Below are 227,786 nucleotides of genomic sequence, written 5' to 3'. Positions count from 1 at the left end.
CTGACTGATCGCCATGGCATCGGCGGCCTTGGCGAAACTGCCCTGGCGGGCGATTTCGAGAAAGCACAGCAGGTGGCGGAATTTGATCCGGGTGTCGAGGTTCATCCGGGGAGTTTATCGGGGCTCGGCCCGGACTGCGACCGCTTCGCGCTCGATCGCGTGGCAAGGCCCGCTCCTACAGGTCCGGTGCATGCAGGCCTATTGTGGGAGCAACTGTCTTAAGCAGCTTGCAAGTATTGGGGCAGCCAGGCTGTGTTTGAGCTGATCCATTTGATGATGAGGCGCTGCCGGCGCCTTCCGCCCTTACGGCGGGTCACTTTTGCTTGGCGGCAAAAGTAACCAAAAACGCCCTGTCCCTTCATCGGCCCTGCGCTGCGCTCCGGGTTCCGTCCTTCCACCCTTGCTCCCGTGGGGGCGCGCCGAAGGGCCGTCCCTGGCCCTGCGGCGCTCGCCGGCCATCCATGGCCGTCGCCCCACTACGCAAGGGTTCCACTCGGCCTTCTGCAAGGGACGATCGGTGGCGCCTGCAATTACGTACATCTAGAAGCAGAGCGCTTTTTTGCTTTCGCTTCTCGTGCATCGCCGGTCCATTCGCCGACAAGACGCAAAGGTGAAGTGTGAGCAGCATCGCCAATGGATCAGCTCGCGCCTCTAAAGGCCTACGCTACCTGTGGGAGCGGCGGTGCGGCGACCCGACTTGACCCGCGATGAGGCCATCAACAGCGGCCCAATTCCACCTGCTCGCCACTGATGCGCACCGGCCACACCTGCAACGCCTGCTGCGGATCCTCCAGGCAGCGCCCATCGCGCAAACAAAAATGCTGCTTGTACAACGGCGCCGCCACCACCAGCTCGCCCTTGAGCTCGCCCACCAATCCACGACCAATCACATTGGCCCCGGACTTGGGGTCATGGTTGTCGACGGCGAACACCGGCGTGGCCTGCCCGGGCAGGTAGAACAGCGCCACCTGGCGCCCTTCGAACCACACCACCACCCCCGACTGGGCGACCAGGTCGGCACGGCTGCAAACCCTCTGCCAGGGTTGCGCTTGAACACTTACTGCTGCATTGGACGGGCTCATCAAAGCACCTCCTCGGTGGTCGGGATCAAGTGAAGTTCGCCGGCGCCGATGGGCCGGCGCTGGCCGCGTTCGCGGACAAAGTGCACACCCGGGTCGGGGCGCTGGTCGTTGACGAAGGTGCGAAAGCGCTTGAGCTTTTCAGGGTCTTTCAGGGCGTTGGCCCACTCGCATTCGTAGCGCTCGACCACCAGCTGCATTTGCGCTTCGAGCTCTGCGCCAAGGCCCAGGCTGTCGTCGAGGATCACCTGCTTGAGGTAGTCCAGCCCGCCCTCCAGGCTCTCGCGCCACACCGAGGTGCGCTGCAGCTTGTCAGCGGTGCGAATGTAGAACATCAGCACGCGGTCGATGGTGCGGATCAGGCTAGCGTCGTCCAGGTCGGTGGCGAACAGTTCGGCATGGCGCGGGCGCATGCCGCCGTTGCCGCAGATGTACAGGTTCCAGCCCTTCTCGGTGGCGATCACGCCGATGTCCTTGCTCTGCGCCTCGGCGCATTCGCGGGTGCAGCCGGACACCGCGAACTTGAGCTTGTGCGGCGAACGCAGGCCCTTGTAGCGGTCTTCCAGGGTCAGGGCCATCTGCACGCTGTCCTGCACGCCATAACGGCACCAGGTGCTGCCGACGCAGGATTTCACCGTACGCGTCGACTTGCCGTAGGCATGGCCGGTCTCGAAGCCTGCGCCAATCAGCTCGGCCCAGATCTCGGGCAATTCGTGCAGTTGGGCGCCGAACAGGTCGATGCGCTGGCCGCCGGTGATCTTGGTGTAGAGGTCGTACTTTTTCGCCACTTCGCCGATGACGATCAGCTTCTCGGGGGTGATCTCGCCGCCGGGAATCCGCGGCACCACCGAGTAGGTGCCGTTCTTCTGCATATTGGCCATGAAGGTGTCGTTGGTGTCCTGCAGCGGCACCAGCGACGGCTCCATGATCGGCTGGTTCCAGCACGAGGCGAGGATCGAGCCGACCGTGGGTTTGCAGATATCGCAGCCGACGTGCCCGCGTCCATGCTTGGCGAGCATCTCGTCGAAACTGACAATGCCTTCGACCCGCACCAGCGCGTAGAGCTCCTGGCGGGTGTAGGCGAAGTGTTCGCACAGGCTCTTGTCGACGCTGACGCCGCGGGCGATCAATTCATGCTCGAAGACCTGCTTGAGCAGCGCCGCACAACCACCACAACCGGTGCAGGCCTTGGTCTGCTGCTTGAGCTGGCCAAGCTCGCCGCAGCCACTGTCGATGGCGGCGCAGATCGCGCCCTTGCTGACGTTATGGCAGGAGCAGATAGTCGCGCTGGCGGGCAAGGCATCAGCGCCCAGTGCCGGCGCGCCGGCCGACTGCGGCAGGATCAGCGCGGCCGGATCGGCGGGCAGGGCAATGCTGTTCTGCACGAATTGCAGCAGGGTGTCGTAATAGCTGTTGTCGCCAACCAGCACCGCGCCGGTCACCCGTTTGCCACTGCCATCGACCACCAGCCGGCGGTAGGCCGACGCCGCTTCGTCGATAAAGCGATAGCTGCGCGCACCCGGGGTCACGCCGTGGGCATCACCAATGGAGCCGACATCGACACCGAGCAGCTTGAGCTTGGTCGACATGTCGGCCCCGGTAAAACTGCCCGCGTCTTCACCGGCCAGCGTCGCCGCCACTGTACGCGCCATGCTGTAGCCCGGCGCCACCAGGCCGAACACGCTGCCGTTCCACGACGCGCATTCGCCGATGGCGAAGATCCGCGGGTCGCTGCTGCGGCACGCGCTGTCGATCACCACACCGCCGCGTTGGGCGATTTCCAGGCCACTGCTGCGGCCCAGGGCATCCTGCGGGCGGATACCGGCGGAGAACACGACAAGGTCGGTTTCAAGGAACTCGCCGCCCTCGAAGTTCATCCGGTAGCGATAGTCTTCACCGGCAACAATGGCCTGGGTCGCCCGCGACAGGTGCACGCCAACCCCCAGAGCTTCGATCTGCGCCCGCAAGGCCGCGCCGCCCTCGCCATCCAGTTGCACCGGCATAAGGCGCGGGGCGAACTCCACCACGTGGGCTTCCAGGCCCAGCGACTTCAAGGCATTGGCCGCTTCCAGGCCGAGCAGGCCGCCACCGACCACCACCCCACGGCGAGCGCTGGCGGCCGCGGTGCGGATCGCATCGAGATCATCAAGGGTGCGATAGACCAGCCGCGCCGCCCCTTGCGAGCCTTCAATGGGCGGCACGAACGGATAGGAGCCGGTGGCCAGCACCAGTTGATCGTAAGGGTAGCGCCCGGCGCAGGTGACCACCTCGCAGCGTTCGCGGTCGATCTCCAGCACCGGCTCGCCCAGGTGCAAGTCAATGCCGTGCCGGGTGTACAAGCCTGCCTCGCCCAGGGCCAGGGTTTCGGCATCGCTGCCACTGAAGTATTCCGACAGGTGCACGCGGTCGTAGGCGCGCTGGCGCTCTTCACCGAACACCCGCACCTGGAAACGGCCCAGGGCACCGCGTTCGATCAGTTGCTCGACGCAGTGATGACCGACCATGCCGTTGCCGACGATGATCAGCTGTTGCCGCGCTTCGATGCTGGTAAACCCATTCATACCCGTTCCTCACTCAAGGCCAATCACGCTGGCTTTGCTGCTGGGGGCCAACCCCGAAAAACAAAAAAAGGCGCCTGGAGCCGAAGCTCCAGGCGCCTTTGCCTGGTCGTTTTTTGTAGTCCCGGTTGCGAATCGCCATTGACCCGCGAGGACGTTGTAAATCTGTAAAAGCAGGGAGCGTGCCAACTGCCAAAGCCTTTGAAACCGGGGCTTGCGCGCGATCCACTGGCGCCGTTATCGACCCAGGCTGGTGCAGCGCTCCCCCTTATGGGGCACTTCAGTACACGTCACGCAGGTAACGCTTGGCGCGATTCAGTTCGCCGACATAAGCCTCGGCCCGTTCCACACTCATGCCACCGTGCTGCTGCACCAGTTGCTTGAGCGCCGTATCAACATCGCGGGCCATGCGCCCGGCATCGCCACAGATATAGAAGTGCGCGCCCTCCTCCAGCCAGCGCCACAGCTCGGCACCCTGCTCAAGCATGCGCTGCTGCACGTAGATCTTCTGCGCCTGGTCGCGGGAGAAGGCGGTGTCCAGGCGGGTCAGGTGACCGTCGCGCTGCCAGGCCAGCAACTCGTCGCGGTAGTAGAAATCGGTGGCCGCCTGCTGCTCGCCGAACAGCAGCCAGTTACGACCGTGGGCCCCTTCGGCCTGACGTTCCTGCAGGAACGCGCGAAACGGCGCCACACCGGTGCCGGGGCCGACCATGATCACCGGCGCCGTGCTGTCGCCGGGCAGGCGAAAGTGTGTGGTCGGCTGCGCGAATATCTCGACCCGGCCAGGCTCGCTGCGGTCGGCCAGGTAGGTCGAGCACACGCCCTTGCGCTGGCCGTAACGGACAGTGGAAACCGTCAGGTGCACTTGATCCGGATGCAGCTTCTGGCTTGAGCTGATCGAGTACAGCCGCGGCTGCATGGGTTTGAGCAGGTCGAGCCAAGCCTGCAGGCTCAGTTGGGGCTTGCACGCATGCACCAGGTCGATCAGTTGTTTGCCCCACAGCCAGTCCTTGAGCGCAGCCTTGTTGTGCGGCTCAAGCAATGCGCGCAGTTGCGCATCACCCGGGGCGAAAGCCTCGAGCAACTGCGGGGTAATGCGGGCGATCTCCAGGTGCTCAAGCAATGCCTCGGCCAAGGGCATGTCGGCCTGGCCCTTGAGGCTGACGCAGTGCCCGCCATCGAAGCGGGTTGCGGTCAGTAGCTCATCGACCAGCGCCGGACAGTTGCGCGGCCATACACCCAAGGCGTCGCCGGCGTGATAGGTGAACCCGCTGTCGCCCAGATCGAACACCAGTTGCCGGGTTTCCTTGACCGCGCCAGGGCCGTTAAGCAGGCGGTTGCCGACCAGGGTGGCTGGCAACGGCCGGGTCTTGCTGAAACCGCTGGCCGTTGGCGTTGGCGCTTCGAGCAGCAGTTCGCCGTGGCCCAGTTTGCCCAGCAGTGCCTGCAGCCATTGCCCCGTCGATTCATGCAAATCGCCCTCGCAATCGACCCGTTCCAGCAAGCGCTTGGCGCCCAGTTCGGCCAGGCGCTGATCGAGCTTACGACCAAAGCCGCAGAACTGCTCGTAGCTGGAATCCCCCAGGGCCAGTACCGCATAAGGCACGCCGACGCAGCGTTGGGCATGCTCGCCATGCAGGCCGCGCCAGAACGCCGCGCCGCTGTCCGGCGCATCGCCGTCGCCGAAGGTACTGGCGATCAGCAGCAGGCTGGCGGGGCGGTCCAGTTGCTCCAGGGCCAGGTCTTGCATGCAACTCAACTGCACCGGCAAGCCGACCTGGCGCAGGCGTGCGGCGCACTGCTCGGCCAGGGCCTGACTGTTGCCGGTCTGCGAAGCCCAGAGCAGCAGGTGCTGGTCCTGCACTGCCATGGTTTGACGATCGATCTGGGTGGCGTTGATGCGCTCGCCGGCAACCCGGCTCAGGGCCACCGCGCAGTACTTGAAGGCCGGTTGCAGCGACAGCGGATCGACCGCGTCGCTGGTGACGGCATTGATCGCCAGGTTCTCGCCATAAACGTCGTTCCAGTGAAACGGCGCAAAGCAGTTGCCCGGCAGCACCCGAGCGGTAATCCGTGCCGGCAGCAGCGCCTGCCCGCGTCGGGAGCGGATCTGCACCTGATCCTTGTCAGCGATGCCCAGGCGCTCGGCATCGTCCGGGTGAATCTCTACGAACGGCCCGGGGTCGAGCTTGTTCAGCGCCGCCACCTTGCCGGTCTTGGTCAGGGTGTGCCACTGGTGCTGGACCCGACCAGTGTTGAGCACCAGCGGAAATTCGGCGTCCGGCAGCTCGGCGGCGGGCAGCCAGGGCCGGGCGAAAAAGCGTGCCTTGCCGCTGCGAGTGGGGAAGGCAATGGCCGGTACTTCGCCTTGGCCGTCGTGGCGCAGGGCCTGGCTGACGCCGTCGTTGCGATAGCGCAACGGGCTGCGGTCATTGTTGCGCCCAGGCTCACACGGCCACTGCCGCGGCGCCTCACGCAAACCGGCGTAGCTGACGCCGCGCACATCGTAACCGGTGGCCGGGTTCCAGGCCTGGCGCAGCTCGTCGAACACCGCTTCGGCATTGGCGTAACTGAAGGCCTCGGCGTAACCCATGGCGCAAGCGATTCGGGCGATGATCTGCCAGTCGGGCAGGCTCTCGCCCGGCGCCTCGACGGCCTGGTTCATCAGGGTCAGGTTGCGCTCGGAATTGACCATCACCCCCTCGCCCTCGGCCCACAGCGCGGCGGGCAGGAGGATATCGGCGTAACGGTTGGTCTCGGTGTCGAGAAAGGCGTCCTGGGTGATCACCAGCTCAGCCGCCTGCAACCCTTCGATCACCTGCTGGCGATTGGCGACGCTGGCCACCGGGTTGCTGCAGATGATCCAGCAGGCCTTGACCTGCCCGGCGGCGAGGTTTTCGAACAGCGCCACCGTGCCGTCACCGGCTTCGCTGCGCAGGCTGCCAGCGGGAATCTGCCACAGTTGCTCGACAAAGGCGCGATCGCGATCGACCAATGCCGAACGCTGCCCCGGCAAGCCCGGGCCCATATAGCCCATTTCTCGCCCGCCCATGGCGTTGGGCTGGCCGGTCAGCGAGAACGGCCCGCTGCCCGGCCGACAGATAGCACCAGTGGCCAGGTGCAGGTTGCACAGGGCGTTGCTGTGCCAGGTGCCATGGATGCTCTGGTTCAGGCCCATGGTCCAGCAACTCATCCACTCCGGGGCCTGGCCGATCCACTTGGCGGCCTGGCGGATATCGGCCTCGCTCAGCCCGGTGAGGGCGGCAACTCGCTCAGGTGTGTAGTCCTGCAAAAAGGCCGGCATGTCCTCCCAGCCTTCGGTGTAGCGCTGGATGAACTCGGCGTCGCACTGGCCGTTTTCCAGCAGCAGGTAGAGCAGGCCGTTGAGCAGCGCCAGGTCGCTGCCCGGTTTGATCTGCAGGAACAAATCGGCCTTGTCGGCGGTGGCGCTGCGCCGCGGGTCAACGACGATCAACCGGGCCCCGGCCTTGAGCCGGTCGAGCAGGCGCAAAAACAGGATCGGGTGACAATCGGCCATGTTCGCGCCGATCACCAGGAACACCTCGGCGCGGTCGAAATCCTGGTAGCTGCCCGGCGGCCCGTCGGCGCCCAGCGACAGCTTGTAGCCGCTGCTGGCGCTGGCCATGCACAGGCGCGAGTTGGACTCGACATGGCGGCTGCGGACAAAGCCCTTGGCCAGTTTGTTGATCAGGTACTGGGCCTCCAGCGACATCTGCCCGGAGACATAAAAGCCCAGGGCGTCCGGGCCATACTTATCAATGATCGCCCACAGGCGCCGGGCCGCCTGTTCAATAGCGGTGTCGATGGCGCGCTGCACCGGGTCGCGCTGGCGCTGCTCGCGCACATAGGCATGCGTCATGCGCCCGGACGCACTCAACGGTTGATGGGCGGTGAGGCCCTTGGTGCACAGGCGGCCAAAGTTGCTGGGGTGCTGTTTGTCGCCACTGATCTTGGTCACCCGCCCGTCTTCGACGTTCATGACGATGCCACAACCGACGCCACAATACGGGCACACGCTGCGCACGCTGGTGCTGCTCATCGGCCTACCTCCTGATTGCGCAAACAAAAAGGCGCCCTGCTGCCCCGGCCTGAATGAACCAGCGGGGGCAACACGGCGCCTTTGTCGTGAACGGGGCAATCTGCGTTGATTGCCGGATGCTCAGGCTGTAGCAAGGGTCGCGCCACAATTGGCAGCGCCTTGTGCGGCGCGGTTCAGGCGTTCAGGGCGCCTGCCCGGCCGCACCGCATTGGGCCGGCCTGCACCATCGGATGGCACAGCCAGCGGGCCAGGCCTTATCATGGGCAGACATTCCGAGAGATGAAAAACCTCCTCCCATGAACCAAGTGGTTTTGAAAAACGCCGAACAACTGGCCCTGATGCGCAATGCCGGGCAATTGCTCAGCCAGGTGTTCGCCCACCTCGACAGCTTCATTGCTCCCGGGGTCAGCACCCTGCAGATCAACGACCGGGCCGAGGCCTTTATCGTCGATGTGCTCAAGGCGCGCCCGGCGAGCAAGGGCCAGTACGGTTTTGCCTATTCGCTCAATACCTCGGTCGACCATGTGGTGTGCCACGGCGTGCCGCATGCCGATGAGGTGCTCAAGGCCGGCTCGATCGTCAACGTCGACATTACCCTGGAACAAGGCGGCTACATTGCCGACTCGTCGAAGATGTACTGCCTGGGGCAGATCGATGCAGCCGCCCAGCGACTGGTCGACACCACCTATGCCGCGCTCTGGCAAGGCATTCGCCAGGTGCGTCCGGGCGCGACCCTGGGCGATATCGGCCACGCCATCCAGCGCCATGCCGAGGCAGCGGGCTACAACGTGGTGCGCGAATACTGCGGCCACGGCATCGGCCGGCAGATGCACGAGGCGCCCGAGGTTCTGCATTACGGGCACAAGGGCAGCGGCCTGCAGCTCAAGCCGGGGATGGTGTTTACCATCGAACCGATGATCAACCAGGGCGGGCGCGGGGTGCGCACGCTCAAGGACGGCTGGACGGTGATCACCCGCGACCGCAGCCTGTCCGCGCAATGGGAGCACACCATCGCCGTCACCGCTGAAGGTTTCGAAGTGCTGACCCTGCGCGAAGAAGAGCGCGCCATGCTGGTCCACGCTTAAGTCAGTTTGCCGCGCACCACGCGGCTCTCTACAATCCGCGCCATTACGGCCGGCACCCGCACATTTTCCTACCGGCCCCGGAGCTTTTTCATGGAAGAAATCGAGCAGCACTGGCTGTACGCCCTTTCCGCCCCCATGGCCGCCCTCAACGGCGCCAGCTACACCGCCGCGACCTACTTCGAGACTTACGACGAAGACGAGACCGACCTCAAGAAGTGGTGGGGCATCCACAATCGCCAGGAGCTGCTGAACATGCTCAGCATGGCCGACACCGGCCATGCCCTGGAGCTCAAGGACGCCTATTGGCAAGCCGCCCGCTGCCTGCCCAGCGAATGGCCGCAGGTGCTCGAAGCGCTGACCCCGCGCCAGCGCATCCAGTACGAATTCGCCCGGCGCACCCTCGGCGACTGCGGCCAGGGTGGCGTGCGCGCCTGGGACCTGGGACGCATGGGCTACCTGCTGCGTGCCGGGTTGCGCAAAGGCTACCTGAGCATTCATGAAAGCCACTATCTGCAAGGCCGCCTGGCCGTGCGCGCCCGCCACTACTACAACGGCTGGGACCGCTACCTGGCCGGCTACCTGTTCGGCAAGGCGCTGTGGAACTGCTCCAGCGCCAGCGACGAAGAACTGGCGCAATGCCTGGAGCGCCAGGGCAGCGAACACTGGAACCGCTGCATCATGATGAACCTGAGCCACGACGCCCTGGGCTTTTTCGCCAGCATCCCCTGGGACCTGCCGCTGAACCTGCCGGAACGCCCTGACACCCTGCAAGGAGGCTGGTCATGAGTTGCTGGATTCACCTGGGCATCGAGCCGACCAACGATCCCGATGTCATCCGCGGCGCCTACCGCGCACTGCTGCCGCAGCACCACCCGGAAACCGACCCGCAGGGTTTCCAGGCCTTGCGCGAGGCTTACGAGCACGCCCTGCGCCTGGCCCGCGACGAGCCGGATGAGGCCGCTGAGGATGCACAGCACGACGATTCGGCGCCGGTGCGCAATGCCCTGATCGAACAGACCATGAGCGACTTTTCCAAGTTGCTCGGCGACCCTGCCCGCCGCTTCGATCCCCCGGCCTGGCAGGCCTTCATCGATGGTTTCAGCGGCCTGACCCTGGGTGACCAGGAGCAGGTCAGCTGGCACTTGCTGTACCGGCTGATGGAAACCGGGCCGTTGTCGCACGCCTGCGTGCAACTGATGGCCCGGCACCTGGGCTGGGAAAACGAAGTGCTGCGCCTGGAAGATCCGCGCCAGGCTGACGAATTCCTCGAGCGCATCAGCGAACCGGACCCGTTCGACACCAGCTTGATGAAGCATTGGTCGATGCCAGTGCAAGTCGAAACCCTGTGGTATGCCCGGAACCTGGATTTCCTCTACCACACCCGGCCGCTGTTCGAGTTCGAAAGCTTCGTCAGCCTGCACACCTGCCAGCCGTTCCCGGATGACCCGGCCTATATCCAGCGCCTGCTGGTCAAGCTGTGCCAGGCCGGCATCGGCAGCAGCAGCTTCTTTGCCCTGATCGCCGAACAGCAACGCCAGGCGCCGGACGATATCGACCTGCTGTACCTGCTCGCCTGCCAGGCCAGCGACACCGGCCAGGAAGAACTCGCCCGCCAGTGCTGGACCCGCCTGTGGCGCGAGCACCAGCATCCGGAAGCCGCACGCTGGCTGCTCAACCTGTGCGCCAAGCATCAACCGCAGCGCTTGGCGCTGTTGATCCAGGCCCTCGACCGCCTGGAGCCGGTGTATGAATGGCCGCAAGACCTCAACGATCCGGCACAGATCTGGGGCAGCCCGTCGCAGCGCCCGGAAACCCTGACGCGCTGGTTCGACGCCGCCCGTGACGAGCAGGAAGGTATCGCCGGCGAGTTCATCAAGTGGCGCCTGGACGGCAAGGACGAACTGCCGCTGCTGGCCTGGCTGCTCGACGACCAACTGGATCGCCAGCTGCAGCGCCTGTACCGCCACGCGTGGGCCCTGCACCGCGGTGACAGTGGCCTGCTGCGACAGATCATGGCCGAGCCGCTGGGCGACGATCCGCTCGACCAGCTGATTATCGAAGGCTTCAAGTACCAGGCCGAACAGCAGTTGCGCTGGCTCGAGCAGTCACCGCTGGCCCTGGCCCTGACCGCCTTTATCAACAGCCCGGCGGCGCAACCGCAACTGCCCGAGGTGCTGCAGGAAGGCCCATGCCAGACAGTCGCCCGCGACTGGCTGCGGCGCATGCGCAGCTACCCGGCCGCCACCCTGCCGAAGCTGACCGCGCTGATCAAGCCGGCCAACCTGATGCCGACGCCTTTTGCCCTGCAGCTGCTGTCCGACCTCGCCGAAGCCGGCATCGAACTGCCACGCCCGCCTGCCGACGACGGCCTGTGGACCTGGCACCGGCAGAACCTGTTCATGCTTGCCCTGGTCGAACAGCCCGAGCGTTGGCTGGCGATGGTGCCGGCGCAGTTGCTGGCCAGCCTGCCCTACCCGGCGGAGCATCCGTTCGCCCGCCTGCAGCAACTGTTGCTGCGCCTGCAAAGCCAGCAAGGCAATGTCGATGGCCTGCTCGGCTGGCTGGATGACAACGATCCGCTGCAGTGCTTTATCGGCCAGCGCCTGTCGACCGTGCAACAAGCCCTGGACAGCGCCAAGCTGCCCAGCAACCTGAAACTCTACGCCTGCCTTGAGAACGACCCGCGCGCCTTTGATGAAGACGTGCTGGGCATGATGGTGCTATGCGCCGTCCTCTATCACGACCCGACCCTGAACGCCGAACAGCATGGCAGCCTGCTGCGACGCATCTCTACCTTGACCTGCCCGGATGACTGGTTCGAGCCGTTTCGCAACGGCCTGATCAAGGGCGAGCCGGTGCGCCCGCCACGCAAGGTGCTGGAAGAAGACGAACTGATCAACAGCACGCTGTTCTACAGCATGCTCGACAGCCTCAAGGACCTGGCCCGCTACGGCCGCGCCGGGGTACCGCGGGCCAAAGTGCTCAAAGAGCTGCAGCGCGGCAAGGATTACCCGGGCATGGACGCCGGCATTCGCGCAGCGATCACCGCCTTGCTGTCGTGGTCCGAACGCCTGCTGCTGGAAAACTCCGGCAGCCAGCCGGTACCGGCCTCGCACCTGTGGAAACTGGGCAGCCGCCTGGGCCGCAAGGGTTATGGTGTGCAGGTGGCCGTGAGTGTCCTTCTCGGGCCGATCCTGACCTTGATGGCCGGCAGCGCGATCGAGCAGATATTCTTCGGCCTGCTGTTCGTCGGTGTGCTTGGCAGCGCCACGCTGCGCCGCCTGCACGACATTGGCCGGGGCATCCCGATGATGATCATCTTCGTGATGCTGATCCCGTTCCTGCAGTTCTTGCCGCTGGTGCTGTTGCTGCTGCCGGGCGAACCGCTGCCCAACCGCTACGGCGTGCCGCCCGGCAATCAGCCGCAGGACACCTTGGAGGGTGGCCTGCAGGCCGCCCTGCGGCGGCTCAACGGTCAGTAACGCATGTCGTCCAGCGCCTCGATCAGGCGCTGGCGGGCCCCGGCGATCTCGCTTGACTCCTGGCCGGCCAGGATCGCGCTGAACTCTTTGAGCCAGTCGCCGATCGCATCGCGCTCAGGCCCCAGGCTCTGCGCCCAGGCCCGCTCCAGGCGGGCCAGCAAGGTGCGGTTGGGCAAGGCGTCGCGCGGGTGGATCTTCAGCCCGGCCAGGCGCTCATGGCTGGCCTGGCGCGCCTCGTCGTCAAGCCCGGTGGGGCTGCGATCGATCACGTGGCAGAATTGCTCGCGCGTCTGCGGCAAGGTCACATCGACTTCCAGCAGGCCGTTGATGTCATAACTGAAGCGCACGTCCAGGCGCTGGATCTTGCCGTTGGGGGTCAGCGGGATCGTGAAGGCGTCGACAAAGATGTTGTCTTCGACCCACGGCCGTTCACCTTGGTAGACACGGATGCTGATGGCTTTTTGCTCAACATGGGTGCTGTAGAACGGCTTGATCCGTGAGGTCGGGATCACCGTATTGCGGTCGATGATCGGCGCAAAGATCTCGGTCTGGTAGTCGCCATCCATTGCCGCAATTCCCAGGGTGTAGGGGCAGACATCGGTGAGGATCAGCTCTTCGATCGCCGAATCGCGCGCCTTGCATGCCGCCTGGGTGGCAGCACCGAGGGCAACGATGGTGTCCGGGTCGAGGTGGCGGTAAGGCAGGCGGCCAAACAGGGTCGAGACCATCTGCTGGACCACCGGCATGCGCGTGGCGCCGCCGACCAGCACCAGGCTGTCGAGGTCACTGGCACGCAGCCGCGCATCGCGCAGGGCCTGCTCGATCGGCGCGCGAATCCGCGCCAGCAACGGCGCCCAGATCTTCTGCGCGCGGGCTTCATCCAGCAGCCACTGGCGGCTGACGCCATCACCGTTCCAGCTCAGGTGCTGCTCGCCTTCGCCCAGCTTGCACTTGAGCTGCTCGATGGCGTCGGCAAGGCTGGCCAGGGCCTGGGGCGCGAGCATCGTCGGCTTGAGCTGCCAGTCTTGCAGGCAGGCCTGAAGCAAAGCGCCGGTAAAGTCTTCGCCACCGAGGAAGTTGTCGCCGGTCGAGGCATGCACCTCGATCAACGGCAGCGCGTATTCCAGCACCGTGACGTCGAAGGTGCCGCCACCGAGGTCGAAAATCAGCGTGCGTTCGAACTTCTGCTCGTGCAGGCCGTAGGCCATGGCCGCGGCGGTCGGTTCGTTGATCAGGCGCTGGACTTTCAGCCCGGCAAGCTCGGCGGCAAAGCTGGTGCGCTTGCGCTGCTCGTCGCTGAAATAGGCCGGTACGGAAATCACCGCTTCGCTGATCGGGCAGCCGAGGAAGGCTTCGGCATCAGCCTTGAGCGCACCGAGCACCAGCGCCGAGAGCTCTTCCGGGCTGAAGGCCTGCTCACCGAGGCTGATCTTTTTTTCGCTGCCCATGAAACGCTTGAAGGCAGCAGCCGTGCGTTGCGGGTGGGTGGTCAGGCGTGAACGTGCGGCCTTGCCAACCAGGATGCTGCCGTCTTCGTCGAGGCTGACCACTGAAGGCGTGAGCACGTCGCCCAGGGCGTTGGGGATCAGTTGTGCCCGGCCGTCCTGCCAGACCGCCACCAGGCTGTTGGTGGTACCCAGGTCGATACCCAGCATTGGCGCCGGGGAGGTGCTTGCATCCTGCATGTGTGATCTCTTGCTCAGAAGTGGGGCTGGCACGGAGAAAAACAGTAGCGTCCCAGCGTACTGGTGGATTCTGGACGAATTCCAGAAACAAAAAAAGCGACCCTAAGGTCGCTTTCTTTGTGGCTTCAGGGTGTTCAGTGGGCCCTGAAGCTAAATATGGCGCAGCGGACGGGACTCGAACCCGCGACCCCCGGCGTGACAGGCCGGTATTCTAACCGACTGAACTACCGCTGCGCGATACACTGAGAAGTGGTGGGTGATGACGGGATCGAACCGCCGACCCTCTGCTTGTAAGGCAGATGCTCTCCCAGCTGAGCTAATCACCCTTCGTCTCGGTGTGGCGCGCATTCTACGGAGCACCGAACACTCTGGCAAGCACTTTTTTAAAAAAATTTTTCAGGCGTTCCAAAGACTTAGCGGTGCTTGGCCTGAAGCGCCCGCTCGGAGTTTAATGCCCTCCTTATGTGTTGAGGAGAGATTCACCCCATGTGGTTCAAAAACCTGCTGACCTACCGCCTGACCCAGGACATCCCGTTCGACCCCGAGGCACTGGAAACCGCTCTGGCCAGCAAGCCGGCTCGCCCCTGCGCCAGCCAGGAGTTGACCACGTACGGCTTCGTCGCCCCGTTCGGCAAAGGTGAAGACGCGCCTCTGGTGCATGTCAGCGGTGACTTCCTGCTGATCGCCGCGCGTAAAGAAGAACGCATTTTGCCCGGCAGCGTCGTGCGCGATGCGGTTAAAGAGAAGATCGACGAGATCGAAGCCGAGCAGATGCGCAAGGTCTATAAGAAGGAGCGTGACCAGATCAAGGACGAGATCATCCAGGCCTTCCTGCCGCGTGCCTTTATCCGCCGCTCGATGATTTTCGCCGCCATCGCCCCCAAGCAAGGCCTGATCCTGGTCAACTCGGCCAGCGCCAAGCGTGCCGAAGACCTGCTGTCGACCCTGCGTGAAGTCATCGGCTCGCTGCCGGTGCGCCCGGTGACCGTCAAGATCGCCCCGAGCGCGACCATGACCGACTGGGTCAAAACCCAGCAAGCGGCGCCGGACTTCTATGTACTGGACGAGTGCGAGCTGCGCGACACCCATGAAGACGGCGGTATCGTCCGCTGCAAGCGCCAGGATTTGACCAGCGACGAGATCCAGCTGCACCTGGGTACCGGCAAGGTGGTCACGCAACTGTCGCTGGCCTGGCAGGACAAACTGTCGTTCGTGCTCGACGACAAGATGGTCATCAAGCGCCTGCGCTTTGAAGAACTGCTGCAGGACCAGGCCGAAGAAGACGGCGGCGACGAGGCCCTGGGCCAGCTCGATGCCAGCTTCACCCTGATGATGCTGACCTTTGGCGAGTTCCTGCCGGCGCTGTTCGAGGCATTGGGCGGGGAAGAGATCCCACAGGGGATCTGACTTTAAGCTTCAAGCTTCAAGCTTCAAGCTGCAAGAAAGAGCAACAGCCACCCGCGCTGCCTTTGCTTGCAGCTTGTCGCTTGCAGCTGATAGCTTATGCCCCCTGTGAGGACGGCCTCACGACGCACCGCGTGACCATTCCGGGGACGGCCCCATCAATTGATGGAGACTCTGCATGTCCTGGATCATCCTGTTTTTCGCCGGCCTGTTCGAAGTCGGCTGGGCCGTCGGCCTGAAATACACCGACGGCTTTTCCCGCCCGCTACCCACCGTACTCACCGTCGGCGCCATGGTCATCAGCCTCGGCCTGCTGGGCCTGGCCATGAAGGAATTGCCGCTGGGCACCGCCTATGCCATCTGGACCGGGGTCGGCGCCGTCGGCACGGTGATCGCCGGGATCATCCTGTTCGGCGAATCCATGGCCCTGGTGCGCCTGGTCAGCGTGGCGCTGATCATCTGTGGCCTGGTCGGGCTCAAGGTCAGCGCCAGCTGACCCCGCCCTGCCCTGTCAGCGTGAGTCGCCGCGCAAGGCGCTGACCCGCTCACGCAACAACGCCGGCTCTGCCGCTTCCACCGGGACGGCAGAACCGGCCACCAGGGTCACCCGCGACCACAAGCGGCGAAAGAAGCCCTTGGCCGGATCGCGGCTGAAGAAACTCCCCCACAAGCCCTGCAATGCCATCGGGATCACCGGCACCGGCGTCTGCTCGATGATCCGCCGCAGGCCGCCCTTGAACTCGTCGATTTCACCGTCACTGGTCAGCTTGCCTTCAGGGAAGATACACACCAGCTCGCCATCGGCCAGGTACGCGGCAATCTGCTTGAAGGCCCGCTCGTAGGTCTCGGCATCTTCATTGCGCCCGGCAATCGGGATCGCCCCGGCGGTGCGGAAAATGAAGTTGAGCACCGGCAAGCGGTAGATCTTGTAGTACATGACGAAGCGGATCGGCCGGCGCACCGCGCCACCGATCAGCAACGCATCGACGAACGACACATGGTTGCACACCAGCAGCGCTGCACCCTGGTCCGGAATCTGCTGCAGGTCGCGGTGCTCGACGCGGTACATGGAATGGCTGAGCAGCCAGATCATGAAGCGCATGGTGAATTCAGGCACGATGCGGAAGATGTAGAAGTTCACCGCAATATTGAGCAGAGACACAACCAGGAACAACTGCGGGATGCTCAGCTTGAGGACACTCAGCAGCACCACGCTGAAGACCGCCGAGACCACCATGAACAGCGCGTTGAGGATGTTGTTGGCAGCAATTACCCGCGAGCGTTGATCCTCGGGGGTGCGCGACTGGATCAGCGCATACAGCGGCACGATATAGAAGCCGCCGAACACGCCCAGGCCGAGAATCGACCCCAGCACCCACCAGGCCTGGCCAATACCCAGCACCGCCAGCCAGTCATACGGCGCGGCCGCCGGCTGGATCTCGCCGGAGTGCCACCACCAGAGCAGGCCGAACAGGCTCAGGCCAAAGGAGCCGAACGGCACCAGGCCGATTTCCACCTTGTGCCCGCTCATGCGCTCGCACAGCAGCGAGCCGACGGCGATGCCCACCGAGAACAGGGTCAGGATCAGGGTCACCACGGTCTCGTCGCCATGCAGCCATTGCTGGGCGTAACCGGGAATTTGCGTCAGGTACACCGCACCGACGAACCAGAACCACGAGTTGCCGACGATCGAGCGCGACACCGCTGGCGTCTGCTTGAGGCCCATGCGCAAGGTGGCGATCGTCTGGCTGGCGATGTTCCAGTTGATTTTCAGCGCCGGCGTGGACGCAGCGGCGCGCGGGATGGCGCGGCTGGACAGGTAGCCGAGCACCGCCACCAGCAGCACTGCCGACGACGCCCAGACACCGTAATGGGCGCTGGACATCAGCACCCCGGCACAAATGGTGCCGGCCAGGATGGCCAGGAAGGTGCCCATTTCCACCAGGCCATTGCCGCCGACCAGCTCTTCTTCGCGCAAGGCCTGGGGCATGATCGAGTACTTCACCGGGCCGAACAGCGCCGAGTGGGTGCCCATGCCGAACAACGCCAGGAGCATCAGCCCCGGAATCTGGTTCAAGATGCCGATGGCGCCGACCGCCATGATGGCGATCTCGGCCAGCTTGATCACGCGGATCAAAGCGTCCTTGGCGTACTTCTCGCCAAACTGCCCGGCCAGCGCCGAGAACAGGAAGAACGGCAGGATGAACATCAAGGCACAGGCATTGACCCAGATGGCAGTGTCCTGGCCATGGGAGCTGGCGATTTTGTAGAGAAACAGCAGGATGACCGACTGCTTGAACAGGTTGTCATTGAACGCACCCAGCGACTGGGTGACGAAGAACGGCAAGAAGCGCCGTTTGCCAAGCAGGCTGAATTGTGAAGATTGACTCATCGTCCGTGTACCTGAGTGGGGCTTTGTTATTGGATACGCGCAGGCCGCACAAAGCCACAAACACTCAGGTAAATGCAATCTACTTGTTCAGCCCGGCAATGCACGGCGATACAAACAGCTCACCGCGCCAGGCGCCACGCAGGGTCAGGGCCGTGACCAGCAACCACATTGCCGCCAGCGCCAGCACCAGCAGCATGCCCATGTGCAGGAAGAAACCGAGGCCCAGCCAGGCCGCCAGCTTCAGGGTGGCCAGGGTGTACACCCCGAGCGGGAAGGTAAAGCCCCACCAGCCGAGGTTGAACGGCATGCCATGGCGGATGTAGCGCAGGGTGATCAGCACGGCGGTCAGCAACCACCAGAGCCCGGCGCCCCACAGCACGATACCGGCGATCAGGCCCAGGCCACGGGCGATTTCACCCAGGCTGCCGAGGCCGTTGGCAGCGAAAATCGCCGGGGCATCGGCGCCCAGCAGCAGCATGCCCAGCGCACCGGTACCGATCGGCCCCAAGGCCAGCCAGCTCGATGCGGCCATGTTGGCATGCGGCAATTTGTGCAGGGCCATGCGCAGCATGAGGATGGTGAGGATGCTGAACGCCACCGGCAACGACACCGCCCACAGCACGTAGCTGGTGATCAGCACCTGGAACTGCGCATGGGCATCCACCAGGTGCGGCGCCAGCAGGCCGCCGCTGGCAGCGGCGACTTCCGCGGCCACCACCGGCAGCAACCACACCGCGGTCATCTGGTCGATGCTGTGTTCCTGGCGGGTGAACATCAGGTAGGGAATGGCCACCCCGCACAGCAGCGCCAGGCCGACGTCGAACCACCACAGCGCTTCGACCCACGGCAGGATCCCTTCGCCCCAGCGATTGATGCCGAACACCAGGCAGCCGTTGAGGATGGTCGCCAGGCCCATGGGGATGGTGCCGAAGAACATCGATACGGTGGAATGGGCGAAAATCCGCCGCGCTTCATCGAAGAACATGACCCAACGCGCGGTGTACAGCAGGGTAAACAGCACGAACAGGCCGATGGTCAACAACCACAGCGATTCGGCCAGGCCACGCAGGCCGGGTACATCGACCTGTGCCAGGGCCAGGGCGAGCACGCCGGTGCCCATGGTCGCGGCGAACCAGTTGGGGGTGAACTGACGGATCACTTCACGCGGGTGCGCCAGCTGGCTCAGCGGGCGTAACGGCGAGGTGCGGGTTTGGCTGCAAGACATGATGGATTCTCCTGCCCTCCGGTGAGGTTGTATCCATCTTAGGCCGGGAAAATATATCTATATAACGGGTATTTTCTCTATCTGTTATCGGTTTTACAGATATACAGATTTCACTGCCCGCGGCGTATGCTCGGCAGCGATAACAACAAGGACGTGGTCACTCAATGCTCACCGCTATCAAAGGTTACTCGGCGCAGGTACGCCTGCTGCTGGCAACTACCTTCATCCTCACCCTCGCCCGTGCAATCACCCTGCCCTACCTGGTGGTCTACCTGGCGCAGAACTTCGCCCTGGATATCAGCGGCATCGGCCTGATGATCGGCGGCGCGCTGATTGTCGCCTCGTTGCTGAGCCTGTATGGCGGCTACCTGATCGACACCCTGCGCAGCTACACGGTGATCATCGCCGCGACCCTGACCTTTACTTTGGCCTTTGTCGGTGCGGTGGTCAGCCGCGAACTGAGCCTGTTCTTCACCTGCCTGGTGCTGATCAACCTGGCCCTGGCGGTGGTGGACATCGCCGCCAAAGCCGGCTTCTGTGCACTGCTGCCGCTGGAAGAACGCAGCGAGGTGTTCTCAATCAAGTACACCCTGAGCAACGTCGCCTACGCGGTCGGGCCCTTTGTCGGCGTGGCGCTGGTGCTGCTGGACGATCACTTGCCGTTCCTGCTCTCGGCGCTGCTGGGCCTGGCCATGTGCCTGAGCTACCAGCGCTGGGGCGAGCGCGCGGCGCGGGCGCGGGTCGAAGGCGGCGAACAGGCCGGTTTCTTTAGCGTTGGCGGACAACTGGTCAAAGATCGCCGGCTGATCTGCTTCACCCTCGGTGGCGCCTTGAGCGCGGTGGTGTTCGGCCAGTTCACCGCCTACCTGTCGCAGTACCTGGTGGTAACCAGCAGCGCCAGCGAGGCGGCGCGCTACATCAGCTACCTGGTGGCCACCAACGCGGTCACGGTAATTGCCCTGCAGTACGTGATTGGCCGGCGCATCAGCAGCCGCCAGTTGATGCCCTGGCTGATGGCCGGCATGGCGCTGTTTCTGGTTGGCCTGCTGGGTTTCTCGCTGGCGCAAACGCTGCTGGCCTGGTGCCTGGCGATGCTGGTGTTCACCCTTGGCGAGATCATCGTCATCCCCGCCGAGTACATGTTCATCGACAGCATCGCCCCGGAACATCTGCGCGGCGTGTATTACGGCGCGCAAAACCTGTCCAACCTCGGCGCGGCGCTGGGCCCGGTGATCTGCGGCTTTGCCCTCGCGCACCTGGTGCCGGTGGCGACCTTTTACCTGCTGATTCTTTCGGTGTTGCTGGCGGCGCTGTTCTATTACCTGGGGGCCCGGCGAGCGCCGAATTAAAGCATCGCGGGGTCTACGATGAACCAGTGGGAGCGGCGGTGCGGCGACCCGACTTGCCCCGCGATGAGGCCAATACCGTCAGCCGCGGGACAAAGCCCGCAGCGGCAAACTCAGAACCGCCGCAACGGCGCACAAAATGATCACCGCCAAGGCATACACCTCGCCGGTCGGCACCAGGCCGAAGCTGCGCACCATCCACCCGGCCAGCATGGCCGGCACGCAGAACGCCAGGTAGCTCAGCACATAGAACGTCGCCATCAGCCCGGCGCGTTCGTGGGCCTCGGCCAGCGGCATGATGCTACGCAACGCTCCAAGGAAGCTGGCGCCAAAGCCGATGCCGGTGACTACAGTGGCGAGGAAAAACAGCCCCAGCTCACCGCGATGCAACGCCAGCAGGATCAACAGCATCCCGACCGGCAACACCCCTGTGCCCAGGCGCAGGATCTGCCCGGCCGGACGCAGCCGCAGGTGGTAGATCGCCACGGCGCCGGTCACCGTCAACGCCGCCACCAGGCCGCCGCCCACCAAATTCGAGGTTGCCCCGGTGGCCTCGCGCGCCAGTGATGGCGCCAGCGACAGGAAGAACCCACCCAGCGCCCAACCGGCGACGTTCACCGGCAGCATACGCAGCACTGCAGCCCGCGCCTGGGGCGGTACATGCAGGGCCGGACGCAAGGAGGCCAGGGCGCCGGGCTGGCGGCTGACGCTCTCGGGCAGATGCCACACCAGCAACGCCAGCGTGACGAACAAGCCGAGCAACAGCCAGTAGGCCAAACGCAGCGGCCACGGCGCAAATTCCACCAGCAGGCTGGTACCCAGGGCGCCGCTGGCCATGCCGAGCAAGGGCGTCAGGCTGTTGACCAACGGCCCCTGCTCGCGATCGATATCCAGCAACGCAGCGCCCAGCACGCTGGTAGCCATGCCGGTGGCGAAGCCTTGCAGAATGCGCGCAGCAATCAACCAGCCGACACTGTCGGCCTGCAGGAACAACAGCATGGAGACGCTTTCCAGCACCAATGCAGTGAAGATCAGTGGCCGCCGCCCCAGGTAGTCCGACAGCGAACCGACTGTCAGCAGCGCCGCCAGCAAGCTGACGGCATACACCGCAAAAATCATCGTCAGGGTTACCGCCGAGAACTGCCAGGCTTGCTGGTACAAGTGATACAAAGGCGTCGGGGTGCTCGAGGCGGCGAGAAAGCCGAGCAAGGCAAGTGCCAGGAACATCAGACGAAAACGCCGTGAGGCCGGGGCTTTGAACAACATGAACATGATCAGCACTCCGCTAAAGCAATTATTTAGCTTTTGCGCAGTCTGCTCGCCTTCATTCCTTAACGCAAACCCTTTGTGTTAAGGTCGACCGATGGCGATTAAAGAAGGTATCCGCACGGGTGGGCGCAGCGCCCGTGTGCAGGCATCGGTACATGCGGCGGTACGCGAACTGCTCAAGGAGCAGGACCGCGCGAGCCTGACCGTGCCGCAAATTGCCGCTCGCGCCGGCGTCACCCCGTCAACTATCTATAGGCGCTGGGGCGAATTGGCCGCCCTGCTCGCCGATGTCGCCGTCGAACGCGTGCTGCCTGACGTGGCGCCGCTGGACACCGGCGAGCTGCGTACCGACCTGCGCGCCTGGACCGAACAGTACCTCGACGAAATCACCTCCGAACCAGGCCGCAACCTGATGCGCGACGTGCTCAGCAGCGCCTGCCCGGGTTACTGCACCAACATCCTGCGCGGGCAACTGCAGGTCATCCTCGACCGCGCCCAGGCGCGCGGCGAGGCCCTGCCAGACATCGAACGCCTGCTGGATCTGCTGGTCGCACCGACCGTCTACCGCACCTTGTTCGCCGAAGCCCCGCCGACCCTGGAACAGCTCTACAGCCTGCTTGACCTGGCCTTGCCCGGCTAAGGCCCTGCGACGCTCTGCCACTGCGACCATCGTCGGCGCTGACGAAGCCTTTGCGGCGTGCCAGACTGATTGATCGAGGTTCGCTGTCAGGCTGAATCACCCTTTTGTTTCGGAGTTGTCATGTCGCTGTCCAGTGGGCTGATCGCCGTGGTCGCCCTGGCCTATATGGCCATCATGTTCGCCATCGCCTTTTACGGCGACCGCCGCAGCACACCGCTGCCGCCGCGCCTGCGTGCCTGGGTGTACAGCCTGTCGCTGGCGGTGTACTGCACCAGCTGGACCTTCTTCGGCGCCGTCGGCCAGGCCGCCGAACAACTCTGGGCGTTCCTGCCGATCTACCTGGGCCCTGTGCTACTGCTGCTGTTCGCGCCCTGGGTGCTGCAGAAGATGGTGCTGATCAGCAAACAGGAAAACATCACCTCGATCGCCGACTTCATCGCCGCCCGCTACGGTAAATCCCAGAGCCTGGCGGTGGTGGTGGCGCTGATCTGCCTGATCGGCGTGCTGCCGTACATAGCCTTGCAGCTCAAGGGCATCGTGCTTGGCGTCAACCTGCTGATCGGCGCAGGCGCCGATGCTACTGGCAGCCGTGTGCAGGACACCGCGCTGGTGGTGTCGCTGGTGCTGGCACTGTTTTCGATTGTCTTCGGTACCCGTAGCCTGGACGTCACCGAACACCACCGCGGCATGGTCCTGGCGATTGCCTTCGAATCGCTGGTCAAGCTGCTGGCGTTCCTCGCCGTCGGCGCCTTCGTCACCTTCGGCCTGTTCAACGGTTTCGAAGACCTGTTCAGCAAGGCGCAACTGGCGCCACGCCTGGAAGGCTTCTGGAACGAAACCATCAACTGGCCGTCGATGATCGTGCAGACCGGCGTGGCGATGATGGCGATCATCTGCCTGCCGCGCCAGTTCCACGTCACCGTGGTGGAGAACATCGAACCCCAGGACCTGCGCCTGGCGCGCTGGGTGTTCCCGATGTACCTGATCCTCGCCGCGCTGTTCGTGGTACCAATCGCTCTGGCCGGGCAGATGCTGCTGCCCGACTCGGTGCTGCCCGACTCCTTCGTGATCAGCCTGCCGCTGGCCGAGGCGCATCCGGCGCTGGCCCTGCTGGCCTTTATCGGCGGCGCGTCGGCGGCCACCGGCATGGTCATCGTCGAGGCCGTGGCGCTGTCGACCATGGTTTCCAACGACATGCTGCTGCCCTGGCTGCTGCGGCGCAACAACGCCGAGCGACCGTTCGAAGCCTTCCGCCACTGGATGCTCTCGGTACGCCGGGTGACCATCGTCGTCATCCTTTTGCTGGCCTATGTCAGCTACCGCCTGCTCGGCTCTACCGCAAGCCTTGCGACCATCGGCCAGGTGGCGTTTGCCGCCGTGACCCAGCTGACCCCGGCCATGCTTGGCGCCCTGTACTGGAAGCAGGCCAACCGCCGCGGGGTGTTCGCGGGCCTGGCCGCCGGGGTGTTCCTGTGGTTCTACACCCTGGTGCTGCCGATTGCCGCCCATAGCCTGGGCTGGTCGCTGGAGCTGTTCCCGGGCCTGGCCTGGCTGCATGGCAACCCGCTGAACCTGCCGATCACGCCGCTGACCCAAGGCGTGGTGCTGTCGCTGGCGGGTAACTTCACCCTGTTCGCCTGGGTGTCGATCCTCTCGCGCACACGGGTGTCCGAGCACTGGCAGGCCGGGCGTTTCATCGGCCAGCAGACCAGCGCCCGCCCCAGCAGCCGGTCGCTGCTGGCGGTGCAGATCGACGACCTGCTGCACCTGGCTGCGCGCTTTGTGGGTGAAGAGCGCGCGCGGCAGAGTTTCATCCGTTTTGCCTATCGCCAGGGCAAGGGTTTCAACCCCAACCAGAATGCCGACGGCGAATGGATCGAACACACCGAGCGCCTGCTCGCCGGCGTGCTCGGCACCTCCTCGACCCGCGCAGTGGTCAAGGCCGCGATCGAAGGCCGCGACATGCAGCTTGAGGACGTGGTGCGCATCGCTGACGAAGCCTCGGAAGTGCTGCAGTTCAACCGCGCCCTGCTGCAAGGGGCAATCGAGAACATCAGCCAGGGCATCAGCGTGGTCGACCAGTCGCTGCGCCTGGTGGCCTGGAACCGCCGCTACCTGGAGCTGTTCAACTACCCCGACGGGCTGATCAGCGTCGGCCGGCCGATTGCCGACATTATCCGCTACAACGCCGAGCGCGGCCTGTGCGGCCCGGGCGAGGCCCAGGTGCACGTGGCCAGGCGCCTGCACTGGATGCGCCAGGGCCGTGCGCATACCTCCGAGCGCTTGTTCCCCAACGGCCGGGTGATCGAGCTGATCGGCAACCCGATGCCCGGCGGCGGCTTTGTCATGAGCTTTACCGACATCACCCCGTTCCGCGAAGCCGAACAGGCGCTCAAGGGCGCCAACGAAAGCCTTGAGCAACGGGTCGCCGAACGCACCCACGAGCTGTCGCAACTGAACCAGGCACTGAGCGAAGCCAAGAGCCACGCCGAGGCCGCCAACCAGTCCAAGACCCGCTTCCTCGCAGCGGTCAGCCACGACCTGATGCAGCCGCTGAACGCCGCGCGGCTGTTCTCGGCGGCGCTGTCGCATCAGGGCGATGGCCTGTCGGCCGATGCCCAGCAACTGGTCCAGCACATGGACAGCTCGCTGCGTTCGGCCGAAGAGCTGATCAGCGACCTGCTGGACATCTCGCGCCTGGAAAACGGCAAGATCACCCCGGACGTCAAACCCTTCGCCCTCAACGAACTGTTCGACACCCTCGGCGCTGAATTCAAGGTTCTGGCCCAGCAGCAAGGCCTGGATTTCCGCCTGCGCGGCAGCCGCCTGCGGGTGCAGAGCGACATGAAACTGCTGCGCCGGATTCTGCAGAACTTCCTCACCAACGCCTTCCGCTATGGCAAAAGCCCGATTCTGCTCGGCGTGCGCCGCCAGCAGGGGCGCTTGTGGCTGGAGGTCTGGGACCGTGGCAGCGGCATCGCCGACGACAAGCTGCAGGTGATCTTCGAGGAATTCAAACGCCTGGACAGCCACCAGACCCGCGCGGAAAAAGGCCTGGGCCTGGGCCTGGCGATCGCCGATGGCCTGTGCAAGGTGCTTGGCCATCCGCTTGAGGTGCAGTCGTGGCCGGGCAAGGGCAGCGTGTTCCGCGTCAGCGTGCCGCTGGCCACGGCGCCGGCGGCCCCGGTGGCCAGCCCTGCCGAACAGGCCGGGCAGCCATTGGCAGGCCTGCAGGTGCTGTGCGTCGACAACGAAGACAGCATCCTCATCGGCATGAACAGCCTGCTCAGCCGCTGGGGCTGCCAGGTATCCATCGCGCGCAATCGCGCCGAGTGTGAAGCCTTGCTGGCAAGCGGCCTGCGCCCGCACCTGGCGCTGGTGGACTACCACCTTGACGACGGCGAGGTCGGCACCGAGCTGATGGCCTGGTTACGCACACGCCTGGGCGAGCCGGTCCCCGGCGTGGTGATCAGCGCTGACGGGCGCAGCGAGATGGTCGCCCAGGTGCATGCCGCAGGGCTCGACTACCTGGCCAAGCCGGTCAAGCCGGCGGCCTTGCGCGCCCTGCTCAATCGGCATCTGAGCCTGGTCCAGTAAGGGCGCTGGCAGCCAGCGGGTCGCCTTCGCTCATGGCGCGCTCGAGCAGGTCGGCCGGCAGGCTCTTGCTGGCCCGGGCACCGAGCAGCTTGAGCTGTTCGCTGCGGCTGATCAGGTTGCCGCGCCCTTCGCAGAGCTTGTTGCGCGCCGCGCTATAGGCTTTGTCGACCTGCTGCAGGCGGCTGCCAAGCTCGTCCAGGTCCTGGATGAACAGCACGAACTTGTCGTACAGCCAACCGGCACGCTCGGCGATCTCCCGGGCGTTCTGGCTCTGGCGCTCCTGCTTCCAGAGGCTGTCGATAACCCGCAAGGTGGCCAGCAAGGTGGTCGGGCTGACGATCACGATCTGGCGGTCGAAGGCTTCCTGGAACAGGTTCGGCTCTGCCTGCAAGGCGGCCGAAAACGCCGCCTCGATAGGCACGAAGAGCAGGACGAAATCCAGGCTGTGCAGGCCTTCGAGGCGGTTGTAGTCCTTGCCGGACAAGCCTTTGACATGGTTGCGCAGCGATAGCACGTGTTGCTTGAGCGCGGCCTGGGCAATCTCGCTGTCGTCGGCGCCAACGTACTGCTGGTAGGCGGTGAGGCTGACCTTGGAGTCGACCACCACCTGTTTGTCGCCCGGCAGCATGATCAGCACGTCGGGCTGAAAGCGCTCACCGTCGGCGCTCTTGAGGCTGACCTGGGTCTGGTACTCGCGGCCCTTCTCAAGCCCGGCGTGCTCCAGCACCCGCTCCAGAATCAGCTCGCCCCAGTTGCCCTGGGTCTTCTGGCCCTTGAGCGCCTGGGTCAGGTTGGTGGCCTCATCGCTCAGGCGCAGGTTGAGCTGCTGCAGGCGTTCAAGCTCCTTGGCCAGCGAGAAGCGCTCGCGGGCCTCTTGCTGATAGCTGTCTTCGACGCGCTTTTCAAAGGCCTGGATGCGCTCCTTGAGCGGGTCGAGCAACTGCCCCAGGTGCTGCTGGCTGGTCTGGGCGAAGCGCTGTTCGCGCTCATCGAAAATCTTCGTGGCCATTTCGGCGAACTGCGCCCGCAGCTCGTCACGCGAGCCCTGCAGGTCGTCGAGGCGTTGCTGATGGCTTTCCTGCTGTTCGCGCAGCTCGGCGCTCAGGGCTGCGCTCTGGGCGTCCAGGCGACGCAATTCGGCTTCGCGGCTGGCGCGTTCGAGCTGCCAGGCATGGGCGGCATCGCGCGCTTCGTCGCGATCGATCTGCAGCAATTCAAGCTCACGGGCCTGAGCGGCCAGCGTCGCCTGCTTGGCGGCATTGGCCTGGCTCAGGTCGCTGATTTCGTCGCGGCTGGCATCGAGCTGGGCGAGCAAGCCTTCCTGAGCCAGCTGCACACTGCTCAGGCGCTCCTCAAGCAAGGCCGCGTCGGCCTGCCGCGCACTCAGGCGCCGTTGCACCTGCAGCACCAGCGCCAGCGACGGCACGGCCGCCACCACAATACCCAGCACAATGCTGGTCAGATCCACTGCCATAGCCACCCCGATCTCCCTCGGCCAACGATCAACGGCTCAGCTTATCAGCCTTGGGCGCACGCGCCGCATTCAGGCTTCAGGCAATTGCCTGAGCAGGCGCAAGGCCTCCTGCGAACCCTGGGCAGCGGCCTGTTCGAGCCAGTAGCGGCCCTGGGCGGGTTCGTTCAGTTGCCCCAAGGCGCACAGCCGGCCGTACTCGAGCTGGGCCCGGCGATCACCGGCGCGCGCTGCCTGGCGCAGCAGTTCGTGGCCGATCCGGCGGTCGCGGGCATTGCCACAATCACGGCAGAGCATCTGCCCCAGGCGGCTCTGGGCCACCACCACGCCCTGGCGCGCTGGCTGCTTGAGCAAGCGCCCGGCAAAGTGCTTGACGTTGGGGTTGTCACCCAGGCGCGGGCTGTCGAGCAACCACAAGGCCACTTTCAAGGAGAAGCGCTTGGGCTCGGGCAGAGGCGACTGGGCAGTGGGGGCAACGAGGTTTTTGGAGCGAAACTTCATAAAAAACAGCGGAGGCAACTCGAGAGGCGCGCCACTCTACTCCATTTTTCTGACAATGGCCCGGTGCTTTTCTGCACTTTTTTCAAAATATTTCAGTGTTTTTTTCTTGACGTCAGGACGGGTATTTTGTCCCTGACGGAAGACTGTCGAAGGATTGTCGGACACCGGCCAAAAAGCTGGCACGCCCGTCCTAGAGCAAGCGCTCGGGACAATCCACAGAAGCTGTGGATAACTCGGTGGACAACCCCCTAAACCTCCCCGCAAACCCCTATGGAATGGGGCTTTCAGTCAAACTGTCGATTTTTTCACCAGCTAAAATAAGTGTTTTTTTTCATTGACTTAAGGCAACGGCCAAGTCATTGGCGGCCACTTGCCGCCTTGTTGCAGCGCTGTAACAAGGGCTGCCCCAAGTGTGCACAACCGCCCTTTAGCGAGGCATTTCCCTGCACGAAATTGGCACGTTCCCTGCCTTGTTGCACTGCAAAGCCGGCGAATTAGCCCTTCACAGACAGCCTGGAACGCGACATACTGATCGGCTCGCCAGACGAAAAGCCAAAAAGCTTGCCAGCAACGAAAAACTGCGGTAGTCTTGCCGCCGTTAGTACCAAGCTGAAAGTCAATTCTGGCCAAAGCAGTCCTTACAGTGCCCTGCCCCCTCACATCGGACAGGCCTGTTGAAACCAGGACCGGCCCACTCGATGGTTCCCCAGGTAAATCACTTCTTACTCTGACCGAACCAACCTGCAGATTGATCAGGATCTTCACCCAGCGGCATTGAACCCGACCCTGGCTGTTGCCTGTCCTCTGACGTACCTACCAGTCAGCCCCAGCGCCACATGATAAATGCGCCCAAAACTGGCTGCCCTGTTCCAGTCAGGTTCTTCGCACCGGCTTAAATGCTCGCGTTACTGGAACGTTTTATATGTGCACGGATCGAAACCGTGTCTATTGCAGGAACATCTAATAACTATGAATCACTCTACTCATACTCAGGCTGCCATTCGCACCCTTTCCCAGGCATTTGCCCCTCTGAACTGCTTGATCCTGGCGTCGCGCAAAGGCGGCTTCAGCTTCACCCTGGTCAACGAGCACGGCATTGCCCGGCACAGCGAGCGCCTGTACCCGGAGCAATACTCCGAAGCCGAGCCGCTGCAGGCCGTTATCGAGCGCACCCGTCAGGCCCTGGTGGCCTGATCCGCACGACGCTGCAAACGCTCAAGCCCCGCCCTCTGGCGGGGCTTTTTTATGCCTGGCGCCCAGCAATCACTAATTGCCGCACGGCATATGATTTATAACTAAAAGCCGCAAATGTTTTAAAAACAGGCCTTTACAGCGCGAATATGACACTACACTTCAACTCAAGCGGCAAAGGCCGCTTCCGGCGGGCCTGACCGACTCTCCAGCTGCCAAGCTCCAGCGTCCGCCGGCCAATTTCAAGTTCGAGGGCATCATGGGTATCGCCGCGAGCGAGTTGAGCCAGTTTGTCATTCGTCCGACCCTGATCTACCTGGGTCGCCACTGCGCCAGCGCCGAAGCCCTGCTGCTCGGCGTCGCCGCCAGCCAGTCAGCACTCGGCTCAGCATTGCACGACCGCCGCGGCCACGGCCTGTACCGCATTGGCGAACTGCGCCACCAAAGCCTCTGGGACCAGTTCCTGGCCCGCGACCCGGATCTCGCCAGCCTGGTCCGTGGCCTTGCCAGCCAGCATGCCTTCCTCAGCGGCCCGCACCTGGAACTGACCGTAAACCTGCGCTATGCCACCGCCATCGCCTGGATGCTGATCGAAGAACAAGCCCCCGAACTGCCCGCCGCCGACGATCTGCTCGGGCTTGCACGTATCTGGCGACAAACCTTCCAGCCTCAGGGGCGCCTGCGCGATTTCACCTGCGCCTGGCAAACCTGCATCGCCCCTGTGACTCTTCAGGCCTGCTGAGAGTCACTGCTTTCCATAATCGGAAAATTCCCGCCATTTTGGTCGGATTGTCCTACAAAACCGCTCTATCTCCTGCGATACAGCCTATAGCGCTGCGGGCGAACTGATGGTAATTTTCGCCCCGGAGATCCCAAGGAGTTCTAATAATGAAAAAAGTAATGCTCAAAACCTCTCTCAGCCTCGCCGTCACTCTCGCCTCGACTCAACTGTTCGCCAGCGGCTTTGCCCTCAACGAACAAAGCGTCAGTGGCATGGGCACAGGTTTCGCGGGTCGTTCTTCTTCTGCCGATGATGCCAGCACCGTATTCGGCAACCCTGCCGGTATGTCGCGCCTGAAACGCGAGCAGATCACCGTTGGCGGCGCAGCCGTCATCGCCAAGTCCGATATTTCCGGCGGCGGGCGCCCAGGTGGCACCACCGACGGCGACATGGTGCCGTTCGTCGGCGTGCCCATGGGCTACTACGTCAAGCCTCTGGATGATCACTGGACCGTCGGTTTCGGTGTCTACGCGCCGTTCGGCCTGGTCACCGATTACGAGAGCACTGCCGCCAGCCGTTACTGGGGCAAGAAAAGCCACGTTGAAGTGGTCACCTTCCAGCCAACCATCAGCTACGCCTTCAACGACAAGGTGTCGATCGGTTTCGGCCCGACCATCAACAAGATCAAGGGTGAGCTCAGCGCCAACACCCTCAACCCGCGCACCCCGGGTTTCAACGATGGCGAAGTGAAAATCAAGGGTGACGACACTGCTGTCGGCTACAACATCGGCGTGCTGGTCCAGGCCACCGACAAGACCCGCCTGGGCCTGACCTACCACTCGATGGTCGACTACAAGCTCGAAGGCAACACCAAGATCAACAACGCCCTGATCGGCCCGTTCAGCGGCAGCAAGTTCGACGCTGAACTGAAGATCAAGACCCCTGAATCGGTCGACTTCTCGGTTACCCACGAGCTGGATGACCAGTGGACTATCTATGCTGGTAGCACCTGGACCCGCTGGAGCCGCCTGGAAGCCATCACCGTCACCAACAAGGTTCCTGCCCCGCTGGCCGGCCAGTTCGGCACCATCAGCGAAGAGCAGAACTGGCACGACACCTGGGCCCACGCCATCGGCGCGTCCTACAAGCTGAACAAGGAGTGGGTACTGCGTACCGGCTTCACCGTCGACCAGTCGCCGACCAACAACCACGACCGTTCGCCACGCATCCCGACTGGCGATCGCAAGATCTTCAGCCTGGGCGCCGGCTACAGCCCAACCGACGACATGACCATCGACGTGGCGTACTCCTACCTGTGGGAAGAAGACACCAAGGTCAACCTGGCCAGCCCGACCAAGGGTTCGTACAACGCCAAGTACGAAAACAGCGCTCACGGTATTGGCGCGTCGCTGACCTATCGCTTCTGATAACAGCGCCGCAACGAAAAACCGCCGTCATCGGCGGTTTTTTTATGCCTGAGCAATCGGCCAGGCGTGCCCGACTTCCAGCTGGAGGTACTCCATGAACGCCCGCACCTTGGGGCTCAAGGCGAAACGGTCGGCCACGCACAGGTAGACATCCATCGGTTCGGTCTGGGCGTAGGCCCGTGCCGGCTGCGAATACTCGAACAACGCCACCAGCTGGCCGCGCTCGAGCAAAGGGCGGGCGACGAACTCGGCCAGGCGAGCGATACCGCCATCGCGCACCGCCATCTGCGTCAGTACGTCGATGTCATCGCTGATCAGCACCTTGTCGAACTCGGCATCAAAACGCAGCCCCTCGCGGATAAAGCCCCAGCGCAAAAAGCGCCCGTCCACCGGGTAGCGGAACACCAGGCAGCGGTGTTCCTTGAGCTGCTCGGGCGATTGCGGCCAACCGGCCGCCGCCAGATAGCCCGGGGAAGCGCAACAAATGAACGGCACCCGGGCAATGTGCCGGGCCAGCAGGCCGTCTTCGAGTTGTGGCTGGATGCGGATACTGACATCAACGCCTTCCTGGGCGTGGTTGACCCGCCGATCATTCGTAACCAATTCAATTGAAAGCTGCGGGTAGCGTGCACTGAAGGCCGGAATCAGCGGCGCCAGTACATGGCGGCCAAAGGCCGACGACGAAGCGATGCACAAGCGCCCCTTGGGCTCGCAGTCCGGGGCGGTGACCGCCTGCTGGGCCTGCTCGAGGTCGCGCTCGATGTGCTTGACCTTGTCGTAATACAGGCTGCCACTGGGCGTCAGCACCATACTGCGCGTGGTACGCGCCAGCAGGCGCACCTGCAGGTGGGCTTCCAGGCGGGCGATATTCTGGCTCACTGCGGCGGCACTCAAGCCCAGGCTGCGAGCGCCACCGGCGATGCTGCCGGCCTCGACCACCTTGATGAAACTCTTGATCGAACCGAGCAGGTTCATGACAGCATCCAGGCATTCGTAAGATCTTCTTTATAAAGACCTAAGTCCAGCTCGTCTACCGCAGTCCAACGCCCCCTTGCTAGGCTGCCCCCTCACCCACCAGAAGGAGTCAGCATGACCTTCCAGACCAGCGCCCGCGGCCGGCGCAAACTCGGCGTTCGCGCCACCCCCTACGTGTTTGCCTTCTACATGTCGGCAATCATGGCCCTGTTGATGTGCTTCGTGATTACCGCCGCCAACGCAGGCATCAACGAGCAGTACCTGGGCAACGTGCTCAAAGCCTATCAACTGGCCATGCCAGTAGCCTTTGCCTGTGTGCTGGTGGTGCGCCCGATCGTGCTCAAGCTGGTGGCCTGGACCGTGCACCCGAGCCACTGACGCCGCTCAGGGCCGGGAAGCAATGGCCTTTTCAATCGCCGCCTTGAACGCCGGGTCGTCCGGCTTGGTCAGGCTGGTGAAATTGGCCACAACCTTGCCCTGGCGATCAACCACGTACTTGTAGAAATTCCACTTCGGCGCACTGCTCTGCGCGGCCAGTTCCTTGAACAGCGGCGTGGCATCGTCGCCACGCACGGGCCGGGCCTGGGTCATGGTGAAGGTCACGCCATAGTTGGCGTAGCAGACCTTGGCGGTTTTCTCGGCATCGGCGTCTTCCTGCTTGAAGTCGTTGGACGGCACCCCGAGCATTTCCAGGCCCTGTTCGTGGTACTCCTTGTAGACGCTTTCAAGCCCTTCGAACTGCGGGGCAAAGCCGCAATAGCTGGCGGTATTGACCACCACCAAAGGCTTGCCGGCAAAGCGCTGGCACAGGTCGATCTGCTCCTTGCCGCGCAGCTCCGGCAACGAGCCCTTGAGCAGCGCCGGGCAATCGGCGGCCAGGGCATTGGCCGCAGCGGCCAAGGTCAACAACGGAACCAACATCCAGCGTGCGCGCATCGTCTCTCTCCCTCGAACGTTCCCGAAGTATTCAGAGTACTCCTAGCACACGCCCATGCCCAACTGCATCAACGCCAGGCCGCCCTCATGCCAGCCCCACCAGGCCAGTGCCAGCAGCAATAGCGCGGCGAGGCCGAGCACGCTGCCAATGGCGACCCGTTTCATGCTGCCTGCGCCTGCAAGCGCGCTACCGGGCGTTCGCGTACTGGCCAGTTCAGCGCTGCGGCGAGCAGGCTGAGGAGGATGGAAATTTGCCAGACCAAATCGTAGTTGCCGGTGCGGTCATACACCACCCCGCCCAGCCAGCCGCCCAGAAATGCCCCCAACTGGTGGAACAGGAAGACGATACCGCCGAGCATCGACAAATTGCGCACACCAAACAGGGTGGCCACGGTGCCGTTGGTCAAGGGTACGGTCGACAGCCACAGCAGGCCCATGGCAATGCCGAACAGGTAGGCGCTGAACTGGCTGATTGGCGCCCACAGGAACAACACGATGACTACCGCGCGCAGCAGGTACAGCGCGGTCAGCAGCCGCGGCTTGGACATGCGCCCACCCAGCCAGCCGGCGGTGTAGGTGCCGACGATATTGAACAGCCCGACCAGCGCCAGCACTGTGGTGCCGATGGTCGCCGGCAGGTGCTGGTCGACCAGGTAGGCCGGCAGGTGCACGCCGATGAACACCACCTGGAAACCACAGACGAAAAAGCCCAGGGCCAGCAGCCAGAAACCGGAGTGCGAGCAGGCTTCGCGCAGGGCCTGGCCGAGGGTCTGGTCATTGCCCTGACTGGGCAGCGGACGATCACGCAGCAGCCCTACCAGCGGCACGATAAAGGCCACCAGCAAACCCAGCACCAGCAAGGCCGCCGACCAGCCCAGCCAGCCGATCAGGCCGAGCGTACCCGGCAGCATGGCGAACTGGCCGAAGGAGCCGGCGGCGCTGGCAATGCCCATGGCCATGCTGCGTTTTTCTGGCGGCACGGCACGGCCAACCACGCCGAGGATCACCGAAAACGAGGTGCCCGACAGGCCGATACCGATCAACAAACCGGCACTGAGCGACAGGGTCAGGGCCGAGTCGGACATGCCCATCAGCACAAGGCCGGCGGCATAAAGAATACCGCCGACCATCACCACCTTGGCAGCACCGAGGCGATCGGCCAGGGCTCCGGCAAACGGCTGGGCCAGGCCCCAGATCAGGTTCTGCAAGGCAATGGCAAAGGCAAACACGCCGCGCCCCCAGCCAAAGTCGGCGCTCATCGGCGCCAGGAACAGGCCAAAGCCGTGCCGCACGCCCAGCGACAAGGCCAGGATCAGCGCCGCGCCAAGCAGAATCCACCCACTGGTTCGCCATACTGATGTCATTTTTGTTGTCTCCAGTGCCGCAAGGTTATGCGGGTATATACCCGCTTATACTCGTAAAAAGCTCAGGCCAACAGCTCCAGCAGGCGCACCAGTTCGTCACGCTGACCTTCGCCGAGGGTCTCGATCAAGCCGCTTTGCGCTTGCTCCCAGGCCGGCTCCGCCGCTTGCAGGCGTGCCCGGCCCTGCTCGGTCAGCAACACGATACGGTTGCGCAAGTCCTGCCCTTCGGCCAGGGCCACCAGGCCCTCGGCTTCCAGTACCCGCAGGTTGCGCCCCAAGGTGCTGCGGTCCAGGCCCATGGCCTCGGCCAGCGTGGAAATACTCGGTTGATCCAGGCGGCGTAAATGACGCAACAGGGAAAACTGCGCGACATTGATCCCGAAGCCTTCGAGGGCCTCGTCGTAGTGTCGGCTCACCCCACGGGCGGCGCGACGCAGGTGGGTGCAGATGCATTCGCTGGTCAACATAATGCGTGTATATACCCGCACTTTGGCAACTGCAAGCTTTTATTCGCCGCTCACAGCACCAAAGCGAGCAATACCGCCAGCTCCAGCAGCTCGAGCAGGGCCCCGGCGGTATCACCGGTGGTGCCACCCAGACGGCGCACCATCACGTGGCGCAGCCAGGCGAAGACGATGGCGGCAACCAGCAGCCCCCCTATACCCTTGAACCCTGCCAGCAGCACACAGGCCAACGCACTGACGAGCATCACCAGCTGGCCCGCCCGACGCGGCAAATGATCGGCAAGCGCCTGGCCGAGCCCGCCGCTGCGCACATAGGGCGTGCACAGGAACAAGCCCAGTAACCCCGCGCGGCCGATCAGCGGTGCGAGCACCAGCAGCAGCCCGTCACCGCGCTCGATCAACGCCAGCAAGGCGCAGAACTTGAGCAGCAGCACCAGCACCAGGGTGACCACGGCAATCGGCCCGCTGCGCGGGTCTTTCATGATCAGCAAGGTACGTTCGCGGTCGCCGAAACCGCCGAGCCAGGCATCGGCGCTGTCGGCCAGGCCGTCCAGGTGCAAGGCGCCGCTGAGCAGCACCCAGGCGCTGAGCAGCAAGGCGGCGTGCAACAGCACCGGGCTACCGGCCAGCAGCGCGTTCAACCCCCAGAGCACCACCCCGAACAACAGCCCTACCAGCGGGTAAAACAGCAATGAGCGGCCCATTTGTTCCGGCGCCGGCATGCCCGGCAGGCGCACCGGCAAGCTGCTGAGAAACTGCAGGGCGATCCAGAACCCCAGCATCTCAGCACACCTCGCGCAGGCTGCCGTCGGCCAGCAGTTCCAGGCGGCACAAGGCACCATGGGCCACTTCGACCTGCAGCAGCTGTTCACGCGGCAGGCCACGGGCGCGGGCCAGCAACAGGCGCATGACGCCACCGTGGGTGACCAGCAGCAACTGCTGGCCGGCATGGGCCTGGTGCAAGATGCTGATGGCCTGCAACACCCGTACGGAGAAATCCGCCACCGGCTCGCCACCTGGCGGTGTGTAGGCATAAGGGTCAGCCCAGAACCGGCCGAGCTCGGCTTCATGGGTGAGCATCAGCGCTGCCGCGCTGCGCCCTTCCCACTCACCGAAATGCAGCTCTTGCAGCCCCGGCGCCAGCTGCAGCGGCAGGTTCAACTGCGCGCCCAGCTCCTGGGCAAAGCGTGCGCAGCGCTGCAATGGCGAGCTGACCAATGCATCCCAAGGGCCGGCATCACTCACCGCCGCGCGCATCTGCGCCCAGCCATTGTCAGTCAGGGCATCGTCGAGGCTACCGCGCAGGCCGCCGCCCAGTTCGGTTTCTCCGTGGCGCAGCAGGTCGATGATCATGCCGGGCGGTCCGCTACCGCAGCTTCGGCGAAGGTCGCCATCTGCCCGTGCAGGTCACAGGCCAGGCGCAACAGCGGCACCGCCAGTGCCGCACCACTGCCCTCGCCCAGGCGCAGGCCCAGCTCCAGCAGCGGCTCGGCGTCGAGTTCGGCGAGCACCCGGCGATGACCGGGCTCGGCGCCGCGATGACCGAACAGCAGCCAGTCGCGGCAACCCGGATTGATACGCGTCGCCACCAGCGCGGCAACGGTGCAGATAAACCCATCCACCAGCACCGCAACACCAGCCTGGGCGCAACCCAGGTAGGCGCCGACCAGCGCGGCGATCTCGAAACCACCAAAACACAACAGCCGCTGCAGCGGGTCGTCGCCAAGATTGGCATGCTGCAGCAAGGCGCGCTCGATGACCTCGGCCTTGTGCCGCACACCGGCGGCGTCCAGGCCGGTACCCGGACCACTGAGCTCGCTGGCCGGACAACCGAGCACGGCGCAGGCCAGGGCGCTGGCGGCGGTGGTGTTACCGATGCCCATCTCGCCGCCGATAAACAACCGGGCGCCGCTGGCGGCCGCGCGCAGGGCACTCTCGCGCCCGCCTTGCAGAGCCTGCAGGCCTTGTTCGTAGGTCATCGCCGGTACCCGAGCGAAGTTGGCCGTGCCCGGGCCGACGCGCAGGTGGCGCACGTCCGGCAGGTCCAGGGCCAGGTCGATGGTACCCAGGTCGATCACTTCCAGTTGAGCATTCAGCTGCCGCGCCAGCACGCTGATCGCAGCGCCGCCGCTGACGAAATTGAGCAGCATCTGCCCGGTCACCGCCTGCGGGTAAGCCGAGATACCTTCGGCGACCACACCGTGATCGCCGGCAAAAATCGCGATCCACACCTGCTCGACGCTCGGCTTGAGCTGGCCTTGCAAGCCGGCCAGTTGCACTGCCAGCTGCTCCAGGCGACCCAGCGAGCCTGCCGGCTTGGTCAGTTGCTGTTGCCGCGCCAGGGCCTGTTCGCGAACAATCGGGTCGACAGCTCGACAGGCTTCACGCCACCAGGTTTGACTCATAGTGCAGGTCCTTTCAGGGTAAGCGGCAAGCCGGCGACAGTCAGCACCACGCGCTGGCAGCGCTCGGCAATGGCCTGGTGCAGCGCGCCTGCTTCATCGACATAACGGCGGGTCAGCTCGCCCATGGGCACTACGCCCAGGCCGGTTTCGTTGCTGACCAGTATGATTTCGCCCGGCAACGCTGCCAGGCACTCGAGCAGCGCCGTGCGTTCGGCCGCCAGGCGCTCAGGGTTGTCGAGCATCAGCAGGTTGGTCAGCCACAGGGTCAGGCAATCGACCAGCAGGCAGCGCTCGGCACTGGCAGTGGCACGCAGCACCCGCGCCAACTCCAGCGGCTCTTCGATCAATCCCCACTCGGCCGGACGCCGCTCGCGGTGCAACTGCACCCGTGCATTCATCTCGCCGTCGAGCGGTTCGCTGGTGGCGACGTAGGTGACCGCCAGGCCGCTCTGCACCGCCAGTTGTTCGGCCAGGCGGCTCTTGCCCGAACGGGCGCCGCCAAGGATCAGGTTGAGCATTTCAGTTCTGTCCGCAGAGTTGGCGCAGGCGCGCGGTGTCCAGGTGCTGCTCGACCAGGTCGGCCAGGCGCTCGATGTCGCGTTCGCGCAGGGCGTGGTAGTCGATCTGCTCGACCTCCTGCAGCCCGGCCCAGCGCAACAGCGCGGCGCAGCAATGCGGCGCCTCGAACAGGCCATGCAGGTAGGTGGCGAGGATCTGCCCGTCGGCGCTGATGGCGCCATCGGCGCGGCCGCCGTCGAGCAACACTGCCGGGCGCTCCAGCGCCGGCCCCTGGGTTACCCCGGCATGAATCTCGTAGCCGCTGATGGCCGCCTGCTCCAGCTGCAGGGTGCCGGCGACATTGCGCAGCTGCTTTTCGGCTTCGAGCACGGTGACAAAATCCAGCAGACCGAGGCCATCGCTGGCTCCTGCTGGGCCTTCCAGGCCCAAGGGGTCTTCCACCCGCTGGCCGAGCATCTGCAGCCCGCCGCAAATGCCCAGGACCTTGCCGCCGTAACGCAGGTGGCGACTGATCGCCTGGTCCCAACCACGCTCACGCAATTGCGCCAGGTCGCCGCGCACGCTCTTGGAGCCAGGCAAAATGATCAGGTCAGCGGGCGGAATCGGCTGACCGGGGCCGATAAACTGCAGATCGACCTGCGGGTGCAGGCGCAGCGGGTCGAAATCGGTGTGGTTGCTGATGCGCGGCAGCACCGGCACGATCACCTTGAGCTGGCGCCCGGCCTTGAGGCCCTGGCGCTGGTCGATACCGTCTTCGGCTTCCAGGTGCAGGTCCAGCACATAGGGCAGCACACCCAGCACTGGCTTGCCGGTACGTTCTTCAAGCCAGTCCAGGCCCGGCTGGAGCAAGGCGATATCGCCACGAAAACGGTTGATGACAAAGCCCTTGACCCGTGCCTGCTCACTCGGCGAGAGCAGCTCCAAAGTGCCGACCAGGTGTGCAAACACCCCGCCCCGATTGATGTCGGCAATCAGGATCACCGGGCAGTCGACTGCCTCGGCAAAGCCCATGTTGGCAATGTCGCCGGCGCGCAGGTTGATTTCAGCCGGCGAGCCGGCGCCTTCGACCATCACCACCGGATAGGCCGCGCTCAGGCGCTGGTGCGAAGCCAGCACGGCCTGCATGGCGATGGCCTTGTAGTCGTGATAGGCCACGGCGTTCATGCTGGTGACCGCGCGGCCATGGACGATCACCTGGGCGCCGGTGTCGCTGTTGGGCTTGAGCAGCACCGGGTTCATGTCGGTGTGGGGCGCCAGGCCCGCGGCCTGCGCCTGCACCGCCTGGGCGCGGCCGATCTCGCCGCCCTCGGCGGTCACGGCACTGTTGAGCGCCATGTTCTGCGGCTTGAACGGCACCACGGCAATGCCCTGGCGCAACAGCCAGCGGCACAGCGCGGTCACCAGGGTGCTTTTGCCGGCATCGGAGGTGGTGCCCTGCACCATCAGGGTGGTCATGCTTGTTCCTTGCGGTAATCGCTGAAAGCCTGGGCCAGGCGCTGAAAGTCCGGTTCACTGGCCGGCAGGCCGAAACGCAGGCTCGGCGGCTGGCTGAACAGGCGCAGGAGGATGCCGCGCCGGGCCATGAATTCATGCAGGCGCGGCGCCTGCTCGGTGACCAGGTACTGGAACAGGTCGCAGCTGCCGCTGGGGGCGAAACCTGCCGCACTGAGCACCTCGGCCAGGCGCTGGCTGGCAGCGGCGCAGCGGATGATCTGCTGCTGATGGGCGGCGCCGTCGAGCAGGCAGGCCTGGCCGAGGATCCGCGTCGGGCCGCTGATGGTCCAGGGCCCGAGCTGTTCGGCGAGCAGTTGCAACAACTGGCGCTCGGCCAGAACAAAGCCCAGGCGTACGCCGGCCAAGCCGAAGAACTTGCCGAACGAGCGCAGCACGATCAACCCGCTGCGCTCGGCATGGGCGCCAATGCTGTGTTGCGGGGTGTTGTCCATGAACGCTTCATCAACCAGCAGCCAGCCGCCACGGCGGGCCAGGCGACCATGCCATTCCAGCAGTTGCTCGGCAGCAATCAGCTGCCCGGTGGGGTTGTTGGGGTTGACCACCACCAGCACGTCGAGGCTGTCGAGGTAATAATCGACCTGGTCCAGCGGCAACTCGCGCACCCGGTGCCCAGCGCGGCGCCAGCCTTCGGCGTGTTCGGCGTAGCACGGCGACAGCACCCCGACCGTGCCGGGGCGACGCAGGCGTGGCAAAGCCTGGATCGCCGCCTGGGAGCCGGCCACTGGCAACAGTTGCTCGACCTGATAGTAATCACGGGCCGCCTGCTCGAGGCCGTCTTCGGTTTCGGGCAAGCGCGCCCAGGCCCGCAGCGGAATCTCAGGGATGGAATAAGACCACGGGGCGATGCCGCTGGACAGGTCCAGCCAGTCTTCGCGGGCGATGCCGTATTGCTGCACTGCGCGTTGCAGGCGACCACCGTGTTCAAGCATAGAATTCAGCCCCCAGGCACAACAGCAGCAACCACAACCACACGCCCTGGCAAACCAGGCGCCAACCGCGTTCGATGGCGTCGGCATCGGCCTGCGGGCCTTCGCCCAGTTGCGGGCGCTCGTGCAGCTCGCCGTGATACACCGCCGGCCCGCCCAGCTCGACGCCCAGGGCTCCGGCCCCGGCCGCCATCACCGGCCCGGCATTGGGGCTGTCCCACAACGGCGCCTGGCGCCGCCAGCAGCTCAGGGCCAGGCGGGTCTTGCCCAGCAGCGCGTAAGTCAGCGCCACCAAGCGTGCCGGAATATAGTTGAGCACATCGTCGATCTTCGCCGCAGCCCAGCCAAAACGCTCGAAGCGTTCATTACGATAGCCCCACATGGCGTCGAGGGTGTTGCTCAGGCGATAGAGCACCACCCCCGGTACGCCGGCAACGACAAACCAGAACAGCGCGGCGAACACCGCATCGCTGCCGTTCTCCAGCACCGACTCGGTGGCGGCGCGGGCCACGGCGGTTTCGTCCAGCTCGCGGGTTTCGCGGCTGACCAGATAACCGACGCGCTGGCGGGCTTTTTCCAGGTCGCCCTGGCGCAGGGCTTCGGCCACCGGCGTTACGTGCTCGCCAAGGCTGCGCAGGCCGAGGGCGCAGTACAGCGCCAAAACTTCAATCAGCCAGCCAATGTACGGCAGCCAGGACAACAGCATGGCGATGAAGGTCAGCGGCACCACCGCCAGGAACCAGGCGCTGACGCCGTGGCTGCGCCAGCCACGGCCGCCGGCATTCAAGCGCTGTTCCAGGCGCCCGGCCAGGCGCCCGAAGGCTACCAGCGGATGCCGGCGCTTGGGCTCACCCAGCAGCGCATCCAGCGCCACCCCGGCCACTGTCAGCAACGCCACGCTCATCAAGACTCCCCCCACTGGTTTTCAAACAGCATGTCGTGCAGCGGCCGCGCTGTGGTCCAGCCTTCAAGCACCAGCATCGGCGCCGGGTAAAATTCGTGAACCGGGCCCAGGCAGAGGATTGCCAACGGCTTGGCACCGGCCGGCATGCCGAGCAGCTCGGCCAGGGCCCGGGGCTCGAACAGCGACACCCAGCCCATGCCCAGACCTTCGGCGCGGGCCGCCAGCCACAGGTTCTGGATCGCACAGGACAACGACGCCAGGTCCATCTCCGGCAAGGTCCGGCGGCCGAAAATGTGCGCTTCGCGCCCATCCATCAGCGCCGCCACCAGCAGCTCGGCGCAGTCGTTGATGCCTTCGACCTTGAGTTTCATGAAGTCATCGGAGCGCTCGCCGAGCGCCTGCGCTGTACGCAGGCGCTCCTCTTCCACCAGGGCCTGGATCCGCTGGCGCAGTTCGCGCTGGGTGATACGGATGAAACGCCAGGGCTGCATCAGCCCGACGCTGGGCGCCTGGTGCGCGGCCTCAAGCAGGCGCGCGAGCAACTCGGGGGCGACTTCGCCGCCACTGAAGTGACGCATGTCGCGACGCTCGCCGATGGCGCGGTAGACCGCCGCACGTTCGGCCTCGGTAAAAGCATGTTCAGTCATGGACACAGCAGCGCCGCCGACGCCTGGGGGTTGGAAGCAAAATAGAAATGCACGTAGGAGGCGGTCAAGCGCCCCTGGCGGTACACCGCCTCGGCACCACGACCACCGTTGGGGCTCTGGCCGCGGGCAACCGGCTCAAGCTCGGTATGGGTCAGCGAATGATGATAGGTGTGCCCGCGCAAGGTGCCTTCAGGCAGTTCTACGGCCTGCAGGGCCAAGGCGGCCAGGCGCTTTTGCATCACTGCCTCGCCTGCCAGCAGGCCGAGCAGTTCGGCACGCTCGCCGGCAACATCGGTGAGCGCATCGAGCAGGTAGAGCATGCCGCCGCATTCGGCGAGCAACGGCTTGCCGGCGTGGTGATGGGCGCGGATAGCCTCGAGCATCGGTGTGTTGGCCGCCAGCGCCTGGTGATGCAATTCGGGGTAACCGCCGGGCAGGTACAGGCTGTCAGCGGCTGGCAAGCTTGTGTCATGCAGCGGCGAGAAAAACGCCAGCTGCGCGCCCATGGCCCGCAGCAGGTCGAGGTTGGCGCCATAGGTAAAGGCAAAGGCTTCGTCGCGGGCAACCGCAATGCGCACGCCTTGCAGCAACGGCTCGATGGCAAACTCGGTCGGCGCGGCAAAGCGCACCGCTGGCGGCAACGCCGCATCGCAACTGGCGCCCAGGGCCGCTGCGGCAGCATCCAGCCGCGCATCAAGGTCGTTCAGTTCACTGGCTTGCACCAGCCCCAGGTGACGGCTCGGCAATTCGATGCCGGTTTCTCGCGACAGCCCACCGTACCAGCGCAGCCCCTCGGTCAGGCTGCCTTCAAGCAACTGGGCATGGCGCAGGGTACCGACACGGTTGGCCAACACCCCGGCAAACGGCAGGTCCGGCTGATAGCGCGCCAGGCCCAGGGCCAGGGCGCCGAAGGTCTGGGCCATGGCGGTGCCATCGATCACCGCCAGCACCGGCACGCCAAAATGCCGGGCCAGGTCGGCGCTCGATGGCGTGCCGTCGAACAGGCCCATGACCCCTTCGATGAGGATCAGGTCGGCCTCGCCCGCCGCCTCCCACAATAGCCGGCGGCTTTCCTGCTCGCCGACCATCCACAGGTCGAGCTGATACACCGGCGCACCACTGGCGCGCTCGAGGATCATCGGGTCAAGAAAGTCCGGGCCGCACTTGAATACGCGAACCTTGCGCCCCTGGTTGCGATGCAGGCGCGCCAGTGCGGCGGTCACCGTGGTCTTGCCCTGGCCGGAGGCCGGGGCGGCGATCAATACCGCCGGGCAATGCCGCGCATCACTCATAGTTCGACGCCCTTCTGGGCGCGGATGCCGGCCTGGAAGGCGTGCTTGATCATGCCCATTTCGGTGACGGTGTCGGCCAGTTCGATCATTTCGTCTTTGGCCGCGCGACCGGTAACGATCACGTGCTGCATCGGCGGGCGCGCCTGCAGGTCGCTGAGCACCTGGTCGAGGTCGAGGTAGCCGTGCTTGAGGGCGATGTTCAGTTCATCAAGCACCACGAAGGCGATCGACGGGTCCTGGAGCATCTGCCGCGACACTGCCCAGGCAGCTTCGGCGGCAGCGATGTCGCGCTGGCGGTCCTGGGTTTCCCAGGTAAAGCCCTCGCCCATCACGTGGTAGCGCACCTGCTCGGGAAAGCGCCGGAAGAACAGCTCTTCGCCAGTGCTGTTGCGGCCCTTGATGAACTGCACCACGCCGCACTGCATGCCGTGGCCCATGGCCCGGGCGAGCATGCCGAAGGCCGAACTGCTCTTGCCCTTGCCGTTGCCGGTAAGTACCAGCAGCAAGCCGCATTCGTTGGGCGAGTTGGCGATGCGCTCGTCGATCACGGCCTTTTTGCGCTGCATGCGCGCCAGGTGGCGTTCGTCGCGCTCGGTGGATTCAGTCATGAGGTTCTCCGCAAACCACTGTCGGCCGATCTCACCGAACGCAGCAGCCGACGGCTGCTCAGCGTATCGAAGGAACGGGTGTGACAGATGAATGGATATGGCAGACGGAAAACGCGCAGGGCTGCGGCACAGGCCGGAGGAACCGCGCATCACCCTCCGTGATGCCGTTGGCTGTTACAGGCCGGTCTCCGGGCTTGTGAGCGGGGCCATCGACACCCGGGGCTGCGCGCCTTCCCGGGCATGAATGCCCAGTGGCCCTGCACAGCCTTGACTCACCTACCGTTGCGGGGGCAGCGCCGGATTCGCGCGTTTTACGCGCCCACCGGCTTCCCTGTTTCACCCTGCCAGGCCATCGCCTGCAGAGCACCTGAAACAAGTCGCGAAGGTTAGAGGGTTGCACCCGGAGCGTCAATGAAAGGCGCTGCACTGGCCTGGATCAATGGCGCCTTTGTCATCTTGTGCAACACTGACTTCAGTGATATCAAATAGCCATACCTCGGCTGTACTCGATCACAACTATAAGGGAGAGCAGCATGCAAGGCCTGATCATCAATAATGCGCGCCTGGAGTTCCTGCGCCCGGCCCTGGAACGCTGGGTCGATTGCATCGACCGCTTCAACCAGACCCTCGGTGACGGTGAGGCGCCCTATTGGCACGGCGCCCAGGCCAACCTCGGGCTGCTCTCGGCCGCCGCCTGGCAGGCCGAGCTGGTGACCCTGCAGCAGCACCAGAGCAAGAAGCAGCGCGATGACGGCGATCGCGAAGGCCGCTGCGACCTGTACATCGCCAACCGCGAAGAGGCCGCCTACCTGCAGGCCAGCCAGCGCTGGCCACGCATCGCCAAGCTCGACCTGAATAACGCCCTGGGCGAAACCGTCCAGGCTGCTCGGCAAATTGCCGCGCCCAGCCAGCTTAAAGTCGCTGCGCTGTTCGCCAGCCCCTGGAAAGCCGGCCAGCACGCCAGCCCCGAAGAGCTGCAGGACCTGGTCGACGACCTGCAAAAGCATAACGCCTGCGCCATCGCCTGGTACTTTCCCTACGCCTACCGCAAGCTGCACAACGAAGCCGGCCAGTATCACCCCGGCATCGCCCTGTTGCTCAAGCAGGCCTGACCCGGGGAACCTCCCACCCCTGGCGTGCCTCTACTGGCAATAGCGGCCATCATTGCGAGGGAAACGACATGGGTATCAAGCCGATTGCACTGCTGCTGGCAGTGACTGCGGGGTTAAGCGGCTGCGGCGAGAACGCCCGCCTTGAGGTCAGCGACGGGGTCGGCCCGTCGCCGCAATTGCCCGAACCGAACAAGACCCTGATCCCCACCGTCAACATCGCCCCCGCCATTGGCTGGCCCCAGGGCATGACGCCCAAGGCCGCGCCCGGCACCCAGGTGGCGGCCTTCGCCGCAGGCCTGGACCACCCGCGCTGGCTCTATGCCCTGCCCAACGGCGACATCCTGGTGGCTGAAACCAATGCTCCGCCCAAGCCCGATGACGGCAAGGGCATTCGCGGCTGGGTGATGGGCAAGGTCATGGACCGCGCCGGCGCCGGCGTGCCCAGCGCCAACCGCATCAGCCTGCTGCGCGACAGCGACCACGACGGCGTGGCGGAAACCCGCACGACGTTTATCGAGAACCTCAATTCACCGTTCGGCATGGCCCTGGTCGGCAATGATTTCTACGTTGCCGACACCGATCGCCTGCTGCGCTTTCACTATGAACCCGGCGCGACTTCGATCAAGGGCCCAGGTACAGCCGTGGCCGAACTACCGGGCGGCACGCTGAACCATCACTGGACCAAGAACGTGATCGCCAGCCGAGACGGCAAGAAGCTTTACGTTACCGTCGGCTCCAACAGCAATGTCGGCGAGAACGGCATGGACCAGGAAAAAGGCCGCGCGGCGATCTGGGAAGTCGACCCGGCCAGCGGCCAGACGCGGATCTTCGCCTCGGGCCTGCGCAACCCCAACGGCCTGGCCTGGGAGCCGCACACCGGACAGCTGTGGACCGCGGTCAACGAGCGTGACGAGATCGGCAGCGACCTGGTGCCCGACTACATTACCTCGGTCAAGGATGGCGGCTTCTATGGCTGGCCCTACAGCTATTACGGCCAGCACATTGATCAGCGGGTCAACCCGTCTGATCCGAACCTGGTGGCCAGCGCCATTGCCCCGGACTATGCGGTGGGGCCGCACACGGCGTCGCTGGGCCTGACCTTCGCCGAAGCAGGGGTGCTGCCGGCACCGTTCGAGCAAGGCGCGTTCATTGGCCAGCATGGCTCGTGGAACCGCAAGCCGCACAGTGGCTACAAGGTGATCTTCGTACCCTTCAGCACTGCCGGCAAACCTGCGGGCAAGCCGATCGACGTGCTCAGCGGGTTTCTCAATGATGAAGGCAAGGCCATGGGCCGGCCGGTCGGGGTGATCAATGATCAGCGCGGCGGCTTGCTGGTAGCCGATGATGTCGGGAACACGATCTGGCGGGTGAGCAAGGCCCGGTAAGCCGGGGGAGCTCAGCGTTTGCGGCAGAGGGTCAAGCCATCGCCAATCGGCAGCATCGACAGGTCCACCCGTGGGTCGTCCTTGAGCGTGCGGTTCAAGGCCTGAATGGCGCGGGTGTCTTCGCTGTGCGGGTTTTGCTCAAGCACCCGCCCGCTCCACAAGGTGTTGTCGAACAGTACCAGCCCGCCCACTCGCAGCAGTCGCAGGGCCTCTTCCAGATAGTGCGGGTAGTTGGCCTTGTCGGCATCGATGAAGATCAGGTCGTAGCGCGCTGATGGCAGTGTCGCCAGGGTCTGCAACGCCGGCGCCAGGCGCAGCTCGATGCGCTCGGCGACCCCTGCCTCCTGCCAGTAGCGCCAGGCCACGGCGTTGTAGCTGCCTTCAAGGTCGCAACAGAGCAACTGCCCGTGCGCCATGGCCTGAGCCATGCACAAAGCGCTGTAGCCGGTGAAAGTACCCACCTCGATCACCCGCTCGGCACCGATCAGGCGCACCAGCAGCGCCAGCAACTGGCCTTGCTCCGGTGCCACCTGCCAGCGTGCTTCGGCCAGGGCCTGGGTTTCTTCACGCAAACGGGCGAGCAACGGCGTCTCGCGCAGCGACACGCTTTGCAGGTAGTGGTAGAGGGGGTCGTCGAGGTAGAGCGTCTGGGCGGTCATCGTCTACCTCGCACAGGTCAGGGGTTGCGCGCCAGGTGCGCTGGCTGCAGCACCCGCTTGGCGTTCAGGTAGGTCTTTTGCCAATAGCTGTTGGACAGGTAGTCCAGGCGCACCGTTCCGCCGGTGGCCGGGGCATGGACGAAGCGCCCTTCGCCGACATAGATACCGGCATGGCTGACCTGCGAGCCACCATTGGTGGCAAAGAACACCAGGTCGCCGGACTGCAGGTCGTTGCGCTCGATGCTCGGTGCGCGGATGCCGATCATCTCCCGGGTCGAACGCGGCAACGAGATGCCCGCAGCATCACGATAGACGTAGCCAATCAGGCCGCTGCAGTCGAAACCCGAATCCGGGGTGTTGCCGCCCCAACGGTACGGCGTGCCGACCAGGCCCAGGGCGCGGAACAGCACGTCTTCGGCAACCGGGGAGAAATACACTTGCGGGGCCATGACTGCCGGCTCGACCACTTTACGCGGGGCCGGGGCATGACTTGAGCAGGCACCGAGCAGTGCTGCGAGGGAAAGTAGAGCGAAGCGCGCCATCATCGCCATGGTCAGAACATCCTGTCTGAAGCCGCTTCGGCCAAGAGCCGAAAAGAGTTGAGAATTTAGATTAGACGCTTTCTGTAAACACGCACGGCGACGAGCTTTTCAGCTACGTCGCCGTGGTCAAACCTGTCGAAGGATCAGTTGCGCGAGAGCGTGGTCGCGGCCGGAGCCATGGCCAGTGCACGCTTGGCTTCGATGAAGGTCTTGCTCCAGTAGCGATCACCGAGCTTGTCGATGCGCACGCCACCGCTGCGGCGGCTGCTGGAGTGGATGAACTGATCGTCGCCGAGGTAGATACCGGCGTGGCTGACGCGGCCGCGACCATTGGTGCTGAAGAACAGCAGGTCGCCTGGCTTGAGGTTGTTGCGAGCAACCAGCGGGGCCTTGACGTTGATCATTTCGCGGGTAGAGCGCGGCAGGTTGAGGCCGGCTTCTTCGCGGAACAGGTAGCCGATGAAGCCGCTGCAATCAAAGCCGGTGTTCTCGGAGGTACCACCGAAACGGTAGCGGGTACCGATCAGCGACATGCCGCGCTCGAGAATGTTGTCGGCCAGGGCTGGCAGCTGGTAAGGCTTGCTGCTGGAGAAATCTTGCAGCTCTTCTTCGGTGGCCAGCTCTTCCTCGAACGTCGCCTGGACGGAGGACTTGGTCGAAACCTGAGCGGAAACCGGTTGCTGCTGAACCTGCTGCTGCGATACGGGACCGGTGGTCGCGCAGCCAAAAAGCAGGGTCACGAGTGCGAGGGGCACGAGGGGTGCGAAGCGATTTAGCATGGGCACGACCGTGTCTGGAATTTAAAGAAGTCGAGACTATGCCTTCTATCGCATCGATTTGCAAATTCAATCGAAAAAAATGTGACTTTTATGTGCCGAGGCTCTAGCCCCTGCCTTACCAGCCCAAAGTTTCTTTCAAGAACGGGATGGTGAGCTTGCGTTGAGCCTGCAAAGAGGCCTGGTCGAGGCGCTCGAGCAGGTCGAACAGTGCGCTCATGCTACGGGTGCCACGGGTGAGGATGAAGTGCCCGACCTCGTCGGTCAGGTGCAGGCCGCGGCGCGAAGCACGCAATTGCAGGGCGCGCAGCTTGTCTTCGTCCGATAGCGCACGCATCTGGAAGATCAGCGCCAGGGTCAGGCGCGACTTGAGGTCGGCGAGCTTGATCGGCAGTTCGCGGGGCGAGCTGGAGGCAGCCAGCAACAGGCGCCGACCACTGTCGCGCAGGCGATTGAAGAGGTGGAACATGGCCTCTTCCCACTCCGGCTTGCCGGCAATGACATGCAGGTCGTCGAGGCAGACCAGTTCATACTGTTCGAGGTTGTCGAGCAATTCGACGCCGCGATCGAGCAATTGCGCCAGGGGCAGGTACACCGCCGGTTCACCCAGTTGCTCGAAGCGCAGGCAGGCGGCCTGCAGCAGGTGGGTGCGGCCCACGCCCTGTTTGCCCCACAGGTAGATCAGGCTTTCGGTCCAGCCGGCGTCGGCTTCGCAGAGTCGCTCGACGTAGCCCAAAGCGGCGGCGTTGGCACCCGGATAGTAGTTGATGAAGGTGGCGTCATCACGCAGACGCACACCCAGGGGCAACTGGATCGGTTTCATGCTGGCTGGGCAGTTCCGGGGAACCGCAAGGGGCCTTTTGTGAAAAGTCTGCAAAGTTTATACCCGTGGAGCCCCTCGCACAATCGGCGCAGACCACAAGTAAAATCAAAGGCTTGCATTAGCGGGTAAAGGCCAATGCAAGCCAGGTGCTATCAAGCTAGAGATCCGGGTCGATTTCGCCCGCGTAGATATCCGACTCTTTATACAGGTCATGCACATGGCGCAGCAGCACCATGATCACCGCCGCCACCGGCAAGGCCAGCAACACCCCGGTAAAACCGAACATCTCGCCACCGGCCAGGATCGCGAAGATCACCGCCACCGGGTGCAGGCCAATGCGATCGCCCACCAGCAGCGGTGTCAGCACCATGCCTTCGAGCGCCTGGCCGACCATGAATACGGCTGCGATGCCGAGCAAAGGATAAGGGTCGCCGCCGAACTGGAACAGCCCGGCAATCATCGCCGCGCCGATACCAATAATGAAGCCCATGTACGGCACGATCGCCGCCAGGCCCGCCAGCAGGCCGATCAACAGGCCCAGCTCCAGGCCCACCAGCATCAGCCCCGAGGCATAGATGATACCCAGGGCCAGCATCACCAGCAGCTGGCCACGGACGAAGGCGCCCAGCACTTCGTGACACTCACCGGCCAGGGCCACCACCCGTTCCTCGCGCTGGCGCGGCAGCAGGCTGCGGATCTTGGCCATCATCAGGTCCCAGTCGCGCAGCAGGTAGAAGCTCACCACCGGGATCAGCACCAGGTTGGCCAGCCAGCCGATCAGGGCCAGGCCCGAAGCCGTGGCCTGGGACAGGATGACCCCGACGATGTCGGTGGTCTGGCCCATGTGCTCGCTGATGGCGGCCTTGATCTTGTCGAACTTCCAGAAGCCGTCGGCCAGGCCAAGGCGCGTCTGCACCCAGGGCAGGGCCTGGTGCTGCAGCCAGTCGAGCATCTGCGGCGCCAGCTCATACAGGCGCACCAGCTGTTTGGCCAGCATCGGCACCAATACCAGCAGCAGCAAGGTCAGCAGCAGGGTGAACAGGGCAAACACCACCACCACACCCCAGGTGCGCGACAGGCCGGCGCGCTCCAGACGGTCGACCAGCGGATCGGCCAGGTAGGCCAGCAAAATACCGACCAGAAACGGCGAAAGAATCGGGTGCAGCCAATACAGCAAGGCCGCGCACAGCAGCGCCCCACCTACCCATACCCAGCGACGTGTATCAGTCATGAACGGCTCCCGGCCAGGTCAGGGTTTACCAACGAAAACGCAGCCCGTTGAAAGGTTGCGGGGCGGCGGCCTGGGTTGCCCCGGGGTTGGCCGGATCGACGGCTGCAGGTGCCGCGGGCGCATCGGCCGGCAGCTCCTGCAACTTGGCCAGGCCCAGTTGCGCGCGCAACTGATCGCTGTTGCCGGTGACCTGATAGGTCAGGGTATCGCCCTGCACCACCTTGAGCCGCGCGCCGTAAGGCTCGAGCACCCGGCCCAGTTCGGCATAACGTTCCAGGGTCATGCCCTGGACCTGCACCTGCATTTCGCTGCTGGCCCCTGGACGGGCGACGAAGCGCGGCGCCAGGCGGTTGCTGACGGCGAGCATCACGGCATCGGCCAGGGCCGCCTGATCAGCGCCCTCGGCAGTGCCCTGCTCGCGCTGCTCGCCCAGCCACAGGCGCCACTTACCCTGCCATTTGCCATCGGCTTCGCTGGCGTGCACCGCCAGCAAGGCATCGGCGCCGTAGCGCTCGGAAGCCTCGCGCAGCGGCGCCGGGTCGGTGCCTTCAAGATTCTTGCCGGTTGCCACCAGTTGCTCCTGCAGATCGGCCAGCGGCAAGCGCAGCGGCAGGCCGCGGTGCTGGGCGGCGCGACGCAGCGGTTCGGCGCTGCCCTGGCCGTCACCAACCAAGTTCGAACCTTCGACGCTGTCGTTCAACCACCAGCCGAGGATCGCTGGCCGGTTATTGCCCCACAGGGCCAGGCCCGCCTGACGCAAGGCGCGCTCGGTGCTGCCCGGGTCGAAGTCGACCAGCACGGTTTCCGGCGGGCCGGCCTCGAAGCCGAACTGGCTGATGATTTGTTGCGGGTCTTTGCGCAGCGCAGCCAGGCCCGGGCTTTGCACAGCCTTGGCGTCGCCGGTCAGGCGCAACACCAGGGTTTCGAGGGCTTTTTCGGTGGCCTGGGTACGGGCTTCGGCGCCCTGGCCGGTGACCGGTTCGCGGACCTGATAAAGGCCGGAGAGGGTTTCGGCCTGAGCCGAGAGGCCGAACAGGGCCAGACAGCCGGCGGCCAGGTAATTACGCAAACGCATGGAGGATTCCTGTCCAGGTAATAAAGAAGCGTGGGCGACAAAAACGGACGCAGCTCAGACCGCAGCACCCGGTAAAACATTCAACCGCTGGCGGCAAATTGCGCCCATCGCCTTTGCTATACCTTATACAGCCTGCGCCGTGGCAACCAGTCGCGCACTGTTAAAGCGTATTTTTCGCAACATTTAAGGCCCTGCCCGTCGGCCTGAGGATGGCCGCTACCGGGCAACCCTGATAAAATCGCGCGCCTTCGCAGACCGGCGACGGTCAGGCAGCCGGATTCCCTCCGCCTTGCCTGGCAGGTCACGGTCGATTCCCCTGAATCCCTCCCCCCTAAAGGCCTGGATCATGAGCAAGCAACCCTCCCTGAGCTACAAGGACGCCGGTGTAGACATCGACGCCGGTGAAGCATTGGTCGAACGCATCAAAGGCGTTGCCAAGCGCACGGCGCGCCCGGAAGTCATGGGCGGCCTGGGCGGTTTTGGCGCCCTCTGCGAGATCCCGGCCGGCTACAAGCAGCCGGTTCTGGTCTCCGGCACCGACGGCGTCGGCACCAAGCTGCGCCTGGCACTGAACCTGAACAAGCACGACAGCATCGGCCAGGACCTGGTCGCCATGTGCGTCAACGACCTGGTGGTCTGCGGTGCCGAGCCGCTGTTCTTCCTCGACTACTACGCCACCGGCAAACTCAATGTCGACGTTGCCGCTACCGTGGTCACCGGTATCGGCGCTGGCTGCGAACTGGCTGGTTGCTCCCTGGTCGGCGGTGAAACCGCTGAAATGCCAGGCATGTACGAAGGCGAAGACTACGACCTGGCCGGCTTCTGCGTTGGCGTGGTAGAAAAAGCCGAAATCATCGACGGCTCCAAGGTTGCCACTGGCGACGCGCTGATCGCCCTGCCATCGTCCGGCCCGCACTCCAACGGCTACTCGCTGATCCGCAAGATCATCGAAGTTTCCGGTGCCGACATCGAAACCGTCCAGCTCGACGGCAAGCCGCTGACCGAACTGCTGATGGCCCCGACGCGCATCTACGTAAAGCCGCTGCTCAAGCTGATCAAGGACACCGGCGCGGTCAAGGCCATGGCCCACATCACCGGTGGCGGCCTGCTCGACAACATCCCGCGCGTCCTGCCAAAAGGCGCCCAGGCTGTGGTTGACGTGGCCAGCTGGAATCGCCCGGTGGTGTTCGACTGGCTGCAACAGCAAGGCAACGTCGACGAGCACGAAATGCACCGCGTATTGAACTGCGGCGTCGGCATGGTCATCTGCGTCGCCCAGGACCAGGTCGACATCGCCCTGAAGGTCCTGCGTGAAGCCGGCGAGCAGCCATGGGTCATCGGCCAGATCGGCATCGCCGCCGAAGGCGCTGCCCAGGTTGAGCTGAAGAACGTCAAGGCACACTGATGCCGAGCAAGACCTGTGATGTCGTGGTGCTGTTGTCCGGCACCGGCAGCAACCTGCAAGCATTGATCGACAGCACCCGCACCGGCGACAGCCCGGTGCGGATCTGCGCGGTCATCTCCAACCGCGCCGACGCCTATGGCCTGCAGCGCGCCAAAGACGCCGGTATCGCCACCGCCGTGCTCGACCACAAGGCCTTCGACGGCCGCGAGGCATTCGACGCGGCACTGGTCGAACTGATCGATGGCTACCGCCCGCAACTGGTGGTGCTGGCCGGTTTCATGCGCATCCTCAGTGCCGGCTTTGTCCGTCACTACCAGGGCCGCCTGCTGAACATTCACCCTTCCCTACTGCCCAAGTACAAGGGCCTGCACACTCATCAACGAGCGCTGGAAGCCGGCGATGCCGAGCATGGCTGCAGCGTGCACTTCGTCACCGAGGAACTCGATGGCGGACCGCTGGTCGTACAGGCAGTGATACCGGTAGAGTTGGATGACACGCCAGAACGTCTGGCACAGCGGGTTCACAGCCAGGAACACCTGATCTATCCGCTGGCGGTGCGCTGGTTTGCCGAGGGCCGTTTGCGCCTGGGCGAGCACGGTGCTCTACTGGATGGCCAGCCTCTGGCGGCCAGCGGCCACTTGATTCGACCCTAGGAGAAATTATGCGTCGTGCCCTGCTCTTCGCTCTCGCCGTGCTCGCGCTGCCGTTGCAGGCAGCCGATCTGAAGCCATTCTCGGCCAGCTACACCGCCGACTGGAAGCAACTGCCCATGAGTGGCACTGCCGAGCGCAGCCTGGAAAAGAACGCCAACGGTACCTGGAACCTCAATTTCAAGGCGTCGATGATGATTGCCAGCCTGATTGAGCAAAGTACCCTGAAGCTGGACAAGGACACCCTGCTGCCCCAGACCTACCACTTCGAGCGTGGCGGCCTGGGCAAGGCCAAGAAGGTCGATCTGGATTTCGACTGGAGCAGCAAGAAGATCACCGGCACCGACCGCGGCGACGCGATCAACCTGCCGCTCAACCGCGGCGTACTGGACAAGTCCACCTATCAACTGGCCCTGCAGCATGACGTGGCAGCCGGCAAGAAGAGCGTGAGCTACCAGGTGGTCGATGGCGACGAGATCGACACCTACGACTTCCGCGTCCTGGGCAGCGAGAAAGTCACCACCAAGACCGGCCAGGTCGATGCCATCAAGGTCGAGCGCGTGCGCGACCCGAGCCAGAGCAAGCGCATCACCGAGCTGTGGTTCGCCAAGGACTGGGATTACCTGCTGGTGCAACTTCGCCAGGTCGAGACCGACGGCAAGGAGTACGTGATCGTCCTGCAGGACGGCACGGTCGACGGCAAGACAGTCAAGGGCAACTGATTGCCTGACTGCTGGTAACACCCCAAACCCCGCCAAGTGCGGGGTTTTTTTTACACCCTTGGTAGGAGCGGGCTTACCCCGCGATCGCAGGCTACCCGTCACATCGCATCGCGGGGCAAGCCAGGCCCCACAGGGACATGAAAGATGTTTCATGCGCCGTTTATTTACTTAGCCTGCTAACAAATTCTATAAAAGAGACCTGCGACACGGTGCCGCAGTTAACTGAAAGTGGAGTTTGCAGATGACTGTCAAAGTAACTGAGCGCGACGAAAGCAAAATGTCTCACGAAGGCCTGGCTGCAGGCGTGCGCATCTGGGATGTGCATCAGCAGGGTGAGCTGGTCGGCATGTTCCACAACGAGCATGAGGCCCACAGCTACCGCATCGAGCTGGAATACCTCGAGAACAGACGGCAACAGCAGTAACCCCCTCCAGAAAAAACAAACCCCGCCGAAGCGGGGTTTGTCGTCTTTACCACATCAGATCGTCAGGGATCACGTAGGCCGCGTACGGATCGTCGGCATCCGGCTCTTCAACCTGGGTGTTGAGCAGGACAATACGCTGCGGGTCGCGCTCCTGGATCTTCAGCGCCGCTTCACGAGGGATCACTTCGTAACCACCGCCATGGGCCACGATGGCCAGCGAACCGCTGCTCAGCTTGCTGCGCATCAGGGCGTTGACCGACAGACGCTTGACCTTCTTGTCGTCGACGAAGTTGTAGTAGTCCTCGGTGGTCAGCTTGGGCAGGCGCGAGACTTCGATCAATTGCTTGACCTGGGCGGCGCGGGCCTTCTGCTCGGCCTTCTCCTGCTGCTGGCGGTTGAGCTCCTGGTCGCGCTTGGCTTTTTCCGCCATGGCTTCCTTGGCCAGCCGCTGCTGGGTATCGTCGACCTCGACCTGGCCTTTGTGCTCCAGGCGCTTTTGTTTCTTCTGATCTTTACTGACCTGCTTGACCTGTTTCTGGTTGACCAGACCGGCCTTGAGCAATTGGTCGCGAAGGGAAAGGCTCATCGTTCACTCACTTATGCAACAGCTCAGCCGCAGCTGGGCAGGTTCTTTTCCTGACGTTTGGCTTCGCCCCAGAGCGCATCCATGTCTTCGAGGGTGCAATCTTCAATCGGACGGCCTATGTCGCGCAATGCCTGTTCGATAAAACGGAAACGTCGCTCAAACTTTTTGTTCGCCCCGCGCAGGGCGTTTTCCGGGTCGACCTTCAGGTGCCGGGCCAGGTTGACCGCCGCGAACAGCAAATCGCCAAGCTCGTCGGCCAGGGCCACGCTGTCGTCGTCGGCCATGGCCTGCAGCACTTCGTCGAGTTCTTCGCGAACCTTGTCGAGCACCGGCAAGGCGTGTGGCCAGTCGAAACCGACCTGGGCGGCACGCTTTTGCAGTTTGGCCGCCCGCGACAAGGCCGGCAACGCGGCCGGCACGTCGTCGAGCAACGACAACTGCTCGGGCTCGCCCTTCTCGGCGCGCTCCTGGGCCTTGATCTGTTCCCAGCGCTGCTTGACCTGGGCTTCGTCGAGCTTGGGTGTGTCGAGGGCAGCGTAGAGTTCACCGCTTGGGAATACGTGCGGATGGCGGCGGATCAGCTTGCGGGTGATGCTGTCGACCACGCCATCGAACTCGAAACGGCCTTCTTCGCGTGCCAGCTGACTGTAGTAGACCACCTGGAACAGCAGGTCACCGAGTTCGCCCTGCAAGTGCTCGAAGTCGCTGCGCTCGATGGCGTCGGCCACTTCGTAGGCTTCTTCGAGGGTGTAGGGGACGATGGTCGCGTAGGTCTGCTTGAGGTCCCACGGGCAACCATGCTGCGGGTCGCGCAGGCGGGCCATGAGGTGGAGCAGGTCGTCTAGGGTATACATCTTGGGTTCCTTATCGCGGGTCAAGCCCGCTCCCACAGAGGATGCCTGCAGGAGCGGGCCTGGCCCGCGATAGCAGTCTTACGGCGTACGGTTACGCCGCGTCTCGATGATGTTCGGCAGTTGCGAAATCCGCCCCAGCAGGCGCCCGAGGGCATCCAGGCCAGGAATCTCGATGGTCAGCGACATCAGTGCGGTGTTGTCTTCCTTGTTCGAGCGGGTGTTGACCGCCAGCACGTTGATCCGCTCGTTGAGCAGGACCTGGGAAACGTCACGCAGCAAGCCCGGACGGTCGTAGGCACGGATGATGATATCCACCGGGTAGGTCTGTACCGGCACCGGCCCCCAGCTGACCTGGATGATCCGCTCCGGCTCGCGCCCGGCCAGTTGCAGCACCGAGGCGCAGTCCTGACGGTGGATGGTCACGCCACGGCCCTGGGTGATGTAGCCAACAATCGCATCGCCCGGCAGCGGCTGGCAGCAACCGGCCATTTGCGTGAGCAGGTTGCCGACGCCCTGGATCTGGATGTCGCCACGCTTGCCCGGCTTGTAGCCGGTGGCCTTGCGCGGCACCAGCTCGACATGATCGCTGCGCTCGGGCTCGACCAGTTGCTGCGCGGCGTTGACCAGGTGCGCCAGGCGCAGGTCCCCGGCGCCCAGCGAAGCGAACATGTCCTCGGCGGTACGCAGGTTGGCTTTTTCCGCCAGGCGTTCGAAGTCGACCTGCGGCAGGCCCAGGCGGTTGAGTTCGCGCTCGAGCAGGGTCTTGCCGGCGGCGACGTTCTGGTCGCGGGCCTGCAGCTTGAACCAGTGGACGATCTTCGCCCGCGCCCGCGAGGTGGTGACGTAGCCCAGGTTCGAGTTCAGCCAGTCGCGGCTGGGGTTGCCGTGCTTGCTGGTGATGATCTCGACCTGCTCGCCGGTCTGCAGGCTGTAGTTGAGCGGCACGATGCGGCCGTTGATCTTCGCCCCGCGGCAGTTGTGGCCGATCTCGGTGTGCACCCGGTAGGCAAAGTCCAGCGGCGTGGCGCCCTTGGGCAGGTCGATGGCGTGGCCATCGGGGGTGAATACGTAAACCCGGTCCGGTTCGATATCAACGCGCAGCTGTTCGGCCAGGCCACCGATGTCGCCCAGCTCCTCATGCCATTCCAGCACCTGGCGCAACCAGGAGATTTTCTCCTCGTAGTGGTTGGAGCTGGGTTTGACATCGGTGCCCTTGTAGCGCCAGTGCGCGCAGACGCCGAGCTCGGCCTCTTCGTGCATGGCATGGGTGCGGATCTGCACCTCGAGGACCTTGCCCTCAGGGCCGATCACCGCGGTGTGCAACGAGCGGTAGCCGTTTTCCTTGGGGTTGGCGATGTAGTCGTCGAACTCTTTGGGAATGTGCCGCCAGAGGGTGTGGACGATACCCAGCGCGGTGTAGCAGTCGCGCATTTCCGGGACCAGCACGCGCACTGCGCGCACGTCGTAGATCTGGCTGAATTCCAGGCCCTTGCGCTGCATTTTGCGCCAGATCGAATAGATGTGCTTGGCCCGGCCGCTGATGTCGGCGTTGACGCCGGTGGCCAGCAGTTCGTTCTGCAGCTGGTTCATCACGTCGCTGATGAAGCGCTCGCGGTCCAGCCGGCGCTCGTGCAAAAGCTTGGCGATCTGCTTGTACTGATCGGGTTCGAGGTAGCGGAAGGACAGGTCTTCCAGCTCCCACTTGATATGACCGATGCCCAGTCGGTGGGCCAGCGGTGCGTAGATATCGAAGACTTCGCGGGCGACGCGATTGCGTTTCTCGTCGTCGGCGCCTTTGACCGCGCGAATCGCGCAGGTCCGCTCGGCCAGCTTGATCAACGCCACGCGCACGTCGTCGACCATTGCCACGAGCATCTTGCGCAGGTTCTCGACCTGCGCCTGCGAGCCCAGCACCAGCGACTGGCGCGGGCTGAGACTGGCACTGATGGCAGCCATGCGCAGCACGCCGTCGATCAGTTTGGAGACCACCGGGCCAAAACGCTGGCCGACTTCAGCCAGGGTCACCTTGCCTTCGCGCACAGCGCGGTAGATGACCGCGGCGACCAGCGAGTCCTGGTCGAGCTTGAGGTCGGCCAGGATTTCAGCGATTTCCAGGCCGGCCTGGAAACTCGACGTACCATCGGCCCAGGAATGCTTGGCCGGGTTGCCCTTTTTTTCGATGTCCTGGGCGAACTCGCAAGCGGCCTTGAGGGCCTCCCGGTCCAGCGCCAGGTCGACGCTCACCACATGATCCAGCCATGCTTCGAGATTGATACTGCCGTCGGTGTTGACCGGCTGGTGCACTCTCACCTGTACCATCTTTGTTTACCTTTCCCTACAGCGCATTCGCGATGCGCTTGAAATCACTGGTGCTGCCCCTGCCGGACCCAAGGTGCAGCGCCGAACGCGTCAGCCTGGCTAACCCGCTTCGAATAACGCCATGGCTTCGACATGCGCCGTCTGAGGAAACATGTCGAGAATCCCGGCACTTTTTAACCGGTAACCCTGCCTGACCAGTTCAACGGTGTCGCGGGCCAGGGTCGCCGGATTGCACGATACATAAACAAGACGTTTCGCGCCGAGGTCTGCGATTTTTCGCACAACCTCAAATGCACCATCACGCGGTGGGTCCAAGAGTACCGCAGAAAAGCCTCCTGCGGCCCAGCCCGACGCCGCCAAAGGCTGCGATAAATCGGCCTGAAAAAACTGCGTGTTATGCAAATTGTTGCTACGGGCATTGGCGGCGGCCCGCTCGACCATCGCCTGCACCCCCTCCACCGCCACCACTTCCTTGGCCTGCCGGGCCAGCGGCAAGGCAAAGTTGCCCAGGCCACAGAACAGGTCGAGCACGCGCTCATCGGCCTGCGGCGCCAACCAGGCCAGGGCCTGCTCGATCATCGCGGTGTTGACCTGGGCGTTGACCTGGACGAAATCGCCCGGCCGGTACGCAAGCTCCAGGTTCCACGGTTCAAGGCGGAAACCGAGGCTCTGACCGGCGTCCAGCGGCAAAGGTTCACCCTCGCCTTGCAGCCACAGCTGCGCACCGGCCTCGGCGCAGAACGCCTGCAGGCGCGCCAGGTCGCCCTCACCCAATGGCCCGGTGTGGCGCAACAGCAGCGCCAGCGCGGTACCGCTGAACAGTTCGACGTGACCCACCACTTGCGGCTTGCTCAGGCTGCGTAACAGCGTAGGCAGGTGACGCATGATTGATTGCAAGGGTTGTACCAGCACCGGGCAGTCGTCGATGGGGACGATGTCCTGGCTGGCTTCGGCGCGAAAACCGACTTCAAGCTGTTTTGCCTTGTTGTCCCAACGCACCGCAACCCGCGCCCGGCGCCGGTAGCCGAATTCCGGACCGCTCAGCGGCGCGGCCCAATGCTCGGGCTGCACGCCGGCAACCCGCTGCAACTGCTCGGCCAGCAGGCGTTGCTTGAGCGCCAGTTGCTCGGCATGGGGCAGGTGCTGCAGGTTGCAGCCGCCACAGCGGTCGAAGTGCTTGCACGGGGCCTCGCGGCGCGCCGGGCTGGCACTGAACACCCGCTCAAGGCGCGCCTCGACCACCTTGCCGTGGGTGTTGAGCACCCGCGCTTCGACCTCTTCCTCGGCCAGCGCGCCACTGACGAACCAGGTACGACCGTCGAGAAAGGCGATGCCCCGGCCGTCACCGGCCAGGCGCTCGATGCTCAGGCGCTGCTTTTTACCGGTGGGGATCTGTGGCGCGCGGGTGCCACCGGCCGGCTGAAAGCGCAGGCCGCTGTTACGTTTGTTCTTGGACATCAGTTCACTGAATCGAAAATGCCGGTCGACAGGTAACGGTCGCCACGGTCGCAAATGATCGCCACCATCACGGCGTTTTCCAGCTCGCGGGACAGGCGCAGCATGGCTGCCACTGCACCACCGGAGGACACACCACAGAAAATGCCCTCTTCCCGGGCCAGGCGGCGGGTGGTTTCTTCGGCTTCGCTCTGGGCCATGTCGACCACACGGTCAACGCGCTCGGACTGGTAGATCTTCGGCAGGTATTCCTGCGGCCAGCGACGGATGCCGGGGATGGCCGAGCCTTCCATCGGCTGCAGGCCGACGATCTGCACCGCCGGGTTCTGCTCCTTGAGGTAGCGCGAGCAGCCCATGATGGTGCCGGTGGTGCCCATGGAGCTGACGAAGTGGGTAATGCTGCCCTGGGTCTGGCGCCAGATTTCCGGGCCGGTGCTCACGTAGTGGGCTTCAGGGTTGTCGCCATTGCCGAACTGGTCGAGCACCAGGCCACGGCCTTCAGCCTGCAGGCGGTCGGCCAGGTCGCGGGCGCCTTCCATGCCATCTTCCTTGCTGACCAGGATCAGCTCGGCGCCATAGGCGGTCATCGCCGCCTTGCGTTCGGCGCTGGAATTGTCGGGCATGATCAGGATCATCTTGTAACCCTTGATCGCCGCCGCCATGGCCAGAGCGATGCCGGTGTTGCCCGAGGTCGCTTCGATCAGGGTATCGCCCGGCTTGATCTGCCCACGCAGCTCGGCGCGGGTGATCATCGACAGCGCCGGCCGGTCCTTGACCGAGCCTGCCGGGTTGTTGCCTTCAAGCTTGAGCAGGAGGGTATTGCTGGTTTCGCCGGCAATGCGCTGCAGGCGGACCAGAGGCGTGTTGCCGACGCAATCGGCGATGGTTGGGTACTGCAAGGTCATGGCGTATTCGCAATCCAGACTGCGGGGGCGCCTATCATACCGGCAAACGGGATTTGCCCATATCACGCAATGTGTTGGGGTTATAGCTGCGAGCTATAAGCTGGGATTGCGGAGCCTGTTGCAGCCCTATCGGGGGTCAAGTCGGGTCGCCGCACCGCCGCTCCCAAAGGAGATCACACTGCTGGCAGCTGCATGTTCAGGCGCAAGCCCTGCCCGGTGTTCTGCGCCCACAAGCGCCCGCCCTGGCGGACCACGGCATTGCGGGCAATGCTCAGGCCCAGCCCGAAGCCGCCATCGCCGGGGCGCGATCCGTCCAGGCGGGTAAAGGGTGCGAAAATGCGCTCCAGCTCGCTTTCGGCGACGCCACCACCCTGGTCTTCCAGCCAGATCAGCCAGGTATCGCCCTGGCGCCGCCCGTCCAGGCGGATCACCCCCGTGGCCGAGGAATGCCGAATGGCATTGCGCAGGATGTTCTCCAGGGCCTGGGCCAGGCTGTTGAGGTTGCCTTGCACCCAGCACGAGGCATCCAGCCCGCAGCGCAGTTGCGCGGCCGGCCAGGCGCTTTCGTAGCAGGCGTCTTCAGCGAGCATTTCCCACAGGGCCTGGACCTGAATCGGCTCTTTGCTCAAGGGCGCCCGCTCAGTGTCGAGCCAGGCCAGTTGCAAGGCATCTTCGACCAGATGCTGCATGCAGTCGATTTCGCGCCCCAGGCGTACGCGTAGCTGATTGGCATCCGCCTCGCTGTCGCAGGCCACGCGCAAGCGGCTCAAGGGCGTGCGCAGCTCGTGGGAAAGGTCGCGCAACAGCTGCTGTTGCAAGGCCACCGTGCCCTGCAGACGTTCGGCCATGTCATCGAAGGCACGGCCCAGTTCGCCCAACTCGTCCTGGCGGCTGGTGGTGCTGCTGGCGACCCGGGCCGATAGCTGGTCGGCACGCCAGGCATTGGCCTGCTCGCGCAACTGGATCAGCGGCACAACCAGCATGCGGTAGAGGCCGACGCATAGCAGCAAGGTAAACAGCCCGGGGATGATGCCGTTGGTCACCACCCGCCACAGCACCCGGTACTGCCCCGGCGCCAGGCGCTGCGGCAGCTCCATGACCAAGGTGCCCAAATGTGGCTGTTGCGGGAACGGCAGGCGCATCCACGGCATGCCGATCGCGCGCGGGCTTACTGGCCAGTCGATGCCGCGCAGAAAGGTCAGGCGCCGGCTTTCAGCCTCGTTGAGCGGCGTGCTGCTCAACGACTGCAGGTTCGGGCCGATCACCCCGACCCAGCCGCTTTCCTTTTCACCCACCGCCGCCAGCCAGGCGTCGATACCGGCCTGCCCGCCTTGCAGCCAGGCCTGCTCGGCTTCGCTGGCATAGCCTTGCAGGATGCTTTTGGCCTGTTCGGAAAGGAAGGCGTTCTGGGTGTCCATGTGCCGGCCCCAGGTCCAGCTCAGGCCGATCATCAGCAGGCAGAAGCCCACCAGCAGGATCGCCAGTTTCCAGAACACGGAATGACGATTGGGCACCTCAGTGCACCTCAACGCTACTGAGCACGTAGCCCTTGCCCCACACCGTGCGCACCTCGCGCTCCAGGTAGCCGATGGCCTTGAGCTTGCGGCGGATCTGGCTGACGTGCATGTCCAGGCTGCGATCGTGGCGAGCATAGCCGCGCTGCAACACCTGCTGATAAAGGAAGGCCTTGCTCAGCACCTCTTCATCGCTGCGCTGCAGGGTGTCGAGCAGGCGGTACTCGCTGAGGGTCAACCCCGCCCACTGCTGGCCATAACAGACATCGCTGGCCTCTTCGTCGAAGCGCAGTTCACCGGCCAGCATCGCAGCCGGTTGCTGGTGGCGCCGCTCCAGCGCTACCCGGCGCAGGATCGCTTCGATGCGAACCTGCAGCTCGACCATACTGAAGGGCTTGGGCAGGTAGTCATCGGCGCCACGCTTGAAACCGCTGATGCGGTCGGCCTCGGCGCCCAGCGCCGACATCAGGATCACCGGCGTCGAGCTGCTTTTGCGCAACTGCGCCAGTACATCCAGGCCGTTGAGGCCGGGCAGCAGGATATCCATCAGCACCACATCAAAGCGGCTGCTCTGCGCGACCTGCAGGCCCTCCTTGCCATTCTGGCACCAGGTGACCTTGAAGCCGCCGCGTTGCAGCTCTTCGCGCAGGTAGGCACCCAGGACCGGATCGTCCTCGATGGCAAGGATGTTGGAGGTACTAATAGATACAGGAGTCATTGGCCGATGCTAGCAATTCTCAATCACGCGATTATTCGGCATTCCCCCTGCACAGGCAACCGCAGCTCGACCAAAGCCCCGGTTATCCTTGGCAATCGACAAAAGCAGATACAAATGAGTGCATTACGCGAGTAGGCGCGGTACTTTTCCGACTTGGTCCGTCAGCAGGAGCTGGCGGAGGCTTACAGCGCTTACCGGGCACAGGAGAGTGGCGTGCTGAATAGATTGGGGATCAGAAGCCGCGTGCTGTTGCTCGCCTTGTTGCCAGCCGGCCTGATGGCGCTGGTGCTGGGCGGCTACTTCACCTGGTTGCAGCAGAGCGAGCTGCAGACCCAACTGCTGCAACGCGGCAAGATGATTGCCGAGCAACTGGCCCCGCTGGTGGCGCCGGCCCTGGCACGGCACGACCCGGCGCAGCTGGAGCGCATTGCCGCCCAGGCCCTGGAGCAGTCCGATGTGCGTGCCGTGGCTTTTCTCGGCCCCGACCGCAACGCCCTGGCCCACGCCGGCCCGAGCATGCTCAACCAGGCACCCACCGGTGGCGGCACGCAGTTGCTGCAGCGCACCGGCAATGACGCCACCCGTTACTTGCTGCCGGTGTTCGGCCGCCACCGCGACCTGGCCGGCGAGCTGATTCCCGGCGAAGCCGATCGCCTGCTCGGCTGGGTGGAAATCGAGCTGTCCCACGACGGCACCCTGCTGCGCGGCTACCGCAGCCTGTTTACCAGCCTGCTGCTGATTTTCCTCGGCCTGGCCGCCACCGCCCTGCTGGCCCTGCGCATGAGCCGCACGATCAACGGCCCGATCGGCCAGATCAAATACGCAGTCACCCAGTTGAAAGACGGCAACCTCGAAGAACGCTTGCCCGCAATGGGCAGTTACGAGCTTGATGAACTGGCTGCGGGGATCAACCGTATGGCCGAAACCCTGCACAACGCCCACGAAGAGCTGCAGCACAGCATCGACCAGGCCACCGAAGATGTGCGCCAGAACCTGGAAACCATCGAGATCCAGAACATCGAGCTGGACATGGCGCGTAAGGAGGCCCTGGAGGCCAGCCGGATCAAGTCCGAGTTCCTCGCCAACATGAGCCATGAAATCCGTACGCCGCTGAACGGCATTCTTGGTTTCACTCATTTACTGCAAAAAAGCGAACTGACCCCGCGCCAGCTCGACTACCTGGGCACCATCGAAAAGTCCGCCGGCAGCCTCTTGGGCATCATCAACGAGATCCTCGATTTCTCCAAGATCGAGGCCGGCAAGCTGGTGCTCGACAGCATTCCGTTCAACCTGCGCGACCTGATCCAGGACACCCTGACCATCCTCGCCCCGGCGGCCCACGCCAAACAGCTGGAGCTGGTCAGCCTGGTGTACCGCGATACACCGCTGTCGCTGGTTGGCGACCCGCTGCGGCTCAAGCAGATCCTTACCAACCTGGTCAGCAACGCCATCAAGTTTACCCGCGAGGGCACCATCGTCGCCCGGGCCATGCTCGAGGACGAGCGCGAAGACAGCGTGCAGTTGCGCATCAGCGTTCAGGACACCGGCATCGGCTTGTCCAGCCAGGATGTGCGGGCACTGTTCCAGGCCTTCAGCCAGGCCGACAACTCGCTGTCGCGCCAACCCGGTGGCACAGGCCTGGGCCTGGTGATTTCCAAGCGCCTGATCGAACAGATGGGCGGTGAGATCGGCGTCGACAGTACGCCCGGCGAAGGCTCGCAGTTCTGGATCAGCCTGAGCCTGCCCAAGGCCCGCGACGACGCCGAAGACCTGCCAACGCAACCGCTGGTGGGCCGCCGCGTAGCAATTGTCGACAGCCACGAACTGGCGCGCCAGGCCCTGGAGCATCAACTGGAAGACTGTGGCCTGAGCGTCAGCCTGTACACCACGGTCGAACAACTGCTGCACGCGGTCGAAGCCGCCAGCCTGGCCGGGCAACCTTTCGAGCTGGCGGTGCTTGGGGTCAACCTCGACAGCCTCTCGCCGGAGCGCCTCGGTCAGTACATCCAGCAACTGGAAAACCTCGCCTGCCAGGCCCTGGTGCTGTGCCCGACCACCGAACAGGCGCTGTACCACCCTTACCTGCCCAATGCTCACGGCCAGTTGCAGGCCAAGCCTGCCTGCACGCGCAAATTGCGCCGGGCCCTGGTCGAGATGGTCCAGCCGCGGCGCCCGGGCAGCGAGAGCAAGCCGGTGTCCGACCAGCCGTTGCCGAAGGTGCTGTGCGTCGACGACAACCCGGCCAACCTGCTGCTGGTGCAAACCCTGCTCGAAGACCTGGGTGCCGAAGTGCTGGCGGTCGACAGCGGCTATGCGGCGGTTCAGGCGGTGCAGGACGAGCGCTTCGACCTGGTGCTGATGGACGTGCAGATGCCCGGCATGGACGGGCGCGAATGCACCGAGCAGATCCGCCAGTGGGAAACCAGCCAGAGCGGCCCGGCGCTGCCAATCGTGGCGCTGACCGCCCACGCCATGGCCAACGAAAAACGCGCCCTGCTGCACAGCGGCATGGACGACTACCTGACCAAACCGATCAGCGAGCGCCAACTGGCCCAGGTGGTGCTCAAATGGACCGGCATGGCCCTCGGTGCGCCGCGCCCGGAACGCCCGCTGGAGCGCACGCCGGACAGCAGCGAACTGAAGGTGCTCGACCCCGAGGAGGGCCTGCGCCTGGCTGCCGGCAAGCCGGACCTGGCCGCCGACATGCTGGCGATGCTGCTGGCGTCGCTGGAGTCCGACCGCGAAGCGATTCGTGTCGCCCGCGAGGCAGCCGACCGCAATGGCATGATCGAGCGCGTGCACCGGCTCAATGGCGCCTCGCGCTACTGCGGGGTGCCGCAACTGCGCGCCGCCTGCCAACGCAGTGAAACCTTGCTCAAGCAGGATGACCCACAGGCGCCGCAAGCGCTGGACGAACTGGACCGGGCCATCACCCGGCTGACTGCCCAGGCGCGCATGAGCGCCTGAACCCTGGCTGACCTGGGGCAAGGCCCAACCCTTGCCCCTTGGTTAAACTTTCCGGCAAAGCCTTCAGGAACATCCCATGCGCGTATTGTTTTTCAGCAGCCAGACCTACGACCAGGACAGCTTCACCAGCGCTGCACCGGCGCCGGAGATTGAGCTGCACTTTCAACCGGCGCGCCTTACCGAAGACACCGCGCCGCTGGCGGCCGGCCACGAAGTGGTCTGCGCCTTCATCAATGACGACCTTGGCGCTGCGGTACTGGAGCGCCTGGCGGCCGCTGGCACGCGCCTGATCGCCCTGCGCTCGGCCGGCTACAACCACGTCGACCTGGCCGCCGCCAAACGCCTGGGCCTGGCCGTGGTACGGGTGCCGGCCTACTCGCCACATGCCGTGGCCGAGCATGCGGTGGCGCTGATCCTGGCCCTCAACCGGCGCCTGCACCGGGCCTACAACCGCACCCGCGAAGGCGACTTCACCTTGCACGGCCTGACCGGCTTCGACCTGCACGGCAAGACCGTCGGCGTGGTCGGTACCGGGCAGATCGGCGCGGCCTTTGCGCGGATCATGGCCGGTTTCGGTTGCCAGTTGCTGGCCTACGACCCCTACCCCAACCCCGACCTGCTGGCGCTCGGGGCACGCTACCTGAGCCTGCCGCAGCTGCTGCGCCAGGCCCAGGTCATCAGCCTGCACTGCCCGCTGACCGACGACACCCGCCACTTGATCAACGCCAAGAGCCTGGCCGACCTGCAACCCGGGGCCATGCTGATCAATACCGGCCGCGGCGCCCTGGTCGACACGCCGGCGCTGATCGAGGCGCTGAAAAGCGGCCAGCTCGGCTACCTGGGCCTGGATGTCTATGAAGAGGAAGCCCAGCTGTTCTTCGAAGACCGCTCCGACCTGCCCTTGCAGGACGACGTGCTGGCGCGGCTGCTGACCTTCCCCAATGTGATCGTCACCGCCCACCAGGCCTTCCTCACCCGTGAAGCGCTGGCGGCCATCGCCGCCACCACCCTGGACAACATAAGCCGCTGGGCGGCAGGCAATCCGCAGAACTTGGTCGAGGGTTGATGCTAGGATACGCGGCAGATTTGGAGGACCCATGGTCGAACACGATTTCCGCTACACCCTGTTTAACCCGCAACACACCCTGATCGAGTGCCGCGCCCTGGTGCCAGGTCGCTATCAAGTGACCGGCAACGGCGGCTCGATCCAGAAGAACGACGTTCTGCTGGTGACCCTCAAGGGCAGCAAGGACTTGTCCATGCGCCTGACCGTGGAGTCGGTGCGCCACTTGATCAACCCGACCGGCCAATGGGTCGCGGTAGCCAGCGGCCCGGTGTTCGGCGAACTGGCGATCCACACCTGGGAGGTCAACTGCGACAGCTGCCAGGCCGCCCTGAGCTTCGAATTCGCGGTCGACGCCAAACTGGGTAAAAAAGCCCAGCAACCGGCCGCCAGCGCACGCATCGCCGAGCTTGGCTGGATCAGCCGCGGCGACAAACACCTGTGCCCGAAATGCAAGGAGACGGCCCAGTGAAAACGCTGTTGCTCTCAGCCCTGATCGGCACTGCCCTGCTGGGTTGCGCCGCCGAGCCGATGAAGCTGGAACAGGAACGCAGCTACCTGCTGGAATGGATTGGCGAGCGTCCGCTGATGGACTACAGCCACCTGACCCTGACCCTCGCCGCCGACGGCCGCGCCTATGGCAACGGCGGCTGCAACCACTGGTTCGCGCCGTACCAGCTGGACGGCGACAAGCTGAGCTTCGGCAAGGTCGGCAGTACCCGCAAGCTGTGTGCACCGGCGCTGATGGAGCAGGAAAGACGCTTCCTGCAGGCGCTGGAAACCGTGCAGCGCTGGGATATCTCGCCGATCGAGCAAGTGCGCTTCTGGCCCGCCGAGGGCAAGCCGCTGCGTTTCTGGCCTGAGGAGGGGTGACTTAAGCGGCAAGCCACAAGCTTCAAGCCGCAAGTAAGAGCAGACTGTACGCGCTCTGGCTCTATCTTGCAGCTTGCAGCTTGAGCCGTCAGGCGCCTTTCAGCGCCTTGATCTTCTGGTTCAGGCCCTCCAGCGTCTGCTCGCCCAGCAACTGCTCACGCACCTTGCCCTTGTCATCGATGATGTAGGTCACCGGCAAGGCTTCGCTGCGCGGCAATTGGTAACGCTCGGCCGGGTCACTGGCCAGTACGGTGAAGCCGATACCCAGGGCTTCGCTGGCCTTTTTCAGGTCTTCACCCTGCAGGCCGTCGAAGTTCACCCCCACTACCTGCACGCCCTGCCCCTGCCATTGTTTGGCCGCGGCGTTGAGTTCGGGAATTTCGATACGGCACGGGCCGCACCATTCCGCCCAGTAGTTGAGCACCAGCCAGTGCCCTTCAATCTGCTCGGCTTTCACTGCCTGGCCGTGCTGGTCCAGGCCGTAATCTGCACCGCAACCGCCGAGCAACAGGCTCGCGGTGATGGCCAGTGCTGCTGCCAAACGCCTTGTCATGGGTCAATCCTTCTCGAAGATTCAAGCAAAATGCGAAGTCGCTGCGGTTAGAATAGCCGCCACACCCTGCTGGATGCGACCCGAACATGACTGACCTGACCCTCTATCACAATCCGCGCTGCTCCAAATCCCGTGGCGCCCTGGAGCTGCTCGAAGCCCGCGGCCTGGCCCCGACCGTGGTGCGCTACCTGGAAACCCCGCCGACGGCCGGCGAGCTCAAGGCCCTGCTCGGCAAGCTTGGCATCAGTGCCCGCCAGCTGCTGCGCAGCGGTGAAGACGAATACAAGACGCTCAACCTGGCCGATGCCAGCCTCAGCGAGGCGCAGTTGATCGAGGCCATGGTCCAGCACCCGAAGCTGATCGAGCGGCCGATCCTGATTGCCGGCGATAAAGCCGCGATCGGCCGGCCACCAGAGAAGGTGCTGGAGATCCTTCCGTGAGCGCGCCATATATCCTGATCCTGTTCTACAGCCGCCACGGCTCGACCAGCGAGATGGCCCGGCAGATTGCCCGCGGCGTCGAGATGGCCGGCCTTGAGGCACGTATCCGCACGGTACCGGCGATTTCCACCGAGTGCGAAGCCGTCGCCCCGGACATCCCCGACACCGGCGCCCTGTATGCCAGCCTCGACGACCTGCGCCACTGCTCGGGCCTGGCCCTGGGCAGCCCGACGCGCTTTGGCAACATGGCCGCACCGCTCAAGTACTTCATCGACGGCACCAGCAGCCTGTGGCTGAGCGGCGGCCTGGTCGGCAAGCCAGCGGCGGCGTTCACCTCCACCGCCAGCCTGCACGGCGGCCAGGAATCGACCCTGCTGTCGATGCTATTGCCGCTGATGCACCACGGCATGCTGATCATGGGCCTGCCCTACAGCGAGTCGGCATTGCTGGAAACCCGGGGCGGCGGTACGCCTTATGGCGCCAGCCACCATGCTGGCGCCGACGGCAAGCGCGACCTGGATGCCGACGAAATCGCCCTGTGCCGCGCCCTGGGCCAGCGTCTGGCGTCTACCGCCAAACTACTGGAGAACGGCCGTGGCTAAAAAGCCCAAGGTATTGCCGTCGCTCGAATGGCTGGCGCCGCGCCTGCGCCTGACCCGGGCGCTGAGCCTGGCGAGCTTTTTCGGCCTGGTCGCCCTGCTGACCCTGAACAACCTGCTGTTCGCCGACCTTCATGGTGCGCGGGTCGGGGTGATCCTGGCGATCGAGCTGGTGCCGCTGGCCCTGCTGCTGCCAGGCATGCTGCTGGGCAACGCCCGCGCCCATGCCTGGACCTGCTTTGTGGTCAATCTGTACTTCATCAAGGGCGTGCTCGCCGCCTTCGACCCGGCGCGGGCGCTGTTCGGCTGGCTGGAAGTGGCGATCAGCCTGGCGCTGTTCGTCAGTGCCTTGCTGTATGTGCGCTGGCGCTTTCAGTATGAGCGGCGGTTGGCCGGAGAAGGTTCGCACTAGGCGGTGAGTTCATCGCGGGGCAAGTCGGGTCGCCGCACCGCCGCTCCCACAGGGTTTTGCGGGAGTTGGCTTGCCAGCGATGGCGGCACCAGCGATTTCAGTGATTGACGGTGTGCGCCAGCATCACCGACAGCTGGCACAGCGGCCGCCCGCTCTGCGCATGCCACTGGTTGAAGGCTTCCTGCACCAGGGCCAGGTCGCGCTGGCTGGTCGGCGGCTTGTCGATGATGTCCTGGGCGATCAGCGCCGCGGCCATGTCATTGGTGGGGATGAAGGTGTCCTTGCCGCACATGCGCAAGAAACGCGGCGCCGACAGCCCGCCCAGCTGGTTGCCATGCTTGGCCAGGTACTTCCACAGGCCGACGATGTCGGTCACCGGCCAGTCGGCAATGAACGCGCCAAAGCTGCCGTGCTGCTTCTCGATGTCGAGGATCATCTGCGCATTGCGCGGCACGCTCTTGAGCTTGCCCAGGTGGCGGATGATGCGCGTGTCCTGCATCAGCCGCTCCAGGTGCTCGGCACCCATCAGCACGACCTTTTGCGGGTCGAAGCCGAAAAACACCTGCTCGAAGGCCGGCCACTTGGCGTCCACCAGGCTGTGCTTCAAGCCGGCGCGAAACACCCGCAGGGCCAGGGTCGACAGGTAGCGGTCGGCGCCGATCTCACGCAACTGCGCGGGGCTTTTCGCCTGGGGCAGGTGCGCTTCGAGGGCGGCGGCCGAGCCGAAGCGGTTCAGGCAATACTCATGCAGCCATTGGTAATCGCGCATGGCCGTCAGATGTTCAGCACGTCGACAAAGCGCGGGGTGGCGGTTTCGTCGATCTTCAGGCTGGTGAAGTCGAACAGGTTACGGTCAGCCAGCTGCGACGGCACCACGTTCTGCAGGCCACGGAAGATGTTCTCGGTACGCCCCGGGGTCTTGCGCTCCCACTCCACCAGCATGTCCTTGACCACCTGGCGCTGCAGGTTTTCCTGGGAGCCGCAGAGGTTGCACGGGATGATCGGGAATTCCTTCATGTCCGAGTAGGCCTGGATGTCCTTCTCGCTGCAGTAGGCCAGCGGGCGGATTACCACGTTGCGCCCGTCGTCGGCACGCAGCTTGGGCGGCATGGCCTTGAGGGTGCCGTTGAAGAACATGTTGAGGAAGAAGGTCTCGACGATGTCGTCGCGGTGATGCCCCAGGGCCATCTTGGTCGCGCCGATTTCGTCGGCGAAGGTGTACAGGGTGCCACGGCGCAGGCGCGAGCACAGCGAGCAGGTGGTCTTGCCCTCCGGGATCAGTTCCTTGACCACCGAGTAGGTGTCTTTCTCGACGATGTGGTACTCGACACCGAGCGCCTCGAGGTAGGCCGGCAGCACGTGCTCGGGAAAGCCCGGCTGCTTCTGGTCCATGTTCACCGCGACGATGTCGAACTTGATCGGCGCCACTTTCTGCAGGTGCAGCAGAACATCGAGCATGGTGTAGCTGTCTTTGCCGCCGGACAGGCAGACCATGACCTTGTCACCGTCTTCGATCATGTTGAAGTCGGTGATGGCTTCGCCGGCGAGACGACGCAGGCGTTTTTGCAGTTTGTTCTGGTTGACCGAAAGGGTGCCCATAGCGCTTGGAATCCGCGAGGTGTGACAAAAGCCGAGCATTTTACCCTTAAACCGCCAGTGGGCGTAGGCCAATCCGATAAAGACTGCATCGTGATTAAGCACGGCCCTGACAGCGCGATTTGCTCTAAAAAGCCGGCTTTATGCGGCGAACGCCTTCCTATACTGCGACATAAGGCCACACAAAGGTGACCTCCAACCTCTGGCCCAGACTTGGGGCCGCAAGCGCTCCGCTGGGGGGCGATGGCAACAACGAAAGGAGTGACCGGCATGATCCATCACGTTGTTGGGCTATTTACCCATCCCGATCAGGAATGGAAAGAAATACGCGGTGAAGAAGAAAGCATAAGCCACATGTACCTGACCCACACGCTGATCCTCGCCGCGATCCCGGCGGTTTCGGCGTTTATCGGCACCACCCAGGTCGGCTGGGTCATCGGTGATCGCGCGCCGGTCATGCTGACCCAGGAAAGCGCGCTGTGGATGACCATCATGTCCTACCTGGCCATGCTCGGCGGCGTGGCGGTGATGGGCGCGTTCATCCACTGGATGGCCCGCACCTACGATGCCAACCCAAGCCTGGCGCGCTGCATCGCCTTTGCCACCTACACCGCGACGCCCCTGTTCGTCGGCGGCCTGGCGGCGCTGTACCCGCACCTGTGGCTGGGCATGATCGTCGGCACCGCAGCGGTGTGCTACACGGTGTACCTGCTGTATGTCGGCCTGCCGACCTTCATGAACATTCCTTCCGATGAGGGCTTTCTGTTCTCGAGTTCGGTACTGGCGGTAGGGCTGGTGGTGCTGGTCGCCATCATGGCCTTCACCGTGATTGTCTGGGGACTGGGCGTGGGGCCCGTCTACACCAACTGACCTGCATTATTAGAAACAGCAACATAGGTGCACTCACCATCAGGCCGCCGCAAGGCGGCCTGATACTGTGCGCTGACAGGTGGCTCGGCAGCGCCGCCGCGGTTGCGGCATAATTGTCGGCCAGGAGTGTTCCCCGATATGCCCGAACTGCTCAAATCCCGCGTCGAAACCTGTTACCAGCAAGCCGAAACCTTTTTCAAACGGCCCTTCCCGCGCCCCGAAGTCAGCTTCAAGCTGCGCGGCCAGAAGGCCGGCGTCGCGCACCTGCACGAGAACCTGCTGCGCTTCAACCTGCAGCTGTACCGCGAAAACAGCGAAGACTTCCTCAAGCAGACCGTACCCCACGAGGTCGCCCACCTGGTGGCCCACCAACTGTTTGGCGAGCGTATCCAGCCCCATGGCGAGGAATGGCAGCTGATCATGCGCGGCGTGTACGAGCTGCCGCCACACCGCTGCCACAACTACGCGGTCAAGCGCCGCACGGTCACCCGCTACATCTACCGCTGCCCGTGCGCCGGCAGCGACTTCCCGTTCTCGGCGCAACGCCACAGCCTGGTGCGCCAGGGGCGGCGCTACCTGTGCCGGCGCTGTCGCCATACCCTGGTGTATAGCGGCGAGACCCGGGTGGAGTAAAAGCATCGCGGGGCAAGCCCGCTCCCACCCCATCTGCAGGAGCGGGCTTGCCCCACGATGAAGCCCCCCCAGACACAAAAAAGCCCATCCAAAGATGGGCTTTTTGCATTACAGCGCCTGCCGGTTAGCGAGCAGGGCCTTCAGCCACACCGAGGTCATCCATCGGGCGGGTGTCGGTCAGCGGCGAGCCGCCGGACGCCAGCTCGGCGTGCAGCTTGTCTTCGTCCAGTTCCTTGACCCACTTGGCCACGACCACGGTGGCCACAGCGTTGCCGATCAGGTTGGTCAGGGCGCGGGCTTCGGACATGAAGCGGTCGATGCCAAGGATCAGCGCCAGGCCGGCAACCGGCAGGTGGCCAACGGCCGACAGGGTTGCGGCGAGGACGATGAAGCCACTACCGGTAACGCCGGCAGCACCTTTGGAAGCCACCAGCAGCACCAGCAGCAGGGTGATCTGGTGGGTGATGTCCATGGTGGTGTCGGTGGCCTGGGCGATAAACACCGCGGCCATGGTCAGGTAGATCGAGGTGCCGTCGAGGTTGAACGAGTAGCCGGTCGGGATCACCAGGCCAACCACGGATTTCTTCGCGCCCAGACGCTCCATCTTGGTCAGCATGCGTGGCAGCGCCGACTCCGAGGAGGAGGTACCGAGGACGATCATCAGCTCTTCACGGATGTAGCGGATCAGCTTGAGGATGCTGAAACCGTGGGCGCGGGCGATACCGCCGAGCACCACCAGGATGAACAGCACGCAGGTGACGTAGAAGCAGATCATCAGCTGGCCCAGTTGCACCAGCGAACCGACGCCGTACTGGCCGATGGTGAAGGCCATGGCACCGAATGCACCGACCGGCGCCAGCTTCATGATCATGTTGATGATGTTGAACATGACATGGGCGAAGCGGTCGATCAGGTCCAGCAACGGCTTGCCATAGGCACCCAGGCGATGCAGGGCGAAGCCGAAGATCACCGAGAACATCAGCACTTGCAGGATGTCGCCGTTGGCGAAGGCGCCGACCACGGTGTTGGGGATGATGTTGAGCAGGAAGCCGACGGTGGTCTGCTGCGCGCCGGCGGCGGCGTAAGCGGCCACGCTGCTGGCGTTGAGGGTGCTGACATCGATGTGCATGCCGGCGCCCGGCTTGACCACGTTGACCACCACCAGGCCGATGATCAGGGCGATGGTCGAGACGATTTCGAAGTAGAGCAGCGCGTAGCCACCGGTCTTGCCGACCGACTTCATGTTCTGCATGCCGGCGATGCCGCTGACCACGGTACAGAAGATGATCGGAGCAATGACCATTTTGATCAGTTTGACGAACCCGTCACCCAGTGGCTTCAGGGCCACGCCGGTTTCAGGGTAGTAATGGCCCAGCAGGATACCGATGGTGATCGCTACTAACACCTGGATATACAGCGATTTGTACAGTGGCTGACGCGTCGTCATGGCTAATTCCTCAAGGGTACCGGCTCATCCTTCCCAGGATGCGGGGTACCTAAAGCGCGAACCCTCCTGCACTGGAGGGATTTGTTGTGTCGAGCTGCCTGGCAGAACTCTGATGAGTCCATAGCAAGCCCGATGCCAAAATGCGCTTTAACGGTGCAAGCCCCGGTTTTACGGGGCTGCGATGCACAAAGAGGTTGCAGGTCGAGGGGCTGGGGTTGGCGGATTTCCGCACGCCATGCAAAGGTTTGTGACAATGATGGCGGTAATCCGCCTAGGTATTTCGCTCCAGCTCAAAACGGATGCGAAAGGCCGCACCGCCCAGCGGCGAGTCATCGAGGGTCAGGGTGGCGTCGTAGCTTTCGATGATGTCCTTGACCACCGCCAGGCCAATGCCCTGCCCCGGGTTCTGCCGGTCGAGGCGCTCGCCACGCTGGAGGATGCGTTCGCGCTGGTCGGGCGGCACGCCCGGGCCGTCGTCCTCGATGCACAGCACCACCTGTGCCTCATTGGCCTGCAGGCTGATGCGAACCTGGCCCAGGCACAGGCGGTAGGCGTTCTCCAGCAGGTTGCCGAGCAGCTCGAGCAAGGCGCCCTGCTCCATAGGCACCATGGCGTTGGCCGGCACGTCCACGCTGATGTGCACATGTTTGTCGCGGTAGACCTTGGCCAGGGTGCTGCACAGGCTGTCGAGCAATGGTCGCAACTGCACCTGGTGGCGCACCAGGCCGCTCTTGCGCAGGCTGGCGCGCTGCAACTGGTAGTCGATCTGCTGGCTCATGCGCTCGATCTGGCTTTGCAGCACCCGCGCCTGCTCACGGTCTTCGCGGCGCTGGGCCATGCTCTCACTGACGCCCTGGAGCACGGTCAACGGGGTTTTCAGGCTGTGGGCCAGGTCCCCGAGCGAATCCCGATAGCGCCGGCGCTGCTCGCGTTCGCTGCGCAGCAGGCGGTTGAGCGAATCGGTCAGGCGCAGCAACTCCCGCGGGTGCTCACCGCTCAGGCCTTCGCGGGCACCGGATTCGACATCATCAAGCTCGCGGCTCATCTGCCGCAGCGAACGCAGGCCCCAGGTCAGGCCGGCCCAGAGCAGCACCAGCAACGCCAGCAACGCCGCGCCAAAGCCCAGGTAGAGTTTTTCGCGCAGGCCGTCGAGGGTGTGCTGGTATTCACGCACCGGTTGCAGGGCGACGATGCTGAAGGCGGCGGTCTTGCCGCCAAGCAGCTTGACCTCGACGTCGTAGACGAAGAACTCCTCGCCGTTGTCCTGGCGAATCCGCGCAAACTCGTTGCCGCGCCCGTCGTAGCGCGGGGTGTAGTTGATGTTCTCATCCGCCGTGGCCCGTGAGCGCCACACCAGGTTGCCCTGGCGGTCGTAGATGTAGCCGAGCAGGCGGCTGTCGGGCAGGTTGAATTTCTCGTCGGGTAACAGCACCGGCATCTGCAGGTTGCCTTTCTCGATGCGCGCGGCGGAAATCAAGGTAGTGACGTCCGAGGCCAGGCGCTGCTCGATCGATTCCTGCAAGGCCAGGCTGAAGGCCTTCTGCAAGGCCGGCAGCAAGCCGAGCATGAACAGCAGCGCCAGCACCGCAGCCGCCAGCATCAAGCGCAGACGTAACGAACGGATCATCGGCAACGCTCGGTGAACAGATAACCCAGGCCGCGCACGGTATCGATCGGCTTGAAGCCGTTGCTGCCCTCAAGCTTGCGCCGCAGGCGGCCGACCAGCACCTCTATGACATTCGGGTCGCGCTCGTCATCGTCCGGGTACAGCTGCTCCATCAGGCGGTCCTTGGCCACCACCTGCTGGTGATGACGCATCAGGTACTCGAGGATGCGGTATTCATAGGCAGTCAGCGCCAGGGGTTGTTCGTCGAGGGTGGCCTGCTTGCGATTGAGGTCGAGCACCAGGGGACCGGCGGCAATGGTCGACTGGGTAAAGCCGCTGGAGCGGCGCAGCAAGGCGTTGAGACGGGCTTCGAGTTCTTCGAACTGAAAGGGTTTGACCACATAGTCGTCGGCGCCGGCGGCCAGGCCTTCGACCTTGTCCTGCCAGTTGCCACGGGCGGTGAGGATCAGGATCGGGAAACTCTTGCCCTGGGAACGCAATTGGCGGATCAGGTCGAGCCCGCTCATGCCCGGCAGGCCCAGGTCGATCACCGCCAGGTCATGGTTGAACTGCTCGGCCTGGTACAGGGCCTCCTCGGCATCGGCCACCGCTTCGACCACATGCCCGCTTTCCGTCAAGCGGCTGTACAAGTGATGACGCAAGAGTGCCTCATCCTCGACCACCAGCAGTTTCATACGCTCCTCCAGACCCGTGCCGGCCTTCATTGGCCAGTCAATTTTGTAGACGAATGCAGAATAACAGCGAACCGGCCGTGCGCATGCAGGCCGGTTCGGACATCGCCAGGCGACTTAGAACGCGTAGTTGGCCGACAGGTAGGTCTGGGCGCTGCTGTTCAGGCGCAGGCTGCCGACTTTCGGACCGTCATGCTCGGACAGCTCGGTGCTGGCGTTGCTGCGCAGGTAACGGTAGCCCAGTTCAACCGAAGCATTGTCGCTGACTTGCTGCAGTACGCCGGCCTGCAGGCCGATGGCGTAACCGGTGTCGGTGTCGCGGCTGTAGCCGGAGGATTCCATGCTCATCTTGGTCAGGCCGGCGCTGGCGCCACCGAACAGCTTGGTGGTGTTGCCCAGCGGGTAGAACATGTCGTAGCTGCCCAGGAGGTTTTCCTGGCGTACTTTCAGGCCGCTGTGGTCGTTGGAGACGTTGTCATAAGTCAGGTAGTAGCGGCCCTGGTCGTTCATCTGGCCGACGCGGATGCCGTAGGTGCTGTCCTTGCTGATGATACCGTCGGTGTTCAGGTGATCAGTGTTGCGGGTCAACAGGCCGGACTTTTTCATCTTGTCGCTGGTCTGACCATAAGTGACGCCGGCGAAGGTGGTGTCAGCGGCCTGGGCGGCGGCGCTGGCGCCAAGGAAAGCAACGGTGAGCAGCAGGGTGTTGAGCTTTTTCATCGTGTGGTACTCCAGGTGATGCACTGTGTTGGTGTGGAAGCTAGAGTAAGCAAGCCCTCCTGAACCGCCGCTGAACCCTGGCTGAACCTCGGCTGAACAGCTGCACTGAGAGCAAAACCGACTGCAATCAAGGAGTACGACCATGCGTTGTCTGCTCGCTCTGGCCCTGATCGGTGCCGCCAGCCTGGCCCAGGCGGCGGTGCAAACCCGTGAGATTCCCTACCAGGATGCCGATGGCAAGCGCCTGGTCGGCTATTACGCCTACGACGACGCCGCCGAGGGCAAACGCCCGGGCGTGGTGGTGGTGCATGAATGGTGGGGGCTCAACGACTATGCCAAGCGCCGCGCCCGCGACCTTGCCGGGCTTGGCTACAGCGCCCTGGCCATCGACATGTATGGCGACGGCAAGCACACCGAGCACCCGGCCGATGCCCAGGCGTTCATGGCTGCCGCGCTGAAAGACCCGAGCGCGGCAGCCGAGCGCTTCGATGCCGGGGTTGAACTGCTCAAGCTTCAGCCACAGACCGATAAAGAGCAGATCGCCGCCATCGGTTACTGTTTCGGCGGCAAGGTGGTGCTCGACGCCGCGCGCCGTGGTGAAGCGCTGGCCGGGGTGGCCAGCTTCCATGGTGCGCTGGTCACCAACACGCCGGCGACAGCGGGCAGCGTCAAGGCCAAAGTGCTGGTAGAGCATGGCGCCAGCGACAGCATGGTGACCGCGGAGCAGGTGGAGAAATTCAAGGAAGAAATGGACGCAGCCGGGGCGACCTATGAGTTCGTCAGCATTCCCGGGGCCAAGCACGGCTTTACCAACCCCGATGCCGACCGCCTCAGCCATGGCGAGCATGGCGGGCCGGATATTGGCTACAACAAGGCGGCGGATGAAAGCTCGTGGGCGGACTTGCAGGCGTTCTTCAAGAAGATCTTCACTAAAGGTTGACCCCCGGCAGGAGCGGGCTTGCCCCGCGCTAGCGGTGTGACAGACACGCCGCTAGCGCGAGGCAAGCCCGCGCCTATACCGTGACACGTTGGCAGCAGCCACGGCACAATACCGGCCATGAACCGACTGCCCACCTGCTGCGCCCCGCTCCTGCACCACTGGCCCCTGCCGCGTCCGGTCCCCGGCGCGATCCTGGTCAGTTGCCCGTTCGACCCCGCCCTGCTTGCCAGCGACGACTTCGCTCGCGCCGGTATCGAGCAAACCGCCAGCCTGCAACGCTCGGTGGCCAAGCGCCAGGCCGAGTACCTGGCCGGCCGGGTGTGTGCCCGCGCCGCCTTGATGCAGCTCGATGGCCGCGACTATGTCCCCGGCACCGATGAAGACCGCGCGCCGATCTGGCCGGCCGGCATCTGCGGCTCGATCACCCACGGCAAAGGCTGGGCCGCCGCCGTGGTGGCGCGCAGCAGCGATTGCCAGGGCCTGGGCCTGGACCAGGAATGCCTGCTCAGCGACGAGCGCGCCGAACGCCTGGCCCGGGAGATTCTTACCGACGCCGAACTGCAGCGTATGGACCCCGGCCAGGTGGGCCTGACCGTGACCCTGACCTTCTCGCTGAAAGAAAGCCTGTTCAAGGCGCTCTACCCGATCGTCAAGCAGCGCTTCTATTTCGAGCATGCCGAAGTGCTGGAGTGGTCCGCAGACGGCCATGCGCGCCTGCGCCTGCTGACCGACCTGTCGGCGCACTGGCACCACGGCCGGGAGCTTGAGGGGCAGTTCTGCCTGCAGGATGACCAGCTGTTGAGCCTGATCAGCGTCTGAGTTTCAGGGCAGCAACGGGCAATGCTCGCAATGCCCGACCCAGTTGACCTTGTAACTCAGGCAGCAGGTGCGGCGCCGACGCCGTCCTCGAGCATCCTGGCTGACGGCGGCATACAAAGGGCTGCCGGGCGTTGACAGCAGCACCTGCAAGCCTGAGCTGTCGCCACTGCCTTGCAGCAGTTGATCCAGGCAATCACCGGCATTGCCCCACAACACCGCCGTTGCCAGCGCGCCCCGCTCGGCCAGGCGCGCAACCAGCGGTTGCAGATGCTCAGCCAGCAAGTCCTGGCAGGGGGCGCCGTCGGCGATCAGCGCAAGCGGCAAGCCGCGCTCATCCAGCAGCAGCGATGTCTGGCTGAAAGCCGCCAGGCTTGCACCCTCGCGCAACGTCCGCCAGAGCAGCGCGAAATAGTACTTGGACCACTGCGAGACCAGCACCGGCCGCTGCGCTGGCATCAGTTCGGGGCCATACAATGCCAGCAGCAAGGCATCGAAGCGGGTTTCGTCGAGCAACGCCCGCAGGGTGATCGGCGAACTCATGCGCCGTCCTGGTTGCGCGGCCAGTTGAGGCTGAAGCAGGCGCCGCCCAGGCGCTCGCTGCGCCCCACAGACGCCCGCCCGCCATGCCAGTAAATGATCCGCCGCACGATAGACAAGCCCAGGCCATGCCCGCCAGAGGCACGCGTGCGGCTGTCGTCGAGGCGGGTAAAGGGGGTGAAGATGCGCTCCCAGACGCTTTCCGGCACGCCGGGGCCATCGTCCTCGACATCGATCCGGCACCGTTGCAGGCCCAGCTGATAGCTGAGGCTGACCTGTGATTCGGCGTGGCGCATGGCATTGCTGACCAGGTTCTGCAGCGCCCGGTGCAGGTAGCGCGGCTCGGCCTCGACCCACGGCCCCTGCCCGTCCGGGCCCTTTTCGCCGCCCTGGCAGGGACCGCGCAGCACCCGCACCTCGCGGCGCAGCGGCGCCAGCTCGGCGATCACCTGGTCGAGCAAGGCATCCAGGTCGACGCGCTGGAAATGCAGGGCCGGCGCGCCCTGCTCCAGGCGCGCGTAGGTGAGCATCTCATCGACCAGCTTGTCGAGGTCCTGGATATCGCCGTCCATGCCGGTCAGGTACTTGTCCCGGGCCTGGTCACTACTGGCGCTGGCGATCATCTCCAGGCCAAAGCGCAAGCGCGCAACCGGCGTGCGCAGCTCGTGAGACACCGCCCGCACCAGCTCGCGCTGGATGGTCAGCGAGCGCTGCAGGTGTTCGGCCATGCCATTGAACGCTGCGGCCAGGCGCCCGACCGAGTCGGCGTCGTCGGCCGCCACGCGGGTTTCCAGGCTGCCCTGGGCGATCAGCGTTGCCGCGGCCTCAAGCCCCGACAGGCGCCGCTCCAGCTGGCGCACCAACAGGTAGACGATCAGGCCGATCAGGCACAGGCCCAGCACCGCAATCAGTACCAGCAACTGCGGCGGATAGGGGTTCATCTGGTACAGCGGGCCGATTTCCAGTACCCAGGGCGTGCCGACCAGGCCGGCGAACACGCGGATCGAGTCACCGTCCTTGCCCAGGGCCATCACCGTGTCGCCTTCATCGATGCGCCGGCGCTGGTCTTCGTCCATGTCGGTCTGATTGACCCGCTGCAGGCGCAGGTCGAAGCCAAAACCCTTGCTCTGCTTGAGGGCGGCCAGGCGCTGGGGCTGCTCGGCCACCGGGTAGCGCACCAGTTCATCGGCGAGCAGATAAATAGTGGCGCGGGCCAGTTGCTCGCTGATCTGCTGCACTTCACCGACCAGCAGCAAATCCTGATCACCGACCTGGCGCAGCACCTTGGCCGCGTGCGGGCCGGTCTTCTCGACCAGTACCTGCCCACGCTGCAAGCCGCTGCGCTGGCTACCGTCCAGCGCAGTACTGCTCAGCGCCTGCAACTCCAGGGGAATCCCCAGCAGGCGCTCCCAGATCAACAGCGCGCGCTTGCGCTCGACAGCATCCAGCGGCGCCAGGTTGTCAGCCATCAGGGTAAAGGTGCCGTGGGCCAGGCGTTCGCGGTACTGGCCGGCGCGCACCTCGTTGAGCAGGTGCAGGCTGAGCACGCCAAGCACCGCCACCAGCACCAGGGCGGCGAGCATGCCGCCATAGATGCGCAAAAAGATCGAGTTCATGGCACCTGGCCCATGGCTTGGGCCGCTTCACGAACGAACAGGTAGCCTTTGCTGCGGATGGTCTTGATCATCCGTGGGTGCTCCGGGTCGTCGCCTATTTTCGGGCGGATGCGCGAAATACGCACATCAATGGAGCGGTCCTGGCCGTCATAGCCGACGCCGCGCAGGGAGGTGAAGATCTCCTCGCGCGACAAGGTGCGCCCGGCGTTGCTTACCAGCAGCCATAAAAGGTCGAACTCGGCGCTGGTCAGTTCGATGCCGCTGTCGTACAGCCAGGCCTCGCGCAAGGTGTTATCGACCCGCAACGGGCCGAACTGCAAAGCTTGCGGTACTTGCGGCTCGGCCGCAGCCTCGCTGCGCCGCAGCAGGGCGTTGATACGCGCCAGCAGCAAGCGCGGGCGCACCGGTTTGCACACGTAGTCGTCGGCGCCCAGGTCCAGGCCCTGGACCTGGTCGAGGTCGTCGCTGCGCGCGGTGAGCATCAGGATCGGCCCGGGGTACTGCTTGCGCACCTTGCGGCAGATACTCAGGCCGTCCTCGCCAGGCAGCATCAGGTCGAGGATCACCAGGTCGGGCTGCTCGGCGATGATTCGCGCCGCCGCCCGGGCGCCATCGCCCTCCACGTCCACGACAAAGCCATTGGCCTGCAGGTATTCACGGGTCAGGTCAGCCAGCCGCTGGTCATCCTCGACGATCAATACCCGACTGCTCTGCTCCACGGCTCACCTCAACAGCTTGTTGTTATAAAGAGTGCCCAGATCACCAAAAGGCAACATTGGCCCCGGATACTACGTCGGGTACCGGCGCCTGCCAACCGCCGTTACCCGCAGTAAAAAACCAGTGGGCAAGGCGCTCGGACAAGCCGATTTTTTGTGATAGGGTTCGCGCCCGCAAAATCCGCCTGCGACCCTTTGCCCCGCGAAAAAATCGGTGACGGGCGGTCATTGCGCGCTAAGACGCGGCCTACAAGGGGTTGAGTGAAATCACTCACAAAATACGCACAAGTTATCCACAGACCGCGACCTTGCATTACCCCCAAGACCGCATTATCTTGTATCCCAAGCGAAACAAAACACTACATCTTGGGGTTTCCTGAAATTCCCAAGCACAAGTCAAGCAGAGAACTCAAGCCCTCAACGGCTAGATTTTTTGCTGGAACTTTAGAAGAGATCAGCAGCCAAACCGCTCCTGCGCAGGCTTCCGTTGCAAACCCTTGGAGGGTGTTGTTTCGGGTACGGGTGTTGCAAGCCATCGGCACACCCGACAGCAACAGTTTTGAGTCGTAGATTCAAGACCTTTGACTTCGGCCAGGGAGCGGCAAGCATTTGCCCTAATTCCTGAACTGTCCCGAAGTGAGTATGCCCGACCTGTGCGGCATGCCGGAACGCTCGTTCCTGCGCGCCCTCAAGGTCGGTTGTTGGGCTTTCGGACGGAACGGTTGGCGCTCACAAAGCGCCTAAACATACTTAGAGAACGTGGAGACACCCATGCAAACCGACACAACTCGCGAGAACCCGCAGGCTTTGGCGCCGCAGGCCGCTGATTCGAACCAGGATCTGGCTGCCACCGCTCCGGGCCAACTGCGCGTGATCAAGCGTAACGGCACTGTCGTCGCCTACACCGATGACAAGATCACCGTGGCCATCACCAAAGCGTTCCTCGCAGTTGAAGGCGGCACCGCCGCCGCCTCGTCGCGCATCCACGACACCGTTGCCCGCCTGACCGAACAAGTCACCGCGACCTTCAAGCGTCGCATGCCTTCGGGCGGCACCATCCACATCGAAGAAATCCAGGACCAGGTCGAACTGGCCCTGATGCGTGCCGGCGAACAGAAAGTCGCCCGTGACTACGTGATCTACCGCGACCAGCGTGCCAAGGAGCGTGCCACCCGTGGCCACGCCGAAGACGCCGGCGTGCAGCCGCACCCAAGCATCCGCATCACCCGCGCCGACGGCAGCCTGGCGCCACTGGACATGAACCGCCTGAACACCATCATCAGCGAAGCCTGCGAAGGCCTGGCCGAAGTCGATGGCGACCTGATCCAGCGCGAAACCCTGAAGAACCTCTACGACGGCGTGGCCCTCACCGACGTCAACACCGCCCTGGTGATGACCGCCCGTACCCTGGTCGAGCGCGAGCCGAACTACTCGTTCGTGACCGCCCGCCTGCTGATGGACACCCTGCGCGCCGAAGGCCTGGGCTTCCTCGAAGTCGCCGAGAGCGCCACCCACCACGAAATGGCCGAGCTGTACGCCAAGGCCCTGCCTGCCTACATCGCCAAGGGTGTCGAGTTCGAACTGCTCAACCCTGCCCTGGCCGACTTCGACCTGGAAAAACTGGGCAAGGCGATCAACCACGAGCGCGACCAGCAATTCACCTACCTGGGCCTGCAGACCCTGTACGACCGCTACTTCATCCACAAGGATGGCGTACGCTTCGAGCTGCCTCAGGTGTTCTTCATGCGCGTGGCCATGGGCCTGGCACTGGAAGAGAAAGACAAAGAAGCCCGTGCCATCGAGTTCTACAACCTGTTGTCGTCCTTCGACTACATGGCCTCGACCCCGACCCTGTTCAACGCCGGTACCCTGCGTCCACAGCTGTCGAGCTGCTACCTGACCACCGTGCCGGACGACCTGTCGGGCATCTACCACGCGATCCACGACAACGCCATGCTGTCGAAATTCGCCGGTGGCCTGGGCAACGACTGGACCCCTGTGCGTGCACTGGGCTCCTACATCAAGGGCACCAACGGTAAATCCCAGGGCGTCGTGCCGTTCCTGAAAGTGGTCAACGACACCGCCGTCGCCGTTAACCAGGGTGGCAAGCGCAAGGGCGCTGTCTGTGCCTACCTGGAAACCTGGCACCTGGACATCGAAGAATTCATCGAGCTGCGCAAGAACACCGGTGATGACCGTCGTCGTACCCACGACATGAACACCGCCAACTGGATCCCTGACCTGTTCATGAAGCGCGTCTTCGATGACGGCAAGTGGACCCTGTTCTCGCCATCGGAAGTGCCAGACCTGCACGACCTGACCGGCAAGGCCTTCGAAGAGCGCTACGAGTACTACGAAGCCCTGACCGAGTACAACAAGATCAAGGTGTTCAAGACCATCCAGGCCAAAGACCTGTGGCGCAAGATGCTCTCGATGCTGTTCGAGACCGGCCACCCATGGCTGACCTTCAAGGACCCGTGCAACCTGCGTTCGCCGCAGCAGCACGTGGGCGTGGTGCACAGCTCGAACCTGTGCACCGAGATCACCCTGAACACCAACAAGGACGAGATCGCGGTCTGCAACCTGGGCTCGATCAACCTGCCGAACCACATTGTCGATGGCAAGCTGGACACCACCAAGCTGCAGCGCACCGTCAACACCGCCGTGCGCATGCTCGACAACGTGATCGACATCAACTACTACTCGGTGCCGCAAGCGCGTAACTCGAACTTCAAGCACCGTCCGGTCGGCCTGGGCATCATGGGCTTCCAGGACGCGCTGTACCTGCAGCACATCCCTTACGGCTCCGACGCTGCCGTCGAGTTCGCCGACAAGTCGATGGAAGCGGTCAGCTACTTTGCCATCCAGGCGTCCTGCGACCTGGCCGACGAGCGTGGCGCCTACGAGACCTTCCAGGGCTCGCTGTGGTCCAAAGGCATCCTGCCGCTGGATTCGCAACAGATCCTGATCGAAGCCCGTGGCCAGAAGTACATCGACGTCGACCTGAACGAAACCCTGGACTGGGCGCCGGTGCGTGCCCGCGTACAAAAAGGTATTCGTAACTCGAACATCATGGCCATCGCGCCGACCGCGACCATCGCTAACATCACCGGCGTATCGCAGTCCATCGAGCCGACCTACCAGAACCTGTACGTGAAATCGAACCTCTCGGGCGAATTCACCGTGATCAACCCGTACCTGGTTCGCGACCTCAAGGCCCGCGGCCTGTGGGACTCGGTCATGATCAACGACCTGAAGTACTACGACGGTTCGGTGCAGCAGATCGAGCGCATTCCGCAAGAGCTCAAAGACCTCTACGCGACCGCCTTCGAAGTGGAAACCAAGTGGATCGTCGATGCCGCCTCCCGTCGCCAGAAGTGGATCGACCAGGCCCAGTCGCTGAACCTGTACATCGCCGGCGCTTCGGGCAAGAAGCTCGACGTGACCTACCGCATGGCCTGGTACCGTGGCCTGAAAACCACCTACTACCTCCGTGCCCTGGCCGCGACCAGCACCGAGAAGTCGACCATCAACACCGGCAAGCTCAACGCCGTCTCCAGCGGTGGCGACAGCGCCCCGGTACAGGCAGCGCCAGCCGGCCCTGCTCCGGTACCAAAGGCCTGCGCGATCGACGAGCCGGATTGCGAAGCCTGCCAATAAGCGCCTGAAGGCCCGCTCCCTGTAGGAGCGGGCTTGACCCGCGAAAGGGCCGGCCCTGCCGCCCCCTTTCCAAAGCGCCGAACAACAAGGTCGGGGCCACCCCGACCTCCCCCGAGGGCCTCAGCCCGGGGAAGCATTCCAAGTTTTTGCGTGCACCGCAGTACCCAACCGCAAGCACCGCAACCAAGATCCACCGGCCATACTGATATGGCCCTCAAGCAGGAGACCCACCATGCTGAGCTGGGACGAATTCGATAAAGACGAAGGCGAAGAAGCCGCCAAAGGCACTACCGCCACTCAAGCTGCTGCCGCAGGCATCGACAAGCTCGATAACGCTGGCGGTGTTGCTGCCCTGGAAGCGCGCGCCGTGACTGCCGACGACTCCGAAGCGGTCAAACGCGCCAAGGCGGCCCTGGACAAACTCGACATCGCCGAAGGCCTGGCTGAGCTGGAAGGTTCTGCTGCCCGCGTCGCGGTTGACGAAAAGCGCATGATCAACTGCCGCGCCGACCTCAACCAGCTGGTACCGTTCAAATACGACTGGGCCTGGCAGAAGTACCTGGACGGCTGCGCCAACCACTGGATGCCGCAAGAGGTCAACATGACCGCGGACATCGCCCTGTGGAAAAACCCGGAAGGCCTGACCGACGACGAGCGTCGCATCGTCATGCGCAACCTGGGCTTCTTCTCCACCGCCGACTCCCTGGTTGCCAACAACCTGGCCCTGGCCGTGTACCGCCTGATCACCAACCCCGAGTGCCGCCAGTACATCCTGCGCCAGGCCTTCGAAGAGGCGATCCATACCCACGCCTACCAGTACTGCATCGAGTCGCTGGGCATGGATGAAGGCGAGATCTTCAACATGTACCACGAGATCCCGTCGGTCGCTAAAAAAGCCGCCTGGGGCCTGAGCTACACCCGCGCGATCTCCGACCCTGAGTTCAACACCGGCACCGTCGAGACCGACAAAGAGCTGCTGCGCAACCTGATCGCCTACTACTGCGTCCTGGAAGGCATCTTCTTCTACTGCGGCTTCACCCAGATCCTGTCCATGGGTCGTCGCAACAAGATGACTGGCGTTGCCGAACAGTTCCAGTACATCCTGCGTGACGAGTCCATGCACCTGAACTTCGGTATCGACGTGATCAACCAGATCAAGATCGAAAACCCGCACCTGTGGGATGCCGAAATGAAGGAAGAAGCCTCGCAGATGATTCTGCAGGGCACCCAGCTGGAAATCGAATACGCCCGCGACACCATGCCGCGCGGCGTGCTGGGCATGAACGCAGCGATGATGGAGGACTACCTCAAGTTCATCGCCAACCGTCGCCTGTCGCAGATCGGCCTGAAGGAAGAGTACCCAGGTACCACCAACCCGTTCCCATGGATGAGCGAGATCATGGACTTGAAGAAAGAGAAGAACTTCTTCGAGACTCGGGTTATCGAGTATCAGACTGGTGGGGCGTTGAGCTGGGATTGATTTCCACGTTCATGTTCGACAACAAAAGGCTGCCGCTAGGCGGCCTTTTTTATTTGTCCTGCTCAAGCCTCAGCGAAACGCCCAAGTACAGTCTCGACAAAGCACCGAAGCTTGGCCGTGCGCTGACGGCTTGCCGTATAGAGCAAATGCATCTGCCGGCTCGGCGGCTGGTAGTCAGTCAGCACCCGCACCAGCTCGCCACTTTGCAGCGCCGGGCGCAGAAAGTCTTCCGGCCCCAGCACAATGCCGAAGCCATCCAGCGCCGCTGCCATCAGCGCCCTGCTCTCGTTGACCTGCAAACGGCTGGCGACCTGCACCTTGTGCAGCATATCGCCCTGGACGAATTGCCATTCACGGTCGGCTGGGCGCGACCAGTAGGCGTAGCCCAGGCATTCGTGCTGTTCGAGATCGGCTGGCGTTCGTGGGATACCGTGGGCGGTCAGGTAGCGCGGTGAAGCGCAGGTCACCAGGCGGTAAGGTGCCAGGGGCCTGGCGGTGAGGCTGGAAGTGCCCAGGGGGCCGATGCGAAATGCCACTTCGAAGCCCTCCTCGACCAGGTCGACGAAACGGTCGGTCAGGTGCAGGTCAATTTCGACCTGCGGGTATTGGCGTAGAAAGTCGGTAACCATTGGCATCAGGCTGTAGGAGCCAAAGGTAACTGGCGCACTGACCTTCAGTTTGCCCCGCGGCGTGTCATTCATGACCTGCGCCAGGGAGTCGGCCGCCTGCGCCTCACTGAGGATATGCTTGCAGCGCTCGTAGTAGGCGCTGCCAAGCTCGGTCAGGCTTTGCCGTCGAGTTGTACGGTTGAGCAGGCGCGCGCCCAGGCGATGCTCCAGAGCGGCTACATGCTTGGCCACCATCTGCGGCGACATGCCCAAACGCTGCGCCGCACTGGCGTAGGACCCCTCTTCAGCGGCCATTACAAAGGCGCCCATGCTGGTCAGGCGATCCATCATTCAACACTCCTGGTAACGACACTCGATACAGCTTGGTAATTTATCTACTACTGGTTGCCAATCATCATAAACGCTCCTATCACGCAACGGAGCAAGGACATGCGCATTGGCATAATCGGGGCAGGTTTTATCGGGCGGGCAGTGGCGCAGCTGGCGCTGGCCGCCGGGCATAAGGTGATGCTCAGCAACTCACGGGGGCCGCAGACCATGAGCAGCGTGCGCAGCGGCATTCTCGGCTGCGAAGTGGGCAGTGCAGAAGAAGCTGCACGGTTTGCTGACGTGGTACTGCTGGCAATTCCCTTCGCGCACTACCACAGCGTGCCCGCGCAGTGGCTACAGGGCAAAATCGTCATGGACGCCAACAACTACTACCCGGACCGCGATGGTCTGTTTCCTGCGCTGGACCGTTTCGAAACCACTACCAGTCGCCTGCTTGCCGAGCATCTGCCGGGTTCGCGGGTAGTGAAGGTATTCAATGCAATTCTTGCCCAGGATTTGGAGAAAGACGCCCGTGGTAGCGGCGCAGCAGATCGGCGCGCCCTGCCTGTTGCCAGCGATGATGATGAAGCGAAATCGGTGGTTAGCAGGCTGCTCGACGACCTGGGTTACGACGCGGTCGATGCCGGGGGCCTGGATGAAAGCTGGCGGTTCGAACGGGCCAAACCGGCTTATTGCATACCTTTTGATGCCGAGGGCTTGAAGCGCGCCCTGGCGCAAGCCGAGCGGGAGGTTGAAGTGCCTGAAGGTGCCTGGCGACGTTGAACAACAGCACTCCAGTTGATCTGATCCGCATTTTGCCGCGCCATCTGAATCTGTTTCGGTAACAGCGCCAGAGCGAAAATAGTCCTGCGCCCCGCTCTACCGGGCGCATTTCGCGACTGCAGCCTGGCGCTGCACCGCAAAACCTTCATCTGGAGCGCTCCATGGGTAAGCTTGCAATCTTCGTCGTGGGTTTTCTGGCGCTGGCCATTGCGATTGGCGCACTCGGTACCATTTCTCCCCTGTAAACAACGCCGTTCTTCAACCTTCTGACTCAAGCCTCCAGCATCGCGTTGACGATGGCGCCGCATCCGCCGCCAACCTGTGCGAAAATAGGGGGCTTTTGTTCATATGTTTGGAGATGTACAGCTTGGTAATGCACTACTCAACCAGCGGCGACGCAGTCGCTTGCGGTCGCGCCGGTAATAACCTCACCAGCACCTCCACCCCTGACCAGGTTTCCTGCAAATCGTGTCAGCGGTCCCTGGTCAAGACGGAGTCGCCTGCGTCGGCCAAGAAATCCACCCCGTCCCTGGCAGAGCTGCGTAAACAACGCATGGCCAAGGCCAGCCCTGCCCCGAGCACGTTCTGCTTCAAGGCCAACTGGCGTGCACGCCTGAGCGCCCTGCCTGGCAGCAGCCGCCTGCCGCGCGGCGTAGCACCTCAGCGCTTCGTCTAAGCGCCCCTGCGAAGACACGTGGGGCCGACACGCGGCCCCACGTGACCTTCCCCTCATCGCGGCTGACGATACCCGGCCAGCCAGTGCTCCAGCTCGTCATCCATTCCGCAGCCGATCAGCACCCACAGCAGTACCCGGCATTTGCGCGGACACAAGAAACCCGCCATCAGTGTGCCTTTGCGTTGCAGGTCCATTTCGCCGCCGTCGAAGCCATAGGTGTGATTTGCCGTAGGCCCCGAACCGGTTCGCGAGGCAATAATCACCGGCATCCGGGTGGTGATGTAACCCAAGCACTTGGCCCAGGCTGCCGACACATGCCCGGCGCCGAACCCGGCGATCACCAGCCCTTCATACCCAAGCCCGGCGACTTGCTCGAGCAGCAGGGTATCGGCGGCAAAATAAGCCTCCAGCAGCACCACACGCTGATCCAGGCGCCAGGGTTCGGGTAACGGCTGACGCGGCCGGGCGGGTTTCAGGTAACAGACACGCCCCTCTATCAGGAGGCCTTCGCAGCCGAAGTGCGGTGAGCTGAAAGCCGCCATGGCCAGGCTCTCGGTTTTACGCACATGGGCCGCGGCATGGATCTGATCATTGACCACTACCAACGCACCACGACCGCGGCTCTGCGCATCCAGCGCCACCCGCACCGCTGCCAGCAGATTGGCAGGGCCGTCAGCGCCGGGCTCGCTGGCGGCACGCATGGCACCGGTGAGGATCAGGGGCGCATCGAAGGGCCAGAGCAGTTCGAGAAAGTACGCTACCTCCTCCAGGGTGTCAGTGCCCTGGCTCAGCACGACGGCGTGGGCGCCCTCTTCCACCTGGGATTTGGCCCAGTACAGGACATCGATCAGTTGAATGAACGACAACGAGGCACTGGGTAACAGCTGCAGGGTTTTCGCCGAGATGTGCGCAAGATCTGCAAGCCCGGGCGCGTCGGCGAGCATCTGCAAGCTGTCCAGGCCCGGCGTGACACCTTCGCCTGCCGCTGACTGGAGCATGCTCAGGGTACCGCCCAGGGTTCCTATGGCGAGCTTGGGCAGGGTCATACGCCAGCTCCTGTAACCAGATGGCAGGCGCGAGAGAGACTGATCGGGGCAGCATTTGCAGACATGGGCGTTGGCCTTCTTATCGTTATGGAGGGACGCCAGTTAAGCGGACACTCGGTTAGATAAGACAGTCAGGCGGGTCTGAAGCTGGGGCGGGAATGGTCTTGGGTTGGGGAAAGGGCAATCATGCTAGCGGGTGTTTCCAGCTAATCAGGCGTTGCCTGCATCGCCGGCAAGGCCGGCGCCCACAGGGATCGCAACTAGCAGTTGAATCGCCAGAAAGACAAAACCCCTACCTGCATGCGCAGATAGGGGTTTCGGAATTTAATCTTGACGATGACCTACTCTCACATGGGGAAACCCCACACTACCATCGGCGATGCATCGTTTCACTGCTGAGTTCGGGATGGGATCAGGTGGTTCCAATGCTCTATGGTCGTCAAGAAATTCTGTTGCCAGAAGGTCTTGTTAGACACTCCAGCGAATCGGGTATGTGATGTTTGTGAGTTACAAATCTTCGGCTGTGCAGTCTTCACAACACCGCAATCTGGCTTTCGCTCAAATTGCTTGGGTGTTATATGGTCAAGCCTCACGGGCAATTAGTATTGGTTAGCTCAACGCCTCACAGCGCTTACACACCCAACCTATCAACGTCGTAGTCTTCGACGGCCCTTCAGGGAGCTCAAGGCTCCAGTGAGATCTCATCTTGAGGCAAGTTTCCCGCTTAGATGCTTTCAGCGGTTATCTCTTCCGAACATAGCTACCCGGCAATGCCACTGGCGTGACAACCGGAACACCAGAGGTTCGTCCACTCCGGTCCTCTCGTACTAGGAGCAGCCCCTCTCAAATCTCAAACGTCCACGGCAGATAGGGACCGAACTGTCTCACGACGTTCTAAACCCAGCTCGCGTACCACTTTAAATGGCGAACAGCCATACCCTTGGGACCGGCTTCAGCCCCAGGATGTGATGAGCCGACATCGAGGTGCCAAACACCGCCGTCGATATGAACTCTTGGGCGGTATCAGCCTGTTATCCCCGGAGTACCTTTTATCCGTTGAGCGATGGCCCTTCCATACAGAACCACCGGATCACTAAGACCTACTTTCGTACCTGCTCGACGTGTCTGTCTCGCAGTCAAGCGCGCTTTTGCCTTTATACTCTACGACCGATTTCCGACCGGTCTGAGCGCACCTTCGTACTCCTCCGTTACTCTTTAGGAGGAGACCGCCCCAGTCAAACTACCCACCATACACTGTCCTCGATCCGGATAACGGACCTGAGTTAGAACCTCAAAGTTGCCAGGGTGGTATTTCAAGGATGGCTCCACGCGAACTGGCGTCCACGCTTCAAAGCCTCCCACCTATCCTACACAAGCAAATTCAAAGTCCAGTGCAAAGCTATAGTAAAGGTTCACGGGGTCTTTCCGTCTAGCCGCGGATACACTGCATCTTCACAGCGATTTCAATTTCACTGAGTCTCGGGTGGAGACAGCGCCGCCATCGTTACGCCATTCGTGCAGGTCGGAACTTACCCGACAAGGAATTTCGCTACCTTAGGACCGTTATAGTTACGGCCGCCGTTTACCGGGGCTTCGATCAAGAGCTTCGCGTTAGCTAACCCCATCAATTAACCTTCCGGCACCGGGCAGGCGTCACACCCTATACGTCCACTTTCGTGTTTGCAGAGTGCTGTGTTTTTAATAAACAGTCGCAGCGGCCTGGTATCTTCGACCGGCATGGGCTTACGGAGCAAGTCCTTCACCCTCACCGGCGCACCTTCTCCCGAAGTTACGGTGCCATTTTGCCTAGTTCCTTCACCCGAGTTCTCTCAAGCGCCTTGGTATTCTCTACCCAACCACCTGTGTCGGTTTGGGGTACGGTTCCTGGTTATCTGAAGCTTAGAAGCTTTTCTTGGAAGCATGGCATCAACCACTTCGTCGCCTAATGGCAACTCGTCATCAGCTCTCGGCCTTAAGATCCCGGATTTACCTAAGATCTCAGCCTACCACCTTAAACTTGGACAACCAACGCCAAGCTGGCCTAGCCTTCTCCGTCCCTCCATCGCAATAACCAGAAGTACAGGAATATTAACCTGTTTTCCATCGACTACGCTTTTCAGCCTCGCCTTAGGGACCGACTAACCCTGCGTCGATTAACGTTGCGCAGGAAACCTTGGTCTTTCGGCGTGGGAGTTTTTCACTCCCATTGTCGTTACTCATGTCAGCATTCGCACTTCTGATACCTCCAGCAAGCTTCTCAACTCACCTTCACAGGCTTACAGAACGCTCCTCTACCGCATCACCTAAGTGATACCCGTAGCTTCGGTGTATGGTTTGAGCCCCGTTACATCTTCCGCGCAGGCCGACTCGACTAGTGAGCTATTACGCTTTCTTTAAAGGGTGGCTGCTTCTAAGCCAACCTCCTAGCTGTCTAAGCCTTCCCACATCGTTTCCCACTTAACCATAACTTTGGGACCTTAGCTGACGGTCTGGGTTGTTTCCCTTTTCACGACGGACGTTAGCACCCGCCGTGTGTCTCCCATGCTCGGCACTTGTAGGTATTCGGAGTTTGCATCGGTTTGGTAAGTCGGGATGACCCCCTAGCCGAAACAGTGCTCTACCCCCTACAGTGATACATGAGGCGCTACCTAAATAGCTTTCGAGGAGAACCAGCTATCTCCGAGCTTGATTAGCCTTTCACTCCGATCCACAGGTCATCCGCTAACTTTTCAACGGTAGTCGGTTCGGTCCTCCAGTCAGTGTTACCTAACCTTCAACCTGCCCATGGATAGATCGCCCGGTTTCGGGTCTATACCCAGCGACTAAACGCCCTATTAAGACTCGCTTTCGCTACGCCTCCCCTATTCGGTTAAGCTCGCCACTGAATATAAGTCGCTGACCCATTATACAAAAGGTACGCAGTCACCTAACAAAGTAGGCTCCCACTGCTTGTACGCATACGGTTTCAGGATCTATTTCACTCCCCTCTCCGGGGTTCTTTTCGCCTTTCCCTCACGGTACTGGTTCACTATCGGTCAGTCAGTAGTATTTAGCCTTGGAGGATGGTCCCCCCATATTCAGACAAAGTTTCTCGTGCTCCGTCCTACTCGATTTCATGACTAAGAGATTTTCGCGTACAGGGCTATCACCCACTATGGCCGCACTTTCCAGAGCGTTCCGCTAATCTCAAAGCCACTTAAGGGCTAGTCCCCGTTCGCTCGCCACTACTAAGGGAATCTCGGTTGATTTCTTTTCCTCAGGGTACTTAGATGTTTCAGTTCCCCTGGTTCGCCTCTTGCACCTATGTATTCAGTACAAGATACTCAGCTTATGCTGAGTGGGTTCCCCCATTCAGAGATCTCCGGATCAAAGTCTGTTTGCCGACTCCCCGAAGCTTATCGCAGGCTACCACGTCTTTCATCGCCTCTGACTGCCAAGGCATCCACCGTATGCGCTTCTTCACTTGACCATATAACCCCAAGCAATCTGGTTATACTGTGAAGACAACATTCGCCGAAAACTTGTAATTACTCACAAATTTTACCTTAGCCTGAACACACACCAGTGAAAGTGCTGTCCAGTCTATCTTTCTATCACATACCCAAATTTTTAAAGAACGATTCTGAAAAAGTTCAGAAATCAATATTCGAGGCGAATATTCATTTCTAAGCTTTGACACGGTAGCAAGGGGTGGTGGAGCCAAGCGGGATCGAACCGCTGACCTCCTGCGTGCAAGGCAGGCGCTCTCCCAGCTGAGCTATGGCCCCAACAAGAAACTGGTGGGTCTGGGCAGATTCGAACTGCCGACCTCACCCTTATCAGGGGTGCGCTCTAACCAACTGAGCTACAGACCCAGTTAAGAGCTGTTACCGATATCGTCTTCTTCAATGAATCAAGCAATTCGTGTGGGAGCTCATAAGACAGCTGATGTCTGTCGATTAAGGAGGTGATCCAGCCGCAGGTTCCCCTACGGCTACCTTGTTACGACTTCACCCCAGTCATGAATCACACCGTGGTAACCGTCCTCCCGAAGGTTAGACTAGCTACTTCTGGTGCAACCCACTCCCATGGTGTGACGGGCGGTGTGTACAAGGCCCGGGAACGTATTCACCGCGACATTCTGATTCGCGATTACTAGCGATTCCGACTTCACGCAGTCGAGTTGCAGACTGCGATCCGGACTACGATCGGTTTTGTGAGATTAGCTCCACCTCGCGGCTTGGCAACCCTCTGTACCGACCATTGTAGCACGTGTGTAGCCCAGGCCGTAAGGGCCATGATGACTTGACGTCATCCCCACCTTCCTCCGGTTTGTCACCGGCAGTCTCCTTAGAGTGCCCACCATAACGTGCTGGTAACTAAGGACAAGGGTTGCGCTCGTTACGGGACTTAACCCAACATCTCACGACACGAGCTGACGACAGCCATGCAGCACCTGTGTCAGAGTTCCCGAAGGCACCAATCCATCTCTGGAAAGTTCTCTGCATGTCAAGGCCTGGTAAGGTTCTTCGCGTTGCTTCGAATTAAACCACATGCTCCACCGCTTGTGCGGGCCCCCGTCAATTCATTTGAGTTTTAACCTTGCGGCCGTACTCCCCAGGCGGTCAACTTAATGCGTTAGCTGCGCCACTAAAATCTCAAGGATTCCAACGGCTAGTTGACATCGTTTACGGCGTGGACTACCAGGGTATCTAATCCTGTTTGCTCCCCACGCTTTCGCACCTCAGTGTCAGTATGAGCCCAGGTGGTCGCCTTCGCCACTGGTGTTCCTTCCTATATCTACGCATTTCACCGCTACACAGGAAATTCCACCACCCTCTGCCCTACTCTAGCTTGCCAGTTTTGGATGCAGTTCCCAGGTTGAGCCCGGGGATTTCACATCCAACTTAACAAACCACCTACGCGCGCTTTACGCCCAGTAATTCCGATTAACGCTTGCACCCTCTGTATTACCGCGGCTGCTGGCACAGAGTTAGCCGGTGCTTATTCTGTCGGTAACGTCAAAATACTCACGTATTAGGTAAGTACCCTTCCTCCCAACTTAAAGTGCTTTACAATCCGAAGACCTTCTTCACACACGCGGCATGGCTGGATCAGGCTTTCGCCCATTGTCCAATATTCCCCACTGCTGCCTCCCGTAGGAGTCTGGACCGTGTCTCAGTTCCAGTGTGACTGATCATCCTCTCAGACCAGTTACGGATCGTCGCCTTGGTGAGCCATTACCTCACCAACTAGCTAATCCGACCTAGGCTCATCTGATAGCGCAAGGCCCGAAGGTCCCCTGCTTTCTCCCGTAGGACGTATGCGGTATTAGCGTTCCTTTCGAAACGTTGTCCCCCACTACCAGGCAGATTCCTAGGTATTACTCACCCGTCCGCCGCTGAATCGAAGAGCAAGCTCTTCTCATCCGCTCGACTTGCATGTGTTAGGCCTGCCGCCAGCGTTCAATCTGAGCCATGATCAAACTCTTCAGTTCAATACTGCTTGGGTTTTGAGAAAACCCTAAACCTGGCTCAGCAATCTCAAATGACTTACTTTCAAATCTTTCGATTTTCGTGTAGCCACTTGTGATGCTGATAATCTTTTTGACTATCAGTCTGAACTCACAAGCACCCACACGAATTGCTTGATTCAGTTGTTAAAGAGCGGTTGGTTAAGAGCTTTTCGTCTCAACCGAGGCGCGCATTCTACGCTTTCCTCAGAGCCTGTCAAGCGTTTATTTTGAAGTTTTTCAGTTGCTTTCGATTAAAAAGCCTTTCAACTTCAACCACTTGACTCGCTGCGATCTCTCGTCAGCGGGAGGCGAATTCTACAGCGTTTCAAACCGCTGTCAACTGCCTTTTTCACCGCTGCCGATCTTTCGATCGAAGCACCTCCGGATGACCCTGTAACCGCTAACTCTTTGAAACTCAAGGAGTTTTCAGTTCCGACTGCGCCGGAAGTGGGGCGAATTATAGACACATCCGCGGGGGCGTCAAGGACTTATTTCAACTTTGTTTCAGCGGGGGCGTTTTGGCTATAAGCCACAAGCTTCAAGCTGCAAGTAAAAGCGGCAGCACCGCGCTCAACTTGAAGCTTGAAGCTTGCAGCTACCATCCTTTAAAGCAACTATTCAAAGCCGCGTTGATCTGTAGATAAGGCACCCTACAAGATGAGCCACCGCCATGAGTGAAGCGCAAAGCGGCAAGACCCCGGGCCTGTCTGCAGACGAAGAGCAGGAAGTCAGCCACAACCAGCCGCCCCGCGCGGCGGTGCTACACGAGATCATTCGTTATCAGGGTGACCAGGAACTGGAGCGCACCATTGCCGCACTGTTCTGGTCGGCGCTGGCTGCCGGCCTGACCATGGGCCTGTCGCTGATGGCCATGGGGCTGTTCTATTCGCGCCTGCCGCAAGGCGACAGCAGCCAAGTGATTGCCAGCCTCGGCTACTCGGCCGGGTTTCTCGCGGTGATCCTCGCCCGCCAGCAACTGTTTACCGAAAACACCCTGACGGCGGTATTGCCGGTAATGACCGAACCGACCGTGCGCAACTTCGGCCGCTTGCTGCGTTTATGGTCGGTGGTGCTGGTCGGTAACCTGGCCGGCACCATCCTGGTGTCTTACGTGATGCTCAACCTGCCGATCTTCGACAGCAAGACCGACGTCGCCTTTCTCGACGTTGGCCGCAAGGTGATGGAGAACGACCTGAACCAGATGTTCGCCAAGGGCATCATCTCGGGCTGGATGATCGCCACCATGGTGTGGATGATCCCGTCGATGGAGACTGCCAAGGTATGGATCATCCTGATGATCACCTACCTGATGGCCCTGGGTGATTTCACCCATATTGTTGTAGGTTCGGTGGAAGTTTCCTACCTGGTCTGGGCCGGAGAGGTAAGCTGGGCGGCCTTCTGGCTGGACTTCGCAGCACCGACGCTGATCGGCAACATCATAGGCGGCAGCTTTATATTCGCCCTGATCAGCCACGCCCAAGTGCGCAGCGATAGCGGCAAGCCACCCTCCGCCCTGCCCCGCCGTGAGCAGCACAAACAACCGTCGGCAGACAAGGAGCCCTAGGGCTCGCGCGCCGCCAGCGCCCGCTCACCGCCCTTGCGTAATTCCCGTTGTGGCTTGGGCTGCCACCAGGCCGGCCCGCTGTGTGGCTGCTCGATACTGACCCGCTCGCCGATCTGCGGCGTGCTCAAAGGTACCTGCGCCGCGTTGGCCAGGGCCAGGATACGGTCGAAGGGTTCATGCCAGCTGTGGGTGGAGAGGTCGAAGGTGCTGTTATGAATCGGCAACAGCCAGCGCCCGCGCAGGTCGAGGTGCGCCTGCAGGCTTTGCTCGGGCTGCATGTGTACATCAGGCCAATTGACGTTGTAGGCGCCGGTTTCGATCAGGGTCAGGTCGAAGGGACCGTACTGCCTGCCGATCTCCTTGAAGCCGGCGAAATAGCCGGTATCGCCACTGAAGAACACTTTCAGCTGGTCATCGATCATCACCCAGGAGGCCCACAGGGTGCTGTTGCTGTCGAACAGGCCGCGGCCAGAAAAATGCTGCGCCGGGGTGGCGACAAATCGCACACCTTCGACGCTGGTTTCCTGCCACCAATCCAGCTGCCTGACCTTGGCCGCCGGTACGCCCCAGCCGATCAGAATATCGCCCACCCCCAAAGGCGCAATAAAGTGCTCGGCGCTAACGGCCAGTTGGCGTATGGCCTGCTCGTCGAGGTGGTCAAAGTGGTCATGGGAGAGGATCACCGCGGTCAACGGCGGCAGCTCCTCGAGTTTCAGCGGTGGCGGGTGAAAGCGCAGGGGCCCGGCCCATTGCACCGGCGAGGCGCGCTCGGCGAACACCGGGTCGGTAATGAAGAAGCGCTCGCGCAGTTTCAGCAATACCGTGGAATGCCCCAGGCGCCAGACGCTGTGGTCCGGGGCCTCGAGCAACTGCTGGCGGCTCAGTGGCTGCACGGCGATGCTGACACTGGGGCGGGTATCGGCGGGCTTTTTCAGGAACAGGTACTTGAGGCCGATACGCAGTTTTTTCATCACCCCGTCCTGGGGCAACTGCGCCTGGTTGCGATAACGCCCATCCTGGCGTTGCGCCGGTTCACCGGCCTGGGGAGTCAGCGGGGCCATGAGCAGAAACACTCCAAGGATGAAGGTAAGTTTCATGGTACCCCACAGTGATTGCATCAACCGTGAAATGGCTTGTAAGGCCATTTTTCAACAGCCTGCGATTGTTCAACAATATTGACAGCATTTATGCGATAAACGGCGCCCCGGAACAGACCAGCATCCATGATGGAAAAGAAAAACGGCAAGGGACTTTCATTTGTACAGCGGATCTACCTGCCGCGCATCATCGGCCTGGGGATCGGCATGCTCAGCGTTATGGCCGGGATTTCCAGCCTGCCGGTGCCCGCCTGGGTATGGGGCCTGCTGCTGTTCAACGGCCTGGTGTGGCCGCACCTGGCTTATCAGATTGCCTTGCGCGCCAAGGTTCCGTATCACGCCGAGTACCGCAACCTGCAACTGGACTCGCTGATGGGCGGGTTCTGGACCGCCACCCTGCAGTTCAATCCCCTGCCCAGCGTGACCATCCTGGCGATGATGGCCATGAACAACTTCGCTGCCGGTGGCCAGCGCCTGTTCATCAAGGGCCTGCTGATCCAGGGCCTGGGCATGCTGGTGTCGATGGCCCTGTTCGGCCCCGGGCTGCAATTGCATGCCAGCACCCTGCAGGTCTATGCCTGCCTGCCGATGCTGACCCTGTATCCCATGGCCGTTGGCTGGGTCTGCTACCGCCTGGCGATGAAGCTGTCTGAGCACAAGCGCCGGCTAAGCGCCCTGAGCCGTACCGACAGCCTCACCGGCCTGCTCAATCACGGCTCGTGGAAGGACCTGCTGCAGCTCAAGTTCCAGATCTGCCAGCAGCAAGGCCGCGAGGCGGTGATCGCGATCATCGATATTGACCATTTCAAGGCCATCAACGACACCTACGGCCATGTGGTCGGCGATTGCGTCCTGCACCAGTTGAGCAACGAGCTCAAACGCACCCTGCGCGAAGATGACCTGGCCGGACGCTACGGCGGTGACGAGTTCTGCGTGATTCTGCCGGATACCCGCATGGAACACGCCAGTCAGGCCATGGAACGCCTGCGCGAGCGGGTTGGCAGCTACCGCAACCCGCAACTGCCGGAGCTGCGCATCAGCCTCAGTATCGGCCTGGCCAGTTGCAGCGCGGCCCTGCCCGACCCTGAAGCCTGGCTCAACGAGGCCGACAAAGCCCTGTACTGCGCGAAGAAAGCCGGGCGTAACCAGGTCAATTTCGCCCATTCGGACCTCAGCGCGCTGAAGCTGGCCTATCCTGACTGAACGTTCGTCCTTGCGGTACGGCCGCAGGGATGCTGCTTCATTAAGGAACAGCTCGCGTATGGACAGGATTGCCGATGTTCCGCCAGCCAGCCAGCGCCCCAGCCTGCAGACGCGCAAGCTTATTGCCGCGATTGCCGCGTTGTTCGCCCTGGCCTGCCTGATCGCCCTGGGGGCATTGTTCAACATCGCCACCACGCTCAATGCCAACGAGCGGGAAAAAAGCAGTTTCTACGCCCATAAAGCCCTGGACCAGCGCCTGGAGTCGTCGCGCCAGTTTCTCTCCAGCTATGCGGTATGGAACGCCGCTTACGAGCACCTCAATGCCAGCCCCGACCTGCATTGGGCCTATGACGAGAAGAACGTCGGCGATTCGCTGTACACCGCCAGCGGCTACGAAGGGGTGTTCGTCGTCGATGACCAAACCACCAAATACGCCCTGTTCAAAGGCCAGTTGAGCAAGGCGCCAGCGAGCACCTATATAGAGAACCCGCTGGGCCCGATTATCGCCAAGGCGCGCAAAGTTGCAGCCGAGCGCCAGCAGATCACCGAGCATGTGTTGTTCAACGGCTGGCCCGCCGTGCTGGTTGCCGCCGCCATTCGCCCGGACGACGAGGTGCTGAGCATCGACCCGCAAACCACCTCGGTCATGCTCTTCGTCGATCAGCTGACCCCGGAAAAACTCACCCGCCTGGGCACCGGTGTCGGCCTTGCCGGCATGCACATCGAAAAAGCCGACGCGCCGCTGGCGGACCAGCCCAGCCTGATGCTCGGCGACACCGGCTACCGGCTCGACTGGATCACCCCGCGCCCTGGCGACCAACTGCTCTGGGCCGTGTTGCCGCCGCTGCTTGGCGCCATGCTGGTGCTGGGCCTGCTGATGGTGTACTTCTTCCGCTATGCCCTGCGCACTTCACGGCAAATCGATGCCAACCTGCGCCGCCTGCAAGCCAGCAACCTGGCGTTGGAAGCCAGCGAGCAACGCTTTCGCGCCGTGGCCGAGGCGGCCTCGGACTGGATCTGGGAAACCGACCGCCATCACCGCCTCAGCTACCTGTCCCAGCGCTTCGTCGCCGTGACCGGTTTTCAGAGTGAAGACTGGCTGGGCCAGCCGCTCAATCAATTGCTCAGTTGCGAGACCACGCCGCTGATCCAGTGGCTCGACAACCAGGCCGATTCCGACTCGCAGCAGGTCGCCAACCTGCGCTGCGCCTACCGCGACCATACCGGCCAGGTGCGCTTCTGCCGGGTCTCGGCGCGCTCGATCGTGTTCGATGGCAAGCTGGTCGGCTATCGCGGCACCGCCAGCGACATTACCGATGAGGTGGCGGCCCATGCGCGCATCCAGCACCTGTCGATGCACGACGCGCTGACGGGCCTGGCCAACCGCAACAAGCTCTCACGCTTTCTTGATCAGGCATTGCTCAAGGGCCAGGACGCCACTCCATTGACCTTGCTGTTGCTTGACCTGGACAGCTTCAAGCCGATCAACGATTCCCTCGGCCACGCTGCCGGCGACGCCGTGTTGCTTGAGGTAGCCGCGCGCCTGCGCGAATCGACCCGTGACGGCGACCTGGTGGCGCGGCTGGGTGGCGACGAGTTCGTGCTGGTGATGAACGGCATGGACAGCCGCAACGAAATCGACCGCTTTTGCGCGCGCTTGATCGACAGCCTGCACCAGCCGATCTACTTCGAAGAACAGGCCCTGCACATCGGCGCCAGCCTCGGTGTGGCGCAAACGCGCCTGCAGGGCTTCGATGCCGGCGAGCTGATCCGCTGCGCCGACATCGCCCTGTACCAGGCCAAGGCCGAGGGCAAGAACACCTGGCGTTACTTCTCGCCAGAGATGAACGAGCAGATCCAGTACCGCCGTCAATTGGAAAACGACTTGCGCAAGGCGCTGAAAAACAACGAGTTCATCCTTCACTACCAGCCCCGCTACCGCCTCGAGACCCTCGAGATCGTCTCGGTCGAGGCCTTGGTGCGCTGGCAGCATCCAGTCGAGGGTCTATTAGGCCCGGACACCTTCATCCCCTTGGCCGAGCAGACCGACCTGATCGTGCCTCTGGGCCGCTGGGTGCTACGCGAAGCCTGTGAAACCGCGCGCAACTGGCCGGCCGGCCTGCTGGTTTCGGTCAACCTTTCGCCTGCGCAGTTCTCGCGCAGCGACGTGGTCAGGGATGTTCACCAGATTCTGGTCGAGACCGGCTTCCCAGCCCAGCGCCTGGAACTGGAGATCACCGAGAACGTGATGCTCAACGATATCGAAGGTGCGCTGGGCACCATGAACGCGCTCAAGGAACTGGGCGTGCGCCTGAACATGGATGACTTCGGCACCGGTTACTCGTCGCTGGGCTACCTGCGTACCTACCCGTTCGACAGCATCAAGATCGACAAGCGCTTCATCGCCGGGCTCAGCAGCGATGGCAACGACCGCGCCGTGGTGCAGGCGATCATCAACCTGGGCAAGGCCATGGGCCTGACCGTGACCGCCGAAGGGGTGGAGACCGAGCAGCAACTCAAGGCCCTGGGCAAGGAGCAATGCCACGAGGTGCAGGGCTACTACCTGAGCAAACCGATCGACAAACTGGCTTTCGAGGCGCTGCTGCAATCTGCCGACAACAACCGCGCCAGCGTCTCCTAGGCCGCAGGTAACCCCAACCGCGCCCGCACCAGCTTGAGCAGGTTCGGCCCGACCTGGTCGAAGCCCTTGTTCTGCGCAACGATCTGTACCCCCTCAAGCAGCAGCGTCAGTTCGAACGCTGCCTGCTGCGGTTCTACCATCCCTGCCTCTTTGCACAAGCGCACCAGGCGCGCCGCCTGACGACGCTTGTGCGCCTCGATCAACTCGCGTGCCGGGCTGTCACACACCGGCAACTCCGCCAGGGTGTTGGTATAGGCGCAGCCACGGTGCGAAGACAGTAGCGGTTCCTGGACCAGGAATTCGGCAAATCCGAGGATCTGTCGCGTCGGCTGGCCGTTGAACTGTTCGGCCAGGCGCGCCCATAGCTCATCGTATTCGGCCATCAACAGACGCAACCACTCCACTACCAGCACGTCCTTGGATTCGAAATGCCGGTACACCGTCATCTTGGTGGTTTCTGCCTTGGCAGCAATGGCATCGACGGTGACGCGGCTGATGCCCTCGTTGAAAAACAGCTCGTGGGCGGCATCCAGGACCCGCTCGCGCGGGGGCAAGCGGGCGATTCGTTGCGAACGCATGGGCAGACTCCGGTTGACGACGATACTAATCAGTATCACTCTATACTCTTGAGTATCGCTCGATACCCATCGGTATTTTATCGTCAATTGCCCCGGGAGTGCGCAATGAAGGTGAGTGAATATGTGCAATTCGATGCCATCGGCCTGGCCGAGCTGATTGCTCGAAGGCAAGTCAGTGCCGTTGAAGTGCAGGCTGCGGCGCAGCAAGCCATCGCCAACGTCGAACCCCGGCTCAATGCGCTGGCTGAACATTGGCAGGACGAACCTCTGCCAAGCGCTGCTGAAGGTCCGTTGTATGGCGTGCCGTTTCTGATCAAGGACCTGGCGATCAGCATGCAGGGCCGTGCTCATGAGTTCGGCAGCCGCCTGGCCCAGGGCACCGGCAGCAGTGCCGACTCGTTCCTGATGCAGCGGTTTCGCCGCGCAGGATTGCTCACCCTGGGGCGCACTACCGTCCCGGAACTGGCGATCAGCACCACCACCGAATCGCGCCTGTGCGGCCCGACCCGCAACCCCTGGGACCTGAACCGCAGCGCCGGTGGCTCCAGCGGCGGTTCGGCAGCAGCGGTAGCCAGCGCCATGGTGCCGGTGGCCCATGCCACCGATGGCGGCGGTTCGATCCGGGTACCGGCTGCAGCCTGCGGCTTGTTTGGCTTGAAGCCCAGCCGCGGGTTGATTTCCATGGGGCCGTTCCTGGACGAGGCCTGGAACGGCCTGGCGGTACAGGGGGTGCTCAGCCGTTCGGTGCGTGACAGCGCCCTGCTGCTCGATTGCATGGCCGGGGCAGAACCCGGTGACCCGTTCCAGGTGGCGCCAGCACAGGGCAGTTACCTGAGTGCGCTCAAGCAAGCGCCTGGGCCGTTGAAAATTGCCGTGCAGTTGCATCCGCTCAATGGCCAGCGCAGCGATCCGCTGATGCTCGAGGCGCTACAGGGCCTGGTCCGCACCCTTGAAGGTCTTGGCCACCGGTGCGAGCAGGTAGACCTGGACATCGGCCTGTCGTGGGATGCTTTTGTCGAGATGAACGCGCGCTTCTGGGCCAGCAATACCGCAGCCTGGCTCGACGCATTGAGTGCCCAGACGGGTCGCCCGCTCGATGCTGACTGGCTTGAACCGGCAACCTTGGCGCTTAACCGTTACGGCCAGGCGCTGCCGGCTACCGACCTGCTGGCGGCGATGGACCAGCGCAATCAGGTCAGCCGGCAACTGGGTGGGTTCTTCAAGCGTTTTGACCTGTTGCTGAGCCCGACCCTGAGCCAGTTGCCGCCGGTGATCGGCGCCTACAACGCCGGCCAGGAACAGCTCGACGGGTTGGGCTGGATGCACCGGGTGTTCAACCACTCGCCTTTCACCGCCCTGGCCAACATCGGCGGTACGCCGTCGATGTCGCTGCCGCTGTATCAGGATCCGGCCAGCGGCTTGCCGGTGGGTATGCAGTTTACCGCCGGGGCTGCGGGGGAGCGCCTGCTGCTGAGCCTGGCCGGGCAACTGGAGCAGGCGTTGCCCTGGCGCGGGCGCACCCCGCCGGTCTGGGCGGCGCATAGTTGAAAAGCACCGCCGGCAACGCCGGCGATGTGGCCGCTCAGGCCCGCAGCCGTCGCTGCGCGGCGATCTCCGGCAAATCCTTGCGGCGCAGGTAAACCCGCAGCGGCTCGGTCACATTCAACCGTTCATCGACGTTCTGCGCCAGAAGAATCTCGATCAAGGCTCGGCTCAAGGTCATGACCTCGGCCTCGGCGGCCTGCCAGACGAATTCGTTGCTCGGGGTGATGCTATCGTCAGCCACGTCCATGCCGAACGAGTCTTCGCTGAAACGCACGATGTGCTTGCCAAGCTTGCGATGAAAGCCGACAAAGCCCTTGAGCTGGTCAGCAGCGGCGCAGATGTCCTGGGATGTGATGTGCATGTCAAACCTCACTTGAAAAAGGGGATTGGCACGCTGGGCGATAGGGGTTGCGCTCTGGCGGGCAACTCGGGGATCAAGGTTAATGGAAATTCATCGCATTCGGTAAAGGATTTTTTTACCCAAGCGGCAGTTGCTCGCTAGACTTATCTTTCTCAACGCCTTCCAGTAGTCAGCGAACGTGGATGATTCATGAGCACCGCCGTCACTTCCGATATCGCCACGATCAGCCGAATCAACGCAGTACCGGCCATCCTGCAGGTGATCTGCGAGACCACCGGCTTGCGTTTCGCCGCCGTCGCCCGGGTCACCGACAGCAGCTGGACGGCCTGCGCGGTGCTCGACTCGCTGGGCTTTGGCCTGGAGGTCGGCGGCGAACTCGACCTGATCACCACCCTGTGTCACGAGATCCGCGCCAGCCACCAGACCATCGTGATCGACAAGGCCAGCGAAGACGAGCTGTACTGCAACCACCACACCCCGCGTATCTACAAGTTCGAAAGCTATATTTCGGTGCCGGTGTTTCGCACCGACGGCAGCTTCTTCGGCACCATCTGCGCCCTCGACCCATTGCCGGCCAATCTCAAGGGCAGCGCCATCCAGCCGATGATGGAGTCCTTCGCCCGCCTGCTGTCGATCCAGATCGAAAGCGAAGAGAACGCCCAGCAAACCGAACAGGCCCTGGAAGAAGAACGCGCCATCGCCGACTTGCGTGAACAGTTCATCGCCGTGCTCGGCCACGACCTGCGCAATCCGCTGTTCGCCATCACCGCCGGTGCCGAACTGCTCAGCCAGCGCCTGCAGGACGAAAAAAGCCGCGCCATCGCCCAGCACATCCTGACCTGTGGCCGGCGCGCCAACCAGCTGGTCCGCGATGTCCTGGATTTTGCCCGTGGCCGCCTGGGCAACGGCATCATGATCAACGTCCAACCCTGCCCGGATCTGGCCGACGCCCTCAGCCACGTGGCTTCGGAGCTGCAACGGGTGCATCCGCAGCGCTTGATTCGGCTGAACATCGGCGATCTCGGCGACATCCAATGCGACCGTGAACGGGTCACCCAACTGCTGTCCAACCTGATTGCCAACGCCCTCACCCACGGCGCCGCCGACAGCCCGGTAAATGTCATGGCCGATATCCGCGAGCGGGTGTTCGTCCTCGGTGTGCACAACCTCGGTGAACCGATTGCACCCCAGGTGATGGCGCAGTTGTTCCAGCCCTTTTCACGGCCACGCGATGATGCGCCGCAACCCGGTCTGGGCCTGGGCCTGTATATCGCCAACCAGATTGCCCTGGCCCACGGCGGGCGCATGGAGGTGGTGTCGAGCGCCGAAGCCGGTACGCTGTTTACCTTTCGCTTGCCGCTTGATCGAGTGGTGCCTGAAGCAACTGCGCCAGCCAGTCCATGAATGCCCGCACCCGTTGCGGCAAGTGCAGTTGCCCGGCGTAAAGCAATGACACCGGCATCGGCGGCGCATTGAAGGCCTGCAGCACCGGTACCAGCTCGCCGCGCTCGATGTACTCGCGCAAACCTGCGGCCGGTGCCTGAATCAGCCCCAGCCCGGCCAGGCAGGCGCTTTCGTAGGCTTCGCTGCTGTTGACGGTGATGACCCCGGGCATGGCCTGGTAACGCGTGGCGCCATCCTGTTGATATTCGAAGCCCGGGCTGCGGGCGCCCAGTTGCCTCACATAGTGAATCAACTGGTGGTTGGCCAAGTCCGACAGGCGGGTGGGTGTACCAAAGCGCTGCAGGTAGGCGGGGCTCGCGCAATTGATCATGGGCAAGCTACCCAGGGGCCGGGCGACCAGGTTCAGGTCGCTCAACATGCCGATGCGCAGCACGCAGTCAAAACCCTCACGCAGCAGGTCGACCTGGCGATCAGTGCAACTGATTTCCAGGGTCAGGCCCGGGTGGCGGTCAACGAACTGCGGCAAGTTCGGCAAGATGATGCGCCGTGCCACCAAGGTCGGCAGATCGATGCGCAAGCGTCCGCTGAGGGCGGCGGCATCCGTGCGAAACAGCCCCTCCAGCTCATCCATGCGCCCCAGCAGGTCTTTGCTACGCTCGTACAGTTGCAGGCCATCCTGGGTCGCCTGCACCCGCCGCGTGGTGCGATTGAACAGGCGCGCGCCAAGCAGCGTTTCCAGGGCCTGAACCTGTTCGGAGACACTCGAGCGCGGCAACCCCAGGCTCTCGGCGGCCAAGGTAAAACTTGCCAGCTCGCTGACCCGGACAAAGGTGCGCAGCAGTTCCAGCTTGTTCATGAAGGGGCATCCAACTGTTCGGATTATCCGACCAGTATTTCCGATTTCGGTGGATTTATCAGCCCATGTGCGACCAATAAACTCCTCCCGACTTCAGCCACCGGTTCGACCACGAGGACCACACCATGACCCGCAAAATCGCATTGATCACCGGCGCCAGCCGCGGCCTGGGCAAGAACACCGCCCAGCACCTGGCTGCCCAGGGCATCGATATCATCGGCACCTACCACAGCAAGGCCGACGAAGCCCAGGCGCTGGTCAAAACCCTTGAGGCCAGCGGCGTTCGAGCGGCCATGCTGCAACTGGACGTGAGCAATAGCGCCAGCTTCGAGGCCTTTGCCCACCAGCTGAGCGCCACCCTGCAACAGGTGTTTGGCCGTCAGCAGCTGGACTTTCTGGTCAACAATGCCGGCATCGGTATCAATGCACCGTTCAGCGAAACCAGCGAAGCGCAGTTCGAGCAGCTGTTCAATATCCAGCTCAAAGGCCCGTTCTTCCTGACCCAACGCTTGCTGCCGCTGATTGCCGAGCAGGGCCGGATCGTCAATATTTCTACCGGCCTGACCCGCTTTGCCCTGCCCGGCTATGCCGCCTATGCGGCCATGAAAGGCGCCATGGAGGTGCTGACCCGCTATCAGGCCAAAGAGCTAGGGGCGCGTGGCATTCGCGTCAACATCCTCGCCCCGGGGGCGATCGAAACCGATTTCGGCGGCGGCGTGGTGCGTGACAACACCGAGGTCAATGACTTTATCGCCGGCAACACCGCCCTGGGCCGGGTCGGCCTGCCAGACGACATCGGCGCCGCAGTTGCCCTGTTGCTTGGCGATGGCGGCGGCTGGATTACCGGCCAGCGTCTGGAAGTCTCCGGCGGCATGTTTCTTTAAGCGCTCAGCGCTGCACTTGGTCCTCGCGCACCTGCACACTGGCGGTCATGCCGGCGCTGAGGTTGACCCCTTCAGGCACCTGATCAAGCTTGATCCGCACCGGAATGCGCTGGGCCAGGCGCACCCAGTTGAAGGTCGGTTCTACTTCGGCGAGCAACTGGCTGTCGGGGTTGGCGTTGCGGTCGGTGATGCCGCGGCTGATGCTCTCGACATGCCCCTGCATAGGCTCGCCAGCGCTCATCAGCCAGACCTTGACCGGGTCACCGACGCGGATGCGTGGCAGCTTGGTCTCTTCGAAGTAGGCCTGGACGTAGAAGGTCGAGTCGTCCACCAGGGCCATCACCGACTGCCCGGCATTGACGTAGTTGCCTTCGGCCAGGCGCAGGTTGGTGATATGCCCGCTGCGCGGCGCCTTGACCTGGCTGCGCGCCAGGTTGATGGCCGCGACCTTGACCTCGGCCAACGCTTCGCGCAATTCGCCACGGGCAACGGCGGCGTTGATCTGGGCATTTTCGCGCAGTTCCGCGCTGATCGCCTGAGGGCCGAGGGCGGCACGGCGCGAGGCTTCGTGTTCGCGCAGGCGCAGTTGTTGCTGGCGGGTTTCGGCCACGGCGTTGGCTTTGTCCAGGGCGGCCTCGAAGCGGTCACGGTCGATCGACATGAGCAACTCGCCGGCCTTGACCTGCTGGTTGTCACGCACCTTCAGCTCACGTACCCAGCCAGATACGTCCGGGGCAATGATCACCACGTCGGCGCGAATCTTCGCATCACGGGTCCAGGGCGTGAGCATGTAGTACTGCCAGAGCTTCCAGCCGGCAAAAATCGCCACCGCCACCAGGCACAGGGTTACTGCGATACGTACAGCAGCACGCATGGTCACACTCCTTATAACGGCCCCAGCACGTGGGTCACCAGGGTCAGAATACAAACGAACAGCGCGCAGTCGAACAACGCCTCATGCCAGACCCAGCGCCCCAACGGCGTGTAGCGCAACAACAGGCGCAACACCCCGGTCAGCAGCAAGGCCAACAACACATACAGCAGAAACGGACTGAGCAACACACCGCCCAGCGCCCATTCACGCAAGCCCATGGATTTCCTCCTGTCGACGGCACCACTTGCCCCAGCTCTTCTGCAATTGCAGCACAGCACCGATGGCCAGGCGCAGCGGGTCACTCGAAGGCACGCTCTGCAGTGCGTCGATGAACTGCTCGCTGGCCGCATCCAGGCGCTGGCCACGCCCCGGGGCCGGGCCGCTGGCCAATACTGATTCAAGTTGTTGCAGGTACTGGCGCTCGGCGGCGGCCACCGGCGCCTGGGCGACTGCCAGGCACATGCGCAGGTGCAGTAGCTCGTCGCCGATATCCAGGCCGTGCAGGCCATCGTCCCAACGCCCGCGCTCCTGTTCGGGCAAGGCGCCGTAGTGCCGGGCCAGTTGCAACAGGCGATCGGCCATGCGTCCACCAAACCAGCTGTCGGCGCCGCGCAGGTCGCGGCGGGTCAGGCGCACCAGATCGCTTTGGGTGGCAGCGCGCAGGCGCTTGCCATGCCAGGCCGGGTTGCGCAGCACCAGCAACTTGAACGCCAGCACTGCGGCGCCGACCCCCATGAGCATGGCCTGGGCGCTGTTGAAGAAGTTGGCGACATCGAAACTCATGACATTGAGCGGCGCCACCAGCACGATAAAGTGCAGGCAATAAGAAGTAGCGGTGGCGCCAATACGCGGATTGGCCATGCCCAGGGCGCCAAAGAACAGCGGCACGCCCATGGCCAGGCAGAGCATGGCAAAACCGCTGAGCTCCGGCAGGAGGATCTGCCCGACCACGAATGCCACCGGTATCGCCAACAGTATCCCGCGCAAAAAACTCATGCCGATCTGCGCGCCATTCTCGCGGCTGGCGAACAAGCTGCAGACCACGCAGGTCAGCACCAGGCCACCGGGGGCAGCCTGCCAGGCAGTGGCCAACCAGAAGCTGGCCATGGCCAGGAACGCCAGGGCGCTGCGCGAGCCGAACAGCAGCGCCAGCGATACATCGCGGTGAACCGCCAGGCTGTCGGGTACATCGACGGCCGGCTTGCCCTCCTCTACCCCACGCAGGGCTAGGGTCGCAGCCATGGCGTTGTCCAGCAGCAAGGTCAGGCGCGCCAGGCAGTAATGCTCGGCGGAGCTGATTTGCTCATCGTGGGCTGCATCCCAGACACGCTGGCGCAACAGCAACAGGCTGGCCTGGTCGGGGCTGGCCAGCAGCGCCTGAACCTCTTCCAGCCACGGCGCCAGGTGCTGCGCCTGCTGTTCATCCAGTTGCCGCCATTGCCGGCGCACCGAACGGGAAATGCGCAGCAGCACCAGCAGTTTCTGGCTCAGCCCGCGAATCGCCCGGGCGCGCTGACGGCCGAGGCTGCCTTCGAACCAGGCATGTTCACGCTGGGAATCCACCGCCACGATGCGCCCGAGAATCTCCAGCAGGCCCTTGCGCCCCTGTTCTTCACCACTCAAGGCGGCGCTGGCGGCCTGCAGCCCGCTTTGCCAGGCCTGGCGCGCCTGCCCGCTCAGCTGTTGCTCGACGCGCATCGGCCAGAGCAAGGCGCTGGTGGCCGTGGCGCAGACAATCCCCAGGCAGATTTCGGTACAGCGCGCCACCGCCTGGTCGAACACCAGCAGCGGATGGTTGATGGCCGGCAAAGCGATGATTGCCACGGTGTAACCGGCCAGCACGAACGAATAAGCCCAGGCACTGCGCAGCAAGGTCGAGCAGGCGGTGCACAGCGCCAGCCACAAGGCCAGGGCGAACAGGAACAGCCACGGGGTCTGGGCGAAGGCGCCAATGAACAGCACCGACATGACCGTGCCGACCAGGGTGCCGAGCAGGCGCGCCAGGCCCTTCTGCACCACCATCCCCGACAGCGGCTGGGCAACGATGAACGCGGTCATCAGTGCCCAGGCCGGCTGCTCAAGCCCCCAGCGCAGCGCCAGCCACAGGGCCAGGCCGCCACCGAGCAGGGTTTTGAGGGCAAATTGCACAGCGGTTTTGTTTGGCGCCAGCAGGGCCTGCAACGTGATGGGCACGGGACGCACCTTGAACGACGGTGTAGTAAAGATAGTCAGGATGAAGCGAGAAGTTCAGGGCTTAATTATTAGCTAGCTAACTATTAATAGTCCAGAGGTGCTGAAAGGTTTTTTCACCAGACAAAAAAATGGGCGACCGAAGTCGCCCTAAATGCCTTGCGTGCTCGTGACTGGAAAGGATCAGCGCTCTTTGCGCTTGTTCGAGTCTTTCCAGATGAATATTCCGAATCCGACGAAGAACATCAGCATCAGACCGACCGTAATCACTCCAGCGATAACCACATTATCGAAGAACATGTCGGCCTCCATTCGCCTGAACCTGTCCGATGGGCTTAAGGTAGCGAATGGTTCGGGGGAGGAAATTGACCGAGGTCAATAGCGCCCGGAACCGGGCGCGCAAGGCGGGTGCAGGCTTGACCTGCATCAAGTTTTCAGCGCTTCTTGGGTTTGCCCTTGGGCTTTTTCTTCTTGGCCTTGCCCAGCGGCATGGCCTGCTCGAACGCCTGACGAACTTCGTTCAGACGCTTTTCATTGAGGTCGTGGACCCGGCGTGCACGTTCGGCACCGAGGTCGATCAGGTTGTTTTCTTGGCTCATGGCGGGCTCGGAAAGCTGACTGCAGTGCTGCAATCATGAAGGCTGCAGCCGGCGCTGACCAGTGGCGCTTGTATCTTCAGACTTCGATGTCCACCAGCAGCCCCTGGCGCGGCTGCTCACCCATCAAGGGTGCCACCGGCACGGTGTTGTCGGCGTTTACTTCATCGCCGGGCAACGCCTGGTACAGCTCTTCGTCCTGGCTCGACGGGCGTCGGCGCTGCTGACGGCGCTGCTCTTCGCGCAAGAGGATCGCGGCCTGCTCCGGGTCACGCTGCTTGAGGTCAATGGTACTGTCGCTGGAGCTCGGTTGCGCCGGGACCACGGGCTTGATGTCTGGCGTCGGCTTTACCGGGTCCAGTTGTTGTGTCACGGGTGCAGCACTGAGCGGGATGAGGGGCGGCAGCATGAGATGATCTCCTGTCGCCAGTGTGTCGGCTGATGGCCACGGGCCTTGAGCCAGTGCCGGCAAAATGTGCGGGGCGCTTCACAGTTGCCGGCTACTGTTCTTCGTCCTCGTCCGTCGGGGCGGGCTGGGCTTCGCTCCACGGCCGTTTGAGCACTTTGTTCCAGACGTCGTTCACGTGATCGCGCAACACTTGTGGTGCATCCTTGAGCGACGGGCTGTCTTCGCGCTCACCGCCATATGGCTGCTCGCCCTCGATAGCGATCAGCGACTGGCCATTGATAGCATAGCTGGCCTGGCCCTCACGCAACTCGACACGCAGTTCATGGGGGTCGACGCCGCCGCCACAAAAGGCGTGGCTGGCGACCGTCAGCTCGGCCAGGCCGTTGTTGTCGAGGTCACTGACGCCGCTGACGTCGGTATAAAAGCCGACATCCAGGTCGAGCCCGGAGCAGGTGGTCTCGTTCTCGATCTTCCAGCGCGGCTTGAAGCTGTCATCGCCCTGGCGCTCATACAGCGTTGCCGTAAACACCACGCGATCGACGTCCTGATCGGTCTCTTCATCGCTGACCTGGTCGTCATTGCGGCTGAGCACCAGCAAACCTTCGCCCTCGCGGTCGTGGTAATGCACGCTCTGCACCGGCGATTGCACGCCCAGGGCCTCGAGTTGCGCAGCGGGAATCGGCGCCAGAATTTCGAAACCTTTGTTGTCACAGGCAGCCAGCAGAAGCACGCCCGCCACGGCCAGCGTTCGGATGAACCACGGGTTGGAGATCGGCATGGCTGTATCGGGCCCTCAATGGCGACAGCGGTTTTCGTCGATGAAGTTGCTAGACTCTTTGGTCTGCACAGAGCTATCCGTTAAGATAGTCGGCTTTTTCATGGCGGGAGTCAGGCAGTATGGCGCAGCAGTATCAACCGGGGCAACGCTGGATCAGCGACAGCGAAGCCGAGCTAGGTCTGGGGACCGTTCTGGCACAGGACGGCCGCTTGTTGACCGTGCTCTACCCGGCCACTGGCGACACCCGCCAGTACTCCCTGCGCAATGCGCCCCTGACCCGGGTGCGCTTCTCGCCTGGCGACCAGATCACCCATTTCGAAGGGTGGAAGCTGACCGTGCGCGAGGTCGAGGATGTCGACGGCCTGCTGGTCTATCACGGCCTCGACGCGCAGAACCAGGCGCGTACCCTGCCGGAAACCCAGCTGTCGAACTTCATCCAGTTCCGCCTGGCCAGTGACCGCCTGTTCGCCGGGCAGATCGACCCGCTGCCGTGGTTCTCGTTGCGCTACAACACCCTCGAGCACACCAGCCGTCAGTTGCAGTCGTCGCTCTGGGGCCTGGGCGGCACCCGCGCGCAACCGATTGCCCACCAGTTGCATATCGCCCGTGAAGTGGCCGACCGTATCGCCCCGCGGGTTCTGCTGGCCGACGAAGTAGGCCTGGGCAAGACCATCGAAGCCGGCCTGGTGATCCATCGCCAGTTGCTCTCGGGCCGCGCCAGCCGTGTGCTGATCCTGGTCCCGGAGAACCTGCAGCACCAGTGGCTGGTGGAAATGCGCCGGCGCTTCAACCTGCAGGTCGCGCTGTTCGATGCCGAGCGCTTTATCGAAAGCGACGCCAGCAACCCCTTCGAGGATGCCCAACTGGCGCTGGTTGCCCTGGAATGGCTGACTGAAGACGAAAAGGCCCAGGACGCGCTGTTTGCCGCCGGCTGGGACCTGCTGGTGGTCGACGAGGCGCACCACCTGGTCTGGCATGAAGACCAGGTCAGCCCCGAGTACGCCCTGGTCGAGCAACTGGCCGAGGTCATCCCCGGCGTGCTGCTGCTCACCGCGACCCCGGAGCAACTGGGCCAGGACAGCCACTTCGCGCGCCTGCGCCTGCTCGACCCGAACCGATTCCACGACCTGGCCGCGTTCCGCGCCGAAAGCGAGCACTATCGCCCGGTAGCCGAAGCGGTCCAGGAGCTGCTCGACGAAGGCCGCCTGTCGCCCAAGGCCCACGCCACCATCGAGGGTTTCCTCGGTGCCGAAGGCGAAGCCCTGCTGGCTGCGGTCAACGATGGCGATACCCAGGCCAGCGCCCGCCTGATTCGCGAGTTGCTCGACCGCCACGGCACCGGCCGCGTGCTGTTCCGTAACACCCGCGCGGCGGTCCAGGGTTTCCCTGAGCGCAACCTGCACCCCTACCCGCTGCCCAACCCCGACCAGTACATGGAGCTGCCGCTGGGCGAGCACGCCGAGCTGTACCCTGAGGTTGCTTTCCAGTCCCAGAGCGAAGGCAGCGAAGAAGAGCGCTGGTGGCGCTTCGACCCTCGGGTCGACTGGCTGATCGACACCCTGAAGATGCTCAAGCGGGTCAAGGTCCTGGTGATCTGCGCCCACGCCGAAACCGCCATGGACCTGGAAGACGCCCTGCGCGTGCGTTCCGGTATCCCCGCGACGGTGTTCCATGAAGGCATGAGCATTCTTGAGCGCGACCGCGCTGCGGCCTACTTCGCCGACGAAGAATTCGGCGCCCAGGTGCTGATCTGCTCGGAAATCGGCAGTGAAGGCCGCAACTTCCAGTTCGCCCACCACCTGGTGCTGTTCGACCTGCCAGCCCACCCGGACCTGCTCGAGCAGCGAATCGGCCGCCTGGACCGCATCGGCCAGAAGCACACCATCGAGCTGCACGTGCCGCACCTGCAGAACAGCCCGCAAGAGCGCCTGTTCCAGTGGTACAACCAGGCCCTGAACGCCTTCCTCAACACCTGCCCGACCGGCAACGCCCTGCAGCACCAGTTTGGCCCGCGCCTGCTGCCGCTGCTCGAAAGCGGCGATGACGATGAGTGGCAAGCGCTGGTCGACGAGGCCCGTGCCGAACGCGAGCGCCTCGAAGCCGAGCTGCATAGCGGTCGCGACCGTTTGCTGGAGCTCAACTCCGGTGGCGCCGGTGAAGGCCAGGAACTGGTCGAGGCGATCCTTGAGCAGGATGACCAGTTCGCCCTGCCGATCTACATGGAAACCCTGTTCGACGCGTTTGGCATCGACAGTGAAGACCACTCGGAAAACGCCCTGATCCTCAAGCCGAGCGAAAAAATGCTCGACGCCAGCTTCCCGCTGGGCGACGACGAAGGCGTGACCATCACCTACGACCGCAACCAGGCGCTGTCGCGTGAAGACATGCAGTTCATCACCTGGGAGCACCCGATGGTCCAGGGCGGCATGGACCTGGTGCTGTCCGGTTCGATGGGCAACACTTCGGTGGCGCTGATCAAGAACAAGGCGCTCAAGCCCGGCACCGTGCTGCTGGAGCTGCTGTACGTCAGTGAAGTGGTGGCTCCGCGCGCCCTGCAGCTGGGCCGGTACTTGCCGCCGGCCGCGCTGCGCTGCCTGCTCGACACCAACGGCAACGACCTGGCTTCGCGGGTGTCCTTCGAGACCCTCAACGACCAGCTCGAGAGCGTGCCCAAGGCCAGCGCCAACAAGTTCATCCAGGCCCAGCGCGACGTGCTGGCGCCGCGGATCAACGACGGCGAAGCCAAGATCATGCCGCGCCATGCCGAACGTGTCGCCGAAGCCCAACGCCGGCTGGCGGCGCAAACCGATGAAGAGCTGGCGCGCCTGATCGCCCTGCAAGCGGTCAACCCGACCGTTCGCGACAGCGAAATCGACGCCCTGCGCAAGCAGCGTGAACAAGGCCTGGCGATGCTTGATAAAGCGGCGCTGCGCCTGGAAGCGATTCGGGTGCTGGTCGCCGGATAATTTGCATCGGTTCAATCGCGGGTCAAGTCGAGTCGTCGCACCGCCGCTCCCACAGAGATATTGGTGATTCTGTGGGAGCGGCGGTGCGACGACTCGACTTGACCCGCGATGCTTTTTCAAGCCACCACAGGCTTGGCGGCCATCATTTCGCTGTCAGCCACCATCCCCTCGCGCATCCTCTGCGCATCCCGGCTGAAGCACCGCGAGGCCAGCAGCAGGAACACCAGCGTCAACATCAACGCCACCGGTATCAGGTACATCGCCCCGTGCAGGCCTTCAGCCTTGAATGCCTCGCTCATCTGCACCGCCCCCGCTGCCTGCATGGCCGCCACGGCAAAATGGTCCGAAAGCGCCCCCACCACCACCGGCCCCAGGCCGCCACCGAGCAGGTAAAGCCCGGCAAAGAACAGCGCCATGGCCGTGGCCCGCAGACGCGGCTGCACCACATCCTGAATCGCGGTGTAGACACAGGTATAGAAGTTGTAGGCAAACAACCAGCCGACACCGAACACCGCCACGAACACGCCGATCTCGATCCGCCCGGCGTGCAACGCCCAGGCGGTGGCCAGGGTGGCGATCAGCATGCTCAGGGCACCGAACAACAAGCGCCCGTTGGCAAAGCGCTGGTGTACCTTGTCGGCAATCCAGCCGCCAAGGGTCAGGCCAACCAGCCCGGTCAGGCCGACAATCACTCCGGTGGCCACCGCGGCCTGCTGCAGCGAGAGCAAAAAGTAACGCTGCAGCATTGGCACCATGAACGAGTTGCAGGCGTAGGTGGCGAAGTTGAAGGTAAGGCCCGCAAGCACCAGCCAGCAGAAGGTCGGCACACTCAGAACCCGGCGCAACGGCCGGTCCACGGGCGCCTGGGAGATCGCCACCGACTCCGCCGCGCCGCGCGCCGGCTCGCGGATCATGAACATGAACAGCGCCAGCAACAACCCGGGCACTGCGGCGATAAAGAACGGCGCCCGCCAGCTGTCAAAGGCCTGCACCATCGCGCCGATGGTGAAGAACGCCAGCAACAGGCCCAACGGCAGGCCGAGCATGAAAATGCCCATGGCCCGCGCGCGCTTCTCGGCGGGGAACAGGTCGCCGATCAGTGAGTTGGCGGCTGGCGCATAGCTGGCCTCACCGATGCCTACGCCCATGCGCACCAGCAAAAAGCTCCAGAAGCTGCCGACCATGCCATTGACCGCTGTCAACCCGCTCCAGGCCATCAGCCCCCACCCCATCAGTTTGCTGCGTGAACCGTTATCGGCCAGGCGCCCCAGCGGCAGGCCGGCAATGGCATAGACCAGGGTGAAGGCGGTACCGATCAAGCCGATCTGAAAGTCGCTCAGGTGCCATTCCAGGCGGATCGGCTCGATGATGATGGCGGGAATGGTGCGGTCGAAGAAGTTGAACAGGTTGGCCAGAAACAGCAGGAACAGGATTCGCCAGGCGTTGGCCGCTTGAGTGGAGCTCTGCATCGATCAGTCCCTCGTTATTATTGTTCGGGGCTTTCCAGCACGCCGAACTGAATCTAGAGGGCACTTGCCGATCTGTCTGCCACCATTGACCGGACTGATACCGGGTAATTGTAACCATTCGCGGTTTTAGAACCCGGCGCTATTGGTTCAATGACCAAATCGTAGGAATCAATATGCCATTATTCAGGATGGACTAATGCTGAGTTCCTATACTCCTGCACAACGGTCTCCAAGCGGGCTATAGGGGGACGAGTGCCAACTCGAAAAAGAGGCATGCTATGGAGTGGCTGGGGCTGCAAATGCTCGCCGAACTTCCGGCAACCGGACAGATCCTTCTCGATTGCAGGCACAACCCCTACCTGGTGCTGCTTGCCTTTCTGATCGCCTGTGCCGGCAGCTTCGCCACCCTCGACATGGCCGAGCGCCTGAGCCACGTCGAGCAACCCGCGGCCCAGCGGCAATGGCGCTTGCTCGGCGCCTGCTGTCTGGCTGGCGGCATCTGGGCCATGCACTTCATCAGCATGCTGGCCCTGCAAACGCCGCTGGAGGTTCACTACGACGTGGCCCTGACCGGGGTCTCGCTGCTGATCATGCTGCTGGCCGGCTGGATGGCCATGAATACCCTGAGCCGCCAGCAACTGCTGCCGCGCCACTACCTGCAAGCGGCGGTGTGCTTCGGCCTGGGGATCATTGCCATGCACTACACCGGCATGGCCGCCATGCTCTCCAGCGCCCAGCAGTTCTATCGCCCCGACCTGTTCGCCGCCTCGGTCGCTGCCGCCATCGCCACCAGCCTCGCGGCGCTGCTGTTCGCCCGTTATTTGCGCAATGGCAGCGGCACCCTCTTTCAACTGATGAAATACGGCGCCAGCCTGCTGATGGCCGGCGGCATTGTCGCGACCCATCTGCTGGGCATGGCCGCCTTGACCCTGGTACTACCCGCGGACACCGCGCTGTCGCTGCCGGTCAGCGACAACAGCCTGCAACTGAGCCTGACCATCGCCTTCATTACCCTGTTGATCAGCGCCAGCAGCATCAGCGCCGCGCTCTCGGACAAGAAGCTGCAAAGCAAGGAGCACGACCTGCGCCGGGTCAACGTGCTGCTCAGCCAGCTCGACCAGGCCCGGGTGTCCTTGCAGCAGGCCGCCCACTACGACGCCCTGACCAACCTGGTCAACCGCCGCGGCTTCAACCAGGTGTTCGCCGAGCGCCTGGCCGAGCAAACCGCCAATGACGGCATGCTGGCGGTGATGTTCCTCGACATCGATCACTTCAAGCGCATCAACGACAGCCTCGGCCATGATGCTGGCGACGAGTTGCTCAAGGTGATTGCCGCGCACATCAAGACCGCCACCCGCAGCCAGGATGTGGTCGCCCGTTTCGGTGGCGACGAGTTCTGCATCCTCACCGCCCTGCACAGCCGCGATGAGGCCCGGCATCTGGCCCAGCGCATCATGCAGAAGATGAAGGAGCCGATCGACCTGGCCGGTCGGCGCATGGTCATGACCACCAGCATTGGTATCAGCGTGTTCCCCGATGATGGCCGCAGTTGTGACGAGCTGTTGAAAAACGCCGACCTGGCCCTGTATCAATCCAAGGGTTGCGGGCGCAACAACCTGAACTTCTTCAACAGCAACCTGAAAACCCGCGCCACTCTCGAGCTGCAACTGGAAGAAGAACTGCGCATCGCCCTGCTCGAAGAACGTGGCCTGCGCATCCACTACCAACCGATTTTCGACCTTCACAGCGGCCAGGTGGCCAAGCTCGAGGCCCTGGTGCGCTGGCAACATCCACAGCACGGGCTGCTCAGCCCGGACCGCTTCATCGGCATTGCCGAAGCCAACGGCCTGATCGCCGAACTCGACCTATGGGTGTTGCGCCATGCCTGCGAAGACCTGGCCCAGCTCAACCGCCACGGTTACGACGGGCTCAAGGTAACCGTCAACTGCTCGGCGTTGACCCTGGCCCGCGAAGAACTGGCCCAGGAAGTCGAAGATGCCCTGCGTCAGGCCGGCATTCCGGCGCGCCAGCTGGAGCTGGAAGTCACCGAAAACGCGCTGATGGGCAACATCCACAACACCATCGCCCTGCTCAAGCGCATCCGCGCCCAGGGCGTGTCGCTGTCGATCGATGACTTTGGCACCGGCTACTCGTCACTGGCCTACCTCAAGCGCTTGCCGCTGGACACCCTGAAGATCGATCGCTCGTTCATTCAGGATGTACCGCGTTGCCGCCAGGACATGGAAATCGTCCAGGCCATCATCGTCATGGCCCACACCCTGCACCTGCAGGTGATCACCGAAGGCGTTGAAACCACCGAACAGTACCAGTTCCTCGCCCAGCAAGGCTGCGATTACCTCCAGGGCTACCTGCTCAGCCGGCCCGTGCCACTGGGTGAACTGCGGCCGATCCTGGGCGAACTCAACCAGCGCCATGAACAGGCGCTGAGCAGCATCAATCCTTACGCCGGTACAGATCAATCAGTGTCGCCGGATCTTTTTGCAGATAGCCCTGGCTACCATGCAAGCGCATCAGTTGGGCGGCCAGGCCGCTGATCGGGGTCGACGAACCCTGTTCGCGGGAAAGTTTCACCGCGCTATCCAGATCCTTGAGCAAGGTGCGCACGTGCCACTTCACCGGCTCGAAGCGACTGGCGGCCATTTGCGGGGCCAGGATCTGCAGCGGCCTTGAATCGGCGAAACCACCCGCCAGGGCCTCGGCGATCAGGCTGGCGTCGACGCCTGATTGCTCGGCCAGCGCCACCACCTCGGCAATCACCAGCGCATTGCAGGCAACGATCATCTGGTTGCAGGCCTTGGTTACCTGCCCTGCCCCGACCGGCCCCATGTGGGTCACGCGTTGACCAAGGGTCAACAACAGCGGGCGCACGCGCTCAAGGTCGGCCGCCTCACCACCGGCCATGATCGCCAAAGTGCCGGCTTCGGCGCCTGGCGTGCCGCCGGAGACCGGGGTGTCGAGCCAGTGCATGCCGGTTTTCGCCGCCAGTTCGCTGGCCATCTCACGGGTAGCGGTCGGCTCGAGGCTGGAAAAATCCACCAGCAACTGGCCGGCCTTGCCTGCGCCAGCAATGCCCTGCTCACCAAACACCACCTCGCGCACCACCGCCGTGTCGGCCAGGCACAGCATCAGCACCTCGGCGTGCTGGCACAGCTCGGCCGGAGTCGCCACCTGGCGGGCACCGGCCTTGACCAGTTCGGCGCATTTGTCCGCCGAGCGGTTCCACACCGTCAGCGGATAACCTGCGGCCAGCAACCGCCGACACATGGGCAAGCCCATCAGCCCGATACCGGCAAACCCCAACGAAGGACGTGCAGTGCTCATGTACAGCTCCAGACAGATTAAAGAAGTTGACTGATCGGACGATTCAGTTTGCAGGCGTGGCAAGGAAAACTCCTACACAGGCATCGGGTTAACCCCTATCGCCCACGCCAAATGCGCACTGATACAGTCGCGAACCTCATCCAGTGATGGCTCTATGCTACCTACTAGAACAGCCACCCACCCCCAGGCAAATGGCGCAAAATGACCTCCAAGACTACTTCTGCCAACGCGGTTTCCGAGCTGACATCACCCACTCCCGCGTACAGCGCTCCCGGCTCGAGCTACTACAGCCCGCGGGCGCTCAACCCGCAGCAGTACCTGTACTTCACCGAAACCGATATCCAGCGCATCCTCGACAACCTCGATGGCCTGCGTGACCTGGTGTTCCCGCCCAGCGTGCATGTCGAAGACGACACCCAGCTGCGCCTGGACCAGCAGTTCCCCTCGGTGTGCCTGATTGGCCTGGGCCGTTGTGGCTCGAACATCGCCCTGGATGTCGCAGAACTTGTATACAACGCCAGGACCTTCTACCTCAACGAATTCAACAACGAAGACCGCGCCGGCAGCGAACCGAACTACAGCCCGGCGCGCTGGATTCGCAACAACCTGCGCCTGGTGCAGAACAAGGGCACCAAGCCGGTGTTCCTGGTAGAGCCGCTGGTGATGCTCGGCGACCTCGACAAGGACATCGCCGGACGCATCCGTTTTTCGCGCAAGGGTGAGAAGAGCGGTTTTATCCGCGACTACAGCAAAATGAAAATCATGGACCTGTCGGAAGTCCATGCCGGTGGCGCCGGTAACGCGCCGATCCTCGGCCAGTACCTGGCCAAGATCATCCTCAACAAGGAAACCCACCGCTTCTCCAGCGCCGACTGGAAGCTGATCCACTCGTACCTGATCGACTCCTGCGGGATCAAGGCCAACCAGTCACGCCTGTATTTCTACATCTTCAGCGCCGGTGGCGGTACCGGCTCGGGCATGGCTTCGGAGTTCGGCCTGGCCCAGCAATATTCGTACATGAACAAGACGTTCGACACCAAGCCGGCCGACGAAAATGACGGCAAGAGCGGCCATTCGTTCGTCTTCGAGCCGATCTTCACCAGCGGTATCTGCGTGCTGCCGAACATCTCCGATCATCGCAGCGAAATGTCCGAAGCCCTGCACATCAACGCCGGCCGGTTGTTGTGCAAGTACCTGTCCGAGGAATGGGATTTCTCGTACAACTTCGACAATGAAGACAGCAGCGAGGCCAGCGTCATGGGCCGCATCCGCCCGTGGAACGCGATGATGCTGATTTCCAACGACATCATGCGCTACGCCGAAGAGAACGATGACGGCAACATCCAGAACATCGACGTCAACGCCATGGAGAAGCACGCCAACCAGTACATCTCCCAGCAGATCTTCAACATCCTCACCGCCCAGGCAGTGACCACCGACTACGACCAGAACTACTTCCGTCGTGCCGGCATCGACATCGGCGAAACCATCCGCCTGGATGCCAACGACCTGTTCATGAGCCTGGCAGGCCCCGTGGCCATCGCCTACGCCGAATCGGTAGTGCCGGAACAGCCGTCGCCCAGCTCGGACAAATTCAAAGTGTTCGAGAAAGAGCAGCCGCGGCTGAACATCGACGACCTGTTCTTCCGCTCCATCGACCTGCCGCACTTCAACAAGGTGACCCAGGCGATCGAAGGCATCAGCCTGCTGCCGATTGAATCCCGCCGCTACCGCGCCGCCCTTGAGCAATACCAGGCCTCCGGCTACGACGCGGCGGCGCTGCACGACCTGCATTTTTTCAAGAACTGCTCGTCGGTGGTGTCGATCGTGTCGCTGCCCAAGGACTACAAGCTGTCGTACATGGACCTGAACCGGCTCAAGACTCACCTCAACAGCCTGTTCCCCAACACCACGCTCAAGCGCTATGCGCTGGTGATCGGTGCCTCGGCGAACCTGTCGCTGACCACCCTGATCGCCAAGAGCCCGTGCCTGTCGGACGACTTCCTGACCCTGATCGTGGCCTTTATCAAGCGCTGTTTTGCGCGTAACCCGTACCGCTTCGACGATACCCTGGACAATGCCATCCTTGAGTTCATCACCAGCGATGCCTTCGATGAAGACCGCATCGATGACCTGCTCAACGAGTTCGAGAACCCGGCGAAGATCCTCGATACCAACTGGTACGCGATCAAACCGATGTACGAGAAGAAATACCGCGAGCTGATCAACGACAAGAGCAAGTTCGTCTCGATCAATGACATCCGGCTATCACGCGAATGCGTGAAGAAAGCGGTGAAATACCTGCGTGAGATCTACCGTCACCGCATCGGCAAGACCCGGGTGATCTCGTTGAACAGCCATACCGGCAAAGTGGATTACTGATTGAAAGCATCGCGGGGCAAGCCCGCTCCTACATCGGTAGGAGCAGGCTTGCCCCGCGATCAGACTGTTACCGCACTGCCTTGGCACACCCAACTGTTACCAACAGCCACCCCGGCTGAACAGTCCCGCGCACCAAAACCATCCCGCTGTGCATTTTCACGCACCATTTTGGCGCGTGATCAGCCGTTGGTCTTTTCCTGAATCACAATAAACGGCGAGACCACCACGGCCCAGATCTCTGGATCGCGGCTCTGAAGGTCTAGTGCCTGCTCTGCAGTGACCGCTCCGACAGTGCCAGCATTACGCCATGCAGCGACGCTTTCGCTACGGTTTTCGGCCATTGCCTGTGCAACATCGATCAGGTCCAGGGTCGGCTCGACCCAAATCAGGTCACCCTTGGCCCAAAAACGCTCCAGCGCTTTCCACTCGATTATTGCTGTCTCGCCGAGCAATTTGGCATAGAGGGTGCTTGGTTGATCTGTCATGGGTTCCTACCAGAAATAATTCGACCGCGATAAAGGTCGGTATTTTTGCAGAAAAACCCAGTTTCAAAATAAGTAATTGATCGACAAGGTGGTAAATGCCCGGGTTTGACCAGAGAAACTGGCAAAACAACGGCGTTTTTCTATAACTTTCTGTCGATTAGGCGACACCCCTGGTTTTTGCCCCGGCGGGCCTGCTTTTCAAGCGACAAAGCAGCGCTCTACACTGTACCGGTACAGTTGCCAGGGCCGTTCCGGGGGTTATCCGGGTCCGTGACGAGGCGTGGCCTCTCATGGAACCTGATCCGGTCCTCAAGCTCTGGCCGCCAGGACTATAAAAATTACAACAGAATGAGTGGAGCACTATGAGTAAGGCTACTAAGCAGATTTCCAAACTGTTTGCCGCAATGGTTCTGGCCGGGGTTGCCAGCCATTCGTTTGCAGCCGATACCATCAAGATCGGCATCGCCGGCCCGAAAACCGGCCCGGTCACTCAGTACGGCGACATGCAGTTCATCGGTGCAAAACAGGCCATCAAGGACATCAACGCCAAGGGCGGCGTCGACGGCAAGATGCTTGAAGCCAAAGAATACGATGACGCTTGCGACCCTAAACAGGCCGTGGCAGTCGCCAACAAAGTGGTCAACGACGGCGTCAAGTACGTAGTCGGCCACCTGTGCTCCAGCTCCACCCAGCCTGCGTCCGACATCTACGAAGACGAAGGCGTGATCATGATCACCCCGGCTGCCACCAGCCCGGAAATCACCTCCCGCGGCTACAAGCTGATCTTCCGCACCATCGGCCTGGACAGCGCCCAGGGCCCTGCGGCTGGCAACTACATTGCCGACCATGTGAAACCGAAAGTGGTTGCGGTACTGCACGACAAGCAGCAGTACGGTGAAGGCATCGCCAGCGCGGTCAAAACCACCCTCGAAGGCAAAGGCGTCAAGGTTGCCGTGTTCGAAGGCCTGAACGCCGGCGACAAGGACTTCTCCTCGATCATTCAGAAGCTCAAGCAAGCCAATGTCGACTTCGTCTACTACGGCGGCTACCACCCGGAGCTGGGCCTGATCCTGCGTCAAGCCAAAGAGAAAGGCCTGAACGCCAAGTTCATGGGCCCTGAAGGTGTCGGTAACGACTCCATCTCGCAGATCGCCCAAGGCGCTTCCGAAGGCCTGCTGGTGACCCTGCCGAAATCCTTCGACGCCGACCCTGCGAACAAGGCCATCGCCGATGCCATCAAGGCTGACGGCAAAGACCCAAGCGGCCCGTTCGTGTTCCCGGCCTACTCGGCTGTCGAGCTGATCGCCGAAGGCATCAAGGCGGCCAAGTCCGAAGACACCGATAAAGTGGCTGCAGCCATCCATGCCGGCACCTTCAAGACCCCGACCGGCGACCTGTCGTACGACGCCAAAGGCGACCTGAAAGACTTCAAATTCGTGGTCTACGAATGGCATTTCGGCAAACCTAAAACCGAAGTTTCCCCTCAGTAATCCCGTCTGACTATATGACTACAAGCCCACTGTGCGAGCAGTGGGCTTTGTTTTACGAGGTTCATGGGCCTGATTCCCGCGATCCGGGAGCAGGTTCACCTGAAAATCTTAAAACCGTCACCAGCGGTTCGCTGGCAGTTGCCTGTGCCGAAGTGGCCAAGACCACAAGACCAGGCCGGGGGCATCCCCACCAGTGAAATGCGTATCAGGTTTTTAGGAGCGCTGTAATGCCTGAGATCTATCACTTCTTCCAACAGCTGGTTAATGGCCTGACCATTGGCAGCACCTATGCCTTGATAGCCATTGGCTACACAATGGTTTACGGCATCATTGGAATGATCAACTTCGCCCATGGCGAGGTGTACATGATCGGTTCCTACGTGGCCTTCATCGCCCTTGCGGGCCTGGCCATGATGGGAATCGATTCACTGCCGATATTGATGACCGTCGCCTTCGTCGCCACGATCTTCGTTACCAGTGCCTATGGCTACAGTATCGAACGGGTCGCCTACCGTCCGTTGCGTAACAGCAACCGGTTGATCCCGCTGATTTCTGCCATCGGTATGTCGATTTTCCTGCAAAACACCGTATTGCTATCCCAGGACTCCAAGGACAAGTCCATCCCCAACCTGATCCCTGGGAGTATCTCCTTCGGCCCGGGCGGCGCAGAGGAAGTGCTGATCTCCTACATGCAGATCCTGGTTTTCGTAGTCACCCTGGTGGCCATGACCGGTTTGACCCTGTTCATCTCCCGCTCGCGTCTGGGCCGGGCCTGCCGGGCCTGTGCCGAAGACATCAAGATGGCCAACCTGCTTGGCATCAACACCAACAACATCATCGCCCTGACCTTCGTCATCGGTGCCGCCCTGGCGGCCGTGGCGGCCGTGCTGCTGAGCATGCAGTACGGGGTGATCAACCCCAACGCCGGTTTCCTGGTGGGCCTGAAGGCCTTTACCGCGGCTGTGCTGGGCGGCATCGGCAGCATTCCGGGCGCCATGCTCGGCGGGCTGGTGCTGGGGGTGGCTGAAGCCTTTGGCGCCGATATCTTCGGTGACCAGTACAAGGACGTCGTGGCATTCGGCCTGTTGGTTCTGGTGCTGTTGTTCCGTCCGACCGGCATCCTCGGCCGTCCGGAGGTTGAAAAAGTATGAACAAAAATCTTAAACAGGCGTTCTTCAGCGCCTTGCTGGTCTGGGCTGTCGCCTTCCCGGTGCTGGGCCTGAAACTCAGCATCGACGGCATCAACCTGATCGTTCACAGCCAAGGGCCTTTCACCCTCACGGTCATCGCCGTGTGTTCGGTGCTGATGTTCTTGCGCGTGCTGTTCGACAAGCAATGGAGCGCGGCAACCAGCCGCCGTTCGGGCCGTAAGTTGATCTCGCCGGCCATGAGCAACTTCCTGACCCTGCCCAAGACCCAGCGCTGGATCATCATCGGCCTGATCATGGTTGCACTGGTGTGGCCGTTCTTCGGCTCACGCGGCGCGGTCGACATCGCCACCCTGATCCTGATCTACGTGTTGCTGGGCCTTGGCCTGAACATCGTGGTCGGCCTGGCTGGCCTGCTCGACCTGGGTTACGTCGGCTTCTATGCCGTCGGCGCCTACAGCTACGCCCTGCTGTCGCACTACTACGGCCTGAGCTTCTGGATCTGCCTGCCGATTGCCGGCCTGATGGCGGCGACCTTCGGCTTCCTGCTCGGCTTCCCGGTATTGCGTCTGCGCGGCGACTACCTGGCCATCGTGACCCTGGGTTTCGGTGAAATCATCCGCCTGTTCCTGCGAAACCTCACCGGTCTTACCGGCGGCCCCAACGGGATCAGCAACATCGAGAAACCAACCTTCTTCGGCCTGACCTTCGAACGCAAGGCCGCCGAGGGCATGCAGACCTTCCACGAGTTCTTCGGCCTGCAGTACAACTCGATCAACAAGGTGATCTTCCTCTACCTGGTGGCGCTGCTGCTGGCGTTGCTGGCGCTGTTCGTGATCAACCGCCTGCTGCGCATGCCGATCGGTCGCGCCTGGGAAGCCCTGCGTGAAGATGAAATCGCCTGTCGCGCACTGGGCCTGAACCCGACCATCATCAAGCTCTCGGCGTTCACCCTGGGTGCCTGCTTCGCCGGTTTCGCCGGCAGCTTCTTCGCCGCACGCCAGGGTCTGGTGACACCGGAGTCGTTCACCTTCATCGAATCGGCCATCATCCTCGCCATCGTCGTGCTCGGCGGCATGGGCTCGCAACTGGGCGTGATCCTTGCGGCCATCGTGATGATCCTGCTGCCTGAGCTGATGCGTGAATTCAGCGAATACCGCATGTTGATGTTCGGTGCGCTGATGGTGTTGATGATGATCTGGCGTCCGCAAGGCCTGCTGCCTATGCAACGTCCACATATGGAGCTGCGTCGATGAGCCGCGAAATTCTGCAAGTCAGCGGCCTGAGCATGCGCTTCGGCGGCTTGTTGGCGGTCAACGGCGTGGCCCTGACCGTCAAGGAAAAACAGGTAGTGGCGTTGATCGGCCCGAACGGCGCCGGCAAGACCACGGTGTTCAATTGCCTGACCGGTTTCTACAAGCCGAGCGCCGGCAGCATCCTGCTCGACGGCCAGCCGATCCAGGGCCTGGCCGGCCATCAGATCGCCCGCAAGGGTGTGGTGCGGACCTTCCAGAACGTGCGTCTGTTCAAAGAGATGACCGCCCTGGAAAACCTGCTGATCGCCCAGCACCGGCACCTGAACACCAACTTCTTTGCCGGCCTGCTCAAGACCCCGTCCTTCCGCCGCAGCGAGCTCGAAGCAAAAGAGTACGCACGGTACTGGCTGGAGAAGGTCGACCTGCTCGAGTTCGCCAACCGCCCCGCCGGTACGCTTGCCTACGGCCAGCAACGGCGCCTGGAAATCGCCCGCTGCATGATGACCCGTCCACGGATCATCATGCTCGACGAACCGGCGGCCGGCCTCAACCCGAAAGAGACCGAAGACCTCAAAGCGCTGATCAGCGTGCTGCGTGAAGAGCACAACGTCACCGTGCTGCTGATCGAGCACGACATGAAACTGGTCATGAGCATCTCCGACCACATCGTGGTGATCAACCAGGGCACGCCCCTGGCCGACGGTACGCCGGAACAGATCCGCGACAACCCTGAAGTGATCAAAGCCTACCTGGGGGAAGCGTAAATGCTGCAGTTCGAAAACGTTTCCACCTTCTACGGCAAGATCCAGGCACTGCACAGCGTCAACGTCGAGATCCGCCAGGGCGAGATCGTCACCCTGATCGGTGCCAACGGTGCCGGCAAATCGACCCTGCTGATGACCCTCTGCGGCTCGCCGCAAGCGAGCAGCGGCAGCATCCGCTACCTGGGTGAAGAGCTGGTCGGCCAGCCGTCCTCGCACATCATGCGCAAGAGCATCGCTGTGGTCCCTGAAGGCCGCCGCGTGTTCGCCCGCCTGACCGTGGAAGAAAACCTGGCCATGGGCGGTTTCTTCACCGACAAGGGCGATTACCAGGAGCAGATGGACAAGGTCCTGCAACTGTTCCCGCGCCTGAAGGAGCGCTTCAGCCAGCGTGGCGGCACCATGTCCGGCGGCGAGCAGCAGATGCTCGCCATCGGCCGGGCGCTGATGAGCAAACCCAAGCTGCTGCTGCTCGACGAGCCATCGCTGGGCCTGGCACCGATCATCATCCAGCAGATCTTCGACATCATCGAACAACTGCGCCGTGATGGCGTGACGGTGTTCCTGGTCGAACAGAACGCCAACCAGGCGCTGAAAGTCGCCGACCGTGCCTATGTGCTGGAAAACGGCCGGGTGGTGATGGAAGGCACCGGTGAAGCGCTGCTGACCGACCCGAAAGTCCGCGACGCCTACCTGGGCGGTTGATGCCAGACGCTTTATGCCACAAATGAAAAAAGGCCTTCGGGCCTTTTTTCTTGCCTGCTGTAACGCCTCCAGGGCACCGGACTCTAGTGCTGCAGGTGGGCCAGAAGCGCTGGCTCTAACCTCCCCTTACTACTGGAGCCTCATCATGACCAAGTCCCTCAGCGCCGCCGCACTTATCCTCTCCCTGGGCTCGAGCCTGGCCTTCCTGCCTGTTGTCCACGCCGCCGACGACATGAAAATGAGCAAGGAAGCAAGCATGGAGAAAGACATGAAAATGGACAAGAAAATGGCCGACGACAAGAAGATGGACATGAGCAACGGCATGAAGATGGACAAGAAGATGGACAAGAACGACAAGATGATGAAAAACGAAATGCACGACGACAAGATGTAACCCCTACAGGGTCCGCAAGGCCTGGCTGCTGCGCCTGAACCAGGCCAGCAGGTAATCGGCCAGCACCTGGACCCGCTGCGGCATCCCGCCTTGATAGGGGTGCACCAGGAACAACGGCACGCTGCGCGTCTGATAGTCGCGCAGCAACCACTGCAAGCGGCCGTCAGCCAGTTCTGCATGGAGCATGTACGACGGCAGACGGGCGACCCCGGCGCCCAGCAGCGCCGCCTTCTTCAGCAAACTGTAATGATTGCTGGCAAAGCTGCCCGCCACCTGCACCCGCAACAGTTCGTGCTGCTGGTGATACAACCACTCTTCACGGCCGCTGTAATGGCTGTTGAGCAGGCAGCGATGGCTGCTCAGTTCGCCCGGCACCATCGGTTCGCCATAGCGCTGCAAGTAGGCCGGGCTGGCGCAGGTCAGCTCCTGCATGGCCAGCACCGGGCGGGCAACCAGTCGCGCGTCATCCTGGACATCGGTGCGAATCGCCAGGTCAAAGCCGTCGCCCAGCAAGTCGCGATAGCCGTTATTGAGCTCAAGCTCCACTTGCAGGTCCGGGTAGCGAGCGGCGAACTCCAGCAGCAATCCTTCAAAAAACGTCTCGCCCAACGACACCGGCACGGTGATACGCACCGGTCCCGCCAGTTCGTCCTTGAGCATGGCCAGGGTTTGCCGCGCCCCTTCCATTTGCCGCACCAGTGCCTGCGCCTGGGGCAGCAACATGGCGCCGGCAGCGGTCAGGCTCAGCCGCCGGGTAGTGCGGTGCAGCAACTTCACCGAATGGCTGGCTTCAAGGGCGCTGATGCGCTTGGACAGTTGCCCCTTGCTCCAGCCCAGTTGTTGCGCGGCCAAGGTAAAGCTGCCGGCATCCATCAGCACGGCAAAGGCCGCCAGATCATCGAGGTCGCTCATGGATTGTTTCCATATGAAAACCAAAGGTTGCCTATTAGCACGCTTATCTACAGAAAAATCCACCCTAGACTTGAGCCTTGTCTACACACCCTACGAGGAATGGCTCAATGAAAATCCTGTTGATCGGCGCCAGCGGTACCATCGGTTCGGCGGTTGCCAAAGAGCTGGAGCAACGTCATGAAGTGCTGCGCATCGGCCGCAGCAGCGGCGACTATCAGGTGGACATCAGCGACAGCGCCTCGATCCGGCGCCTGTTCGAGCAAACCGGCCGCTTCGATGCCCTGGTCTGCGCCGCCGGCAATGTCACCTTCGCCGCCCTCGATGAAATGAACGCGGAGCACTTCGCCCTGGGCCTGAACGACAAGCTCATGGGCCAGGTCAACCTGCTGCTGATCGGCCGCGAGTTCATCAATGATGGCGGCTCGTTCACCTTTACCAGCGGCATCCTCAACCGCGACCCGATTCGCACCGGGGCCTCGGCCGCGCTGGTTAACGGCGCCCTCGATGCGTTCGTCAAGGCTGCCGCCATCGAATTGCCCCGTGGCCTGCGGGTCAACACCATCAGCCCCACTGTACTGGTCGAAGCCATGCCGGCCTATGCGCCATATTTTCGCGGTTTCAAACCCGTTCCGGCCGCCGACGTGGCACTGGCCTATGCCAAGAGCGTCGAAGGTTTGCAAACCGGCCAGACCTACCAGGTGGGCTAAGGCCTTGTGATCGGCGACCAGCCTGCGTAACGTGGCGGCACCTTTTGCTCGAGATGCTGGAGTTTGCTTGATGCGTGCTGCCCCTTCGCTGTTGCTTGTCGCCTTGTTGCCGCTGTTCGCCGGCTGCCAGATGCTGGCTGAAAAGCCGCAAGCCGCCTCTACCGCCGGCCAGACCCGCATGCAGGGCGAACTGACGGCCCAGGGCGGACAACTGCTGTTCAAGCCCTGTGAAGAGACCCGCCGCTTTGCCGTGACCGACAGCGGCAACACCGGCCTGCTGCAGGAAGCCAGCGCGCTGGCGGCCACCCCCGGCACCCTGTTCGCCGACGTGCGCGGTACCTTGTCGGCCAGCGCAAAGGCCGGCAACGACGGCCAGTTGAACGTACAACGCCTGTACCGCATCGAACACTCCAGCAGCGCCTGCAGCGACCCCAACTTCAAGCGCCTGACCCTGCGCGCCAGTGGCCACGAGCCGGACTGGAACCTCAAGGCCGGCGGCAAGGGCATGGTCCTCGAACGCCTCGGCCAGCCAACACTGGCGGTCCCTTTCCTGGAAGAACAGCTGCCCGACGGGCGCTTCAGCCTCAACACCGAGGCCAACGGCCAGAAAGTCGAGCTCTGGGTCGCTCCGCAACGCTGCGTCGACAGCGCCACCGGCAGTGTCCAGCATCTGATCGCCGAGCTACGGGTGGACGGCCAGACCCTGCGCGGCTGCGCCTACTACGGTGGCTCACGCAACGACTGATCATCGGCGCCTGCGTTTAACCTGCCTGCAAAGGCGGCGAACAGCTTATACTTGGCGGTTTGTGTAAAGCCGCCGGCCGTCCATGGCCGGGATACTGGACCCTGCCATGTTACGAATCACCGAACTGAAGCTGCCGCTGGATCATCCTGATGAAGCCCTGCGCGAGGCCATCGTGCAACGCCTTGGGATCAGCGACGAGCAACTGCTGGACTTCACCCTGTTCAAGCGCAGCTACGATGCGCGCAAGAAGAACAGCGAGCTGCTGTTCATCTACACCATCGACCTGCAGGCGAGCAACGAAGCCGAACTGCTGCAAAAGTTCGCCGACGATCACAACGTCAACGTCGCCCCCGATGTCAGCTACAAAGTGGTTGGCCAGGCACCTGCCGACCTGCAGGAGCGGCCCATTGTGGTCGGCTTCGGCCCGTGCGGGATCTTCGCCGGCCTGCTGCTGGCGCAGATGGGCTTCAAGCCGATCATCCTCGAGCGCGGCAAGGAAGTTCGCCAGCGCACCAAGGACACCTGGGGCCTGTGGCGCAAAAGCGTGCTCAATCCCGAGTCGAACGTGCAGTTCGGCGAAGGCGGCGCCGGGACCTTCTCCGACGGCAAGCTGTACAGCCAGATCAAGGACCCGCAGCACCACGGCCGCAAGGTATTGCACGAGTTCGTCAGAGCCGGTGCACCGGACGAGATCCTCTACGTCAGCAAGCCGCACATCGGTACCTTCCGCCTGACCGGCATGGTCGAAAACATGCGTCAGGAAATTCAGGCGCTGGGCGGCGAAGTACGCTTCGAACAGAAGGTCACCGACCTGTTGATGGACGACGGCCAGCTCAATGGCGTAGTCCTGGAAAGTGGCGAACAGCTGCACTCGCGCCACGTCGTCCTGGCCCTGGGCCACAGTGCCCGTGACACCTTCCGCATGCTGCACGCCCGTGGCGTGTTCATGGAAGCCAAGCCGTTCTCCATCGGTTTTCGGATCGAGCACCCGCAATCGCTGATCGACCAGGCGCGCCTGGGCAAGTATGCCGGCCACCCGAAACTCGGTGCAGCCGATTACAAGCTGGTGTACCACGCCAAGAACGGCCGTTCGGTCTACAGCTTCTGCATGTGCCCGGGCGGCACCGTGGTTGCCGCTACCAGCGAGCCGGGCCGGGTAGTCACCAACGGCATGAGCCAGTACTCGCGTAACGAGCGCAATGCCAACTCCGGTATTGTTGTCGGCATTACCCCCGAGCAGGACTACCCGGGTGGCCCGCTGGCCGGTATCGAGCTGCAGGAAAAACTCGAAGCCCACGCTTACGTGCTGGGCGGCAGCAACTACCAGGCACCTGCGCAGCTGGTCGGTGACTTCGTTGCCGGGCGGCCGTCCACCGCCATCGGCAGTGTCGAGCCGTCCTACAAACCGGGGGTGAACCTCGGCGACCTCGCGCCAAGCCTGCCGGATTTTGCCATCGAAGCCATTCGCGAAGCATTGCCAGCCTTCGATCGGCAGATCAAGGGCTACAACCTGCCAGACGCGGTGTTGACCGGGATCGAAACCCGCACCTCATCGCCGCTGCGCATCACCCGTGATGCCAGCATGCAGAGCCTGAACCTCAAGGGCCTGTTCCCGGCGGGTGAAGGTGCTGGTTATGCCGGCGGGATCCTTTCGGCAGGTGTCGACGGGATTCGCATTGCGGAAGCGGTGGCGCGCAGCATGCTCGGCCTGCAGGCCTAAGTAGCTATCGCGGGTCAAGTCGGGTCGCCGCACCGCCGCTCCCACAGAGATATCTGCAATCCTGTGGGAGCAGCGGTGCGACGACTCGACGTGATCCGCGATGGGCTGCAAGGCAGCCCGCCTTCAAACACCCTCGCGCAACACCGACTCCGGCAACGCCTCACCGCGCTCGACACACGCCGTCACCGCCGCGATCATCCCCTCCAGCTGATACCCCTGCCCGCTCAACCAGTCCTGGTCATAGTAGGTAGTGGCGTAGCGATCGCCGCCGTCGCAGAGGATCGCCACGATCGAGCCGGCCTCCCCCGCCGCGCGCATGTGTTGCGCCGCCGCCAGGGCGCCGATCAGGTTGGTGCCGCTGGAGCCGCCGACCCGCCGCCCCAGGCGCTGGGCCAGGTAATGCATGGCCGCCAGTGACAGGGCGTCCGGCACCTTGACCATGGCGTCGATCACCTGCGCCAGGAACGACGCCTCGACCCGCGGTCGGCCGATGCCTTCGATGCGCGAACCACAGTCCAGGCGCAGCGAGCGGTCACCGGTCTTGTAGCAGTCGAAAAATACCGAGCGCTCGGCATCGGCGCACAACACCCGGGTGGCGTGCTGGCGATAACGCACGTAACGGCCCAGGGTCGCGGTAGTGCCACCGGTACCGGGGCTGGAAATCAGCCAGCTCGGTTCGGGGAATTGCTCGAAGCGCATCTGGGCAAAGATCGACTCGGCGATGTTGTTGTTCGCCCGCCAGTCGGTAGCGCGCTCGGCATAGGTGAACTGGTCCATGAAGTGTCCGCCGCTTTCCCGGGCCAGACGCTCGGACTCGGCGTAGATCTGCGTCGGATCCTGCACCAGGTGGCTCTGGCCACCATAGAAGGCGATCTGGGCGATCTTTTCCTGCGAGGTACTGGCCGGTACCACGGCAATGAAGGGCAGCCCAAGCAAGCGCGCAAAGTAGGCTTCGGAAATCGCCGTCGAGCCGCTCGACGCCTCGATCACCGGCGCGCCCGGACGCAACCAGCCGTTACACAGGGCATAAAGAAACAACGAACGCGCGAGCCGGTGCTTGAGGCTGCCGGTGGGGTGGCTCGACTCATCCTTGAAATACAGCTCGACCTCAGGAAACCCAGGCAGCGGCAGCGGGATCAGGTGGGTATCGGCGCTGCGCTGGAAGTCCGCTTCGATGATGCGGATGGCTTCACGGGCCCACTGGCGGTGATCGGTCATAGTCGATTCTCGGGCAAAAAGTTCGAAGTTCAGCAGAACATGTTAGGAAAATTCTGATAATTGCTACAGATACAGCCACGGTGAATTATCGACTGCAACTGCTAGGCTGCATGGCGTGAGTTGGTTACAGCTTATAACAAAAAAGAATATAGTTTTTGTTTTAAAGAATATCACCACAGGGTAGGGTGTGCCCCTATCAGAACCTTCAGGATGGAGAGCGCCCTTGCCCCTGCGTAGCACTTTCACTCGTTTCTTTCAGTTGGAAGCTGCCAGCGGTCTATTACTGATTGCTGCAGCTGCCCTGGCCTTGATCATCAACAACTCGCCCTTGTCGTACCTGTACAACGGCTTGCTGGATGTTCCCGTAGTCGCCCAGATTGGCGCGCTGAAAATCGCCAAGCCCCTGTTGTTATGGATCAACGACGGGCTGATGGCCCTGTTCTTTCTGCTGATTGGCCTGGAGGTCAAGCGCGAGGTGGTCGACGGGCATCTGTCCAAGCCTTCGCAGATCGTCTTGCCCGGCGCAGCCGCTATCGGCGGCATGGTGGTACCGGCGCTGATCTACTGGTTCCTCAACAAGGACAACCCGGCTGCCGTGGCTGGCTGGGCAATCCCCATGGCCACCGACATCGCCTTCGCCCTCGGCGTGCTGGCCTTGCTCGGCAAGCGCGTACCGGTTTCACTCAAGCTGTTCCTGATGACCCTGGCGATCATCGACGACCTGGGGGCGATCATCGTTATCGCCCTGTTCTACTCGGGTACCCTGTCGAGCCTGTCGCTGGGCCTGGCGGCAGCTTGCCTGCTGGTACTGATCGCGATGAACCGCATGGGCGTGGTCAAGCTTGGCCCGTACATGGTGGTCGGCCTGATCCTCTGGGTCTGCGTGCTCAAGAGCGGTGTGCACGCCACCCTGGCCGGTGTCACCCTGGCGCTGTGCATTCCGCTGCGCACCAAGAACGCCGAGCCTTCGCCGCTGCTGAGCCTGGAGCATGCCCTGCACCCCTGGGTTGCCTATGGCATCCTGCCGCTGTTCGCCTTCGCCAACGCCGGTGTGTCACTGGCCGGGGTCAGCCTCGAAAGCTTCACCCATCACGTGCCGATGGGCATTGCCGTAGGTTTGCTGGTGGGCAAGACCCTCGGCGTGTTCGGCTTCGCCTGGGTGATGATCAAGGCAGGCATGGCCGCCTTGCCGGCGGGTGCCAACTGGGGCCAGGTGCTGGGTGTGGCGATTCTCTGCGGCATCGGCTTCACCATGAGCCTGTTTGTCGGCTCCCTGGCCTTCGTGCCGGGTAGCAGCGAATACGCCGGCATGGACCGCATGGGCATTCTCACCGGCTCCATTCTGGCCGCGCTGATCGGCTACGGCATCACCGCGCTGTCGAGTCGCAAGCCCGTCACGGCCTGAGTCTCAAGGCAATAAAAAACCCCGACCGGCTTTGCCGAGTCGGGTTTTTTAATGGGTGGTGCAAAACTCAGTGAGTGACGCGACTGGTGCCGTCGACGGTCATGATCCGCACACGCTCGCCGACGCGGAAGATCTCGTTCTGCTGCACGGCCTGCACGTAGGCACGCATGCTGCCGTCATCTTCACGCACGGTGATTTCCACGCCTTGGGTGCGGGTCAGGCCTTCTTCGGCGGCGGAGCCTGCCAGGCCACCGGCCACGGCGCCGATCACGGCGGCAACGATACTGCCGCGGCCACCACCTACCGCACTGCCGGCGACGCCACCGACGATGGCACCGGCGCCGCCGCCGATCGGGGTCTTGGTCCCTTCGATTTTTACCGGCCGCAGAGACTCGATGGTGCCCATGCGCACGGTCTGCACACGGCGCGCTTCATCACGGGAGTACGAATCGCCGGTCAGGCTCGAGGCACAACCACCAAGCAGCAGCGACATTGTGGTGAAGCTTGCCACCAGCAGAACAGATTTACGCATTGGATGATCTCCGTAAGACAGATGCTCATTAGACTCCGCGCATTGACGACTGTCACGACACATGCGGGGTAAAATTGCTTCCATTCAGCTTCCGTACAGCCTGTTGCTATCGGGGCAGCCTGTAGAAACTTCTAGCGCAAGGATAGACATGGATTACTTCATCGTCGTCATAACCACCGTGGCAGGCCTGTACTTCCACTGGTGGATCTACGTTCGCATCAAGCGCTGGATGGACCGTGACCTGGCCTTGTCGCTGGCAGGCCAGGACGAAGGCAAGAAAGCCTTCATGCTACAACGTCTTGACAGCGCCAAGGCGCAAAAGGTCAAACGCAGTGAACTGGCGGCCTGGCTGGAGCGCGAGGCCGCCGGTTACCAGGCCGATTAAGGCGCGAGGCGCTCACGCAGCCAGTTACCTTGCTGCAAGCGATAGTTGAGGCGGTCGTGCAGGCGGCTGGCGCGGCCCTGCCAGAACTCTATGCGCTCGGGTAGCAGGCGGTAGCCACCCCAGTGCTCCGGGCAGTGTGGCTGGTTGTCGCTAAAGCGCTGTTCGGTGGCCTTGACCAGGCCCTCGAGCTCGGCGCGGTTGGCGATCACCCGGCTCTGCGGTGAGGCCCAGGCGCCCAGGCGGCTGCCCAGCGGGCGCACCTGGTAATACTCGTCCGATTCTTGCGGGCTGACCTTGACCACCCGGCCCTCAATACGCACCTGACGCTCCAGCGCCGGCCAGAAGAAGGTCATGGCCGCGAACGGGTTGGCCAGCAGCTGCTGGCCCTTGGCGCTGTCGTAGTTGGTGAAGAAGGTAAAACCCTCCTCGTCCAGGCCCTTGAGCAGGACGATCCGGCAATGCGGGCGGCCTTCGCTATCCACCGTCGCCAGGGTCATGGCGTTGGCTTCCACCGGTGGCTGCTCGGTGTTCAGGGCATCATCGAACCATTGACGAAACAACGCGAACGGCTGCGCCGGAGCCTGGGCTTCGGTCAGGCCATCGCGGGTGTAATCGCGGCGCATATCGGCCAGGGACTGGGTCATTACTGCGTTCCTTGACGATCAGTTAGTCTTCGCAGGGCTGGTGTTGGCGGCGACTTTTTTCGCCACCGGTGCCGCCGCCTTCTTCGCCGCAGGCTTGGCGGCAGGCTTCTTGGCAGCGGCCTTGGCCGGCGCGGCTTTCTTGGCCACAGTGGCCTTTTTCGCTGGCGCCTTGGCTGCAGGCTTGGCAGCCGGTTTCGCTGCAGCCTTGGCCGGAGCCTTGGCATCCTGTACGGCAACCAGTTCGGCCGGGCTCGGGGTTGGCTGCTTGTACTTGGCCAGCAGGGCAACCATGGTGTTCTGCGGGGTCAGTACCAGTTCAACGCGACGGTTCAAGGCGCGGCCTTCAACGCTGTCGTTGGCTGCACGCGGCATTTGCGAGCCCATGCCGCGCAGCATCAGGCGATCACGCTCCAGGCCGCTGAGGCGGAAGATCGCCGCCACGGAACCGGCGCGCTCCTGGCTGAGTTTGGTGTTGGTGGCGGCAACACCGCTGGTGTCGGCATGCCCCAGGACCAGCACGGCAGTCTGCTTGTCGGCCTCGACGGCTTTGGCTACGCGAGTGATCGGGCCGAGGGTGACCGGCAGCAGCATCGCTGGGCGATCCGGGTTGTAGGAGCTGTCGACCGGCACGGTCACGACCAATACGTCTTCACGGCGCTCGACTTCGAACTTGCTGTCCTTGATCGCTTCGCGCAGCTTTGGCTCGTAGCTGTCGAGCCAGGCCTGGGTGGCCTTGTGGTCGATTTTCGGTACGGCAGCGGTCTTGCCCTTGGCGTCGTCACCAAACGGCCACCACCAGCGGCTGGCGCTTTCCGACTTGGCGTCGGCCTTGGCGACTTTTTCGGTGACCACTTCCTTAACTTCCTTGTCGACGACCTGGTCCGAGCCAAACGGCCACCAGTTGAAGCCGGCATCTGCGGCGCCATCTTTCTGAGGATGCTGCGCGCAGCCGGTCACGGCCAGGCACAGGGCGAGAGCTAAGGATTTATGCGAAGACATCAGCGATACACCATGAAAATGAAAGAAATTTGGCCCAGCAATGCAGGGCTTTGGAATTCAGAATAGCCAAAGGGTTCAGGCCCCATGGGGGTTAACCGATCAAAGGCAGCTGGCCAATACCCGCACCAGCTTCTGCGCCCGAGGGTCCATAAGCACGTAAGGGCCCAGGGTATTGGTAACAAAACCAAAGGAAACATCGTGTTCCGGATCGGCAAAGCCCACCGAACCGCCCGCCCCCGGGTGACCGAAGGCGCGCGCGCCCAGACCAAAGGTCGCGTTGGCGACGCTCGGCTGGTCAAGCATGCAGCCAAGACCGAAACGGGTCGAGGTCAACAAGGTCCGATCCTGGCCAAGGCTGTGCTCGCGGGTCAGCTCATCGAGCAGCTCCGACTCCAGCAAACTGCCATTGAGCAGGCCTGCGTAGAAACCGGCGAGGCTGCGGGCGTTGCCGTGGCCGTTGGCCGCCGGTTGCTGCATGCGCCGCCACTCGGGTTTGTTGACGCTGGTAAGCATCCCCGGCGGGTTGGTAAAGGCCCGGGTCGACAGGGCTTGCGGCTCGCGCAGGGTGACCTGGAGCAGGCGCTGGGCCGCCTCGTCGCCCATGTTGCCTTTGCTGCGGGCGATATGCGCAACGCGGGGGAAGTCTTCTTCGCCAAGGCCGATATGAAAGTCCAGGCCCAGCGGCCTGGCCGTGCGGGCAACGATCGATTCGCCTGGCTCGCGGCCATCGGCACGGCGAATCAGTTCGCCGATCAACCAGCCAAAGGTAATGGCCGCATAGCCGTGGGCCGTACCCGGGGTCCACCACGGTGATTCGCCAGCCAGTGCCTGGACCATGGCGTGCCAGTCGTAGAGGGCTTCGGCCGGCATCAGCTCACGCAGGGCCGGCACACCGGCGCGATGGCTGAGCAGTTGCCGCAAGGTGATCGATTGCTTGTCGGCCTGGGCGAACTCCGGCCAGTACCGCGCCACCGGCGCATCCAGGGCCAGCTTGCCTTCGCCGACCAGCTGCAGGGCGGTTACGGCGGTGAACATCTTGGTGCAGGAGAACAGGTTGGCAATGGTATCGCTGTGCCAGGCCTCGGCGCCGTCTTTATCGGCGCTGCCGGCCCAGAGGTCGATGACGGTTTCGCCGCCAACCTGGATGCACAGCGCCGCGCCACGCTCCTGAGGATCGTCGAACAGCGCCGCAAAGGCTTCACGTACCGCTTCAAACTTAAGCTCGTAATGACCCTGAATCTGCACCCAGCAACTCCCGCGAAACCGGCTTATCAAATGGCTGTGCATTGTTTCAGCCTGCGCACGATTTGGGAACAGACAGAAGCCGGGCGGTGCATGCCCGGCAGCAGGTGTCAGGGAGTCTTCGGCGCTTTTTCCGGGGTCACCAGGGTTTTACCGAACTGTTCCTGGGTTTGCAGATTGCTCCTGCGCACGCCGTCGACAAAGCCCTGGAACGGTACATCGGTAATGCCGACCAGGCCGAAATGGCCGTTCTCGCCATCGAGCAGGCGCCCGCTGGCAGGTTGGTCGAGGTACTGGAACCAGTGCACACCGACGATTGACGGTTCATCCAGCGCGGCCTTGATGAAGCTGGCATAGGCCGGCGCCCTGCCCTCTTCCTTGGCCACCTCCATCGGCCCCGGCCAGAACGGGCCACGGTCGCGGGAACCGAACTGGAACTCGGAGACCAGCACCGGCTTGTCCAGCGCCTTGAGCTGGTTGAAGTCGTAGCCGTCCTGCGGTTTGGGCGTGTAGAAATTGAAGCTGATGACGTCGCAGTACTCGGCACAGGCGCCGACTGCTTCCGGGGTGCTCACGGCATAACGGCCGCCAAGCAACAGATGATTGGGCGCATGCCACTTCAGCGAGTCGGAAATGGTCTTGAAATAGGTTTCGGCGAAGACCTTCTGGAAGTATTTGAAGTCGGCCTCGATTTCCGGGTGCTCAGGGCTTGGCAGCGGCGGTTCGAACCCTGGGTCTTCCATCAGCTCCCAAGCGGGCAGATCGATGCCCCAGGCCTTGGACAGGCCGGCCTGGTTGCGGTACTTGTCGCGCAACTGCTTGAGGAAGGCACGCTTGGCCGGTACATCGGTGGTCAGGCGCAAGGTGCCGTAGGCCAGGGCGTAGCGGGCCTTGGGATCGTCACCGGGGGCGGCCCAGGCCAGCTCGTTGTCGGCAAAGTAGCCGATCAGCCAGGGGTCGTCGCGGTGATCGCGGGCGGCAATCGCCACCGCACGCTCGGTGGCCATGGCAAAGCGCGGGTCGAACGGGTCAGGCATGCCGCCCCACCAGTCCATGCCGGTGCTGATGCTGGTGTAGTCACCAACGATCGACAGCGGCAAGGTGTACGGCATGCGATTGGCCTGGCCAAGCGTCGGCTCGCTCCAGTTGCCCAGGGTATTGAAGCCCCAGGCTTGCAGGCGGTCGAGGGTGTGGCCCTGCCAGCGCTGCTTGTCGAAGCTGGCGGGTGGACAGTCCACCGCCGCGCCTTTGTCACTGGCCGCCACCGGCGTGCATGGGGTGGAGTGGCTGCGCTCGATGTTGGCGGCATAGAAGTCGAACCAGCGCCCCTGGTTGAAGTTGCGACCACGGGCCGAGCCATTGCCGTCGTTGTTGTTGCCTTCACCGTAGAACTGCGCCAGCGCCTCACCTGCTTGCGGCAGTGCGCTGAACATGCTCTCGCGCCCTGCCACATAGGTGCGGCCACCGTCGGCTGCCACGGTGTTGACGCCCAGGGAATAGAACGGATGGCCTTCGGGGGTCACCAGGTACCAGCGACCTTCGCGTTTCTCGGTGCGAAAGAAGCCCTTGGCCTCGAACGCCGGGCCTTCGCTGATGCCACCGAACTTGTCGAGCTTGAGCTTGCTGCGTTCGCTCAGCCAGCCTTTGAGCTGCAGCTGTTCGCGGCCGGCGGCGGCCTTGAGCTGGTCATCGCTGACGATCTTTTCCGGCCAGCGACCGCGGGTCGACTGGCCATAGCCGTCGATCAGGCCGGTGTACACGGCCTTTTGCAGTTGCTCGTCATCCTGGGTGCCGACGCGCTCGATGAGGATGCTCTGGGCGACGTTGGGCTTGTTCATCGACAAGGTCACCGACACCACCTGCTTGAGATCGACCTCGCCAGCGCTGCTGGTCAGCAGTACCCGCTGGCCCTCGTGCACCCAAGGCATCGGCGGCCCGGCGCGCATGCCCTGGCTCAGCGGCGAACTGGCCTTGAGCGGTACATAGACGGTTTGCGCCGGGCCCGCCGGCAGGTCGATGCGGCTGGTGAGGGTCTTGCCGTCGCTGCTTAGCACCGTGACATCGACGGTCAGCGCCCAGTCCATGGCGCTTTGCAGACGCAAGGTCAGGGCCGTGGCGCTGGACCAGTCCCAGGCCCCGGCCTGCGGAGTCAGGCGCAGCTTGGGCTGCGCCACCGGGTTGAACACCACGCGGCGCAGCACCTCGCCCTCGGCCGTCTGCTCTGCATTGTACTGCGGCAGGCTGGCATCTTCGGTCAGCACATTGACCACGGCGGCCGGGCGAACGAAGCTGAACAGCGTCTGTTGCCCAGCCAGCAACGGCGTGCTGAACAACAGTGCGAATACGGCAGGCAAGGTACGGCGAATCATAGGGCTGGAGCTCTCCTTGAGGGCCCATGGGGCCTTGAACTGAGTGATAGACAACGCCCGGAGCATTGCGCTCCGGGTTTTCAGGAAATTTCCCGGCGAAACGGTGGCAACGCATTGAGAATAGCCTTGCCGTAGCGCTGGGTGACCACCCGCCGGTCAAGCAGGGTGATGGTGCCGCGGTCCTCTTCGGTGCGCAGCAGCCGCCCGCAGGCCTGGATCAGCCGCAACGAGGCGTCCGGCACGGCAATTTCCATGAACGGGTTGCCACCACGGGCCTCGATCCATTCGGCCAGGGCGGCTTCGACCGGGTCATCCGGCACGGCGAAAGGAATCTTGGCGATCACCACGTGCTCGCAATATGCGCCCGGCAGGTCGACGCCTTCGGCGAAGCTGGCGAGGCCGAACAGCACGCTGGAATCACCGCCATCGACCCGCGCCTTGTGCTTGTTGAGGGTTTCCTGCTTGGACAGGTTGCCCTGGATGAACACCTGCTTGCGCCAGTCGCGGTCCAGGCCATCGAACACGTCCTGCATCTGCTTGCGCGAGGAAAACAGCACCAGCGAACCGCGCGAGCCTTCCACCAGCTCCGGCAGGTCGCGGATGATCGCCGCGGTGTGGGCGGCGGCATCGCGCGGGTCGGCACGCAGGTCTGGCACCCGCAGCACGCCGGCGTCAACGTGGTGGAAGGGGCTCGGCACAACACTGGTAACGGCGGTCTTGGGCAGCCCGGCACGCATGCGAAAACGATCGAACTTGCCCAGTGCCGTCAGAGTCGCCGAGGTCACCAGGGCGCCGTGGGCGACGTTCCACAGGTTGCGCCGAAGCATTTCGGCGGCAAGGATCGGGCTGGCATTGACCTCGATATCGAACAACGCGCCGCTTTCGGCCAGGGTCAGCCAGCGGGCCATGGGCGGGCTGTCTTCCGGGTCTTCGGCGGTGAAGGCGGTCCACAACTCCCAGTTGCCCTGGGCGCGCATCAGCAGGCTGCCGAACAGCGGGTACCACTCCTCGGCCTGATGGCTGGCGATGCCGATATTGACCTCGCCATCCATGCCTTCCTTGAGCAGCTCGGTCAGGCGGGTGAACAGGTCGCTGAGGCGCGAAAAGCCCTTTTTCAGCTCGATGCCCATCTCGCGCATGTGCTCAGGCACCACGCCGCCTTCGAAACGATGACGAGGCCGCTCACGGCCTTCCATGTCTTCGCCCGGGCGGAAATCGGCAACCTGCTCGCAGGCGCTGAACATGAACTGCTGCTGGGCCTTGATCTCACGGGCCAGCTCCGGCACCTGCTCGATAAATTTGCCCAGGTCGCCCGGCAGCGGATGCTGGGCCAGCAGCTTGGTCAGGTTCTTGGCGGTTTGCTCGAGCCAGTCGGCAGTCGAGCGCAAACGGGTGTAATGGGCGAAATGGCCGATGGCCTTGTCGGGCAGGTGGTGGCCTTCGTCGAATACATAGATGGTGTCGCGCGGGTCCGGCAGCACGGCGCCGCCGCCCAGGGCCAGGTCGGCGAGAACCATGTCGTGGTTGGTGACGATTACATCGACCTTGCCCATGCCTTCGCGGGCCTTGTAGAAGGTGCACTGGCCGAAGTTCGGGCAATGGCGCCCGGTGCACTGGCTGTGGTCGGTGGTCAGGCGCGCCCAGTCCTGGTCTTCCAGAGCCTGGGGCCAGCTGTCACGATCGCCATCCCAGCGGTTGCCGGCGAGCTTTTCGATCATGCTGGTAAAGAGCTTCTGGCTGGCCTCGTCGACCTCGATCCGGAAGCCTTCTTCCTCGAACAGCTGGGCAGTGGCCGATTGCGCCTGGCCTTCCTGCAGCAGCACGTCGAGTTTCGACAGGCACAAGTAGCGGCCACGGCCCTTGGCCAGGGCGAAGCTGAAATTGAGGCCGCTGTTGCGCATCAGGTCGGGCAGGTCCTTGAAGACGATCTGCTCCTGCAGGGCAACCGTGGCGGTGGCGATCACCAGGCGCTTGCCGGCCGCCTTGGCCGCCGGAATCGAGGCCAGGCTGTAGGCCACTGTCTTGCCAGTACCGGTGCCGGCCTCGACCGCGACCACCGCTGGTTCACCGACGCGCCGGCCTTCGTCGTCACAGTCGATATCGCCGAGCACCTTGGCCACTTCGGCAATCATCAGACGCTGGCCGTAGCGCGGCTTGAGGCTCTTGGCTTCGAGAAAACGCGAATAGGCGCCCTGAATCGTGGTTTTGAGTTCGTTGCTGATCATGGTGTCGGGCGCCCGAAGGGCTGGATAAATTTTCAGTGTTTCGATTGGGTCGCTATCATACCCCGCTATTGCCCTTTGCGCCGAATGGAGATCCCCATGCCCGTCTTTGCCCTGTCTTACAGCCTGCATGTTCTGGCCGCCCTGGTGTGGGTCGGGGGGATGTTCTTTGCCTGGCTGATCCTGCGCCCGGCGGCGGTTGCAGCCCTGGAAGGCCCCGCTCGCCTACGCCTGTGGGTAGAAGTGTTTCAGCGTTTTTTTGGCTGGGTATGGATCGCAATCGCGGTGCTGGCGATCAGCGGCATGTTAATGGTCAACACCCGTTTTGCCAGCTTCGAGACCACGCCACGGCATATCCAGGTGATGATCGGCGGTGCAATTGCGATGTTTGCCGTGTTCTTTCGTGTCCAGTCGTTGCTGTACCCGGAACTGCGCCAGGCGGTGCAGGCTGAGGACTGGCCGGCGGGTGCGGCGGTGATGGCGAGGATTCGGCGGATGGTCGGGCTTAACCTGGTGCTGGGGATTGCGGTGGTGTTGTCGGGTGGGGTGCTGTGGTGAACCAGGTCAAGGGGCTGCTTTGCAGCCCGTCGCCGGCAAAGCCGGCTCCAACAGGGGCCGGCGCGTGCGTTTACAGGCGCTGCAAGATCAACTCTCCAACTGCACCCGCCGCTCCCGGCTGACCCGCAGCCCCAGGTTTGCCTGCCGCACCACCCGCAGTGCTGTACACCAGGCAGCCCTTGCTTGCGCCACCGGCCCCCGGCTTGCCGGCTGCACCCGCCACGCCTGGCGTACCGCCATCAAGCTGGACCACGATGCGCTCAGCAGGAAAACCTGCCGGCAACGCCAGCCGCACCCGGCCACCCGGCGCGCCGTCATGGCCATTGCCACCGTTGTCGCCATTGGCGCCGCGGCTGGCCTGGCCCCAGGTGCAGCCCCCCGGCTTGCCATTGGCGCCATCAAGGCCGACATAACCCGGCGCACCGGCGCCGCCACGGGCATCAATGGCCAGGGTCGAGGCTTTGAGCTCATGCAGTTGCAATTCCAGGTTGCGCCCGGCCTTTGCCGCTTTTTCGTAAGTGCCCGGGGCACCATGGGCAACGATCTGGCTGCCCTCGCCGAAGCTGGCCCGTTGCACTTCAAGCTGCAGGGTGGTTTCGGCCGGCACGATGGCAATTCGCGCCTCCTGGCCCAGGTGCAACTCATCGATCCTGAGATCGACCAGGCTGGCGGGCAGCACCAGGGTGGCGGAATCAGCAACCTCCAGGCGCTGCAAATGCACGACGCTGGCCTTGTTTGGCAGGCGCAGCACCGAATGGGCCGCCACGCTGATGGCGTCGGCCAGGGCCAGAGGGCTGAACAATGCAGCCAGAATGATCAATTTACGCATTAGCAGCTTCCTTGCGGGGTGCCGGAATTGAAAGAACATGAAAAATACCGACCAGCAGGATCTGCAAGCGATCGAACCAACGATGGCTGCGCTCACGCAGGCAACCATTGAACATCAATACTTCCAGCAAGTGCAGGCCAAGCAGGGCGGCACCGGCGGCATTGATCAGCAGGTGGAAGGGGTGCTCCAGCGGTATCAGCAAATTGACCAGTACCACCCACCAGAACACCACGGTCAGGGCCTTGGCCAGCCCCAGTAACCCTTGCATAGGCGCCCCCCGTTGTTATTTTTCGGTGGCGATGCCAGGGGTGCTGGCATCGCCTGCAACAGTAACGGCTGACACGCTCCTTGTGCCAGTCCTTGTGTCAGTGGCCCGATCAATTAAGGTGCAGTTCCACCCTGCGGTTCTGCGCCCGCCCGGCATCAGTGTCGTTATCGGCAACCGGCTGGCTTTCACCCTGGCCCTGGCTGGTGACCTTGGCGGGCGACAGGCCCTGGCTGATCAGGTACTCGGCAACACTGCTGGCTCGCCGTTCGGACAGCGCCTGGTTGTAGGCGTCCGAGCCCTGGCTGTCGGTATGGCCGACGACTTTGACGCTGGTTACATTGGCGCCATTGAGCTTGCTGGTCAGCGCCTGCAACTGCTGTTGGGCCGCGCTGGTCAACTGCGCCGAGTCAAAGGCGAACATCACCGCGCCCTGGTCGCTGAGGGTAATCACTTCCGAGGTCGGTGCAGGCTCCGGCGCTTTCTGGCTCGCTGGGTATTGCGGCAGCGGGCAACCGGTATGGCTGACCGGGGTGTTGGCCGGCGTGTCGGGGCAGAGGTCGCGACGGTCGAACACGCCGTCTTCATCCTCGTCACCGTCCTGGGCATAACAGATCAGGCCGCCGGCAATCGCGCCGGCAGCACCGGCACCGGCTGCCCAGGCGGAACTTTCGATGGCACCCAGACCGCCACCGACCAGACCGCCAAGCAGGCTGCAGATAGGCCAGGTCCTTTGATTGAGTGGGGCGCTGCCATCGCTGTGGGTCGCACAACCGGAGAGCAGGCTTGCGGCCAGAAGGACCGGCAGTGTGGCCTTGAAGAGAACACTCATGAGAATTGCTCCTGTGTCACCGGCCTCTACCGGTCACACAGGAGTAAAGACCGGCCTGCGGTACTTCTCAAGCCGCAGGCCGCTGGCGCTTCAGCGCTCGATGCGAATTTCCGTACGACGGTTCTGCGCCCGGCCATCGGCAGTGGCGTTGTCGGCAACCGGCTGGGTCTCACCGGCACCGCGCACCGAGACGAAGCTGGCACGTGGCACGCCGCTCTCGATCAGGTATTCGGTGACCGAATGCGCGCGGCGCTCCGAGAGTTTCTGGTTATAGGCATCGGAGCCTTTGCTGTCGGTGTGGCCAGTGACACTCAAGCGCGCGCTCGCCGCTTCGTTTTTCAGGCGCGTGGCAATGGTATTGAGGCGCTCCTTGTCGGTTGCGGTCAGCTTGGCCGAATCGAACTCGAAGTGAACATCGCGAATGACAATGACCTCTTCCTTGACCACGGCGACTTCTTCGACCACGGCGACAGGCTCCGGCGGGCATCCGTTGGCATCGACCTGCACGCCACGTGGCGTGCCCGGGCACTTGTCGCGGCTGTCCGGCACGCCATCGCCGTCTTCGTCGCCATCGCCGTGGGCCCAGCAGTAACCGGCGGCCATGCCCGCGCCAAGCAGCGCGCCCCAGCCTGCCCAGCTGGAGCTCTCGATAGCGCCCAGGGCTGCGCCGCCTACGCCCCCGACGGCAGCACACTTCGGCCAGTCGGTTTTTTGCAAACCTGCACAACCAGTCAACACGCTGGTTAGCAGAACCAGAGGTAATGCTGTGCGTACTATGCTCATTTTGTTGCATCTCCTAGGGGGAATCGGTGCAAAACCGATGCTCTGGGAGTAAAGACCGCCTCATTGATATCCGCCAGCAATAGGCCATGATGCGGCGCCGCGGCACTATGCCAAGTGGCGCCAGACCGTTAGTCTTGCCCCATCTGACCGAGGATTCCCGATGATGGACGGTTTTTCCCAGCGCACCCCGCAACAGGCCCTGGCCGCCCTGCTTGATCGCTATGCGCCACAACGCCTGCTATTGATAGGTGAGCGCTTTCCGGCTCTGGAGGCTTTCGCCCAGGCGCACCCGCAGGCGCAAATCGCCGTGGCCAACCCCGGCGCTCTGCCGGCCGAGCTTGCGGCGCAACGCTTCGACCTGGCGCTGCTGGTCGATTGCCTCGAGCACCTGAGCAAACGCGATGGCCTGCAATTGCTCGGCGGCATCCGCAACCTCAATGCCAGCCGCGTGGCGGTGCTGGCCGACCTGAGCGCCTGCGATTGGCAAGAAACCGACTTCTTCGCCCTGGCCCTGCAAGCCAGTGAAAAATTCCAACGCGATGCGCAGGTTTTGAACCTGTTCACCTATGATCTACGTGAATACAAACAGGTCCCGGACTGGCTCAATGCCAAGTTCTGGGCCAACCCGGAAAATTTTGGCAAGTACTGGTGGTGAAGCAATGAGTGTCTCGGTTTGTCCTTGCGGTAGCGGCGATCTGCTCGATACCTGCTGCGGGCATTATCACGCTGGGCTCCCCGCCCCCGACGCGCAGACCCTGATGCGTTCGCGCTACAGCGCCTACGTGCTGGGGCTGGTCGACTATCTGGTGACCACCACCCTGCCAGCGCAGCAAGCCGGGCTCGACCGCGAGGCGATCCGCAACTGGAGCCAGCAGAGCACCTGGCTGGGCCTTGAAGTCGAAGGCGCCGAGGTGTTCGGCGGCAAGCCCGAACATGCCTTTGTCACCTTTACCGCTCGCTGGCACGACAGCGATGGCGAGCATTGCCATCGCGAACGCTCGGCCTTCGTGCAGAACCACGGCCGCTGGTACTTCATTGACCCGACCGTCGGCCTCAAGGTCACGCGCAACGATCCCTGCCCATGCGAAAGCGGGCAGAAGTTCAAGAAGTGCTGCTCCAGTTACCTGGGTAGCTGAGCTGATGGCCCGCCTGCTGCTGATCAGCGTTCTGCTCCTGCAACTGGCGGGCTGCGCCAGCTGGCTGGACAGCGACTACCAGGACCCACAGGTGCATCTGCTCAAGGTTGAACCGCTGAAGATGCGCCTGCTGCAGCAGGAATTCGTACTGCATGTCCAGGTCGACAACCCCAACGACAGCCGCCTGTTCATCCGTTACCTGGGCTACAAGGTGCTGATCAACGACCTGCCGTTGACCGAAGGCGAGGCCAGCCTGTGGCGCAGTGTCGGCCCGCACGCGCGGCGCATCTTCAAGATCCCGGTGCGCACCAACCTCTGGCAGCAGGTCAAACCCCTGGCCAAACTGCTCAAAGGCAGCGAAGGCCCACTGCGCTATCGCCTGGAAGGTGAGATGAGCAGCGGATTATTCTTCGCCCGCGACCTGCACTTGTCGCGCAGTGGTGAGATAATTCCCGGCGATCTTATTCCGGAGTAACCCAAGATGACCCAGCAACCCCATGTCCATGGCCCTGACTGCAACCACGATCATGATCATCACGACCATGACCATGGCCATGTACACGGCCCGCACTGCAACCACGGCCACCAGGAGCCGGTGCGCAACGCCCTGAAGGACGTCGGCCGCAACGATCCGTGCCCATGCGGCAGCAGCAAGAAGTTCAAGAAGTGCCACGGCGCCTGATCGCGGCCTTTTGCTAGTGGTCGGCGCTTGCGCAGTACGCCGGCGCGACCGCTAGCTCCCCTGCCGGCCCGACGCCTCGTCAGCTGGTGAAAATAAAGGCTGCGCCCCGCTTGCATGGTGTGATCGCGCTCACTAACGTAGCGCCTTTTACCGCCACGCCCTGCAGGAGCCTGATCATGGCCGCGCCAGCCCTTCCCCCTTTTACCCCCCGGTTCGGCGTAGCCGCTGCGATGCTCGGGCTGCTCAGCCTGGGTGGCTGCCAGATGGCCGGCCAGCGCGACAGCGTGCTGCCTGCCACGGGCGTGCAACCGCTCAAAGGCCTGGCACAAAATGTGTCGGTGCGCCGCAACGCCCTGGGCATGCCGCTGATCGAATCGAACAACTTCCACGACGCGCTGTTCGCCCTGGGCTATATCCACGCCGGTGACCGCATCGGGCAGATGGTTGGCATGCGCCTGCTGGCTCAAGGCCGGCTGGCGGAAATGGCCGGTGCCGACGTGCTGGAAGTCGACCGCCTGATGCGCGCGGCCAACCTCAAGGCCAGCGCCAACCAGCTGTATGCCGATGCCTCGCCACGCCTCAAGCGTTTCTTCGAGGTGTATGCCCGTGGCGTCAACGCTTATATGTTCCGCTACCGCGACAAGCTGCCGGCACCATTGGCGCAAAGCGGCTACCGTCCGGAATACTGGAAGCCCGAGGACTCGGCGCTGATCTTCTGCCTGTACAACTTCAGCCAGTCGGTCAACCTGCAGGAAGAACTCGCAGCCCTGGGCCTGGCGCAAAAAGTCGGTACCGACAAACTGGCCTGGCTGCTGCCAAGCTACCCTGACGAACCGCTGGCGCTGAGCGAAACCGACAAGCTCAAAGGCCTGAACCTGAACAGCCAGCTCGCGGGCCTGGCACCGTTGACCGCAGTCAGCGAGCAACTGGCCGCACTCAACCTGCTCGGCAGCGCCGGCTCGAGCAACTGGGCGATTGCCCCGCAGCGCAGCCGCAGCGGCAAGAGCCTGATGGCCAGCGATACCCTTGGTGCCTGGGCGATGAGCCCGGTGCAGATCCGTTCGCCCAAGTACCAGGCCGCTGGCGTATCCATCGCCGGCCTGCCGCTGGTGCTTTCAGGCTACAACGGCAAGCTGGCCTGGAGCGCCAGCGCGGTGATGGCCGACAACCAGGACCTGTTCCTGGAAAAACTGCGCAAGGAAGGCAGCCGCCTGATGTACCAGGCCGACGGTAAATGGCTGCCAGCCCAGGCCCGCAACGAAACCTTCTTCATCAAGGGCCAGCGCCCGCTGCGTGAAACCCTGTACGACACCCGCCACGGCACCCTGCTCGGCCAGCCGCAGAACGCCAGCCTGGGCCTGGCCCTGCGCATGCCCGAGCTCAAGGGCGACCAGAGCCTGGATGCGTTCTTCAACCTGTCGCGGGCGCAGAATGTCGAGCGCGCCTTCGACAACACCCGCGAGATTGGCGCTGCGGCGCTGAACTTCGTATTTGCCGACGCCAGCAATATCGGCTGGCAGGTCAGCGGGCGCTTCCCCAACCGCCGCGAGGGCCAGGGCCTGCTGCCGTCGCCGGGCTGGGACGGTCGCTACGACTGGGACGGCTACGCCGACCCGATGCTCCACCCCTACGACCAGGACCCGCCCCAAGGCTGGATCGGCAATGCCAACCAGCGCAGCGTGCCCAAAGGCTATGGCATGCAGCTGTCCAACAGCTGGTACTACCCCGAGCGTGCCGAGCGCCTGGCGCAACTGGCCGGCAACGGCAAGCACGACAGCCGCAGCCTGATGCTGATGCAAAGCGACCAGACCACGCTGTTTGCCGACAAGCTGAAGAAAATGTTCCAAGCCCCCGGCATGGCCCAACCGCTGAAGCAGGCAATCGACGCCCTGCCTGCCGAGCAACGGACCAAGGCACGCGAAGCCTACACCCGGTTGATGGCCTTCGACGGCCGACTGAGCACCACCTCGGCAGATGCCGCCCTGTACCAACTGTTCCTGCAGGAAAGCGCCAAGCTGACCTTCCTCGACGAGCTCGGCCCTGAATCCAGCCCGAGCTGGCAGGCTTTTGTCGGTAACGCCCGGCTGTCGTACTCGGCCCAGGCCGACCACTTGCTCGGCCGCGAAGACAGCCCGTTCTGGGACGATCAGAACACCGCGCAAAAAGAAGACAAGCCGGCCATTCTCGCCCGCAGCCTGGCAGCAGCAATCACTGCCGGCGAAGCGCAACTGGGCAATAATCAGCGCGCCTGGCAATGGGGCAAACTGCACCAGTACCGCTGGCCGGCGCCGACTTTTCATGGCCTGGGTGACGCGGTCAGTCGCGGCCCGCTGGCCACGGGCGGCGACCACAGCACCCTGAACCTTGCGCCCTACGCCTGGGGCAAGGACTTCAACGCACAACTGGCACCGTCGCTGCGCATGGTGGTGGACTTCGGCCAGATTGAACCGCTGCAACTGCAAAGCAGTAGCGGCCAGTCCGGCAACCCGGCCAGCCCGCACTTTGCCGATGGCCTGGATGCCTGGTTCAAGGACCGCTACATGAGCCTGCCGCTGCAACCACAAAACTTCGACCGCGCCTACGGCAACAAGCGCCTGACCCTGGTACCGGGCAGGTAAAACCGCGCAATCCGCACGCGCAGCCGGTGCAATGCCGGCTGCGCTGATCCATATCAACAGCCCCCGCCGACAAATCCCTTACAACGAAACTGAGGCAGGTTTCGTTACCTGCCTCTGCCTGATGAACCATAAAAACGATTGCAGCCCTGCGCCCAGGGGACCACCCCAGGCCAGGTGACTAAAGGAATAATGCAATGGCATCTGCCTTCTCCCGTCTGGCCCTGGTGGCCACGACCGTGTTCTCGTTCTCCGTATTCGCCAGCGAACCGCCCCCGGCAGCGGCGGCCGACAGCGAACTGCTTGCCCGAGGCAAATACATCGCCCAGCTCGGCGACTGCATTGCTTGCCACACCGCACCGCAAGCACCGGAAATGGCCGGTGGCCTGCAGCTGAAAACGCCGATGGGCACCATCTACTCAAGCAACATCACCCCCGACCCGGACACTGGCATCGGCCGCTACAGCTTCGAGCAGTTCGACAAGGCCATGCGCGAAGGCGTGACCCCGGACGGCACCAACCTGTACCCGGCAATGCCCTACCCGTCCTACGCGAAAATGAGCGAAGCGGACATGCGCGCCCTGTACGCCTACCTGATACAGGGCGTGACGCCGATCAGCCAGTCCAACCAGGAAGCGGACATGAGCTGGCCGTTCAACATGCGCTGGGGCCTGTCGCTGTGGAACTTCGCCTTCGTCGACAGCGAGCCCTTCGAGCCCGATCCCGCCAAGGACGAAGTGCTCAATCGGGGCGCCTACCTGGTGCAGGGCCTGGGCCATTGTGGGGCCTGCCATACCCCACGCGGCATCGCCTTCCAGGAAAAGGCCATGAGCGACGCCGGCCGCAGCGGCAAGCACTTCCTCGCCGGTGAAACCGTAGAGCACTGGCAGGCCCTGAGCCTGCGCAACCTGTGGACCGTGCAAGACACCGTGCAATTGCTCAAGACCGGGCAGAACCGCTTCGCCACGGTGTCGGGCAACATGGCCGACGTCATTCATCACAGTACCCAGCACTTCAGCGACGGCGACCTGGTGGCCATCGCCAGCTACCTGAAATCGCTGCCGCCGGGCAAGGATGACCTGCCGATGCCGGATATCCCGCTGGCCGCAGCCGTCGCCCCGGATGACCTGTTCAGCAGCCGCGGCGGCCTGGGCTACACCCAGTTCTGCAGCGATTGCCACCGCCCGGACGGGCGTGGGGTCCCGGGCCTGTTCCCGCCACTGGCCGGCAACCCAAGCATCGCCTCGACCAACCCGACCTCGCTGCTGCACATCACCCTCACCGGCTGGGAAACCGCGCAAACCGCCACCCATTCGCGGGTCTACACCATGCCCGGCTTCGCCCGCCTGGCCGATCAAGAGATCGCCGAGATCCTCACCTTCGTGCGCGGTCGCTGGGGCAACAACAGCTCGCCGATCACTGCCAAGCAGGTGAAAACCCTGCGTGACCAGCTTAATCCGCAGACCACCGACTCCAGCGCCTTTGAAACCCCGCGCCTGGCCAACCTGCTCGCCGCAGCCAACGCCGAGCAGGTGATCCGCGGCATGCGCTTGCACCTGCAAACCCGCGAGCTGTTGCCGGACAACGTCGGCAACGCGCTGAACTGCACCAGTTGCCACCTCAACGCCGGTACCGTGGCCGACGGCTCGCCGTTTGTCGGCGTCTCGGCGTTCTTCCCCAGCTACGCTCCGCGGGCGGGCAAGGAAGTCACCCTTGAAGAGCGCATCAACGGCTGCTTCCGGCGTTCGATGAACGGCAAGCCGATACCGCCGCAATCGGCGGACATGCAGGCGATGGTGGCCTATTTCGACTGGATGAAGATGAACACCCAGCCGGGCGACAAGGTGGCCGGGCGCGGGGTCGGCAAGATCGACACAGCGATCAAGCCAGACCTGGACAACGGCAAGCAGGTGTATGCCGAGCAGTGCGCGGTGTGCCATGGCAGCAATGGCGAGGGCCTGGCCCGAGAAGACGGCAGCCTGGTGTACCCGCCGCTGTGGGGCGATCAGTCGTTCAACATCGGCGCCGGCATGGCCCGCACCTATACCGCCGCAGCGTTCGTCAAACGCAACATGCCGATCGGCTTTCACGAGAAATTCCCCCTGGGCCAGGGCGGCTTGAGTGACCAGGAGGCAGTGGACGTCGCGGCCTGGTTCTCGCAACAGCCACGGCCGGACTTCCCGGACAAGGTCAAGGACTGGCCCAACGGCGGCAAGCCGGTGGATGCGCGATACTGAGGCTGTTCGGGGCCGCGCTGCGGCCCCTCGCAGGCAAGGCCAGTTCCCACTGAATGTGGGGCTGGCCTGGAATATGGTGTGAAACTTGCTATCACTGTGTTGTCTGGCATCGACCGGTAACGGCCCTTTGCCACCCCAACACTTTGCGAATCCAAGGACACACAATGAAAAAAGCATGGCTGACGCTTTCCGCACTCGCGTTGTGTCTGGCTGCGGGGAACACCCTGGCCAAGGAATACAAGGAGCTGCGCTTCGGCGTCGATCCGTCTTATGCACCGTTCGAATCGAAAGCCGCCAACGGTTCCCTGGTGGGCTTCGACATCGACCTGGGCAATGCCATCTGTGCTGAGCTCAAGGTCAAGTGCAAGTGGGTGGAAAGTGACTTTGACGGCATGATTCCGGGGCTCAAGGCCAACAAGTTCGACGGTGTGATCTCGTCGATGACCGTTACCCCGGCCCGGGAAAAAGTCATCGATTTCTCCAGCGAGCTGTTTTCCGGCCCTACCGCCCTGGTGTTCAAAAAAGGTGCAGGCCTGACCGCCGACCCGGCCTCGCTCAAGGGCAAGACTGTCGGCTACGAGCAAGGCACCATCCAGGAAGCCTACGCCAAGGCCGTGCTGGACAAGGCCGGGGTCAAGACCCAGGCCTACCAGAACCAGGACCAGGTCTATTCCGACCTGACCTCCGGACGCCTGGATGCCTCGATCCAGGACATGCTCCAGGCCGAACTGGGCTTTCTCAAGTCGCCACAAGGCGCCGACTATGAAGTCAGTGAGCCGGTCGACAGCGAATTGCTGCCGTCCAAGACCGCAGTCGGTATCAAAAAAGGTAACACTGAGCTCAAGGCACTCCTGGACAAAGGTATCAAAGCGTTACACGACGACGGCACCTACGCCACGATCCAGAAAAAGCACTTCGGTGACCTGAACCTCTACAGCGGCAAATAACCACTGCGGGAACCGGCAAACGCCGGTTCCCGCATGATCGCGTCCACTGGCATAGGTTCGCTTCATGTTCGAAGACCTGCTGCAGTTCCTGGGGCTCTCGGCATTCAGCTTGAAGGGCTTCGGCCCCTTGCTGCTGCAGGGCACCTGGATGACCCTCAAACTGTCCTTCATGTCGCTGCTGGTCAGCGTTGGCCTGGGCCTGCTCGGCGCCAGTGCCAAGCTCTCGCCGCTGCGCCCGCTACGCCTGATCGCCCAGGCCTACACCACGCTGATTCGCGGCGTGCCTGACCTGGTGCTGATGCTGCTGATTTTCTACAGCCTGCAAACCTGGCTGACCAGCCTCACCGACGCCATGGAGTGGGAATACATCGAGATCGACCCGTTCGCCGCCGGGGTCATCACCCTGGGCTTCATCTACGGCGCCTATTTCACCGAAACCTTTCGCGGCGCAATTCTCGCCGTGCCGCGCGGCCAGGTCGAAGCGGCCACTGCTTACGGCCTCAAGCGCCTGCAACGCTTTCGCTTCGTGGTCTTTCCGCAAATGATGCGCTTCGCCCTGCCCGGCATCGGCAACAACTGGATGGTGATGCTCAAGGCCACTGCTCTGGTGTCGATCATCGGCCTGGCCGACCTGGTCAAGGCCGCCCAGGACGCCGGCAAGAGCAGCTACCAGTTGTTCTACTTCCTGGTGGTCGCGGCGTTCATCTACCTGTTGATCACCAGCGCCTCCAACGTCGCCCTGCGCTGGCTGGAACGGCGCTATAACGTCGGCACCCGGGAGGCCATCCGATGATCGAGCTCTTGCAGGAATACTGGCGCGCCTTCCTCTACACCGACGGCACCCACATCACCGGCCTGGCCATGACCCTGTGGTTGCTCACCGCAGCCCTGGCGATTGGCTTCGTGGTTTCGATCCCGTTGTCGATTGCGCGGGTTTCGCCGCGCTTCTGGGTTCGCTGGCCCGTGCAGTTCTATACCTACCTGTTCCGCGGCACGCCGCTGTATATCCAGTTGCTGATCTGCTACACCGGGATCTACAGCCTGGAAGCGGTGCGCGCGCAGCCGCTGCTCGACAGTTTTTTTCGCGATGCGATGAACTGCACCATCCTCGCCTTTGCCCTCAACACCTGCGCCTACACCACGGAGATTTTCGCCGGGGCGATCCGCAGCATGAACCATGGTGAAGTCGAGGCCGCCAAGGCCTATGGCCTGCGCGGCTGGAAACTTTATGCTTATATCATCATGCCGTCGGCGCTGCGCCGCTCGCTGCCCTACTACAGCAACGAAGTGATCCTGATGCTGCACTCCACCACGGTGGCCTTCACCGCCACCGTGCCGGACATCCTCAAGGTCGCCCGCGACGCCAACTCGGCCACATTTCTGACCTTTCAGTCGTTCGGCATCGCCGCGCTGATCTACCTGTGCGTGACCTTCGCCCTGGTAGGGCTGTTTCGCATCGCCGAACGTCGCTGGCTGGCTTTTCTAGGACCGACACACTAGGACTGATATGCATCACTCGACTCATGACATTCTGGCACCGGTTCCCGGCATTGCCCGCCAGATCCACAGCTTTCACTTCGGCCCCCGCGGCGCCGGCAAAATCTACATCCAGGCCTCGCTGCATGCCGATGAACTGCCCGGCATGCTGGTGGCCTGGCACCTCAAGCAACGCCTGACCGAACTTGAGGCCCAGGGCCTGCTGCGCCGCGAAATCGTGCTGGTGCCGATCGCCAACCCGGTAGGCCTGGAACAGGTACTGATGGATGTGCCGCTGGGCCGTTACGAGCTGCAAAGCGGCGAGAACTTCAACCGCCATTTCGTTGACTTGAGCGACCAGATCGGCGACCAGATTGCCGATCACCTGACCCAGGACCCTCAGCACAACATTGCCCTGATCCGCGAAAGCCTGCGCCGCGCCCTGGATGCCCATGCCGCCCACACCCCGCTGCAATCCCAGCGCCTGACCCTGCAACGCCTGGCCTGCGACGCCGAGATGGTGCTCGACCTGCATTGCGACTTCGAAGCCGTGGCGCACCTGTACACCACGCCCGAAGCCTGGCCGCAGGTCGAACCGCTGTCGCGCTACCTGGGCGCCCAGGCCAGCCTGCTGGCCACCGACTCGGGCGGGCAGTCCTTCGATGAATGTTTCACCCTGGTCTGGTGGCAATTGCAGCAGCGCTTCGCCAAGCAGTTCCCGATCCCCCAGGGCAGCTTTTCGGTGACCGTCGAATTGCGTGGCCAGGGCGATGTCAGCCATCCGTTGGCGGAACAGGACTGCACGGCGATTCTCGAGTACCTGACCCGTTACGGCGCCATTGAAGGCGAACCTGCCACCTTGCCCGCCCTCAGCTACCCGGCAACGCCGCTGGCCGGGGTGGAACCGGTGGCAACGCCGCTGGGCGGCCTGTTGGTGTTCCACGCCAAGCCGGGCCAGTACCTGCAGGCCGACCAACTGATCGCCGAAGTTATCGACCCGCTCAGCGACCGGGTTACCCCGGTGCGCAACAGCCAGCCCGGCCTGCTCTATGCCCGCTCGCTGCGGCGCATGGCCACCGCCGGCATGGTCATCGCCCATGTGGCAGGCAACCAGGCCTACCGCAGCGGCTACCTGCTGTCGCCTTGACCCCTTACCTTTAGAGCCTGCGCATGTACAAACTGACCATCGAAGACCTGCACAAACGCTACGGCGAGCACCATGTGCTCAAGGGCGTATCGCTCAAGGCCAGGACCGGCGACGTGATCTGCCTGATCGGCGCCAGCGGCTCGGGCAAGAGTACCTTCCTGCGCTGCATCAACTTCCTCGAGCAACCCAACGAAGGCAGCATGACCCTCGATGGCAAGCCGGTGCACATGACCCAGGACCATCATGGCCTGCACGTCACCGATCCGGACGAGCTGCAGCGCCTGCGCACGCGCCTGGCCATGGTGTTCCAGCACTTCAACCTGTGGAGCCACCTGAGCGTGCTGGATAACATCGCCATGGCGCCGCGACGGGTGCTGGGCGTGAGCAAGCACGAGGCCGAAGAACGCGCCCGGCGCTACCTGGACAAAGTCGGCCTGGCACCGCGGGTGGCCGATCAATACCCGGCATTTCTCTCCGGCGGCCAGCAGCAACGGGTGGCTATCGCCCGGGCACTGGCCATGGAGCCGGAAGTCATGCTGTTCGACGAGCCGACCTCGGCGCTGGACCCGGAGCTGGTCGGCGAAGTGTTGCGGGTGATTCAGGGCCTGGCCGAAGAGGGCCGGACCATGATCATGGTGACCCACGAAATGGCCTTCGCACGCAAGGTGGCGAGCCAGGTGATGTTCCTCCACCAGGGGTTGGTGGAGGAGCAAGGGCCGCCGGACGAGGTACTGGGCAATCCAAAAAGCGAACGCCTGCGTCAGTTTCTCAGCGGCAACCTCAAGTAGCAGTCAGGCGACGGGGGCCGGTGGCGGCTCGTCAGGCAGAGTGGGCTCACCCGGCTCCATCGGCGGGGTATCACCCGGCTGTGCAGGGATAGGCGTGTCTGGATCAGGCTGACCGGGCACGCCGCCTGCGTGGAGGATGTGCGGGTGCGGATGGGCCAGCAGCGACCAGGCCAACATCCCAACGCTGTTGGGCTGCAGCACGGCCAGCTTGGCACTGATGGTCGGGTCGAGTTTCATGGGCGGCTCCTGGTTGACGTCCGCCTGGCGTGTTGCCGGGCGGAACAGTTCAACTCATTGGAGTACGCCGCAGGCAAGGAATTCCCTCGCCTTGTCGCCTCAGGTGCGTGGCAGGGTAACGCCGCGCTGGCCCTGGTATTTACCGCCACGATCCTTATAGGACACTTCGCATTCTTCGTCGGATTCGAGGAAGAGCATCTGCGCCACGCCTTCGTTGGCGTAGATTTTCGCCGGCAGCGTGGTGGTGTTGGAGAACTCCAGGGTCACGTGACCTTCCCACTCGGGTTCAAGCGGGGTGACGTTGACGATGATGCCGCAGCGGGCGTAGGTGCTCTTGCCCAGGCAGATGGTCAGCACGTTCCGCGGGATACGGAAGTATTCGACGGTGCGGGCCAGCGCGAAGGAGTTCGGCGGGATGATGCAGACGTCGCTCTTGACGTCGACAAAGCTGCCGGCGTCGAAGTTTTTCGGATCGACGGTCGCCGAGTTGATGTTGGTGAACACCTTGAATTCGTCGGCGCAGCGCACGTCGTAGCCGTAGCTGGAGACGCCGAAGGAGATCAGCCGGTTGTCGCTCTCACCGCGCACCTGGCGCTCGACGAACGGCTCGATCATGCCGTGTTCCTGCGCCATGCGGCGAATCCACTTGTCCGATTTGATGCTCATGGCGGGGTGTCCTGAAATTGCGTGGTGAAAAAATTCTGTGGCGCATCTTACCGGGCCCGGCGCCGGGTTCAAAGTTCCATGCAGCATCAACCGTCGGATCCCCGTACCACGGGGCCTGCACGGGAGCGCGAGGCACCGTCAGTCATGAATTATGAGAAAGCGTCACAAGACCATTGGCACGTTCTGGAAAAAGGGTTAAGGTGACGCCACTGTGCTGCACGTGTCACTGAGAATATCTACCTGATGCAAGATTTCGATCAACCCATCTTCATGAATTTTCTGCCTCTTTGCACTCAGTCTCGGCCAGGGCGTTTCCTGAGTCGTAGTTAACTTTGTCCAAGGAGACAGACCATGTCCAATCGCCAAACCGGTACCGTTAAGTGGTTCAACGATGAAAAAGGCTTCGGCTTCATCACCCCACAATCCGGTGACGACCTGTTCGTACACTTCAAAGCCATCAAAGCTGACGGCTTCAAAAGCCTGAAAGAAGGCCAAGCGGTCTCTTTCATCGCTACCCGCGGTCAGAAAGGCATGCAGGCTGAAGAAGTAGAAGTTATCTAACTTCCGCTTTACAGCTTGAAGAAAGCCCCGCCCTTAACAGGTGGGGCTTTTTTTATGCCCTGGATTTTGACCTCATCGCGGGGCAAGCCCGCTCCTACGGTAGGAGCGGGCTTGCCCCGCGAAAATCACCTCAGTCCTCGCTGATAGTGATATTCGGCATCGCCGGCGCCGCCGCTTCCTGCAACACGATCCGTGCACCGACCTGACGGGCCAGCTCCTGGTAGACCATGGCGATCTGGCTTTCCGGCTCGGCAATCGCCGTCGGCTTGCCGCTGTCGGCCTGTTCGCGGATCAGCATCGACAGCGGCAACGAGGCCAGCAGTTCGACACCGTACTGCGCCGCCAGCTTCTCGCCACCGCCCTCACCGAACAGATGCTCGGCATGGCCGCAGTTCGAACAAATGTGCACGGCCATGTTCTCGACCACGCCCAGCACCGGGATATTGACCTTGCGGAACATCTCCACGCCCTTCTTGGCGTCGAGCAGCGCCAGGTCTTGCGGGGTGGTAACGATCACCGAGCCGGCCACCGGGACTTTCTGCGCCAGGGTCAGCTGGATGTCGCCGGTGCCAGGCGGCATGTCGATCACCAGATAGTCGAGATCGTCCCAGGCGGTCTGGGTCACCAGTTGCAGCAAGGCCCCGGAGACCATCGGACCGCGCCAGACCATCGGCGTGTTGTCGTCGGTCAGGAAAGCCATGGACATGACCTCGACACCGTGGGCCTTGAGCGGCACGAACCACTTTTGCTCGCGAATCTGCGGGCGGGTGCCTTCGGCGATACCGAACATCACGCCCTGGCTCGGGCCATAGATGTCGGCATCGAGAATACCTACCCGCGCGCCTTCGCGAGCCAGGGCCAGGGCCAGGTTGGCGGCGGTGGTCGATTTGCCGACACCGCCCTTGCCGGAGGCCACGGCGATGATGTTCTTGACGTTGGCCAGGCCCGGGATCTGCGCCTGGGCCTTGTGTGCGGCGATCACGCAGTTGATTTCGACCCGCGCCGAGGTAACCCCGTCGAGACCTTCGACAGCCGTTTGCAGCACCTGCGCCCAGCCATTTTTGAACAGGCCGGCGGCATAGCCCAGTTGCAGCTGCACGCTGACGCGATCGCCCTGGATATCAATGGCCTGGACACAGCCGGCGCTGACCGGGTCCTGGTTCAGGTATGGGTCGGTGTACTGGCGAAGAACGGCTTCGACGGCTGCGCGAGTGACGGCACTCATGGAGACTCCCGTGATAAAGACTGAGCAAAACAGACCACTATGCTAACCCGTCATCCCTCTTCAGATACGTCCATGGGGTGAAATATATTTCCCGGCGTTTTATAGTGGCCGATCACCGTTTCATCTCAAGTAGCCGAAAAAAGTAGCCGAGCCCCCATGTCCGAGCCACGTCAGATTCTCGTCACCAGCGCCCTGCCCTATGCCAATGGTTCCATTCACCTTGGCCATATGCTCGAGTACATCCAGACAGACATGTGGGTGCGCTTCCAGAAGCTTCGCGGCAACCAGTGCATTTATGTCTGCGCTGACGACGCCCACGGCTCGGCCATCATGCTGCGCGCCGAGAAAGAAGGCATCACCCCCGAGCAACTGATTGCCGCCGTCCAGGCCGAGCACAGCGGGGATTTCGCCGACTTTCTGGTCGACTTCGACAACTTCCACTCGACCCACGCCGAAGAAAACCGCGAACTGTCGAGCCAGATCTACCTCAAGCTGCGTGACGCCGGGCACATCGCTACCCGCTCGATCACCCAGTATTTCGACCCGGACAAAAAAATGTTCCTGGCCGACCGCTTCATCAAGGGCACCTGCCCCAAGTGCGCGGCTGAAGACCAGTACGGCGACAACTGCGAAAAATGCGGCGCCACCTACGCACCAACCGAGCTGAAGAACCCCAAGTCGGCGATTTCCGGCGCCACCCCGGTGCTCAAGGATTCGCAACACTTCTTCTTCAAGCTGCCGGACTTCCAGGCCATGCTCCAGCAGTGGACCCGCAGCGGTACCCTGCAGGACGCGGTGGCCAACAAGATCGCCGAATGGCTGGATGCCGGCCTGCAGGAATGGGACATCTCCCGTGATGCGCCGTACTTCGGCTTCGAGATTCCCGACGAGCCGGGCAAGTATTTCTACGTCTGGCTGGACGCCCCGATCGGCTACATGGCCAGCTTCAAGAACCTGTGCGCCCGCCGCCCGGAGCTGGACTTCGACGCGTTCTGGAACAAGGATTCGAAAGCCGAGCTGTACCACTTCATCGGCAAGGACATCGTCAACTTCCACGCCCTGTTCTGGCCAGCCATGCTCGAAGGCGCCGGCTACCGCAAGCCGACCGGCATCAACGTGCACGGCTACCTGACCGTCAACGGTTCGAAGATGTCCAAGTCGCGCGGCACCTTCATCAAGGCCCGCACCTACCTGGATCACCTGGCGCCGGAATACCTGCGTTACTACTACGCCTCCAAACTGGGCCGCGGCGTCGACGACCTCGACCTGAACCTTGAAGACTTCATCCAGAAGGTCAACTCCGACCTGGTTGGCAAGGTAGTCAACATCGCCAGCCGCTGTGCAGGCTTCATCCACAAGGGTAACGACGGCGTCATGGTGGCCGGCGACGCCGCACCGGAACTGACCGAGGCCTTCCTCGCTGCCGCCCCGGGTATTGCCGAAGCCTACGAAGGCCGCGACTTTGCCCGTGCCATGCGCGAAATCATGGCCCTGGCCGACCGCGCCAACGCCTGGATCGCCGACAAGGCGCCGTGGTCGCTGGCCAAGCAGGAAGGCAAGCAGGACGAAGTCCAGGCGATCTGCGCCCAGGGCATTAACCTGTTCCGCCAGCTGGTAATCTTCCTCAAGCCGGTGCTGCCGGTGCTGGCCGCCGACGCCGAGGCGTTCCTCAATGTCGCGCCACTGACCTGGGCCGATCACCAGACCCGCCTAAGCAACCATCAGCTCAACCCGTTCAAGGCGCTGATGAGCCGCATCGACCCGGCCAAGGTCGAAGCCATGACCGCCGCTTCCAAGGAAGACCTGGCCGCCAGCCAGACCAGCGTTGTCACCGGCAATGGCGAACTGGCCAAGGATCCGCTGTCGGCCGAGATCGACTTCGACACCTTCGCCGCGGTCGACCTTCGGGTGGCCCTGATCCTCAAGGCCGAAGCCGTCGAGGGCGCCGACAAGCTGCTGCGCCTGACCCTGGACATCGGTGACGAGCAACGCAACGTGTTCTCCGGCATCAAGTCGGCGTACCCGGACCCGGCCAAGCTCGAAGGTCGCCTGACCATGATGATCGCCAACCTCAAGCCGCGCAAAATGCGTTTCGGCATCTCCGAAGGCATGGTCATGGCCGCAGGCCCCGGCGGTGAAGAAATTTACCTGCTCAGCCCTGACAGCGGCGCCAAGCCGGGCCAGCGCATCAAGTAAGGCTCACGCCCCGGCCGATTGCGGCCGGGGCGTTCTCATCTTCGCGTCATTGCCGGATAATGGCGGACAGCCTCAGCATTCGGCCCCCTCATGAGCGAATTCTTCCTGGCCCTGGTCAGCGCTGCGCTGATCAATAACCTGGTCCTGCACCAGGGGCTGGCCATCGACCCCTTGCTGCGCAGCGACACCGATCCGGATCGGCGCCAGGTGCATGCGTTGGGCCTGGCGACCCTGGTGTCGCTGGTAGTGGCGGTCGGGCTTGGGCAACTGATTTATCACCTGGCGTTGCTGCCCCTGCAGCTTGAATACCTGCGCCTGTTCGTGTTCCTGGCGCTGTGCGTGTTACCGATCAAGCCGCTGCTCGCAGTGCTGACACGCCTGCTGCCAACCCTGCCCTTCGACGGTTTGTTGCCCCTGATGGTGGGTAACCTGGCGCTGCTAGGCTTGAGCCTGCAAGCCAGTGAAGGCAGCTATGGGATTTTGCAAACCCTGGGCTGGAGCCTGGGCGGTGGCCTGGGTTTCTGGCTGGCCCTGGGCCTGTTCAGCGACCTGCGCCAGCGCAGCGACCACGATGACATCCCCCTGGCCTTTCGCGGCCTGCCGATCGAGCTGATCGGCGCCGGGATCATGGCCATGGCGTTTCTCGGATTCAACGGACTATTCAACCCATGAGCTTGATTCAACGCATCGACGCCCTGTTGCCGCAGACCCAATGCGGCAAATGTGGCCATCCTGGTTGCCGGCCTTACGCCGAAGGCCTGGCGGCGGGCGAAGCGATCAACAAATGCCCACCCGGAGGCGGCGAAACCATCGCAGCCTTGGCCAAGCTGTTGCACGTGCCGGTGATCGAACTCGACCACGAGCGCGGCCGTGCACCGGCGCAAGTCGCCTATATCCGTGAAGCCGAATGTATCGGCTGCACCAAATGCATCCAGGCCTGCCCGGTGGACGCCATCATCGGTGCCGCCAAGCTGATGCACACCGTGATCAGCGCCGAATGCACCGGCTGCGACCTGTGCGTGGCACCGTGCCCGGTGGACTGCATCGACCTGCTGCCATTGACCGCCAACAGCAACATCGTGCCGATTGTCGGTGGCCTGGCCGAAGACACCCAGACCCTCGAGGCCCGCAGCCACAAACGTAACCAGGCGCGGCGGCGCTTCGAGCAGCGCAACAACCGCCTGCAGCGCGAAGAAGCCCGCAAGCAGGCCGACCGCCTGGCCCGCAGCCAGCGTGCGGCCACTGCCACAATCACCACGCCGGGCGCCACTGTCGACGACCCGATCAAGGCCGCCATCGAACGGGTCAAGGCGCAGAAAGCCGCGGCCGCCGATGCAGCGCTGAAGCAGGCAAAAATCGCCGCCGCCATGAGCCGGGCGCAACTGAGCAAGGCCCGAAGCGCCTTTGGCGAGGCGCCGAACCAGGCCCAGCAAGCACAATTGGCTGAACTTGAGCACGAAGCGCAACAGGCCCAGGCTCGCCTGCAAGCACTGCAACCGGCGGCCGCCAATGGCCACGGCTGATAGCAGCGAGCGCCTGCGCAGCACCATGGCCATGGTGCTGCTGGCCAGCGCACCCGGGTTGCTGACCCTGCTGTGGCTGCATGGCTGGGGGCTGCTGCTGAACCTGCTGCTGTGCGCCGTTGCGGCGCTGGCGACTGAAGCGGCGCTGCTGCGACTGCAACAACGGCCAGGCCTGCCGGCGCTGAACGACGGCAGCGCCCTGGTGACTGCGGTGCTGCTGACAGCGGCACTGCCCGCCTACGCGCCCTGGTGGCTGCCAGCAATTGCCGCCAGCAGTGCCATTGCCCTGGGCAAGCAACTGTACGGCGGCGTCGGCAAGAACCTGTTCAACCCGGCGATGCTCGGCTATGCGCTGGTGTTGCTGTCGTTCCCGCAGCACATGACCCAGTGGCCGGTCACCCAGGTGCTGGGCCTGACCGACACGCTGCAGCAAGTGTTCGGCCTTGATTTGGGCAACCAGCCCGACGCCTGGGCGCAAGCCACGGTACTCGACGGCCTGCGCAACAACCGCAGCCTGACCATCGATGAATTGTTCGCCAGTCATCCAGGCTTCGGCCACCTTGGCGGTCGCGGCAGCGAATTCGTCAACCTGGCCTTTTTGCTCGGCGGCTTGCTTCTGGTGCAACGCAAGGTCATCAGTTGGCATGCGCCGCTCGGCCTGCTGGCCAGCCTGTTCGTGGCCAGCCTGCTGTGCTGGAACGGCTCGGGCTCGGACTCAAACGGCTCGCCGTTGCTGCACCTGCTGTCCGGTTCAACCATGCTGGTGGCGTTCTTCATTGTCACCGAGCCGGTTTCAGGAGCGAAAAGCCCGAAGGCCAAGCTGCTGTTTGGCGTCGGCGCGGGCTTGCTCATCTACCTGATCAGAACCTGGGGCAGCTACCCCGACGGCGCCGCCTTCGCGGTCCTGCTGATGAATCTTTGTGTTCCGTCCCTGGAGCGCTGGGCAGAACGCGGGCAAACATCATGAGCACCTCGTCGATTCGCACCACCGCCCTGCTACTGAGCCTTGCCGTGCTGGCCGTGGGTGGTACGGTGCTTTGGCAACAGTTCACCACCGCGCGCATCACTGCCGCCGAGCAGCAACTCAAGGCCCAACGCTGGCTGAGCGTGCTGGCGCAGCAGGCCTACGACAACCAACCGCTGCAACAGCCCCTGACTCTGGGCGCCACCAACCTGGACCACAGCCGGCTGCTCGCAGGCTATCTGGCAACCTTGAAAGGCCAGCCGAGCGCCGTTGTGCTGCACAGCCAGAGCCAGGGTTACGGCGGCCCGCTGGACCTGCTGATTGCCATTGATGAGGGGGGTCGCCTGATCGGCGTCAAGGTGCTGCAACAACAGGAGACGCCAGGCCTGGGCGGCAAGCTGATGGAACCCGGCAACACCTGGCTGCAAGGCTTTGTCGGCAACAGCCGGCAAAACACGCCTGATTCAGCCTGGGCGCTCAAGCGTGACAACGGCCAGTTCGATCAGTTGGCCGGTGCCACCGTCACCTCCCGCGCCGTCATTCAAGCCACCCACGATGCCCTGCGCTATTTCGACGAGCATCGCCAACAGTTGCTAAGCGCAGGTGCGGATGAATAGACAATGGCTCGCTGCAATAAGCCTGGCGCCCGTGCTGGGCGCCACCCAGACATTGCTGCAGGCCAGCACCATGGCGCTGCTAAGCCTGCTGGCCGTTGGCCTGCACCGTCTGTGCATGACACCCCTGCGCAAACAGCTGGACGCTGACGCCCGCCTGTTCGCAAGCGTGCTGATGGCCGCCCTGCTGGTCACCTGCCTTGAGCTAGGCTTGCGCGCCTGGGCCCTGCCGCTGGCACTGGAGCTGGGCCGCTATCCGGCATTGATCGCCGTACAATGCCTGCTGTTCGAGCTGGCCCTGGGTAACAGTGCCCGCTGGCGTACCGCAGCTACCACACTGGCAGCATTTGCTGCGCTGTGCATGGCCGCGGGGTTCACGCGCCAGCTGCTCAGTGAGTTTGCCAACCTGCGCCTGGCCGGCATGTTGCCCGGCGCCTTGATCCTTCTGGGCCTGATACTCGCCCTGTATAACCGGGTTTGCCAACGGCGAGCCCTTTCCCGTCGTCAAGGAACACTTTGACCCCATGAATGCCGCCAAACGCCTGGAAATTTTTCGCAGGTTGCATGAAGACAACCCCGAGCCGAAAACCGAGCTGGCCTACACCAGTCCTTTCGAACTGCTGATTGCGGTCATCCTCTCGGCACAAGCTACCGACGTCAGCGTGAACAAGGCCACGGCCAAACTGTACCCGGTCGCCAATACCCCGCAAGCCATCCATGCCCTGGGTGTTGACGGCCTGTCGGAGTACATCAAGACCATCGGCCTGTACAACAGCAAGGCGAAAAACGTCATCGAAACCTGTCGCCTGCTGATGGAGCAACATGGCAGCCAGGTACCAGAAACCCGAGAAGCGCTTGAAGCACTACCCGGGGTTGGCCGCAAGACCGCCAACGTGGTGCTCAACACCGCCTTTCGGCAACTGGCCATGGCCGTTGATACGCATATTTTCCGGGTCAGCAACCGCACCGGCATTGCCCCGGGCAAGACCGTTCTGGAAGTTGAAAAGGCCTTGATGAAGTTCGTGCCCAAGCCGTACCTGCTTGACGCCCACCATTGGTTGATCCTGCACGGGCGCTATGTGTGCCAGGCGCGCAAACCCCGTTGCGGTAGTTGCCGGATCGAAGATTTGTGCGAGTACAAGCAGAAAACTTCGGACGATTGAGCCGATAGTGAAAAGACAGCTTGGTCGATTGAAAAAATCTTTTTTACCCGGTCAAAATTTCTCGCTATAAGGTGCGCCAATGGCCCTCTTGGCTTGGAGTGACTTATGAGCACCGATAAAGAAGACCTGGTTGTAGATGATGACATCGTCACTGAAGACGCAGACGACGAGGTCCCGGTTGAAGTGGCAAAAACCAACCTGAGCAAACGCCGCACCATCGACAACCTGCTGGAAGAGCGTCGCTTGCAAAAACAGCTGGCCGATTACGACTTCGACCTCTGAAGGATCGATACCGACAGATCACAAAAGCCTCCTTGATGGAGGCTTTGTTGTTTCCGGGCATTTCAAACAAGCCCGTTGCGCTGGGCCAGTTCGATCAGGTCAACCAACGAGCGAGCATTGAGTTTGAGCAATAATCGCGTTTTGTAGGTACTCACCGTCTTGTTGCTGAGGAACATGCCATCGGCAATCTCCTTGTTGGTTTTTCCGCGGGCCAGTTGCTGCAGCACCATCATCTCCCGGCCTGACAAACGCTCGACCATGTCCGCCTCGCTGGCGCCGCCCAGGTTCGAGCGAACCGAATGCAGCGCCTGGTTGGGGAAGTAGCTATACCCGGAAAGCACTGCCTTGATAGCGCTAAGCAACTCGGTCAGGTCCTGTTGCTTGCAGACATAGCCCGCAGCCCCTGCCTGCATGCAGCGCATGGAAAAATGCCCGGGCGCCTGCGAGGTCAATACCAGCACTTTGATGCTGGCATTGTTGGCGGTCAGCCGGGCGATCACCTCAAGGCCGTCAAGTTTGGGGATGCCGATGTCCAGGATAACGATATCCGGACCATGCTCGCGTGCCAGCTGCAATGCGTCCACGCCGTTATCCGTCTCGGCAATGACTTCATAACCATGCCGCTCCATCAACATGCGTACAGCCAGGCGAATGACCGGATGATCATCCACGATCAGGACTTTATTCATGGGCAAAATCCAATTGTTCGCTGTTCTATTTTTTGAGCCAGCACAATAGCCTAGTTACACGACATATTGTATTGCGCCATTAACAAGCAAATGCACACAAGGACACAACCTACAACCATTAAAGAATTATCCTACAAGCGGGAAATACCAATAACTCTTTAAGGAATCAACACCTCGCTGGTAATTGCAGACCGTGTAAAGGCCGTACAAAACTTTCTCTATCACGGTAGCACCAGAGAATAAAATAACCTATAAAACCCAGCCTTATTACCTGAAGGAAATGTCCTATAGACTTGTTTGATAAAACCAATATTGCAATCTGTGTATAATCGTTACATATCCGTATTGGACACATTACCCAACCGAGAAACACAGCATGCTGCCTGGCATGGCGCAGCCCATGTAAACCTCGCAGCCACTGCGAACTTGCCCCGGTGGGCACATGGGAATCCTGGATGAGCAAAATCGAGCCGAAAAGCCCTTTGACGATCATTGCGATTTTCGCCGGCATCATCGAAGCCTCGGCGCTAGCCTCGCTGCCATTTCTGGGTGAAGACAGCCAGGGTATTTATACCTGGTTCCTGGTGGGCTTTCCGTTCTTCCTCACGGTATTGTTTTTCCTGACCCTTAACTTCAACTACAAATCCCTTTACTCACCTGAGTTGAACAAGCCGATACCTGGCGTTACTCCAACACCTGACACTGCCGACTCAAAAACTACTCTTGAGCCTCCAGTACCCGCCCTTGTTACTTCCAGTCCGGTTGATACTCCAGCCGACCGCCCCATAGAAACTCCGAAAGCAATCGAAACAGCGAATGCACCCGCCATTAATAGCGGATGCACTACCGTCACGATTGCGCTGCGCGGCCCGGCAGCGGCCGACTTGATAAGCTACTTCGCCTTGCACGCACTCAAATCCCCGCCCGCACCGGACAGCAAATGGATTTTGTGCAACCTCGATAGCGGCAGGCAAACCGTGTTGCTGACGCGGCCGTTGAATGGTCCGGCACACTAATGTTCAGGCAAAAAAAACCCCGGCACAGGCCGGGGTTCTTCTGCACAACAAGCCTCAGACCAGCTTGCGGCCCTTGTTCGCAGCAATACGCATGCGCAGGGCATTGAGCTTGATGAAGCCCGCTGCGTCGGCCTGGTTGTAGGCGCCGCCATCTTCTTCGAAGGTGGCGATGTTGGCGTCGAACAGCGAATCGTCGGACTTGCGGCCGGTGACGATGACGTTGCCTTTGTACAGCTTCAGGCGCACGACACCGTTCACGTTGACCTGCGAAGCGTCGATCATCTGTTGCAGCATCAGACGCTCAGGGCTCCACCAGTAGCCGGTATAGATCAGGCTGGCGTACTTGACCATCAGCTCATCTTTGAGGTGAGCGACTTCGCGGTCCAGGGTGATCGACTCGATCGCCCGGTGGGCGCGCAGCATGATGGTGCCGCCTGGAGTTTCGTAGCAGCCGCGGGACTTCATGCCGACGTAACGGTTTTCGACGATGTCCAGACGACCGATACCGTTCTCGCCGCCGATGCGGTTGAGGGTGGCCAGCACCGTGGCCGGCGACATTTCAACGCCGTCCAGGGCAACGATGTCGCCGTTGCGGTAGGTCAGTTCCAGGTAGGTCGGAACGTCCGGAGCGGTTTCTGGCGACTTGGTCCAGCGCCACATGTCTTCTTCGTGCTCGGTCCAGGTATCTTCCAGCACGCCGCCTTCATACGAGATGTGCAGCAGGTTGGCGTCCATCGAGTACGGCGACTTCTTCTTGCCGTGACGTTCGATCGGGATGCCGTGCTTCTCGGCGTAGTCCATCAGTTTTTCACGGGACAGCAGGTCCCATTCACGCCATGGCGCGATGACCTTGACGCCTGGCTTGAGGGCGTAGGCACCCAGTTCGAAACGGACCTGGTCGTTGCCTTTGCCGGTGGCACCATGGGAAATGGCATCGGCGCCGGTTTCGTTGGCGATTTCGATCAGGCGCTTGGCGATCAGCGGACGAGCGATGGAAGTACCCAGCAGGTACTCGCCCTCGTAGACGGTGTTGGCGCGGAACATCGGGAACACGAAGTCGCGTACGAACTCTTCGCGCAGGTCATCGATGTAGATTTCCTTGACGCCCATGGCCTGGGCCTTGGCGCGGGCCGGTTCGACCTCTTCGCCTTGTCCAAGGTCAGCGGTGAAGGTCACCACTTCACAGTTGTAGGTATCCTGCAGCCACTTGAGAATCACCGAAGTATCAAGGCCGCCGGAATACGCCAGTACGACCTTTTTTACGTCCGCCATGCCATCACTCCACGGGGTTGTACGGAAAGCCGTCGATTCTACCGGCCTTGCGACAAAATTTACAGTGGGGCGACAGCTTGTGACGACAAAGCGACAGGAACTGTCGAGAGCGCGACGGACGGTCGCACCTCAGGACTTGGCGACGGGCTTCGCGGTACTGGCTGCGGCAGCAGGTGCGGCCGGTGGTTTGGCTGCAGGTTCAACGGGCTTTTCCAGGGGTTTTTCGACAGGCGTAACCCGATCAAGCTGAATATTCACCCGTCGGTTGCGCGCGCGGTTGGCTGCGCTGTTGTTGCGCGCCAGCGGATAACGCTCGCCATGGAAGCGCACGGTGATCTGCTCTTCGGGAATACCGTGGGCCTTGAGGTACTCCATCACCGCCAGTGCCCGGCGCCGCGACAGGTCGCGGTTGGTCAGGCGGTTGCCGCTGTTGTCGGAGTGCCCGTCGAGTTCGATATGGTTAACAGTGGGGTCGGCCTTGAGGAAGTCGAGGATCACGTCCAGGCGTGCCCGGGCATCGGCATCCAGGTCAATGCCGCCGCCCGGAAAGCCGACCCGCGCCTGACGCACCTGGTCATAATTCATCGGCAAAAGTTTTGCCGCGCAGGCCTGATAGTCGCCGTAGGCCTTGCTGAACTTGACCGGCAACACCCGCACTTCCATGGTTCGCCCGGCTTCACCGGCGTAGTTGCGCACCACGGTGCTACGGCCATCGAGCAGGCCGTTGATCAAGCGGCTGGCCTGGCCCTGGGAACTGGTAAAAAGCACGCCGCTGCGGGCCATGCGCACCGCGCCCAGGTTGATATCGCCACGTCCGGGCTGCCACGGCGCGGCCGCCGCCAGCAGGGTGGCGGAACCGGCACCAAGGACGTTACTGCTTGAGCGCAGCTGGAAAGTTGGCTGCTCGCCGGCCCGGCGAACGAACTCGCCGCTGCCGAAATCGGCAATGGGTTGAACCAGCCGACATTCGAACTGATCGCCTTCGACCTTCCACTCGACGTTCTCCAGACGGGTCTGGAAAGTGAGTGCCATGGCGGGCATGCTGGCAAACACACTGAGCAGGGCTAGATAACGCTGGCGCACGGGCGGCTCCACAGATTTTCACGGTATACCTGCACGCTATCGGTCGGTCGCGGCAAAACTTGATAGCGAGTGCTCGTAACCGGCTTTTCCGGTAGCATTCACCTTGAGTTCGACCCGCCTGGAATCCCCAATGTCCGACCGCCTGACCCTCCTGCGTCCCGACGACTGGCACATCCATCTTCGTGATGGCGCTGTATTGCCGCATACCGTCGGTGACGTTGCGCGCACCTTTGCCCGCGCAATCATCATGCCCAACCTGGTACCACCGGTGCGCAACGCCGCCCAAGCCGGTGCCTACCGTGAGCGCATCCTTGCCGCACGCCCTGCCGGCAGCCGTTTCGAGCCGCTGATGGTGCTGTACCTCACCGACCGCACCCAGCCCGAGGAAATCCGCGCGGCCAAGGCCACCGGTTTTGTCCATGCCGCCAAGATGTATCCAGCCGGCGCGACGACCAACTCCGATTCCGGCGTCACCAGTGTCGACAAGATCTTCCCGGTGCTCGAAGCCATGGCCGAGGTCGGCATGCCACTGCTGGTGCACGGTGAAGTAACGCGCCCCGAGATCGACGTGTTCGACCGCGAGAAGCTGTTCATCGACGAGCACCTGCGCCGTGTGGTCGAGCGCTTCCCGACCCTCAAGGTGGTGTTCGAACACATCACCACCAGCGAAGCCGTGCAGTTCGTCAACGAGGCCCCGGCCAACGTCGGCGCGACCATCACTGCCCAGCACCTGCTGTACAACCGCAACCACATGCTGGTGGGCGGCATTCGTCCGCACTTCTATTGCCTGCCGATCCTCAAGCGCAACACCCACCAGGTGGCTTTGCTGGACGCCGCCACCAGCGGCAGCAGCAAGTTCTTCCTCGGTACCGACTCGGCGCCACATGCCCAGCACGCCAAGGAAGCCGCCTGTGGCTGTGCCGGCTGCTACACCGCCTATGCCGCGATCGAGTTGTACGCCGAGGCATTCGAGCAGCGTAACGCGCTGGACAAGCTCGAAGGCTTCGCCAGCCTGCACGGCCCAAGCTTCTATGGCCTACCGGCCAACACCGATACGATTACCCTGGTCCGCGACAGCTGGACCGCCCCAAGCAGCTTGCCGTTCGGCGAGCAGACCGTTATCCCGCTGCGCGCCGGTGAGCAACTGCGCTGGCGCCTGCTGGAGGAAACTGCGTGAGCGAAGATCAGTACGAAGACGACCAGGAAGGTCATGGCGGCGGTCCGCGCCACCCGATGGCTGAACGCTTTCGCGGTTACCTGCCGGTAGTGGTCGACGTCGAGACCGGCGGTTTCAACAGCGCCACCGACGCCCTGCTGGAAATCGCCGCAGTCACCATCGGCATGGACGAAAAGGGCTTCCTGTTCCCGGAACACACCTATTTCTTCCGCGTCGAGCCGTTCGAAGGCGCCAACATCGAGCAAGCGGCCCTGGAGTTCACCGGGATCAAGCTCGATCATCCGCTGCGCATGGCCGTCAGCGAAGAGTCGGCGCTGACCGACATCTTCCGTGGCGTGCGCAAGGCGCTCAAGGCCAATGGCTGCAAACGGGCGATCCTGGTCGGCCACAACAGCAGCTTCGACCTGGGCTTCCTCAATGCCGCCGTGGCCCGCCACGACATGAAGCGCAACCCGTTTCATCCGTTCTCAAGCTTCGACACCGCTACCCTGGCCGGCCTTGCCTATGGCCAGACCGTGCTGGCGCGGGCCTGCCAGAGCGCCGACATCGACTTCGATGGCCGTGAGGCGCATTCGGCGCGTTACGACACCGAGAAGACTGCCGAGCTGTTCTGCGGCATCGTCAACCGCTGGAAAGAAATGGGCGGCTGGCAGGACTTCAACGACTGAAGCCTGTGCACCGCGCATAAAAAAACCGGCCATCAAGGCCGGTTTTTTTATGCCTGGCAATTACAGCTTGCCAGCGTTCTCGCTCAGGTAAGCAGCAACGCCTTCTGGCGAAGCGGTCATGCCCTTGTCGCCTTTTTTCCAGTTGGCAGGGCAGACTTCGCCGTGCTCTTCGTGGAATTGCAGGGCGTCGACCAGACGCAGCAGTTCGTCCATGTTACGGCCCAGTGGCAGGTCGTTGACGATCTGCGAGCGGACAACGCCCTTGTCGTCGATCAGGAAGGCGCCACGGAAAGCTACGCCGCCTTCGGACTCTACGTCGTAGGCCTTGGCGATGTCGTGCTTCATGTCGGCAGCCATGATGTACTGGACCTGACCGATGCCGCCGGCATTGATCGGGGTGTTGCGCCAGGCGTTGTGGGTGAAGTGCGAGTCGATCGACACGGCGATCACTTCAACGTTACGCGCCTTGAATTCGGCCATGCGGTGGTCCAGGGCGATCAGCTCGGACGGGCAGACGAAGGTGAAGTCCAGCGGGTAGAAGAACACCAGGCCGTACTTGCCCTTGATGGCCGAAGCCAGGTTGAAGCTGTCGACGATTTCGCCGTTGCCCAGAACAGCTGGAACGGTGAAGTCCGGGGCATTTTTGCCAACGAGTACGCTCATGCGATATCTCCTGATGGGGTGGAATCATCTTGCACAGGCCAGCATGCACTGGCCTAGCAGCGAAATGGCCGACCATCATACACCGCCCGGCGCCGCTCGCCGAATTTCAGTCCGAACGCTCGACAATCTGCCGTCGGTCGCTCTAGTTCGCCTATTACAGAAAGAGTTTTGACAAGCATTCTCATTAACATTAACCTTCTTCGCATTGAGCCTTAACCAGCGATGGTCAGCCCTATGTATGTGTGTCTTTGTGTTGGTGTGACCGACGGACAGATCCGCGATGCGATCTATGAAGGATGCTGCAGCTACAAGGAAGTCAGAAGCGCCACCAACGTGGCCAGCCAGTGTGGCAAATGTGCCTGCCTGGCCAAGCAGGTGGTGCGCGAAACCCTCACCGAGCTTCAGGTCAGCCAGGCTGCCCTGCCCTATCCTGTAGAATTTACTGCAGCATAATTCAACGAATTCCAAGAACCGGACCCAGTGTCCGGTTTTTTTATTCCTGTAATTCAAGTAGTTAGGGGTTTAACGCGGAACACAAACATTCTTATTCCGATTAATTTTCATTTATTATTCAATAACTTAGGTTTGACAGTAGAAGTTGCGGGGCTCAGACTTGCCTTTATAGACACACTTACAGGGCAGGACCCCATCATGAAAGGCGACGTTAGCGTCATCCAGCATCTCAACAAGATCCTCGGAAACGAGCTGGTCGCAATCAACCAATACTTCCTGCATGCGCGCATGTACGAAGACTGGGGTCTGGAGAAACTCGGCAAGCACGAGTACAAAGAATCCATCGAAGAGATGAAACACGCTGACAAACTGATCAAGCGTATTCTGTTCCTCGAAGGCATCCCCAACGTCCAGGACCTGGGCAAGTTGCTGATTGGTGAACACACCAAGGAAATGCTCGAGTGCGACCTGAAGATCGAGCAAAAAGGCCTGGTCGACCTCAAGGCCGCCATCGCCCACTGTGAGACCGTCGGCGACTTCGGCAGCCGTGAGCTGCTCGAAGACATCCTCGAAGCCGAGGAAGAGCACATCGACTGGCTGGAAACCCAGCTGAGCCTGATCGACAAGGTCTCCCTGGAGAACTACCTGCAGTCGCAGATGGGCGAGTAAGTTCGCTGCCCTGCCCTACAGGCACAAAAAAGCCCCGCACTGCGGGGCTTTTTTTTGCCCAAACCTGGGGTCAGGCCTTGGCCGCCTCAGCCTTGGCTGCAGCGTCCTTGATCAGGGTCTGCAGTTCGCCGTTGGCAAACATCTCAGCCATGATGTCGGAACCGCCAACCAGCTCGCCGGCAACCCACAGCTGTGGGAAGGTCGGCCAGTTGGCGTATTTTGGCAGGTTGGCGCGGATTTCCGGATTCTGCAGGATATCCACGTAAGCGAATTTCTCGCCGCAACCCATCACGGCTTGCGCCGCCTTGGCCGAAAAACCGCACTGCGGGGCATTCGGCGAGCCTTTCATGTAAAGCAGAATGGTGTTGTTGGCAATCTGCTCTTTGATTGTTTCGATGATATCCATGAAGCACCTCGCGGCTGAACTTTCCGACCTGGTTGTCGGCACGGTGACGCATTGTATCGGAAAGCCGAGCAGGACGCTCGGCCTTGCCGATATCAGGCCGCAACCACCTGCACTGGCACGCCGTTAAGCGCCGCATTACCCGACACCGCATCGAGCTGGCGCTCATCGGTGAGGTCGTTGGCACTGGCACCGGGCTGGCCCTGGGCGATTTCCATGCGTACCCCGGCACGGGCATGGCCAAAGCCATGCGGCAGGCTGACCACCCCCGGCATCATGTCGCTGCTGGCCTGCACTTCGACCTCGATTTCGCCGACCCGCGAGCTGACACGCACACGCTGGCCATCCTGCAACTGGCGACCCGCCAGGTCGTCCGGGTGCATCAACAACTGATGACGGGGTTTGCCTTTCACCAGGCGATGATAGTTGTGCATCCATGAATTATTGCTGCGCACATGGCGGCGCCCGATCAGCAGCAGTTGACCCGCCGCCAGCGGCTGCTGCCCGGCAAAGCGCTGCAGGTCGCCGAGGATCTCCTGGGGTGCGGCCTGAATCCGTTGGTTAGCCGTCTTCAGGCGTGCAGCAAGGTTGGGCTGCAGCGGGCCCAGGTCGATACCATGGGGGTGCTGGTCGAGGGTCTCAAGCGACAGCTTGAACGCCGAGGCCTCGCCATAGCGGCCCTGGCGCAGGCCGATATCGATCATTTGTGCCGGCGGCAGGGTCGGTTTCAAAGGCTTGTCGCTAAGGGCGGCAAAGGCCTTGGCCAGGCCGACGAAGATTTCCCAGTCATGCAAGGCACCTTCGGGCTTGGGCAGGATGGCCCGATTGAAGCGGCTGACATTGCGCACCGCAAACAGGTTGAAGGTGGTGTCGTAGTGATCGTTCTCCAATGCCGAGGTGGACGGCAGGATCAGGTCGGCGTAACGGGTGGTCTCGTTGATGTACAGGTCGATGCTGAGCATGAACTCAAGACCGTCCAGGGCGCGTTCAAGCTGGCGGCCATTGGGCGTGGACAACACCGGGTTGCCCGCCACCGTCACCAGCGCGCGAACCTGCCCCTGGCCTTCAACCAGCATCTCTTCGGCCAGGGCCGCCACCGGTAATTCGCCGCCATACTCGGGCAGCCCCGAGACCCGGCTCTGCCAGGCATTGAAATGCCCGCCTGAAGTACTCGCCACCAGATCCACCGCAGGCTCGGTACACAGCGCGCCACCGACACGGTCGAGGTTGCCGCTGACCAGGTTGAGCAACTGCACCAGCCAGTGGCACAAGGTGCCGAAGGCCTGGGTCGAGACACCCATGCGCCCGTAGCAGACGGCCTTGTCGGCGCTGGCGAAATCCCGCGCCAACTGGCGTATCACCGTGGCGTCGACACCGCATAGGGCGCTCATGGCCTCGGCGGTGAACGGCGCAATGGCCGCTTGTACCCTGTCCAGGCCATCCACCGGCAAGGCCGAGGGGCGAGTCAGGCCTTCGCCAAACAGGGTGTTGAGCAGGCCACAGAGCAGCGCCGCGTCAGTGCCGGGGCGAATGAACACATGCTGGTCGGCCATCGCCGCAGTCTCGCTGCGGCGCGGGTCGACCACCACCAACTTGCCGCCACGGGCCTGGATCGCCTTAAGGCGTTTCTCGACGTCCGGCACGGTCATGATGCTGCCGTTGGAGGCCAGCGGGTTGCCGCCCAGGATCAGCATGAACTCGGTGTGGTCGATGTCAGGGATCGGCAACAACAAGCCGTGGCCGTACATCAGGTAGCTGGTCAGGTGGTGCGGCAGCTGGTCCACCGAGGTGGCGGAGAAACGATTGCGGGTCTTGAGCAGGCCGAGGAAGTAGTTGCTGTGGGTCATCAACCCGTAGTTGTGCACGCTGGGGTTGCCCTGGTAGACCGCCACGGCGTTCTGCCCATGGGCCTGCTGGATGGCCCAGAGCTTTTGCGCAGCCAGCGCAAAGGCCTCCTCCCAGCTGATGGCTTGCCAGCTGTCACCGACACGCTTGTGCGGCGCGCGCAGTCGGTCAGGATCGTTCTGGATATCCTGCAGGGCCACCGCCTTGGGGCAGATGTGGCCGCGACTGAAGCTGTCTTCGGGGTCGCCCTTGATCGAGCTGATACGCAGTGGGGCGTCGGGCTCGTGGGTGATTTCCAGGGTCAAGCCGCAGATGGCTTCGCACAGATGACAGGCACGGTGATGCTGGGTCTTGTTCATGGCCACCTCTTGCTCGGGTGTCTGGGATCAACCGACTATGAGCCTGACCCGAGCTTGCGGCCAGTGAGGTTCGTCGCGTGAATCTTCGTCCATCAGGCAAGGCGATTCAGCGCAGGCCCGCTACCGGGTTTGCCAAGGCGCTGGCAGGCAGTGTAAAACCCTTGTGCAGCGTATAAAAAAAGCTTCAGCCCAATGGGTTACGACACTGCCTGAAACATCGGCGACGAAACCCCCTCTTGGTATGACGCGACATTTAATTATAGTATTGCGTCTTCCCCTAATTCGTCGCCCCGTGCGGCTTTCGCCGCAGGTCACTTCCGTTGTTAAAAAAAACCGGTATGGCTGATCTGCGGTCTGTTGCAAAAAGGTAGTCAAACATGAGCGCTAGGCACTTTCTCTCCCTGATGGATTTCACACCCGAAGAACTGCTCAGTGTGATCCGTCGAGGTATCGAGCTGAAGGACCTGCGTAACCGCGGCGTACTGTTCGAACCGCTGAAAAATCGCGTGCTGGGGATGATCTTCGAGAAGTCCTCGACCCGCACCCGCCTGTCGTTCGAAGCCGGCATGATCCAGCTCGGCGGCCAGGCCATCTTCCTCTCGCCACGGGACACCCAGCTGGGCCGCGGCGAGCCGATCGGCGATTGCGCCATCGTCATGTCGCGCATGCTCGATGCGGTGATGATCCGCACCTTTGCCCACAGCACCCTGACCGAATTCGCCGCCAATTCGCGCGTACCGGTGATCAACGGCCTGTCCGACGATCTGCACCCGTGCCAGCTGCTGGCCGACATGCAGACCTTCCTCGAGCACCGCGGCGCCATCCAGGGCAAGACCGTGGCCTGGATCGGCGACGGCAACAACATGTGCAACAGCTATATAGAAGCGGCCATCCAGTTCGACTTCCAGCTGCGCATCGCCTGCCCGGCCGAATTCGAGCCCAATCCGCAGTTCCTGGCCCAGGCCGGTGACCGCGTGCAAATCTTCCGTGAACCCAAAGAAGCCCTGCAGGGCGCCCACCTGGTGAGCACCGATGTCTGGACTTCCATGGGTCAGGAAGAGGAAACTGCACGGCGCCTGGCCTTGTTCGCGCCTTACCAGGTAACCCGCGAACTGCTCGACCTGGCAGCACCCGATGCCCTGTTCATGCACTGCCTGCCCGCCCATCGCGGCGAGGAAATCAGCCTGGACCTGCTCGACGACCCCCGTTCGGTCGCCTGGGACCAGGCCGAAAACCGCTTGCATGCACAGAAGGCGCTTCTCGAATTTCTTGTTGAACCGGCCTATCACCACGCATGAGTCAACCTTTACTGCTTAACCTGCGCGAGCTCGCCTGTGGCTATGGCGAGCAGCGCATCGTCCAGAACCTCAACCTGCACCTGAACGCCGGCGACATCGGTTGTCTGCTGGGCTCCTCCGGCTGCGGCAAGACCACCACCCTGCGCGCCATCGCCGGTTTCGAGCCGGTGCACGAGGGCGAAATCCAGCTGGGTGGCGAAGTCATCTCCAAAGCCGGGTTCACCCTGGCACCGGAGAAACGCCGGATTGGCATGGTGTTCCAGGACTACGCGCTGTTCCCGCACCTGACTGTGGCCGAGAACATCGCCTTCGGCATCGGCAAGCACCCGCAGCAGCGCCAGGTGGTCGACGAGATGCTCGAGCTGGTCAAGCTCGGCGGCCTGGGCAAACGCTACCCGCACGAGCTTTCCGGTGGCCAGCAGCAACGTGTGGCCCTGGCCCGCGCGCTGGCGCCCGAGCCGCAACTGCTGCTGCTCGACGAGCCGTTCTCCAACCTCGATGTCGAGCTGCGCCGACGCCTGAGCCACGAGGTGCGCGACATCCTCAAAAGCCGCGGCACCAGCGCAATCCTGGTCACCCACGACCAGGAAGAAGCCTTTGCCGTCAGCGACCACGTCGGGGTGTTCAAGGAAGGTCGCCTGGAGCAGTGGGACACCCCCTACAACCTCTACCACGAACCACTGACACCGTTCGTAGCCAGCTTCATCGGCCAGGGCTATTTCATTCGTGGCCAGCTGACCAGCCCGGAGTCGGTACGCACCGAGCTCGGCGAGCTGCGCGGCAACCGCGCCTATACCCTGACGCCCGGCAGCGCCGTGGATGTGCTGCTGCGTCCGGACGACATCATTCATGCACCGGACAGCGAGCTCAAAGCGCTGATCGTCGGCAAGAGTTTCCTCGGCGCCTCGACCCTCTACCGCCTGCAACTGCCGACCGGCAGCCAGCTGGAAGCGATTTTCCCGAGCCACAATGACCATCAGGTCGGCAGCGAAGTGGGGATCGAAGTGGCGGCGGATCACCTGGTGGTGTTTGCCGTGCCTGGCAGTGTCGCAGCGCAATTGCCGGTGCCGGAGAACGGCGTTCGTCGGTATAGCTCGGCGGTCTGACAGCGGGGCTGCGTTGCAGCCCATCGCCGGCAAAGCCGGCCCCCACAAGGTCTGCGTTCTACCCTGCGGGCGTAGGCCTTGTCAGTCCAGCGTCAAAACCCCGCTGGCCACACGTCTGGCGTACCCGCCAATCTTCACCCGTTCCCCCTCCAGCCGGCAGAACAATTCGCCGCCGCGACTCGAACACTGGAACGCCCGCAGCTGATTCTTGCCCAGGCGTTGCGCCCAGTACGGGATCAGGCTGCAATGGGTAGAGCCGGTCACCGGATCTTCAGGAATGCCGATACCCGGCGCAAAGTAGCGCGAAACAAAATCGTGTTCGATACCCGGCGCGGTAACGATCACCCCCAGCCCCGGCAATTGCGCCAGTGCCGTCATGTTCGGGGTACAGGCACGCAACACCTGCTCGGATTCGACCCGAACCAGCAGCTCACTGGTTTTCCACACTTCCAGCACCGGGCAGCCCAGTGCTTCGGCCACCGCTACCGCTTCATTCAACGGCTGTGGCTCGACCCGGGGGAAATCCAGTTGCAGGCGCGGACCGTCACGGCTGACGCTCAGCGGACCGGACTTGCTCTGGAACAACAAGCGCTCACCCGGCTCTTTATAGACCTCCCACAGCACATGAGCGCTGGCCAGGGTTGCATGGCCACACAGCGGCACTTCGGTGCTCGGGGTAAACCAGCGGATCTGCCAGCCTTCGGCATGGGGGACGACGAACGCGGTCTCGGCCAGATTGTGTTCGGCGGCAATCTGCTGCATCAGCTCATCGGCGAGCCAGCTGTCGAGGCGATAGACCATGGCCGGGTTGCCAGCGAAAGGACGGTCGCTGAAGGCATCGACCTGATGGAATTCAAGCGGCATGAGGTGAATCTCAGAGTGGCGGGCCGCAGAGCATGCCCGCCAGACAGCCTCGGCCGACAGAGACAGAATCAAGCGATTTTGAGCATACAGATGTCAGTCGCGGCCAATGGCGGCGAATTTACCCTGGGTATGCTCGGCCAGCACTGCCGCAGCTAGCTCGACTTCCAGGCCGCGGCGGCCAGCGCTGACGAAAATTGTTTCAAAGGTTTGAGCGGTTTCATCAATAAAAGTGCGCAGGCGCTTTTTCTGTCCCAAGGGGCTGATCCCGCCCAACAGGTAACCGGTCGAACGCTGCGCCGCCGCCGGATCGGCCATCTCGCACTTCTTCACCCCGGCCGCATGGGCCAGGCCTTTCAGATCCAGACTACCGACTACCGGCACTACCGCTACCAGCAACTCACCCTTTTCGCTGCAGGCGAGCAAGGTCTTGAACACCCGTGCGGGCTCTAGGTTGAGCTTTTCCGCCGCCTCCAGGCCGTAGGACGCAGCCTTGGGGTCATGTTCGTAACTGTGGATGTGGTGTTCGGCGCGAACCTTTTTCAGCAGATCCAGGGCGGGGGTCATGCAGGACTCCAAGCAGAAGGGTGAATGCCATTTCGCCGGTTACTTTAGGGCAAAAGCCCAGGCGCAACCAACGCCCATCAGCGCCACCAATAGTCAGATTGTGAACGGTGGTTCACTTTCGACCTTTGACATAAGCGTTTCTTGTCTATATTTTTTCGATTCTGAATATAGCTATGCCCCGATAAGGTGCATTTCCTGCCGCCGCCCGACCGAAATGGGGATTTCTGTCGGGTTTTTGTCGAGCGCTCACTGCGCCTCACAACAACAAGAACCGAGGTAACGAATGACGACTGCTCTGCGACAACCAACACTTTCAAGCCAGTGCATGGCCGAATTTCTCGGCACCGCACTGCTGATCTTTTTCGGCACTGGCTGCGTTGCTGCGCTCAAGGTTGCGGGTGCCAGCTTCGGCCTGTGGGAAATCAGCATCATCTGGGGCGTCGGCGTGAGCATGGCGATTTACCTCACCGCCGGGGTGTCCGGCGCGCACCTGAACCCGGCCGTGAGCATCGCCCTGTGCCTGTTCGCCGGTTTCGAGAAGCACAAACTACCGTTCTACATCGTTGCCCAGATCGCCGGCGCCTTCTGTGGGGCGGCGTTGGTTTACACGCTGTACAGCAACCTGTTCTTCGATTTCGAACAGGCCCACGCAATGATCCGCGGCAGCCAGGCCAGCCTTGAGCTGGCCTCGGTGTTTTCCACCTACCCGCACCCGGCGCTGTCCACCAGCCAGGCCTTCCTGGTCGAAGTGATCATCACCGCCGTACTGATGGCGGTGATCATGGCCCTGACCGACGACAACAACGGCTTGCCGCGTGGCGCCATGGCACCCCTGCTGATTGGCCTGCTGATTGCCGTGATCGGCAGCGCCATGGGCCCGCTGACCGGCTTTGCGATGAACCCGGCGCGGGACTTCGGGCCCAAGCTGATGACTTTCCTCGCCGGCTGGGGCGAAGTCGCCTTTACTGGCGGTCGTGATATTCCCTATTTCCTGATTCCGATTTTTGCGCCGATCATAGGAGCGAGCCTTGGGGCCGCCCTGTACCGCGGCGTGATCGCCCGCAACCTGCCGGTTGCCGAGAGCGAAAACGCCCAGACCGACGCCAACCCTCAGGGCAAGACCCAGGCATCCTGATGCCTGCGGTGGCGAGCCAGGCTCGCCGCGCCCTGATCTCTACCCCATTTAGTGCAAGGCCAACGACATGACAGACACCCAGAACAAGAACTACATCATTGCCCTGGACCAGGGCACGACCAGTTCGCGGGCCATCATTTTCGACCGTGACGCCAACGTGGTTGGCACCTCGCAGCGCGAATTCGCACAGCATTACCCTCAAGCCGGCTGGGTCGAGCACGACCCGATGGAAATCTTCGCCACCCAGAGCGCGACCATGGTCGAAGCCCTGGCCCAGGCTGGCCTGAGCCATGACCAGGTCGCCGCCATCGGTATCACCAACCAGCGTGAAACCACCGTGGTCTGGGACAAGGAGACCGGCCGCCCGGTGTACAACGCCATCGTCTGGCAATGCCGGCGCAGCACCGAGATCTGCGAGCAGCTCAAGCGTGACGGCCTGCAGGACTACATCCGCGAAACCACCGGCCTGGTCACCGACCCCTACTTCTCCGGCACCAAGCTCAAGTGGATTCTCGACAACGTTGAAGGCGCCCGCGAGCGCGCCGAGCGTGGCGACCTGCTGTTCGGCACCGTCGACAGCTGGCTGATCTGGAAATTCTCCGGCGGCAAAGTGCACGTCACTGACTACACCAACGCCTCGCGCACCATGCTCTTCAACATCCACACCCTGGAGTGGGACGAGAAGATGCTCGAGGTGCTGAACATCCCTCGGCAGATGCTGCCCGAGGTGCGCAGCTCCTCGGAAGTCTACGGCCGCACCAAGAGCGGTATCGCCATTGCCGGTATCGCTGGCGACCAGCAGGCCGCGCTGTTCGGCCAGATGTGCGTGGAGCCCGGCCAGGCCAAGAACACCTACGGCACCGGCTGTTTCCTGCTGATGAACACCGGCGACAAGGCAGTGACCTCCTCCCACGGCCTGCTCACCACCATCGCCTGCGGCCCGCGCGGCGAAGTGGCCTACGCCCTGGAAGGCGCGGTGTTCAACGGCGGCTCCACCGTGCAGTGGTTGCGTGACGAACTGAAGATCGTCAACGATGCCCACGACACCGAGTACTTCGCCAGCAAGGTCAAGGACAGCAACGGCGTATACCTAGTGCCGGCCTTCACCGGCCTCGGCGCACCGTACTGGGACCCGTACGCCCGCGGCGCGCTGTTCGGCCTGACCCGCGGGGTCAAGGTCGATCACATCATCCGCGCGGCGCTGGAGTCGATCGCCTACCAGACCCGCGACGTGCTCGACGCCATGCAGCAGGATTGCGGCCAGCGCCTGAGCGAACTGCGGGTTGACGGCGGCGCTGTCGCCAACAATTTCCTCATGCAGTTCCAGGCCGACATCCTCGGCACTTGTGTCGAGCGCCCGCAAATGCGCGAAACCACCGCCCTCGGCGCCGCCTACCTGGCGGGCCTGGCCTGCGGTTTCTGGAGCGGCCTGGATGAACTGCGCGGCAAGGCGATCATCGAGCGCGAGTTCACTCCGCAACTGGACGAAGTGGCCAAAGAGAAGCTGTATGCCGGCTGGCTGAAGGCCGTGGATCGCACCCGCGACTGGGAACCGCACGAAGAGTAGGCAGTAGACGCAAGCTGTAAGCTACAAGCTGCAAGTGCGTAAGACGCGAATCATCTTGTGGCTTGCAGCTTGTAGCTTGAGCTGTTTTCATGGCGCAATTTGCCCGGCTGCCCCAAAGGACCGCCCATGAATCTGCCCCCTCGCCAACAACAAATCCTCGAACTGGTCCGCGAACGCGGTTATGTCAGTATCGAAGAAATGGCGCAGCTGTTCGTCGTCACCCCGCAAACCATCCGCCGTGATATCAACCAGCTGGCGGAGGTCAACCTGCTGCGCCGCTACCACGGGGGCGCGGCCTACGATTCCAGCATCGAAAATACCGCCTATGCCATGCGCGCCGACCAGATGCGCGATGAAAAGCAGCGCATCGCCGAAGCGATTGCCGCGCAGATTCCCGACCACGCTTCGCTGTTCATCAACATCGGTACCACCACCGAATCCATCGCCCGCGCCCTGCTCAACCACAACCACCTGAAAATCATCACCAACAACCTGCACGTGGCGTCGATCCTCAGTGCCAAGGACGATTTCGAAGTGTTGCTGGCCGGCGGCAACGTGCGCCGTGACGGCGGCGTGGTCGGCCAGGCCAGTGTCGACTTCATCAACCAGTTCAAGGTCGATTTCGCCCTGGTCGGTATCAGCGGCATCGACGAGGACGGCAGCCTGCTGGATTTCGACTACCAGGAAGTGCGTGTCTCCCAGGCGATCATCGCCAATGCCCGCCAGGTGATCCTGGCCGCCGACTCGAGCAAGTTCGGCCGTAATGCCATGGTGCGCCTGGGCTCGATCAGCCTGATCGACTGCCTGGTGACCGACCAGGCGCCGGTCCCCGCCCTCAGCCAATTGCTCAACCAGTACAAGATCCGCCTCGAAGTGGTCTGAGCCGGCGCACGCTGCCACCGCAACGGTGGCAGCTCGAATGTTCGTTATTTTTCATTTATTTGTCATCTGATCAGTATTTTCTATGGGAAGTGACTGGCGAGCCGCATTCTGTTGCGCTAGTATTTTCGAAAATGAACATTAATGTTCAGATTCGATGTCAGAAAGACCTTCAGGAGGCCACCCGTGTCCCAATCCAGCTTGCCATCGCCCGCCCTTGCCGAAATCTATGACCTCGCTGTAATCGGCGGTGGCATCAACGGTGTGGGGATTGCCGCCGATGCAGCCGGACGCGGTCTTTCGGTGTTCCTTTGCGAAAAGGACGACCTGGCCAGCCATACCTCCTCGGCCAGCAGCAAGCTGATCCACGGCGGCCTGCGCTACCTCGAGCATTACGAATTCCGCCTGGTGCGTGAGGCTCTGGCCGAGCGCGAAGTGCTGTTGGCCAAGGCGCCGCACATCGTCAAGCCGATGCGCTTCGTGCTGCCGCACCGCCCACACCTGCGCCCGGCCTGGATGATCCGCGCCGGCCTGTTCCTCTACGACAACCTGGGCAAGCGCAAGCAGCTCGGTGCGTCGCGCAGCCTGCGTTTTGGCCCGGGCAACCCGCTCAAACCGGCGATTACCCGTGGCTTCGAATATGCCGACTGCGCCGTCGATGACGCCCGCCTGGTGGTGCTCAACGCCATGGCCGCCCGCGAAAAAGGCGCCGACATCCGGACCCGCACGCGCTGCATCAGCGCCCGCCGGGTCGATGGGGTGTGGAACGTGCAACTGGAAAACGCCGATGGCAGCCAGCAGTCGATCAAGGCCCGCGCGCTGGTCAATGCCGCAGGCCCTTGGGTGGCCAAGTTCATCGAGGACGACCTCAAGCTCGATGCACCGTACGGCATCCGCCTGATCCAGGGCAGCCACCTGATCGTGCCAAAACTGTACGACGGCGAACATGCCTACATTCTGCAGAACGAAGACCAGCGCATCGTCTTCGCCATTCCGTACCTCGAACGCTTCACCCTGATCGGCACCACCGACCGCGAGTACACCGGCGACCCGGCCAAGGTAGCTATCACCGAGGGCGAGACCGATTACCTGCTGAAAGTGGTCAACGAGCACTTCAACCACCAGCTCAGCCGCGCCGATATCCTCCACACTTATGCCGGTGTTCGCCCACTGTGCAACGACGAATCCGACAATCCGTCGGCCGTCACCCGCGACTACACCCTGGCGCTGTCGGCCAGCACCGGCGAAGCACCGCTGCTATCGGTGTTCGGCGGCAAGCTGACCACCTACCGCAAACTGGCCGAGTCGGCCATGAGCGAACTGGCGCCGTTCTTCACCCAGATGCGCGGCAGCTGGACCGCCACCGCTCCCCTGCCGGGCGGTGAAGACATGAGCACCCCGCAGGCGCTGGTGGATGCCATCCTGGCCCGCTGTGGCTGGTTGCCGGTGGAGATTGCCAAGCGCTGGGCACGCACCTACGGTAGCCGCGTCTGGCGCCTGCTCGAAGGCGTACAGGGCCCGCAAGACCTGGGTGAGGCGATTGGCGGCGGCTTGTTCACCCGCGAGGTGGATTACCTGTGCAGCGAGGAATGGGCGGTGAATGCCGACGACATCCTCTGGCGCCGGAGCAAGCTGGGGCTGTTCACTACCGCCGCCGAACAGCAGGCGTTGCAGGATTACCTGCAGCGCCTGGAACTGAACCGCGCGCGGGTTCAGGCGGCCTGATCGCTGAACATCATCGCGGGGCAAAGCCTCGCGATGAACTCATCCATTCGGATTTCCGAACACTAAACACCACCTCATTCGGCCATCCGGACGAATCCTACCTTCCGCAAACCGTCAAAAAAGATTAATCCCCCGATTTTTCATGGCGTTATGATCGAAATCAGGGCTTGGCACGAGTCATGCTCTACACTCAGTACCCGAATGCGCAAAACGCTTCACTGCAGTGTTCGCTGAACGAAAGAGCCGGCCAACGGCTCCATAAAAAAAACAACGTCGAGGAAATTTTGATGCGTATCGTTCCCCATCTGTTGGGCGCCGCTGTTGCGGCCGCTTTGATCAGCGCGCCAGCCTTCGCTGCCGAACTGACCGGCACCCTGAAAAAGATCAACGACTCGGGCACCATTACCCTGGGGCACCGCGACGCTTCCATTCCGTTCTCCTACATCGCCGACGCTTCGGGCAAACCCGTCGGTTATTCCCATGACATCCAGCTGGCAATCGTCGAGGCCCTGAAAAAGGACCTGAACAAGCCGGACCTGAAGGTCAAATACAACCTCGTCACCTCCCAGACCCGTATCCCGCTGGTCCAGAACGGCACCGTTGACGTCGAGTGCGGCTCGACCACCAACAACGTCGAGCGCCAGCAGCAGGTCGACTTCTCGGTCGGTATCTTCGAGGTGGGCACCCGCCTGCTGACCAAAGCAGAAGACGGCAAGCCGGAAAACGCCAAGTACAAAGACTTCGCGGACCTGGCCGGCAAGAACGTGGTTACCACCGCCGGTACCACTTCCGAGCGCATCCTCAAGGCCATGAACGCCGACAAGCAGATGAAGATGAACGTCATCTCGGCCAAAGATCATGGCGAGTCGTTCCAGATGCTTGAATCCGGCCGTGCCGTGGCTTTCATGATGGACGACGCACTGCTCGCCGGTGAAATGGCCAAGGCCAAGAACCCGAAGGGCTGGGCAATTGTCGGCACCCCGCAGTCCTATGAAATCTACGGCTGCATGGTCCGCAAGGACGATCCTGCGTTCAAGAAAGCCGTCGACGATGCCATCGTCGCCCTCTACAAGTCGGGCGAGATCAACAAGATCTACGACAAGTGGTTCAACCAGCCAGTGCCACCTAAAGGCCTGAACCTGCAGTTCCCGATGAGCGACGAACTCAAGAAGCTGATCGCCGAACCAACCGACAAAGCTGCAGACGAAAAGAAGTCCTGATCCCCAGCTAGTTAGTGTCTAACCTTTCATCCGAGGGTGCCTCGCGCACCCCCGGATGCTCGAAGGTGCCCGTGAAAAACTGATCTGAGGGGAGATCCCGATGAATTACAACTGGGACTGGGGCGTATTCTTCAAGTCCACTGGCGTGGGCAGCGAAACCTATCTGGACTGGTACATCACCGGCCTGGGCTGGACCATCGCCATTGCCATTGCCGCCTGGATCATTGCCTTGCTGCTGGGTTCGATACTCGGCGTCATGCGTACCGTGCCAAACCGTCTGGTGTCGGGCATTGCCACCGCCTACGTGGAACTCTTTCGTAACGTACCGCTGCTGGTGCAGCTGTTCATCTGGTACTTCCTGGTGCCCGACCTGCTGCCAGAGAACCTGCAGGAGTGGTACAAGCAGGACCTCAACCCGACCACCTCGGCGTTGATCAGCGTGATCGTCTGCCTGGGCCTGTTCACTGCCGCGCGTGTTTGCGAGCAGGTGCGTACCGGCATTCAGGCGCTGCCCCGCGGCCAGGAAGCCGCCGCCCGCGCCATGGGCTTCAGCCTGCCGCAGGTGTACTGGAACGTGCTGCTGCCGCAAGCCTACCGGATCATCATTCCGCCGCTGACCTCGGAATTTCTGAACGTGTTCAAGAACTCCTCGGTGGCCTCGCTGATCGGCCTGATGGAGCTGCTGGCGCAAACCAAACAGACCGCCGAGTTCTCGGCCAACCTGTTTGAAGCCTTCACCCTGGCGACCCTGATCTACTTCACCCTGAACATGGGCCTGATGTTGCTGATGCGCCTGGTCGAGAAGAAAGTCGCCGTGCCCGGCCTGATCTCCGTGGGGGGTAAATAATGGACTTCAGTGGAATCATTCCTGCCCTGCCGGGCCTGTGGAACGGCATGCTCATGACCCTGCAGCTGATGGTCATGGGCGTTGTCGGCGGTATCGTACTGGGCACCATCCTGGCCCTGATGCGCCTGTCGTCGAACAAGCTGCTGTCGAACGTGGCCGGCGCCTACGTCAACTACTTTCGCTCCATCCCGCTGCTGCTGGTGATCACCTGGTTCTACCTGGCGGTACCGTTCGTGCTGCGCTGGATCACTGGCGAAGACACCCCGATCGGGGCGTTCACCTCCTGCGTCGTGGCGTTCATGATGTTCGAAGCGGCGTATTTCTGTGAAATCGTCCGCGCCGGCGTGCAGTCGATCGCCAAGGGCCAGATGGGCGCCGCCCAAGCCCTGGGTATGACCTACGGCCAGACCATGCGCTTGATCATCCTGCCCCAGGCGTTTCGCAAGATGACCCCGCTGCTGCTGCAGCAGAGCATCATCCTGTTCCAGGACACCTCGCTGGTCTACACCGTCGGCCTGGTCGACTTCCTCAACTCGGCACGGGCCAGTGGCGACATCATCGGGCGCTCCAACGAGTTCCTGGTGTTTGCCGGCGCCGTGTACTTCGTCATCAGCTTCTCCGCTTCCTTCCTGGTCAAGCGTCTGCAGAAAAGGATAACCGTATGATCTCCATCAAGAACGTCAACAAGTGGTACGGGGACTTCCAGGTTCTGACCGACTGCAACACCGAGGTCAAGAAAGGCGAGGTGGTTGTCGTCTGCGGTCCGTCGGGCTCGGGCAAATCGACCCTGATCAAGTGCGTCAACGCCCTGGAACCCTTCCAGAAGGGTGACATCGTGGTCGACGGCACCTCGATCGCCGACCCCAAGACCAACCTGCCCAAGCTGCGTTCGCGGGTCGGCATGGTGTTCCAGCACTTCGAGCTGTTCCCGCACCTGACCATCACCGAAAACCTGACCATCGCGCAGATCAAGGTGCTCGGCCGCAGCAAGGAAGAAGCCACCAAGAAGGGCCTGCAACTGCTTGAGCGGGTCGGCCTCTCGGCGCATGCCCACAAGCACCCGGGCCAGCTCTCCGGTGGTCAGCAACAGCGCGTGGCGATTGCCCGCGCCCTGGCCATGGACCCGATCGTCATGCTGTTCGACGAACCGACCTCGGCACTGGACCCGGAAATGGTCAGCGAAGTACTCGACGTCATGGTCCAGCTGGCCAACGAAGGCATGACCATGATGTGCGTGACCCATGAAATGGGCTTTGCCCGCAAGGTCGCCAACCGGGTGATCTTCATGGACAAGGGCAACATCATCGAAGACTGCACCAAGGAAGAGTTCTTTGGTGACCAGAGCGTGCGCGACGAGCGTACCCAGCACTTCCTCAGCAAGATCCTGCAACACTGAGGTGATCATCACGCTCTGTCCGGTGTACGCCGGCAGAGCGTGCTGGCCGTACCAAGGCTACTGTGATGAAATGCGACCCTACGCTCTTTCGCCCTGCCAAGCCTGCCCTTGCCGTGAAACCCCGTCTGATTCGCCAGCTGCTGTTACCGCCACTGATCATCCTGCTGATGATCGGCCTCGGCGTGGCCGGCTTCATGATCAGCGAACACAACGGCATCCGCACCTTGAGCGAAAACGGCGAGCGACAGCTCGAGCTGCACGCGCGCGCGGTCGAGAGCGAGATCAGCAAGTACACCTACCTGCCAAGCCTGCTGGAGCTTGAAAACAGCGTTTCCAGCCTGCTCACCGAAGCCGATGGCGAACACCGCCAGGCGGTCAACGAATACCTTGAAGGCCTGAACCGCCGCAGTCGCAGCCGGGCGATCTTCGTCCTCGACACCAGCGGCCGGGTCCAGGCCACCAGCAACTGGCGCGATGTCGATAGCTTCCTCGGCGAAGACCTGTCGTTCCGCGCCTATTTCCAGGACGCCGTGCGCGGCCAGCCGGGGCGCTTTTATGGCATCGGCAGCACCACCGGGGAGCCGGGTTATTTCCTCGCCCACGGCCTGGAAGAACACGGCAAGATCATCGGCGTGGCGGTGATCAAGGTGCGCCTTGAGGCCATGGAAGAGCGCTGGCAACGGGCTCGCCTGGAGGCGTTCGTCAGCGACGAGAACGGCATCATCATCCTTTCCAGCGACCCGGCACGGCGGCTCAAGTCGGTGCGCCCGCTGACCCCGGAAATCAAGGAACGCCTGGCGCGCAGCCTGCAGTACTACTGGTGGCCGCTGAATGAACTGGAGCCGCTGTCGCGGGAGAAAATCGCCGACGGCGTCGAGAAGCTGAGCTTCCCGGCCAATGCCGAACTCGGCGATGGCCGCCGCGAAGTGGCGTACCTGGCGCAAACCCGGCGCCTGAGCGACACCCCCTGGCACTTCACCCTGCTCACGCCGCTGCAGGATCTGCGCCGCGAATCCATGGTCCAGGGCATCCTGGTCGGCGTCGCCTTTGCCCTGCTGGCGATCCTGCTGATTGCCTGGAACGAACGGCGCAAGGTGATCGCCACGCGCCTGGCCGCCCGTGAAGCGCTGGAAGAAGCCAACAGCCAGCTGGAGCGCAAGATCGCCGAACGCACCGCCGACCTGCGCGCCAGCAATGAACGCCTCAAGGGCCAGATCCGCGAACGCCGGCATGCCGAGCAGACCCTGCGCCACGCCCAGGACGAGTTGGTCCAGGCCGGCAAGCTGGCCGCCATCGGCCAGATGTCGACCAGCATCGCCCACGAACTGAACCAGCCGCTGGCGGCCCTGCGCACTTTGTCGGGCAACAGCGTGCGCTTCCTCGAACGCGGCGCGCTGGAAACCGTCAGCACCAACCTGCGCACCATGAACGACCTGATTGACCGCATGGGCCGCATCACCGCCAGCCTGCGCTCCTTCGCCCGCCGTGGCGAAGACAGCGGCAAGGCCTCGCTGGGCAAGGCCGTCGAGGCCAGCCTGCAAGTGCTGGGCAACCGCATCGCCGGCTGTCACCTGCAGTTGCACAGCAACTACGAAGACCAGAAGCTGGCCATTGACCAGACCCGCCTGGAGCAGATTCTGGTCAACCTGATCGGCAACGCCCTCGATGCCATGGCCGCGCAACCGATGCCGCAGCTGTGGCTGGAAGGCGAGCTGCAGGGCGACAAGTACCGCCTGCGCGTACGCGACAACGGTCACGGTATCGATGACGAAGCACGCAAGCACCTGTTCGAACCGTTTTTCACCACCAAACCGGGAGAGCACGGCCTGGGCCTGGGCCTGACCCTGTCTGCCAGCCTCGCCGCCGCCGCCAAGGGCAGCCTCAGCGTCGAACACCCCGCCAGCGGCGGTACTGCGTTCGTGCTCGGCCTGCCGCTGGTCAATGCCCCCACAGAATCAGCCGAGTCCCTATGAACCAAGCGCCCCTAACTGTCCTGATCGTCGAAGACGACCCGCATGTGCTGCTCGGCTGCCAGCAGGCGCTGGCCCTGGAAGACATTGCCTGCGAAGGCGTTGGCAGCGCCGAAGAGGCCCTGCAGCGCATCGGCGATGACTTTGCCGGCATCGTTGTCAGCGACATCCGCCTGCCCGGCATCGATGGCCTGGAACTGCTCAGCCGCCTCAAGGCCCGCGACCGCAGCCTGCCGGTGGTGCTGATCACCGGCCACGGCGATATCGACATGGCGGTCGGCGCCATGCGCAACGGCGCCTACGACTTCATGGAAAAACCCTTCGCCCCGGAGCGCCTGGTCGAAGTGGTGCGCCGTGCCCTGGAGCAGCGCGGGCTGTCCCGCGAAGTGTTTGCCCTGCGCCGGCAACTGGCCGGGCAGAGTACCCTTGAAGGGCGAATCATCGGCCGCTCGCCGGCCATGCAGAACCTGCGTGAACTGATCGCCAACGTCGCCGATACCTCGGCCAACGTGTTGATCGAGGGCGAGACCGGCACCGGCAAGGAACTGGTCGCCCGTTGCCTGCATGATTTCAGCCGCCGCCAGGGCGCGCCGTTCGTGGCCCTGAACTGCGGCGGCCTGCCGGAGAACCTGTTCGAAAGCGAGATTTTCGGCCACGAAGCCAACGCCTTTACCGGCGCCGGCAAGCGCCGGATCGGCAAGATCGAGCACGCCAACGGTGGCACGCTGTTCCTCGACGAAGTCGAAAGCATGCCGCTGAACCTGCAGATCAAGCTGCTGCGCGTGCTGCAGGAGCGCACCCTGGAACGCCTGGGCTCGAACCAGAGCATCGCCGTCGATTGCCGGGTGATCGCCGCGACCAAGTCCGACCTCGACGCCCTGGGCCAGAGCGGGCAGTTCCGCAGCGACCTGTATTACCGCCTGAACGTGGTGACCCTGGAACTGCCGCCGCTGCGCGAACGCCGCGAAGACATCCTGCAGTTGTTCGAACACTTCCTGCAGCAGTCGTCATTGCGCTTCGACCGGGAAGTCCCGCAACTGGACAGCCAGACCCTGTCGCGGCTGATGGCCCACGACTGGCCAGGCAACGTGCGCGAACTGCGCAACGTCGCCGAGCGCTATGCCCTGGGTTTGCCGGCATTCAAAAAGGCCGGTGCCAGCGCCAACCAGGGCCTGGGCTTTGCCGAAGCGGTCGAGGCCTTCGAACGCAACCTGCTCGGCGATGCCCTGCAACGTACCGGCGGCAACCTCAGCCAGGCCAGCCAGGAGCTGGGCATGGCCAAGACCACGCTGTTCGACAAAGTGAAAAAGTATGGCCTGGGCTGACCGGCCGCAGAAACGGAACAAAACGTGGACCTGATCCTCAAAGCCTGCCTGGGTGCGGCCGTGGTGGTGATCCTTGCCGCCCTGGCCAAGACCCGCAACTACTACATAGCCGGCCTGGTGCCGTTGTTCCCGACCTTCGCCCTGATCGCCCACTACATCGTCGGCAAGGGGCGTTCACTGGAGGACCTGAAGACCACCATCCTGTTCAGTGCGTGGTCGATCATCCCCTACTTCGTTTACCTGGCGACGCTGTACCTGCTGGTCGAGCGCCTGCGCCTGGAAACTTCGCTGGCCCTGGCGACCCTGGCCTGGCTGGTGGCGGCGACGGTGCTGGTGAGTGTCTGGGTCAGGTTGCATTGACCTGTTCAGGGCAGCAGCAGTATCAATACACCGCCACATGGGTATCGGCCAGGCGCTGCGTGTTCAGATACGGCAACACCGCACCCAGCAACGGCCCTTTGAACTGCTCCTGAAAGCGATGCGCCAGGCCTGGAATCAGGCGTAGCTGGCTGCCCTTGATGTGCGCGGCCAGGTGTACGCCATGCATCACCGGCAGCAGCGGGTCGGCGGTGCCATGCACCACCAGGGTCGGCAGGCGCAGGTTGTTGAGCAGCTCAACCCGGCTCTGTTCGGCGAGGATCGCCATGATCTGGCGCTTGACCCCTTCGGGGTTGAAGGCGCGGTCGTAGGCTATCGCGGCCTGCTCAAGCAGCGCCTGACGATCATCCTTGACCTCGGGGCTGCCTAAGGCGGCCAGCAAGTCGGCCTGCTGTTCAAGCGCCACCTCGCGATTCGGCGCACCGCGCCTGGCCAGCAACTGCACCAGCGCCGGGCTTGGTGCCGGCAGGCCCTGGGCACCGGAACTGGACATGATCAGGGTCAGGCTCTCGACCCGCTGCGGTGCCAGCGCCGCCAGATGCTGGGCGATCATGCCGCCCATGCTCACGCCCAGGACATGAAAGCGCTCGACCTGCAGGGCATCCATCAACCCCAGGCCGTCTTCGGCCATGTCGCTCAGGGTGTAAGGCGCGGCCACCGGCAAACCCAGCTTGTAGCGCAGTACTTCGAAGGTCAGGTTGGCGTCGTCTGGCGCCTGGTTCCAGCTGGACAGGCCGACATCGCGGTTATCGTAGCGGATCACCCGAAAGCCCTGCTGACACAGGGCCACCACCACTTCATCGGGCCAGTGGATCAGTTGCCCGCCCAGGCCCATGACCAGCAGCAAGACCGGGTCCGAATCACGCCCGATGCTCTGGTAAGCCAGGCTGACCTGCGCCAGCTCGACCCGTTCAGTGGGCACGTTGACGTCGCAACGCGCCGCTGCAAAAGAAGGAATGGCGCACATCAGCGCCAGAAAAAAAACCAAAGCCCGCATGAGCGAAACACCAGAATGCAAATCCCCAGTAGAGCGCGAGTCTGATGAAATTCGTTCAAGCGCGCTGCCACAGTTGCGTGACAGTTTGATGAATGTCGCCCGACGGTTATCCGCAGTACCTATGTACCGCATCTAGCGGCAACGCCTCGCGCCCAATGTGAACGCCATTTCCGGCCATAACTTCACGTTTGGGATACCGCCATGAGCGATTTGCCAGAAGTCCCCGCCCCTCACTCTCCTGTGGATTTCATTTCAGTCATAAACCACGACACTGCGTTGCTGGCAGATGCCAGCAAACGCTGGAAAGACCACCGCGATACTTTCACCACCTTGCTTGCACAAGCACCCGGCGTTTACCAGACACTACAGGACGTAGTACGCGAACAGCTGGGTGTCGATCCACTGAGCACTGCCCTGCGATTCCGTATCTCCGATGCACACGACAGCGATGTCAGCCTGGTCGCCCTGGCGCTACACACGCGCCAGTATCCCCAGCCGCCCGCTGATCTTGACCAGCACGCCCAGGTGACCGCTCAGGGCCCCGATCATCCGACCTTGCGCCTGACACCCACACAACTGCTCGCCAGGCTTGCGCAACTGGACCTTCCCGCAGCGGTCCGACGCCAGTGGGATCGCTACTGGCAAGCGCGGGCCGCCGATACCGTCGTCAGCCGCCGTACCCATGCCCAGCACCAGTACCTGGATATTTTCAAGGCCAGTTGGGATGTGGCGCTGGCAACCGGCAAATTCGATAGGCAACAGCAGCGCGCGGTCCAAGAGGTGCTCGACAACCCTGAATGGCAAAGCCAGCAAGGTATCGAGATCCAGACCGTCGCGATAGACGGACAGGCAATGCCAGGAGCGCTGCTGTTCAAAATCGAAGACGAACCACAGCTGATGCTGTATCGCCCCGACAGCGGCTTCAGTACCCACGCGTCCCAGGCGGACCTGGAGGCGGCCATTGGCGCCACGGTCTCCAGCGTCAGCTATGAAAGCCACGGCAGCCTTTCAGGCGGTTTCAGCCCGCTGTTCAACAGCCTGCTCAATGAGCGTTTGAGCGCGCTGGACTTCAAGCCCGGCGAAGATATTCGCCAGTTTGGCGAACTTGCGCTGTCGATGGTCCACTGGGTCGATACTCAGCAGCGCAGTTCAAGCATCTTCAGCCTGCCGCCTGCCCTTGAATCAACCGACAGCGAAGACGCCTCGCAGCGTTCGCTCTACGACTTTGGCAGCTTGAACCTCGACATCCCTTATTCCATCCGCCTGCAACAGATCAACACCCAGCGGGCACTGATGGCCAGCATTGCCGAAACCGATCTGCAAGCGCTCAAGGATCATCAGCAAACTCTTGGCGATGCCTGCCAACAAGCGGAACAGGCCATTGAGCAGCAACTGAAGGCCGACACCTGGCACCAGGAGCAATCCCCCGCCGCCAATGCTGCGCTGCTCCAGGCGCATTACCACGGCTTGCGCGCCCACGCGCGCTTTCAGAACCTGCTGGGGCAAATCGATAACGAAGAATTGAGGTGGCTCGAAAGCCTTCTCGATCAACCCGACACCTTCCCGCGCCTGGGCTCCAGTATTGTCGCGGCGCATCCAGTGCTCAACACAACGTCGATGGACAATGGCGTCCAAATCTCTACCAGCACCACCCTCAATGATTGCCTGGTCGTGACCCTGCAGGACGGTGACAACCCGCAGAGCCTGCTGCTGTACTGGCCGGGTGAAGCCGGCGGGCTGCTGCGCTGCGCCAACCAAGCGGAACTGACCCGCTGCTTCGCCATCAACGATCAGAGCGAGCAGTCACTGAGCCTAAGCCCGGTGACCGGCGATGTCCTGGCCGTGGTTCTGGCCCACCATTTAAGCCAGGCCAAGACTGCGCTGACCACCGAGGAGGCGCCCGCGGCGGTGAAAGAAGCACTGACCCGGCGCCTGCAGGTCCCCCGCCACGCCGCGCGCGAGTACGCGTTCAACCTGATCCAGGAACAGGAAACCAGTGCCACGTTGACGGGCGCTCCCCTGAACTGGCTGGACAAGTTGTCGGCCAGCGATCGCGCGATGCTCAAGGCCGGCACCCTCGGCTTCATCGCGGCCATGCACCGGGCCCAGGCCCTGGTCGCCCGCGACCTGCCCCACCGCGAACTGTTCTGCCGCCAGCTCATCAGCCAACGCCTGAAGCAGGACTTCCCTGGCTACGACGACAGCCCCATCACCCTCTACCTGCCAGAGAGCACCTCGTGGGTGCCCATTGTGGTTGACAGCACCAGCCCCCAGGGCATTGCCACCAAGCCGACGCTCAAGGCCAGCAACAAATGGGTCGACCTGACGCTGGATGCCTTGTTGCTGGACAACATCGACGAGGCCATGAAAGAGCGTCTGAGTTTTCTCAAGCTGAAGCTCAACACATCGAATCAGGCGCTTGTTCAACAGCTCAAGGACAGCATCGACAAAACCTACCTGAGCGGCTTGGCCACCGACCTTGACCTGGCCCAGCAATACGAAAACAAGATCACCGAGGCGTATCGGGGCACTCACGAAGGCGCTTTTTCCCGGGCCTATCGGCGTCAATGCCTGGGTGAACCTTTCCGCCAGATGCTCATCATGCATAGCGCCCAGGCCAGGGCCAAGGGCGAGCTGGACGACAGGGGCCAGACGATCTTCAATATCGCCATCGACGCCGACAGCAAAGCGGCCTACCAAGCCGACGGCCATGATATTGAACTGATTTCTGCCCGGCTGACCGCAGGCGGCGAAGACACCGACAGCTACGGCACTACGCTGTCCGGGGTCACCTTCATCAGCGATCAGAACAGCGGCATCACCGTACTCTACCGACCCGAGCATCCCACCCGCCTGGTACGCCAGTACAGCAGCCTGGAAGCGGCCCGTTCCGGGCTGTATGACCTGAGCAAGCAGAGCGGCGAAATCGACTACCTGGCCGGGCGCGCCTTGCTGGGCAACCCGGACGCACACCGATCGCGGATGCGCCAGGCCATCAAACATCGCTTCGACGGCATTATTGGCCTGGGCACGACATGGCCCTCGACCACCTCACTGGCCCAGCACCTACTCGACGCCCAGGGTGGCCGCATTCTCGAAGCCCATCGCGCCACCTCGCGCTCGAACCGCGACCTGTGGCTGGAAAACTTCGCCTACCAGAGCGGCATGATCTTTAACTACATCAAGATGGCGCTGGGCTTCATTCCGGTAATCGGGACCGTCGTCGCCGTCTACGACTTCTTTGAAGCCAGTGCCCGACTGGTCAGCGCATTGCGCCAGGATGAGGTGTACAAGGCGCTGGAGGCGCTGCAACAAGTGCTGCTGGCTTTCGTCGATGCTGCCATCGACCTCGCGCCCGGCCTGCCCCTCAAGGCCCTGAGCGCCCGTCAGCTGACCCGCCAGCGTCAGTTGCAACTGTTGCAAGCAGGCCCGGCGGCGGGCTTTGCGCCCGGCAGCGCCCAACGCCTGTCGCGCTTTGAAGGTTACGAATACCAGACGCCGTTGTCGCTGGCCGGGATCGAGCCGGGGCGCCACGGCAAGTACAAAGGCATCTACCAGCACGCCAAAGGCGACTTCATCCTGGTGGGCGACCGCCCCTGCCAGGTGCAATGGCTGGAGACGGAACACACCTGGCGTCTGCGTGGCACACAGTTCAAGACCTGGCGGAAAAATATCGCGCTGAATGAAAACGGCCAGTGGGACACCCATTTCGCGCTGTATGGCGTGCACCTGCGCGGCGGCGGTGCAGGCGGCGGCCAGGTACTGGGGCATCTGGCGGATGTATTGGCACCGTACTGGCCGGCGGCGATTCGCGAGCGGCTACCGACATCATGGACGGATGTACGTCAGCGCCAATACCAAAGGCTTTTAAACAAGTTAAGGTCAGACGGTGAAGCCTTTCAACTGCAAACACGCAGAGTCAATGACAAACACCGCCAAGGGCTCGCTGTCACAGAACAAGAGCTCGAAAAGGACATCAAGGACGCAATTGCGCTGTACACAACCTACGAAGACTTCCTGGCACTGGCAACCCGCTCCAATGCCCAGGCAACAAAAGATCAAATGAGCGTCACAGCGAAAATGCTGACCAGCCGTTACCACCTCAGATTGAACAACGCCATCACACGCATCGAGTCTATTAATACCGAAATAGCGAACATCGGCCTGGAGGTCAACAGACTGGTCCAGAGAATCCCGCAAACCCTGGCGGCGGACGGAACCGCAGGAGAGGCTTTTTACACCCTTGCCCGTCAAATGGCGCAGAAGAGAAATCAGGCTCTGCCCCTTCGCCGCAACATTCTTGAAGCGCTTGAACTGATGGCACGCCATCTCGACAACATGAGGATCTGGAAACTCAAAATCACCCAGGGCATTGACCGAAGGGACTTTATCAGCGACATCGATCGCGTGACCGATACCCTCACACCCGTGGTGCTCAACGGCCTGCGAATCGACCAGCTCAAAGAGTTGATCAGTAAACCGCTAAGCGGTTTCGACCTAGGCTGGGCCAATCTTCAGATAAAATTGTCAGCACCGCGCAATCGCCTTGACCGGATGCTCTATGCCCTGAGCCAGCTTGCTTCGGTCAGCCATAGCAGAGCGCAACGCAGTGCAATACTCAAACAAGGGGTCGATGAACTTCAAGCCTTCAAGAACAATCTGCGCTACTGGAGCATCAGCGATGATGAGTACTTCGACGCCGCTGTTGTAAAGGTACTAGAGAGTCGCCTCGACGACAGCATCAATTACTACAGCCGCTACTTGAATACACCCACCGAAAATCTTCCAACCGTGCCGAAAAACCAGCCCACAAGCGCTCGGGTGTTTCAGACCACTGACGACCTTTACCTTATTGGTACTCCCACACAACAGCGCAACACCTACACGCTCACGGGTATCAATGGCCGTGACGAAATCTACATTCAAGGCGCCGACGGTAAGTTCATCCTGCAAAACCCCGACACGTCCGCAGGTTCAGCCAGTCAACCGTCGCTTTCACAAAGCCGTTCCGAGGCACGCAAGTTTCTCGACGGATCCTCTGCGTTTCGCAACAAAGTAGATGGTTATGCCACTCAAAATCTGGAACCCGCCAGCCTTGAGGACTTGATGCTCAAACGGGCCGACGACCTGAATGCTGCCGCCAACACAATCGAACGCCTAAGCCCCACCGACGACTTGATCAACGAACTGCGCGAAGCCGCAAGACAGCTGGTGAACGATGGACGTCAACTGCGCGTCCAGCAAATTCTGCAAACCAAACAGCCTAACGGCGGCCACCTTGAGTACTTAGAGAATCAACGGGGTGTGGTGGAGATCGAAAAGGTTGGCGGCCTTGTGGAACTAAGAAAACGCCCCGATGGACGTCCGGACTTTCTGCAGGAGTACGTCATCTATGATCGCACCCAACAACCGCGACGTACCCTCTGGTATGCGCACTTCCATTACAACAAGCAGAAGCCGCGCTTTGCCGAGTTCGACAAAGCCCATTTGAAAATACCGGCCCAGCGCAAACTGGGCACAGAATGGCAAAGCAGCCAGATCGAAGAAGTGCAAATCTGGCGAGGTGACCTGGGCCGGCCATTGGCCGAACGTGTCTTCGCCAACCTCTTCTGAAACCACACCGGGCATCCTTGAACAGGATGCCCGGTTCGCGCTCTACGCCAGTTCGCTGCGCAATTGCCGCGCCGCCGCGACCATGTTGATAAGTGCCGCTTCAGTCTCCGGCCAGGCACGGGTCTTCAGGCCGCAGTCCGGATTGACCCACAGGCGTTCAGCCGGGATGCGCTTGACCGCCTTGCTCATCAACTTGACCATCTCGGCCGTGTCCGGCACCCGCGGTGAGTGGATGTCGTAGACGCCCGGGCCGATGTCGTTGGGGTAGTCGAAAGCTTCGAAGGCCTCCAGCAACTCCATGTCCGAACGTGAAGTCTCGATGGTGATGACGTCGGCGTCCATGGCCGCGATCGCTTCGATCACATCGTTGAACTCGCTGTAGCACATGTGGGTGTGGATCTGGGTTTCATCGCGCACGCCGCTTGAGCACAGGCGGAAGGCTTCCACCGCCCAACCCAGGTATTGCTGCCATTGCGCCCGGCGCAGCGGCAGACCTTCACGGAACGCGGCTTCGTCGATCTGCACGATCTTGATGCCGGCGGCTTCCAGGTCCTGCACTTCGTCACGAATGGCCAGCGCCAGTTGCTCGGCCTGGACCTTGCGCGACACGTCTTCGCGCGGGAACGACCACATCAGCATGGTCACCGGGCCCGTCAGCATGCCCTTCATGACCTTGCTGGTCAGGCGCTGGGCGTATTCGATCCAGGCCACGGTCATGGCCTGCGGACGGCTGAGGTCGCCGTAGATGATCGCAGGCTTTACGCAACGCGAACCGTAGCTCTGCACCCAGCCAAAGCGGGTGAAGGCATAGCCGTCCAGTTGCTCGGCAAAGTACTCGACCATGTCATTGCGCTCGGCTTCACCGTGCACCAGCACGTCCAGGCCCAGGCGCTCCTGGACCTGCACGGCATGGCGAATCTCGCTGTGCATGGCATCGGTGTAATCGTTGGCCGAGAGCTTGCCCTGCTTAAAGGCCTGACGCGCCAGGCGGATCGCCGAGGTCTGCGGGAAAGAACCGATGGTGGTGGTCGGGAACGCCGGCAGTTGCAGGCGCTGACGCTGGGCTTCGATACGCTGGGCGAAGGCCGACTGACGCCGGCTATCGGCAGCGGTGACGGCGGCCAGGCGCGCCTGGACCTGCGGCTTGTGAATGCGTGGCGACTCGGCACGGCTTTTCTGTACCGCGCGGCTGTGGCTCAGGGCGTTTTGTACTGCTGGCAAGTGCGGGGTATCCAGGGCCTTGGCCAGCACGGCGATCTCTTCACACTTTTGCACGGCGAAGGCCAGCCAGCTTTTCAGCTCGGCATCGAGCTTGTCTTCACGGGACAGGTCCACGGGACTGTGCAGCAACGAGCAGGAACTGGCGACCCAGAGGTTGGCACCGAAGCGCTGCTGGGCCTGTTGCAGCTGCTCCAGGGCCTTGTCCAAGTCGCAGCGCCAGACGTTGCGGCCGTTGACCACACCCAGCGACAGTACCTTGTAGGTTGGCAGGCGATCGAGCACGGCCGGCAGTTGTTCCGGGGCGCGCACCAGGTCGATGTGCAGGCCATCCACCGGCAGGCCGACGGCCAGGCCGAGGTTGTCTTCCAGGCCACTGAAGTAGGTGGCGACCAGTTTCTTCAGGGGCGAGTACTGGAGGATGTGGTAGGCACGTTCGAAGGCGTTCTTCCATTCCTGCGGCAGGTCCAGGCCAAGGATCGGCTCGTCGATCTGCACCCACTCCACACCCTGGCGCGACAGGCGGCTGAGGATTTCACCGTACACCGGCAGCAGGCGCTCAAGCAGGTCGAGCTTGTCGAACTCGCCGCCTTTGGCCTTGCCCAGCCACAGGTAGGTCAGCGGGCCGATCAGCACCGGTTTCACCGCGTGGCCGAGGGCCTGGGCTTCGGCGACTTCTTCGAACAGTTGCTCCCAACTGAGCAGAAAGCGCTGGTCAGCACTGAATTCCGGGACCAGGTAGTGGTAGTTGGTGTCGAACCACTTGGTCAGCTCTTGCGCATATTGCGTCTGGCCGTGGCTGGCACCGCAGCAGGTGCTGGCGCCACGGGCCATGGCGAACAGGGTATCGAGGGTCGGCAGGCCGTTATCACCGGTAACCTGGGCGAAGCGCTCGGGAATTGCACCGAAGGTCAGCGAGTGAGTCAGCACCTGGTCGTACCAGGCAAAGTCGCCAACCGGCAGCAGCTCGATCCCGGCGTCTTTCTGCACCTGCCAGTGACGGGCACGCAGTTCGCGGCCAACGGCTTCAAGGCCGGCCTGATCGAGATCGCCTTTCCAGTAGGCTTCTTGTGCTTTTTTCAGTTCGCGGTCAGCGCCGATGCGCGGGAAACCAAGGTTGTGGGCCAGTGCCATGAGAAAACGTCCTCCCTGTAAAAGATGACGCTATTGTCGACAGTCAGACCAACATGAGACAAACTCAATAAATTCGTGTTCATCTCAAAGTTTACTCATGGAGCCCCTCGGTGCTGGAAATTCGCCACCTGAAAACCCTGCACGCCTTGCGCGAAGCCGACAGCCTGGTCGAGGCCGCTGAACGCCTGCACCTGACCCAGTCGGCACTGTCCCATCAGTTCAAGGAGCTCGAGGAGCGCCTGGGCATGCCGCTGTTCATGCGCAAGACCAAGCCGCTGCGTTTTACCAGCGCCGGCCTGCGCCTGCTGCAGCTGGCCGATGCCACCCTGCCATTGTTGCGCGGCGCCGAGCGTGACATCGCCCGCCTGGCCGGCGGCACTGCCGGGCGCCTGCACATGGCCATCGAATGCCATAGTTGCTTCCAGTGGCTGATGCCGACCATCGACCAGTTCCGCGATGCCTGGCCGGAGGTCGAACTGGACCTGGCCTCGGGCTTTGCCTTCGCCCCGCTGCCGGCGCTGGCCCGCGGCGACCTCGACCTGGTGGTGACCTCCGACCCGCTGGAGCTCAGCGGCATCACCTACGTGCCGCTGTTTACCTACGAAGCCATGCTTGCCGTGGCCAACCAGCACCCGTTGGCGCACAAGCCGTACATGGTGCCGGAAGACCTGGCCACGGAGACCCTGATCACCTACCCGGTAGAGCGTGACCGCCTGGACATCTTCACCCGCTTCCTGGAGCCGGCCGACGTCGAGCCCGCGCAGGTGCGCACGGCCGAATTGACGGTGATGATGATGCAACTGGTGGCCAGCGGCCGCGGGGTCTGCGGCATGCCGCACTGGGCCTTGCACGAGTACAGTTCGCGTGGCTACGTGAAGGCCAAGCGCCTGGGCGAGAAAGGCCTGTTCGCCACGCTCTACGCGGCGGTGCGCAGCGACATGCTCGATGCGCCGTACATGCGCGATTTTCTGCTGACCGCCAAGGACACCTCGTTCTCGACCCTCGATGGCGTCAGCGCGGTACGCTGAGCCTTACACGGCCCGGCGTTGCTCCTGCACCAGGCGCAACGCCAGGCCGGCCAGGACGAAACCCATCACGTAGCGCTGCAGCATCAGCCACAGCGGGTAGCGTACAAACCAACCGGCGATGCCGGCGGCGAACAATGCGATCAGCAGGTTGACCGAAAAGCTTACGGCGATCTGGGTCAGGCCCAGGGCCAGGCTCTGGAGCAGCACCGAGCCGTTTTCCGGCGAGACGAACTGTGGCAGCACCGAGAGGTAGAACACCGCCACCTTGGGGTTGAGCACGCTAGTCAGAAAACCCATCAACACCAGTTTGCGCGGTGAGTCCGGCGCCAGCTCGCGAGGCTCGAACGGCGAACGGGCACCCGGCTTGACCGCCTGCCAGGCCAGCCACAGCAGGTAGCCGGCACCCGCCCACTTGAGCAGGTCGTAGGCCAGCGGCACGGCCATGAACAAAGCAGTCAGGCCAATGGCTGCGGCCGTCATGTGCACCAGAAAGCCGCCGACCACCCCCAGCAGCGACGTCACCCCAGCCATGCGGCCCTGGCAGATCGAACGGGAAATCAGGTAGATCATGTTCGGCCCGGGGGTGAGCACCATCAGCAGCGCGGCGCCGATAAACAGCAGCCATTCATGGGTGGGGATCATCGGCATTCCTTTGCAAGTGAGATCAGGCAGGTGCTGTAGTTAACTGCCGGTACAGCGGCAGAATCAAGTCCCGGGTCAACGGCGCCAGCTCAAGGGTCAGTTGCTTGCGCGCCGAGACCCAGACCACCTCTTCGATTTCCGCGGCAGGCTCGACCGGCATGGCGGTGTGCACCTTGAAAATCTCGGCCTGGACGACAAAACCCGGCTCGTTGGCGGCCGGGGCACTGAACTGCCCCAGGTACTCGGCGTCCTGCGCCTCGATCGCCAGGCCCAGCTCTTCGAACAGCTCGCGGGCCAGGGCGCTGACCGGCTGCTCGTCGGCCTCGATCTTGCCGCCCGGCTGCATGAACGCCTGGGTACCGCGCTTGCGCACCAGCAGGGTACGGCCTTGCGGGTCAAGCAGGAGGGCGGCGGCGATGCGGATGGTTTTGCTCATGGGACGCTCGTGAACAGGAAAGCGCGCAAGGATCACATGTTGGCAGGTGCCTTTCAATCCTGGGCCGGTCTGACGAACGCCCCTTGCAAGCCCGCGCCATTGGCCGCATAAACAGGCCATGAACCTACCCGCCTGCAAGCACCCGGAACTGGACGCCTTCCACCGCGCGGTCCGCACCTGGTTCGAGCGCCAGTTCCCGACGGTCACCGCCGCCCAGGCCCGGGCCTGGCCGTTGATCGGCAGCGGGCAATCGTTGTTGGTGGCAGCGCCTACCGGCTCGGGCAAAACCCTCACTGCCTTCCTGGCCATCCTCGACGAGCTGTTCGTGCAGGGCCTGGCCGCCGGCCAGTTGCCGGACCAGACCCAGGTGGTCTACGTCTCGCCACTCAAGGCGCTGTCCAACGATATCCAGATCAACCTGCAGGCGCCGCTGGCCGGGATCAACGCGGTACTGGCCGAGCAAGGCCTGGCGCCGCTGGAAATCCGCACGGCGGTGCGCAGCGGCGATACCCCGCAAAAAGAACGCACAGCCATGCGCCGCCAGGCTCCGCATATTCTGGTGACCACCCCCGAATCGCTGTATGTGTTGCTCGGCTCGGCCTCCGGGCGCCAGGGCCTGGCCAGCGTGCACACGGTGATCGTCGACGAAATCCACGCCCTGGCCGGCAACAAGCGCGGCAGCCATCTGGCCCTGAGCCTGGAACGCCTTGAAGCGCTGTGCGGGCGGCCACTGCGGCGCATCGGCCTGTCGGCCACGCAACGCCCGGTCGAGCGCGTGGCGCAGTTTCTGGTGGGCCAGGGGCGCGAGTGCGCGATTGTCGATATCGGCCATGCCCGCCCCCGCGACCTGGGCCTGGAAGTGCCGCCGGTGCCGCTTGGCGCGGTGATGGCCACGGATGTCTGGGGCCTGGTCTACGATCGCCTGGCGGCCTTGGCCCGCGAGCACCGCACCACCCTGGTGTTCGTCAACACCCGGCGCCTGGCTGAGCGCCTGACCCGCCATTTGAGTGAACGCCTGGGCCGCGACGCCGTGGCCGCGCACCACGGCAGCATGGCCAAGGAGTACCGCCTGGACGCCGAGCAACGGCTCAAGCGTGGTGAGCTGCAGGTCCTGGTAGCCACCGCCTCGCTGGAGCTGGGCATCGATATCGGTGAGGTCGAGCTGGTCTGCCAGATTGGCTCGCCCGGCTCGATTGCCGCGTTTTTGCAAAGAGTCGGGCGCTCCGGGCACCAGGTCGAAGGCACGCCCAAGGGCCGGCTGTTCCCGCTGTCGCGCGATGACCTGATCGAATGCGCAGCGTTGCTCGATTGCGTACGGCGCGGCGAGCTCGATCGCCTGCAGGTGCCGCAGGCACCGCTGGACGTATTGGCGCAACAGATCGTCGCCGAAGTCAGCAGCCAGGAATGGCATGAACAGGCGCTGTTCGACTGCCTGCGCCGGGCCATGCCCTACGCCGAGCTGGATCAAGGCCACTACCAGGCGCTGCTGCGCATGCTCGGCGAAGGCTTCAATGGTCGCCAGGGTATCCGCAGCGCCTATCTGCACCGCGATGCGGTCAACGGTACCCTGCGCGGGCGCCGTGGCGCGCAACTGACGGCGCTGACCAGCGGCGGCACCATCCCCGATAACGCCGACTACAGCGTGGTGCTCGAACCGCAGAGCCTGAACATCGGCACGGTCAACGAAGACTTCGCGGTGGAAAGCATCGCTGGCGATATCTTCCAGCTGGGCAACGCCTCTTACCGCATCCTGCGCGTGGAAAGCGGCCGGGTGCGGGTCGAGGACGCCAAGGGCCTGCCGCCGAGCATCCCGTTCTGGCTCGGTGAAGCGCCGGGGCGCAGTGACGAGTTGTCGGCAGGCGTGGCACGCTTGCAAGGCGAGATCGACCAGCGCCTGGGCGCTGCCGACGGCCAGTTGCAACCGCTGCTCGACTGGCTGACGACCGAGCTGAGCCTGGGCCTGGACAGCGCCGAGCAATTGCTTGAATACCTGGCCCATACTCGCCAGGTGCTCGGCGCCCTGCCCTCGCAGCAGACCCTGGTGATGGAGCGTTTTTTCGACGAGTCCGGCGGCACCCAGCTGATCATCCACTCACCGTTCGGCAGCCGCATCAATCGCGCCTGGGGCCTGGCCCTGCGCAAGCGCTTCTGCCGTACCTTCAACTTCGAGCTGCAGGCGGCGGCCAGCGAAGATGCGATTGTCCTGTCGCTGTCGGCCAGCCACAGCTTTGCCCTCGAAGAAGTCTGGCGTTACCTGCACAGCAACAGCGCCGAGGCGGTGCTGATCCAGGCCCTGCTCGATGCGCCGCTGTTCGGCGTGCGCTGGCGCTGGAATGCCGGCACCGCGCTGGCCCTGCCGCGCTTTGTCGGCGGGCGCAAGGTGGCGCCGCAAATCCAGCGGATGAAAAGCGAAGACCTGATAGCCGCAGTGTTCCCCGACCAGATTGCCTGCCTGGAAAACCTCGCCGGCGAGCGGCAGATTCCCGATCACCCACTGGTCGAGCAGACCCTCGACGACTGCCTGCACGAAGCCATGGACAGCGAAGGCTGGCTGGCGCTGCTGCGGCGTATCGAACACGGCCAGATCACGCTGATTGCCCGTGACCTGCCCGCGCCTTCGCCGCTGGCCTCGGCCATTCTCAACGCCCGGCCCTATACCTTCCTGGATGATGCGCCGCTAGAAGAACGACGCACCCAGGCCGTACTCAATCGCCGCTGGAACGAGGCGCAAAGCAGCGATGACCTCGGCGCGCTCGACCCGCAGGCCATCGCCGCCGTACAAAGCGAGGCGTGGCCGACGCCCACCCGCAGCGATGAAATGCATGAGGCTCTGATGAGCCTGGCCTGCATCAGCCAGGCCGAAGCCGAGGCCAATGACGGCTGGCAAGAGTGGCTGGCGGCGCTGGGCAATGAAGGCCGCGCCTGCCGCCTGCAACTGAGCGGTGGCCAAGCATTGTGGCTGGCCCGCGAACGCCTGATGCTGCTGCGCGCCCTGTACCCAAACGCGCCCCTGACACCCGACGTCAGCGCCCTGCCCGGCTTTGATCAGGCCATGGACGCCGAAGCCGCATTGGTCGAGCTGCTGCGCGCACGCCTGAGCGGCTTCGGCCCGCTGACGACCGAGCAGATTGCCGCGCCGCTGCAACTGCCGGTCAGCGCCATCGAGCAGGCCCTGGCCCGCCTGGAAGGCGAAGGCTACGTGATGCGCGGGTACTACTTTCAACCAAATCAGCAACCAAATCAGCAACCGAACCAGCAACCGGGCCAGCAAGCGCTGCAATGGTGCGAACGGCACCTGCTGGCGCGGATTCATCGCTACACCATCAAGCGCCTGCGCCGGGAAATTGAACCGGTCAGCCTGCAGGACTTCACCCGCTTTCTGTTCGACTGGCAGCACCTGGCACCCGGCTCGCGCCTGCAAGGCCAGGCCGCGCTGAGCGCCGTGCTCGATCAGTTCGAAGGTTACCCCGCAGCGGCGGCGGCCTGGGAAAGCGACCTGCTGCCCACCCGGCTCAAGGACTACAGCCCGCGCTGGCTCGACGAAGCCTGCCGCGCCGGCAAATATGCCTGGGCGCGCCTGGCCCCGAGCGCCGCGGCGAGCACCCTGCGCAGCACGCCGCTGGTGCTGTTGCCACGCCCCCGCCTGGGCTTGTGGCGGGCCCTGAGCCCGGCGCTGGACAGCAGCGAACTGGGCCTGCGTGCCCAACGCGTACACACGGTGTTGAGCGAACACGGCGCATTGTTCTTCGATGAGCTGGTGCACGACGCCCACCTGCTGCCCAGCGAACTGGAAAACGCCTTGCAAGAGCTGGTGGCCGCCGGTTTGATCAGCGCCGACAGCTTTGCCGGCCTGCGTGCACTGATTACCCCGGCGAGCAAACGCCAGGGCCGTAGCCATCGCCGCGGTCGCGGGCCGTTGTTCGGCGGTATGGAAGACGCCGGGCGCTGGGCGCTGTTGCGCAAACCCACTGCCAAGCGTGACGAGGACCTTGAACACATCGCCCGCACCTTGCTGCGCCGCTATGGCGTGATGTGCTGGCGCTTGCTGGATCGCGAGGCCGACTGGCTGCCCAGCTGGCGCGAGCTGCTGCGCTGCTACCACCGCCTGGAAGCCCGCGGCGAAATCCGTGGCGGGCGCTTTATCAGCGGCCTGGCCGGCGAGCAGTTCGCCCTGCCCGAGGCCGTGGCACTGCTACGCGAAGTGCGCCGGCGCCCGCTCGATGGCAGCCTGGTGGCGATCAGCGCCAGCGACCCGCTGAACCTGGTCGGCACCCTGCTGCCGGGCAGCAAGGTGCCTGCAGTCAGCGGCAATCGCCTGCTTTATCGCGATGGTGTGCCGGTGGCGACGCTGATTGCCGGCAAACTCCAGTTCAATGCAGAAGATGAACTGGCGGCGCATGGCGAATGGCGCGAGCGCCTGATCCGCGATGCTGCTCTGGTCACTTGACCTGCGGCGCGGCGAACCCGGCAAAGCGCTTGTTGAATCCGGCCACCCGACCTTCGACCGTGGTCTTGCGTTGCTGGCCGGTATAGATCGGATGCGAAGCGCTGGAAACATCCAGGGCCACGTAGGGGTAGGTTTTGCCGTCGCTATGGGTGTGGCTGCGGTCAGTGTCGACGGTCGAGCCGATCAGGAAGTACACATCGGCGGCAGTGTCGTGGAACAGCACGGGGCGATAGTCGGGGTGAATGCCGGGTTTCATGGTCAAGCCTCTTGGGAAAATGAACGAACAAGAGCTGATACTATATAACATATCAATTGCTCGCAAATACAAATGATTTTCGATTCCAAGATGAAGCTTGCAGCCCTTGCGCGCTGCGGGCTGGCGCTGGAAACCCCAACCGGGCTAAGGTCGGGGTTTGTCCAGGCCCTGAGCCTGACCGTGCCATCGCAAGGAAACCGTATGAGCCTGTCACTTCTCAGCCGCTACGCCTTCTTCGCTGCCTGTGTGTTGTTCACCCTGGTCAGCCTGCCCTTCCTCCACCACGAATGGCTGTGGCCGTTCACCCTGGTGACCGCCGTGCTCAGCCTGATCGGCCTTGGCGACCTGCTGCAAAGCCGTCACGCGGTGCGCCGCAACTACCCGATCCTGGGCAATATCCGCTACCTGGTCGAAGGCATTCGCCCGGAAATCCGCCAGTACTTGCTTGAAGCCGACAGCGATGCCCTGCCGTTTTCCCGGGCGCAGCGCTCGCTGGTGTATGCGCGGGCCAAGAACGAAGCTTCGGACAAGCCTTTCGGCACCCTGATCGACGTGTACCAGTCCGGTTTCGAGTTCATCGGCCACTCCATGCGCCCGGCGCCGCTCAGCGACCCGTCGAGCTTTCGGGTAATCGTCGGCGGCCCGCAGTGCACGCAGCCCTACTCGGCGTCGGTGTTCAATATCTCGGCGATGAGCTTCGGCTCACTCAGCGCCAACGCCATCCGTGCCCTGAACCAGGGGGCCAAGCTGGGCAACTTCGCCCACGACACCGGTGAAGGCAGCATCAGCCCCTACCACCGCGAGCACGGTGGCGACCTGACCTGGGAACTGGGCAGCGGCTACTTTGGCTGCCGCACCTCGGACGGGCGCTTTGACCCCGAGCGCTTTGCCGAGCAGGCGCGCAACCCGCAAGTGCGGATGATCGAAATCAAGATGAGCCAGGGCGCCAAACCCGGCCACGGCGGCATCCTGCCCAAGCACAAGGTCACCCGCGAAATCGCCGAAACCCGCGGGGTAATGATGGGTGAAGACTGCATCTCGCCGTCACGCCACAGCGCGTTCTCTACCCCGATCGAGATGATGCAGTTCATCGCCCAATTGCGTGAACTGTCGGGTGGCAAACCGGTGGGCTTCAAGTTCTGCCTCGGCCACCCCTGGGAGTTCATGGGCATCGCCAAGGCCATGCTGGAAACCGGCATCCTGCCTGACTTCATCGTCGTCGACGGCAAGGAAGGCGGCACCGGCGCGGCGCCAGTGGAGTTTACCGACCATATCGGCGTGCCACTGCGCGAAGGCCTGCTGTTCGTCCACAACACCCTGGTGGGCCTGAACCTGCGCGACAAGATCAAGCTCGGCGCCAGCGGCAAGATCGTCAGCGCCTTCGACATCGCCAGCGTCCTGGCCATCGGCGCCGACTGGGCCAACTCGGCGCGCGGCTTCATGTTTGCCATCGGCTGCATCCAGTCGCAAAGCTGCCACACCAACAAGTGCCCGACTGGCGTTGCCACCCAGGACCCGCTGCGCCAGCGCGCCCTGGTAGTGCCCGACAAGGCCCAGCGGGTGCACAACTTTCACCACAACACCCTCAAGGCCCTGGCTGAAATGCTCGCCGCCGCCGGCCTCGATCACCCCTCGCAACTGCAAGCCAAGCACCTGGTGCGGCGCATCTCGGCCACCGAGATCAAGCTGTTCTCGCAGATGCATGTGTTCCTCAAGCCGGGTGAATTGCTCAACGGCGAGGTCAACGGCGAGTTCTATTCGCGGATGTGGCAGATGGCGCGGGCGGACAGCTTCGAGCCGCAAGAGGTGGCGGCGGCCTGAAGATCGGTAACGCTAGGGGACGCGGGGCCAGTTGTGATTGTAGTTTTCATCTTCCAGGATGGGCTTCATGACAATGAAGCCCTGCTCACCGGTGACGTAGATCGAATAGAACCGGTTGTCCACCAGCGGCGCGCCCACGCCCCCTGCCGCCACCAACCGCTCAAAGTCCGAGCGTTCACCGCCAATGACATTATTGATCCCCAGCCGGGGAAAAAACTGCGCATGCAACACCGAATTGGAGCCGCTGAGGATGTATCTCAGTAGCGGCATGTGGGTGATGGCGCCATGTCCTCTGGGCAACCAGTTACCGTCACCGGGTGCCCTCAGGTAGTTGTACCTGTTTACGTCGCGCAGCTCACTGCGTGATACCAGGTCATTGGCAATGTAGTGCGCCATGGCTGATTCAAGTTCTTTCTTGGCGATGATCACCTGGCCATAGGCATAGCTGAAGGCAAACATGAACAGCGTTGGCAAGATCAACAGCCAGCGCAATCCCGGCCAGACCCGCCCCAGCAACTCGTGACTGAACAACAACAGTAAAACCAGCACTGGCGAAAAGCCGATGAAGTTTCGAGCCTCAAGGTTGGGCTCGGCAAGAAACAGCATCATGCCCGGCACACTCCAGACCAGGGCCACCGGGCTGAGCAGGTACAGCAGCGCAACGCCAAACCTGGCGGACGGCCGCCCGTGCATCTGGCGAATGTTTCCCATGAGCAATACAAAACCGGCACCTGCCCCCAATAGCAGGGCAAGCGTCAGCACATTGCCCGCAGAGGCCATCAGCAAGCCCAGCATCTGCATTGAGACGCACAACTTCTGCCACACCACACCGAGCCACTGCTGATCAACGGGCAGGTGGCTGCCGCGGGTATCGACAGCCAGTGGGTAGGCGGTAAGAAAATACATCAGGCCACCGACTACCAGTTGCACAAGCCGCTCCACAAGCATCACCAGCACTGCCTGGAGCGCAACCTTGTCTCTTACCCCGCGGATGAACTCGACAATGCACAAGCCAATAAACAGGCTGATGCTCAGTTGATATAGGCTCAGCGTTACGGCAATCAACAGGGCCGCCAGCAGCGTGCGAATAGTGCGATGTTCAACCCGGCAGGTTATTGCATAGATCACCGCGACCAGCGCCAGCACCATCCCCGGACCGTCGTATTGATAGGTCAGATTGCCGAGGAAAAACGGATTGCATAGCACTGGCAGGATCACCAGGCAGCTGGTAATCCCGGGGCGAGGAAACAGCCACAACGTCAGGCGCGCCATGGCCATGGCCAGGGCAACAATGCTGATCAGCAAGGGCATCGGGAAGATATTGATCGTTGCCTGGCTGAAGGTCAGTACCTTGTACAGCCACTCGAGCAGAATTCTGCCTTGATTGCGCCAGGCGTCCTGGGCCTGCAGCAACGCCCGCCAGTTGTCATCCACATAGGCGTAGTCGGCATGAACAATGGGAAACACGTAAGCCAGGGACAGAACAATAAAAAACAACAGCACCTGTTGGGGGCTTAACACCCGTTCACTCGCCAACACGCTTGGCCCCCTTTCGATAGCTCGTGCCATTGGCCCTGACGATCTCTTTGACCACATACCGGGGTCGATGCTTGGCCTCCATGTAGATACGGCCGATGTACTCCCCCAATATGCCGATACCGATCAGTTGCACCCCGCCCAGAAACAGTATCGCTGTCATCAATGACGGATATCCGGGCACCTCATTGCCGAACAGTAGCTTGTCCACTACCAGGTAACCGGCGTACAGCAACGCCAACAACGAGATACATGCGCCGACGTAGCTCCACAAGCGCAAAGGCCAGGTGCTGAACGAAGTTATGCCGTCCAGCGCCAGGTTCCACAGCCGCCAGGCGTTGAACTTGCTGCGCCCCACCGCCCTCGGCGCGCGGTCGTATTCGACGATGGCGACGTTGAACCCCGCCCACGACAGCACCCCCTTCATGAACAACTGCTGCTCGGGCAAGGTCTTGATCACGTCCACCACCTTGCGGTCCATCAGGCGGAAATCGCCGACGTTTTCTTCAATATGGGTGTAGGCAATACGGTTAAGCAGACGATAGAACAGCGAGGCGCTGCGACGCTTCAGGTAACCATCGCTGGAGCGATCCCGACGCTTGGCCAGGACCACGTCGGCACCGTCGCGCCACGCGTCGATCAACTGCGCAACCACCGCTACCGGGTCTTGCAGGTCAACATCCATGGGCACCACGGCGTCACCGCTGGCGTACTCCAGGCCGGCGAACAGTGCCGGTTCCTTACCGAAGTTGCGCGAGAAGTTGATCAGCACCACGTCCCTGTCCGCCAGCGCGAGCGAACGGGCGACTTCGGCGGTGCGGTCGCTGCTGCCGTCGTTGACGAAGACGATTTCAATGCAGTGTGCCTGCAACGAGGGTTCTTGACGCACAGCCTGGTAAAACAGTCTGAGCGCCTGTTCTTCGTTGAACACCGGCACGATCAGCGAGACGTTCATGACTCGGCCCCGCGAAACACCAGCCATTTGGCCAGCAGGAAGCCGCAGGTCAGGCTGATCAGGGAAAAACTCACTACCGTGATCATCCCGTGCAGCCGCCAGTGGTCGCCCAGCCAACCCACCGCCAGGCTGACCGTGCCCAGACACAGCATGAACAGCAGGTAGCGGCCGATCGAGGGCGGCACGGCGAAGGTGTAGAGCGCATTGACGTAGTAGGAAAGGCTCGCAGCAACACAAAACGCCAGCAGGTTGCTCAGGGCCTGGCTCAGGTCGAACTCGACCCGCAGGACGAAAAACAGCTGCCAATGAACCAGGGTATTGGCGATGCCAATTACGCTGTAGGTGGAAAATCCTTTCCATATGTTGGCCATTGCCTGTCACGCCTCGCTGACCGTTGCGCCTGGGCTCAGCAGGCCACGCCATTGGCGGTTCGTCTACTGATACTAATGACAGGAACGGACGATTTACGACCAACGGTCTGTTGCTCAAGGGACAATCGAGACATCCGGTAATACGCAACTTTTGCAATTCGCTGCCAATACCGCCACCCTGCCCCCCGCCCGACGTGCGGCGCGTGTTTTTGCCGGCGTCTGCCTGTCACTATTAAACCCACTGTTCAAGAGCCCGCTGCCATGCTTAACGGACGCGACCCGCGCATCGATTTCTTTCGAGGCCTGGCGTTGATCTTCATTTTCTGGGATCACGTCCCCCACAACCCTTTAGGCCAGATCACCCTGCGTAACATCGGCTTCAGCGATGCCGCCGAGGTTTTCGTCTTCCTTGCCGGCTACGCTGCAGTGCTGGCCTACGGCAAGGTGCTGCAGCGCGACGGTTATCTGATCGCCTGCGTGAAAATCCTGCGCCGCACCTGGGTGCTGTATGTGGTGCATATCTTCCTGCTGGCGATGCTGATGGGCATCGTGTTCTTTGCCAACAGCCATGTAGAAACTCGCGACCTGGTCCAGGAAATGGGTCTTACCCACTTCGTCACCAACCCTCAGCAAGCCCTGACCGACGAGCTGCTGTTGCGCTTCAAACCCAACCTGATGGACCCGCTGCCGCTGTACATCGTGCTACTGGCCGGCCTGGCGCTGGGGCTGGGGCTGCTGATGCGCAACACCCTGGCGGTGGTCGGTGTATCGATGGCGGTGTACCTGGCGGCCCCCGGCATGGGCTGGAACCTGGCGAATTTTTCCGATGGCGTGTGGTACTTCAACCCGGTCACCTGGCAGTTCCTGTTCGTGCTGGGCGGCGCCGCGGCGTTGTACGGGCAGCAGGCGCGGCCAGCACAAACCCGACCGTTGCGCCGCCAGCCACTGTTCCTGGCAGCTGCCGCCTATTCACTGACAGCCGGCATCATTACCCTGTCCTGGCGCTGGCCAGAGATTCACGATGCGTGGATGCCGGCCAGCCTCAACAACCTGCTGTACCCGATCAGCAAGACCGACCTGTCGCCGGTGCGCTTGCTGCACTTCCTGGCCCTGGCCTACGTCACCGCCAAGCTGCTGCCCGGCAGCGGCTGGACGCAGAACTGGCTGGCGCAGCAAACCGGGCGCATGGGCCGCTATTCGCTTGAAGTATTCTGCCTGGGGGTGCTGCTGGCGCCGCTGGCGGACATGATCAATGCCATGGCCGGCGATGCCTTTGCCATGCAGGTATTCACCGCCCTGGTGGGCGTCGCGATCATGGCCCTGCTCGGCGCCTGGCTGGACTTCAACAAGCGCCTGACCCAGCCGATGCGGGCGGTTGCTACCTGATTCGCGCAGGTAAAAAAAAGCCCGTATCCAAGGATACGGGCTTTTTTACTTACGCGAGGATCAGGACGCCGAACTTGCCGCGCGCTGTTCCACGCTGTTTGGCGACAGCTTGAACACGTAGTACAGCACGGTCAGCATCACCAGGAACGCCGGGCCGATGTACAGGGCTACGCGGGTTTCCTCGAAGTAGGCCATCAAGCCGACCACCAGGATCAGGAACGCCAGCGCCAGGTAGGAGCTCAGCGGCCACAGCCACATGCGGTACTTCAAGGCAGCGCGCTCGGCGTTGCTCAGGCCGGCGCGGAACTTCAGCTGGGCCAGGAGGATCATCACCCAGGTCCAGATCGCGCCGAAGGTGGCAATGGCGGTTACCCAGACGAAGACTTTCTCCGGCACCAGATAGTTGGCCAGCACGCCCAGCAGCAAGGCTGCGATCGACAGCAGCAAGGCATTGCGCGGTACGCCGTTGCTCGAGGTGCGGGCAAAGGTGGCCGGCGCCTGGCCGTTCTGCGCCAGGCTGTAGAGCATGCGCCCGGTGCTGAAGATGCCGCCGTTGCACGACGACAGCGCGGCAGTGATCACCACGAAGTTGATGATACCGGCAGCAGTCTTGATGCCCAGCCGCTCGAAGGTCATCACGAACGGGCTGCCCTGGCTGCCGATTTCGTTCCACGGGTAGATCGACAGGATCACGAACAGGGCGCCGACGTAGAACAGCAGGATGCGCCAGAACACCGAGCCGATGGCCTGGGGAATGGTCTTTTGCGGGTTGCGCGCTTCACCGGCGGTCAGGCCGATCATCTCGACGCCCAGGTAGGCGAACATCACCATCTGCAGCGACATCAGCACGCCGGTCACGCCATTGGGCATGAAGCCGCCGTTGCTCCAGAGGTTGGAGATGCCCATGGCCACGCCATCGTTGCCGAAACCGAAGGCGATGATGCCGACGCCGCCCAGGACCATGGCGATGATGGTGACGATCTTGATCAGGGCGAACCAGAACTCGAACTCACCGAAGGCCTTGACCGCGATCAGGTTGATCGCGCCCATGCTGCCCAGAGCCGCCAGGGCCCAGATCCAGCGCGGCACTTCCGGGAACCAGATGCCCATATAGATGGCCACCGCGGTGATTTCCGCCACGCAGGTCACCAGCCACAGGAACCAGTAGTTCCAGCCGGTAAGAAAACCCGCCAGCGGGCCGAGGTAGTCTTGGGCGTAGCGGCTGAACGAGCCGGCTACCGGGTTGTGCACGGCCATCTCGCCAAGGGCGCGCATGATCACCAGGATCGCCAGACCGCCAATGATGTACGACAGCATGATGGCCGGACCGGCCATTTCGATGGCCTTGGCCGAACCGAGGAACAGGCCGACACCGATACAGGCGCCCAGCGCCATCAGGCGAATGTGGCGTTCGCCGAGTTCTCGCTTGAGTGGGCCGCCCTGGGCGGTCTCACCATGAGAAGGGTGGTTGCCGACTGGCATAGAAATACAACCTCATTTTGTTATTGGATATGACCATTCGTGCAGGCCTGGCACCGCCGATAGGCTGGATGCGCTGCCTCGCCGGGCACCACCTTGTGAGCGGACCCGTCTGCCGGGTGTGCAAAACCGGCAGAGCGAAAGGGGCGAGCAGTATAGAAAGGCCCCTGCAGGGCATTTCACTGTATAAAGCGCGATATTTGGCGAGAACTCTCGGCAAAAACCGCTTCTACGGAGGGGCATTCCCCGTGCTAGAGCCTCTGCAGGAAACAGGGCGGCTAACATAGCACCAAAACGGGGCAATTCAAGCTCCACCAAAGGCGCATTTCTGACACGTTTTTAGGAAATGCCCGGCAACTGACTACAAATTTTTCACCAAACCCGGCCACCGTCTAAGCTTCAGGCAAGCAAGACGAAAATACGTAGCCGGGCTGAAGACTATGGGCGCATTGTGGCAATCGGAACCGAACAGTACGGAAGCTCCCTCTGAACACCTCGAACCTTCGCCATTGCCGAAAAGCCCACGCCAGCGCCGTCTTTGGTGGCGCCTTTTGTGGCTGGTGCTGCTGCTCGCCCTGATCGCCCTGGGCTATGCCGCCTCCGAAGAAATGCGCACTTCGCGCCTGCAGGCGCGAGAATTCAGCCAGTTCGCCGCGACCCTCAGTTATTCCATGCAACCCGGCCCCAGCGATGCCATTCGCTACCCTGGCGACGGCCCGTTCGACAAGCGCCTGGGCTACAGCTCGCTGGGGGAGTTCCTGCCGCGCCTGCTCAAGCGGGACTACGTCATCAATGAACAGACGCGTTTTTCGCCCGCATTGATGGACTACGTCGATCATGGCTTTTTCGTGCCTTATGCCGAGAAGATTCAGGCAGGCCTGTCGATTACCGACTGCAAGGGCGACGCCCTGTACCAGTTTCATTACCCGCAGCACCTGTACCCCGACTTCGCCTCGATCCCGCCGGTCATCGTCCACAGCCTGCTGTTCATCGAGAACCGCGACCTGCTCGACCCCGACGACCCACTGAACAACCCCGCCGTGGACTGGCCGCGCTTCGCCAAAGCGGCCTACACCCAGGTGGCCAAGTACCTGGCCCTGCCCGGCCAGTCGGCAGGCGGCAGTACCCTGGCGACCCAGCTGGAAAAATACCGGCATTCGCCCGACGGCCTGACCGCCTCGGGCAGCGAGAAGATTCGCCAGATGATTTCCGCCAGCGTGCGCGCTTATCAGGATGGCCCACAGACCCTGGAAGCCCGCCAGCGCATCGTCCGTGATTACCTCAATAGCGTGCCGCTGTCGGCGGTTCCCGGGCATGGTGAAGTACATGGCATGGCCGAAGGCTTGCGGGTCTGGTACGGCGCCGACTTCGCCCAGGTCAACCAGGCCCTGTCGTCCACCGACACCGACCCGGCCAGCCTCGCCGCCCGTGGCCTGGCCCTGCGCCAGGTGCTGTCGCTGATGATCGCTCAACGCCGGCCCTCGCACTTTTTGTCCAAGGGCCGGGCGGAACTGGCGTTGCTGACCGACAGCCACATCCGCATCCTCGCGGCCAGCAACATCATCGACAAGCCGCTGGCGGACGCCGCCCTGGCCAGCAAGGCCATCTACCGCGACTGGGTGGCCCAGCCGACCATTCAGCCAATCGTCACCAACAAAGGCATCAGCGTTGCCCGCAGCCGGCTGTCTTCGGCCCTCGGCCGGCCACTGTACGACCTCGACCGTCTCGACCTGTCGGCCACCAGCACCCTGCAGTCGGATTTGCAGGGCCAGGTCAGCCAGTACCTCAAGGACCTCGCCGACCCGGCCTTTGCGGAAAAAATGGGCCTGTTCGGCGAACGCCTGCTGACCCCGACCAGTACCACCCAGGTGCGCTATAGCTTCACCCTGCTCGAACGCACCGCCGACGGCTCAAGGGTGCGGGTGCAGACCGACAGCACCGACCAGCCGTTCGACATCAACGAAGGCAGCAAGCTCGAGCTGGGCTCGACCGCCAAGCTGCGGGTGCTGACCAGCTACCTGGAAATCATCGGCGAACTGCACGACAAGTACGCCAACACCCCGGCTGCGGAGCTGAAAAAAGTCCCGGTGGCGGAACTGGACTTCATTACCCGCTGGGCCATCGACTACCTGATCCAGAACAAGGACCGCGACCTCAGCGCCATGCTCAACGCCGCCCTTGAGCGCAAGTACTCCGCCAGCCCCGGCGAAGCCTTCTTCACTGGCGGCGGCCTGCATGTGTTCAACAACTTTCGCAAGGAAGACAACGGCCGTATCCCTACCCTCAAAGACGCCTTGCGCGAGTCGATCAACCTGCCGTTTATTCGCCTGATGCGCGACCTGGTGCGCTACAGCACCTACCAGCAGCCGGGCAACAGCGCCAGCCTGCTCAAGGACGATGCCGAGCCGCGCCGCCAGGAGTACCTGGCACGCTTTGCCGACAAGGAAGGCACCGATTACATGCGCAAGTTCTGGAAAAAGTACCAGCGCAAGACGTCGCAGCAGCGCCTGGACACCTTCCTCGACAGCCTGCGGGTCACCCCGATCCGCCTGGCCGCAGTGCACCGCTACCTGTTTCCCGAGGCTGACCAGGCGACTTTCAACGCGTTCGTCCAGGCGCACCTGAAAAAGGACCGGGTCGAGAACAAGACCCCGGCGACCAAGCAGAACACCGTCACCGAGAAACGCCTGCAAGAGCTGTACGAAGCCTACCGCCCGGGCGCCTACGACCTGCCCGACCAGGGCTTTATCGCCAAGGTCCATCCACTGGACCTGTGGCTGCTTGGCTACCTGCTCCAGCACCCCAGCGCCACCTTCCAGGAGGCGGCTGAGGCCGGTCACTTCGAGCGTCAGGAAGTCTATGGCTGGCTGTTCAAGAGCCGGCACAAGGGCGCACGCGACAGCCGTATCCGCACCCTGGTGGAAATCGAAGCCTTCCTCGATATTCATCAGCGCTGGAAACGTGTCGGCTACCCGTTCGACCACCTGGTGCCGTCGCTGGCCACCGCCATCGGCAGCTCCGGCGACCGTCCGGCAGCCCTGGCCGAGCTGATCGGGATCATCCAGAACGATGGCGTACGCCTGCCGGTGCTGCGCATCGACACCCTGCACTTCGCCGCCGACACCCCGTATGAAACCCGCCTGACCAGCGACCCCGACCTCGGCCAGCGGGTGCTCTCGGTGGAAGTTGCCCGGGCCCTGCGCGGCGCCCTCTCGCAAGTGGTCGACGCCGGTACTGCGCGGCGGGTGTCGGGCAGCTTCAAACTGGCCGACGGCACCCCGCTGGTGATGGGCGGCAAGACCGGTACCGGCGACAATCGCATCGAAAGCTTCGGTGCCGGCGGGCGGCTGATCGGCTCACGCTCGCTGAACCGCACCGCGACTTTCGTGTTCTACCTCGGCGAAAACCACTTCGGCACCCTCACCGCCTTCGTACCTGGCCGTGCGGCGGAATCCTTCCGCTTTACCTCGGCCTTGCCGGTGCAGGTGCTCAAGGGCATGGCGCCAATCCTGATGCCCTACCTGGAACCAGGCAGCCACACCCTGTGCAAGCCGCCACGGATGGTCCAGCGTTAGTGGAAGCGCTTGGCGGTCGTGTAGCTTTTGGCCCAGTAACTGTTGCTCAGCGAGTCAATACGAATGTTCTTGCCGGTCCGTGGGGCGTGGATGAAACGCCCTTCGCCGATGTACAGGCCGACGTGGCCGATCCGGCCCTGGCCATTACGGTTGAAGAACACCGCGTCGCCACGTTTTAGCTGGCTCTGCTTGATGGTCCGGGCACCGGACTTGAGCATCGCCGCGGTGGTACGCGGAATCCTGATATCGGCCTCGTGGCGAAACAGGTAGACCAGCAGGCCGCTGCAATCAAACCCGCCCTTGACCGACATGCCGCCCCAGCGGTACGGCACGCCGATCAACTCGTGTGCACGCTCGACCAGACGATCGAGGTTGGCTTCCAGCTCGTGCCGCACCGTGTGCTCGCGAGCGATTTGGGTAACGGAGAAATTGGCCTGGGCAAAAAACGACAGCCCCCAGAGCAGGCTGATGAAAAAAATTGAACGCGCCACGGTGAAATACTCACAGGTGAAGAAAACGTGGCGAATCTTAGGGGTGATTTCCGTGGGTGTAGATCAAGCCAATCTGAGGCGCTTGTAGGAAAAACCTTAAGCATTCCTACACAAATTCAGCCCGTCCTACGCTGATCATGAGAAATATTCTTATTCTCGCGCTTGCTTTAAGATATATCTTGAGTAATATCTGAAGATACATCTAACGCAAACGGAGATCCCCCATGCGTGACCATCATCCCCACCGCGAGCATGGCGACCGGCATGACGGCTTCGAACGCCGTCACGGCCGTGAACGCGGCGATCGCGGCCCCCGCGTGTTTGCCCCAGGCGACCTGAAACTGCTGTTGTTGTCGATGCTGGCCGAGCAGCCCTGCCACGGCTACGACCTGATCCGCCAGATCGAAAGCCTCTTCGATGGCAGCTACAGCCCCAGCCCCGGGGTGATCTACCCGACCTTGAATTTTCTTGAAGAAGCCGAGCTGATCAGCGGCCAGACCCAGGGCAGCAAGCGCCTCTACGGCATTACCGCAGCCGGGGAGAAGTCCCTGGCCGACCAGGCCATCGCCCTGGACGGGGTGCGCATGCGCATTGAAGTCAGCAAGCGTTCGCTGCGCGGCCACGACCGCCCGGCCGAGATCCACGAAGCGGTCCACAACCTGCGCCATGCCCTGCAGATGCACAGCGGGCGCTGGAACCCGGCAGAAATCGAGCGGGTCCGCACCCTGCTCAACGACACCGCCAAAGCCATCGTCGCAGGGCCCATTGCGACCTCAACGGAGCAAGCCGAATGACTGTTAGCGAAAACGCCACCATTCACCGCGTCAACCACGAGATCAAGCACCGCCGCCTGAACGTGCTGCGGGTCACCGAGCTGACCCCGCGCATGCGCCGCATCACCCTCGGCGGGCCAGAACTGCAGGGCTTTACCAGCGTTGGCAGCGACGATCACGTCAAACTGATGTTCGCCTGCTCGGCAGAAGAACAGGCCGTGCTCGACAACCTCGACTTCAGCCGCGACGGCCTGCGCCCGACCATGCGCGAGTACACGCCGCGGCGCATCGACCTGGCCGGCGGCGAGATGGACATCGACTTTGTCCTGCACGGCGACGGCCCTGCTTCGACCTGGGCGGCCCAGGCGCAAGTCGGCCAGGTGCTCAACATGGCCGGGCCACGGGCCTCGCTGGTGGTCCCGGATATCTTCGACAGCTACCTGCTGGTCGGTGACGAAACCGCGATCCCGGCCATCGCCCGGCGCCTGGAAGAACTGCCGGCCGGCCGCAAGGTGCTGGCAGTGATCGAGATCGAGAATGCCCAGGAGCAACAAGCACTGGCCAGCGCCGCGCAGGTCGAAGTGATCTGGGTTCTGCGCCAGCAGCAGGATCTGCTTGACGTAGTGAAGGATCTGTCCTTGCCAAGCGGTCAGTTGTATACCTGGGTAGCCTTGGAAAAATCGCTGATGCGTAAGGCCAAGCGCCTGCTGATCGATGACAAGGGCGTCAAGGAAGACCTGATCAAAGCCGCCTCGTACTGGCAGCTCGACCCGCACGACGAATGAACGGCTGCCTCAGGGTTGCGTCCTGGCCTTGGCCAGGCGCCCGCCCTGCCAATGATCGAGGCCGAGCAACAGCAGACTGATGGCGACAAACCCGGCGAGAATCGCCAGCGCATTAAGAAGCACCTGGCCATAGCCCAGTTCGGCCACATCGATGAACGGATAGGGATAGACACCTATCACATGCCCGCGCAGCAGTGCGTAGGCAAAATACCCCAGCGGATACAGCAGCCAGGCCAGCAGATGCCTGAATCGCAGGCTGCCCTTCTCCACACAGCACCACCAATAGACCACGAACAGCAGCGGCATGACATCGTGCAGCAGCTCGTCCGCCAGCCATTGCCAACCTTGCGGGTGCCACAGGTGCCGCAGCAACAGGCTGTAGGCCAGGCCCACGAGGATAATGCTCGCGGCAATCCCGGAACTGACCCAGGGCGCGAGGAAGAACCGTCGCAGCGCCGACTCGCGGCCGAATGCCGCGTGGCTCAGCACCACCGCGACCAGGGTGTTGCTGAGTACGGTGAAAAAACTGAACAAGGTCACCAGGCCGCCCAGCAGGCTCGCCTGCTCCTGCCAGCGCGCCAGCAACAGCAGGTACATCTGGATCGCCAGCGCGCTCCAGCCCAGGCACGCAGTCAGGGCAATCAACAGCCTGCGCCGGCTCACCGGCTCAGCGGCCGCGCTGCATTTTCAGGTACAGGCGCTCGACTTTCTCGCGGGCCCAGGGGGTCTTGCGCAAGAAGGTCAGGCTCGACTTGATGCTCGGGTCGCTCTTGAAGCAGCGGATATCAATGCGCTCAGCCAGGCCGTCCCATTGGTACTTCGCGACCAGCGCGGTAAGGATCTGCTCCAGGGTCACACCATGCAGCGGGTTTTGATTAGCGGCGGTCATGCCTGTGCTCCAGCCAACGAAAGGTGCGCACCTTAGCCGAGGCACGGCTGCAAGTCTTCAGACTTTTCGCATCCCAGGTGCTGCTAACAGACATTCTAGTGTGGGCAAAGGCTCTAGCCAGCGCTTGAGCGTTTTATCTTTAATGGTAATGTTATATTGTTTCAACACTATAACACTGCCAAGGACCCCTTCCCTCCATGCGTCACTTACCCCTGCGCCTCTCTCCCCTTGCCGCTGCGCTCTGGCTCGCGTCCCCCGTGAGCCAGGCTGTCGAACTGCAACCCCAGGTGATCACCGCCAACCCGCTGGGCAACAGCGAGCTGGCTGCGCCCACCACTGTGCTCGATGGCGACGACCTGGCCCTGCAACAAAAAGGCAGTCTCGGCCAGACCCTCAACAACCAGCCCGGCGTCGCCTCGACCTGGTTCGGCCCCGGTGCCAGCCGCCCGGTGATCCGCGGCCTGGACGGCGACCGGATCCGCATCCTGCGCAACGGTGTTGGCGCCCTGGATGCCTCGTCGCTGTCCTATGACCACGCCGTGCCGCTGGACCCGGCCACCGTCGAGCGTATCGAAATCGTCCGCGGCCCGGCTGCCCTGCTCTACGGCGGCAACGCCATCGGCGGGGTGGTCAACAGCTTCGACAACCGCATTCCGACTTCGCCCATCGACGGCATTCACGGCGCCGGCGAGTTGCGCTATGGCGGCGCCGACACCACCCGCAGCAGCGCCGGCAAACTGGAGGCTGGTGATGGCCGCTTCGCCCTGCACCTGGACGCCAACAGCCGCCAGTTCAATGACCTGCGCATCCCAGGCTACGCCCGCAGCTCGAAAGTGCGCGACGCCGACGAACCGGGCAGCAAGCACCGCCTGGAAAACAGCGACGGTCGCCAGGACGGCGGTGCCGTTGGCGGTTCCTACCATTGGGATCACGGCTATGCCGGCCTTTCCTACAGCCGCTATGACTCCAACTACGGCTCGGTGGCCGAGCCGGGCGTGCGCCTGGACATGCAGCAGGATCATTACGGCTTCGCCTCGGAGTTGCGCGACCTCGACGGCCCGTTCAGCTCGGTGAAGGTCGACCTTGGCTATACCGACTACCAGCACCGCGAGCTGGAAAGCGGCGAGGTGCACACCACCTTCAAGAACAAAGGCTACGAGGCGCGGGTCGAGGCGCGGCATCAGCCACTGGGGCCGGTCGAAGGGGTGATTGGCGCCCAGGTCAGCCGCAACGAGTTCTCCGCCCTCGGCGAAGAAGCCTTCGTGCCGCACACCGACACCAACAGCCTGGCGCTGTTCATGCTCGAGCAGTGGCAAGCCACCGAACGCCTGAACCTGAGCCTCGGCGGGCGCCTGGAGCACACCCGGGTCGAACCCGACAGCAAGGGCAGCGAACGTTTTGCCGAGGCTGATCGTTCAAGCAGTTTCACCGCCGCCAGCCTGTCCTCCGGCGCGGTCTACGAGCTGACCCCGGTGTGGTCCCTGGCCGCGACCCTGGGCTACACCGAGCGTGCTCCGACCTTCTACGAGCTGTACGCCAACGGCGCCCACGTCGCCACCGGCACCTACGAGGTCGGTGACCCGAACCTGAGCAAGGAAAAAGCCATCTCCAGCGACCTGGCCCTGCGCTTCGACAACGGCACGCACAAGGGCAGCGTCGGTGTGTTCTACAGCCACTTTCGCAATTACATCGGCCTGCTGGCCAGCGGCAACCTGCGCGAAGGCCACGACCACGACCACGACCATGATCACGGCGATGAAGACCACGATCACGACCATGATCATGACCACGGCGGCGATGTACCCGAATACCTCTACCACGGGGTTCGCGCGCGCTTCTACGGCATCGAGGCCCAGGACCGCTGGCAACTGGCGCAGAACCGTTATGGCAGCTTTGCCCTGGAGCTGTCCGGCGACTATACCCGGGCCAAGAACCTCGACACCGGCGAGGACCTGCCGCGCATCGCCCCGCTGCGCCTGAACAGCGGCCTGTTGTGGGAACTGGACCGTTGGCAGGCGCGGGTGGACGTGCAGCACGCCAGCGCTCAGCACAAGAAACCGGCCAACGAGACCAGCACCGACGGCTACACCACCCTCGGCGCCAGCGTCGGCTACCGCTTCGATATCGGCCAGAGCCAGTGGCTGGCCTTCGTCCGGGGCGAGAACCTGACCGACCAGACCGTGCGCTACTCAAGTTCGATCCTGCGTGACATCGCCCCGGCACCAGGGCGCAGTGTCGAAGTCGGCTTGCGTACCACCTTCTAAAGCAATAGCTCCCTGTGGGCGCCGGCCTTGCTGGCTCCCACAGCGGATCAGAGTCGCCTGCCTCAACCGCACTGTTACCAATCCGGCAACGGTGCCTCTTGCTGAATTGACTTTTTTTCTTACAAGTTCAGCTATATCCTCCCCGCCGCAAGCTGAACCGCTTCAGTCTATTTCCCTGCAGCTTTATCGCCGATGATCCTCGGAACTCGGTGGCCTTGCCGTTTTTTCAATAATCAAAAGATAGCGCTATCTCATGCCTCAGAACGATCGTTTCCGCTTTTCCCCCGCCACCCGGACACTGCTTTCGGGTCTGGCCATCGCCAGCCTCGCGCCTTGCGCCCAGGCCGCGGCGATGTTCGCCAGCGACTCGCCATGGATGCTTGGCGATTGGGGCGGCACCCGCACGGAGCTGGCTGAACGCGGCTACGACTTCACCCTTGGTTATACCGGCGAGATGGGCGCCAACCTGCACGGCGGCCATGACAACGACAAGACCGCGCGCTACAGCGACCAGTTCGCCCTCGGCACCCACCTGGACCTGCAGAAGATCCTTGGCTGGCATGATGCCGAGTTCCAGCTGACGGTCACCGAGCGTCACGGCAACAACATCAGTAATGACCGCATCAACGACCCGCGCGTTGGCGGCTTTACCTCGGCCCAGGAAGTCTGGGGACGTGGCCAGACCTGGCGGCTGACGCAGATGTGGATCAAGCAAAAATACTTCGACGGCGCGCTGGATGTGAAATTCGGCCGCTTCGGCCAGGGCGAGGACTTCAACAGCTTCCCGTGCGACTTCCAGAACCTGGCGTTCTGCGGCTCGCAGGTGGGCAACTGGGTCGGTGACATCTGGTACAACTGGCCGGTCAGCCAGTGGGCCCTGCGGGTCAAGTACAACC

200 protein-coding genes, 4 tRNA genes, 3 rRNA genes, 1 pseudogene and 1 riboswitch (2 of these 209 only partly in view) are annotated in these 227,786 nt (G+C 62.7%); of the genes and pseudogenes, 102 read left to right on the top strand and 106 right to left on the bottom strand.

Features of this window, described 5'->3' with window-relative positions:
• From pcaQ to BLR26_RS10120, 4 genes are all read right to left on the bottom strand, one after another.
• Positions 1-105, bottom strand: the 5' portion of a protein-coding gene (pcaQ, locus tag BLR26_RS10135; RefSeq protein WP_093380356.1) for a pca operon transcription factor PcaQ. The gene continues 828 nt to the left of window position 1, outside the view; 105 of the gene's 933 nt are visible here — the first part of the coding sequence; it begins with the start codon at positions 103-105; its stop codon lies off the left edge, out of view.
• Between the two features lie 611 nt (positions 106-716).
• A complete protein-coding gene (gene nirD, locus BLR26_RS10130) occupies positions 717-1,082 on the bottom strand; it encodes a nitrite reductase small subunit NirD (protein ID WP_093380354.1) in 366 nt (121 codons plus the stop codon).
• Positions 1,082-3,640 (bottom strand): nitrite reductase large subunit NirB, encoded by a 2,559-nt coding sequence (gene nirB, locus BLR26_RS10125; protein ID WP_093380352.1) that lies wholly within the window; start codon positions 3,638-3,640, stop codon positions 1,082-1,084. The genes nirD and nirB overlap by 1 nt, the downstream gene beginning before the upstream one ends.
• A 277-nt stretch (positions 3,641-3,917) precedes the next feature.
• Positions 3,918-7,697, bottom strand: a complete 3,780-nt coding sequence (locus BLR26_RS10120) for a bifunctional nitrate reductase/sulfite reductase flavoprotein subunit alpha (RefSeq protein ID WP_093380350.1) — start codon at positions 7,695-7,697, stop codon at positions 3,918-3,920.
• Positions 7,698-7,993: 296 nt separating this feature from the next.
• Between BLR26_RS10120 and map the strand changes: the two genes are divergently transcribed.
• The 3 genes from map (at position 7,994) to BLR26_RS10105 (ending at position 12,264) form a co-directional block, all read left to right on the top strand.
• The gene (map, locus tag BLR26_RS10115) at positions 7,994-8,782 is read left to right on the top strand and encodes a type I methionyl aminopeptidase (RefSeq protein WP_045195491.1); all 789 of its coding nucleotides are present in this window, start codon (positions 7,994-7,996) and stop codon (positions 8,780-8,782) included.
• A gap of 90 nt (positions 8,783-8,872) precedes the next feature.
• On the top strand, positions 8,873-9,568 hold the full coding sequence (locus BLR26_RS10110; protein WP_093380348.1) for a DUF1266 domain-containing protein: 696 nt from the start codon (positions 8,873-8,875) through the stop codon (positions 9,566-9,568).
• Positions 9,565-12,264, top strand: coding sequence for a DUF805 domain-containing protein (locus tag BLR26_RS10105; RefSeq protein ID WP_093380346.1), 2,700 nt, complete (start codon positions 9,565-9,567; stop codon positions 12,262-12,264). The genes BLR26_RS10110 and BLR26_RS10105 overlap by 4 nt, the downstream gene beginning before the upstream one ends.
• Here BLR26_RS10105 and BLR26_RS10100 read toward each other — a convergent pair.
• The 3 genes from BLR26_RS10100 to BLR26_RS10090 form a co-directional block, all read right to left on the bottom strand.
• Positions 12,258-13,949 (bottom strand): molecular chaperone HscC, encoded by a 1,692-nt coding sequence (locus tag BLR26_RS10100; protein ID WP_093380344.1) that lies wholly within the window; start codon positions 13,947-13,949, stop codon positions 12,258-12,260. The two genes, BLR26_RS10105 and BLR26_RS10100, sit on opposite strands and share 7 nt — an antisense overlap.
• Before the next feature lie 157 nt (positions 13,950-14,106).
• Positions 14,107-14,183, bottom strand: a tRNA-Asp gene (locus BLR26_RS10095).
• A gap of 16 nt (positions 14,184-14,199) precedes the next feature.
• Positions 14,200-14,275, bottom strand: a tRNA-Val gene (locus tag BLR26_RS10090).
• Positions 14,276-14,435: 160 nt separating this feature from the next.
• Here BLR26_RS10090 and rdgC point away from each other — a divergent pair.
• Both rdgC and sugE read left to right on the top strand, forming a co-directional pair.
• Positions 14,436-15,356 (top strand): recombination-associated protein RdgC, encoded by a 921-nt coding sequence (gene rdgC, locus BLR26_RS10085; RefSeq protein WP_045195499.1) that lies wholly within the window; start codon positions 14,436-14,438, stop codon positions 15,354-15,356.
• Between the two features lie 175 nt (positions 15,357-15,531).
• Positions 15,532-15,849, top strand: coding sequence for a quaternary ammonium compound efflux SMR transporter SugE (sugE, locus tag BLR26_RS10080; protein ID WP_038993957.1), 318 nt, complete (start codon positions 15,532-15,534; stop codon positions 15,847-15,849).
• Between the two features lie 15 nt (positions 15,850-15,864).
• Here sugE and BLR26_RS10075 read toward each other — a convergent pair whose 3' ends face one another.
• Together BLR26_RS10075 and BLR26_RS10070 are read right to left on the bottom strand one after the other, a co-directional pair.
• Entirely contained in the window at positions 15,865-17,745 is a 1,881-nt protein-coding gene (locus BLR26_RS10075) for an MFS transporter (RefSeq protein WP_093380341.1), read from the bottom strand.
• 79 nt (positions 17,746-17,824) lie between these two features.
• Positions 17,825-18,970 carry a TDT family transporter gene (locus tag BLR26_RS10070; protein ID WP_093380339.1) on the bottom strand — a complete coding sequence of 382 codons (1,146 nt, stop codon included), beginning with the start codon at positions 18,968-18,970 and terminating at the stop codon, positions 17,825-17,827.
• Between the two features lie 164 nt (positions 18,971-19,134).
• On the opposite strand from BLR26_RS10070, the gene BLR26_RS10065 reads away from it, so the two are divergent.
• Positions 19,135-20,319 (top strand): MFS transporter, encoded by a 1,185-nt coding sequence (locus BLR26_RS10065; protein WP_093380337.1) that lies wholly within the window; start codon positions 19,135-19,137, stop codon positions 20,317-20,319.
• Between the two features lie 78 nt (positions 20,320-20,397).
• On the opposite strand, the gene BLR26_RS10060 is transcribed toward BLR26_RS10065, so the two are convergent.
• A complete protein-coding gene (locus BLR26_RS10060) occupies positions 20,398-21,588 on the bottom strand; it encodes an MFS transporter (RefSeq protein ID WP_093387356.1) in 1,191 nt (396 codons plus the stop codon).
• 91 nt (positions 21,589-21,679) lie between these two features.
• On the opposite strand from BLR26_RS10060, the gene BLR26_RS10055 reads away from it, so the two are divergent.
• A complete protein-coding gene (locus BLR26_RS10055; protein WP_093380335.1) occupies positions 21,680-22,225 on the top strand; it encodes a TetR/AcrR family transcriptional regulator in 546 nt (181 codons plus the stop codon).
• Between the two features lie 120 nt (positions 22,226-22,345).
• Complete coding sequence (locus tag BLR26_RS10050; protein WP_093380333.1) at positions 22,346-25,822, top strand: PAS domain-containing hybrid sensor histidine kinase/response regulator; 3,477 nt, start codon at positions 22,346-22,348, stop codon at positions 25,820-25,822.
• Here BLR26_RS10050 and rmuC read toward each other — a convergent pair.
• Both rmuC and BLR26_RS10040 read right to left on the bottom strand, forming a co-directional pair.
• A complete protein-coding gene (gene rmuC, locus BLR26_RS10045) occupies positions 25,794-27,182 on the bottom strand; it encodes a DNA recombination protein RmuC (protein ID WP_176794326.1) in 1,389 nt (462 codons plus the stop codon). The genes BLR26_RS10050 and rmuC overlap by 29 nt on opposite strands.
• Before the next feature lie 183 nt (positions 27,183-27,365).
• The gene (locus tag BLR26_RS10040) at positions 27,366-27,794 is read right to left on the bottom strand and encodes a tetratricopeptide repeat protein (protein WP_093387352.1); all 429 of its coding nucleotides are present in this window, start codon (positions 27,792-27,794) and stop codon (positions 27,366-27,368) included.
• A gap of 969 nt (positions 27,795-28,763) precedes the next feature.
• Here BLR26_RS10040 and BLR26_RS10035 point away from each other — a divergent pair.
• The 3 genes from BLR26_RS10035 (at position 28,764) to BLR26_RS10025 (ending at position 31,133) form a co-directional block, all read left to right on the top strand.
• Positions 28,764-28,988, top strand: coding sequence for a hypothetical protein (locus tag BLR26_RS10035; protein ID WP_045195514.1), 225 nt, complete (start codon positions 28,764-28,766; stop codon positions 28,986-28,988).
• Positions 28,989-29,244: 256 nt separating this feature from the next.
• Entirely contained in the window at positions 29,245-29,727 is a 483-nt protein-coding gene (locus BLR26_RS10030; protein WP_045195516.1) for a hypothetical protein, read from the top strand.
• Between the two features lie 146 nt (positions 29,728-29,873).
• Positions 29,874-31,133: an OmpP1/FadL family transporter gene (locus BLR26_RS10025; RefSeq protein ID WP_045195518.1), complete on the top strand. Its 1,260-nt coding sequence runs from the start codon at positions 29,874-29,876 to the stop codon at positions 31,131-31,133.
• 42 nt (positions 31,134-31,175) lie between these two features.
• Here the strand turns inward: BLR26_RS10025 and BLR26_RS10020 are convergent, their stop codons facing one another.
• Positions 31,176-32,108 carry a LysR family transcriptional regulator gene (locus BLR26_RS10020; protein ID WP_045195520.1) on the bottom strand — a complete coding sequence of 311 codons (933 nt, stop codon included), beginning with the start codon at positions 32,106-32,108 and terminating at the stop codon, positions 31,176-31,178.
• Positions 32,109-32,222: 114 nt separating this feature from the next.
• Here BLR26_RS10020 and BLR26_RS10015 point away from each other — a divergent pair, with 114 nt between their 5' ends.
• Positions 32,223-32,486 (top strand): DUF2798 domain-containing protein, encoded by a 264-nt coding sequence (locus BLR26_RS10015; protein WP_093380331.1) that lies wholly within the window; start codon positions 32,223-32,225, stop codon positions 32,484-32,486.
• Positions 32,487-32,492: 6 nt separating this feature from the next.
• Here BLR26_RS10015 and BLR26_RS10010 read toward each other — a convergent pair whose 3' ends face one another.
• The 14 genes from BLR26_RS10010 to cobO all read right to left on the bottom strand — a co-directional run bounded on the left by BLR26_RS10010 (position 32,493) and on the right by cobO (position 43,688).
• Entirely contained in the window at positions 32,493-33,044 is a 552-nt protein-coding gene (locus tag BLR26_RS10010) for a glutathione peroxidase (protein ID WP_093380328.1), read from the bottom strand.
• 42 nt (positions 33,045-33,086) lie between these two features.
• Entirely contained in the window at positions 33,087-33,209 is a 123-nt protein-coding gene (locus tag BLR26_RS27455) for a hypothetical protein (protein WP_256326709.1), read from the bottom strand.
• Positions 33,206-34,408, bottom strand: a complete 1,203-nt coding sequence (locus tag BLR26_RS10005; RefSeq protein ID WP_045195526.1) for an MFS transporter — start codon at positions 34,406-34,408, stop codon at positions 33,206-33,208. The genes BLR26_RS27455 and BLR26_RS10005 overlap by 4 nt, the downstream gene beginning before the upstream one ends.
• 62 nt (positions 34,409-34,470) lie before the next feature.
• Positions 34,471-34,875 carry a MarR family winged helix-turn-helix transcriptional regulator gene (locus BLR26_RS10000; RefSeq protein WP_045195528.1) on the bottom strand — a complete coding sequence of 135 codons (405 nt, stop codon included), beginning with the start codon at positions 34,873-34,875 and terminating at the stop codon, positions 34,471-34,473.
• A 50-nt stretch (positions 34,876-34,925) separates the two neighbouring features.
• Complete coding sequence (locus BLR26_RS09995; RefSeq protein WP_093380326.1) at positions 34,926-35,654, bottom strand: adenosylcobinamide-GDP ribazoletransferase; 729 nt, start codon at positions 35,652-35,654, stop codon at positions 34,926-34,928.
• Position 35,655: 1 nt separating this feature from the next.
• On the bottom strand, positions 35,656-36,225 hold the full coding sequence (gene cobC / locus BLR26_RS09990) for an alpha-ribazole phosphatase family protein (protein ID WP_093380324.1): 570 nt from the start codon (positions 36,223-36,225) through the stop codon (positions 35,656-35,658).
• Positions 36,222-37,277, bottom strand: coding sequence for a nicotinate-nucleotide--dimethylbenzimidazole phosphoribosyltransferase (gene cobT, locus BLR26_RS09985; RefSeq protein WP_093380322.1), 1,056 nt, complete (start codon positions 37,275-37,277; stop codon positions 36,222-36,224). Before cobT ends, cobC begins: the two co-directional genes overlap by 4 nt.
• Positions 37,274-37,795: a bifunctional adenosylcobinamide kinase/adenosylcobinamide-phosphate guanylyltransferase gene (cobU, locus tag BLR26_RS09980; RefSeq protein ID WP_093380319.1), complete on the bottom strand. Its 522-nt coding sequence runs from the start codon at positions 37,793-37,795 to the stop codon at positions 37,274-37,276. The genes cobT and cobU overlap by 4 nt, the downstream gene beginning before the upstream one ends.
• Position 37,796: 1 nt before the next feature.
• Positions 37,797-39,251: a cobyric acid synthase gene (locus tag BLR26_RS09975; RefSeq protein ID WP_093380316.1), complete on the bottom strand. Its 1,455-nt coding sequence runs from the start codon at positions 39,249-39,251 to the stop codon at positions 37,797-37,799.
• Positions 39,248-40,240, bottom strand: a complete 993-nt coding sequence (gene cobD, locus BLR26_RS09970) for a threonine-phosphate decarboxylase CobD (protein WP_093380313.1) — start codon at positions 40,238-40,240, stop codon at positions 39,248-39,250. The genes BLR26_RS09975 and cobD overlap by 4 nt, the downstream gene beginning before the upstream one ends.
• On the bottom strand, positions 40,233-41,141 hold the full coding sequence (cbiB, locus tag BLR26_RS09965) for an adenosylcobinamide-phosphate synthase CbiB (RefSeq protein ID WP_045195541.1): 909 nt from the start codon (positions 41,139-41,141) through the stop codon (positions 40,233-40,235). The genes cobD and cbiB overlap by 8 nt, the downstream gene beginning before the upstream one ends.
• Positions 41,141-41,794 carry a 5,6-dimethylbenzimidazole synthase gene (gene bluB / locus BLR26_RS09960; RefSeq protein WP_176794226.1) on the bottom strand — a complete coding sequence of 218 codons (654 nt, stop codon included), beginning with the start codon at positions 41,792-41,794 and terminating at the stop codon, positions 41,141-41,143. Before bluB ends, cbiB begins: the two co-directional genes overlap by 1 nt.
• A complete protein-coding gene (locus tag BLR26_RS09955) occupies positions 41,785-43,080 on the bottom strand; it encodes a cobyrinic acid a,c-diamide synthase CobB (protein WP_093380310.1) in 1,296 nt (431 codons plus the stop codon). The genes bluB and BLR26_RS09955 overlap by 10 nt, the downstream gene beginning before the upstream one ends.
• Positions 43,077-43,688, bottom strand: a complete 612-nt coding sequence (gene cobO, locus BLR26_RS09950; protein WP_010220352.1) for a cob(I)yrinic acid a,c-diamide adenosyltransferase — start codon at positions 43,686-43,688, stop codon at positions 43,077-43,079. The genes BLR26_RS09955 and cobO overlap by 4 nt, the downstream gene beginning before the upstream one ends.
• 161 nt (positions 43,689-43,849) lie before the next feature.
• A riboswitch (cobalamin riboswitch) is annotated at positions 43,850-44,074 on the bottom strand.
• A gap of 147 nt (positions 44,075-44,221) precedes the next feature.
• Between cobO and BLR26_RS09945 the strand changes: the two genes are divergently transcribed.
• Together BLR26_RS09945 and BLR26_RS09940 are read left to right on the top strand one after the other, a co-directional pair.
• Entirely contained in the window at positions 44,222-44,800 is a 579-nt protein-coding gene (locus BLR26_RS09945; protein WP_045195550.1) for a hypothetical protein, read from the top strand.
• Between the two features lie 68 nt (positions 44,801-44,868).
• A complete protein-coding gene (locus tag BLR26_RS09940) occupies positions 44,869-46,185 on the top strand; it encodes a PQQ-dependent sugar dehydrogenase (protein ID WP_045195552.1) in 1,317 nt (438 codons plus the stop codon).
• 11 nt (positions 46,186-46,196) lie between these two features.
• On the opposite strand, the gene BLR26_RS09935 is transcribed toward BLR26_RS09940, so the two are convergent.
• The 6 genes from BLR26_RS09935 to BLR26_RS09910 all read right to left on the bottom strand — a co-directional run bounded on the left by BLR26_RS09935 (position 46,197) and on the right by BLR26_RS09910 (position 51,291).
• A complete protein-coding gene (locus tag BLR26_RS09935) occupies positions 46,197-46,844 on the bottom strand; it encodes an O-methyltransferase (RefSeq protein WP_093380307.1) in 648 nt (215 codons plus the stop codon).
• A gap of 17 nt (positions 46,845-46,861) precedes the next feature.
• Positions 46,862-47,395, bottom strand: a complete 534-nt coding sequence (locus tag BLR26_RS09930; protein WP_093380304.1) for a C40 family peptidase — start codon at positions 47,393-47,395, stop codon at positions 46,862-46,864.
• A 134-nt stretch (positions 47,396-47,529) separates the two neighbouring features.
• Positions 47,530-48,165, bottom strand: coding sequence for a C40 family peptidase (locus BLR26_RS09925; RefSeq protein WP_045195558.1), 636 nt, complete (start codon positions 48,163-48,165; stop codon positions 47,530-47,532).
• A 115-nt stretch (positions 48,166-48,280) separates the two neighbouring features.
• On the bottom strand, positions 48,281-48,985 hold the full coding sequence (gene hda, locus BLR26_RS09920) for a DnaA regulatory inactivator Hda (RefSeq protein ID WP_010220358.1): 705 nt from the start codon (positions 48,983-48,985) through the stop codon (positions 48,281-48,283).
• A gap of 157 nt (positions 48,986-49,142) precedes the next feature.
• Positions 49,143-50,216 (bottom strand): AI-2E family transporter, encoded by a 1,074-nt coding sequence (locus BLR26_RS09915; protein WP_045195560.1) that lies wholly within the window; start codon positions 50,214-50,216, stop codon positions 49,143-49,145.
• Between the two features lie 25 nt (positions 50,217-50,241).
• The gene (locus tag BLR26_RS09910) at positions 50,242-51,291 is read right to left on the bottom strand and encodes a DUF2066 domain-containing protein (protein WP_093380302.1); all 1,050 of its coding nucleotides are present in this window, start codon (positions 51,289-51,291) and stop codon (positions 50,242-50,244) included.
• 346 nt (positions 51,292-51,637) lie between these two features.
• On the opposite strand from BLR26_RS09910, the gene purM reads away from it, so the two are divergent.
• From purM to BLR26_RS09890, 4 genes are all read left to right on the top strand, one after another.
• Complete coding sequence (purM, locus tag BLR26_RS09905; RefSeq protein ID WP_093380300.1) at positions 51,638-52,696, top strand: phosphoribosylformylglycinamidine cyclo-ligase; 1,059 nt, start codon at positions 51,638-51,640, stop codon at positions 52,694-52,696.
• Positions 52,696-53,349: a phosphoribosylglycinamide formyltransferase gene (purN, locus tag BLR26_RS09900; protein WP_093380297.1), complete on the top strand. Its 654-nt coding sequence runs from the start codon at positions 52,696-52,698 to the stop codon at positions 53,347-53,349. Before purM ends, purN begins: the two co-directional genes overlap by 1 nt.
• An 8-nt stretch (positions 53,350-53,357) precedes the next feature.
• On the top strand, positions 53,358-54,068 hold the full coding sequence (locus BLR26_RS09895; RefSeq protein WP_045195566.1) for a DUF3108 domain-containing protein: 711 nt from the start codon (positions 53,358-53,360) through the stop codon (positions 54,066-54,068).
• Between the two features lie 241 nt (positions 54,069-54,309).
• Entirely contained in the window at positions 54,310-54,492 is a 183-nt protein-coding gene (locus BLR26_RS09890; RefSeq protein ID WP_038993913.1) for a hypothetical protein, read from the top strand.
• 46 nt (positions 54,493-54,538) lie between these two features.
• Here BLR26_RS09890 and BLR26_RS09885 read toward each other — a convergent pair whose 3' ends face one another.
• The 7 genes from BLR26_RS09885 to BLR26_RS09855 form a co-directional block, all read right to left on the bottom strand.
• Positions 54,539-55,078, bottom strand: a complete 540-nt coding sequence (locus tag BLR26_RS09885) for a DUF2058 domain-containing protein (protein WP_045195569.1) — start codon at positions 55,076-55,078, stop codon at positions 54,539-54,541.
• A 23-nt stretch (positions 55,079-55,101) separates the two neighbouring features.
• Complete coding sequence (gene mazG, locus BLR26_RS09880) at positions 55,102-55,932, bottom strand: nucleoside triphosphate pyrophosphohydrolase (RefSeq protein WP_093380294.1); 831 nt, start codon at positions 55,930-55,932, stop codon at positions 55,102-55,104.
• Between the two features lie 78 nt (positions 55,933-56,010).
• Entirely contained in the window at positions 56,011-58,251 is a 2,241-nt protein-coding gene (relA, locus tag BLR26_RS09875; RefSeq protein WP_045195574.1) for a GTP diphosphokinase, read from the bottom strand.
• 99 nt (positions 58,252-58,350) lie between these two features.
• The gene (gene rlmD / locus BLR26_RS09870; protein ID WP_093380291.1) at positions 58,351-59,709 is read right to left on the bottom strand and encodes a 23S rRNA (uracil(1939)-C(5))-methyltransferase RlmD; all 1,359 of its coding nucleotides are present in this window, start codon (positions 59,707-59,709) and stop codon (positions 58,351-58,353) included.
• The gene (gene cysM / locus BLR26_RS09865; protein ID WP_093380288.1) at positions 59,709-60,611 is read right to left on the bottom strand and encodes a cysteine synthase CysM; all 903 of its coding nucleotides are present in this window, start codon (positions 60,609-60,611) and stop codon (positions 59,709-59,711) included. The genes rlmD and cysM overlap by 1 nt, the downstream gene beginning before the upstream one ends.
• A 173-nt stretch (positions 60,612-60,784) precedes the next feature.
• Positions 60,785-62,125: a HAMP domain-containing sensor histidine kinase gene (locus BLR26_RS09860; RefSeq protein ID WP_249744405.1), complete on the bottom strand. Its 1,341-nt coding sequence runs from the start codon at positions 62,123-62,125 to the stop codon at positions 60,785-60,787.
• 1 nt (position 62,126) lies between these two features.
• Complete coding sequence (locus tag BLR26_RS09855) at positions 62,127-62,843, bottom strand: response regulator transcription factor (RefSeq protein ID WP_045195578.1); 717 nt, start codon at positions 62,841-62,843, stop codon at positions 62,127-62,129.
• Positions 62,844-63,056: 213 nt separating this feature from the next.
• Here BLR26_RS09855 and BLR26_RS09850 point away from each other — a divergent pair, with 213 nt between their 5' ends.
• From BLR26_RS09850 to BLR26_RS09835, 4 genes are all read left to right on the top strand, one after another.
• Positions 63,057-65,810 (top strand): response regulator, encoded by a 2,754-nt coding sequence (locus BLR26_RS09850; RefSeq protein ID WP_045195580.1) that lies wholly within the window; start codon positions 63,057-63,059, stop codon positions 65,808-65,810.
• Positions 65,811-65,886: 76 nt separating this feature from the next.
• Positions 65,887-66,876, top strand: a complete 990-nt coding sequence (locus tag BLR26_RS09845) for a 2-hydroxyacid dehydrogenase (RefSeq protein ID WP_093380282.1) — start codon at positions 65,887-65,889, stop codon at positions 66,874-66,876.
• Between the two features lie 31 nt (positions 66,877-66,907).
• A complete protein-coding gene (locus BLR26_RS09840) occupies positions 66,908-67,345 on the top strand; it encodes a hypothetical protein (RefSeq protein ID WP_045195583.1) in 438 nt (145 codons plus the stop codon).
• The gene (locus BLR26_RS09835) at positions 67,342-67,746 is read left to right on the top strand and encodes an META domain-containing protein (protein WP_371128638.1); all 405 of its coding nucleotides are present in this window, start codon (positions 67,342-67,344) and stop codon (positions 67,744-67,746) included. Before BLR26_RS09840 ends, BLR26_RS09835 begins: the two co-directional genes overlap by 4 nt.
• Before the next feature lie 88 nt (positions 67,747-67,834).
• Here the strand turns inward: BLR26_RS09835 and BLR26_RS09830 are convergent, their stop codons facing one another.
• Positions 67,835-68,299, bottom strand: a complete 465-nt coding sequence (locus BLR26_RS09830) for a TlpA family protein disulfide reductase (protein ID WP_093380276.1) — start codon at positions 68,297-68,299, stop codon at positions 67,835-67,837.
• Between the two features lie 86 nt (positions 68,300-68,385).
• Here BLR26_RS09830 and arsC point away from each other — a divergent pair, with 86 nt between their 5' ends.
• Genes arsC through BLR26_RS09815 form a run of 3 tightly spaced genes read left to right on the top strand, consistent with a single transcriptional unit; the run spans position 68,386 to position 69,750 of the window.
• Positions 68,386-68,739 (top strand): arsenate reductase (glutaredoxin), encoded by a 354-nt coding sequence (gene arsC, locus BLR26_RS09825; RefSeq protein WP_093380273.1) that lies wholly within the window; start codon positions 68,386-68,388, stop codon positions 68,737-68,739.
• Entirely contained in the window at positions 68,736-69,341 is a 606-nt protein-coding gene (wrbA, locus tag BLR26_RS09820; RefSeq protein WP_093380271.1) for an NAD(P)H:quinone oxidoreductase, read from the top strand. Before arsC ends, wrbA begins: the two co-directional genes overlap by 4 nt.
• On the top strand, positions 69,334-69,750 hold the full coding sequence (locus BLR26_RS09815; protein WP_093380269.1) for a DUF2069 domain-containing protein: 417 nt from the start codon (positions 69,334-69,336) through the stop codon (positions 69,748-69,750). Before wrbA ends, BLR26_RS09815 begins: the two co-directional genes overlap by 8 nt.
• A gap of 97 nt (positions 69,751-69,847) precedes the next feature.
• Here the strand turns inward: BLR26_RS09815 and BLR26_RS09810 are convergent, their stop codons facing one another.
• Together BLR26_RS09810 and ttcA are read right to left on the bottom strand one after the other, a co-directional pair.
• A complete protein-coding gene (locus tag BLR26_RS09810) occupies positions 69,848-70,519 on the bottom strand; it encodes a DNA-3-methyladenine glycosylase I (protein WP_093380267.1) in 672 nt (223 codons plus the stop codon).
• A gap of 5 nt (positions 70,520-70,524) precedes the next feature.
• Positions 70,525-71,349, bottom strand: a complete 825-nt coding sequence (ttcA, locus tag BLR26_RS09805; protein ID WP_038993896.1) for a tRNA 2-thiocytidine(32) synthetase TtcA — start codon at positions 71,347-71,349, stop codon at positions 70,525-70,527.
• A 267-nt stretch (positions 71,350-71,616) separates the two neighbouring features.
• Between ttcA and BLR26_RS09800 the strand changes: the two genes are divergently transcribed.
• Together BLR26_RS09800 and BLR26_RS09795 are read left to right on the top strand one after the other, a co-directional pair.
• Positions 71,617-72,216 carry a Yip1 family protein gene (locus BLR26_RS09800; protein ID WP_093380265.1) on the top strand — a complete coding sequence of 200 codons (600 nt, stop codon included), beginning with the start codon at positions 71,617-71,619 and terminating at the stop codon, positions 72,214-72,216.
• Positions 72,217-72,354: 138 nt separating this feature from the next.
• Positions 72,355-72,849 carry a SprT family zinc-dependent metalloprotease gene (locus BLR26_RS09795; protein ID WP_045195598.1) on the top strand — a complete coding sequence of 165 codons (495 nt, stop codon included), beginning with the start codon at positions 72,355-72,357 and terminating at the stop codon, positions 72,847-72,849.
• Between the two features lie 124 nt (positions 72,850-72,973).
• On the opposite strand, the gene BLR26_RS09790 is transcribed toward BLR26_RS09795, so the two are convergent.
• From BLR26_RS09790 to BLR26_RS09775, 4 genes are all read right to left on the bottom strand, one after another.
• Positions 72,974-74,296, bottom strand: a complete 1,323-nt coding sequence (locus tag BLR26_RS09790) for a dicarboxylate/amino acid:cation symporter (RefSeq protein ID WP_045195599.1) — start codon at positions 74,294-74,296, stop codon at positions 72,974-72,976.
• Between the two features lie 271 nt (positions 74,297-74,567).
• Entirely contained in the window at positions 74,568-75,923 is a 1,356-nt protein-coding gene (locus BLR26_RS09785) for an ATP-binding protein (RefSeq protein WP_093380262.1), read from the bottom strand.
• Entirely contained in the window at positions 75,920-76,597 is a 678-nt protein-coding gene (locus BLR26_RS09780; RefSeq protein WP_045195602.1) for a response regulator, read from the bottom strand. The genes BLR26_RS09785 and BLR26_RS09780 overlap by 4 nt, the downstream gene beginning before the upstream one ends.
• Positions 76,598-76,711: 114 nt before the next feature.
• Entirely contained in the window at positions 76,712-77,314 is a 603-nt protein-coding gene (locus BLR26_RS09775; protein WP_045195603.1) for an outer membrane protein, read from the bottom strand.
• A 142-nt stretch (positions 77,315-77,456) separates the two neighbouring features.
• Between BLR26_RS09775 and BLR26_RS09770 the strand changes: the two genes are divergently transcribed.
• Both BLR26_RS09770 and BLR26_RS09765 read left to right on the top strand, forming a co-directional pair.
• Entirely contained in the window at positions 77,457-78,254 is a 798-nt protein-coding gene (locus BLR26_RS09770; protein WP_093380259.1) for a dienelactone hydrolase family protein, read from the top strand.
• A 117-nt stretch (positions 78,255-78,371) separates the two neighbouring features.
• Positions 78,372-79,073 carry a 4'-phosphopantetheinyl transferase family protein gene (locus BLR26_RS09765; protein ID WP_093380256.1) on the top strand — a complete coding sequence of 234 codons (702 nt, stop codon included), beginning with the start codon at positions 78,372-78,374 and terminating at the stop codon, positions 79,071-79,073.
• Between the two features lie 3 nt (positions 79,074-79,076).
• Here the strand turns inward: BLR26_RS09765 and fhuF are convergent, their stop codons facing one another.
• The 3 genes from fhuF to BLR26_RS09750 are packed head-to-tail and all read right to left on the bottom strand — an operon-like array spanning position 79,077 to position 81,945.
• Complete coding sequence (fhuF, locus tag BLR26_RS09760) at positions 79,077-79,613, bottom strand: siderophore-iron reductase FhuF (RefSeq protein ID WP_093380253.1); 537 nt, start codon at positions 79,611-79,613, stop codon at positions 79,077-79,079.
• Complete coding sequence (locus BLR26_RS09755) at positions 79,610-81,226, bottom strand: ATP-binding protein (protein ID WP_093380250.1); 1,617 nt, start codon at positions 81,224-81,226, stop codon at positions 79,610-79,612. Before BLR26_RS09755 ends, fhuF begins: the two co-directional genes overlap by 4 nt.
• The gene (locus BLR26_RS09750) at positions 81,223-81,945 is read right to left on the bottom strand and encodes a response regulator (protein WP_045195610.1); all 723 of its coding nucleotides are present in this window, start codon (positions 81,943-81,945) and stop codon (positions 81,223-81,225) included. Before BLR26_RS09750 ends, BLR26_RS09755 begins: the two co-directional genes overlap by 4 nt.
• 768 nt (positions 81,946-82,713) lie before the next feature.
• On the opposite strand from BLR26_RS09750, the gene BLR26_RS09745 reads away from it, so the two are divergent.
• Positions 82,714-85,602 (top strand): ribonucleoside-diphosphate reductase subunit alpha, encoded by a 2,889-nt coding sequence (locus BLR26_RS09745; protein WP_045195612.1) that lies wholly within the window; start codon positions 82,714-82,716, stop codon positions 85,600-85,602.
• 232 nt (positions 85,603-85,834) lie between these two features.
• Positions 85,835-87,082, top strand: coding sequence for a ribonucleotide-diphosphate reductase subunit beta (locus BLR26_RS09740; RefSeq protein ID WP_045195614.1), 1,248 nt, complete (start codon positions 85,835-85,837; stop codon positions 87,080-87,082).
• Positions 87,083-87,144: 62 nt separating this feature from the next.
• On the opposite strand, the gene BLR26_RS09735 is transcribed toward BLR26_RS09740, so the two are convergent.
• Complete coding sequence (locus BLR26_RS09735) at positions 87,145-88,041, bottom strand: LysR family transcriptional regulator (RefSeq protein WP_176794225.1); 897 nt, start codon at positions 88,039-88,041, stop codon at positions 87,145-87,147.
• Positions 88,042-88,140: 99 nt separating this feature from the next.
• On the opposite strand from BLR26_RS09735, the gene BLR26_RS09730 reads away from it, so the two are divergent.
• Together BLR26_RS09730 and BLR26_RS09725 are read left to right on the top strand one after the other, a co-directional pair.
• The gene (locus BLR26_RS09730; protein WP_093380247.1) at positions 88,141-88,803 is read left to right on the top strand and encodes an NADPH-dependent F420 reductase; all 663 of its coding nucleotides are present in this window, start codon (positions 88,141-88,143) and stop codon (positions 88,801-88,803) included.
• Between the two features lie 373 nt (positions 88,804-89,176).
• Entirely contained in the window at positions 89,177-89,479 is a 303-nt protein-coding gene (locus BLR26_RS09725; RefSeq protein WP_045195772.1) for a hypothetical protein, read from the top strand.
• Between the two features lie 53 nt (positions 89,480-89,532).
• Here BLR26_RS09725 and BLR26_RS09720 read toward each other — a convergent pair whose 3' ends face one another.
• From BLR26_RS09720 to BLR26_RS09695, 6 genes are all read right to left on the bottom strand, one after another.
• The gene (locus BLR26_RS09720) at positions 89,533-90,525 is read right to left on the bottom strand and encodes an asparaginase (RefSeq protein WP_093380244.1); all 993 of its coding nucleotides are present in this window, start codon (positions 90,523-90,525) and stop codon (positions 89,533-89,535) included.
• Between the two features lie 328 nt (positions 90,526-90,853).
• Positions 90,854-90,969, bottom strand: a 5S ribosomal RNA gene (gene rrf, locus BLR26_RS09715).
• 134 nt (positions 90,970-91,103) lie between these two features.
• A 23S ribosomal RNA gene (locus BLR26_RS09710) occupies positions 91,104-93,994 on the bottom strand.
• 222 nt (positions 93,995-94,216) lie between these two features.
• Positions 94,217-94,292, bottom strand: a tRNA-Ala gene (locus BLR26_RS09705).
• Positions 94,293-94,302: 10 nt separating this feature from the next.
• Positions 94,303-94,379 (bottom strand) — tRNA-Ile (locus tag BLR26_RS09700).
• Between the two features lie 85 nt (positions 94,380-94,464).
• Positions 94,465-96,001: ribosomal RNA gene (locus BLR26_RS09695) — 16S ribosomal RNA — on the bottom strand.
• Together the 16S, 23S and 5S rRNA genes with 2 tRNA genes alongside form the textbook arrangement of a ribosomal RNA operon.
• A gap of 688 nt (positions 96,002-96,689) precedes the next feature.
• Here BLR26_RS09695 and BLR26_RS09685 point away from each other — a divergent pair.
• Complete coding sequence (locus tag BLR26_RS09685) at positions 96,690-97,583, top strand: formate/nitrite transporter family protein (protein ID WP_093380241.1); 894 nt, start codon at positions 96,690-96,692, stop codon at positions 97,581-97,583.
• Here BLR26_RS09685 and BLR26_RS09680 read toward each other — a convergent pair.
• On the bottom strand, positions 97,580-98,680 hold the full coding sequence (locus BLR26_RS09680; RefSeq protein WP_093380238.1) for an MBL fold metallo-hydrolase: 1,101 nt from the start codon (positions 98,678-98,680) through the stop codon (positions 97,580-97,582). The two genes, BLR26_RS09685 and BLR26_RS09680, sit on opposite strands and share 4 nt — an antisense overlap.
• 129 nt (positions 98,681-98,809) lie before the next feature.
• Here BLR26_RS09680 and BLR26_RS09675 point away from each other — a divergent pair, with 129 nt between their 5' ends.
• Together BLR26_RS09675 and BLR26_RS09670 are read left to right on the top strand one after the other, a co-directional pair.
• Complete coding sequence (locus tag BLR26_RS09675) at positions 98,810-99,883, top strand: diguanylate cyclase (protein WP_093380235.1); 1,074 nt, start codon at positions 98,810-98,812, stop codon at positions 99,881-99,883.
• Positions 99,884-99,941: 58 nt separating this feature from the next.
• Positions 99,942-102,524 carry a bifunctional diguanylate cyclase/phosphodiesterase gene (locus BLR26_RS09670; protein WP_045197863.1) on the top strand — a complete coding sequence of 861 codons (2,583 nt, stop codon included), beginning with the start codon at positions 99,942-99,944 and terminating at the stop codon, positions 102,522-102,524.
• Here BLR26_RS09670 and BLR26_RS09665 read toward each other — a convergent pair.
• Positions 102,521-103,102, bottom strand: a complete 582-nt coding sequence (locus BLR26_RS09665) for a TetR/AcrR family transcriptional regulator (RefSeq protein WP_093380232.1) — start codon at positions 103,100-103,102, stop codon at positions 102,521-102,523. The two genes, BLR26_RS09670 and BLR26_RS09665, sit on opposite strands and share 4 nt — an antisense overlap.
• 105 nt (positions 103,103-103,207) lie before the next feature.
• On the opposite strand from BLR26_RS09665, the gene BLR26_RS09660 reads away from it, so the two are divergent.
• Positions 103,208-104,650, top strand: coding sequence for an amidase (locus BLR26_RS09660; protein WP_093380230.1), 1,443 nt, complete (start codon positions 103,208-103,210; stop codon positions 104,648-104,650).
• Between the two features lie 34 nt (positions 104,651-104,684).
• Here BLR26_RS09660 and BLR26_RS09655 read toward each other — a convergent pair whose 3' ends face one another.
• Complete coding sequence (locus BLR26_RS09655) at positions 104,685-105,008, bottom strand: DUF2025 family protein (protein ID WP_045197857.1); 324 nt, start codon at positions 105,006-105,008, stop codon at positions 104,685-104,687.
• A gap of 189 nt (positions 105,009-105,197) precedes the next feature.
• Here BLR26_RS09655 and BLR26_RS09650 point away from each other — a divergent pair, with 189 nt between their 5' ends.
• Positions 105,198-106,412, top strand: coding sequence for a GAF domain-containing sensor histidine kinase (locus tag BLR26_RS09650; protein ID WP_045197854.1), 1,215 nt, complete (start codon positions 105,198-105,200; stop codon positions 106,410-106,412).
• Here BLR26_RS09650 and BLR26_RS09645 read toward each other — a convergent pair.
• On the bottom strand, positions 106,351-107,268 hold the full coding sequence (locus BLR26_RS09645; protein WP_093380227.1) for a LysR family transcriptional regulator: 918 nt from the start codon (positions 107,266-107,268) through the stop codon (positions 106,351-106,353). The genes BLR26_RS09650 and BLR26_RS09645 overlap by 62 nt on opposite strands.
• A gap of 125 nt (positions 107,269-107,393) precedes the next feature.
• Here BLR26_RS09645 and BLR26_RS09640 point away from each other — a divergent pair, with 125 nt between their 5' ends.
• Positions 107,394-108,152, top strand: coding sequence for an SDR family NAD(P)-dependent oxidoreductase (locus BLR26_RS09640; RefSeq protein WP_093380224.1), 759 nt, complete (start codon positions 107,394-107,396; stop codon positions 108,150-108,152).
• 4 nt (positions 108,153-108,156) lie between these two features.
• Here BLR26_RS09640 and BLR26_RS09635 read toward each other — a convergent pair whose 3' ends face one another.
• The 7 genes from BLR26_RS09635 to BLR26_RS09610 form a co-directional block, all read right to left on the bottom strand.
• Positions 108,157-109,026, bottom strand: a complete 870-nt coding sequence (locus BLR26_RS09635) for an efflux RND transporter periplasmic adaptor subunit (RefSeq protein ID WP_093380221.1) — start codon at positions 109,024-109,026, stop codon at positions 108,157-108,159.
• 11 nt (positions 109,027-109,037) lie between these two features.
• Positions 109,038-109,244, bottom strand: coding sequence for a DUF1656 domain-containing protein (locus BLR26_RS09630; protein ID WP_045197848.1), 207 nt, complete (start codon positions 109,242-109,244; stop codon positions 109,038-109,040).
• Positions 109,231-111,219 carry an FUSC family protein gene (locus BLR26_RS09625; protein ID WP_093380218.1) on the bottom strand — a complete coding sequence of 663 codons (1,989 nt, stop codon included), beginning with the start codon at positions 111,217-111,219 and terminating at the stop codon, positions 109,231-109,233. The genes BLR26_RS09630 and BLR26_RS09625 overlap by 14 nt, the downstream gene beginning before the upstream one ends.
• 180 nt (positions 111,220-111,399) lie before the next feature.
• A complete protein-coding gene (ccoM, locus tag BLR26_RS27590; RefSeq protein ID WP_010221102.1) occupies positions 111,400-111,516 on the bottom strand; it encodes a cytochrome c oxidase subunit CcoM in 117 nt (38 codons plus the stop codon).
• A gap of 134 nt (positions 111,517-111,650) precedes the next feature.
• On the bottom strand, positions 111,651-111,815 hold the full coding sequence (locus BLR26_RS27300) for a hypothetical protein (RefSeq protein ID WP_093380215.1): 165 nt from the start codon (positions 111,813-111,815) through the stop codon (positions 111,651-111,653).
• A 76-nt stretch (positions 111,816-111,891) separates the two neighbouring features.
• Positions 111,892-112,221 (bottom strand): hypothetical protein, encoded by a 330-nt coding sequence (locus BLR26_RS09615; protein WP_045197844.1) that lies wholly within the window; start codon positions 112,219-112,221, stop codon positions 111,892-111,894.
• Positions 112,222-112,312: 91 nt separating this feature from the next.
• Positions 112,313-112,999, bottom strand: a complete 687-nt coding sequence (locus BLR26_RS09610; RefSeq protein WP_093380212.1) for a M949_RS01915 family surface polysaccharide biosynthesis protein — start codon at positions 112,997-112,999, stop codon at positions 112,313-112,315.
• 119 nt (positions 113,000-113,118) lie between these two features.
• On the opposite strand from BLR26_RS09610, the gene rapA reads away from it, so the two are divergent.
• Positions 113,119-115,965, top strand: a complete 2,847-nt coding sequence (gene rapA / locus BLR26_RS09605; RefSeq protein WP_093380209.1) for an RNA polymerase-associated protein RapA — start codon at positions 113,119-113,121, stop codon at positions 115,963-115,965.
• 116 nt (positions 115,966-116,081) lie between these two features.
• On the opposite strand, the gene BLR26_RS09600 is transcribed toward rapA, so the two are convergent.
• The gene (locus BLR26_RS09600; RefSeq protein WP_093380206.1) at positions 116,082-117,434 is read right to left on the bottom strand and encodes a spinster family MFS transporter; all 1,353 of its coding nucleotides are present in this window, start codon (positions 117,432-117,434) and stop codon (positions 116,082-116,084) included.
• A gap of 278 nt (positions 117,435-117,712) precedes the next feature.
• On the opposite strand from BLR26_RS09600, the gene BLR26_RS09595 reads away from it, so the two are divergent.
• The gene (locus tag BLR26_RS09595) at positions 117,713-119,989 is read left to right on the top strand and encodes a putative bifunctional diguanylate cyclase/phosphodiesterase (RefSeq protein ID WP_093380203.1); all 2,277 of its coding nucleotides are present in this window, start codon (positions 117,713-117,715) and stop codon (positions 119,987-119,989) included.
• On the opposite strand, the gene BLR26_RS09590 is transcribed toward BLR26_RS09595, so the two are convergent.
• On the bottom strand, positions 119,889-120,776 hold the full coding sequence (locus BLR26_RS09590; protein ID WP_093380201.1) for an NAD(P)-dependent oxidoreductase: 888 nt from the start codon (positions 120,774-120,776) through the stop codon (positions 119,889-119,891). The genes BLR26_RS09595 and BLR26_RS09590 overlap by 101 nt on opposite strands.
• A gap of 201 nt (positions 120,777-120,977) precedes the next feature.
• Between BLR26_RS09590 and BLR26_RS09585 the strand changes: the two genes are divergently transcribed.
• Positions 120,978-123,158 carry a hypothetical protein gene (locus BLR26_RS09585; protein ID WP_045197831.1) on the top strand — a complete coding sequence of 727 codons (2,181 nt, stop codon included), beginning with the start codon at positions 120,978-120,980 and terminating at the stop codon, positions 123,156-123,158.
• Between the two features lie 179 nt (positions 123,159-123,337).
• Here BLR26_RS09585 and BLR26_RS09580 read toward each other — a convergent pair whose 3' ends face one another.
• A complete protein-coding gene (locus tag BLR26_RS09580; RefSeq protein WP_045197829.1) occupies positions 123,338-123,643 on the bottom strand; it encodes a DUF2288 domain-containing protein in 306 nt (101 codons plus the stop codon).
• A 362-nt stretch (positions 123,644-124,005) separates the two neighbouring features.
• Between BLR26_RS09580 and BLR26_RS09575 the strand changes: the two genes are divergently transcribed.
• The 6 genes from BLR26_RS09575 (at position 124,006) to BLR26_RS09545 (ending at position 129,397) form a co-directional block, all read left to right on the top strand.
• A complete protein-coding gene (locus BLR26_RS09575; protein WP_045197827.1) occupies positions 124,006-125,133 on the top strand; it encodes a branched-chain amino acid ABC transporter substrate-binding protein in 1,128 nt (375 codons plus the stop codon).
• A gap of 227 nt (positions 125,134-125,360) precedes the next feature.
• Entirely contained in the window at positions 125,361-126,284 is a 924-nt protein-coding gene (gene livH / locus BLR26_RS09565; RefSeq protein WP_028943524.1) for a high-affinity branched-chain amino acid ABC transporter permease LivH, read from the top strand.
• Positions 126,281-127,537, top strand: a complete 1,257-nt coding sequence (locus BLR26_RS09560; protein ID WP_045197825.1) for a high-affinity branched-chain amino acid ABC transporter permease LivM — start codon at positions 126,281-126,283, stop codon at positions 127,535-127,537. Before livH ends, BLR26_RS09560 begins: the two co-directional genes overlap by 4 nt.
• Complete coding sequence (livG, locus tag BLR26_RS09555) at positions 127,534-128,301, top strand: high-affinity branched-chain amino acid ABC transporter ATP-binding protein LivG (protein ID WP_045197823.1); 768 nt, start codon at positions 127,534-127,536, stop codon at positions 128,299-128,301. The genes BLR26_RS09560 and livG overlap by 4 nt, the downstream gene beginning before the upstream one ends.
• Entirely contained in the window at positions 128,302-129,003 is a 702-nt protein-coding gene (locus tag BLR26_RS09550) for an ABC transporter ATP-binding protein (RefSeq protein WP_045197821.1), read from the top strand.
• A gap of 145 nt (positions 129,004-129,148) precedes the next feature.
• A complete protein-coding gene (locus tag BLR26_RS09545) occupies positions 129,149-129,397 on the top strand; it encodes a hypothetical protein (RefSeq protein WP_093380198.1) in 249 nt (82 codons plus the stop codon).
• Positions 129,398-129,400: 3 nt separating this feature from the next.
• Here BLR26_RS09545 and BLR26_RS09540 read toward each other — a convergent pair whose 3' ends face one another.
• Positions 129,401-130,309, bottom strand: coding sequence for a LysR family transcriptional regulator (locus BLR26_RS09540; protein ID WP_093380195.1), 909 nt, complete (start codon positions 130,307-130,309; stop codon positions 129,401-129,403).
• Positions 130,310-130,416: 107 nt separating this feature from the next.
• On the opposite strand from BLR26_RS09540, the gene BLR26_RS09535 reads away from it, so the two are divergent.
• The 3 genes from BLR26_RS09535 to BLR26_RS09525 all read left to right on the top strand — a co-directional run bounded on the left by BLR26_RS09535 (position 130,417) and on the right by BLR26_RS09525 (position 133,481).
• Positions 130,417-131,016: a short chain dehydrogenase gene (locus BLR26_RS09535; protein ID WP_045197815.1), complete on the top strand. Its 600-nt coding sequence runs from the start codon at positions 130,417-130,419 to the stop codon at positions 131,014-131,016.
• A gap of 70 nt (positions 131,017-131,086) precedes the next feature.
• Positions 131,087-131,761 carry a COG3650 family protein gene (locus BLR26_RS09530; protein WP_045197813.1) on the top strand — a complete coding sequence of 225 codons (675 nt, stop codon included), beginning with the start codon at positions 131,087-131,089 and terminating at the stop codon, positions 131,759-131,761.
• Between the two features lie 106 nt (positions 131,762-131,867).
• Complete coding sequence (locus BLR26_RS09525; RefSeq protein ID WP_045197811.1) at positions 131,868-133,481, top strand: NAD(P)/FAD-dependent oxidoreductase; 1,614 nt, start codon at positions 131,868-131,870, stop codon at positions 133,479-133,481.
• A gap of 123 nt (positions 133,482-133,604) precedes the next feature.
• Here BLR26_RS09525 and BLR26_RS09520 read toward each other — a convergent pair whose 3' ends face one another.
• The gene (locus BLR26_RS09520; protein ID WP_045197810.1) at positions 133,605-134,699 is read right to left on the bottom strand and encodes a PLP-dependent cysteine synthase family protein; all 1,095 of its coding nucleotides are present in this window, start codon (positions 134,697-134,699) and stop codon (positions 133,605-133,607) included.
• Between the two features lie 223 nt (positions 134,700-134,922).
• Between BLR26_RS09520 and nhaA the strand changes: the two genes are divergently transcribed.
• A complete protein-coding gene (gene nhaA / locus BLR26_RS09515; protein ID WP_093380192.1) occupies positions 134,923-136,104 on the top strand; it encodes a Na+/H+ antiporter NhaA in 1,182 nt (393 codons plus the stop codon).
• Between the two features lie 67 nt (positions 136,105-136,171).
• Here the strand turns inward: nhaA and BLR26_RS09510 are convergent, their stop codons facing one another.
• Positions 136,172-136,636, bottom strand: a complete 465-nt coding sequence (locus BLR26_RS09510; RefSeq protein WP_010221079.1) for an outer membrane lipoprotein — start codon at positions 136,634-136,636, stop codon at positions 136,172-136,174.
• A gap of 148 nt (positions 136,637-136,784) precedes the next feature.
• Between BLR26_RS09510 and BLR26_RS09505 the strand changes: the two genes are divergently transcribed.
• Positions 136,785-137,021 (top strand): hypothetical protein, encoded by a 237-nt coding sequence (locus BLR26_RS09505; protein WP_038999159.1) that lies wholly within the window; start codon positions 136,785-136,787, stop codon positions 137,019-137,021.
• On the opposite strand, the gene pdxH is transcribed toward BLR26_RS09505, so the two are convergent.
• From pdxH to dinG, 5 genes are all read right to left on the bottom strand, one after another.
• Positions 137,018-137,665 carry a pyridoxamine 5'-phosphate oxidase gene (gene pdxH / locus BLR26_RS09500; RefSeq protein ID WP_045197804.1) on the bottom strand — a complete coding sequence of 216 codons (648 nt, stop codon included), beginning with the start codon at positions 137,663-137,665 and terminating at the stop codon, positions 137,018-137,020. The two genes, BLR26_RS09505 and pdxH, sit on opposite strands and share 4 nt — an antisense overlap.
• A gap of 18 nt (positions 137,666-137,683) precedes the next feature.
• A complete protein-coding gene (locus tag BLR26_RS09495; protein ID WP_093380189.1) occupies positions 137,684-138,664 on the bottom strand; it encodes an OmpA family protein in 981 nt (326 codons plus the stop codon).
• 99 nt (positions 138,665-138,763) lie between these two features.
• Complete coding sequence (locus BLR26_RS09490) at positions 138,764-139,909, bottom strand: serine hydrolase domain-containing protein (RefSeq protein ID WP_093380186.1); 1,146 nt, start codon at positions 139,907-139,909, stop codon at positions 138,764-138,766.
• Positions 139,910-140,016: 107 nt separating this feature from the next.
• Positions 140,017-142,275, bottom strand: coding sequence for a beta-galactosidase (locus BLR26_RS09485; protein WP_093380183.1), 2,259 nt, complete (start codon positions 142,273-142,275; stop codon positions 140,017-140,019).
• An 80-nt stretch (positions 142,276-142,355) separates the two neighbouring features.
• Positions 142,356-144,500, bottom strand: coding sequence for an ATP-dependent DNA helicase DinG (gene dinG / locus BLR26_RS09480; protein WP_045197794.1), 2,145 nt, complete (start codon positions 144,498-144,500; stop codon positions 142,356-142,358).
• Between the two features lie 96 nt (positions 144,501-144,596).
• Between dinG and BLR26_RS09475 the strand changes: the two genes are divergently transcribed.
• On the top strand, positions 144,597-145,055 hold the full coding sequence (locus BLR26_RS09475) for a CopD family protein (RefSeq protein ID WP_093380180.1): 459 nt from the start codon (positions 144,597-144,599) through the stop codon (positions 145,053-145,055).
• Positions 145,056-145,125: 70 nt separating this feature from the next.
• Here the strand turns inward: BLR26_RS09475 and BLR26_RS09470 are convergent, their stop codons facing one another.
• The 4 genes from BLR26_RS09470 to BLR26_RS09455 form a co-directional block, all read right to left on the bottom strand.
• Positions 145,126-145,884, bottom strand: coding sequence for a hypothetical protein (locus tag BLR26_RS09470; RefSeq protein WP_093380177.1), 759 nt, complete (start codon positions 145,882-145,884; stop codon positions 145,126-145,128).
• Positions 145,877-146,152, bottom strand: a complete 276-nt coding sequence (locus BLR26_RS09465; RefSeq protein ID WP_045197789.1) for a DUF1145 domain-containing protein — start codon at positions 146,150-146,152, stop codon at positions 145,877-145,879. The genes BLR26_RS09470 and BLR26_RS09465 overlap by 8 nt, the downstream gene beginning before the upstream one ends.
• A 109-nt stretch (positions 146,153-146,261) precedes the next feature.
• Positions 146,262-146,981, bottom strand: coding sequence for a PA1041 family peptidoglycan-binding anchor lipoprotein (locus BLR26_RS09460; RefSeq protein WP_093380174.1), 720 nt, complete (start codon positions 146,979-146,981; stop codon positions 146,262-146,264).
• A 90-nt stretch (positions 146,982-147,071) separates the two neighbouring features.
• A complete protein-coding gene (locus BLR26_RS09455; protein ID WP_045197785.1) occupies positions 147,072-147,764 on the bottom strand; it encodes a PA1041 family peptidoglycan-binding anchor lipoprotein in 693 nt (230 codons plus the stop codon).
• 160 nt (positions 147,765-147,924) lie between these two features.
• Between BLR26_RS09455 and BLR26_RS09450 the strand changes: the two genes are divergently transcribed.
• The 11 genes from BLR26_RS09450 (at position 147,925) to BLR26_RS09400 (ending at position 158,792) form a co-directional block, all read left to right on the top strand.
• Positions 147,925-148,419, top strand: a complete 495-nt coding sequence (locus BLR26_RS09450) for a DUF6231 family protein (protein WP_093380171.1) — start codon at positions 147,925-147,927, stop codon at positions 148,417-148,419.
• A gap of 4 nt (positions 148,420-148,423) precedes the next feature.
• On the top strand, positions 148,424-148,900 hold the full coding sequence (locus BLR26_RS09445; RefSeq protein WP_093380168.1) for a YchJ family protein: 477 nt from the start codon (positions 148,424-148,426) through the stop codon (positions 148,898-148,900).
• 4 nt (positions 148,901-148,904) lie between these two features.
• Positions 148,905-149,375 carry an LEA/WHy family protein gene (locus tag BLR26_RS09440; protein WP_093380165.1) on the top strand — a complete coding sequence of 157 codons (471 nt, stop codon included), beginning with the start codon at positions 148,905-148,907 and terminating at the stop codon, positions 149,373-149,375.
• Between the two features lie 6 nt (positions 149,376-149,381).
• Positions 149,382-149,582 carry an SEC-C metal-binding domain-containing protein gene (locus BLR26_RS09435; protein WP_010221064.1) on the top strand — a complete coding sequence of 67 codons (201 nt, stop codon included), beginning with the start codon at positions 149,382-149,384 and terminating at the stop codon, positions 149,580-149,582.
• A 176-nt stretch (positions 149,583-149,758) separates the two neighbouring features.
• Positions 149,759-152,200: a penicillin acylase family protein gene (locus BLR26_RS09430; protein ID WP_093380162.1), complete on the top strand. Its 2,442-nt coding sequence runs from the start codon at positions 149,759-149,761 to the stop codon at positions 152,198-152,200.
• A 194-nt stretch (positions 152,201-152,394) separates the two neighbouring features.
• Positions 152,395-154,434, top strand: coding sequence for a c-type cytochrome (locus BLR26_RS09425; RefSeq protein ID WP_093380160.1), 2,040 nt, complete (start codon positions 152,395-152,397; stop codon positions 154,432-154,434).
• 164 nt (positions 154,435-154,598) lie between these two features.
• Positions 154,599-155,381: a transporter substrate-binding domain-containing protein gene (locus BLR26_RS09420; RefSeq protein WP_093380157.1), complete on the top strand. Its 783-nt coding sequence runs from the start codon at positions 154,599-154,601 to the stop codon at positions 155,379-155,381.
• Between the two features lie 64 nt (positions 155,382-155,445).
• A complete protein-coding gene (locus BLR26_RS09415) occupies positions 155,446-156,174 on the top strand; it encodes an ABC transporter permease (RefSeq protein WP_093380154.1) in 729 nt (242 codons plus the stop codon).
• The gene (locus BLR26_RS09410; RefSeq protein ID WP_038999132.1) at positions 156,171-156,881 is read left to right on the top strand and encodes an ABC transporter permease; all 711 of its coding nucleotides are present in this window, start codon (positions 156,171-156,173) and stop codon (positions 156,879-156,881) included. The genes BLR26_RS09415 and BLR26_RS09410 overlap by 4 nt, the downstream gene beginning before the upstream one ends.
• A 7-nt stretch (positions 156,882-156,888) precedes the next feature.
• Positions 156,889-158,004, top strand: coding sequence for a succinylglutamate desuccinylase/aspartoacylase family protein (locus BLR26_RS09405; RefSeq protein ID WP_093380152.1), 1,116 nt, complete (start codon positions 156,889-156,891; stop codon positions 158,002-158,004).
• A 23-nt stretch (positions 158,005-158,027) separates the two neighbouring features.
• The gene (locus BLR26_RS09400) at positions 158,028-158,792 is read left to right on the top strand and encodes an ABC transporter ATP-binding protein (protein ID WP_045197766.1); all 765 of its coding nucleotides are present in this window, start codon (positions 158,028-158,030) and stop codon (positions 158,790-158,792) included.
• Positions 158,793-158,795: 3 nt separating this feature from the next.
• Here the strand turns inward: BLR26_RS09400 and BLR26_RS09395 are convergent, their stop codons facing one another.
• Complete coding sequence (locus BLR26_RS09395; RefSeq protein WP_045197764.1) at positions 158,796-159,029, bottom strand: hypothetical protein; 234 nt, start codon at positions 159,027-159,029, stop codon at positions 158,796-158,798.
• A 99-nt stretch (positions 159,030-159,128) separates the two neighbouring features.
• The gene (gene dcd, locus BLR26_RS09390) at positions 159,129-159,695 is read right to left on the bottom strand and encodes a dCTP deaminase (RefSeq protein WP_028943496.1); all 567 of its coding nucleotides are present in this window, start codon (positions 159,693-159,695) and stop codon (positions 159,129-159,131) included.
• A 351-nt stretch (positions 159,696-160,046) separates the two neighbouring features.
• Between dcd and BLR26_RS09385 the strand changes: the two genes are divergently transcribed.
• Positions 160,047-160,256 (top strand): cold-shock protein, encoded by a 210-nt coding sequence (locus BLR26_RS09385; protein WP_010221054.1) that lies wholly within the window; start codon positions 160,047-160,049, stop codon positions 160,254-160,256.
• Positions 160,257-160,386: 130 nt separating this feature from the next.
• On the opposite strand, the gene apbC is transcribed toward BLR26_RS09385, so the two are convergent.
• Complete coding sequence (apbC, locus tag BLR26_RS09380; RefSeq protein ID WP_045197762.1) at positions 160,387-161,481, bottom strand: iron-sulfur cluster carrier protein ApbC; 1,095 nt, start codon at positions 161,479-161,481, stop codon at positions 160,387-160,389.
• A 156-nt stretch (positions 161,482-161,637) separates the two neighbouring features.
• Here apbC and metG point away from each other — a divergent pair, with 156 nt between their 5' ends.
• From metG to BLR26_RS27295, 8 genes and pseudogenes are all read left to right on the top strand, one after another.
• Complete coding sequence (metG, locus tag BLR26_RS09375; RefSeq protein WP_045197760.1) at positions 161,638-163,677, top strand: methionine--tRNA ligase; 2,040 nt, start codon at positions 161,638-161,640, stop codon at positions 163,675-163,677.
• A gap of 90 nt (positions 163,678-163,767) precedes the next feature.
• Positions 163,768-164,349, top strand: a complete 582-nt coding sequence (locus BLR26_RS09370; protein WP_045197758.1) for an Rnf-Nqr domain containing protein — start codon at positions 163,768-163,770, stop codon at positions 164,347-164,349.
• A pseudogene (gene rsxB / locus BLR26_RS09365) lies at positions 164,346-165,182 on the top strand (electron transport complex subunit RsxB); the annotation flags it as partial. The gene BLR26_RS09370 and the pseudogene rsxB, both read left to right, overlap by 4 nt.
• Positions 165,183-165,186: 4 nt before the next feature.
• Entirely contained in the window at positions 165,187-166,167 is a 981-nt protein-coding gene (locus tag BLR26_RS09360; protein WP_093380146.1) for an RnfABCDGE type electron transport complex subunit D, read from the top strand.
• Positions 166,164-166,781: an RnfABCDGE type electron transport complex subunit G gene (locus tag BLR26_RS09355; RefSeq protein ID WP_093380143.1), complete on the top strand. Its 618-nt coding sequence runs from the start codon at positions 166,164-166,166 to the stop codon at positions 166,779-166,781. The genes BLR26_RS09360 and BLR26_RS09355 overlap by 4 nt, the downstream gene beginning before the upstream one ends.
• Positions 166,774-167,298: an Rnf-Nqr domain containing protein gene (locus tag BLR26_RS09350; RefSeq protein WP_045197749.1), complete on the top strand. Its 525-nt coding sequence runs from the start codon at positions 166,774-166,776 to the stop codon at positions 167,296-167,298. The genes BLR26_RS09355 and BLR26_RS09350 overlap by 8 nt, the downstream gene beginning before the upstream one ends.
• Before the next feature lie 4 nt (positions 167,299-167,302).
• Positions 167,303-167,941 (top strand): endonuclease III, encoded by a 639-nt coding sequence (nth, locus tag BLR26_RS09345; protein ID WP_093380141.1) that lies wholly within the window; start codon positions 167,303-167,305, stop codon positions 167,939-167,941.
• 105 nt (positions 167,942-168,046) lie between these two features.
• On the top strand, positions 168,047-168,223 hold the full coding sequence (locus tag BLR26_RS27295; protein ID WP_045197746.1) for a PA3496 family putative envelope integrity protein: 177 nt from the start codon (positions 168,047-168,049) through the stop codon (positions 168,221-168,223).
• A gap of 62 nt (positions 168,224-168,285) precedes the next feature.
• On the opposite strand, the gene BLR26_RS09335 is transcribed toward BLR26_RS27295, so the two are convergent.
• Complete coding sequence (locus BLR26_RS09335) at positions 168,286-168,912, bottom strand: response regulator transcription factor (protein ID WP_045197743.1); 627 nt, start codon at positions 168,910-168,912, stop codon at positions 168,286-168,288.
• 455 nt (positions 168,913-169,367) lie between these two features.
• On the opposite strand from BLR26_RS09335, the gene BLR26_RS27450 reads away from it, so the two are divergent.
• Positions 169,368-169,928: a hypothetical protein gene (locus BLR26_RS27450; protein WP_249744404.1), complete on the top strand. Its 561-nt coding sequence runs from the start codon at positions 169,368-169,370 to the stop codon at positions 169,926-169,928.
• Between the two features lie 54 nt (positions 169,929-169,982).
• Here BLR26_RS27450 and BLR26_RS09325 read toward each other — a convergent pair whose 3' ends face one another.
• Both BLR26_RS09325 and BLR26_RS09320 read right to left on the bottom strand, forming a co-directional pair.
• Entirely contained in the window at positions 169,983-171,200 is a 1,218-nt protein-coding gene (locus BLR26_RS09325; RefSeq protein WP_038999115.1) for an argininosuccinate synthase, read from the bottom strand.
• A gap of 129 nt (positions 171,201-171,329) precedes the next feature.
• The gene (locus tag BLR26_RS09320) at positions 171,330-172,283 is read right to left on the bottom strand and encodes a flagellar protein MotY (RefSeq protein ID WP_093380138.1); all 954 of its coding nucleotides are present in this window, start codon (positions 172,281-172,283) and stop codon (positions 171,330-171,332) included.
• A 130-nt stretch (positions 172,284-172,413) separates the two neighbouring features.
• Between BLR26_RS09320 and pyrC the strand changes: the two genes are divergently transcribed.
• A complete protein-coding gene (gene pyrC, locus BLR26_RS09315) occupies positions 172,414-173,460 on the top strand; it encodes a dihydroorotase (RefSeq protein ID WP_093380133.1) in 1,047 nt (348 codons plus the stop codon).
• Positions 173,461-173,516: 56 nt separating this feature from the next.
• Entirely contained in the window at positions 173,517-174,128 is a 612-nt protein-coding gene (rnt, locus tag BLR26_RS09310) for a ribonuclease T (protein WP_267954172.1), read from the top strand.
• 60 nt (positions 174,129-174,188) lie between these two features.
• On the opposite strand, the gene BLR26_RS09305 is transcribed toward rnt, so the two are convergent.
• Positions 174,189-174,791, bottom strand: a complete 603-nt coding sequence (locus tag BLR26_RS09305; RefSeq protein ID WP_010221038.1) for a peroxiredoxin — start codon at positions 174,789-174,791, stop codon at positions 174,189-174,191.
• Positions 174,792-175,025: 234 nt separating this feature from the next.
• Between BLR26_RS09305 and BLR26_RS09300 the strand changes: the two genes are divergently transcribed.
• Both BLR26_RS09300 and bfr read left to right on the top strand, forming a co-directional pair.
• Positions 175,026-175,244: a bacterioferritin-associated ferredoxin gene (locus BLR26_RS09300; RefSeq protein ID WP_010221037.1), complete on the top strand. Its 219-nt coding sequence runs from the start codon at positions 175,026-175,028 to the stop codon at positions 175,242-175,244.
• Between the two features lie 198 nt (positions 175,245-175,442).
• The gene (bfr, locus tag BLR26_RS09295; RefSeq protein WP_045197734.1) at positions 175,443-175,913 is read left to right on the top strand and encodes a bacterioferritin; all 471 of its coding nucleotides are present in this window, start codon (positions 175,443-175,445) and stop codon (positions 175,911-175,913) included.
• Between the two features lie 70 nt (positions 175,914-175,983).
• Here bfr and grxD read toward each other — a convergent pair whose 3' ends face one another.
• Positions 175,984-176,319, bottom strand: a complete 336-nt coding sequence (gene grxD / locus BLR26_RS09290; RefSeq protein ID WP_045197731.1) for a Grx4 family monothiol glutaredoxin — start codon at positions 176,317-176,319, stop codon at positions 175,984-175,986.
• A gap of 92 nt (positions 176,320-176,411) precedes the next feature.
• Positions 176,412-178,520, bottom strand: a complete 2,109-nt coding sequence (locus BLR26_RS09285) for a molybdopterin oxidoreductase family protein (protein ID WP_093380131.1) — start codon at positions 178,518-178,520, stop codon at positions 176,412-176,414.
• Between the two features lie 377 nt (positions 178,521-178,897).
• Here BLR26_RS09285 and argF point away from each other — a divergent pair, with 377 nt between their 5' ends.
• Both argF and BLR26_RS09275 read left to right on the top strand, forming a co-directional pair.
• The gene (argF, locus tag BLR26_RS09280; RefSeq protein ID WP_045197728.1) at positions 178,898-179,818 is read left to right on the top strand and encodes an ornithine carbamoyltransferase; all 921 of its coding nucleotides are present in this window, start codon (positions 178,898-178,900) and stop codon (positions 179,816-179,818) included.
• Positions 179,815-180,924, top strand: a complete 1,110-nt coding sequence (locus BLR26_RS09275) for an ABC transporter ATP-binding protein (protein ID WP_045197726.1) — start codon at positions 179,815-179,817, stop codon at positions 180,922-180,924. The genes argF and BLR26_RS09275 overlap by 4 nt, the downstream gene beginning before the upstream one ends.
• A gap of 81 nt (positions 180,925-181,005) precedes the next feature.
• On the opposite strand, the gene BLR26_RS09270 is transcribed toward BLR26_RS09275, so the two are convergent.
• On the bottom strand, positions 181,006-181,788 hold the full coding sequence (locus BLR26_RS09270) for a PhzF family phenazine biosynthesis protein (RefSeq protein WP_093380128.1): 783 nt from the start codon (positions 181,786-181,788) through the stop codon (positions 181,006-181,008).
• A gap of 93 nt (positions 181,789-181,881) precedes the next feature.
• On the bottom strand, positions 181,882-182,352 hold the full coding sequence (ybaK, locus tag BLR26_RS09265) for a Cys-tRNA(Pro) deacylase (RefSeq protein WP_093380125.1): 471 nt from the start codon (positions 182,350-182,352) through the stop codon (positions 181,882-181,884).
• Positions 182,353-182,635: 283 nt separating this feature from the next.
• On the opposite strand from ybaK, the gene BLR26_RS09260 reads away from it, so the two are divergent.
• The 11 genes from BLR26_RS09260 (at position 182,636) to BLR26_RS09210 (ending at position 194,776) form a co-directional block, all read left to right on the top strand.
• On the top strand, positions 182,636-183,487 hold the full coding sequence (locus tag BLR26_RS09260) for an MIP/aquaporin family protein (RefSeq protein ID WP_045197720.1): 852 nt from the start codon (positions 182,636-182,638) through the stop codon (positions 183,485-183,487).
• A 67-nt stretch (positions 183,488-183,554) separates the two neighbouring features.
• Positions 183,555-185,054 carry a glycerol kinase GlpK gene (glpK, locus tag BLR26_RS09255; RefSeq protein ID WP_093380122.1) on the top strand — a complete coding sequence of 500 codons (1,500 nt, stop codon included), beginning with the start codon at positions 183,555-183,557 and terminating at the stop codon, positions 185,052-185,054.
• 126 nt (positions 185,055-185,180) lie between these two features.
• The gene (locus tag BLR26_RS09250) at positions 185,181-185,936 is read left to right on the top strand and encodes a DeoR/GlpR family transcriptional regulator (RefSeq protein WP_045197716.1); all 756 of its coding nucleotides are present in this window, start codon (positions 185,181-185,183) and stop codon (positions 185,934-185,936) included.
• 183 nt (positions 185,937-186,119) lie between these two features.
• Positions 186,120-187,658: a glycerol-3-phosphate dehydrogenase gene (gene glpD / locus BLR26_RS09245; RefSeq protein WP_093380119.1), complete on the top strand. Its 1,539-nt coding sequence runs from the start codon at positions 186,120-186,122 to the stop codon at positions 187,656-187,658.
• Positions 187,659-187,945: 287 nt separating this feature from the next.
• Positions 187,946-188,878: a glutamate/aspartate ABC transporter substrate-binding protein gene (locus BLR26_RS09240; RefSeq protein ID WP_093380116.1), complete on the top strand. Its 933-nt coding sequence runs from the start codon at positions 187,946-187,948 to the stop codon at positions 188,876-188,878.
• Between the two features lie 100 nt (positions 188,879-188,978).
• Positions 188,979-189,725 (top strand): amino acid ABC transporter permease, encoded by a 747-nt coding sequence (locus tag BLR26_RS09235; RefSeq protein ID WP_045197710.1) that lies wholly within the window; start codon positions 188,979-188,981, stop codon positions 189,723-189,725.
• Entirely contained in the window at positions 189,722-190,390 is a 669-nt protein-coding gene (locus tag BLR26_RS09230; RefSeq protein ID WP_176794325.1) for an amino acid ABC transporter permease, read from the top strand. The genes BLR26_RS09235 and BLR26_RS09230 overlap by 4 nt, the downstream gene beginning before the upstream one ends.
• Positions 190,387-191,121, top strand: coding sequence for an amino acid ABC transporter ATP-binding protein (locus BLR26_RS09225; protein WP_045197706.1), 735 nt, complete (start codon positions 190,387-190,389; stop codon positions 191,119-191,121). The genes BLR26_RS09230 and BLR26_RS09225 overlap by 4 nt, the downstream gene beginning before the upstream one ends.
• 65 nt (positions 191,122-191,186) lie before the next feature.
• Complete coding sequence (locus BLR26_RS09220; RefSeq protein WP_093380110.1) at positions 191,187-193,094, top strand: two-component sensor histidine kinase AauS; 1,908 nt, start codon at positions 191,187-191,189, stop codon at positions 193,092-193,094.
• Positions 193,091-194,416: a two-component response regulator AauR gene (locus tag BLR26_RS09215; RefSeq protein ID WP_093380107.1), complete on the top strand. Its 1,326-nt coding sequence runs from the start codon at positions 193,091-193,093 to the stop codon at positions 194,414-194,416. The genes BLR26_RS09220 and BLR26_RS09215 overlap by 4 nt, the downstream gene beginning before the upstream one ends.
• 33 nt (positions 194,417-194,449) lie before the next feature.
• Positions 194,450-194,776 carry a GlpM family protein gene (locus BLR26_RS09210; RefSeq protein WP_176794324.1) on the top strand — a complete coding sequence of 109 codons (327 nt, stop codon included), beginning with the start codon at positions 194,450-194,452 and terminating at the stop codon, positions 194,774-194,776.
• A gap of 22 nt (positions 194,777-194,798) precedes the next feature.
• Here the strand turns inward: BLR26_RS09210 and BLR26_RS09205 are convergent, their stop codons facing one another.
• Entirely contained in the window at positions 194,799-195,791 is a 993-nt protein-coding gene (locus tag BLR26_RS09205; RefSeq protein ID WP_093380104.1) for an alpha/beta fold hydrolase, read from the bottom strand.
• 201 nt (positions 195,792-195,992) lie between these two features.
• On the opposite strand from BLR26_RS09205, the gene BLR26_RS09200 reads away from it, so the two are divergent.
• Positions 195,993-201,404: a dermonecrotic toxin domain-containing protein gene (locus BLR26_RS09200; protein ID WP_143013264.1), complete on the top strand. Its 5,412-nt coding sequence runs from the start codon at positions 195,993-195,995 to the stop codon at positions 201,402-201,404.
• A 42-nt stretch (positions 201,405-201,446) separates the two neighbouring features.
• On the opposite strand, the gene metE is transcribed toward BLR26_RS09200, so the two are convergent.
• Entirely contained in the window at positions 201,447-203,756 is a 2,310-nt protein-coding gene (metE, locus tag BLR26_RS09195) for a 5-methyltetrahydropteroyltriglutamate--homocysteine S-methyltransferase (RefSeq protein WP_093380098.1), read from the bottom strand.
• Between the two features lie 110 nt (positions 203,757-203,866).
• Between metE and metR the strand changes: the two genes are divergently transcribed.
• Entirely contained in the window at positions 203,867-204,784 is a 918-nt protein-coding gene (gene metR, locus BLR26_RS09190) for a transcriptional regulator MetR (protein WP_045197692.1), read from the top strand.
• A gap of 3 nt (positions 204,785-204,787) precedes the next feature.
• Here metR and BLR26_RS09185 read toward each other — a convergent pair whose 3' ends face one another.
• Both BLR26_RS09185 and BLR26_RS09180 read right to left on the bottom strand, forming a co-directional pair.
• Positions 204,788-205,426 (bottom strand): LysE family translocator, encoded by a 639-nt coding sequence (locus tag BLR26_RS09185; RefSeq protein ID WP_045197690.1) that lies wholly within the window; start codon positions 205,424-205,426, stop codon positions 204,788-204,790.
• 22 nt (positions 205,427-205,448) lie between these two features.
• On the bottom strand, positions 205,449-205,862 hold the full coding sequence (locus BLR26_RS09180) for an NUDIX hydrolase (protein WP_045197688.1): 414 nt from the start codon (positions 205,860-205,862) through the stop codon (positions 205,449-205,451).
• A 118-nt stretch (positions 205,863-205,980) separates the two neighbouring features.
• On the opposite strand from BLR26_RS09180, the gene BLR26_RS09175 reads away from it, so the two are divergent.
• Positions 205,981-210,309 (top strand): DEAD/DEAH box helicase, encoded by a 4,329-nt coding sequence (locus tag BLR26_RS09175; protein WP_093380095.1) that lies wholly within the window; start codon positions 205,981-205,983, stop codon positions 210,307-210,309.
• Here BLR26_RS09175 and BLR26_RS09170 read toward each other — a convergent pair.
• Positions 210,302-210,565, bottom strand: a complete 264-nt coding sequence (locus BLR26_RS09170; protein WP_045197685.1) for a type B 50S ribosomal protein L31 — start codon at positions 210,563-210,565, stop codon at positions 210,302-210,304. The genes BLR26_RS09175 and BLR26_RS09170 overlap by 8 nt on opposite strands.
• A gap of 201 nt (positions 210,566-210,766) precedes the next feature.
• On the opposite strand from BLR26_RS09170, the gene BLR26_RS09165 reads away from it, so the two are divergent.
• Positions 210,767-212,386 carry an FMN-binding glutamate synthase family protein gene (locus BLR26_RS09165; protein ID WP_093380093.1) on the top strand — a complete coding sequence of 540 codons (1,620 nt, stop codon included), beginning with the start codon at positions 210,767-210,769 and terminating at the stop codon, positions 212,384-212,386.
• Between the two features lie 12 nt (positions 212,387-212,398).
• Here the strand turns inward: BLR26_RS09165 and BLR26_RS09160 are convergent, their stop codons facing one another.
• Genes BLR26_RS09160 through BLR26_RS09150 form a run of 3 tightly spaced genes read right to left on the bottom strand, consistent with a single transcriptional unit; the run spans position 212,399 to position 215,248 of the window.
• A complete protein-coding gene (locus BLR26_RS09160) occupies positions 212,399-213,925 on the bottom strand; it encodes a glucosyltransferase domain-containing protein (RefSeq protein ID WP_256326708.1) in 1,527 nt (508 codons plus the stop codon).
• On the bottom strand, positions 213,912-214,877 hold the full coding sequence (locus tag BLR26_RS09155; RefSeq protein WP_093380090.1) for a glycosyltransferase family 2 protein: 966 nt from the start codon (positions 214,875-214,877) through the stop codon (positions 213,912-213,914). Before BLR26_RS09155 ends, BLR26_RS09160 begins: the two co-directional genes overlap by 14 nt.
• Positions 214,874-215,248: a GtrA family protein gene (locus tag BLR26_RS09150; RefSeq protein ID WP_038999075.1), complete on the bottom strand. Its 375-nt coding sequence runs from the start codon at positions 215,246-215,248 to the stop codon at positions 214,874-214,876. The genes BLR26_RS09155 and BLR26_RS09150 overlap by 4 nt, the downstream gene beginning before the upstream one ends.
• Before the next feature lie 261 nt (positions 215,249-215,509).
• Between BLR26_RS09150 and BLR26_RS09145 the strand changes: the two genes are divergently transcribed.
• A complete protein-coding gene (locus tag BLR26_RS09145; RefSeq protein ID WP_093380087.1) occupies positions 215,510-216,634 on the top strand; it encodes an OpgC family protein in 1,125 nt (374 codons plus the stop codon).
• A 60-nt stretch (positions 216,635-216,694) separates the two neighbouring features.
• Here BLR26_RS09145 and BLR26_RS09140 read toward each other — a convergent pair whose 3' ends face one another.
• Positions 216,695-218,116, bottom strand: a complete 1,422-nt coding sequence (locus BLR26_RS09140; RefSeq protein WP_045197680.1) for an amino acid permease — start codon at positions 218,114-218,116, stop codon at positions 216,695-216,697.
• Between the two features lie 437 nt (positions 218,117-218,553).
• Here BLR26_RS09140 and BLR26_RS09135 point away from each other — a divergent pair, with 437 nt between their 5' ends.
• Positions 218,554-221,688 carry a transglycosylase domain-containing protein gene (locus BLR26_RS09135; RefSeq protein ID WP_093380084.1) on the top strand — a complete coding sequence of 1,045 codons (3,135 nt, stop codon included), beginning with the start codon at positions 218,554-218,556 and terminating at the stop codon, positions 221,686-221,688.
• On the opposite strand, the gene BLR26_RS09130 is transcribed toward BLR26_RS09135, so the two are convergent.
• Positions 221,685-222,179, bottom strand: coding sequence for a C40 family peptidase (locus tag BLR26_RS09130; RefSeq protein WP_045197678.1), 495 nt, complete (start codon positions 222,177-222,179; stop codon positions 221,685-221,687). The two genes, BLR26_RS09135 and BLR26_RS09130, sit on opposite strands and share 4 nt — an antisense overlap.
• Before the next feature lie 224 nt (positions 222,180-222,403).
• Here BLR26_RS09130 and BLR26_RS09125 point away from each other — a divergent pair, with 224 nt between their 5' ends.
• Together BLR26_RS09125 and BLR26_RS09120 are read left to right on the top strand one after the other, a co-directional pair.
• Positions 222,404-222,973, top strand: a complete 570-nt coding sequence (locus tag BLR26_RS09125) for a PadR family transcriptional regulator (protein WP_045197676.1) — start codon at positions 222,404-222,406, stop codon at positions 222,971-222,973.
• The gene (locus tag BLR26_RS09120; protein WP_093380081.1) at positions 222,970-223,737 is read left to right on the top strand and encodes a siderophore-interacting protein; all 768 of its coding nucleotides are present in this window, start codon (positions 222,970-222,972) and stop codon (positions 223,735-223,737) included. The genes BLR26_RS09125 and BLR26_RS09120 overlap by 4 nt, the downstream gene beginning before the upstream one ends.
• A 9-nt stretch (positions 223,738-223,746) precedes the next feature.
• Here the strand turns inward: BLR26_RS09120 and BLR26_RS09115 are convergent, their stop codons facing one another.
• Both BLR26_RS09115 and BLR26_RS09110 read right to left on the bottom strand, forming a co-directional pair.
• Positions 223,747-224,334 carry a Pr6Pr family membrane protein gene (locus BLR26_RS09115; RefSeq protein ID WP_249744434.1) on the bottom strand — a complete coding sequence of 196 codons (588 nt, stop codon included), beginning with the start codon at positions 224,332-224,334 and terminating at the stop codon, positions 223,747-223,749.
• A gap of 70 nt (positions 224,335-224,404) precedes the next feature.
• Positions 224,405-224,626: a VF530 family protein gene (locus BLR26_RS09110; RefSeq protein ID WP_045197670.1), complete on the bottom strand. Its 222-nt coding sequence runs from the start codon at positions 224,624-224,626 to the stop codon at positions 224,405-224,407.
• Between the two features lie 197 nt (positions 224,627-224,823).
• Between BLR26_RS09110 and BLR26_RS09105 the strand changes: the two genes are divergently transcribed.
• Both BLR26_RS09105 and BLR26_RS09100 read left to right on the top strand, forming a co-directional pair.
• Positions 224,824-226,890: a TonB-dependent receptor gene (locus tag BLR26_RS09105; RefSeq protein ID WP_093380075.1), complete on the top strand. Its 2,067-nt coding sequence runs from the start codon at positions 224,824-224,826 to the stop codon at positions 226,888-226,890.
• Positions 226,891-227,143: 253 nt separating this feature from the next.
• Positions 227,144-227,786: the beginning of a carbohydrate porin gene (locus BLR26_RS09100; RefSeq protein WP_093380072.1), read on the top strand. The gene runs 716 nt beyond the window's last position; 643 of the gene's 1,359 nt are visible here — the first part of the coding sequence; its start codon is at positions 227,144-227,146; its stop codon lies beyond the right edge, outside the window.

Origin of the sequence: Pseudomonas sp. UC 17F4, assembly GCF_900101695.1 — a bacterium.
In the GTDB taxonomy this organism is placed as follows: Bacteria; Pseudomonadota; Gammaproteobacteria; order Pseudomonadales; family Pseudomonadaceae; genus Aquipseudomonas.
This window is presented reverse-complemented; position numbering and strand designations above follow the sequence as displayed.

Bases quoted from the DNA above. Each gene is read 5' to 3' on its own strand.
- nirD (WP_093380354.1), bottom strand. From the start codon at position 1,082: ATGAGCCCGTCCAATGCAGCAGTAAGTGTTCAAGCGCAACCCTGGCAG.
- nirB (WP_093380352.1), bottom strand. From the start codon at position 3,640: ATGAATGGGTTTACCAGCATCGAAGCGCGGCAACAGCTGATCATCGTC.
- BLR26_RS10120 (WP_093380350.1), bottom strand. From the start codon at position 7,697: ATGAGCAGCACCAGCGTGCGCAGCGTGTGCCCGTATTGTGGCGTCGGT.
- map (WP_045195491.1), top strand. From the start codon at position 7,994: ATGAACCAAGTGGTTTTGAAAAACGCCGAACAACTGGCCCTGATGCGC.
- BLR26_RS10110 (WP_093380348.1), top strand. From the start codon at position 8,873: ATGGAAGAAATCGAGCAGCACTGGCTGTACGCCCTTTCCGCCCCCATG.
- BLR26_RS10105 (WP_093380346.1), top strand. From the start codon at position 9,565: ATGAGTTGCTGGATTCACCTGGGCATCGAGCCGACCAACGATCCCGAT.
- BLR26_RS10100 (WP_093380344.1), bottom strand. From the start codon at position 13,949: ATGCAGGATGCAAGCACCTCCCCGGCGCCAATGCTGGGTATCGACCTG.
- rdgC (WP_045195499.1), top strand. From the start codon at position 14,436: ATGTGGTTCAAAAACCTGCTGACCTACCGCCTGACCCAGGACATCCCG.
- sugE (WP_038993957.1), top strand. From the start codon at position 15,532: ATGTCCTGGATCATCCTGTTTTTCGCCGGCCTGTTCGAAGTCGGCTGG.
- BLR26_RS10075 (WP_093380341.1), bottom strand. From the start codon at position 17,745: ATGAGTCAATCTTCACAATTCAGCCTGCTTGGCAAACGGCGCTTCTTG.
- BLR26_RS10070 (WP_093380339.1), bottom strand. From the start codon at position 18,970: ATGTCTTGCAGCCAAACCCGCACCTCGCCGTTACGCCCGCTGAGCCAG.
- BLR26_RS10065 (WP_093380337.1), top strand. From the start codon at position 19,135: ATGCTCACCGCTATCAAAGGTTACTCGGCGCAGGTACGCCTGCTGCTG.
- BLR26_RS10060 (WP_093387356.1), bottom strand. From the start codon at position 21,588: ATGTTCATGTTGTTCAAAGCCCCGGCCTCACGGCGTTTTCGTCTGATG.
- BLR26_RS10055 (WP_093380335.1), top strand. From the start codon at position 21,680: ATGGCGATTAAAGAAGGTATCCGCACGGGTGGGCGCAGCGCCCGTGTG.
- BLR26_RS10050 (WP_093380333.1), top strand. From the start codon at position 22,346: ATGTCGCTGTCCAGTGGGCTGATCGCCGTGGTCGCCCTGGCCTATATG.
- BLR26_RS10040 (WP_093387352.1), bottom strand. From the start codon at position 27,794: ATGAAGTTTCGCTCCAAAAACCTCGTTGCCCCCACTGCCCAGTCGCCT.
- BLR26_RS10035 (WP_045195514.1), top strand. From the start codon at position 28,764: ATGAATCACTCTACTCATACTCAGGCTGCCATTCGCACCCTTTCCCAG.
- BLR26_RS10030 (WP_045195516.1), top strand. From the start codon at position 29,245: ATGGGTATCGCCGCGAGCGAGTTGAGCCAGTTTGTCATTCGTCCGACC.
- BLR26_RS10025 (WP_045195518.1), top strand. From the start codon at position 29,874: ATGAAAAAAGTAATGCTCAAAACCTCTCTCAGCCTCGCCGTCACTCTC.
- BLR26_RS10020 (WP_045195520.1), bottom strand. From the start codon at position 32,108: ATGAACCTGCTCGGTTCGATCAAGAGTTTCATCAAGGTGGTCGAGGCC.
- BLR26_RS10015 (WP_093380331.1), top strand. From the start codon at position 32,223: ATGACCTTCCAGACCAGCGCCCGCGGCCGGCGCAAACTCGGCGTTCGC.
- BLR26_RS10010 (WP_093380328.1), bottom strand. From the start codon at position 33,044: ATGCGCGCACGCTGGATGTTGGTTCCGTTGTTGACCTTGGCCGCTGCG.
- BLR26_RS27455 (WP_256326709.1), bottom strand. From the start codon at position 33,209: ATGAAACGGGTCGCCATTGGCAGCGTGCTCGGCCTCGCCGCGCTATTG.
- BLR26_RS10005 (WP_045195526.1), bottom strand. From the start codon at position 34,408: ATGACATCAGTATGGCGAACCAGTGGGTGGATTCTGCTTGGCGCGGCG.
- BLR26_RS10000 (WP_045195528.1), bottom strand. From the start codon at position 34,875: ATGTTGACCAGCGAATGCATCTGCACCCACCTGCGTCGCGCCGCCCGT.
- BLR26_RS09995 (WP_093380326.1), bottom strand. From the start codon at position 35,654: ATGCTGGGGTTCTGGATCGCCCTGCAGTTTCTCAGCAGCTTGCCGGTG.
- cobC (WP_093380324.1), bottom strand. From the start codon at position 36,225: ATGATCATCGACCTGCTGCGCCACGGAGAAACCGAACTGGGCGGCGGC.
- cobT (WP_093380322.1), bottom strand. From the start codon at position 37,277: ATGAGTCAAACCTGGTGGCGTGAAGCCTGTCGAGCTGTCGACCCGATT.
- cobU (WP_093380319.1), bottom strand. From the start codon at position 37,795: ATGCTCAACCTGATCCTTGGCGGCGCCCGTTCGGGCAAGAGCCGCCTG.
- BLR26_RS09975 (WP_093380316.1), bottom strand. From the start codon at position 39,251: ATGACCACCCTGATGGTGCAGGGCACCACCTCCGATGCCGGCAAAAGC.
- cobD (WP_093380313.1), bottom strand. From the start codon at position 40,240: ATGCTTGAACACGGTGGTCGCCTGCAACGCGCAGTGCAGCAATACGGC.
- cbiB (WP_045195541.1), bottom strand. From the start codon at position 41,141: ATGAGCGTGGCGTTGCTGACAGTGGCCGGGGTGGCGCTGGATGCGCTG.
- BLR26_RS09955 (WP_093380310.1), bottom strand. From the start codon at position 43,080: ATGAGTGATGCGCGGCATTGCCCGGCGGTATTGATCGCCGCCCCGGCC.
- cobO (WP_010220352.1), bottom strand. From the start codon at position 43,688: ATGACTGAATCCACCGAGCGCGACGAACGCCACCTGGCGCGCATGCAG.
- BLR26_RS09945 (WP_045195550.1), top strand. From the start codon at position 44,222: ATGCAAGGCCTGATCATCAATAATGCGCGCCTGGAGTTCCTGCGCCCG.
- BLR26_RS09940 (WP_045195552.1), top strand. From the start codon at position 44,869: ATGGGTATCAAGCCGATTGCACTGCTGCTGGCAGTGACTGCGGGGTTA.
- BLR26_RS09935 (WP_093380307.1), bottom strand. From the start codon at position 46,844: ATGACCGCCCAGACGCTCTACCTCGACGACCCCCTCTACCACTACCTG.
- BLR26_RS09930 (WP_093380304.1), bottom strand. From the start codon at position 47,395: ATGGCGATGATGGCGCGCTTCGCTCTACTTTCCCTCGCAGCACTGCTC.
- BLR26_RS09925 (WP_045195558.1), bottom strand. From the start codon at position 48,165: ATGCTAAATCGCTTCGCACCCCTCGTGCCCCTCGCACTCGTGACCCTG.
- hda (WP_010220358.1), bottom strand. From the start codon at position 48,985: ATGAAACCGATCCAGTTGCCCCTGGGTGTGCGTCTGCGTGATGACGCC.
- BLR26_RS09915 (WP_045195560.1), bottom strand. From the start codon at position 50,216: ATGACTGATACACGTCGCTGGGTATGGGTAGGTGGGGCGCTGCTGTGC.
- BLR26_RS09910 (WP_093380302.1), bottom strand. From the start codon at position 51,291: ATGCGTTTGCGTAATTACCTGGCCGCCGGCTGTCTGGCCCTGTTCGGC.
- purM (WP_093380300.1), top strand. From the start codon at position 51,638: ATGAGCAAGCAACCCTCCCTGAGCTACAAGGACGCCGGTGTAGACATC.
- purN (WP_093380297.1), top strand. From the start codon at position 52,696: ATGCCGAGCAAGACCTGTGATGTCGTGGTGCTGTTGTCCGGCACCGGC.
- BLR26_RS09895 (WP_045195566.1), top strand. From the start codon at position 53,358: ATGCGTCGTGCCCTGCTCTTCGCTCTCGCCGTGCTCGCGCTGCCGTTG.
- BLR26_RS09890 (WP_038993913.1), top strand. From the start codon at position 54,310: ATGACTGTCAAAGTAACTGAGCGCGACGAAAGCAAAATGTCTCACGAA.
- BLR26_RS09885 (WP_045195569.1), bottom strand. From the start codon at position 55,078: ATGAGCCTTTCCCTTCGCGACCAATTGCTCAAGGCCGGTCTGGTCAAC.
- mazG (WP_093380294.1), bottom strand. From the start codon at position 55,932: ATGTATACCCTAGACGACCTGCTCCACCTCATGGCCCGCCTGCGCGAC.
- relA (WP_045195574.1), bottom strand. From the start codon at position 58,251: ATGGTACAGGTGAGAGTGCACCAGCCGGTCAACACCGACGGCAGTATC.
- rlmD (WP_093380291.1), bottom strand. From the start codon at position 59,709: ATGTCCAAGAACAAACGTAACAGCGGCCTGCGCTTTCAGCCGGCCGGT.
- cysM (WP_093380288.1), bottom strand. From the start codon at position 60,611: ATGACCTTGCAGTACCCAACCATCGCCGATTGCGTCGGCAACACGCCT.
- BLR26_RS09855 (WP_045195578.1), bottom strand. From the start codon at position 62,843: ATGACTCCTGTATCTATTAGTACCTCCAACATCCTTGCCATCGAGGAC.
- BLR26_RS09845 (WP_093380282.1), top strand. From the start codon at position 65,887: ATGCGCGTATTGTTTTTCAGCAGCCAGACCTACGACCAGGACAGCTTC.
- BLR26_RS09840 (WP_045195583.1), top strand. From the start codon at position 66,908: ATGGTCGAACACGATTTCCGCTACACCCTGTTTAACCCGCAACACACC.
- BLR26_RS09830 (WP_093380276.1), bottom strand. From the start codon at position 68,299: ATGACAAGGCGTTTGGCAGCAGCACTGGCCATCACCGCGAGCCTGTTG.
- arsC (WP_093380273.1), top strand. From the start codon at position 68,386: ATGACTGACCTGACCCTCTATCACAATCCGCGCTGCTCCAAATCCCGT.
- BLR26_RS09810 (WP_093380267.1), bottom strand. From the start codon at position 70,519: ATGCGCGATTACCAATGGCTGCATGAGTATTGCCTGAACCGCTTCGGC.
- ttcA (WP_038993896.1), bottom strand. From the start codon at position 71,349: ATGGGCACCCTTTCGGTCAACCAGAACAAACTGCAAAAACGCCTGCGT.
- BLR26_RS09800 (WP_093380265.1), top strand. From the start codon at position 71,617: ATGATCCATCACGTTGTTGGGCTATTTACCCATCCCGATCAGGAATGG.
- BLR26_RS09795 (WP_045195598.1), top strand. From the start codon at position 72,355: ATGCCCGAACTGCTCAAATCCCGCGTCGAAACCTGTTACCAGCAAGCC.
- BLR26_RS09790 (WP_045195599.1), bottom strand. From the start codon at position 74,296: ATGACGACGCGTCAGCCACTGTACAAATCGCTGTATATCCAGGTGTTA.
- BLR26_RS09785 (WP_093380262.1), bottom strand. From the start codon at position 75,923: ATGATCCGTTCGTTACGTCTGCGCTTGATGCTGGCGGCTGCGGTGCTG.
- BLR26_RS09780 (WP_045195602.1), bottom strand. From the start codon at position 76,597: ATGAAACTGCTGGTGGTCGAGGATGAGGCACTCTTGCGTCATCACTTG.
- BLR26_RS09775 (WP_045195603.1), bottom strand. From the start codon at position 77,314: ATGAAAAAGCTCAACACCCTGCTGCTCACCGTTGCTTTCCTTGGCGCC.
- BLR26_RS09770 (WP_093380259.1), top strand. From the start codon at position 77,457: ATGCGTTGTCTGCTCGCTCTGGCCCTGATCGGTGCCGCCAGCCTGGCC.
- BLR26_RS09765 (WP_093380256.1), top strand. From the start codon at position 78,372: ATGAACCGACTGCCCACCTGCTGCGCCCCGCTCCTGCACCACTGGCCC.
- fhuF (WP_093380253.1), bottom strand. From the start codon at position 79,613: ATGAGTTCGCCGATCACCCTGCGGGCGTTGCTCGACGAAACCCGCTTC.
- BLR26_RS09755 (WP_093380250.1), bottom strand. From the start codon at position 81,226: ATGAACTCGATCTTTTTGCGCATCTATGGCGGCATGCTCGCCGCCCTG.
- BLR26_RS09745 (WP_045195612.1), top strand. From the start codon at position 82,714: ATGCAAACCGACACAACTCGCGAGAACCCGCAGGCTTTGGCGCCGCAG.
- BLR26_RS09740 (WP_045195614.1), top strand. From the start codon at position 85,835: ATGCTGAGCTGGGACGAATTCGATAAAGACGAAGGCGAAGAAGCCGCC.
- BLR26_RS09735 (WP_176794225.1), bottom strand. From the start codon at position 88,041: ATGATGGATCGCCTGACCAGCATGGGCGCCTTTGTAATGGCCGCTGAA.
- BLR26_RS09730 (WP_093380247.1), top strand. From the start codon at position 88,141: ATGCGCATTGGCATAATCGGGGCAGGTTTTATCGGGCGGGCAGTGGCG.
- BLR26_RS09725 (WP_045195772.1), top strand. From the start codon at position 89,177: ATGCACTACTCAACCAGCGGCGACGCAGTCGCTTGCGGTCGCGCCGGT.
- BLR26_RS09720 (WP_093380244.1), bottom strand. From the start codon at position 90,525: ATGACCCTGCCCAAGCTCGCCATAGGAACCCTGGGCGGTACCCTGAGC.
- BLR26_RS09685 (WP_093380241.1), top strand. From the start codon at position 96,690: ATGAGTGAAGCGCAAAGCGGCAAGACCCCGGGCCTGTCTGCAGACGAA.
- BLR26_RS09680 (WP_093380238.1), bottom strand. From the start codon at position 98,680: ATGAAACTTACCTTCATCCTTGGAGTGTTTCTGCTCATGGCCCCGCTG.
- BLR26_RS09675 (WP_093380235.1), top strand. From the start codon at position 98,810: ATGGAAAAGAAAAACGGCAAGGGACTTTCATTTGTACAGCGGATCTAC.
- BLR26_RS09670 (WP_045197863.1), top strand. From the start codon at position 99,942: ATGGACAGGATTGCCGATGTTCCGCCAGCCAGCCAGCGCCCCAGCCTG.
- BLR26_RS09665 (WP_093380232.1), bottom strand. From the start codon at position 103,102: ATGCGTTCGCAACGAATCGCCCGCTTGCCCCCGCGCGAGCGGGTCCTG.
- BLR26_RS09660 (WP_093380230.1), top strand. From the start codon at position 103,208: ATGAAGGTGAGTGAATATGTGCAATTCGATGCCATCGGCCTGGCCGAG.
- BLR26_RS09655 (WP_045197857.1), bottom strand. From the start codon at position 105,008: ATGCACATCACATCCCAGGACATCTGCGCCGCTGCTGACCAGCTCAAG.
- BLR26_RS09650 (WP_045197854.1), top strand. From the start codon at position 105,198: ATGAGCACCGCCGTCACTTCCGATATCGCCACGATCAGCCGAATCAAC.
- BLR26_RS09645 (WP_093380227.1), bottom strand. From the start codon at position 107,268: ATGAACAAGCTGGAACTGCTGCGCACCTTTGTCCGGGTCAGCGAGCTG.
- BLR26_RS09640 (WP_093380224.1), top strand. From the start codon at position 107,394: ATGACCCGCAAAATCGCATTGATCACCGGCGCCAGCCGCGGCCTGGGC.
- BLR26_RS09635 (WP_093380221.1), bottom strand. From the start codon at position 109,026: ATGCGTGCTGCTGTACGTATCGCAGTAACCCTGTGCCTGGTGGCGGTG.
- BLR26_RS09630 (WP_045197848.1), bottom strand. From the start codon at position 109,244: ATGGGCTTGCGTGAATGGGCGCTGGGCGGTGTGTTGCTCAGTCCGTTT.
- ccoM (WP_010221102.1), bottom strand. From the start codon at position 111,516: ATGTTCTTCGATAATGTGGTTATCGCTGGAGTGATTACGGTCGGTCTG.
- BLR26_RS27300 (WP_093380215.1), bottom strand. From the start codon at position 111,815: ATGAGCCAAGAAAACAACCTGATCGACCTCGGTGCCGAACGTGCACGC.
- BLR26_RS09615 (WP_045197844.1), bottom strand. From the start codon at position 112,221: ATGCTGCCGCCCCTCATCCCGCTCAGTGCTGCACCCGTGACACAACAA.
- BLR26_RS09610 (WP_093380212.1), bottom strand. From the start codon at position 112,999: ATGCCGATCTCCAACCCGTGGTTCATCCGAACGCTGGCCGTGGCGGGC.
- rapA (WP_093380209.1), top strand. From the start codon at position 113,119: ATGGCGCAGCAGTATCAACCGGGGCAACGCTGGATCAGCGACAGCGAA.
- BLR26_RS09600 (WP_093380206.1), bottom strand. From the start codon at position 117,434: ATGCAGAGCTCCACTCAAGCGGCCAACGCCTGGCGAATCCTGTTCCTG.
- BLR26_RS09595 (WP_093380203.1), top strand. From the start codon at position 117,713: ATGGAGTGGCTGGGGCTGCAAATGCTCGCCGAACTTCCGGCAACCGGA.
- BLR26_RS09590 (WP_093380201.1), bottom strand. From the start codon at position 120,776: ATGAGCACTGCACGTCCTTCGTTGGGGTTTGCCGGTATCGGGCTGATG.
- BLR26_RS09585 (WP_045197831.1), top strand. From the start codon at position 120,978: ATGACCTCCAAGACTACTTCTGCCAACGCGGTTTCCGAGCTGACATCA.
- BLR26_RS09580 (WP_045197829.1), bottom strand. From the start codon at position 123,643: ATGACAGATCAACCAAGCACCCTCTATGCCAAATTGCTCGGCGAGACA.
- BLR26_RS09575 (WP_045197827.1), top strand. From the start codon at position 124,006: ATGAGTAAGGCTACTAAGCAGATTTCCAAACTGTTTGCCGCAATGGTT.
- livH (WP_028943524.1), top strand. From the start codon at position 125,361: ATGCCTGAGATCTATCACTTCTTCCAACAGCTGGTTAATGGCCTGACC.
- BLR26_RS09560 (WP_045197825.1), top strand. From the start codon at position 126,281: ATGAACAAAAATCTTAAACAGGCGTTCTTCAGCGCCTTGCTGGTCTGG.
- livG (WP_045197823.1), top strand. From the start codon at position 127,534: ATGAGCCGCGAAATTCTGCAAGTCAGCGGCCTGAGCATGCGCTTCGGC.
- BLR26_RS09550 (WP_045197821.1), top strand. From the start codon at position 128,302: ATGCTGCAGTTCGAAAACGTTTCCACCTTCTACGGCAAGATCCAGGCA.
- BLR26_RS09545 (WP_093380198.1), top strand. From the start codon at position 129,149: ATGACCAAGTCCCTCAGCGCCGCCGCACTTATCCTCTCCCTGGGCTCG.
- BLR26_RS09540 (WP_093380195.1), bottom strand. From the start codon at position 130,309: ATGAGCGACCTCGATGATCTGGCGGCCTTTGCCGTGCTGATGGATGCC.
- BLR26_RS09535 (WP_045197815.1), top strand. From the start codon at position 130,417: ATGAAAATCCTGTTGATCGGCGCCAGCGGTACCATCGGTTCGGCGGTT.
- BLR26_RS09530 (WP_045197813.1), top strand. From the start codon at position 131,087: ATGCGTGCTGCCCCTTCGCTGTTGCTTGTCGCCTTGTTGCCGCTGTTC.
- BLR26_RS09525 (WP_045197811.1), top strand. From the start codon at position 131,868: ATGTTACGAATCACCGAACTGAAGCTGCCGCTGGATCATCCTGATGAA.
- BLR26_RS09520 (WP_045197810.1), bottom strand. From the start codon at position 134,699: ATGACCGATCACCGCCAGTGGGCCCGTGAAGCCATCCGCATCATCGAA.
- BLR26_RS09510 (WP_010221079.1), bottom strand. From the start codon at position 136,636: ATGCGTAAATCTGTTCTGCTGGTGGCAAGCTTCACCACAATGTCGCTG.
- BLR26_RS09505 (WP_038999159.1), top strand. From the start codon at position 136,785: ATGGATTACTTCATCGTCGTCATAACCACCGTGGCAGGCCTGTACTTC.
- pdxH (WP_045197804.1), bottom strand. From the start codon at position 137,665: ATGACCCAGTCCCTGGCCGATATGCGCCGCGATTACACCCGCGATGGC.
- BLR26_RS09495 (WP_093380189.1), bottom strand. From the start codon at position 138,664: ATGTCTTCGCATAAATCCTTAGCTCTCGCCCTGTGCCTGGCCGTGACC.
- BLR26_RS09485 (WP_093380183.1), bottom strand. From the start codon at position 142,275: ATGATTCGCCGTACCTTGCCTGCCGTATTCGCACTGTTGTTCAGCACG.
- dinG (WP_045197794.1), bottom strand. From the start codon at position 144,500: ATGATCAGCAACGAACTCAAAACCACGATTCAGGGCGCCTATTCGCGT.
- BLR26_RS09475 (WP_093380180.1), top strand. From the start codon at position 144,597: ATGCCCGTCTTTGCCCTGTCTTACAGCCTGCATGTTCTGGCCGCCCTG.
- BLR26_RS09470 (WP_093380177.1), bottom strand. From the start codon at position 145,884: ATGCGTAAATTGATCATTCTGGCTGCATTGTTCAGCCCTCTGGCCCTG.
- BLR26_RS09465 (WP_045197789.1), bottom strand. From the start codon at position 146,152: ATGCAAGGGTTACTGGGGCTGGCCAAGGCCCTGACCGTGGTGTTCTGG.
- BLR26_RS09460 (WP_093380174.1), bottom strand. From the start codon at position 146,981: ATGAGTGTTCTCTTCAAGGCCACACTGCCGGTCCTTCTGGCCGCAAGC.
- BLR26_RS09455 (WP_045197785.1), bottom strand. From the start codon at position 147,764: ATGAGCATAGTACGCACAGCATTACCTCTGGTTCTGCTAACCAGCGTG.
- BLR26_RS09450 (WP_093380171.1), top strand. From the start codon at position 147,925: ATGATGGACGGTTTTTCCCAGCGCACCCCGCAACAGGCCCTGGCCGCC.
- BLR26_RS09445 (WP_093380168.1), top strand. From the start codon at position 148,424: ATGAGTGTCTCGGTTTGTCCTTGCGGTAGCGGCGATCTGCTCGATACC.
- BLR26_RS09440 (WP_093380165.1), top strand. From the start codon at position 148,905: ATGGCCCGCCTGCTGCTGATCAGCGTTCTGCTCCTGCAACTGGCGGGC.
- BLR26_RS09435 (WP_010221064.1), top strand. From the start codon at position 149,382: ATGACCCAGCAACCCCATGTCCATGGCCCTGACTGCAACCACGATCAT.
- BLR26_RS09430 (WP_093380162.1), top strand. From the start codon at position 149,759: ATGGCCGCGCCAGCCCTTCCCCCTTTTACCCCCCGGTTCGGCGTAGCC.
- BLR26_RS09425 (WP_093380160.1), top strand. From the start codon at position 152,395: ATGGCATCTGCCTTCTCCCGTCTGGCCCTGGTGGCCACGACCGTGTTC.
- BLR26_RS09420 (WP_093380157.1), top strand. From the start codon at position 154,599: ATGAAAAAAGCATGGCTGACGCTTTCCGCACTCGCGTTGTGTCTGGCT.
- BLR26_RS09415 (WP_093380154.1), top strand. From the start codon at position 155,446: ATGTTCGAAGACCTGCTGCAGTTCCTGGGGCTCTCGGCATTCAGCTTG.
- BLR26_RS09410 (WP_038999132.1), top strand. From the start codon at position 156,171: ATGATCGAGCTCTTGCAGGAATACTGGCGCGCCTTCCTCTACACCGAC.
- BLR26_RS09405 (WP_093380152.1), top strand. From the start codon at position 156,889: ATGCATCACTCGACTCATGACATTCTGGCACCGGTTCCCGGCATTGCC.
- BLR26_RS09400 (WP_045197766.1), top strand. From the start codon at position 158,028: ATGTACAAACTGACCATCGAAGACCTGCACAAACGCTACGGCGAGCAC.
- BLR26_RS09395 (WP_045197764.1), bottom strand. From the start codon at position 159,029: ATGAAACTCGACCCGACCATCAGTGCCAAGCTGGCCGTGCTGCAGCCC.
- dcd (WP_028943496.1), bottom strand. From the start codon at position 159,695: ATGAGCATCAAATCGGACAAGTGGATTCGCCGCATGGCGCAGGAACAC.
- BLR26_RS09385 (WP_010221054.1), top strand. From the start codon at position 160,047: ATGTCCAATCGCCAAACCGGTACCGTTAAGTGGTTCAACGATGAAAAA.
- apbC (WP_045197762.1), bottom strand. From the start codon at position 161,481: ATGAGTGCCGTCACTCGCGCAGCCGTCGAAGCCGTTCTTCGCCAGTAC.
- metG (WP_045197760.1), top strand. From the start codon at position 161,638: ATGTCCGAGCCACGTCAGATTCTCGTCACCAGCGCCCTGCCCTATGCC.
- BLR26_RS09370 (WP_045197758.1), top strand. From the start codon at position 163,768: ATGAGCGAATTCTTCCTGGCCCTGGTCAGCGCTGCGCTGATCAATAAC.
- BLR26_RS09360 (WP_093380146.1), top strand. From the start codon at position 165,187: ATGGCCACGGCTGATAGCAGCGAGCGCCTGCGCAGCACCATGGCCATG.
- BLR26_RS09355 (WP_093380143.1), top strand. From the start codon at position 166,164: ATGAGCACCTCGTCGATTCGCACCACCGCCCTGCTACTGAGCCTTGCC.
- BLR26_RS09350 (WP_045197749.1), top strand. From the start codon at position 166,774: ATGAATAGACAATGGCTCGCTGCAATAAGCCTGGCGCCCGTGCTGGGC.
- nth (WP_093380141.1), top strand. From the start codon at position 167,303: ATGAATGCCGCCAAACGCCTGGAAATTTTTCGCAGGTTGCATGAAGAC.
- BLR26_RS27295 (WP_045197746.1), top strand. From the start codon at position 168,047: ATGAGCACCGATAAAGAAGACCTGGTTGTAGATGATGACATCGTCACT.
- BLR26_RS09335 (WP_045197743.1), bottom strand. From the start codon at position 168,912: ATGAATAAAGTCCTGATCGTGGATGATCATCCGGTCATTCGCCTGGCT.
- BLR26_RS27450 (WP_249744404.1), top strand. From the start codon at position 169,368: ATGAGCAAAATCGAGCCGAAAAGCCCTTTGACGATCATTGCGATTTTC.
- BLR26_RS09325 (WP_038999115.1), bottom strand. From the start codon at position 171,200: ATGGCGGACGTAAAAAAGGTCGTACTGGCGTATTCCGGCGGCCTTGAT.
- pyrC (WP_093380133.1), top strand. From the start codon at position 172,414: ATGTCCGACCGCCTGACCCTCCTGCGTCCCGACGACTGGCACATCCAT.
- rnt (WP_267954172.1), top strand. From the start codon at position 173,517: ATGGCTGAACGCTTTCGCGGTTACCTGCCGGTAGTGGTCGACGTCGAG.
- BLR26_RS09305 (WP_010221038.1), bottom strand. From the start codon at position 174,791: ATGAGCGTACTCGTTGGCAAAAATGCCCCGGACTTCACCGTTCCAGCT.
- BLR26_RS09300 (WP_010221037.1), top strand. From the start codon at position 175,026: ATGTATGTGTGTCTTTGTGTTGGTGTGACCGACGGACAGATCCGCGAT.
- bfr (WP_045197734.1), top strand. From the start codon at position 175,443: ATGAAAGGCGACGTTAGCGTCATCCAGCATCTCAACAAGATCCTCGGA.
- grxD (WP_045197731.1), bottom strand. From the start codon at position 176,319: ATGGATATCATCGAAACAATCAAAGAGCAGATTGCCAACAACACCATT.
- BLR26_RS09285 (WP_093380131.1), bottom strand. From the start codon at position 178,520: ATGAACAAGACCCAGCATCACCGTGCCTGTCATCTGTGCGAAGCCATC.
- argF (WP_045197728.1), top strand. From the start codon at position 178,898: ATGAGCGCTAGGCACTTTCTCTCCCTGATGGATTTCACACCCGAAGAA.
- BLR26_RS09275 (WP_045197726.1), top strand. From the start codon at position 179,815: ATGAGTCAACCTTTACTGCTTAACCTGCGCGAGCTCGCCTGTGGCTAT.
- BLR26_RS09270 (WP_093380128.1), bottom strand. From the start codon at position 181,788: ATGCCGCTTGAATTCCATCAGGTCGATGCCTTCAGCGACCGTCCTTTC.
- ybaK (WP_093380125.1), bottom strand. From the start codon at position 182,352: ATGACCCCCGCCCTGGATCTGCTGAAAAAGGTTCGCGCCGAACACCAC.
- BLR26_RS09260 (WP_045197720.1), top strand. From the start codon at position 182,636: ATGACGACTGCTCTGCGACAACCAACACTTTCAAGCCAGTGCATGGCC.
- glpK (WP_093380122.1), top strand. From the start codon at position 183,555: ATGACAGACACCCAGAACAAGAACTACATCATTGCCCTGGACCAGGGC.
- BLR26_RS09250 (WP_045197716.1), top strand. From the start codon at position 185,181: ATGAATCTGCCCCCTCGCCAACAACAAATCCTCGAACTGGTCCGCGAA.
- BLR26_RS09240 (WP_093380116.1), top strand. From the start codon at position 187,946: ATGCGTATCGTTCCCCATCTGTTGGGCGCCGCTGTTGCGGCCGCTTTG.
- BLR26_RS09235 (WP_045197710.1), top strand. From the start codon at position 188,979: ATGAATTACAACTGGGACTGGGGCGTATTCTTCAAGTCCACTGGCGTG.
- BLR26_RS09225 (WP_045197706.1), top strand. From the start codon at position 190,387: ATGATCTCCATCAAGAACGTCAACAAGTGGTACGGGGACTTCCAGGTT.
- BLR26_RS09220 (WP_093380110.1), top strand. From the start codon at position 191,187: ATGAAATGCGACCCTACGCTCTTTCGCCCTGCCAAGCCTGCCCTTGCC.
- BLR26_RS09215 (WP_093380107.1), top strand. From the start codon at position 193,091: ATGAACCAAGCGCCCCTAACTGTCCTGATCGTCGAAGACGACCCGCAT.
- BLR26_RS09205 (WP_093380104.1), bottom strand. From the start codon at position 195,791: ATGCGGGCTTTGGTTTTTTTTCTGGCGCTGATGTGCGCCATTCCTTCT.
- BLR26_RS09200 (WP_143013264.1), top strand. From the start codon at position 195,993: ATGAGCGATTTGCCAGAAGTCCCCGCCCCTCACTCTCCTGTGGATTTC.
- metE (WP_093380098.1), bottom strand. From the start codon at position 203,756: ATGGCACTGGCCCACAACCTTGGTTTCCCGCGCATCGGCGCTGACCGC.
- BLR26_RS09185 (WP_045197690.1), bottom strand. From the start codon at position 205,426: ATGATCCCCACCCATGAATGGCTGCTGTTTATCGGCGCCGCGCTGCTG.
- BLR26_RS09180 (WP_045197688.1), bottom strand. From the start codon at position 205,862: ATGAGCAAAACCATCCGCATCGCCGCCGCCCTCCTGCTTGACCCGCAA.
- BLR26_RS09175 (WP_093380095.1), top strand. From the start codon at position 205,981: ATGAACCTACCCGCCTGCAAGCACCCGGAACTGGACGCCTTCCACCGC.
- BLR26_RS09170 (WP_045197685.1), bottom strand. From the start codon at position 210,565: ATGAAACCCGGCATTCACCCCGACTATCGCCCCGTGCTGTTCCACGAC.
- BLR26_RS09165 (WP_093380093.1), top strand. From the start codon at position 210,767: ATGAGCCTGTCACTTCTCAGCCGCTACGCCTTCTTCGCTGCCTGTGTG.
- BLR26_RS09155 (WP_093380090.1), bottom strand. From the start codon at position 214,877: ATGAACGTCTCGCTGATCGTGCCGGTGTTCAACGAAGAACAGGCGCTC.
- BLR26_RS09150 (WP_038999075.1), bottom strand. From the start codon at position 215,248: ATGGCCAACATATGGAAAGGATTTTCCACCTACAGCGTAATTGGCATC.
- BLR26_RS09145 (WP_093380087.1), top strand. From the start codon at position 215,510: ATGCTTAACGGACGCGACCCGCGCATCGATTTCTTTCGAGGCCTGGCG.
- BLR26_RS09140 (WP_045197680.1), bottom strand. From the start codon at position 218,116: ATGCCAGTCGGCAACCACCCTTCTCATGGTGAGACCGCCCAGGGCGGC.
- BLR26_RS09135 (WP_093380084.1), top strand. From the start codon at position 218,554: ATGGGCGCATTGTGGCAATCGGAACCGAACAGTACGGAAGCTCCCTCT.
- BLR26_RS09125 (WP_045197676.1), top strand. From the start codon at position 222,404: ATGCGTGACCATCATCCCCACCGCGAGCATGGCGACCGGCATGACGGC.
- BLR26_RS09120 (WP_093380081.1), top strand. From the start codon at position 222,970: ATGACTGTTAGCGAAAACGCCACCATTCACCGCGTCAACCACGAGATC.
- BLR26_RS09115 (WP_249744434.1), bottom strand. From the start codon at position 224,334: ATGTACCTGCTGTTGCTGGCGCGCTGGCAGGAGCAGGCGAGCCTGCTG.
- BLR26_RS09110 (WP_045197670.1), bottom strand. From the start codon at position 224,626: ATGACCGCCGCTAATCAAAACCCGCTGCATGGTGTGACCCTGGAGCAG.
- BLR26_RS09105 (WP_093380075.1), top strand. From the start codon at position 224,824: ATGCGTCACTTACCCCTGCGCCTCTCTCCCCTTGCCGCTGCGCTCTGG.